205 protein-coding genes, 2 tRNA genes, 5 pseudogenes and 1 riboswitch (1 of these 213 running past the window's edge) are annotated in these 226,749 nt (G+C 72.2%); of the genes and pseudogenes, 121 read left to right on the top strand and 91 right to left on the bottom strand.

All coding sequences use genetic code 11. The annotated features are described in order from the left end of the window. The 3 genes in view from OG494_RS08940 to OG494_RS08950 are tightly spaced (at most 15 nt apart) and all read right to left on the bottom strand, a layout consistent with a single transcriptional unit that may run on beyond the window. Nucleotides 1-103, bottom strand: partial view of an HpcH/HpaI aldolase family protein gene (locus OG494_RS08940; RefSeq protein WP_328453794.1) — the start only. The gene continues 668 nt to the left of window position 1, outside the view; the window shows 103 of its 771 coding nt (coding positions 1-103); it begins with the start codon at nt 101-103; its stop codon lies off the left edge, out of view. Next, nucleotides 100-972, bottom strand: coding sequence for a hypothetical protein (locus tag OG494_RS08945; RefSeq protein ID WP_328453796.1), 873 nt, complete (start codon nt 970-972; stop codon nt 100-102). Before OG494_RS08945 ends, OG494_RS08940 begins: the two co-directional genes overlap by 4 nt. Before the next feature lie 15 nt (nt 973-987). Next, nucleotides 988-1,878 carry a DUF6282 family protein gene (locus tag OG494_RS08950; protein ID WP_328453798.1) on the bottom strand — a complete coding sequence of 297 codons (891 nt, stop codon included), beginning with the start codon at nt 1,876-1,878 and terminating at the stop codon, nt 988-990. A 193-nt stretch (nt 1,879-2,071) separates the two neighbouring features. Here OG494_RS08950 and OG494_RS08955 point away from each other — a divergent pair, with 193 nt between their 5' ends. Beyond that, nucleotides 2,072-3,451, top strand: a complete 1,380-nt coding sequence (locus tag OG494_RS08955; protein WP_328453799.1) for an MFS transporter — start codon at nt 2,072-2,074, stop codon at nt 3,449-3,451. A gap of 62 nt (nt 3,452-3,513) precedes the next feature. Beyond that, nucleotides 3,514-4,473, top strand: coding sequence for a hypothetical protein (locus tag OG494_RS08960; RefSeq protein WP_328453801.1), 960 nt, complete (start codon nt 3,514-3,516; stop codon nt 4,471-4,473). Nucleotides 4,474-4,587: 114 nt separating this feature from the next. Here OG494_RS08960 and OG494_RS08965 read toward each other — a convergent pair whose 3' ends face one another. Beyond that, nucleotides 4,588-5,385, bottom strand: coding sequence for an IclR family transcriptional regulator (locus OG494_RS08965; RefSeq protein ID WP_328453802.1), 798 nt, complete (start codon nt 5,383-5,385; stop codon nt 4,588-4,590). Nucleotides 5,386-5,628: 243 nt separating this feature from the next. Here OG494_RS08965 and OG494_RS08970 point away from each other — a divergent pair, with 243 nt between their 5' ends. Both OG494_RS08970 and OG494_RS08975 read left to right on the top strand, forming a co-directional pair. Further along, the gene (locus tag OG494_RS08970) at nt 5,629-6,180 is read left to right on the top strand and encodes a hemerythrin domain-containing protein (RefSeq protein ID WP_328453804.1); all 552 of its coding nucleotides are present in this window, start codon (nt 5,629-5,631) and stop codon (nt 6,178-6,180) included. A 2-nt stretch (nt 6,181-6,182) separates the two neighbouring features. Then, complete coding sequence (locus OG494_RS08975; RefSeq protein WP_328453806.1) at nt 6,183-7,001, top strand: family 1 encapsulin nanocompartment shell protein; 819 nt, start codon at nt 6,183-6,185, stop codon at nt 6,999-7,001. On the opposite strand, the gene OG494_RS08980 is transcribed toward OG494_RS08975, so the two are convergent. Further along, complete coding sequence (locus tag OG494_RS08980) at nt 6,991-7,905, bottom strand: RNA polymerase sigma-70 factor (protein ID WP_328453808.1); 915 nt, start codon at nt 7,903-7,905, stop codon at nt 6,991-6,993. The genes OG494_RS08975 and OG494_RS08980 overlap by 11 nt on opposite strands. Before the next feature lie 131 nt (nt 7,906-8,036). Here OG494_RS08980 and OG494_RS08985 point away from each other — a divergent pair, with 131 nt between their 5' ends. Both OG494_RS08985 and OG494_RS08990 read left to right on the top strand, forming a co-directional pair. Beyond that, a complete protein-coding gene (locus tag OG494_RS08985; RefSeq protein WP_328453810.1) occupies nt 8,037-9,350 on the top strand; it encodes an NAD(P)/FAD-dependent oxidoreductase in 1,314 nt (437 codons plus the stop codon). A gap of 112 nt (nt 9,351-9,462) precedes the next feature. Beyond that, the gene (locus tag OG494_RS08990) at nt 9,463-10,203 is read left to right on the top strand and encodes an SDR family oxidoreductase (RefSeq protein ID WP_328453812.1); all 741 of its coding nucleotides are present in this window, start codon (nt 9,463-9,465) and stop codon (nt 10,201-10,203) included. Nucleotides 10,204-10,663: 460 nt separating this feature from the next. Here the strand turns inward: OG494_RS08990 and OG494_RS08995 are convergent, their stop codons facing one another. Beyond that, the gene (locus tag OG494_RS08995; RefSeq protein WP_328453814.1) at nt 10,664-10,954 is read right to left on the bottom strand and encodes a DUF1540 domain-containing protein; all 291 of its coding nucleotides are present in this window, start codon (nt 10,952-10,954) and stop codon (nt 10,664-10,666) included. Nucleotides 10,955-11,135: 181 nt separating this feature from the next. On the opposite strand from OG494_RS08995, the gene OG494_RS09000 reads away from it, so the two are divergent. Together OG494_RS09000 and OG494_RS09005 are read left to right on the top strand one after the other, a co-directional pair. Then, a complete protein-coding gene (locus OG494_RS09000) occupies nt 11,136-11,531 on the top strand; it encodes a hypothetical protein (RefSeq protein WP_328453816.1) in 396 nt (131 codons plus the stop codon). Between the two features lie 2 nt (nt 11,532-11,533). Next, a complete protein-coding gene (locus OG494_RS09005) occupies nt 11,534-12,427 on the top strand; it encodes a hypothetical protein (RefSeq protein WP_328453817.1) in 894 nt (297 codons plus the stop codon). Between the two features lie 17 nt (nt 12,428-12,444). Here the strand turns inward: OG494_RS09005 and OG494_RS09010 are convergent, their stop codons facing one another. Together OG494_RS09010 and OG494_RS09015 are read right to left on the bottom strand one after the other, a co-directional pair. Beyond that, nucleotides 12,445-13,035 carry a dihydrofolate reductase family protein gene (locus tag OG494_RS09010; protein ID WP_328453819.1) on the bottom strand — a complete coding sequence of 197 codons (591 nt, stop codon included), beginning with the start codon at nt 13,033-13,035 and terminating at the stop codon, nt 12,445-12,447. Beyond that, on the bottom strand, nt 13,032-13,826 hold the full coding sequence (locus OG494_RS09015) for a metalloregulator ArsR/SmtB family transcription factor (RefSeq protein ID WP_328453821.1): 795 nt from the start codon (nt 13,824-13,826) through the stop codon (nt 13,032-13,034). Before OG494_RS09015 ends, OG494_RS09010 begins: the two co-directional genes overlap by 4 nt. Nucleotides 13,827-13,892: 66 nt before the next feature. Here OG494_RS09015 and OG494_RS09020 point away from each other — a divergent pair, with 66 nt between their 5' ends. Continuing rightward, nucleotides 13,893-15,050 (top strand): epoxide hydrolase family protein, encoded by a 1,158-nt coding sequence (locus OG494_RS09020; protein ID WP_328453824.1) that lies wholly within the window; start codon nt 13,893-13,895, stop codon nt 15,048-15,050. A 41-nt stretch (nt 15,051-15,091) separates the two neighbouring features. Here the strand turns inward: OG494_RS09020 and OG494_RS09025 are convergent, their stop codons facing one another. After that, entirely contained in the window at nt 15,092-15,697 is a 606-nt protein-coding gene (locus tag OG494_RS09025) for a VOC family protein (RefSeq protein ID WP_328453826.1), read from the bottom strand. 132 nt (nt 15,698-15,829) lie between these two features. On the opposite strand from OG494_RS09025, the gene OG494_RS09030 reads away from it, so the two are divergent. Together OG494_RS09030 and OG494_RS09035 are read left to right on the top strand one after the other, a co-directional pair. Beyond that, nucleotides 15,830-16,333, top strand: coding sequence for a winged helix-turn-helix transcriptional regulator (locus OG494_RS09030; protein WP_328453828.1), 504 nt, complete (start codon nt 15,830-15,832; stop codon nt 16,331-16,333). Between the two features lie 13 nt (nt 16,334-16,346). Beyond that, nucleotides 16,347-16,895: a pyridoxamine 5'-phosphate oxidase family protein gene (locus OG494_RS09035; protein WP_328453830.1), complete on the top strand. Its 549-nt coding sequence runs from the start codon at nt 16,347-16,349 to the stop codon at nt 16,893-16,895. Here the strand turns inward: OG494_RS09035 and OG494_RS09040 are convergent, their stop codons facing one another. Then, on the bottom strand, nt 16,896-17,072 hold the full coding sequence (locus tag OG494_RS09040) for a hypothetical protein (protein WP_328453832.1): 177 nt from the start codon (nt 17,070-17,072) through the stop codon (nt 16,896-16,898). After that, on the bottom strand, nt 17,069-18,511 hold the full coding sequence (locus tag OG494_RS09045; RefSeq protein ID WP_328453834.1) for an aldehyde dehydrogenase: 1,443 nt from the start codon (nt 18,509-18,511) through the stop codon (nt 17,069-17,071). Before OG494_RS09045 ends, OG494_RS09040 begins: the two co-directional genes overlap by 4 nt. 107 nt (nt 18,512-18,618) lie before the next feature. On the opposite strand from OG494_RS09045, the gene OG494_RS09050 reads away from it, so the two are divergent. The 12 genes from OG494_RS09050 (at nt 18,619) to OG494_RS09105 (ending at nt 30,679) form a co-directional block, all read left to right on the top strand. Then, complete coding sequence (locus OG494_RS09050) at nt 18,619-19,155, top strand: TetR/AcrR family transcriptional regulator (RefSeq protein WP_328453836.1); 537 nt, start codon at nt 18,619-18,621, stop codon at nt 19,153-19,155. Between the two features lie 199 nt (nt 19,156-19,354). Next, a complete protein-coding gene (locus OG494_RS09055) occupies nt 19,355-20,179 on the top strand; it encodes an endo alpha-1,4 polygalactosaminidase (protein ID WP_328453838.1) in 825 nt (274 codons plus the stop codon). Then, nucleotides 20,179-21,447 carry an ABC transporter substrate-binding protein gene (locus OG494_RS09060; RefSeq protein WP_328453840.1) on the top strand — a complete coding sequence of 423 codons (1,269 nt, stop codon included), beginning with the start codon at nt 20,179-20,181 and terminating at the stop codon, nt 21,445-21,447. The genes OG494_RS09055 and OG494_RS09060 overlap by 1 nt, the downstream gene beginning before the upstream one ends. A gap of 9 nt (nt 21,448-21,456) precedes the next feature. Continuing rightward, nucleotides 21,457-22,395 (top strand): carbohydrate ABC transporter permease, encoded by a 939-nt coding sequence (locus OG494_RS09065; RefSeq protein WP_328453842.1) that lies wholly within the window; start codon nt 21,457-21,459, stop codon nt 22,393-22,395. Next, on the top strand, nt 22,392-23,264 hold the full coding sequence (locus tag OG494_RS09070) for a carbohydrate ABC transporter permease (RefSeq protein ID WP_328453844.1): 873 nt from the start codon (nt 22,392-22,394) through the stop codon (nt 23,262-23,264). The genes OG494_RS09065 and OG494_RS09070 overlap by 4 nt, the downstream gene beginning before the upstream one ends. A gap of 7 nt (nt 23,265-23,271) precedes the next feature. After that, nucleotides 23,272-24,210: a carbohydrate kinase family protein gene (locus tag OG494_RS09075; RefSeq protein WP_328453846.1), complete on the top strand. Its 939-nt coding sequence runs from the start codon at nt 23,272-23,274 to the stop codon at nt 24,208-24,210. Further along, the gene (locus OG494_RS09080) at nt 24,207-25,520 is read left to right on the top strand and encodes an alpha-glucosidase/alpha-galactosidase (RefSeq protein ID WP_328453847.1); all 1,314 of its coding nucleotides are present in this window, start codon (nt 24,207-24,209) and stop codon (nt 25,518-25,520) included. Before OG494_RS09075 ends, OG494_RS09080 begins: the two co-directional genes overlap by 4 nt. A 12-nt stretch (nt 25,521-25,532) precedes the next feature. Continuing rightward, a complete protein-coding gene (locus OG494_RS09085; RefSeq protein ID WP_328453849.1) occupies nt 25,533-26,414 on the top strand; it encodes an SIS domain-containing protein in 882 nt (293 codons plus the stop codon). A 106-nt stretch (nt 26,415-26,520) separates the two neighbouring features. Beyond that, the gene (locus tag OG494_RS09090) at nt 26,521-26,688 is read left to right on the top strand and encodes a ribbon-helix-helix domain-containing protein (protein WP_328453851.1); all 168 of its coding nucleotides are present in this window, start codon (nt 26,521-26,523) and stop codon (nt 26,686-26,688) included. Beyond that, nucleotides 26,685-27,029 (top strand): VOC family protein, encoded by a 345-nt coding sequence (locus tag OG494_RS09095; protein ID WP_328453853.1) that lies wholly within the window; start codon nt 26,685-26,687, stop codon nt 27,027-27,029. The genes OG494_RS09090 and OG494_RS09095 overlap by 4 nt, the downstream gene beginning before the upstream one ends. A gap of 411 nt (nt 27,030-27,440) precedes the next feature. Further along, nucleotides 27,441-29,204 (top strand): acyclic terpene utilization AtuA family protein, encoded by a 1,764-nt coding sequence (locus OG494_RS09100; protein ID WP_328453855.1) that lies wholly within the window; start codon nt 27,441-27,443, stop codon nt 29,202-29,204. Continuing rightward, nucleotides 29,201-30,679 carry a CoA transferase gene (locus OG494_RS09105; RefSeq protein WP_328453857.1) on the top strand — a complete coding sequence of 493 codons (1,479 nt, stop codon included), beginning with the start codon at nt 29,201-29,203 and terminating at the stop codon, nt 30,677-30,679. The genes OG494_RS09100 and OG494_RS09105 overlap by 4 nt, the downstream gene beginning before the upstream one ends. A gap of 46 nt (nt 30,680-30,725) precedes the next feature. Here the strand turns inward: OG494_RS09105 and OG494_RS09110 are convergent, their stop codons facing one another. From OG494_RS09110 to OG494_RS09120, 3 genes are all read right to left on the bottom strand, one after another. Beyond that, nucleotides 30,726-31,298, bottom strand: coding sequence for a class F sortase (locus OG494_RS09110; protein WP_328453859.1), 573 nt, complete (start codon nt 31,296-31,298; stop codon nt 30,726-30,728). 4 nt (nt 31,299-31,302) lie between these two features. Beyond that, nucleotides 31,303-32,094: a choice-of-anchor P family protein gene (locus tag OG494_RS09115; protein WP_328453861.1), complete on the bottom strand. Its 792-nt coding sequence runs from the start codon at nt 32,092-32,094 to the stop codon at nt 31,303-31,305. Between the two features lie 393 nt (nt 32,095-32,487). Continuing rightward, nucleotides 32,488-33,420, bottom strand: coding sequence for a carbon-nitrogen hydrolase family protein (locus OG494_RS09120; RefSeq protein ID WP_328453863.1), 933 nt, complete (start codon nt 33,418-33,420; stop codon nt 32,488-32,490). 24 nt (nt 33,421-33,444) lie between these two features. Here OG494_RS09120 and OG494_RS09125 point away from each other — a divergent pair, with 24 nt between their 5' ends. The 5 genes from OG494_RS09125 to OG494_RS09145 are packed head-to-tail and all read left to right on the top strand — an operon-like array spanning nt 33,445 to nt 39,335. Continuing rightward, complete coding sequence (locus tag OG494_RS09125) at nt 33,445-35,094, top strand: fatty acyl-AMP ligase (RefSeq protein WP_328453865.1); 1,650 nt, start codon at nt 33,445-33,447, stop codon at nt 35,092-35,094. Next, complete coding sequence (locus tag OG494_RS09130; RefSeq protein WP_328453867.1) at nt 35,087-35,350, top strand: acyl carrier protein; 264 nt, start codon at nt 35,087-35,089, stop codon at nt 35,348-35,350. Before OG494_RS09125 ends, OG494_RS09130 begins: the two co-directional genes overlap by 8 nt. Next, complete coding sequence (locus tag OG494_RS09135) at nt 35,351-35,665, top strand: hypothetical protein (RefSeq protein ID WP_328453869.1); 315 nt, start codon at nt 35,351-35,353, stop codon at nt 35,663-35,665. Continuing rightward, nucleotides 35,665-38,925: a WXG100 family type VII secretion target gene (locus OG494_RS09140; protein ID WP_328453871.1), complete on the top strand. Its 3,261-nt coding sequence runs from the start codon at nt 35,665-35,667 to the stop codon at nt 38,923-38,925. Before OG494_RS09135 ends, OG494_RS09140 begins: the two co-directional genes overlap by 1 nt. Before the next feature lie 20 nt (nt 38,926-38,945). After that, entirely contained in the window at nt 38,946-39,335 is a 390-nt protein-coding gene (locus tag OG494_RS09145; RefSeq protein ID WP_328453873.1) for a hypothetical protein, read from the top strand. 40 nt (nt 39,336-39,375) lie between these two features. Here the strand turns inward: OG494_RS09145 and OG494_RS09150 are convergent, their stop codons facing one another. The 3 genes from OG494_RS09150 to OG494_RS09160 all read right to left on the bottom strand — a co-directional run bounded on the left by OG494_RS09150 (nt 39,376) and on the right by OG494_RS09160 (nt 43,283). Further along, a complete protein-coding gene (locus OG494_RS09150) occupies nt 39,376-41,202 on the bottom strand; it encodes a glycoside hydrolase family 15 protein (RefSeq protein WP_328453875.1) in 1,827 nt (608 codons plus the stop codon). Beyond that, a complete protein-coding gene (zwf, locus tag OG494_RS09155) occupies nt 41,199-42,626 on the bottom strand; it encodes a glucose-6-phosphate dehydrogenase (RefSeq protein WP_328453877.1) in 1,428 nt (475 codons plus the stop codon). The genes OG494_RS09150 and zwf overlap by 4 nt, the downstream gene beginning before the upstream one ends. An 81-nt stretch (nt 42,627-42,707) precedes the next feature. Beyond that, nucleotides 42,708-43,283 (bottom strand): snapalysin family zinc-dependent metalloprotease, encoded by a 576-nt coding sequence (locus OG494_RS09160; protein ID WP_328453879.1) that lies wholly within the window; start codon nt 43,281-43,283, stop codon nt 42,708-42,710. A gap of 248 nt (nt 43,284-43,531) precedes the next feature. On the opposite strand from OG494_RS09160, the gene OG494_RS09165 reads away from it, so the two are divergent. The 6 genes from OG494_RS09165 (at nt 43,532) to OG494_RS09190 (ending at nt 48,103) form a co-directional block, all read left to right on the top strand. Further along, on the top strand, nt 43,532-43,780 hold the full coding sequence (locus OG494_RS09165) for a PLD nuclease N-terminal domain-containing protein (protein WP_328453881.1): 249 nt from the start codon (nt 43,532-43,534) through the stop codon (nt 43,778-43,780). Continuing rightward, nucleotides 43,777-44,682: an ATP-binding cassette domain-containing protein gene (locus tag OG494_RS09170; protein WP_328453883.1), complete on the top strand. Its 906-nt coding sequence runs from the start codon at nt 43,777-43,779 to the stop codon at nt 44,680-44,682. Before OG494_RS09165 ends, OG494_RS09170 begins: the two co-directional genes overlap by 4 nt. Nucleotides 44,683-44,743: 61 nt before the next feature. After that, nucleotides 44,744-45,427 carry a hypothetical protein gene (locus tag OG494_RS09175; RefSeq protein WP_328453885.1) on the top strand — a complete coding sequence of 228 codons (684 nt, stop codon included), beginning with the start codon at nt 44,744-44,746 and terminating at the stop codon, nt 45,425-45,427. 25 nt (nt 45,428-45,452) lie between these two features. After that, complete coding sequence (locus tag OG494_RS09180; protein ID WP_328453887.1) at nt 45,453-46,583, top strand: sensor histidine kinase; 1,131 nt, start codon at nt 45,453-45,455, stop codon at nt 46,581-46,583. Beyond that, nucleotides 46,580-47,224 carry a response regulator transcription factor gene (locus tag OG494_RS09185; RefSeq protein WP_328453889.1) on the top strand — a complete coding sequence of 215 codons (645 nt, stop codon included), beginning with the start codon at nt 46,580-46,582 and terminating at the stop codon, nt 47,222-47,224. The genes OG494_RS09180 and OG494_RS09185 overlap by 4 nt, the downstream gene beginning before the upstream one ends. 39 nt (nt 47,225-47,263) lie before the next feature. Further along, the gene (locus OG494_RS09190) at nt 47,264-48,103 is read left to right on the top strand and encodes an alpha/beta hydrolase (protein WP_328453890.1); all 840 of its coding nucleotides are present in this window, start codon (nt 47,264-47,266) and stop codon (nt 48,101-48,103) included. 81 nt (nt 48,104-48,184) lie between these two features. On the opposite strand, the gene OG494_RS09195 is transcribed toward OG494_RS09190, so the two are convergent. The 8 genes from OG494_RS09195 to OG494_RS09230 all read right to left on the bottom strand — a co-directional run bounded on the left by OG494_RS09195 (nt 48,185) and on the right by OG494_RS09230 (nt 55,475). Then, a complete protein-coding gene (locus OG494_RS09195; protein ID WP_328453892.1) occupies nt 48,185-48,865 on the bottom strand; it encodes an SGNH/GDSL hydrolase family protein in 681 nt (226 codons plus the stop codon). Nucleotides 48,866-48,959: 94 nt separating this feature from the next. Further along, a complete protein-coding gene (locus tag OG494_RS09200) occupies nt 48,960-49,985 on the bottom strand; it encodes a ketoacyl-ACP synthase III family protein (protein WP_328453894.1) in 1,026 nt (341 codons plus the stop codon). Continuing rightward, entirely contained in the window at nt 49,972-50,274 is a 303-nt protein-coding gene (locus tag OG494_RS09205; protein ID WP_328453896.1) for a hypothetical protein, read from the bottom strand. The genes OG494_RS09200 and OG494_RS09205 overlap by 14 nt, the downstream gene beginning before the upstream one ends. Before the next feature lie 266 nt (nt 50,275-50,540). Further along, complete coding sequence (locus OG494_RS09210; RefSeq protein ID WP_328453898.1) at nt 50,541-51,167, bottom strand: hypothetical protein; 627 nt, start codon at nt 51,165-51,167, stop codon at nt 50,541-50,543. A 190-nt stretch (nt 51,168-51,357) separates the two neighbouring features. After that, a complete protein-coding gene (locus OG494_RS09215; protein ID WP_328453900.1) occupies nt 51,358-52,008 on the bottom strand; it encodes a response regulator transcription factor in 651 nt (216 codons plus the stop codon). After that, nucleotides 51,993-53,702: a hypothetical protein gene (locus OG494_RS09220; RefSeq protein WP_328453902.1), complete on the bottom strand. Its 1,710-nt coding sequence runs from the start codon at nt 53,700-53,702 to the stop codon at nt 51,993-51,995. The genes OG494_RS09215 and OG494_RS09220 overlap by 16 nt, the downstream gene beginning before the upstream one ends. After that, the gene (locus tag OG494_RS09225) at nt 53,695-54,744 is read right to left on the bottom strand and encodes a sensor histidine kinase (protein ID WP_328453904.1); all 1,050 of its coding nucleotides are present in this window, start codon (nt 54,742-54,744) and stop codon (nt 53,695-53,697) included. Before OG494_RS09225 ends, OG494_RS09220 begins: the two co-directional genes overlap by 8 nt. Next, nucleotides 54,741-55,475 (bottom strand): SDR family NAD(P)-dependent oxidoreductase, encoded by a 735-nt coding sequence (locus OG494_RS09230; RefSeq protein ID WP_328458906.1) that lies wholly within the window; start codon nt 55,473-55,475, stop codon nt 54,741-54,743. The genes OG494_RS09225 and OG494_RS09230 overlap by 4 nt, the downstream gene beginning before the upstream one ends. Nucleotides 55,476-55,633: 158 nt before the next feature. On the opposite strand from OG494_RS09230, the gene OG494_RS09235 reads away from it, so the two are divergent. Further along, on the top strand, nt 55,634-57,733 hold the full coding sequence (locus tag OG494_RS09235) for an RICIN domain-containing protein (protein ID WP_328458907.1): 2,100 nt from the start codon (nt 55,634-55,636) through the stop codon (nt 57,731-57,733). Between the two features lie 65 nt (nt 57,734-57,798). On the opposite strand, the gene OG494_RS09240 is transcribed toward OG494_RS09235, so the two are convergent. Next, nucleotides 57,799-59,451 (bottom strand): AMP-binding protein, encoded by a 1,653-nt coding sequence (locus OG494_RS09240; RefSeq protein ID WP_328453906.1) that lies wholly within the window; start codon nt 59,449-59,451, stop codon nt 57,799-57,801. 67 nt (nt 59,452-59,518) lie between these two features. Then, nucleotides 59,519-60,157, bottom strand: coding sequence for a TetR/AcrR family transcriptional regulator (locus OG494_RS09245; RefSeq protein ID WP_328453908.1), 639 nt, complete (start codon nt 60,155-60,157; stop codon nt 59,519-59,521). A gap of 69 nt (nt 60,158-60,226) precedes the next feature. On the opposite strand from OG494_RS09245, the gene OG494_RS09250 reads away from it, so the two are divergent. Genes OG494_RS09250 through OG494_RS09280 form a run of 7 tightly spaced genes read left to right on the top strand, consistent with a single transcriptional unit; the run spans nt 60,227 to nt 69,748 of the window. Continuing rightward, on the top strand, nt 60,227-61,378 hold the full coding sequence (locus OG494_RS09250) for an acyl-CoA dehydrogenase family protein (protein ID WP_328453910.1): 1,152 nt from the start codon (nt 60,227-60,229) through the stop codon (nt 61,376-61,378). 8 nt (nt 61,379-61,386) lie between these two features. After that, nucleotides 61,387-62,952 (top strand): AMP-binding protein, encoded by a 1,566-nt coding sequence (locus OG494_RS09255; RefSeq protein WP_328453912.1) that lies wholly within the window; start codon nt 61,387-61,389, stop codon nt 62,950-62,952. Beyond that, nucleotides 62,949-64,547 (top strand): acyl-CoA carboxylase subunit beta, encoded by a 1,599-nt coding sequence (locus tag OG494_RS09260; protein ID WP_328453914.1) that lies wholly within the window; start codon nt 62,949-62,951, stop codon nt 64,545-64,547. Before OG494_RS09255 ends, OG494_RS09260 begins: the two co-directional genes overlap by 4 nt. 4 nt (nt 64,548-64,551) lie before the next feature. Continuing rightward, nucleotides 64,552-66,504, top strand: coding sequence for an ATP-binding protein (locus tag OG494_RS09265; protein ID WP_328453916.1), 1,953 nt, complete (start codon nt 64,552-64,554; stop codon nt 66,502-66,504). Further along, complete coding sequence (locus OG494_RS09270; protein ID WP_328453919.1) at nt 66,501-67,247, top strand: enoyl-CoA hydratase/isomerase family protein; 747 nt, start codon at nt 66,501-66,503, stop codon at nt 67,245-67,247. Before OG494_RS09265 ends, OG494_RS09270 begins: the two co-directional genes overlap by 4 nt. Nucleotides 67,248-67,250: 3 nt before the next feature. Beyond that, complete coding sequence (locus tag OG494_RS09275; protein WP_328453921.1) at nt 67,251-68,030, top strand: TIGR03084 family metal-binding protein; 780 nt, start codon at nt 67,251-67,253, stop codon at nt 68,028-68,030. Continuing rightward, the gene (locus OG494_RS09280) at nt 68,027-69,748 is read left to right on the top strand and encodes an acyclic terpene utilization AtuA family protein (RefSeq protein WP_328453923.1); all 1,722 of its coding nucleotides are present in this window, start codon (nt 68,027-68,029) and stop codon (nt 69,746-69,748) included. Before OG494_RS09275 ends, OG494_RS09280 begins: the two co-directional genes overlap by 4 nt. A gap of 142 nt (nt 69,749-69,890) precedes the next feature. On the opposite strand, the gene OG494_RS09285 is transcribed toward OG494_RS09280, so the two are convergent. Then, nucleotides 69,891-70,931, bottom strand: coding sequence for a helix-turn-helix domain-containing protein (locus OG494_RS09285; protein ID WP_328453924.1), 1,041 nt, complete (start codon nt 70,929-70,931; stop codon nt 69,891-69,893). A gap of 103 nt (nt 70,932-71,034) precedes the next feature. Here OG494_RS09285 and OG494_RS09290 point away from each other — a divergent pair, with 103 nt between their 5' ends. Continuing rightward, on the top strand, nt 71,035-71,997 hold the full coding sequence (locus OG494_RS09290) for an alpha/beta hydrolase (RefSeq protein WP_328453926.1): 963 nt from the start codon (nt 71,035-71,037) through the stop codon (nt 71,995-71,997). Between the two features lie 155 nt (nt 71,998-72,152). On the opposite strand, the gene OG494_RS09295 is transcribed toward OG494_RS09290, so the two are convergent. After that, nucleotides 72,153-72,998 (bottom strand): alpha/beta hydrolase, encoded by an 846-nt coding sequence (locus OG494_RS09295; protein WP_328453928.1) that lies wholly within the window; start codon nt 72,996-72,998, stop codon nt 72,153-72,155. A gap of 779 nt (nt 72,999-73,777) precedes the next feature. Here OG494_RS09295 and OG494_RS09300 point away from each other — a divergent pair. From OG494_RS09300 to OG494_RS09355, 12 genes are all read left to right on the top strand, one after another. Further along, a complete protein-coding gene (locus OG494_RS09300) occupies nt 73,778-74,785 on the top strand; it encodes a LacI family DNA-binding transcriptional regulator (protein WP_328453930.1) in 1,008 nt (335 codons plus the stop codon). After that, on the top strand, nt 74,785-75,726 hold the full coding sequence (locus OG494_RS09305; RefSeq protein ID WP_328453932.1) for a carbohydrate ABC transporter permease: 942 nt from the start codon (nt 74,785-74,787) through the stop codon (nt 75,724-75,726). The genes OG494_RS09300 and OG494_RS09305 overlap by 1 nt, the downstream gene beginning before the upstream one ends. 3 nt (nt 75,727-75,729) lie before the next feature. Continuing rightward, on the top strand, nt 75,730-76,557 hold the full coding sequence (locus OG494_RS09310) for a carbohydrate ABC transporter permease (protein WP_326949150.1): 828 nt from the start codon (nt 75,730-75,732) through the stop codon (nt 76,555-76,557). 35 nt (nt 76,558-76,592) lie between these two features. Continuing rightward, the gene (locus tag OG494_RS09315) at nt 76,593-77,870 is read left to right on the top strand and encodes an ABC transporter substrate-binding protein (protein WP_328453941.1); all 1,278 of its coding nucleotides are present in this window, start codon (nt 76,593-76,595) and stop codon (nt 77,868-77,870) included. A gap of 13 nt (nt 77,871-77,883) precedes the next feature. After that, nucleotides 77,884-79,047 (top strand): ADP-ribosylglycohydrolase family protein, encoded by a 1,164-nt coding sequence (locus tag OG494_RS09320; RefSeq protein WP_328453942.1) that lies wholly within the window; start codon nt 77,884-77,886, stop codon nt 79,045-79,047. Continuing rightward, nucleotides 79,044-80,348, top strand: a complete 1,305-nt coding sequence (locus tag OG494_RS09325) for an ADP-ribosylglycohydrolase family protein (protein ID WP_328453944.1) — start codon at nt 79,044-79,046, stop codon at nt 80,346-80,348. The genes OG494_RS09320 and OG494_RS09325 overlap by 4 nt, the downstream gene beginning before the upstream one ends. A gap of 46 nt (nt 80,349-80,394) precedes the next feature. Beyond that, complete coding sequence (locus tag OG494_RS09330) at nt 80,395-81,282, top strand: ribokinase (RefSeq protein ID WP_328453947.1); 888 nt, start codon at nt 80,395-80,397, stop codon at nt 81,280-81,282. After that, on the top strand, nt 81,279-83,162 hold the full coding sequence (locus OG494_RS09335; protein ID WP_328453949.1) for an SUMF1/EgtB/PvdO family nonheme iron enzyme: 1,884 nt from the start codon (nt 81,279-81,281) through the stop codon (nt 83,160-83,162). The genes OG494_RS09330 and OG494_RS09335 overlap by 4 nt, the downstream gene beginning before the upstream one ends. Further along, nucleotides 83,159-84,367 carry a CaiB/BaiF CoA transferase family protein gene (locus OG494_RS09340; RefSeq protein ID WP_328453951.1) on the top strand — a complete coding sequence of 403 codons (1,209 nt, stop codon included), beginning with the start codon at nt 83,159-83,161 and terminating at the stop codon, nt 84,365-84,367. Before OG494_RS09335 ends, OG494_RS09340 begins: the two co-directional genes overlap by 4 nt. Then, the gene (locus OG494_RS09345) at nt 84,364-85,179 is read left to right on the top strand and encodes an HpcH/HpaI aldolase/citrate lyase family protein (RefSeq protein WP_328453953.1); all 816 of its coding nucleotides are present in this window, start codon (nt 84,364-84,366) and stop codon (nt 85,177-85,179) included. Before OG494_RS09340 ends, OG494_RS09345 begins: the two co-directional genes overlap by 4 nt. Nucleotides 85,180-85,275: 96 nt before the next feature. Then, on the top strand, nt 85,276-85,992 hold the full coding sequence (locus tag OG494_RS09350) for a phosphatase PAP2 family protein (protein ID WP_328453954.1): 717 nt from the start codon (nt 85,276-85,278) through the stop codon (nt 85,990-85,992). Nucleotides 85,993-86,015: 23 nt separating this feature from the next. Continuing rightward, the gene (locus tag OG494_RS09355; RefSeq protein ID WP_328453956.1) at nt 86,016-87,251 is read left to right on the top strand and encodes a hypothetical protein; all 1,236 of its coding nucleotides are present in this window, start codon (nt 86,016-86,018) and stop codon (nt 87,249-87,251) included. A 1-nt stretch (nt 87,252) separates the two neighbouring features. On the opposite strand, the gene wsfD is transcribed toward OG494_RS09355, so the two are convergent. From wsfD to OG494_RS09375, 4 genes are all read right to left on the bottom strand, one after another. After that, the gene (wsfD, locus tag OG494_RS09360; RefSeq protein ID WP_328453958.1) at nt 87,253-88,755 is read right to left on the bottom strand and encodes a glycan biosynthesis hexose transferase WsfD; all 1,503 of its coding nucleotides are present in this window, start codon (nt 88,753-88,755) and stop codon (nt 87,253-87,255) included. A gap of 66 nt (nt 88,756-88,821) precedes the next feature. Next, complete coding sequence (locus OG494_RS09365) at nt 88,822-89,034, bottom strand: hypothetical protein (protein WP_328453960.1); 213 nt, start codon at nt 89,032-89,034, stop codon at nt 88,822-88,824. 77 nt (nt 89,035-89,111) lie between these two features. Then, complete coding sequence (locus OG494_RS09370) at nt 89,112-89,540, bottom strand: DUF6010 family protein (protein WP_328453962.1); 429 nt, start codon at nt 89,538-89,540, stop codon at nt 89,112-89,114. A gap of 86 nt (nt 89,541-89,626) precedes the next feature. Further along, entirely contained in the window at nt 89,627-91,417 is a 1,791-nt protein-coding gene (locus OG494_RS09375; RefSeq protein ID WP_328453964.1) for a flavin-containing monooxygenase, read from the bottom strand. 98 nt (nt 91,418-91,515) lie between these two features. On the opposite strand from OG494_RS09375, the gene OG494_RS09380 reads away from it, so the two are divergent. From OG494_RS09380 to OG494_RS09445, 14 genes and pseudogenes are all read left to right on the top strand, one after another. Further along, a complete protein-coding gene (locus tag OG494_RS09380; RefSeq protein WP_328453966.1) occupies nt 91,516-92,499 on the top strand; it encodes an SDR family NAD(P)-dependent oxidoreductase in 984 nt (327 codons plus the stop codon). 86 nt (nt 92,500-92,585) lie between these two features. Continuing rightward, a pseudogene (locus OG494_RS09385) lies at nt 92,586-93,391 on the top strand (alpha/beta hydrolase). Between the two features lie 67 nt (nt 93,392-93,458). Further along, nucleotides 93,459-94,133: a TetR/AcrR family transcriptional regulator gene (locus OG494_RS09390; protein WP_328453968.1), complete on the top strand. Its 675-nt coding sequence runs from the start codon at nt 93,459-93,461 to the stop codon at nt 94,131-94,133. 168 nt (nt 94,134-94,301) lie between these two features. After that, nucleotides 94,302-95,777 (top strand): amidohydrolase family protein, encoded by a 1,476-nt coding sequence (locus OG494_RS09395; RefSeq protein ID WP_328453970.1) that lies wholly within the window; start codon nt 94,302-94,304, stop codon nt 95,775-95,777. Continuing rightward, complete coding sequence (locus tag OG494_RS09400; RefSeq protein ID WP_328453971.1) at nt 95,774-96,904, top strand: M20 family metallopeptidase; 1,131 nt, start codon at nt 95,774-95,776, stop codon at nt 96,902-96,904. The genes OG494_RS09395 and OG494_RS09400 overlap by 4 nt, the downstream gene beginning before the upstream one ends. Before the next feature lie 31 nt (nt 96,905-96,935). Then, complete coding sequence (locus OG494_RS09405) at nt 96,936-97,817, top strand: GNAT family N-acetyltransferase (RefSeq protein WP_328453973.1); 882 nt, start codon at nt 96,936-96,938, stop codon at nt 97,815-97,817. Next, a complete protein-coding gene (gene menC / locus OG494_RS09410; protein WP_328453975.1) occupies nt 97,814-98,917 on the top strand; it encodes an o-succinylbenzoate synthase in 1,104 nt (367 codons plus the stop codon). Before OG494_RS09405 ends, menC begins: the two co-directional genes overlap by 4 nt. Nucleotides 98,918-99,038: 121 nt before the next feature. Beyond that, nucleotides 99,039-100,424 carry a serine hydrolase domain-containing protein gene (locus OG494_RS09415; protein ID WP_328453977.1) on the top strand — a complete coding sequence of 462 codons (1,386 nt, stop codon included), beginning with the start codon at nt 99,039-99,041 and terminating at the stop codon, nt 100,422-100,424. Continuing rightward, a complete protein-coding gene (locus tag OG494_RS09420; RefSeq protein ID WP_328453979.1) occupies nt 100,421-101,308 on the top strand; it encodes a serine hydrolase in 888 nt (295 codons plus the stop codon). Before OG494_RS09415 ends, OG494_RS09420 begins: the two co-directional genes overlap by 4 nt. Further along, the gene (locus OG494_RS09425; protein WP_328453981.1) at nt 101,305-102,894 is read left to right on the top strand and encodes an ABC transporter substrate-binding protein; all 1,590 of its coding nucleotides are present in this window, start codon (nt 101,305-101,307) and stop codon (nt 102,892-102,894) included. The genes OG494_RS09420 and OG494_RS09425 overlap by 4 nt, the downstream gene beginning before the upstream one ends. Continuing rightward, a complete protein-coding gene (locus OG494_RS09430) occupies nt 102,891-103,871 on the top strand; it encodes an ABC transporter permease (RefSeq protein WP_328453983.1) in 981 nt (326 codons plus the stop codon). Before OG494_RS09425 ends, OG494_RS09430 begins: the two co-directional genes overlap by 4 nt. Before the next feature lie 10 nt (nt 103,872-103,881). Then, nucleotides 103,882-105,813, top strand: a complete 1,932-nt coding sequence (locus OG494_RS09435) for a dipeptide/oligopeptide/nickel ABC transporter permease/ATP-binding protein (protein ID WP_328453985.1) — start codon at nt 103,882-103,884, stop codon at nt 105,811-105,813. Next, nucleotides 105,810-106,787, top strand: a complete 978-nt coding sequence (locus tag OG494_RS09440; RefSeq protein WP_328453987.1) for an ABC transporter ATP-binding protein — start codon at nt 105,810-105,812, stop codon at nt 106,785-106,787. The genes OG494_RS09435 and OG494_RS09440 overlap by 4 nt, the downstream gene beginning before the upstream one ends. Continuing rightward, on the top strand, nt 106,784-110,122 hold the full coding sequence (locus OG494_RS09445) for a serine hydrolase (protein ID WP_328453989.1): 3,339 nt from the start codon (nt 106,784-106,786) through the stop codon (nt 110,120-110,122). The genes OG494_RS09440 and OG494_RS09445 overlap by 4 nt, the downstream gene beginning before the upstream one ends. A 93-nt stretch (nt 110,123-110,215) precedes the next feature. Here OG494_RS09445 and OG494_RS09450 read toward each other — a convergent pair whose 3' ends face one another. Beyond that, nucleotides 110,216-111,148, bottom strand: coding sequence for a zinc-binding alcohol dehydrogenase family protein (locus OG494_RS09450; RefSeq protein WP_328453991.1), 933 nt, complete (start codon nt 111,146-111,148; stop codon nt 110,216-110,218). Between the two features lie 77 nt (nt 111,149-111,225). Here OG494_RS09450 and OG494_RS09455 point away from each other — a divergent pair, with 77 nt between their 5' ends. Beyond that, nucleotides 111,226-111,639 carry a MarR family winged helix-turn-helix transcriptional regulator gene (locus OG494_RS09455; RefSeq protein ID WP_328453993.1) on the top strand — a complete coding sequence of 138 codons (414 nt, stop codon included), beginning with the start codon at nt 111,226-111,228 and terminating at the stop codon, nt 111,637-111,639. A 370-nt stretch (nt 111,640-112,009) separates the two neighbouring features. On the opposite strand, the gene OG494_RS09460 is transcribed toward OG494_RS09455, so the two are convergent. After that, nucleotides 112,010-113,455, bottom strand: a complete 1,446-nt coding sequence (locus tag OG494_RS09460; protein ID WP_328453995.1) for a DHA2 family efflux MFS transporter permease subunit — start codon at nt 113,453-113,455, stop codon at nt 112,010-112,012. A gap of 224 nt (nt 113,456-113,679) precedes the next feature. On the opposite strand from OG494_RS09460, the gene OG494_RS09465 reads away from it, so the two are divergent. The 3 genes from OG494_RS09465 to OG494_RS09475 all read left to right on the top strand — a co-directional run bounded on the left by OG494_RS09465 (nt 113,680) and on the right by OG494_RS09475 (nt 114,414). After that, a tRNA-Val gene (locus tag OG494_RS09465) sits at nt 113,680-113,754 on the top strand. Nucleotides 113,755-113,789: 35 nt separating this feature from the next. Beyond that, nucleotides 113,790-113,861: transfer RNA gene (locus OG494_RS09470), tRNA-Val, on the top strand. 307 nt (nt 113,862-114,168) lie between these two features. Further along, complete coding sequence (locus OG494_RS09475) at nt 114,169-114,414, top strand: DUF4287 domain-containing protein (protein WP_328453997.1); 246 nt, start codon at nt 114,169-114,171, stop codon at nt 114,412-114,414. A gap of 164 nt (nt 114,415-114,578) precedes the next feature. Here OG494_RS09475 and OG494_RS09480 read toward each other — a convergent pair whose 3' ends face one another. Further along, nucleotides 114,579-115,352 carry an NAD(P)-dependent oxidoreductase gene (locus OG494_RS09480; RefSeq protein WP_328453999.1) on the bottom strand — a complete coding sequence of 258 codons (774 nt, stop codon included), beginning with the start codon at nt 115,350-115,352 and terminating at the stop codon, nt 114,579-114,581. Nucleotides 115,353-115,429: 77 nt separating this feature from the next. Between OG494_RS09480 and OG494_RS09485 the strand changes: the two genes are divergently transcribed. From OG494_RS09485 to OG494_RS09495, 3 genes are all read left to right on the top strand, one after another. Then, nucleotides 115,430-116,104, top strand: coding sequence for a GntR family transcriptional regulator (locus OG494_RS09485; protein WP_328454000.1), 675 nt, complete (start codon nt 115,430-115,432; stop codon nt 116,102-116,104). 208 nt (nt 116,105-116,312) lie between these two features. After that, complete coding sequence (locus OG494_RS09490) at nt 116,313-117,017, top strand: 4-carboxy-4-hydroxy-2-oxoadipate aldolase/oxaloacetate decarboxylase (protein WP_328454002.1); 705 nt, start codon at nt 116,313-116,315, stop codon at nt 117,015-117,017. After that, nucleotides 117,014-118,069, top strand: coding sequence for a 4-oxalomesaconate tautomerase (locus tag OG494_RS09495; protein WP_328454004.1), 1,056 nt, complete (start codon nt 117,014-117,016; stop codon nt 118,067-118,069). Before OG494_RS09490 ends, OG494_RS09495 begins: the two co-directional genes overlap by 4 nt. Nucleotides 118,070-118,330: 261 nt before the next feature. Here the strand turns inward: OG494_RS09495 and OG494_RS09500 are convergent, their stop codons facing one another. Further along, a complete protein-coding gene (locus OG494_RS09500; protein WP_328454006.1) occupies nt 118,331-118,903 on the bottom strand; it encodes a hypothetical protein in 573 nt (190 codons plus the stop codon). Between the two features lie 51 nt (nt 118,904-118,954). Between OG494_RS09500 and OG494_RS09505 the strand changes: the two genes are divergently transcribed. Together OG494_RS09505 and OG494_RS09510 are read left to right on the top strand one after the other, a co-directional pair. Further along, on the top strand, nt 118,955-120,004 hold the full coding sequence (locus tag OG494_RS09505) for a zinc-binding dehydrogenase (RefSeq protein ID WP_328454008.1): 1,050 nt from the start codon (nt 118,955-118,957) through the stop codon (nt 120,002-120,004). 162 nt (nt 120,005-120,166) lie between these two features. Then, nucleotides 120,167-120,373 carry a response regulator transcription factor gene (locus tag OG494_RS09510; RefSeq protein WP_442874398.1) on the top strand — a complete coding sequence of 69 codons (207 nt, stop codon included), beginning with the start codon at nt 120,167-120,169 and terminating at the stop codon, nt 120,371-120,373. Nucleotides 120,374-120,425: 52 nt separating this feature from the next. On the opposite strand, the gene OG494_RS09515 is transcribed toward OG494_RS09510, so the two are convergent. Beyond that, nucleotides 120,426-121,880, bottom strand: coding sequence for an MFS transporter (locus OG494_RS09515; RefSeq protein WP_328454010.1), 1,455 nt, complete (start codon nt 121,878-121,880; stop codon nt 120,426-120,428). A 163-nt stretch (nt 121,881-122,043) separates the two neighbouring features. On the opposite strand from OG494_RS09515, the gene OG494_RS09520 reads away from it, so the two are divergent. The 5 genes and pseudogenes from OG494_RS09520 to OG494_RS09540 all read left to right on the top strand — a co-directional run bounded on the left by OG494_RS09520 (nt 122,044) and on the right by OG494_RS09540 (nt 126,493). Continuing rightward, nucleotides 122,044-123,216 (top strand): cytochrome P450, encoded by a 1,173-nt coding sequence (locus tag OG494_RS09520; protein ID WP_328458908.1) that lies wholly within the window; start codon nt 122,044-122,046, stop codon nt 123,214-123,216. Then, nucleotides 123,210-123,925: pseudogene (locus tag OG494_RS09525) on the top strand (TetR/AcrR family transcriptional regulator). Before OG494_RS09520 ends, OG494_RS09525 begins: the two are co-directional and overlap by 7 nt. Beyond that, nucleotides 123,922-124,113: a ferredoxin gene (locus OG494_RS09530; protein WP_328454012.1), complete on the top strand. Its 192-nt coding sequence runs from the start codon at nt 123,922-123,924 to the stop codon at nt 124,111-124,113. The pseudogene OG494_RS09525 and the gene OG494_RS09530 overlap by 4 nt, the downstream one beginning before the upstream one ends. Further along, nucleotides 124,110-125,291 carry an NAD(P)/FAD-dependent oxidoreductase gene (locus tag OG494_RS09535; protein ID WP_328454014.1) on the top strand — a complete coding sequence of 394 codons (1,182 nt, stop codon included), beginning with the start codon at nt 124,110-124,112 and terminating at the stop codon, nt 125,289-125,291. Before OG494_RS09530 ends, OG494_RS09535 begins: the two co-directional genes overlap by 4 nt. Then, complete coding sequence (locus tag OG494_RS09540) at nt 125,288-126,493, top strand: cytochrome P450 (RefSeq protein ID WP_328454016.1); 1,206 nt, start codon at nt 125,288-125,290, stop codon at nt 126,491-126,493. The genes OG494_RS09535 and OG494_RS09540 overlap by 4 nt, the downstream gene beginning before the upstream one ends. On the opposite strand, the gene OG494_RS09545 is transcribed toward OG494_RS09540, so the two are convergent. After that, a complete protein-coding gene (locus tag OG494_RS09545; protein ID WP_328454017.1) occupies nt 126,483-127,085 on the bottom strand; it encodes a GNAT family N-acetyltransferase in 603 nt (200 codons plus the stop codon). The genes OG494_RS09540 and OG494_RS09545 overlap by 11 nt on opposite strands. A 21-nt stretch (nt 127,086-127,106) precedes the next feature. Further along, complete coding sequence (gene lexA / locus OG494_RS09550; RefSeq protein ID WP_328454019.1) at nt 127,107-127,763, bottom strand: transcriptional repressor LexA; 657 nt, start codon at nt 127,761-127,763, stop codon at nt 127,107-127,109. 286 nt (nt 127,764-128,049) lie between these two features. Here lexA and OG494_RS09555 point away from each other — a divergent pair, with 286 nt between their 5' ends. Further along, nucleotides 128,050-128,568: a lytic polysaccharide monooxygenase auxiliary activity family 9 protein gene (locus OG494_RS09555; protein ID WP_328454021.1), complete on the top strand. Its 519-nt coding sequence runs from the start codon at nt 128,050-128,052 to the stop codon at nt 128,566-128,568. Nucleotides 128,569-128,748: 180 nt separating this feature from the next. Here OG494_RS09555 and OG494_RS09560 read toward each other — a convergent pair whose 3' ends face one another. Then, nucleotides 128,749-130,185: a flavin monoamine oxidase family protein gene (locus tag OG494_RS09560; protein WP_328454022.1), complete on the bottom strand. Its 1,437-nt coding sequence runs from the start codon at nt 130,183-130,185 to the stop codon at nt 128,749-128,751. Between the two features lie 151 nt (nt 130,186-130,336). Continuing rightward, entirely contained in the window at nt 130,337-131,761 is a 1,425-nt protein-coding gene (locus OG494_RS09565) for a DHA2 family efflux MFS transporter permease subunit (protein WP_328454024.1), read from the bottom strand. A 52-nt stretch (nt 131,762-131,813) separates the two neighbouring features. On the opposite strand from OG494_RS09565, the gene OG494_RS09570 reads away from it, so the two are divergent. After that, nucleotides 131,814-132,566, top strand: coding sequence for a TetR/AcrR family transcriptional regulator (locus OG494_RS09570; protein ID WP_328454026.1), 753 nt, complete (start codon nt 131,814-131,816; stop codon nt 132,564-132,566). Between the two features lie 34 nt (nt 132,567-132,600). After that, complete coding sequence (locus tag OG494_RS09575; protein WP_328454028.1) at nt 132,601-133,149, top strand: cysteine hydrolase family protein; 549 nt, start codon at nt 132,601-132,603, stop codon at nt 133,147-133,149. 112 nt (nt 133,150-133,261) lie between these two features. On the opposite strand, the gene OG494_RS09580 is transcribed toward OG494_RS09575, so the two are convergent. The 3 genes from OG494_RS09580 to OG494_RS09590 form a co-directional block, all read right to left on the bottom strand. Beyond that, on the bottom strand, nt 133,262-133,621 hold the full coding sequence (locus OG494_RS09580) for a hypothetical protein (protein WP_328454030.1): 360 nt from the start codon (nt 133,619-133,621) through the stop codon (nt 133,262-133,264). 102 nt (nt 133,622-133,723) lie between these two features. Next, a complete protein-coding gene (locus OG494_RS09585) occupies nt 133,724-134,110 on the bottom strand; it encodes a DUF4383 domain-containing protein (RefSeq protein WP_328454032.1) in 387 nt (128 codons plus the stop codon). Further along, nucleotides 134,107-134,508: a hypothetical protein gene (locus tag OG494_RS09590; RefSeq protein WP_328454034.1), complete on the bottom strand. Its 402-nt coding sequence runs from the start codon at nt 134,506-134,508 to the stop codon at nt 134,107-134,109. The genes OG494_RS09585 and OG494_RS09590 overlap by 4 nt, the downstream gene beginning before the upstream one ends. A 460-nt stretch (nt 134,509-134,968) precedes the next feature. On the opposite strand from OG494_RS09590, the gene OG494_RS09595 reads away from it, so the two are divergent. After that, nucleotides 134,969-135,913, top strand: coding sequence for an EamA family transporter (locus tag OG494_RS09595; protein WP_328454036.1), 945 nt, complete (start codon nt 134,969-134,971; stop codon nt 135,911-135,913). Nucleotides 135,914-135,925: 12 nt separating this feature from the next. On the opposite strand, the gene OG494_RS09600 is transcribed toward OG494_RS09595, so the two are convergent. The 5 genes from OG494_RS09600 to OG494_RS09620 form a co-directional block, all read right to left on the bottom strand. Further along, nucleotides 135,926-136,921 carry an RNA polymerase subunit sigma-70 gene (locus tag OG494_RS09600; protein WP_328454038.1) on the bottom strand — a complete coding sequence of 332 codons (996 nt, stop codon included), beginning with the start codon at nt 136,919-136,921 and terminating at the stop codon, nt 135,926-135,928. A gap of 88 nt (nt 136,922-137,009) precedes the next feature. Beyond that, complete coding sequence (locus OG494_RS09605; protein WP_328454040.1) at nt 137,010-138,008, bottom strand: zinc-binding dehydrogenase; 999 nt, start codon at nt 138,006-138,008, stop codon at nt 137,010-137,012. Between the two features lie 134 nt (nt 138,009-138,142). Then, a complete protein-coding gene (locus OG494_RS09610) occupies nt 138,143-143,452 on the bottom strand; it encodes an RHS repeat-associated core domain-containing protein (RefSeq protein WP_328454042.1) in 5,310 nt (1,769 codons plus the stop codon). A 133-nt stretch (nt 143,453-143,585) separates the two neighbouring features. After that, on the bottom strand, nt 143,586-144,002 hold the full coding sequence (locus OG494_RS09615) for a roadblock/LC7 domain-containing protein (protein WP_328454044.1): 417 nt from the start codon (nt 144,000-144,002) through the stop codon (nt 143,586-143,588). An 89-nt stretch (nt 144,003-144,091) separates the two neighbouring features. Further along, nucleotides 144,092-144,460 carry a hypothetical protein gene (locus OG494_RS09620; RefSeq protein WP_328454046.1) on the bottom strand — a complete coding sequence of 123 codons (369 nt, stop codon included), beginning with the start codon at nt 144,458-144,460 and terminating at the stop codon, nt 144,092-144,094. 498 nt (nt 144,461-144,958) lie between these two features. Between OG494_RS09620 and OG494_RS09625 the strand changes: the two genes are divergently transcribed. Next, on the top strand, nt 144,959-145,639 hold the full coding sequence (locus OG494_RS09625; protein ID WP_328454048.1) for a DUF4232 domain-containing protein: 681 nt from the start codon (nt 144,959-144,961) through the stop codon (nt 145,637-145,639). Nucleotides 145,640-145,652: 13 nt separating this feature from the next. On the opposite strand, the gene OG494_RS09630 is transcribed toward OG494_RS09625, so the two are convergent. Beyond that, complete coding sequence (locus OG494_RS09630) at nt 145,653-146,381, bottom strand: S1 family peptidase (RefSeq protein WP_328454050.1); 729 nt, start codon at nt 146,379-146,381, stop codon at nt 145,653-145,655. Between the two features lie 650 nt (nt 146,382-147,031). Here OG494_RS09630 and OG494_RS09635 point away from each other — a divergent pair. Next, nucleotides 147,032-147,820, top strand: coding sequence for a hypothetical protein (locus OG494_RS09635; protein WP_328454052.1), 789 nt, complete (start codon nt 147,032-147,034; stop codon nt 147,818-147,820). Between the two features lie 143 nt (nt 147,821-147,963). Further along, complete coding sequence (locus OG494_RS09640; protein WP_328454054.1) at nt 147,964-148,152, top strand: hypothetical protein; 189 nt, start codon at nt 147,964-147,966, stop codon at nt 148,150-148,152. A 159-nt stretch (nt 148,153-148,311) separates the two neighbouring features. Here the strand turns inward: OG494_RS09640 and OG494_RS09645 are convergent, their stop codons facing one another. The 4 genes from OG494_RS09645 to OG494_RS09660 form a co-directional block, all read right to left on the bottom strand. Next, on the bottom strand, nt 148,312-149,706 hold the full coding sequence (locus tag OG494_RS09645; RefSeq protein WP_328454056.1) for a hypothetical protein: 1,395 nt from the start codon (nt 149,704-149,706) through the stop codon (nt 148,312-148,314). Then, nucleotides 149,703-150,038 carry a hypothetical protein gene (locus tag OG494_RS09650; RefSeq protein WP_328454058.1) on the bottom strand — a complete coding sequence of 112 codons (336 nt, stop codon included), beginning with the start codon at nt 150,036-150,038 and terminating at the stop codon, nt 149,703-149,705. The genes OG494_RS09645 and OG494_RS09650 overlap by 4 nt, the downstream gene beginning before the upstream one ends. 15 nt (nt 150,039-150,053) lie before the next feature. Continuing rightward, the gene (locus OG494_RS09655) at nt 150,054-150,629 is read right to left on the bottom strand and encodes a YbaB/EbfC family nucleoid-associated protein (RefSeq protein WP_328454060.1); all 576 of its coding nucleotides are present in this window, start codon (nt 150,627-150,629) and stop codon (nt 150,054-150,056) included. 178 nt (nt 150,630-150,807) lie between these two features. After that, nucleotides 150,808-151,560 (bottom strand): IclR family transcriptional regulator, encoded by a 753-nt coding sequence (locus OG494_RS09660; protein WP_328454062.1) that lies wholly within the window; start codon nt 151,558-151,560, stop codon nt 150,808-150,810. A 78-nt stretch (nt 151,561-151,638) separates the two neighbouring features. Between OG494_RS09660 and asnB the strand changes: the two genes are divergently transcribed. Beyond that, on the top strand, nt 151,639-153,162 hold the full coding sequence (gene asnB, locus OG494_RS09665) for an asparagine synthase (glutamine-hydrolyzing) (protein ID WP_328454064.1): 1,524 nt from the start codon (nt 151,639-151,641) through the stop codon (nt 153,160-153,162). A 123-nt stretch (nt 153,163-153,285) separates the two neighbouring features. On the opposite strand, the gene OG494_RS09670 is transcribed toward asnB, so the two are convergent. Further along, on the bottom strand, nt 153,286-154,776 hold the full coding sequence (locus OG494_RS09670) for a right-handed parallel beta-helix repeat-containing protein (protein WP_328454066.1): 1,491 nt from the start codon (nt 154,774-154,776) through the stop codon (nt 153,286-153,288). Nucleotides 154,777-155,671: 895 nt separating this feature from the next. Continuing rightward, nucleotides 155,672-155,908, top strand: a riboswitch (cobalamin riboswitch). A 116-nt stretch (nt 155,909-156,024) separates the two neighbouring features. Here OG494_RS09670 and metE point away from each other — a divergent pair. The 6 genes from metE (at nt 156,025) to OG494_RS09700 (ending at nt 165,322) form a co-directional block, all read left to right on the top strand. After that, nucleotides 156,025-158,364: a 5-methyltetrahydropteroyltriglutamate--homocysteine S-methyltransferase gene (gene metE, locus OG494_RS09675; protein WP_328454068.1), complete on the top strand. Its 2,340-nt coding sequence runs from the start codon at nt 156,025-156,027 to the stop codon at nt 158,362-158,364. 71 nt (nt 158,365-158,435) lie between these two features. After that, on the top strand, nt 158,436-159,311 hold the full coding sequence (gene metF, locus OG494_RS09680; protein ID WP_328458909.1) for a methylenetetrahydrofolate reductase [NAD(P)H]: 876 nt from the start codon (nt 158,436-158,438) through the stop codon (nt 159,309-159,311). Nucleotides 159,312-159,589: 278 nt separating this feature from the next. After that, entirely contained in the window at nt 159,590-160,384 is a 795-nt protein-coding gene (locus OG494_RS09685; protein ID WP_328454070.1) for a maleylpyruvate isomerase family mycothiol-dependent enzyme, read from the top strand. A 399-nt stretch (nt 160,385-160,783) separates the two neighbouring features. After that, on the top strand, nt 160,784-161,239 hold the full coding sequence (locus OG494_RS09690; RefSeq protein ID WP_328454072.1) for a peptidase inhibitor family I36 protein: 456 nt from the start codon (nt 160,784-160,786) through the stop codon (nt 161,237-161,239). Nucleotides 161,240-161,580: 341 nt separating this feature from the next. Next, nucleotides 161,581-164,598: a DEAD/DEAH box helicase gene (locus tag OG494_RS09695; RefSeq protein WP_328454074.1), complete on the top strand. Its 3,018-nt coding sequence runs from the start codon at nt 161,581-161,583 to the stop codon at nt 164,596-164,598. Further along, entirely contained in the window at nt 164,591-165,322 is a 732-nt protein-coding gene (locus OG494_RS09700; protein WP_328454076.1) for an SWIM zinc finger family protein, read from the top strand. The genes OG494_RS09695 and OG494_RS09700 overlap by 8 nt, the downstream gene beginning before the upstream one ends. A 47-nt stretch (nt 165,323-165,369) precedes the next feature. Here the strand turns inward: OG494_RS09700 and ligD are convergent, their stop codons facing one another. Next, entirely contained in the window at nt 165,370-167,385 is a 2,016-nt protein-coding gene (gene ligD, locus OG494_RS09705; RefSeq protein ID WP_328454078.1) for a DNA ligase D, read from the bottom strand. Between the two features lie 231 nt (nt 167,386-167,616). Between ligD and OG494_RS09710 the strand changes: the two genes are divergently transcribed. Continuing rightward, nucleotides 167,617-169,164, top strand: a complete 1,548-nt coding sequence (locus tag OG494_RS09710) for an alkaline phosphatase D family protein (protein WP_328454080.1) — start codon at nt 167,617-167,619, stop codon at nt 169,162-169,164. A gap of 76 nt (nt 169,165-169,240) precedes the next feature. Here the strand turns inward: OG494_RS09710 and OG494_RS09715 are convergent, their stop codons facing one another. Then, nucleotides 169,241-170,689, bottom strand: coding sequence for an amino acid adenylation domain-containing protein (locus OG494_RS09715; protein WP_328454082.1), 1,449 nt, complete (start codon nt 170,687-170,689; stop codon nt 169,241-169,243). 317 nt (nt 170,690-171,006) lie between these two features. Here OG494_RS09715 and OG494_RS09720 point away from each other — a divergent pair, with 317 nt between their 5' ends. After that, nucleotides 171,007-171,756, top strand: a complete 750-nt coding sequence (locus tag OG494_RS09720) for an SDR family oxidoreductase (protein WP_328454084.1) — start codon at nt 171,007-171,009, stop codon at nt 171,754-171,756. 95 nt (nt 171,757-171,851) lie between these two features. On the opposite strand, the gene OG494_RS09725 is transcribed toward OG494_RS09720, so the two are convergent. Both OG494_RS09725 and OG494_RS09730 read right to left on the bottom strand, forming a co-directional pair. Beyond that, nucleotides 171,852-172,460: a class I SAM-dependent DNA methyltransferase gene (locus OG494_RS09725; protein WP_328454086.1), complete on the bottom strand. Its 609-nt coding sequence runs from the start codon at nt 172,458-172,460 to the stop codon at nt 171,852-171,854. Nucleotides 172,461-172,703: 243 nt separating this feature from the next. Further along, nucleotides 172,704-173,690, bottom strand: a complete 987-nt coding sequence (locus OG494_RS09730; RefSeq protein ID WP_328454088.1) for a TolB family protein — start codon at nt 173,688-173,690, stop codon at nt 172,704-172,706. Nucleotides 173,691-174,189: 499 nt separating this feature from the next. On the opposite strand from OG494_RS09730, the gene OG494_RS09735 reads away from it, so the two are divergent. Then, entirely contained in the window at nt 174,190-175,158 is a 969-nt protein-coding gene (locus OG494_RS09735) for a S1 family peptidase (RefSeq protein WP_328454090.1), read from the top strand. 27 nt (nt 175,159-175,185) lie between these two features. Here OG494_RS09735 and OG494_RS09740 read toward each other — a convergent pair whose 3' ends face one another. Continuing rightward, nucleotides 175,186-175,779, bottom strand: coding sequence for a hypothetical protein (locus OG494_RS09740; protein WP_328454091.1), 594 nt, complete (start codon nt 175,777-175,779; stop codon nt 175,186-175,188). Nucleotides 175,780-175,857: 78 nt separating this feature from the next. Next, nucleotides 175,858-176,085, bottom strand: a complete 228-nt coding sequence (locus OG494_RS09745; protein ID WP_328454093.1) for a hypothetical protein — start codon at nt 176,083-176,085, stop codon at nt 175,858-175,860. Between the two features lie 375 nt (nt 176,086-176,460). Here OG494_RS09745 and OG494_RS09750 point away from each other — a divergent pair. Next, nucleotides 176,461-176,664: pseudogene (locus OG494_RS09750) on the top strand (DNA-binding response regulator); the annotation flags it as partial. Nucleotides 176,665-176,702: 38 nt separating this feature from the next. Further along, nucleotides 176,703-177,824: an epoxide hydrolase family protein gene (locus OG494_RS09755; protein WP_328454095.1), complete on the top strand. Its 1,122-nt coding sequence runs from the start codon at nt 176,703-176,705 to the stop codon at nt 177,822-177,824. Nucleotides 177,825-178,089: 265 nt separating this feature from the next. Here the strand turns inward: OG494_RS09755 and OG494_RS09760 are convergent, their stop codons facing one another. Further along, entirely contained in the window at nt 178,090-179,001 is a 912-nt protein-coding gene (locus tag OG494_RS09760; protein ID WP_328454096.1) for a LysR family transcriptional regulator, read from the bottom strand. A gap of 188 nt (nt 179,002-179,189) precedes the next feature. Here OG494_RS09760 and OG494_RS09765 point away from each other — a divergent pair, with 188 nt between their 5' ends. The 3 genes from OG494_RS09765 to OG494_RS09775 are packed head-to-tail and all read left to right on the top strand — an operon-like array spanning nt 179,190 to nt 181,482. Further along, nucleotides 179,190-179,813 (top strand): NADPH-dependent F420 reductase, encoded by a 624-nt coding sequence (locus OG494_RS09765; RefSeq protein ID WP_328454097.1) that lies wholly within the window; start codon nt 179,190-179,192, stop codon nt 179,811-179,813. Between the two features lie 43 nt (nt 179,814-179,856). Then, nucleotides 179,857-180,798, top strand: coding sequence for an SDR family oxidoreductase (locus OG494_RS09770; protein WP_328454099.1), 942 nt, complete (start codon nt 179,857-179,859; stop codon nt 180,796-180,798). A gap of 15 nt (nt 180,799-180,813) precedes the next feature. Then, nucleotides 180,814-181,482, top strand: a complete 669-nt coding sequence (locus OG494_RS09775; protein ID WP_328454101.1) for an NADPH-dependent F420 reductase — start codon at nt 180,814-180,816, stop codon at nt 181,480-181,482. Between the two features lie 309 nt (nt 181,483-181,791). Here OG494_RS09775 and OG494_RS09780 read toward each other — a convergent pair whose 3' ends face one another. Genes OG494_RS09780 through OG494_RS09825 form a run of 10 tightly spaced genes read right to left on the bottom strand, consistent with a single transcriptional unit; the run spans nt 181,792 to nt 192,397 of the window. Further along, nucleotides 181,792-183,288, bottom strand: coding sequence for a cryptochrome/photolyase family protein (locus OG494_RS09780; RefSeq protein ID WP_328454103.1), 1,497 nt, complete (start codon nt 183,286-183,288; stop codon nt 181,792-181,794). A 9-nt stretch (nt 183,289-183,297) separates the two neighbouring features. Beyond that, nucleotides 183,298-184,551: an NAD(P)/FAD-dependent oxidoreductase gene (locus OG494_RS09785; protein WP_328454105.1), complete on the bottom strand. Its 1,254-nt coding sequence runs from the start codon at nt 184,549-184,551 to the stop codon at nt 183,298-183,300. A 2-nt stretch (nt 184,552-184,553) separates the two neighbouring features. Next, nucleotides 184,554-185,933, bottom strand: coding sequence for a cryptochrome/photolyase family protein (locus tag OG494_RS09790; protein WP_328454107.1), 1,380 nt, complete (start codon nt 185,931-185,933; stop codon nt 184,554-184,556). Further along, entirely contained in the window at nt 185,930-187,474 is a 1,545-nt protein-coding gene (locus OG494_RS09795) for an FAD-dependent oxidoreductase (RefSeq protein ID WP_328454109.1), read from the bottom strand. The genes OG494_RS09790 and OG494_RS09795 overlap by 4 nt, the downstream gene beginning before the upstream one ends. After that, nucleotides 187,471-188,208: a class I SAM-dependent DNA methyltransferase gene (locus tag OG494_RS09800; RefSeq protein ID WP_328454111.1), complete on the bottom strand. Its 738-nt coding sequence runs from the start codon at nt 188,206-188,208 to the stop codon at nt 187,471-187,473. Before OG494_RS09800 ends, OG494_RS09795 begins: the two co-directional genes overlap by 4 nt. Then, nucleotides 188,205-188,525: a lycopene cyclase domain-containing protein gene (locus OG494_RS09805; RefSeq protein WP_328454113.1), complete on the bottom strand. Its 321-nt coding sequence runs from the start codon at nt 188,523-188,525 to the stop codon at nt 188,205-188,207. Before OG494_RS09805 ends, OG494_RS09800 begins: the two co-directional genes overlap by 4 nt. Continuing rightward, complete coding sequence (locus OG494_RS09810) at nt 188,522-188,863, bottom strand: lycopene cyclase domain-containing protein (RefSeq protein WP_328454115.1); 342 nt, start codon at nt 188,861-188,863, stop codon at nt 188,522-188,524. The genes OG494_RS09805 and OG494_RS09810 overlap by 4 nt, the downstream gene beginning before the upstream one ends. A gap of 2 nt (nt 188,864-188,865) precedes the next feature. Continuing rightward, entirely contained in the window at nt 188,866-189,825 is a 960-nt protein-coding gene (locus OG494_RS09815) for a phytoene/squalene synthase family protein (protein WP_328454117.1), read from the bottom strand. Further along, on the bottom strand, nt 189,822-191,303 hold the full coding sequence (gene crtI, locus OG494_RS09820) for a phytoene desaturase family protein (RefSeq protein WP_328454119.1): 1,482 nt from the start codon (nt 191,301-191,303) through the stop codon (nt 189,822-189,824). The genes OG494_RS09815 and crtI overlap by 4 nt, the downstream gene beginning before the upstream one ends. Further along, entirely contained in the window at nt 191,300-192,397 is a 1,098-nt protein-coding gene (locus tag OG494_RS09825) for a polyprenyl synthetase family protein (protein WP_328454121.1), read from the bottom strand. The genes crtI and OG494_RS09825 overlap by 4 nt, the downstream gene beginning before the upstream one ends. Before the next feature lie 117 nt (nt 192,398-192,514). On the opposite strand from OG494_RS09825, the gene OG494_RS09830 reads away from it, so the two are divergent. Both OG494_RS09830 and OG494_RS09835 read left to right on the top strand, forming a co-directional pair. Further along, complete coding sequence (locus OG494_RS09830; RefSeq protein ID WP_328454122.1) at nt 192,515-193,411, top strand: MerR family transcriptional regulator; 897 nt, start codon at nt 192,515-192,517, stop codon at nt 193,409-193,411. A gap of 102 nt (nt 193,412-193,513) precedes the next feature. After that, a complete protein-coding gene (locus tag OG494_RS09835) occupies nt 193,514-194,530 on the top strand; it encodes a DUF5914 domain-containing protein (protein ID WP_328454123.1) in 1,017 nt (338 codons plus the stop codon). 103 nt (nt 194,531-194,633) lie between these two features. Here OG494_RS09835 and OG494_RS09840 read toward each other — a convergent pair whose 3' ends face one another. Continuing rightward, on the bottom strand, nt 194,634-195,482 hold the full coding sequence (locus tag OG494_RS09840; RefSeq protein WP_328454125.1) for a helix-turn-helix transcriptional regulator: 849 nt from the start codon (nt 195,480-195,482) through the stop codon (nt 194,634-194,636). Nucleotides 195,483-195,612: 130 nt separating this feature from the next. On the opposite strand from OG494_RS09840, the gene OG494_RS09845 reads away from it, so the two are divergent. After that, the gene (locus OG494_RS09845; RefSeq protein ID WP_328454127.1) at nt 195,613-196,563 is read left to right on the top strand and encodes an NAD(P)-dependent alcohol dehydrogenase; all 951 of its coding nucleotides are present in this window, start codon (nt 195,613-195,615) and stop codon (nt 196,561-196,563) included. Nucleotides 196,564-196,574: 11 nt separating this feature from the next. Here OG494_RS09845 and OG494_RS09850 read toward each other — a convergent pair whose 3' ends face one another. The 3 genes and pseudogenes from OG494_RS09850 to OG494_RS48350 form a co-directional block, all read right to left on the bottom strand. Next, nucleotides 196,575-196,706: a hypothetical protein gene (locus tag OG494_RS09850; protein ID WP_328454129.1), complete on the bottom strand. Its 132-nt coding sequence runs from the start codon at nt 196,704-196,706 to the stop codon at nt 196,575-196,577. Next, complete coding sequence (locus OG494_RS09855; RefSeq protein WP_328454131.1) at nt 196,703-197,695, bottom strand: zinc-binding metallopeptidase family protein; 993 nt, start codon at nt 197,693-197,695, stop codon at nt 196,703-196,705. The genes OG494_RS09850 and OG494_RS09855 overlap by 4 nt, the downstream gene beginning before the upstream one ends. A 166-nt stretch (nt 197,696-197,861) precedes the next feature. Beyond that, a pseudogene (locus OG494_RS48350) lies at nt 197,862-199,003 on the bottom strand (carboxylate-amine ligase). 21 nt (nt 199,004-199,024) lie between these two features. Between OG494_RS48350 and OG494_RS09870 the strand changes: the two are divergent. Continuing rightward, nucleotides 199,025-199,180: pseudogene (locus OG494_RS09870) on the top strand (hypothetical protein); the annotation flags it as partial. Here OG494_RS09870 and OG494_RS09875 read toward each other — a convergent pair. Continuing rightward, the gene (locus OG494_RS09875) at nt 199,142-200,269 is read right to left on the bottom strand and encodes an iron-containing redox enzyme family protein (RefSeq protein WP_328454134.1); all 1,128 of its coding nucleotides are present in this window, start codon (nt 200,267-200,269) and stop codon (nt 199,142-199,144) included. The pseudogene OG494_RS09870 and the gene OG494_RS09875 overlap by 39 nt on opposite strands. A gap of 324 nt (nt 200,270-200,593) precedes the next feature. On the opposite strand from OG494_RS09875, the gene OG494_RS09880 reads away from it, so the two are divergent. From OG494_RS09880 to OG494_RS09895, 4 genes are all read left to right on the top strand, one after another. Next, complete coding sequence (locus tag OG494_RS09880; RefSeq protein ID WP_328454136.1) at nt 200,594-202,090, top strand: FAD-dependent oxidoreductase; 1,497 nt, start codon at nt 200,594-200,596, stop codon at nt 202,088-202,090. A 140-nt stretch (nt 202,091-202,230) separates the two neighbouring features. Further along, nucleotides 202,231-204,495, top strand: a complete 2,265-nt coding sequence (locus tag OG494_RS09885) for a catalase (RefSeq protein WP_328454138.1) — start codon at nt 202,231-202,233, stop codon at nt 204,493-204,495. A gap of 12 nt (nt 204,496-204,507) precedes the next feature. Further along, on the top strand, nt 204,508-204,906 hold the full coding sequence (locus OG494_RS09890) for an ankyrin repeat domain-containing protein (RefSeq protein WP_328454140.1): 399 nt from the start codon (nt 204,508-204,510) through the stop codon (nt 204,904-204,906). A gap of 222 nt (nt 204,907-205,128) precedes the next feature. Further along, on the top strand, nt 205,129-206,793 hold the full coding sequence (locus tag OG494_RS09895; RefSeq protein ID WP_328454142.1) for a long-chain fatty acid--CoA ligase: 1,665 nt from the start codon (nt 205,129-205,131) through the stop codon (nt 206,791-206,793). Nucleotides 206,794-206,799: 6 nt separating this feature from the next. Here OG494_RS09895 and OG494_RS09900 read toward each other — a convergent pair whose 3' ends face one another. Next, nucleotides 206,800-208,515: a helix-turn-helix domain-containing protein gene (locus OG494_RS09900; protein WP_328454144.1), complete on the bottom strand. Its 1,716-nt coding sequence runs from the start codon at nt 208,513-208,515 to the stop codon at nt 206,800-206,802. 142 nt (nt 208,516-208,657) lie between these two features. On the opposite strand from OG494_RS09900, the gene OG494_RS09905 reads away from it, so the two are divergent. Together OG494_RS09905 and OG494_RS09910 are read left to right on the top strand one after the other, a co-directional pair. Beyond that, a complete protein-coding gene (locus OG494_RS09905) occupies nt 208,658-210,046 on the top strand; it encodes an MFS transporter (RefSeq protein WP_328454146.1) in 1,389 nt (462 codons plus the stop codon). A gap of 54 nt (nt 210,047-210,100) precedes the next feature. Then, a complete protein-coding gene (locus OG494_RS09910; RefSeq protein ID WP_442874473.1) occupies nt 210,101-211,696 on the top strand; it encodes a tannase/feruloyl esterase family alpha/beta hydrolase in 1,596 nt (531 codons plus the stop codon). A 51-nt stretch (nt 211,697-211,747) separates the two neighbouring features. Here OG494_RS09910 and OG494_RS09915 read toward each other — a convergent pair whose 3' ends face one another. Together OG494_RS09915 and OG494_RS09920 are read right to left on the bottom strand one after the other, a co-directional pair. Next, a complete protein-coding gene (locus tag OG494_RS09915; protein ID WP_328454150.1) occupies nt 211,748-211,939 on the bottom strand; it encodes a hypothetical protein in 192 nt (63 codons plus the stop codon). Nucleotides 211,940-212,097: 158 nt separating this feature from the next. Then, a complete protein-coding gene (locus OG494_RS09920; RefSeq protein ID WP_328454152.1) occupies nt 212,098-213,051 on the bottom strand; it encodes an SDR family NAD(P)-dependent oxidoreductase in 954 nt (317 codons plus the stop codon). Between the two features lie 62 nt (nt 213,052-213,113). Between OG494_RS09920 and OG494_RS09925 the strand changes: the two genes are divergently transcribed. Further along, nucleotides 213,114-213,674: a TetR/AcrR family transcriptional regulator gene (locus tag OG494_RS09925; protein WP_328454153.1), complete on the top strand. Its 561-nt coding sequence runs from the start codon at nt 213,114-213,116 to the stop codon at nt 213,672-213,674. Between the two features lie 52 nt (nt 213,675-213,726). On the opposite strand, the gene OG494_RS09930 is transcribed toward OG494_RS09925, so the two are convergent. Continuing rightward, nucleotides 213,727-214,275 (bottom strand): TetR/AcrR family transcriptional regulator, encoded by a 549-nt coding sequence (locus OG494_RS09930; RefSeq protein WP_328454155.1) that lies wholly within the window; start codon nt 214,273-214,275, stop codon nt 213,727-213,729. A 68-nt stretch (nt 214,276-214,343) separates the two neighbouring features. On the opposite strand from OG494_RS09930, the gene OG494_RS09935 reads away from it, so the two are divergent. Both OG494_RS09935 and OG494_RS09940 read left to right on the top strand, forming a co-directional pair. Next, nucleotides 214,344-215,042 carry an alpha/beta fold hydrolase gene (locus tag OG494_RS09935; RefSeq protein WP_328454157.1) on the top strand — a complete coding sequence of 233 codons (699 nt, stop codon included), beginning with the start codon at nt 214,344-214,346 and terminating at the stop codon, nt 215,040-215,042. Beyond that, nucleotides 215,039-215,488 (top strand): nuclear transport factor 2 family protein, encoded by a 450-nt coding sequence (locus OG494_RS09940; RefSeq protein WP_328454159.1) that lies wholly within the window; start codon nt 215,039-215,041, stop codon nt 215,486-215,488. Before OG494_RS09935 ends, OG494_RS09940 begins: the two co-directional genes overlap by 4 nt. Here the strand turns inward: OG494_RS09940 and OG494_RS09945 are convergent. Further along, nucleotides 215,415-215,801 carry a DUF5684 domain-containing protein gene (locus OG494_RS09945; protein ID WP_328454161.1) on the bottom strand — a complete coding sequence of 129 codons (387 nt, stop codon included), beginning with the start codon at nt 215,799-215,801 and terminating at the stop codon, nt 215,415-215,417. The genes OG494_RS09940 and OG494_RS09945 overlap by 74 nt on opposite strands. Nucleotides 215,802-216,112: 311 nt before the next feature. Here OG494_RS09945 and OG494_RS09950 point away from each other — a divergent pair, with 311 nt between their 5' ends. Together OG494_RS09950 and OG494_RS09955 are read left to right on the top strand one after the other, a co-directional pair. Beyond that, nucleotides 216,113-216,361, top strand: coding sequence for a hypothetical protein (locus OG494_RS09950; RefSeq protein WP_328454163.1), 249 nt, complete (start codon nt 216,113-216,115; stop codon nt 216,359-216,361). Between the two features lie 23 nt (nt 216,362-216,384). After that, nucleotides 216,385-217,029 (top strand): hypothetical protein, encoded by a 645-nt coding sequence (locus OG494_RS09955; RefSeq protein ID WP_328454165.1) that lies wholly within the window; start codon nt 216,385-216,387, stop codon nt 217,027-217,029. Nucleotides 217,030-217,039: 10 nt separating this feature from the next. On the opposite strand, the gene OG494_RS09960 is transcribed toward OG494_RS09955, so the two are convergent. The 8 genes from OG494_RS09960 to OG494_RS09995 all read right to left on the bottom strand — a co-directional run bounded on the left by OG494_RS09960 (nt 217,040) and on the right by OG494_RS09995 (nt 223,428). Continuing rightward, the gene (locus OG494_RS09960) at nt 217,040-217,945 is read right to left on the bottom strand and encodes an endo-beta-N-acetylglucosaminidase H (protein ID WP_328454167.1); all 906 of its coding nucleotides are present in this window, start codon (nt 217,943-217,945) and stop codon (nt 217,040-217,042) included. Between the two features lie 177 nt (nt 217,946-218,122). Beyond that, on the bottom strand, nt 218,123-219,004 hold the full coding sequence (locus tag OG494_RS09965) for an oxidoreductase (RefSeq protein ID WP_328454169.1): 882 nt from the start codon (nt 219,002-219,004) through the stop codon (nt 218,123-218,125). 31 nt (nt 219,005-219,035) lie between these two features. Continuing rightward, complete coding sequence (locus OG494_RS09970; RefSeq protein WP_328454171.1) at nt 219,036-219,878, bottom strand: helix-turn-helix transcriptional regulator; 843 nt, start codon at nt 219,876-219,878, stop codon at nt 219,036-219,038. A 185-nt stretch (nt 219,879-220,063) separates the two neighbouring features. Beyond that, on the bottom strand, nt 220,064-220,516 hold the full coding sequence (locus tag OG494_RS09975) for a VOC family protein (RefSeq protein WP_328454173.1): 453 nt from the start codon (nt 220,514-220,516) through the stop codon (nt 220,064-220,066). Then, complete coding sequence (locus tag OG494_RS09980) at nt 220,509-221,000, bottom strand: SRPBCC family protein (RefSeq protein WP_328454175.1); 492 nt, start codon at nt 220,998-221,000, stop codon at nt 220,509-220,511. Before OG494_RS09980 ends, OG494_RS09975 begins: the two co-directional genes overlap by 8 nt. Then, nucleotides 220,997-221,323, bottom strand: coding sequence for an ArsR/SmtB family transcription factor (locus tag OG494_RS09985; protein ID WP_328454177.1), 327 nt, complete (start codon nt 221,321-221,323; stop codon nt 220,997-220,999). Before OG494_RS09985 ends, OG494_RS09980 begins: the two co-directional genes overlap by 4 nt. Before the next feature lie 167 nt (nt 221,324-221,490). Further along, nucleotides 221,491-222,513, bottom strand: coding sequence for a S1 family peptidase (locus OG494_RS09990; protein WP_328454179.1), 1,023 nt, complete (start codon nt 222,511-222,513; stop codon nt 221,491-221,493). A gap of 309 nt (nt 222,514-222,822) precedes the next feature. After that, nucleotides 222,823-223,428 (bottom strand): hypothetical protein, encoded by a 606-nt coding sequence (locus OG494_RS09995; protein WP_328454181.1) that lies wholly within the window; start codon nt 223,426-223,428, stop codon nt 222,823-222,825. A 354-nt stretch (nt 223,429-223,782) separates the two neighbouring features. On the opposite strand from OG494_RS09995, the gene OG494_RS10000 reads away from it, so the two are divergent. Then, nucleotides 223,783-226,503 (top strand): glycosyl hydrolase family 65 protein, encoded by a 2,721-nt coding sequence (locus tag OG494_RS10000; protein WP_328454183.1) that lies wholly within the window; start codon nt 223,783-223,785, stop codon nt 226,501-226,503. Nucleotides 226,504-226,749: the final 246 nt, after the last annotated feature.

The following is a 226,749-nucleotide window of genomic DNA, read 5'->3' on the forward strand; positions in this document are numbered from 1 at the left end:
CGTACGCCATGATCTCGACCGGCTCGCCCGAGGCGATCTTCAGCCAGGTACCCACGGGAGTGGCCGGGCGGTCGAGCAGCCCGGCTCCGGTGCGCGCGGTCACGGCATCGGGTAGTCGTCGGCGTTCAGGACCCAGCCCGGTTTCTCCGAGAAGTCCACCCGCGGCGGGCTGAAGATGTCGATCAGCTGGTTGACACCCGGGTCGCTCGCCTCGGAGGTGTGCACGGTGGGCGGCGGGATGATCGTGACGGACGGGCTGCCGATCCGCACGTGCTCGTCGTCGTGCCACGTGGTGCGGTCGTTGAGCCAGGGTGTGCGGATGTGGTGCACGTACTCGCCTTGCACCGCAAGGGAAAGCTGCTCGAAGTCGTCGTGGTGGTGCGGCGAGAGCCTGCGCGGGTCGCGCGGGCCGTCCTGCTCGGGCAGGAAGTTCACCATGAACGCCCGGGTGCGGAAGATGCGCCCGAACCGCTTCGGGTCCTGGGGCACTTCGGCGAGCGGGTAGAACCGGACGCGGTTCCCGCCGGCGGGTTCCGGCCAGCGCTCGAGCAGTGTGACGCGCGGGTGGTTTTCGGCGTACGCGCCGGCGTTGGCGGGCCGGTCGCGCCAGTCGCGTTCGATCGCCTCGACCAGGCGGACGAGCGGGCCGTCGCCTTCGACGCTGATCCGGGACGCGCCGGGCGGCGCGACGACGAGCCCGGGTTCGGCGATCCGGGTGGCGCCGTCGTCGGTGAACAGGGTGAACGCGGGGGAGGCGCCGGTCACGATGATCGCGAGCTCGCCGGCGAGGTACCCGTTGTCGAGGTCGTCACCGGAGTGCGCCTCGGTGTGGATCAGGATGACGTTCTGCGCGCGCACGACCTCGTTGTCGTGCAGGTCGAGGTACTGCGCGGCGGCGATCGCGGCGCCGCTGTCCGGCCCCGGCGCGGTGGCCGTCGCGAGCGCGGATCGGGGATCGTCCTTTTCGTACACGGGGAGTCCTTTCGCTCAGGCGTCGAGGTCGAGCAGGAACGCCGGGTTGTCGCGGACCATGCGCCGCAGGTCCTTCTCCGGCAGGCCGAGGTCGAGCAGCGCCTCGCCGACGCGCATCCAGGCGTCGACCGGCTTGGGGTTGGCCTTCTGGCCGAAGTCCGAGGCCAGCACGATGTGCTCGGGGCCGAGCGCCTCGACCCAGGTCAGCAGCTGCTTCGGGTCCCACTTCTGGGTGCCTTCGGGGTCGTACATGCCGACCTCGTGCTCGACGAACGCGCCGAGCTCGATCAGCTCGCGGCACAGCTCCGGCTCGGCGCCGATCACGAAGTCGGGGTGGCTGACGACCATCCGCTTCATGCCGCGTTCCTTCGCCGCCGTGAACAGCGTCTTGATGTACTCGGGGTACATGTGCCCGCCGTTGAGGACGGCTTGCTGGTCCTTGATCTCGTCGAGGATCTCGATCGCCGCGGGCTTCAGCTCGCCGCTCTCGTCGACGATGTCGATGCGCTCCAGCGTCAGCGGCACGGTGGTGGTCGGGAACGCGCCGTCCTCGGGGTGGCAGTCGATGTGGCGGCCCGAGGAGATGGTCGGGAACCAGACGACCTTGCCGCCCATCCGCAGGCACATGCGCACGGCGTGCACGTTGAGCCCGCCGACGGTGCTGTTCAGGGCGATGCCGCCGTAGACGTCCGCCGCGACGCCTTCGAGGCGCCCCTTCATCGCGAGGACGTCCATCTGGGTGTTGTGGTGGTGGGACTTCGCGACCATCGCGCGCATCCCGATCCGGGCGCCGTCCTGCGCGGCCTCGACGTGGTCGAAGCGGCGGGGGAACGGGCTGGGCCCGGAGTGGACGTGCATGTCGACCAGGCCGTCCAGGACGGAGGTGATGGCGGGACGCTGGCTCATGAGGCCGCCCTTCGTTCGCATTGTGAATTCGACGTTCACTATAAGACCGTCTGTCAACCCTGTGGACCCTCTTGTGCGGCGAGGATCTCGTGTTTACGGTATCTGTTGTTCACTTCGTGAACTCGCAGTTCGGATTGCACCCGGTGTGGTCACCTACGCGCTGCGAGTAGCCAGAGCCCCTCGGAGGACGACGATGTCCCTACCGCCCCCCGCCGCAGAGCCGCGATCGACGGCTGTGGACGACGTCGGCCCCCGCGTCCCGCACGGCCCGGACAGCGCCAAGGTGCGCGCCGCCGTCCGCGGCGGGACCCTCGCCTACTTCGTCGACCAGTTCGACATCTACCTGCCGATCGTGGTGCTCGCGCCGGCGACGGCGTACTTCCAGGCGGCCAACCTCAGCGCGAGCACGACGGCGCTGCTGGCGTCGCTCGTGTTCGCGTCCACGCTCATCGGCCGCCCGCTCGGCGCGATCATCTTCGGGCACTTCGCCGACACCGTCGGGCGCAAGCGCACGACCCTGGTCGCGGTCGGCGGCTTCGGCGTCATCACGCTGCTGACCGCGTGCCTGCCCGGCCACGAGACGATCGGGGTGTGGTCGGTCGGCCTGCTCATCGGCCTGCGGTTCGTCGACGGGATCTTCCTCGGCGGCGAGTACACGACCGCGGTGCCGCTCGCGATGGAGTGGAGCCCGAAGCACAAGCGCGGCCTCTACGCCTCGATCATCACGTCGACCTCGCCCGCCGCGTACGCCGTGATCGCCGCGATCACGCTCCTGATGCTGCAGCTGCTGCCGTCCGTCGGCCTGCACAGCGCCTACGTGCAGTGGGGCTGGCGGATCCCGTTCTTCGTCGGCGCGGCGCTGGCGGCCGTGCTGTTCCGCTACTACCTCAAGAACGTGCACGAGACGCCGGTCGAGCTGACCGGCGAGAAGCACAAGATGCCGTTCGTCCGGCTGCTGGTGAAGTACCCGCGGGCGCTGGCGCAGGTGTTCGTGCTGATGACCGGCACGTGGCTGGCGACCAACATGGAAGCCGCCGTCACGCCGGCGCAACTGAAGTCGCACCTCCTGCTCTCCAGCAAGGAGGTCACGATGACGATGCTCGTCATCAACGCCGCCGCCGCGCTGTCCTACCCGTTCTTCGGGCTGCTGTCCCAGCGCATCGGGCGAAGGCGGTTCTACATCGGGTACGGCCTGGCGGTGCTGGTGATCGGCGCCGGGTCCTACACGCTGCTGATGGCGTCGAACGGCGGGTTCGGCGCGGCGCTCGGCTGGGGTGTGCTGATCGGGATCTTCACCGTCGGCACGTTCGGCCCGATCGCGGCGTACCTGACCGAGCGGTTCCCGGCGAGCATCCGCTCCACCGGCTACGGCGTCGGCTACAGCCTCGCGCTCATCGCCCCGGCGTTCTACCAGTTCTACCTGCAGCGGTTCGACGGCGTCATGCCCGCGCACCTGGCCCCGGCGGTGCTCATCGCCCTCGCCGGGGTGCTGATCAGCCTGGGCGGGTTTCTCGGCCCGGAGACCAAGGACGTCGACATGGGCGACGACAGCACGATCCCGGCACTGTCCTGAACGGACAGCTGGGTGGCCTCGCCACCGCCAACCCGGTCTGGGTCGGCTCGTCCGAACTGACCATGACCCGCGAAGGGCTGTTCGCCTGCGTCGACGCGGGGGCCGGGGCGGTGGTGGCGAAGTCGGTCAACGAGAGCGCCGCCGCCCGGCGGCAGCTGGACATCGCGGACTACGCGTTCGTTTCGCCCGGCGGCACGGTGCGACCGCCGGGCGAAGCGCGGCTCGGTGACGGTCTGCTGAACCGCTCCGGCCTGGCCCAGGTGGACCTGGACAGCTGGCTTTCGGTCCTTTCCGACGGTGTGGCCCACGGCGCCCCGCGGGGTTGCCCGGTCCTCGGCAGCATCACCCTCGGGGATCCGTCGGCGGCCGCGCGGATCGGCCACGCGATGGCGTCGGTAGTGCCCGCGGTGGAGCTGAACATCGGCGCCCCGCACGGCCGCGAGGCGTCCGCGGTGCGTCAGCTGACCGAAGCGGACGCGGTGGGCGAAGCGGTGCGCGTGGTGCGGGACGCCGTCGAAGTCCCGCTGTTCGTCAAGCTGCACGGCCAGGCGTCCGACGTCGTCGCGCTCGCCCGCGCGGCCCGCTCGGCGGGCGCGGACGCGATCGGGCTGGTCGGCCGCTACCCGGGCTTCCTGCCCGACCTGGACGGCGGCGCGGTCCTCGGCTCCTGGGGCGCGTGGAGTTCACCGGGCTGCCTGCCGATGAGCCTGTACTGGGTCGGCAAGACGCGCCTGGCCCTGGGCCCGGAGGTGCCCTTGATCGGCACCAACGGCGCCCGCACGGCGGCCGACGTCCGGCGGTTCCTCGCCTCGGGCGCGTCGGCCGTCGAGGTCGTCACGGCGTTGTGGGTCGAGGGTCCCGGGGTGATCGCGGAGCTGGTCGCCGGGCTCGAGGGCCTGGACCTGGCGGAGTTCGTGGGCAGCGCGCTGGCCGGGGCGCGGGAGTACGCCGAGATCCCGCCGGTGTCGCCGCCCGCCTGGCTGCCCTACACCGCGCGCTGGCCGAGGCCGTCGGCCCGGTAGTCCCGCTGCTCGTGTTGGCCGTTGCGGGCGGGTTCGCGCGTTCGCGAATGGCCGACTCGTCGACCGGAGTGGCCACCACGGTGACGGGAGTGGCCGACACGGCGTTGCCGGGCCCTACACCGCGCGGGCGCCGAGGTCGTCCGGGCGGTAGTGGCCGCCCAGTTCGTGGGTCAGCTCGCGGGCCGTGTCGGCGACGACCCGCAGCTCGGGGGCGTCGTCGGACATCGAGAGCGTGTTGTCCGGGCCGACGATGGCGATGGTGGCGCAGATGCCGTACTCGTCGAACACCGGCGCGGCCACGGCGACGACGCCCGGTGTGCTCATCGCGGAACAGTGACCCACTTCGCGAACACGCTCGACGTCGTCGCGCAGCTCCTCGCGCGCCGAGCCGGACAGGTTCGCCATCAGGCGTTCCATCGACAGCTGGTCGGCGTGGTAGGCGAGGAAGACCTTGCTCTGCGCCGTGTCCAGCGGCAGGTGGCTGCCGACGCGCACCGACACGACGACGATCGTCGAGACGTTCTCCTCGACCCGCGAGACCACCGGCCCGGTGAGGCCCCACAGGCTGAGCACCACGCTGGTCTGCGTGGCGCGCGAGAGCGCCTGCATGTGCCGCGGGGCGAGGTTGACGACCCGGCGGTGACCGATCGCGAAGGCGCCCAGCTGCAGCAGCAGGCCACCGGGCACGTACCCGCCTTCGGCGCTGCGTTCGAGCAGGCCGGCCGCGACCAGGGACGTGCAGTACCGGTATGCGGTGGTGCGGTTGAGGCCGAGCCGTTCGGCGATCTCGCCGGCCGTCACCTCGGGCGTCGCCGGGTCGAACAGCGCCAGGATCTGGCTGACGCGGCTCACCGCCTGGATGTCCGCCTGATCGGCGCGGCTGGCCTCCGGCGACCGGGTCGGTTTGGTCACGGGGAGCCTCCGGCGGACGGTGATCGAGGGTCTGAATAGCGTGTTCACTTCGTGAACGCGTCCGTAGGCTACCCGACCCGGACCCCGGGCACCGGCACCCTCGTAAGGGTGAAAACCCCGCGTCCGGCCGGGCGGGCCACCCGGGCGCACCGGAGACTGGCGGTCCGGTGTTTTCCGAGGCCGGGGACGGGGTAGAGACGGGCATGGCTACTTCCACCACACCGCGGGTCAGGGGCTGACCGCATGGCCGACATCACCAGCCTCATCCTCGACGACCACGACTGGTTCCGGCGGCAGTTCGCGCGCATGGACGACATCTCCGACGCCGGCGAGCTGGCGAAGGTCTGGCAGCCGCTGGCCGACCTCCTCGACGTGCACGCGCGGGCGGAGGAGGAGATCTTCTACCCGCACCTGCTCCGCCGCGGCGAAGACGCGAAAGAGGAGACCCTCGACGCGATCGGCGACCACAACGACATCCGCGACGGCGTCCACGAGGCCGCGTTGCACCCCGTCGGCAGCACCGCTTGGCTCGACGCCGTCCGGAAGGCCAGGATGGCGAACAGTGAGCACATGGCCGAGGAGGAGGACGAGGGCTTGGCCGACTTCCGCCGGCACGCCGACCCCGGCCTGCGCGAAGAGCTCGGCCGCAAGTTCGTCGAGTTCAAGCGGCGGCACGAGGGTGCGCGCGACCTGGACGTCAGCGACATCGACCCGGAAGGGTACGTCGAAGCGGAACTCGGTACCGGCCCCGGCGACGGCTCACTCGGTATCGGCAGCCTCAAGGAACGGGATTGAACATGAACCACCTGATGCGCGGTCTGGCCCCGATCTCGGACGCGGGGTGGAAGGAGGTCGACGCCGAGGCGCGCGAACGGCTGCACACGCACCTCGCCGCCCGCCGCCTGGTCGACGTCGCCGGCCCGCACGGCTGGCAGTACTCCGCCACCGACCTGGGCCGGACGACCTCGCTCAAGGAGTCGTCCCTGCCCGACGGCGAGGAGGGTGTCGTCGTGCGGCAGCGCCGGGTCCTGCCGCTGGCCGAGGTCCGCGTCCCGTTCACGGTGTCCCGCGCGGAACTCGACGACGCCGAGCGCGGCGCCGACGACCTCGAGTTCGACGACCTCGACCGCGCCGCGAAGCAGATCGCGATGATCGAGAACCGCGCGGTGTTCCACGGCTGGGCGTCGGCGGGGATGACCGGCATCGCCGACACGTGCCCCTACGACAAGCCCGTGCTGGGGGAGAACGCCGAGGCGTACCCCGGCGTGATCGCCCGGGCGGTGGACACGCTGCGCCGCGCGGGCATCGACGGCCCGTACGGCCTCGCGATCGGCCCGTCGGGCTACACCCGGATCGTGGAGAGCACCGAGCACGGCGGCCAGCTGGTCTTCGACCACGTCCGCCGCGTCCTCGGCGGCGGCAAGATCGTCCGCGCCCCCGGCCTGGACGGCGCGATGGTCCTGAGCCTCGCGGGCGGCGACTTCTTCCTGGAGCTGGGGCAGGACCTGGCGGTCGGCTACAGCCACCACGACGCCGAGAACGTGACGCTGTACCTGGAGGAGAGCTTCAGCTTCCGTGTCTCGGAACCGGACGCCGCGATCACCCTCACGGCCTGACCGGGAGCCGGTCCGTCCTCTGTGGACGGACCGGCTGCACCGCCGCCAGCTTGGCGGGGTTCATCATCCAGAAGACCTGGTCGATGCCCTCGGCCGACGCCGCGACAGCCAGCACCGCGAACGCAACCCCGTCGCGCCGCAGGACCACCGCGTCCAGGCCGTTGACCGTCACCGGCGCCACCGCCACGCCCACCCAGAACCGGTCGGCGAACGCGCGGACGTACTTCGCCACCGTGGTCGCGCCGCGGACCGGGATGCGCGAGGCGCGGGCCACGCCGCCGCCGTCGGAGTAGCTCACCACGTCCGCCGCGAACAGGTCCTCCAACGCCGCCAGGTCGCCCGCCTGGGCCGCGGCGACGAACGCCGTCAGCAGGCGCCGCTGCTCCGGTGCGCTCGCCGGGGCGCGTCGGCCGGCCGCGAGGTGCTTGCGGGCGCGGCTGACCAGCTGGCGGGCCGCCGGCTCCGTCGTCCGGACGATCTCGGCGATCTGCCGGTAGGGGTAGTCGAACGCCTCGCGCAGCACGTACGCCGCACGCTCGGTCGGCGTCAGGCTTTCCAGCAGCACCAGGACCGCGAGCTCCAGCGCCGCGGCGCGTTCGGCGCCCAGCTGCGGGTCGGCCGAGGTGTCCACCGGCTCCGGCAACCACGGCCCGACGTAGGTCTCGTGCCGCGCGCGGGCGGTCTTGCCCGCGTTGATGGCCAGCCGCGTGGTCGCCGTGGCGAGGTAGGCGGCCGGGTGGTCGACGGCCGAGCGGTCGCAGGTCTGCCACCGCAGCCACACCTCCTGCAGCAGGTCTTCGGCGTCGGCCACGCTGCCCAGCATCCGGTAGGCGATGCCGAACAGCCGCGGCCGGACCTCGGCGAAGACGGCGGCCGCGTCGTCCAGGTCGGCGGTCACGTCCATGAATCCCCTTCGCCACACCGTTTCGGGCCTGGCGCCGAGCCTAGCGGTGGCCACAGTGTGAGGCAGGTCGCTGTCACGTTCCGGCGGGCTGCCTTGTCCTCATGGTGAACCGGGAAGAAACGGGGTGCGACGTGGAACGGATTCTGATCGTCGGCGGCGGGTACGCGGGCTTCTACACCGCCTGGGGGCTGGAGAAACGCCTGCGCCGGGGCGAGGCCGAGCTGACCGTGGTCGATCCGCGCCCCTACATGACCTACCAGCCGTTCCTGCCCGAGGTGCTGGCCGGCTCGATCGAGGCGCGGCACGCCGCCGTCTCGCTGCGCCGGCACCTGCGCCGGACGCGGGTCGTCGCCGGCTGGGTGACGTCCGTCGACCACGCGCACCACAGCGTCACCGTGCGGCCCGCGGACGGCCCGGAGTTCGCGCTCGGTTATGACACGATCGTGGTCACGGCCGGCGCGGTGACCCGCAAGTTCCCGGTGCCGGGCATCGCCGACGAGGCCATCGGGATGAAGCACGTCGAAGAGGCGGTGGCGATCCGCGACCGGCTGCTGACGGCGTTCGACCGCGCCGCGGTCCTGCCGGTGGGGCCGCAACGCCGGAAGCTGCTCACGGTCACGTTCGTGGGCGGTGGTTTCTCCGGCGTCGAAGGGTTCGGCGAACTGCTGTCGCTGGCGCACTCGCTGCTGCGCGTGTACCCGCAGCTGTCCCCGGACGACGTCCGGTTCCACCTGGTCGAGGCGACGGGCCGGATCCTGCCCGAGGTCACGGCCGAACCGGGAAAGTGGGTGGTGCGCTCGCTGGAGCGCCGGGGCGCGCACGTCCACCTGGACACCGTCGTGACGTCGGCCGTCGACGGGCACGTGGTGCTGTCGAACGGCGAGGAGTTCGACTCGGGCCTGATCGTCTGGACGGCGGGCAACGCGGCCAACCCCGTGGTGGACCACCACACCGACCTGCCCGACGACGAGCGCGGCCTGGTCGTGGTGCGGGCCGACCTGCGGGTCGGCACCGACGCCGAGCCCGTGCCCGGCGCCTGGGCCGCCGGGGACGACGCGGCCGTGCCGGACCTCGTCGCCGGAGCGGGCGCGTACACCGTGCCGAACGCGCAGCACGCCGTCCGGCAGGGCAAACTCCTGGCCCGCAACATCGCGGCGTCCTTGCACGGCGGGGCCGTCGAGCCGTACCGGCACCACAGCCTTGGCTCGGTCGCCACGCTGGGCCTTGGCCGCGGCGTCTTCCAGTACCGCCGGCTCACGATCAAGGGCCTGCCCGCGTGGCTGATGCACCGCGGGTACCACGTGCTCGCCGTGCCGAGCTGGGAACGCAAGATCCGCGTCCTGGCCCTCTGGCTGACGGCCGCGGTCTTCGGCCGCGACATCGTCTCGCTCGCCGCGGTCGAGCACCCCCGCGACGCGTTCGTCTCGGGGGGCGACCCGAAGTGACCACGCGCGTCCGTGACCGACGCCACCCCGGTGGCTGTCACAGACTTCGCCGCCGTCTTGTCCTAGCTGACGAGAGCGGCCCCGGCCGGGGCGCGAACCGGAAGGAACGACCATGAAGATCGTCGTCATCGGCGGCACCGGACTCATCGGCTCGACCGTCGTGGCGCGGCTGGGGGTGCACGGCCACCAGGCGGTGCCCGCCGCGCCCAGCACCGGCGTCGACACGATCACCGGCGAAGGGCTGAAAGAAGTCTTGCAGGGCGCGGATGTCCTGGTGGATGTCTCGAACTCGCCGTCGTTCGCGGACGACGACGTGCTGCGGTTCTTCCGCACCGCGACCGGAAACCTCGTCGAAGCCGCCGGGGAAGCCGGCGTCGGCCACTACGTCGCGCTCTCCGTGGTCGGTTCGGAGCGGCTCCCGGAGTCCGGCTACCTGCGGGCGAAAGTGGCGCAGGAAGCGCTGATCGAGGACGCAGGTATGCCTTACACGATCGTGCGCGCCACCCAGTTCTTCGAGTTCGCCGGCGGCATCGCGGACACCTCGACGGTGGACGGCGTGGTCCGGCTGCCGGGCGGCGGGGTCCAGCCGATCGCGGCCGCCGAAGTGGCCGCGGCGGTCGGCCGGACCGCGGCCGGCCGACCTGTCGGCGGCACGATCGAGATCGGCGGCCCGGAGGTGTTCGGCCTCGACGAGTGGGTCCGCACGGTGCTGGCCGCGCGGTCCGACACCCGCGAGGTCGTCTCCGACCCGCAGGCGCGCTACTTCGGGACGCTGCTGGAGAAGGACAGCCTGCTGCCGGGGCCGGGCGCGCAGGTCGCGCAGACACGGCTGGCGGAGTGGCTGGCCCGATGACCCGCCCGGACAGCGGCGGCTCGCGACGGCGGTGCTGGTGATCGCTCCGGCGGCGCGGGCCCGCGCGCGGCGATCGAGCGCGGCGTCGACGTGCTCGTGACCGGCAAGCGCGCCAAGGCCGCCGCACTGTCCACTATGGATGCCGAGGACTCGTGGCAGCACGCGGCCGACACCCGGGCCGACGGCCGGATCTCGCTGCGGTTCTTCGGCGCGCACACCGCGTCACGCCGGAGGCCGCGCTCGAACGCCGCGAGACACACGGCTGCCACAACCGCGCCGACGTCCCGGAGCTCGACCCGGCCTGCGCGTGAACCCGGGCCCGGCCGGTTCGAGGGTGAGGAGATCCCGCCGGTGCCGGACGACCTCGCGCCGCTCGTGCGCGAGGTCTCCACGGCCGGGAAGCCCGGTCGGGTGACGGAGTCCGGGGTGGCCGCCCGCGCGGCCACCCCGGGCGGCCGTCCTACTTCTCGTAGGTCAGGCAGTTCGCCGAGCCGCCGCCGGCACCGATCCGGACGCTCGACGCGGTGCACTCCAGCGCCTTGTTGTGCCGGCAGTCCGCGCGCGAGCAGGCGCCGACCTGCGCGGTGACCCGGTCGAGGCCGCCCTTGGTGTTCAGCGGCACGAAGGTGCCGCAGTCGGCGGAGCCGTTGTCGCCGCCCACGGTGATCGCGAAGGCGTGGCAGCCGTCGTGGTTGTAGGAACAGCCACTGACCGTGCACTCGTGGACGGCAGGCATTTCGGTCGTCGTCATACCGGGCTCCCGGGGGTTCGTGGTGGTGGTGTGAGTTCGGGCTCGTCCGACGCTGCCACCGGGTCCGGACCCCGGCAATCCGGCCGGTGATCTTTCACCCGGCTTCCCGCCCCGGTCGGGTGATCCCGCCGCGCCGCCCCGGGTCGACTGACCACCCGGTGCTCGAGGGCGGTGATCGGTGATGACCTGGAAGTACCGTGTGGTGGCCGTGGTCGCTCCGGGGCGGCGGGACCCACTGCGGCGTCTTCGGCGTCTTCGGTGGAGACCTTCCGACGACGGCGGCGCGCCCGGCGTCCCGGGCAGCCCGATCGACTACGACAGCACCCTCGCCCTGGCGTCCCCGGCCGCCGCCAAGGAGTCGATCCTCGACGAGGTGGGACGGCTGTGCGACGGCGGCTGCGGGATCGAGGTCGTCATCCGGGGCAGCGGCGAGTGCTCGCCGGAGATCGGGCCGGACCCGGTGGCGCGCGGCGGGACGATCACGATCGTCGCCGGCCCGTGTCCCGGCCCGCCGACCGAACCGTCCACTTCGGACGAACCGTCGGCGGCCGGGACGAGCACCACCACGACGGGCTGAGGATGGCGGGCCGCCGCACGACGCGCCTGCGCCCGCCGGTTCCCCGCGCCGAGCCGGCGGAGTCCGGCCGGTCGAAGGCGGTCCGGGTGGTCACCGCCGTCGCCGCGAACGTCACGCTGTTCACGGCGCTGCTGTACTACTTCGGATTCCTTTACACGCAAGTGTTCTTCGAGTACTTCCGGCTGCACTACACGGTGCTCGGGCAGACCGCCGACGAGATCCTCGCCCGGGGCGTGGACGGGCTGCTGCTGCCGGTCGCCGGGACGGCCGGTGCCGGGCTCGTCGTGCTCGGCGCCGTCCGGTACCTCCGCCACCGGCTGACCGACGCGGCGTGGGCGGCGCTGCTGCGGGGCTGCGCCCCGGTCGCGGCGGCGGGCGGGCTCGCGCTGGTCGGCGTCACCGTGTCGATCGCCCTGGACCCCAGGCCCTACCGGGCGTACGCGGGGCTGCCGGGGCTCGGGTTCGCCGCCGGTGTCGTCCTGCTGGTGTTCGCCTGGCACCGCTGGAGCCCGGGGTTCGCGGTCGCGGAGTGGGTCGTGACGTACCTGCTCGTGACGTTCGGGCTGTTCTGGTCGGTCGGCGACTACTCGGGCGCGGTCGGCACGCGGCGCGCGTTCGAGACGGCCGCGGGAATCCCGGCCCGGCCGGCGGTGACGCTCTACAGCGCCGAGAGCCTGAACCTCGGCATCGCGGCCGAGACCCGGTGCGCCGCGCCCGAGGCCGCGTACAAGTACCGCTACACCGGCCTGAAGCTGCTGCTGCAGTCCGGCGGCCAGTACGTGTTCGTCCCGGCGGACTGGCGGCCGGCCACCGGTGTCACGGCCGTGCTCCCGCGGACGGACAAGCTGCGCCTGGAGTTCGGCCCGCCGACCGGAAGGGCCGTCGAACCCTGCTGACCCAACGGGCTAACGGGCTAACGGGCCCGGTCGTAGACCATCGCCATCTCGCCGAGCTTGCCCGGGTCCAGGTGGGTGAGCGTCCACGACGTCGCCGGCAGGCCGTCTTCGAACAACCGCTCGCCGCCGCCGACGATCTCCGGGAAGATCATCAGGTACAGCCGGTCGATCAGGTCCGCCTCGAGCAGCGGCTTGATGACGCTCGGGCTGCTGTTGACCAGGATCTCGCCTTCGCCGGACGCCTTCAGCTCCCGGATGACGTCCGCGGCCGGCGCGTTCACGACGCGGGCGCGCTCCCACGGCGCCTCGGTCAACGTCGTCGACAGCACCACCTTTTCCACACCCACCAGCCACTTCGCGTAACCGCGGTCGCGCGGGTCGGCGTTCTCGTCGTCGGCGACCGGCGGCCAGAACCCCAGGAACCCTTCGGCGTTGCCGCGGCCGAGCACGGCGGTCGTCGCGGTCTCCCAGATGCGGTTCATCTGGTCGCGCGCGACGTCGCTGGTCACGTACGGGATGAACGTGCCGAAGTCGGCCGGCCCGCCGGGGCCGTGGTAGCGCCCGTCGAGGGAGAGGCTGAGGTTCGCGGTCACCTTGCGGTCGGTCATGGCGTTCGGTCCTTTTCGTGGGAGTGGACGGCGTTCGCGAGCTGGTCGAGCACCCGGCTCCAGCCGGGTTCGATGCCGGCGACGGCGAGGGCGGCGCCGGCGGTGGTGTCGGTGACGCGCAGCCCGAGCCGCAGGCGGGTGCCGTCCGGGGCCGGGGTGAGCGCCAGGTCGTAGTGTCCACGGAACGCGACCGCACCCGTGGCCGTCAGCACCGAAAGGGTGAACGCGAGGTGCGCGGGTTCCGTCGCGCGGTGGACCTGTCCCTCGGCGCGGTACCGCCCTTCGGCGTCGCGGTACTCGACGGCGGCGCGGCCACCGGTCCGCGGTTCGAGCCGGCTTTCGACGACGGTCATCGGCGGCGGCGCCCACCAGGACGCCAGCAGGTCCGGGTCGGCCCAGTGCCGCCAGACGACGTCCGGGGGCGCGGCGAGGACGCGTTCGAAGGAAAAGACACGGCCGTCCGCAGCCGCGGACTCCCCTTGGACGGCGGCCTGGTAGCGCGTGAGGACGTCCCGCTCGGCTTCGTTCGCCGCGGCCGTCTCGAGCAGCGTCTCCACGCCGCGCGCGAGAGCCCCCAGCGGGGCGGTCTCGACCGCGTAGACCCGGCGCTGTCCGAGCGGGTGGACGGTGACAAGACCGGCGCGCGCGAGTGTCTGCAGGTGCTTGGTGGTCTGCGGCTGGCGGGCGCCGGTCAGCTCGGCCAGCTCGCCGACGGACCGGGGACGCACGGCGAGCAGCTCCAGGAGCCGCCACCGCGCGGCGTCCCCGAGCGCTGAGGCGATCCGGTCCATGCACCGGAGTATTCTCCACGGCGAATATTCGTGTCAAAGAATACCGGGTGGCCGTAAGGTTCGGGCATGCCGGAGAGCACGCCTGAGCCGTTCGCCCCGAAGACCGAGCCCGCGGTGCTCGAAGACCTGCGCGCACGGCTGCGTGCGACACGCTGGCCGGATTCGCCGGAGGACGCCGGCTGGTCGCTCGGGACCGACGTCGACTACCTGCGTGAACTCGTCGCCTACTGGGCGGACGGGTTCGACTGGCCGGCGCGCGAAGCCGAACTGCGCGCCCTGCCCCGCTTCCGCGTCCCGGTCGGCGGCCTCGGGATCCACTTCGTCCACGCGAAGGCGGCCGCGCCGGCGTTGCCGCTGGTGCTCAGCCACGGCTGGCCGGACTCGTTCTGGCGCTACAGCAAGGTCATCCCGCTCCTGACCGACCCGGGCGCGCACGGCGCCGACCCCGTCGACGCGTTCGACGTCGTCGTCCCGGACATGCCGGGCTACGGCTACTCGGACCGGCCGGCCGGTCCGCCGCTGAACTCCGTCGCCGTCGCCGGGCTGTGGGCCGAGCTGATGGCCGGCCTGGGTTACGCGCGGTTCGGCGCGGCGGGCGGCGACATCGGCAGCCACGTGAGCCGCTACCTCGCGCTCGATCACCCGGATCGCGTGGTGGCGGTCCACCGCACCGACGCGGGGATCCCGGTCTTCCCGGGCGACCGGGCGGAACTGGCGCCGGAGGAACGCGCGTGGTTCGACTCCGCCGCTGCCTGGGGCGCGGCGGAAGGCGCCTACGCCGCGATGCACCGCACCAAGCCGCAGACGGCGGCGTTCGGCCTGACCGACTCCCCGGCCGGGCTGGCGGCGTGGATCGTCGAGAAGCTGCGGTCGTGGAGTGACTGCGACGGCGACATCGAGCGGTCGTACACCAAGGACGAGATCCTCACGAACGTGATGCTGTACTGGCTGACCGGGACGATCGGGTCGTCGATGCGGATGTACCACGCGAACTCCGCGATCCCGGTGGAGCAGCTCCGGCGCCGGGTCGAGGTGCCGTCGGGCTTTTCCCTGTTCCCGGGCGACATCCTCCGGCCGCCTCGGGCCTGGATGGACCGCACGGCGAACGTGGCCCGGGTGACCGAGCACGCCCGCGGCGGGCACTTCGCGGCCTTCGAAGAGCCGGAGGACTACGCCCGGGAGCTGCGCGAGTTCTTCCGCCCCTTCCGGGAGCCGATCGGCTGAGCGCGCGGCCGGCCGGCGCCGGAACCCGGTGGGAACGTCTTTCAGCCGGCCGAAGGACCGTGCTGCACCATGTACTCGGCGTACCACGACGGCCAGTCCGTGTCCTCGTGGCCGAGTTCCTTCTCGTGCTCGCCGTGCGCCCTCGCGGCGCGGCGCAGGGCGTCCGCCAGTTCGGCCGCGGACGAGTACCGCACGTCGGTGACCCGGCCGGGCAGTCGCGTGGTGATCTCCTGCAGCACCCAGCCGTTGCCGTCCGGGTCGCTGAACGAGGCGAACGACGCGTAGCTGTGGCGGTCGGGGTCCGGGCCGTCGACCCGGGCGCCGGTGCCGGCGTGGTGGAACACGCCGCCCGCGTCGTGGAAGACCTCGCTGATCCCGACGCCCCGCGCGGCGATCTCGGCCCTGGTCGTCTCGATGTCGGTGACGACGAGGTGCAGGCCCTGGGCGGAACCCGGTGCGGCGTCGGTGACCCCGCTGCCGAAGATCACCGACGCGGGCGAACCCGGCGGCGTCAGCTGGATCACGCGGAATCCCCCGTCGCCCGCGAAGTCGGCGTCTTCCCGCCAGCCGAGCGCGAGGTAGAACCGCTTGGCCCGGTCGACGTCGGAGACGGGGAGAACGGCGATCTCGAGCTTCATGTCCGTCATCGGAACCCCTTCGGCTCTCGCGGCCCGTTCGGCGCCGCTCACCCCAACTTGGCCTCATCACCGCCGATTTACCACCGCTTGTGCGGTGCGCCATACTGGTGCGGTAATGCAACCAGTCCCGAGGTGAGAGCAGTGCGCAAGGACACGAGGTCGGGCTGTCCGATCAACCTGTCGCTGGAGATCTTCGGCGACCGCTGGACCCTGCTCGTCCTGCGTGACGTCGTGTTCGCCGGCGCGCGGCACTTTCGCGAGCTGCTCGGCGGCCCCGAGCGGATCTCGTCGAACGTCCTCGCCGACCGGCTCGCCGTGCTCGTCGAGCACGGGATGCTCACCAGGGCCGGCGATCCCACGCACAAGCAGAAGGTCAACTACAGCCTCACCGAGCAGGCCATCGAGCTGGTGCCCGTGCTGGTCCAGCTCAGCACGTGGGGTGCGCGGCACCTCCCGGTGGGCGACGCCTACGCCGCGCGCGCCGCGGTGCTGACGGCCGGGGGCCCGCCGCTGTGGGAGGCCTTCATGGACGAACTGCGGGAAACCCACCTCGGACCGGGTGCCCGGCGCGAACCGGCGCCGGACGGTCCCTGTGTCGCGGCCCAGCTGGAGGCCGCTTACCGCGCGTCCGTCGACCGACGATGATCGGAGTTCACCGATGAACGACCCGACGATCCACCTCGACGACCGGTTCAGCGATCCCGGCACCCGGCCCACCGACTGGGCCACGACCCGGGAAGTGCTCGAAACCGCGCAGATCAGCTGGCTCACGACCGTGCGCGCGGACGGCCGCCCGCACGTCACGCCGCTGGTCGCGGTGTGGCTGGACGGCACGCTCTGCTTCGGGACCGGTGCCACGGAACAGAAGTACCTCAACCTCACCGCCAACCCGCACGTCGTGCTGACGACCGGCCGCGCCACCTGGGACGACGGCCTCGACGTCATGGTCGAGGGGGAGGCGCGCCGCGTCACGGACCGGCCGACGCTCGAACGCCTCGCCGCCGCGTACCTGGAGAAGTGGGACGGCAGCTGGAAGTACGAGGTGGGCGACGAGGGTCTGCGCCAGGGCGGCAACGACGCCGTGATCTTCGCGGTGGAGCCCGCCAAGGTGCTCACCTTCGGCCGGCGGCGCACTCCCGCTTCCGGCAGCTCGATGCTCTCGACCGTCGAGTTCACCCACACCGGCGCCGTGCCCGCGCGCGGCTGATCACCACGGCAGCGGCCCGTCCTCGGCGAAGAACCCGCTCGCCGGGTCGTCGTCTCCGATCGTGGCCCGGCGGACGGAAACCCGCGCGCCCTCGTCGGTGGCTTCGCGAAGATCGCGGTTGTACCGGCCGTAGCGCCGACCGACGCCGCCCGTGCCCAGGGTGATCGGCGGGGTCAAACCGTGACCGTCTGGTACTCGATGTACTGCGTGAGCCCGACCGCGCCGTACTCGCGGCCGACGCCGCTGGCCTTGAAACCGCCGAAGGGGCCGTCGAAATCGATCGGCGCGCCGTTGATCGTGACGGTCCCGGTCCGCAACCGGCGGGCGACGGCCAGCGCGTGGTCCTCGTCCGCGGACCAGACCCCGCCGGAGAGCCCGTATTCGGATTCGTTGGCGATGCGCACGGCGTCGTCTTCGTCGTCGTAGGCGATCACCACCAGCACCGGCCCGAAGATCTCCTCCTGGGCGATGCGCATCGTGTTCGAGACGTCGGCGAACAGCGTCGGCGTGACGTAGTTGCCGGGTTCCAGCCCGGCCGGGACCTGCGCGCCGCCGGTGACGAGCCGGGCGCCTTCCTCGACGCCGAGCGAGATGTAGTCGCGGACGCGCTGCTGCTGGTCGGGCCGGACCATCGGGCCGATGAACGTCTTCTCGTCGGCGGGGTCGCCGACCTGCAGCGACTCGACCATCTCCTTGAGCCCGGCGACGACCTCGTCGTACCGGCTGCGCGGCGCGAGGATGCGCGTCTGGGCGATGCAGGCTTCGCCGTTGTTGAGCAGGGACCCGAACTTCAGGCCCTGGATCGCCGCGCCGAGGTCGGCGTCGGGCAGGATGACGGCCGCGGACTTGCCGCCGAGTTCGAGGCTGACGCGCTTGAGTTGCTCGCCGGCCAGCGACGCGATCCGGCGGCCCGCCCGCGTCGACCCGGTGAACGCGACCTTGTCGACGTCCGGGTGCTTCACCAGGTGCTCGCTGGTTTCGCGGTCCGCCGGCAGCACGCTGACGACGCCCCGCGGCAGCCCGGCCTCGGCCAGCAGCCCGGCGAGCAGGTTCATGCTGAGCGAGTTCTCCGGGGAAACCTTGAGCACCACGGTGTTCCCGGCCAGCAGGGCCGGGATGAGCTTGGCCAGCGCGGCCGAGAACGGCGAGTTCCACGGGATGATCGCGGCGACCACGCCGATCGCCTCGCGGCGCACGACCGAGCGGAACGGCGCGCCCGGGTCGGAGGGCGCCAAGGTCTCCTCCCAGCCGAACTCCCCGGCCGCCTTCAGATAGGCGTCGGCCTGCCGGGTCAGCCCGGCCTGGCCGGCGCGGGTGAACCAGAGCGCCGAGCCGTTCTCGGCGGAGATGATCGCGGCGACGTCGTCCGCGCGCTCCTCGCGCAGGGTGTTGAGCCGGCGGAGCACGGCGATCCGGTCGGCGGGCGGGGTGCGTGGCCAGGTGCCTTCGTCGAAGGCGGCCCGGGCCGCGGCGACGGCGCGGTCGACGTCGGCCGGGAGGGCCTGCGCGGCGCGGCCGAGCAGCGAATGGTCGTGCGGGGACACGAGGTCCAGCAGGTCCGGGCCGCTCGGCTCGGTCCACTCGCCGCCGATGAAGAGCTGGTCGTAAGTGATCACGGGATGCCTCCTATTTGTCACATCACTGTAGCGCTTAGCGTGCTTAAGGCATTCCAGGAGTGACAGTAAGCTGCGTTACAGTCACAAAGACGTGCTAACTTGACGTCATGAGAGCCGACGCGGTCCGCAACCTCGAGACCGTCCTGACGACGGGCGCGCGCATGCTCGCCGCGGACCCGGCGGCCAGCGTCGCCGCGATCGCGGCCGAAGCCGGCGTCGACCGCCGCACGGTCTACCGCCACTTCGCGTCCCGGGACGAGCTGCTGGCCGCGGTCTACGACGCCCGGCTGGCGGCGATCGAGGAGGCCGTCGAGCACGCGCGGCTGCGCGAGGCGCCCGTGCCGGTGGCCCTGCACCGGTACGCCGAAAGCGTCATCGAGGTCAACCGCAAGTGGCCGGTCGAGCTGACCCGGATGCGCGCCGAACCGTCCATTCAGGACCGTCGTGGCCGGGTGATCGCCGAGGTGGAAGCCTTTCTGGCGCGGGCCACCGCCGAGGGCTTCTTCCGGGCGGACGTCCCGGCCGGCTGGGTCTACCAGCTCCTGGTCCAGCTGCTGCACCTCGCGTCGCGGCAACCGTCGGGCGCTCCGGAGGCGGCGGACCTGCTGGTCGGCACGTTGCTGCGCGGAGTCGGCGCGAACTGACCCGCGAGTGCTCGAAACTGTCCATTAACGACGGAGAAACCCCAGTATCGAGCACTTGACATGCCCGGTCCTGCTCGCTTTACTTCTGGGCACGTCGGAACGGACGCCCGACGTCAGAGGTACGCCCAGCCGGTATGTCGGCCTCCGCCGCGAGCCCGGACTGAGTCGCCAGGACGCGCTCGTGGTCCGAGGCGGGGTCGTGCCCACCATCATCCGGAGTTCGATGATGCCCTTCTCCCGCGTTCAGTTCCTCGCCGGCGCCGCGCTCGCGGCCGCCGTCCTCGGCGGTACCGCGTGCACGGCCTCGGCCGCTCCGGCCGCAGTCACCCCGCCACCGGTCAAGGCGGGCTTCGACTACCAGATCGGCGGCGCCTACACCCCGCCCAGCGGCGTCAAGGTCGTCAGCCGCGACCACACGGCCGCGCCGGCCGCCGGGCTCTACAACATCTGCTACGTCAACGCTTTCCAGTCCCAGCCCGGCGCCGAGGGGGAGTGGGGCGACCTGCTGCTGCGCGACGCGAACGGCAACGTCGTCATAGACGAGGACTGGGACGAGGCGCTGCTCGACCTGCGCACCGCGGACAAGCGCACGCGCGTCGCGGCGAAGGTGAACGCCTGGGTCGACGACTGCGCCGCGCGGGGCTACCAGGCGATCGAGCCGGACAACTACGACAGCTTCACACGCTCCCGGGGGCTCCTGTCCGACAGCGACGCCCAGGCCTACATCCGCCTGCTTTCCGCCCACGCCCACGCGAAGGGCCTTGCCATCGGGCAGAAGAACACCAGCGAGCTGGCCGGGCAGCGCCAGGCCAACGGGCTCGACTTCGCCATCGCCGAAGAGTGCGGGCAGCAGAAGAACTGCGGCGAGTTCACCCCCGCGTTCGGCGACCACGTGATCGTCATCGAGTACACCGACAGCGGTCTCAAGACCGCCTGCAGCCGGTGGAGCTCGCTCAGCATCGTCCGCCGGGACCTCGACGTCGTCCCCAAGGGCGAGTCCGGCTACGTCCGCAAGACCTGCTGATGGACCGGCGGGGTTTCCTGCGCGGGGTCGGCGGTCTCACCCTCGGCACCGCGCTGGCCGGCTGCGGCACGGCCGGCGGGAGCGGCGGTGGCCCGGTGACGGTCGAGGTCTGGCACGGCCAGACCGACACCGGCAAGAAAGTCCTCGACGAGCTCGTCGCGGACTTCCACCGGACCCACCCGGGGATCCGGATCGACCTCGGCGGCGGCGTCCTCGCCGATGCGATGCTGCAGAAGATCACCGCGGCGCTCGCGTCGGGGTCCTTCCCGGACATCGCCTACGTCTTCGGCTCGGACCTCGCCAGCGTCGCGCGCAGCCCGAGCGTCGTCGACGTCACCGACCTCGTCGACGCGGGTCCCGGTTTCTGGACCCCGGCGCGGGACGCGGTCACGGTGAACGGCCGGGTGCGCGCCGTCCCGGCGCTGCTCGACTCGCTGGCCGTGGTGTGCAACAAGACGCTGTTCGACGCGGCCGGGATCCCGCTGCCCGCCGCGGGCTGGACGTGGGCCGAATTCGTCGAGACGGCGAAGAAGCTCACCGACGCGGGCAGCGGCACCTTCGGCACCGCCTGGCCCGCCACCGGCGACGAGGACACCGTGTGGCGGCTGTGGCCGATGGTGTGGGACCTCGGCGGTGAGGTGATCGGGGCCGGCGGACGCGGCATCGGATTCGCCGACCAAGGGGTGCGCGCCCTCGAAGTCGTCCGCGACCTCGCCGCCGCGAAGGCCGTGTACCTGGACCCGAAAACCGGCAGTGAGCAGATGTACCAGGCGTTCGAATCCGGGCACATCGGCATGGTCCCCACGGGGCCGTGGCAGCTGCCCGACATCGCCGACGCCGGGGTCGACTACGCGGTCGTGCCGTTGCCCAGCTTCAGCGGCCGTCCCGGCACCATTTCGGGGCCGGACACCTGGACGCTCTTCGACAACGGCGAGGAGCGCGTCGCGGCGGCGCGCACGTTCCTCTCGTGGCTGGCCGAGCCGGCCCAGGACGTCCGCTGGGACGACGGTGCCGGCAGCCTGCCGCTGAGCCGCCGGACGCAGGAACTGCCCGCGTGGCAGGAGAAAACGGCCGAGACGCCGGGGCTGCCGGTCTTCGTCGACGCTCTCGATCACGCACGGGTCCGGCCCGTGCACCCGGCCTACCCGCAGATCTCGGCGGCCGTGGGCACCGCGATCGTCGCCGTGCTGCTCGGCCGGGCCACCCCGGCCGACGCGCTGCGGGACTGCGCCGCGGCCGCGAACGCCGCCCTGATCATCCCCCGCTAGGGAGCCGCCATGCCCGGACTGCCGAAGGCCATCACCGTCACGCCCGCTCAGAATCACATCAAGAGCCGCCGGCGCCGCGAGACCGCGGCCGCGTGGGCCTACGTCTCACCCGCCGTGCTCATCATCCTCGGCCTCGGCGTGCTGCCCGTGGCCTGGTCGCTGCTCCTGTCGTTCCAGGTCGACGACCTCGTGACGCCCAGCCGGTGGGTCGGCTGGGACAACTACGCGGCGCTCGCCCAGGACCCGAACTTCGCCCAGGCCGTCGGGAACACCCTGCTGTACACGGTGCTCTACGTCCCGCTGAGCATCCTGTTCGGTTTCCTCCTGGCGCAGGCGCTGAACCGGCGCATCCGGCTGATCGGCGTCTACCGGACGCTGGTCTTCGTGCCGTTCGTGCTCTCGGCGACCGCGCAGGGTGTGCTCTTCTCGTTCATCCTCGACCCGCAGTTCGGCGCGGCCAACTCGCTGCTGCACCACCTCGGCGTGTCCCCGCAGGGCTTCCTGACCGATCCGGGGCAGGCGCTGCTGGTGCTCGTGGCCATCACGTTGTGGAGCGGCACCGGCTTCTGCGTCATCGTGTACCTGGCCGCGCTGCAGGACGTCCCGCCGTCGCTGGTCGAAGCCGCGCGGCTGGACGGCGCGGGCACCTGGCGGGTGCTGCGGCACGTCACGCTGCCGGCGATCATGCCGGTGACGGCGTTCCTGGTGGTGTGGCAGCTGATCACGTCGCTGCAGGTGTTCGACCTGGTGTACGTGACGACCAAGGGCGGCCCGCTCGGCTCCACCACGGTGATCGTCTACTTCGTCTGGGAGCAGGCGTTCAAGAACTTCACCGCCGGCTACGGCGCGGCGTCGGCCTACGTGCTCGCGCTCGCCCTGCTCGTCGTCGTGGTCGCCGTCCGCCTGCTCCGCCGCCCCCGGAAGACGGTTCGGAAGGTGCTCCGATGACCGCCCGGCTCGACGGCGTGCCCGCGCCGCGCGTCCTGCCCGTGCTGCGCCGCCCCCGGCTGCCGTTCAGCCCGTGGCACCTGCTGCTCGTGCCGCTGGCGCTCGTGTTCGCCGCGCCGCTGGTGTGGCTGCTGCTCAGCTCGGTGATGAGCAACGCCGAGATCAACCGGTTCCCGCCCGCGCTGTGGCCGTCCCACGTGGACTTCTCGGGCTACCGCTACGTCCTGGACAACGCGCTGTTCGTGCGCTGGTTCACGAACTCGCTGATCGTGTCGGCGGTGACCGTGGTGTCGAACCTGCTGTTCGGCGCGCTCGGCGGGTACGCGTTCGCGCGGATGCGGTTCACCGGGTCGCGGGCGCTGCTCGCGGTGATGATCGCGACGATGGCGATCCCGTTCCAGCTGACCATGATCCCGACGTTCCTGGTGATGAAGAAGCTCGGCCTGATCGACAGCCTGGGCGCGCTCATCGTGCCGTCGCTGGTGACGCCGTTCGCGGTGTTCCTGCTGCGCCAGTTCTTCCTGTCGCTGCCCCGGGAGCTCGAAGAAGCGGCGTGGATCGACGGCTGCTCACGGCTGCGCGTGCTGTTCACGATCGTGCTGCCGTTGTCGCGGCCCGCGTTGAGCACGGTGGCGGTGCTGACGTTCCTGAGCACGTGGAACGACCTGACCTGGCCGCTGATCGCGGTCAACCACGACACCGTCTACACGCTGCAGCTGGGCCTGACGACGTTCCAGGGCCAGCACCACACCAACTGGGCCGCCGTCATGGCGGGCAACGTGATCACCGTGCTGCCGGTGCTGCTCGCCTTCCTCGGCGCGCAGAAGACGTTCATCCAGTCCATCACCTCCAGCGGCCTCAAGGGCTAGGGCCGCCATGCACCGTTTCGACCTGCTCGTGGTCGGCGACGCCAACCCCGACGTCATCATCGGTCCACTTCGGACAGACCTCGTGTTCGGCCAGCGGGAACAGCTCGCCGGCTCGGGCGTGCTCACCCTCGGTGGCTCCGGCGCCATCACCGCCGCCGGCGCCGCCCGGCTGGGGCTGAAGGTCGCCTTCGCCGGGCGCGTCGGCGACGACGCCGGCGGCCGGTTCGTCCGCGACGCCCTCGACGAACGCGGCGTCGACACCAGCGCGTTGCGGATCGACCCGTCGTTGCCGACGCCGTTGACCACCGTCCTGACCCGCGACGGCGACCGCGCGATCGTCACCGCGCCGGGGACCCTGGCCGCGACCAGCGCCGACGACGTCCCGCCGGAGCTGCTCGCGGCGAGCCGGCACGTCCACTCGTCGTCGTACTTCCTGCTCCCGAAGCTCGCGCCCGCCTTGCCGGGTCTGCTGCGCAGCGCTCGCGGGCACGGCGCGACGACGTCCGTCGACACCAACGACGACCCGGCCGGGACCTGGGACGTCGGGGAGCTGCTGCGGGAGACGGACTTCCTGCTGCCCAACGCGGCGGAGGCGGTCCGGCTGACCGGCGCGGCCGGCGCGCGGGAAGCCGCCGCGCTGCTGGCCGCGCGGGGCCCGGCCGTCGTCGTCAAGGACGGCGCGGAAGGCGCTTTCGCCTGCCGCGACGGCGAATTCACCTCCGCGCCGGGGATTCCGGCGACCGCCGTCGACACCGTCGGCGCCGGGGACAGCTTCAACGCCGGGTTCCTCACCGGCGTCCTGGCCGGGCTGCCGCTCGGGACGGCGCTGCGCTGCGGCGTCGTCTGCGGCGGCTTCTCGGTCCGCGCCCGCGGCGGCACCGCCGGCCAGGCCACGTGGGACGACGTCCTCGTCCACCTCGAACGCACCGAATCGGATCACTCATGACCACCCCTCCCAAGATCACCTTCGTCGGCGCCGGAAGCGTCGTGTTCACCCAGGGCCTGCTCGCCGACCTGTTCGCCTACTCCGAGCTGGACGGCGTGCACGTCGCCCTGCACGACATCGACCCGGAACGGCTGGCGACGGCCCTGGCCGCGGCCCGGCAGATCGCCGCCGCCCGCGGCGTCAAACCGGTGCTCACCGCGCACCTTGACCGCCGGGAAGCCCTGGCCGGCTCGGACTTCGTCGTGAACATGGTCCAGATCGGGATGGGGGAGTCGACGCGCACCGACTTCGCCGTCCCCGAGCGGTTCGGCTTGCACCAGACCATCGGCGACACCCTCGGCATCGGCGGGATCTTCCGCGCGCTGCGGACGTTCCCGTTCCTGAAGGGACTCGGCGCGGACATCGCCGACGTCTGCCCGGATGCCTGGCTGCTCAACTACACGAACCCGATGGCGATGAACGTCCAGTACCTGAGCGAGGCCACCGGGCTGACGCGCGTCGTCGGGCTGTGCCACTCGGTGTACTGGACGGTGCACGGGCTCGCCGAGCTGGTCGGCGTGCCGTTCGACGAGGTCACCTACGTCGCGGCCGGCGTCAACCACCAGGCCTGGGTGCTGCGGTTCGAGCACGGTGGCGCCGACCTGTACCCGCGGCTGGCGGCGCTGGCCGAGGGCGACGAGCAGCTGCGGCGGCGCGTCCGGTTCGACATGTTCCGCCGCCTCGGCTACTACCCGACCGAGACCAGTGAGCACTCCGCCGAGTACGTGCCCTGGTACCTGCACCACGACAGCGAGATCGAGCGGCTGCGGCTGCCAGTCGGCGCGTACCTGGAGATCGTCGCGGAGAACGAGGCCGAGTACGAGCGGACGCGCCACGCGGTCGCCACCGGTGAGCCGCTGCCCGTCGAAGGCACGAACGAGTACGCGCCGCAGATCATCCACAGCATCGTCACCGGCACCCCGCGCACCGTCTACGGCAACGTCGTCAACCGCGGCCTGATCGAGAACCTGCCGGCCGGGGGTGTGGTCGAGGTGCCGTGCCTGGTCGACGGCACCGGCGTCCGGCCGACCCGGATCGGCGCGCTGCCGCCGCAGCTGGCCGCGCTCAACCGGACGTACCTGAGCATGAACGACCTCGTGGTGCGCGCGGCGATCGAGGACGACCCGCGCCACATCCGCCACGCCGCGATGACCGACCCCGCCACCGCGGCGACGCTGCCGGTCGAGCGGATCTGGGAGCTGTGCGACGACCTGGTCCGCGCGCACGGCGACCGCCTCCAGCCCGCACTGCGCACCCTTCTCGGCCACTGATTCGGGAGAACGATGTCCTACACCCTCGACGAGATCACCAGCCAGCCGGAGTGCTGGGCGCGCGTGGTCCGAGAACTGCCGCTGCACGCGCCGTCGCTGCCCGCCGCGGGCGAGCGCGTCGCCGTCATCGGCTGCGGTACTTCGTGGTTCATGGCGCAGAGTTACGCGCAGCTGCGCGAGGACGCCGGCCACGGCTTGACCGACGTCTTCGCGGCGTCGGAGGCGAAGCTCGACCGGCCCTACGACCGCGTGGTGGCGATGACCCGCTCCGGCACGACGACGGAGATCCTGACCGCGCTGGAGCGGATCCGCCCGGGCACCCGCGTCACGACGATCACCGCGGTGGGCGGCTCTCCGGCGGCGGGGCTGGCGGACGACGTCGTCTGCTTGCCGTACGCCGACGAGCGCTCGGTGGTCCAGACCCGGTTCCCGACGACGCAGCTGCTGCTCCTGCGCGCGCACCTGGGCCTGCCGACGGACCGCGCGCTGGCCGACGTCTCTTCGGCGTTGACCACGCCGCTCGCCCCGGAGCTGCTCGCGGCGTCGCAGATCTCGTTCCTGGGTGCGGACTGGCACGTGGGGGTGGCGAACGAGGCGGCGCTGAAGGTCCGCGAAGCGGCGGCTTGGTGGACGGAGTCGTATTCGGCGATGGAGTACCGCCACGGCCCGATCGCGGTGGCCGCCCCGGGCCGCGCCGTCTGGAGCCTGGCGCCGCCGGACCCCGGCCTGGTCGCCCAGATCGAGGCGACCGGTGCGTACCTGCGCCAGGGCGAACTGGACCCGCTGGCCGAGCTGGTGCTGGTCCAGCGGCTGGCGGTGGCCCTCGCCGAGGCGGCGGGCCGCGACCCGGACCGTCCGGCCCACCTGACCCGCTCGGTCGTCCTGGCGAGCTGACCCCGACCTGGCCTGCCGTGAAGGGCACCTTCAGGGACTCAGAGTCCCTGAAGGTGCCCTTCACGGCTTTTCAACGGCTAGATGGCTAGCGTGCTAGCATCCTGTCATGAGCGACAAGGACGTCAAGCAGTTCAACGTGTACCTGCCGACGGACTTGATCCGTGAGGTCAAGCACCACGCCGTGGACACCGAGCAGTCGCTGTCGGCCCTCGTCACCGAGGCGCTGCGCCGGTACCTCGCCACCACGGCCGACTCCGAAGGAGAACAGCGATGAAGAGTGACCGCGTCGAAGCCCTGTACCTGGAGACGCACAACTGGGGGAAGTCGGCCAAGTTCTTCCAGTCACTCGGGTTCGAGATCGACTTCGCGACCGACCATAACTCGGGGCTGCTGCGCAACGGCGACGGCGCCTACCTGTTCGTCGCCGAGGTGCCGGAAGACCGGCCGACCGGGATGCAGGTCGTCATCAAGGTCCCCGCCGAGGACACCTTCGAAGCCGGCGCGCCGGTCGAGGTCGTCAGCCCGTTCGAGGACACGCATTTCGGGACGCGCGAGATGAGCGTCCGGGATCCCGACGGGCGCACGTGGATCCTCCAGGCACCGTCCGGGAAGTGACCGACCGGCGCGCTGCCCGCGACGGGGCCGGCCTGGTCGTCACCGCGCAGGCCACGCAGCCGGACCGGCGCCGCCCCCTCGACGGCCCGGTCCGGCGTACCCCACAAGGATGCCCGGTTCGCCGTGGCGAAACCTTGCAAGGACCTTGAATCCGCAGGTCAGCGGCGGACACGGGATGATCCCCGAACGAGTGAATCGATCTCCGTGCCCGCATGCGCCGCACCTCGCAGCCAGGGGCGTGAGTCGGCGGGATGCGGGTCGGCCGGCGCGCCGGACCGGGCGTGGGCGCCGATGCTGCCGGCGCGTGGGCCGCACCTCGTCGCCGAGGTGCGGCCCGGCGCAAGCCGGGGATGCCGCGCTCCCGCCGGGCGGCTAGCGTCGGAAGCCCAGCCGTCGGCGGAAGGAGCGGGGATGCGGGACCGGGCGATCCGGATCGGCACCTTCTCCGGCTACCTCGGCGACCGCTTCACCGCGCTCGCCGAGGCCCTCGAAGGCGACCCCGTCGACGTCCTCGCCGGCGACTACCTCGCCGAGATCACCCTGGCCATGCTCGCCGAGCGGCATCGGCGGGATCCTTCGCGCGGGTACGTCGAATACTTCCTCGACCAGCTGCGGCCCCACCTCGCGACGCTCGCCGAACGCGGCGTCAAGGTCGTCACCAACGCCGGTGGTTTCCACCCCGCCGGGCTGGCCGGCGCCGTCCGCGCGGCCGCCGCCGAAGCCGGCGTGACCCTCTCCGTCGCGCACGTCGAAGGCGACAACCTCCTCGCGGACCTCGACGAGCTGGCCGCCACGCACCCGCTGACCCACCTCGACACCGGGCGTCCGCTCTCGACTTGGGACACGACGCCGATCGCGGCCAACGCCTACCTCGGCGGCCACGGCATCGCCGCCGCGCTGGCCGGCGGTGCCGACGTCGTCGTGTGCGGGCGGGTCACCGACGCGTCGCTGGCCGCCGGGCCGGCCGCGTGGTGGCACGGCTGGGACGCTGGCGACTGGGACCGGCTCGCCGGCGCCGTCGTCGCCGGGCACGTCATCGAGTGCGGGCCGCAGGCCGTCGGCGGCAACTTCTCCGGCTTCACCGGCGTCCCGGGCATGGCGAAACCCGGCTTCCCGATCGCCGAGATCGCCGCGGACGGCGGCAGCGTGATCACCAAGCACACCCGCGACGGCGGCACGGTCACCGTCGACACCGTCACGGCCCAGCTCGTCTACGAGATCCAGGGCCCGCGCTACCTCAACCCCGACGTCACCGCGCACCTCGACGACGTCCGCCTCACCCCGGCCGGCCCCGACCGGGTGGCGATCACCGGCGTCACCGGCTCGCCGCCGCCCCCGACGACCAAGGTCGCCGTGTTCGGGCAGATCGGGTTCAGCGTCGTCAACACCGTCTACGTCACCGGCCTCGACATCGACGCGAAGATCGCCCTGCTGCGCGAGCAACTCGGCCGCGCGGACGGCGTCGAGCTCGACGTCACGCGGATCGGCGTCCCGGCCGAGGACCCCGGCAGCCAGTGGGACGCGACGGCCGCGGTCCGGATCATGGCGACGTCCCGCGACCGGGAACCCCTGGAACGCTTCGGGCTCGCGCGCCGGATCGGCAGCCTCTACCTCCAGAGCATTCCCGGGTTCTTCCACGACGGCGGCGGTGAACTCGCCGTCCGGCCGCGGCCCCGGATCGACTACTGGCCCGCTGTGCTGGACGCCGGCGTCGTGCCGCACCGCGTGGTTTTCGCCGACGGGCCGACCCGGGACGTCGCGCCAGCACCCCAGACGTCCATTGTGGACCAACCGGCGCACCCGGAACCCGCCGAGGAGCCGGCGGGAACGCGGCTCGTGCCGCTGGGCACCGTCGCGCACGCCCGCAGCGGCGACAAGGGCGGCAACTGCAACCTCGGCGTCTGGACCGCCGATCCGGACGCCTGGCCGTGGCTGCGGCGGACACTGAGCACGGCGAGACTCCGCGAACTGCTGCCGGAGACCGCCGATCTCGACATCGTCCGGCACGAGTTCCCGCACCTGCGGGCCGTGCACTTCGTCCTGCGCGGGCTGCTCGGCACCGGCGGCTCGGCGAACCTGCGCGTCGACCAGGTCGGCAAGGCGGTCGGGGAGTACCTGCGCGCCCGGCTCGTGCCCGTACCCGAAGAACTCCTGAAGGGGGAGGACCACCGATGACGCTCACCGAACGGGTCGAGCACGCGATCGCCCACCCGGCGGCCGACGACGCCTTCGACCCGCACGCCGAGCTCGCCGACCTCCTGTCCGGCATCGGGATGAGCCCCGCCGACACCGGCGGCACGATCACCTTCGACGGCGCCGACCCGGTCGTCCCGAGCACCCTGCGCCTCGGCGGCGCGTCGGCCGTCGCGCTGGCCGCGAAGTCGGCGGCGATCGCGAAGCTCTGGCGGCTGCGCGGCGGTGACGGCCAGGACATCGGCGTCGACCTGCGGGTCGCGCCGCACCGGCTGTGCCCGTTCTACGACCGGAAGTGGGAGCTGGTCAACGGCTTCCCGCAGAACGCCGCGGCCAACCCGAGCCAAGCACTGGGGTTCCGGTTCTACCGCACCGCCGACGACCGCTGGGTGATGCCGCTCAACCCGTACCCGAAGATCAAGATCGCCGCGCAACGCCTGCTCGACGTCCCGGACGACCCGGACCGGGTGGCCGCCGCCGTCGCGGGCTGGAAGGGCATCGAGCTGGAAGAGGCCGCGGTGGCGGCCGGGACCGTGCTGCCGATGCTGCGCACCACCACCGAACTGCTCGCCGAGCCGCACTACCGGGAAACCCTGGCCGGGCTGCCGCTGATCGAGATCACCAAGATCGCCGACAGCGACCCGGTGCCGTTGCCCGCCGGCGCCGCCGATCCGCTGTCCGGCGTCCGCGCGCTGGGCATGGGCCACGTGATCGCGGGCGCGGGCGTCGGCCGCGCCCTCGCCCTGCACGGCGCCGACGTCCTCAACCTGTGGCGCCCCGGCGAACTCGAGCACGACGTCACCTACGTGACGGCGAACGTCGGGACCCGATCGGCCATCGTGAACCCGTACAAAGAGGAAGGTGCCCAGAAGATCCGGGAGCTGCTCGGCACGGCGGACGTCTTCTACGCCAACCGCAGGCCCGGCTACCTCGCGCGCATCGGGCTGACCGCGGAGCAGGCGGCGGAAACCCGGCCGGGAATCGTGTACGCGACCGCGTCGCTCAACGGCGAACACGGGCCGTGGGCCGGCCGGATCGGGTTCGACCAGACCGCCGGCAGCCTCACCGGGATGATGCACCTGGAAGGGGACGGGCAAACCCCGGCGCTGCCGCCGATCCTCGTCGTCAACGACTACATCGTCTCGTGGCTGATGGCCGCGGGGATCGTCGAAGCGCTGACGCGGCGGGCGACCGACGGCGGCAGCTACCGCGTGCACGTCTCGCTCACCCGCGCCGCGCTGTGGATCCTGAGCATGGGCGTGTTCGACAAGGCCTACGCGCTCGACACCGCCGGCCGCGGCGAGGCGCACGCCTACCTCGACCCGGAGACCTTCACCGCCGACACCCCGCTCGGGCACTACCAGGGCGTCACCGACCAGGTCCGGATGTCCGCGACGCCGGGCCACTACCGCACGGTCCTGGTGCCGCGCGGCTCGTCCCGTCCCGAGTGGTCGTGAGTGTTTAGGGCGGTTCTAACCGCCCTGAACACTCACGACCGGTGGGCTACTTCAGCAGTTTCGCGTAGACGATCACGTTGTCGAGGTAGTTGCGGCTCGCCGCGTCGTACTTGCCACCACAGGTGATCAGCCGCAGTTCCGGCTCGTTCGTGTTCCCGTACACGGCTTCCGTCGGGAACTCCTTCTTCGCGATCTGGTCGACCTTCGCCACGGTGAACGTGAGCTTGCCGCCGTCCGCGCGGTCGACGTGCACCTGGTCGCCGACCTTCATCTCGTGCAGCCGCCAGAAGATGCCCTTCCGGTGGTCGCCGTCGATGTGGCCCAGGATGACCGCCGGGCCGACCTCGCCGGGCGTCGGCCCGTACTCGTACCAGCCGGCCTGCAGGGGCTGGTCGACCGGCGGGACCTCGACGGTCTTGTCGGCGTTGAGCCCGAGCGACACCAGCGACGACTGCGCGTCGATGGCGGGGACGTCGATCGCGGTGGGCAGGGACCGCGTCAGCCCGGCGGGGGCGGCCGCGGCGGGCGCGGGCGCCGGGTTCCCGGCCGCGGTCGGCGTCGTGGCGCCGCACCCGGCGAGCAGCAGCGCGGTGAGGACGAAGAGAAGTGCGCGGCGCATCGGCTCAGCCCTCGGTCGCGAGGCTGCCGTCGCCAGTCTGCGGGGCACCGGCGGGCACGACGGTGACCTGGCCCGGGTTCTGCTCCCGCGGCGGGGCCTGCGGCGCGAGTTCCTTCGCCGGGCCGCAGGACACGGACGCGAGCTTGACGTCCCCGCTGCCGAGCGCGCCGGTGACGTCGCCGCCGAGGAGCTTGACGTGCAGCGCGGTGACGTCGAGGCCGCCGTCGTAGCGCTGGTTCTGCTCGTTGACGATCACCTCGACCACGCCGGGGATGCCGAGGCGGGTGTTGGGCGCGGCCTCCGCGGGGATCGTGCCGAGCCGGCCGAGGTTGACCCCGGCCAGATCGCTGCTGCCGACGACCTTGCCGTCGGCCGACGCGCAGCGGGCGCTGATCACCCGCGCCGACGGCACCCGGCCGGCGACCGCGGCCAGCACGGGCAGCGTCGCCTCGACGATGCTCGCCTTGCTCGCGACCGAAGTGGTGTCGGAGACGACGGAGCTGGAGATCGCCTTCGCGGTGACGAGCCCCTTCAGCGGGGCGTCGGCCACGTTCGCCGAGGTCGGTCCGGTGCTGCTCGACGGCGCCAGCTTGCCGGTCTCGACGGTGATCCCCTTGCCACCGGCCAGATCCTTCAGCACGCCGGGGAGCAAGGAGACCGCGGCGGACGCGCCGAACGCGGAGCCGGTCACCCCCGCGTCCTCGGCCGGCGCACCGGTGGCGCCGGTGGCTCCGGTCGCCAGGACGACGGCGGTCAGGCCGGCCAGGCTCCCGGCTCGGAGCATGGTTGTGCGCATGTACGAGGTCCTTTCAAAAAAATGGGCCGCGAAAACGTGCGGCGACGGCGGGCCGAGCGTGACTCGGTCCGCGGAGGAAAGCTCGGCCACGCTATCAAAATCGCGCTTGCTGCCAAGGGGCTCGAGTTCCGCGGTGGTTACCCGCGTTCGCAAAACGTGATCTTCCGGAAAACAAACAACTCGAAGTGGCCACTTCGGCGCAGGGTATTTTGCCGATGATCGACACCGAGTAGCGTCCATTGCGGCATTCGAGGGGGTTCACCGGCCTTTGTGACACGTCCGAGTGATTACTCGGCCGGGGCGCGGCGAACACGGGGAGTGATGTGACCGCCACGGCATTCGACGCGTTCGATTCCGTCGTCCTGCGGGACGGCTAGAGCTGTGTGTGGCCGGTCAAAAGGTGCCGCGGTCGTCACTTCGCGGGTCGCCGTGGACGACGTGGTCGTCGTACAGCCCGGCTCGCGCGGTGCGAAGCCAAGGTCGCGCCAGCTGGACCGCCGTGGCGACATCAGGATCCGACAGCTCGAGGTCCGCGATAGCCGGCGCGGGTTCCGCGCGCGAAGGTGCCCGCGCGATCCACCGGCCGCCCGGCGCGACGACACCGGCGGGCACGGTGGCCGCGAACTGCGCGGGCACCGAGTAGCCGAGCCAGTAGCTGTACAGCGTCCCGTACGCCTGGGCGACCGTCGCCCGGGCCGCGTCGTCCACCATCACCGACACCAGGACGCAGTCGACGTCGAGGCGCTCGTACTCGGCGAACAGCTCGGGGAAGTTGACCTCGATGCACAGGGCGCACCCGAACCGGAAGCCGTCGATCTCGAAGACCAGCGGCTCGGTGCCCGGCGAGTACAGGTACCGCACCTCGGTGTTCGACAGGAACCTCTTGTCGTACCTGCCGACCGGGTTTCCGGTGTCCGATACGACGTAAAGGCTGTTGTGCGGGCGGTTGCCGTCGCTCAGCGGGTGGATCGAACCGAACGCGACCCAGATTCCGAGGCACCCGGCCGGCTCGGCGATCGCCTCGGCCTCCGCGCGCAGCACCGGCCACGCCGCGCGCGTCCAGTCGGCCGGGCCGACGCGGTCCGGGCCGTGCACCGGCATCACCCGCTTGTGCGGGTAGGTGATGGCCCCTTCGGGGAACTGCACCAGCCGGGCGCCCGCGTCCCGGGCCTCGGCCATCAGCCTGCGCAGCCGGGCACCCGACGCGCGGAGAGCGGCCACGTCGGAAGGATCTTCGACTATTTCGCTCTGGGCCACCGCCAAGCGGAACGTCCGCGCCACCACCCGAGCCTGGAGCGCGGGCGGCGCGCGGTAAGTTGCCCCCATGCGTCCCGTCCGCCCGAGCCGCCGGTGAACGTGCCCGAAGAGGTGCTGCGCACCTCGATCGTCGAGTGCCTCTTCGCGCGTGCGGCCGACGAGCGTCCGCTGTTCACGCACCAGGACCACGGCGCCGGCGCCGAGCACACGCTGACGTGGGCCGAGTTCACCGCGCGGGTGCGCGTGGTCGCGGGGGAGCTGGGCCGGGTCGCCGAGCCGGGGGAGCGCGTCGCGATCCTCGCCGGGCAGGACCTGAACTACCCGCTCGCGTTCTTCGCCGCGCTCGCCGCCGGCCTGGTCGCGGTGCCGCTGATGGCGCCGTCGAGCCGCGGCCAGCGCGACCGGCTCACCGGCGTGCTGGCCGACTGCGGCGCGCGCGTCTGGCTGACGTCCTCGGCCGCGGCGGCCCGGGTGCGCGAAGCCGGCGATTTCGACCACCTCGTCGTGGTCGACGAAGTCTCCGGCCCGGGCGTCGATCCGGTGCCGGTGACGGCGGAAACCCCGGCGTACCTCCAATACACCTCGGGCTCGACGCGGGAACCGGCCGGCGCCGTGATCCCGCACCGCGCGATCGTCGCGGCCTGCTGGCAGGGCAGCCGCGCCTACGCCGTCGACGAGGGCACGACCTGCGCCGGCTGGATCCCGTTCTTCCACGACATGGGCCTGATCCAGCTGCTGTGCCTGCCCGTCTTCGCCGGCGGGCGCTCGGTGTTCATGGCCCCGGCCGAGTTCGTGCACCGGCCGCAGCGGTGGCTGCGGCAGCTGCACGACTACCCGGCGGTGTTCACCGCCGCCCCGAACTTCGCCTTCGACCTCGCGGCCGACGCGGCGGCCGAGGCCGGCGACGACCTCGACCTCTCCGGCGTGCGGGTCGCCCTCAACGGCAGCGAACCCGTCCGGCCGCGCACCGTCGAGCGGTTCCGGGAAGTGTTCGGGCCGCGCGGGTTCCGCCCCGGCGCCCACTGCCCGTCCTACGGTCTGGCCGAGGCCACCGTGTACGTCACGAGCGCGGGCCCCGAAGGCCCGCGCGGCGCGGTGTTCGACCGGGACGCCCTCGCGCAGGGCAAGGCCGTCGAAGTGGTCGGCGGCCAGGAACTCGTGTCGGTCGGCCGTCCGGTCGGGCAGCGCGTGCGGGTCGTCCGGGACGGCCGCGAGCAGCCCGGCGGCGAGGTCGGCGAGATCTGGATCCACGGCTCGAACGTGGCGACCGGCTACTGGGGCCGCGGGGACGCCGGCGCGTTCGGCGCCACCCTCGACGGCCTGCGCGGCTGGCTGCGCACCGGCGACCTCGGGGTCGTGCACCGCGGCGACCTCTACGTCACCGGCCGGATCAAGGACCTCATCGTCATCGACGGCCGCAACTTCCACCCGCAGGACATCGAGGCCGCCGCGGGAGAAGCACACCCGGCCGTCCGCCGGGACCGCGTCGCCGCGTTCGGCGTGGCCGACGCAGACGGCGAGGGCGCGGTGGTGGTGGCCGAGTGGGCGCGTGACACCGATGGCGCAGATGTCCAAGCGGATGTCCGGGAAGTGACCAGGGCGGTGCTGCGCGCGGTGTCGCGCGAACACGACCTCACGCTGCGTTCGGTACGTCTGGTCCCTTCCGGCGGACTTCCGCGCACTTCCAGTGGCAAGGTCGCCCGGTCGGCCGCCAAGGCGCGTTATGGTGACTTCCGTGGGTGATCACCGCGCCGAGGTCACGAAGGTCGTCAGCGAGACCTTCATGCTGGACCCGGCCGGCGTCGAGCCCGACGCTCCTCTCGAGGAGCTGGGCATCGACTCCAAAGGCCGGATCAAGCTGCTGGCTGCGCTGGAGGTCTACTTCCGGGTGACGATCGACCTGGACCAGCTCGACCGGTTCACCGACGTGGGTTCGGTGGCCGAAGTGCTCACGGAAGCGCTCGCGGGCGTGACCGGCGGATCTGACGAGAGGCTCTGAATGAGCGGGGGGTACACCGCGACGACCGATGCGTTGTCGTCGGCGTCGAAGAACATCGGCCAGCTGTCGGAACAGCTGCTGGACGACAACCCGGACCTGTCGAGCACGCCGGTCGACGCGGCCGGCTTCGGCCAGGCCCACGGCGAGCACGCCGCGAAGTACACCGCCGGGGTGACGGCGCTGTGGGCCGCGGTCAGCGGGTACAGCAGCACGCTGGGCTCGTTCGGCACGAACCTCGGCACCGCCGGCAGCAGCTACGGCGCGAACGAGGAAAACCAGTCGGGCGCGATCAACACCGCGGGGGCTGACCTGTAATGGCCAAGACCTGGACCGAGGTCAAGGCGGTGCTCGACGACCCGAGCGTGCCCGCCCAGACGAAGACCGTGCTGATCAGCAGCTGGATGCGGGAGAACCCGCCGCCCCCGCCGTTCCTGGCCGATCAGGAACCGGACGACATCAAGGCGAAGCGGCAGGAAGCCGAGAAGCTCGCCACCGCCTACAACGCGAACCCGCTCTTCTCCGGCGTCCCGCTCGACGAGGCCTACGACACGGCGAAGAAGGCCGGCGACCAGGCGAGCTACAACGAGGACCAGGAGAAGAAGGCCGTCGACGACGGCAAGAAGAAGCTCGACGACACCAAGCCCCCGGCCGCGGACGAGTCCGGTGGCGGGGCCGGCACCGGCACGAAGACGTCCGACGAGATCTTCGACGCCGCCGCGCCCGCGCTCAAGCTGTTCGAGACGTTCGGGTCGCTGCTGGCGAAGGTCCCGGACGACTGCCGTGGCAACACCCGCGCGCTCGACCTGGACAAGGACATCCGGAAGCCGTTCGACGAGCAGCGCGGCATCAGCTTCCAGAACTTCGTCGAGGACGCCGCCCACTTCAAGACCGGCTCGACCACGGTGGACAAGACGGTGGAGAACACCGGCACCGAGCTGTCCAGCCTGTACCAGAGCTGGACCGGCGCCGGTGCCGACGCGTCGTCGGACACCTACAACGACAAGATCCTGCCCAAGGCGAACAAGCTGTCCCAGACCCTCGGCAACGCGGGCGAGGCGACGCTCAGCACCGCGACCACGGTCTTCCAGCTGTGCAAGGGCAAGGCCGACGCGGTCATCGGGATGTACACCGACGTGGTCGGCAAGGCCGACTACACGATGGCGCAGAAGGTCATCGCGGTCGCCAGCGGCGAGCACGGCAACGAGAAGGACCTGGCCCAGATCGCGGGCTGGATGGACGCCAACTTCGGCACCAACCTGGTCAAGACGCTCAACGACCAGGGCTGCTGCGACGGCGACGAGATCAAGAAGCACGGCCAGGACCTGGCCAAGCAGTGGATCCAGAACCAGTTCAACCCCGACATGTGGGACCGGCTCTACCAGGGCTTCGCCAAGACCTGCAAGGACACGAAGGACCTCGTCGACCAGGCCTACGACGCGCTCGACAAGGTCATGGGCAAGGTCAAGAACGAGTTCGAGGGCGTGAGCATGCCCGGCGGCTCGGGCTCCGGCTCGGGTTCCGGCGCCGGCGGGTCCGGTGGCGGCTCGGGTTCCGGTGGCTCGGGTTCGGGCAACGGGGGCTACGGCGGTGGTTCCGGCAGCGGCTCGGGTTCGGGCAGCGGCGGCTACGGCGGCGGTTCGGGCGGCGGTGCCGGTTCGGGCGCCGGCGGCTCGGGGTCCGGCGGCTCCGGCTCGGGTTCCGGTGGGTCCGGTTCGGGCAGCGGCTCGGGTTCCGGCGGGTCCGGCTCGGGCAGCGGTTCGGGTTCCGGCGGCTCGGGTTCGGGTGGCGGCGGAAACGTGCCGCCGATCCCGGACTTCGACACACCGTCCGGGGCTTCCGGCAGTGGCTCCGGCTCCGGCGGTTCGGGCTCCGGCTCCGGCGGCGGCGGTTCGGTGCCGCCGATCCCGGACATCTCCGGTGGGTCCGGCTCCGGTTCGGGTGGCGGTTCGGGTTCGGGTGCCGGTGGTGGCGGCCCGGTGCCGTCCATCCCCGACATGTCCGGTGGCGGGGGCTCGGGCGGTGGCGACGACACGTCGCCGTCCTCGACGCCGCCTCCGTCTTCTTCGGACGGTCAAGCCGCCGCGGCCGCGGCGGCGGAAGCCGCCAAGAAGAAGGCCGCCGACGCGCTGAGCCAGTTCAGTGGTGAGGGCATCAAGACCGATTCCGGTGACGGTGCGGGTGGCCTCGGCGGCTCGGGCAGTGGCGGTGGTAGCGGCAGTGGCAGTGGGCTCGGTGGGGACGACACCTCGCCGTCGGGGACCGGCTCCGGCTCGGGCGCCGGCGGCGGTCAGGACGCGGCCGCCGCGGCGGCGGAAGCGGCTAAGAAGAAGGCCGCCGACGCGTTGAGCCAGTTCAGCGGTGAGGGCATCAAGACCGATTCCGGTGACGGTGCGGGCGGCCTCGGCGGCTCGGGCAGCGGCAGTGACTCGGGATCGGGCTCCGGCTCGGATTCCGGGTCCGGCTCGGACCCCGCGGCGGACGGCAAGGCGGCCGCCGAGAAGGCCGCGGAGGACGCCAAGAAGCAGGCGTCCGACGCGCTGGACAAGCTCGGCGGCGACGGCATCAAGACCGACCAGGACGGCGACGGCCTGCTCGACGACGGCAAGTCCGACACCGGCAAGGACGGCAAGGCCGACCTGGACGGCGACGGCAAGCCCGACGGCGACGAGAATCTCGACCACCTCAAGGTCAAGCAGGGTGACAAGACCTTCGAGATGACCGAGCCGGACTCCGACGGCAAGATGGACATCAAGGTCGGCGAAGGCGACGGCCCGGCGAAGGACTTCAAGCTCGACTGGCCCGACGGCGACGCCGCCAAGACCGACCTCGGCGTCGCCGGCTCGGACGACCCGGGGAAGCCGGACGCCGACGGCGTCTACCACCCGGGCGCGGACGGCAAGATCCACATCCAGGACGGCGACCTCAAGATCACCGCCGAGCGGCCCGACGGCGCGGACGGCCCGACGGTCGTGACCGTCGACGACGGCACCGGCAAGCCGACTACCTACACCCTGGGCGAGGACGACACGTCGCCCGGCGGCCTGGACGACGACACCAAAAAGCACCTCGACGACGCGCTCAGGGGCGAGACCAAGGGCGACACGGCCTCGCACGCCCTCGGCGACACCCCCGACGCGAAACCCGGCGACCTGCCGAAGCACAGCGGCACCCTCGACGGGATCGGCGCGTCCGGCGGCGGCGGGGGTGGCGCGCACGCGCTGTCCGCGGCCGGCCTCGACACGGGCGGCGCCGGCGCGGTGACGGGCTCGCTCGGCGAGTCGCCGTCGCTGTCCGAGGGGGTCCACAGCGGGGTGGGGGCCGGCCAGCAGCAGACGGCGGCGCCCGCGTTCGCCTCGGCGGCCGCGGTCGGCGCGAACGGCCAGGCCGGCCAGTCGATGGGCGGCGGCATGCCGATGGGCGGCATGGGCGGCGGTGGCCAAGGCGGCGGCGACCAGGAGCGCTCGAACCGGGCGTACCGGATCGAGGGCGCCGTCTTCGAGCCGATGGCCGAACCCACCGGCCGGATCGTCGGATCCCTGGACGACGAGGAGCCGCCGGCCCCCCGCCGGTGGTGAGCGCGGGCTGAGGAGGACGCATGAGCGACGACATGGCGGGCATGAAGGCCGGCTTGGACGGCCTCGTCCGCGAACAGGCCGAGCGCCGCTCCCTGCGCGAGCAGCAGGGCGAGGAGATCAAGGCCAAGTCCCAGGAGTACATGACCAAGCAGGTGCAGGCGGCCGAGAGGTACGTCCAGCACGTGCGGGAGATGGCCAACCGCAAGACGAAGTCCGGCTGGGGCGTCCGCGACGCCGGTGCCCCGCAGAGCTTCGAGCCGGAGGGGTTCGCGGGGGAGCCGGGCGCGGGCGCGGCGTCGCCGTTCGCGCCCACCCCGGCGCCACCGTCGGCCCCGGCGGAGCCACGCCGCGGCCGTCGTCACCGAGCCGACATCGACGACGACGACGGTTTCTCCAACAACCCCTGGTGACCCCGGCCCCGCCGGCGGCCGGCGCGGCTGACGCGGCCGGCTAGGTGTCGAGGGCGCGGTCCAGGTTCAGGGCCGCGCTGATCAGGGACAGGTGGGTGAACGCCTGCGGGAAGTTGCCCAGCTGTTCCCCGGTCAGGCCGATCTGCTCGGCGTAGAGCCCGACGTGGTTGGCGTAGGTGAACATCTTCTCCAGCGCCAGCCGCGCGTCGTCGGTGCGGCCGGCGCGGGTGAGGGCCTCCACCCACCAGAACGAGCACAGCGAGAACGTGCCCTCCGAGCCGTCGAGGCCGTCGGGCGCTTCCTCCGGGTTGTACCGGAACACCAGGCTGTCCAGCACCAGTTCGTCCCCGATGCGTTCCACAGTGGACAGGAACCGCGGGTCGGTGGGGGAGCAGAACTTCACCATCGGCATCAGCAGCAGCGACGCGTCGAGCGCGGTGCCGGGCTCGCCCCCGGGCTCACAGTGCTGGACGAACGCGCCGATCTCCTCGTTCCAGCCGTGCTCCTGGATCTGCCCGTAGATCTCGTCGCGGACCGACGTCCAGCGCGTGAGGTCGGCGGGCAGGCCGCGGCGGCGCGCCACCCGGACCATCCGCTCCACCGCGACCCAGCTCATCAGCCGGGAGAACGTGTGGTTCCGTTGCCCCGAGCGGGTTTCCCAGATGCCGTGGTCGGGCTGGTCCCAGTGGTCGAGCAGCCAGCCGAGCATCGTGCACAGGCTCGCCCAGCTGGCGTGCGAGATGCCCTTGCCGTACTTGTCGAACAGGTAGATCGAGTCGATGACCTCGCCGTAGACGTCCAGCTGCAGCTGCTCGGCCGCGCCGTTGCCGAGCCGGACCGGGCGGGAGCCGCGATAGCCCTCGAGGTGGTCCAGCTCGTGTTCGGTGAGGTCGGCGTCGCCGTCGATGGAGTACATCACGCGCAGCGGGCCGAGGTCGCCGTCGCGGTCGTCGGAGACGCGGTCGGTCAGCCAGCCGACGAACGCCTCGGCCTCGTCGGTGAAACCCAGGCGCAGCAACGCGTACAGCGAGAACCCGGCGTCGCGCAGCCAGACGTGCCGGTAGTCCCAGTTGCGTTCCCCGCCGATCCGCTCCGGCAGGCCGAGGGTGGGCGCGGCGACGATCGCGCCGCTCGGCTCGTGGGTGAGCAGCTTCAGCGTCAACGCCGAGCGGTGCACCATCTCGCGCCACCGGCCGGTGTAGGACGAGCGGGACAGCCAGTCGCGCCAGAACCCGACGGTCGCGTCGAACAGGTCCTGGGCCTCGGCCGCGTCGGCGGCGGGGTGGTCGACGGCGCCGTTCACGTCGTCGAGCACCTCCAGCACGAACAGTTCGGTGTCGCCGGCGGTGACGTCGAACGCGGCCGTGGCCGCGCCGTCGCCGGTGTCCAGGGTGACCGACGAGTCGAGGCAGACGCGCATCTCCTTGCCCTGGAAGGAGATGCGTCCGTCCTTCTCGGACACTTCCGGGACGTCGCGGCCGTAGTCGAAGCACGGCCGCACCCGGGTGCGCATCCGGACCTCGCCGCGGATGTTCACCACGCGCCGCACCAGCCGCTGCCGGTGCCCGTCGTCGTGCGGGCGCAGGATCGGCATGAAGTCCTGCAGCTCGACGATGCCGTCCTCGGTGAGGAACCGGGTGATGAGGATGTTCGTGTCCGGGAAGTAGAACTGGTGGCGCGCGGTGACTTCGCACACCGGCGCCAGCTCCCAGTCGCCGCCGCGCTCGGCGTCCACCAGCGCCCCGAACACGCTCGGCGAATCGAACCGCGGCGCGCAGAACCAGCTCACCCGGCCGTCGGTGCCGACGAGGGCGGCCGTGCGCAGGTCGCCGACCAGGCCGTGCTCGGCGATCGGGAGGTAGGTCACTCGGGTACCCGCCAGCCGCGTTCGCCGGGCAGGCGCAGTGCCGCTTCGGGACCCCACGACCCCTTCGCGTAAGGCCGGGTCTTCGGCGGCGCCTGCAGGACGGGTTCGCAGACCTGCCAGAGCCGTTCGATCTCCCCGGCGCTGCTGAACAGCGTGTGGTCGCCGCGCATGACGTCGAGCAGCAGCTTCTGGTAGGCCTCCAGCGGCTCGACGCCGTCGAAGATGCCGGCGACGTCGAGGGTCAGCGCGGCCTTGCCGACCTCCAGGTCCGCACCGGGCCGCTTCGCGCGCAGCTCCAGCGTCAGCTGCGGCTGCTCGGTGAGCTCGAAGACGAGCTCGTTGCCGCCGCCGAGGTCGTCTTCGCCGGTGAACATCGCCAGCGGCGGCTCCTGCAGCCCGATGGTCACGGTGCGCCGGGTCTGGGCCAGGGCCTTGCCGGTCCGCAGGTAGAACGGCACGCCCTGCCAGCGCCAGTTGTCGATCCGGGCCTCCAGCGCGACGAACGTCTCGACGTCCGAGCCGTCGTCGACGCCTTCTTCGTCGCGGTAACCCTCGTACTGGCCGAACACGACGTTCCCCGGGTCCAGCGGCCGGAGGCTGCGGTAGAGCTTGTGCTTCTCGGCGCGCAGCCACTCGGCGCTGATCTCCGGCGGCGGTTCCATCGCGAGGAAGCCGAGCACCTGCAGCAGGTGCGTGGAGACCATGTCGCGGAAGGTCCCGGTCGACTCCATGAAGGCGGCGCGGCCTTCGATGCCGATCTCCTCGGGGATGTCGATCTGGACGTAGGCGATGTGGTCGTGGTTCCAGAGCGACTCGACCAGGCCGTTGGCGAAGCGGAACACGAGGATGTTCTGCACCGCCTCCTTGCCGAGGAAGTGGTCGATCCGGAAGATCTGCTCCTCGGCGAACACCTCGTGCAGGGCGGCGTTGAGCTCGCGCGACGACGCCAGGTCGCTGCCGAATGGCTTCTCGAGCACCAGGCGGGCGCCGTCGGCCAGGCCGGTCTCGCCGAGCATGCCGGCCATCCCGGTCATCGCGCCGGGCGGGACCGAGAGGTAGAGCAGGGTCCGGGCCTCGTCGCCGAGGCTTTCACGCTGGTCACGGACGTGCTGGGCGAGCTCGGCGCCGTCGTCGGCGGAAGAGACGCGGAAGGACAGGCGCCGGGCGAACTCGCGCCAGGCGGCGTCGTCGAAGTCGTCCCCGAGGGTGTCGCGCAGGGCGTCGCCGATGCGGTCGCGGAACTCGTCGTCGGTGCCCGGCGAGTGCCGCCCGGACCCGACGATCGCGAACCCGTCGGGCAGCATCTTCGCGGTGTAGAGGCGGAACAGCCCGGGGAACAGCTTCCGGCGCGCCAGGTCACCGGTGGCGCCGAACAGGACGAGCACGTGGGGCGGCGGGGTCTTCACGTCTCGATCGTTGATCATGCGCGCCGGTCCCGCACGCCGAACGCGCCGAGCGGCCCCCGGGAAGGTGTCCCCGGGGGCCGTCCGTGGTGCCGGGGCCGGTCAGAAGGTCAGGACCGTGCCGTCCTCGTAGATCCGCTGCTCGGGCGCGTTGCTCTGCGCGCCGAAGCCGTTGGCCCACAGGGAGTTGACCCGGGAGCGTTCGGTCGAGTTCGGGACCGCGACCCGGCACGACGTGCCGGGACCGCCACCGGACATCAGCTCGGAGCACGGGCCCGAGTAGTGGTCCGGCAGGCCGAGGGCGTGGCCGGTCTCGTGCGCGGTGATCCGGACCGGGTAGTACTGCTGGGCCTGGGCGTAGTCGATGAAGATGGTGCCGCTGCCGTGACCGTTGGTCTGGGCGTACGAGCCACGGGGGTCGTTGCCCTCGACGTAGCGCAGGCTCGCGCCGGACGACCGCTCGACCAGCCGGACGTTGGTGACGCTGTTGTTCCAGTTCGCGGCACCCTGGTTGATCTGCGAGCGGAACGACGGGGCGCCCGACGTGCTGTAGTACACCGTGGTGACGGCGGCTTCCTGCTGGGTGGAGGCCGGTGCGGCGGTCGCGGTGCCCGCGGCGAGCGGGGTGAGGGCGATCGCGAGCGCGACAGCGCCGGTCAGGGCGAACTTCCTGGACATCGGAAGACTCCTCGTGGGGGACGGGGATTTGCCGGATTTGCGCGCGCTTGGGGAATTTACCGCGCTGACACACGCCGCCGGAGCCGACTTCCGTAGGGCCTCGCGATTGGTGAATTCCCAACACTATCTGCGGGTTGACACGGGCTAGTACTTTCCGCTTATCCCGGCCGAGCCGAAGATCCGATGTGCCGGGACGCTCGCGCGGCGATCGTGGAGTCCTCAGCCGAGATCCCGTGAGGAGAACCCCGATGAGCCCGCTCGCCGCCGCCGGAGATCACGCGACGACGTGGTCGTGGCTCGCGCTCGGCTTGGCCGGCGCGGCCGTCCTGGCCTTCGTCGTGCTGTTCGTGTCCGCGCTCTTCAGCGTCCTCGGCTCCCGCCTGGGCGGGGGCATGAAGCTGGTGTGGGTCGTCTTCGCGTTCTGCGCGCCGTTCCTGGGCAGCCTGTTGTGGTTCGCCTTCGGCCGCCGCGACGCGGGTGAGCCGGTGCGGCGATGATCGTCGCGGAGGGGTTGACGCGGCGCTACCGCGGCGGGGCCGGCGTCGAGGACCTGTCGTTCACCGTGCGCCCGGGCGTCGTCACCGGGTTCCTGGGCCCGAACGGTGCCGGCAAGTCGACGACGATCCGGCTCATGCTCGGCCTGGAGCGCGGCGCGGGCCGCACGACGTTCGGCGGCCGCACGTACGCGCGGGTCCCGGACCCGCTGCGGACGGTCGGCGTGCTCACCGACGCGGGTGCGATCCACCCGGCCCGCACGGCCGCCGCGCACCTGCGGATGGTCGCCGTGGGCGGCGGTCTCCCCGCTCGCCGGGTCCGCGAGGTGCTGGCCACGGCCGGGCTGGAGTCCGTCGCGAGCCGGCCCGCCGGGCGCTTCAGCCTCGGCATGAAACAGCGGCTGGGCCTGGCGACGGCGTTGCTCGGCGACCCCGGGTACCTGATCCTCGACGAGCCGGCCGACGGCCTCGATCCCGAGGGTGTGCGCTGGATCCGCGACCTGCTGCGCCGCCTGGCGGGGGAGGGACGCACGGTGCTGGCCTCCTCGCACCTGCTGGCGGAGATGTCCCTGCTGGCGGAGGACTTGATCGTGATCGGTGCCGGCCGGCTGGTCTCGGCCGGGCCGTTGCCGGAGTTCGTGGCACGGCACGCCCACGCCGACGTCGTGGTGCGCACTGGTGGCGCGCCGGCCTTGATGGTCGCCCTGACCCGCGACGGGTTGCGGGTGCGGCAGGAGGCCGAGGGCGAGCTGGCGGTCGACACCGCCGACACCGAGCGGGTGGCCGCGGTGGCCGCGCGGGCGGGGATCGGCGTGCGGGAGTTGTTCGTCCGCCGGAGTGGTTTGGAGGACGCCTTCCTCGCCGCGACGGCCGCCGCGGTGCGGCACCGGGGGGAGCCGTCGTGAGACGCGGCGAAGCGGCACTTTCACGTGAAAGTGCCGCCGAGCCACATCGGAGGGAGTCGTCGTGAAGAACGCCTTGGCCTACGAATGGATCCGGGCCCGTTCGCTGCGGTCGACCTGGCTGCTCCTGCTCGCCGCCGGGGTGCTGCAGTTCGCGTCCGGGCTGTACTGGGGCCTCAAGCGCGACCTCGGTGACCTCGACGCCTTCACCTCGTCGTTCGGCCTGGTCGCGCGGCTCGGCGCGCTGCTCGTCGCGGCCGTCGGCGTCGCCGCGTTCGGGCTCGACCACCAGCACGGAACCCTCGCCACCACCCGGCTCGTGCTGCGCTCGCCCGCCCGGATCGTCGCCGCCCGGGCGGTGGTCACCGGCGGGCTCGGGCTGCTCGGCGGGGTGCTGATGGTGGTGCTTGCCGCGGCCGGGGTGCTGGCCGGCGGCGGGGCCCTGCCCGCCGACGCGGGGGCGGCGGGCCGGGCCATCGCGGCGGTCCTGCTGCTGACCGTCCTTTCCGGACTCGCCGGCGTCGCGCTCGGCGGGCTGCTCCGGCACACCGCGGCCGCCATCGGCGTGTTCGCCGTCTGGACGCTGGTCGCGGAGACCGCGCTGGGCGCGCTCGTCAAGGTGCCGGTGACGGCGCTGCCGTTCAGCGGCACCGCCCTGCTGCGCATGCCCGGGCCGGCCGTGTTCGCCGCGCTGACCGCCCTCGCCCTGGTCACGACGGGGTTCACCCTGGCACGCCGTGCCGGGTGAGCGGGCGCGCCCTAACCTGGTCCCGATGCGATGGCTCACGTGGTGGGACGGCCGGGTCGCGCTGCTCGCCCTCGACGTCGCGGTGGCGGCGGCCGTGATCGTCGTCAGCCTGGCCGGCGGCGACCCGCGGGACCCGCACCCGGCGCTCTACGTGCCGGCGGTGCTCGTCTCCGCGCTGGTGCTGCTCGCCCGGCGCCGGTGGCCGTTCCCGGTGCTGCTCGTGGCGGTGGGCTGCCTCTTCGCCGGGGTGACGCTGCTGCCGCTGACCATCGCCTTGTACTCGGTCGCGGCCCGGCACGGCGTCAGCGTCCTGACCGGCGTCGCGATGGTCGTCACCGTGCTCGGCGGGCGCGTCCTGCGGGTCGTGTCGGAGCCGGCGGACCTGCTGACCGTCGTGGTCGTGCTGGGCGTGTTCTCCGTCGGCCCGGTGCTCGCCGGCCTGTGGATGCACCAGCGCGCCAGGCTGCTGGCCGTGCTGCGGGAACGCGCCGACGAGGCCGAGCGCACCCGCACCCTGCTCGCCGACCAGGCCGTGTTCGCCGAGCGGCGGCGGATCGCGCGCGAGATGCACGACGTCGTCGCCCACCGCGTGACGGCCGTCGCGCTGCAGGCGGGCGCGCTGTCCCTGCGCGCCCCGGACGAAGCCACCGAGCGGACCGCCGAGACGATCCGCGCCGTCAGCGCCACCGCGCTGGAAGAGCTGCGGGGCATCCTGCAAGTGCTGCGCGACGACGTCCCGGCGGCCGCGAGCCCGGGTGCCGGGTTGCTCGCGTCGCTGGAGGACCTGGTCGAGGAGGTCGCCGCGACCGGCGCCCGGGTGGAGCTGGAGCTGCCGGATCCGCTGCCCGCGGTGCCGGACCCGCTCGGCCGCGCCGTCTACCGCGTCGTGCAGGAATCCCTGACCAACGCCGGGAAACACGCCCCGCACGCCGCCGTCGACGTCCGGCTCGCCACCGAGGGCGGCCGGCTCGCGGTCGAGGTGACCAACCGGCTCACCCCGCACCACACCGGCGTCCCGGGGGCGGGCTACGGCCTGGTCGGCATGCGCGAACGCGTCGAACTGGCCGGTGGCGAGCTGCGGACCGGGCCGACCGGCGACGGCCGGTTCCGCGTGCTGGCCGAATTTCCCGTGTTTCCGGTCGAGGAGGCGAAGTGACGGTCAAGGTCGTGCTGCTGGAGGACGAAGAGCTGGTCCGCAGCGGCATCCGGATGATCCTCGAGTCGGCGGGGGACGTCGAGGTCGTCGCGGAGGACACCAACGGCGCGCGGGCGGTCGAGCTGACCGACCGGTACCGCCCCGACGTCGTGCTCACCGACGTCCAGATGCCGAAGGTCGACGGCATCGAGGTGGTCCGCCGGCTGGCCGGGCACCCGGCGGCGCCCGCGGTGGTCGTGCTGACGACGTTCGACGTCGACGAGTACGTCTACGCGGCGCTGCGCCACGGCGCGGCCGGGTTCCTGCTCAAGGACACCCCGCCCCGGGAGCTGGTCACGGCGGTGCGGGTGGCCGCCCGCGGCGAGGCGATGCTGTCACCGAAGATCACGAAGCGCCTGCTGGCCGACTTCGCGACCGGCGGCGCGGGGGAGCAGGCCCGCGACAGGCTGGCGGCGCTGACCCCGCGCGAGCACGACGTCGCGGTCCAGATCGGCCGTGGCCTGAGCAACGGCGAGATCGCGAAGGTCCTGGTGGTCAGCGAGTCCACCGTGAAAGTCCACATCGGACACATCATGGCGAAGCTCGAGGCGGCGAACCGGACCCAGGTGGCGATCCTCGTCCACGACGCCGGCCTCGGCTGAGCCACCCATCGCCGGGCGGGCCGGTTCCGAACACCCGGTATGAGGCTCCGGGACCGGCTCGCGGCGATGGTCATGCACGCCACCGCGCGGTGGACCGTGCGCTACGGCGACAACCTGCGCTTCGCCGGGACGGACCTCCCGCCACCCGGCGTCGTGCGCGTGCCGACCCGGCACGGCCCGGTGAGGGTGCACGTCTACCGCCCCGCTGCCGGATCCGACGGCGCGTATGTCCACTTCCACGGCGGGGCCTGGCTGATGCGGTACCCGGAGATGGACGACTGGTGGTGCCGCTACGTCGCCGCCACGGCCGGCGTCACGGTGTATAACGTCGATTACCGGTGCGGTCCGTACGTCGCGTTCCCGGTGGCGCAGCACCAGTGTTTCGACGTCGCGTCCTGGATCGCCTCGGACCGGGTCGCCGTCGGCGGATTCTCCTCCGGTGGCGGTCTCGCGGCGGCCGTCTGCCTGCAGGCGCGCGACGCCGGCGGGTGGCGGCCGCGCCTGCAGGTGCTGGGTGTGCCCGCGCTGGACCTCGCCACCGACCCGGACCCGGCGGCGGGCGGGATGATCTCGCCCGGGCTGCGCGACCTCGTCCGCCGGGTCTACTTCCCGGATCCCGCGGGCAGGCGGCATCCGTACGCGTCCCCGCTGCTGGCCGACGACCTCGCCGGGCTGCCGCAGGCGGTGGTGCTGACCGCCGAACGGGACGCCCTGCGCGCCGACGGCGAGAACTACGTCTCCCGGCTTCGCGCGGCGGGCGTCGAGGTGCTGCACGACCGGACGCCGGGGGTGGACCACTACTTCCTGACCGAGGACCCGGAGCGCGCCCGCACCACGATGGCCCTGGTGGCCGCGGAAATCACCCGCGCGGTCGCATAACGCGCGCCGACTGCGGCAGGGCTTCCGGGTCTGCCGCGGCTTGTCGTGAGTGGTTAGGGCGGTTCTAACCGCCCTAACCACTCACGACCGGGAGCCGGGGTAGCGGGCCAGGCAGGCGCGGACCGGGCCTTCGAAGAGCCCCGCCATCCGCTCGTAGCCGACGTCGTTCGGGTGGAACCAGTCGTCGGCCAGGCTGCCGCGCAGCGGGCCCAGCGCCGGGCCGCGCAGGTCGGCGACGTCGATCCGGCCGGCCGTGCCCGCGGCGTCGAGCAACGCGTTGACCGCGAGGGCCTGGGTGTTGCCCTGCGGCAGCGTGGCGACGACCGAGCGGCCCGGCGGGAGCCGGTCCAGCAGGGCCTCGAACCGGGCCGGGACGTCGCGGCGGCGGCCCCGGGTGAGCATGTCGTTCGCGCCCACCAGCACGGTGACCAGGGCCGGGGTGGCCGGGAGGCGCGGGAGCTGGTCGTCGAGCACGTCCTGGATCCGCGCTCCGGACGCCGACAGGTTGACGACCGCGAACGGCCGGCCGAGCCGGGCGTTCAGGCGCGGGACCCAGCCGCCGTCGACGTCGCGGGCGCCGATGCCCTGGGTCATCGAGTCGCCCAGCGCCACCCACAGCGGCAGGCCGGATTCGAGCGCCACGCGGTTGCCCGAGGCCCACGCTCGGGCGAACGGTTCCTTCTGGGCGCGGACCCGGCCGATGCCGGGCACCACCTTGGCCGAGACGTCGAGCAGGCGGCTCGACCACGTCCGACGCGGCACGGGCACGTCCCTTCGGAGAGCGGTTTCCCGGGATTCGGTGCCGGTCCCGCCCCGGATGGGGTGGCCGGGGCCACCCCATCCGGTCCAGCGGGGTTCAGCAGAGTTCCAGGACCACCGCGGTCCACGTCATGCCCACGCCGATGCCCAGCAGCAGCACCGTGTCGCCCGGGCCGACCTCGCCGCTCGCCAGCAGCCGGTCGAACGCGACGATCTGGTCGCTCGCGCCCAGGTGGCCCACCCGCAGCCCGAACTCCGTCATCGTGCGGTCCTCGGTGATGCCGAGCGGACGCAGGACCTGCGTCTCCACCAGCCGCCTGCCGTAGTGCGGCGCGCAGATCTTCGCGACGTCCGGCAGGTCGATCCCGGCGTCGGAAAGCGCTGTCTTGACGACCGTGGTGACGGCGTCGCCGTTGCGCGTCGCGACGTGCGCCGGGCCGCCCTGCCGGCTGAGCCACTGGCGTTTGCGGCGGCGGATGTCGATGCCGCGGTGGGCCGCGACGCTCGCCGGGCGGAACGGCTCGTCCCCGCGCTGCAGGCCTTCCAGCGACGGGTCGGTGTACGACGCGATCGCCCGGATCCGGGCGAGGCCCGGCCGCCGGGTCAGCACCACGGCGCTGCCCGCGTCGCCGTACACGATCCCGATGTCCGTGCTCCAGTGCGGGAACCCGGGCGCGCCGAACCGGTCGCCCGCGGTGATGAGCGCGGCTTCGTGGTCCGGGCGGCCGCGCAGCACGCTGGCCGCGACGTCGATCCCGGCGACCAGGCTGTTGCTCATCGCGCCGAGCTCCAGCGTCAGGCCCGGCCCGGCGCCGACCCCCAGCTGGTCGCGCACGTACGACGCGGCGTGCCAGAAGTCGATGCCGGAGTGGTAGATCCCGGCGTGCAGGCACAGGCTCGGCCAGATCGGCTCGCCGGTCGTGGCGCGCGCCTGTGCCAGCGCCTGGCGCCCGGCCCGGACGGCCAGTTCGGGGCCGGGGCGTTCGGCGACCGCGGTGGACAGCTGCCCGGTGCGGGCGGCGTCGTCGGGGGTGAACTCGCCGGCCGCGAGCGGCGCCGAGACCGGGATCAACGCGCCGACGTCACAGCCGATTCCGTTGAGGTACAAGTCATCGAGCAGCATCCGGGGACACCTCCCGGTGGCTCAGCACGGCTTCGATCTCGGACAGGGTGTCGTCGAGGTGGAGCGGGGGAGCGGAGACGCATCCGGCGGCCGCCAGCTCGGCGGCGACGGCGTCGGCGGTACCGCGGGTGAACCGGTGGAACCCGGCGAAGCGGGCCTGCTCGGTGCCCGGAACGGCGATGGCCAGGTGCGCCCAGCCCGTTTCGCGGTCCCAGCGCACGATCAGCCGGGTGGTCCCGGTGGTCGGGCGGGTGTCACGAAGCACCTGCGTCAACGTCGTGGCGGTCAAGGAACTTCCTTTCGGCACGGCGAAGCTGCGCGCGCCCTGAGACGCGTGCCGCTTGAAGAGTGGCGCGGGCCGCGTCGTCGGGGCCCGCAAGGAACGCCGCGAAACGTACCGCGATGATCAAGGCCGTCCGAGCACCCCCGGATACAGACAGTGATCAGCGCGGCTGATAAGGAAGATCAACCATGCGTTTTTTCGAATATAGCTCGGTTTCCCACTCAGTGGATCATGAGGTTCTTTCGCGTGGTTGTCACCGAGTGTGATCGGTGTCAGTTTTTCCAGACGATCGGCGACTTGTCGTAGCCGTCGCCCTTGTCGAACGTCGCAGCGGTGACTTCGGAGCCTTCGCGGGCACCCTGAAGCGTGCAGGTTTCGAACTTCGCGCCCGGCGCGTCGAACTCTTTGGGGGCCGTGCCCGACTTGCACTGATCCGTGCTGCCCGTGATGATCACGCCTGTGGACCGTCCATCGGCGCCGAGGGCGCGCAGGCTCACCGACGCGTAGGAAAGGTCGGCGCCGTCGACGTTCTCGACCGACGCGCGCAGGTAGTACGGCGTGATGCCCTTCGCTTTGTCGCCGTACTTGGCCAGATCGGCGTTCGCGCCCTTGTCGATGGCCGTCACGGTGATCGCGATCGTGCCGGACTTGGTCGTGCCGTACTTGAACGGGACGACGGCGCGGTCGCCGACCTTCAGCTCGGTGCCCGGCTTCGTGGCGTCACCCGCGGGCGAAGCGGCCGACGAGTCCGCCGCGCTCGGCTCGGCCGGCTCGGCCGAGGACGGTGCGGCCGACGGCACGGCCGGCGCGGCCTGGCCGGATTCCCCGCCACAGGCGGAAAGCAGGAGAGCGGCGGCACTGCCGGCGGCGGCGAGCAGGGTGGTGCGGACGTGCTTCATGGATCTCCTCGTGCTGCCCGCCGGACGGGTTCCGGCGGGGCGAGGAGCCGGGCGGGACGCCGCGAGCGCGCCCCCAGGGCGTTCGCGGCGGCCCGTACGGGGCACCCGCGCGGCTCCGTCGCGGGGACCGTAGCCGCATTCGGCGGCGTCCGGTGTGGGCCGTTCGCACCACACCCGCTCATGACCCGGGTCACAGGTCGTCGACGCCGATCAGGCCGTCCTGGATGGCGCGCGCGACGAGCGCGGCCTTCGTCGGTGCTTCGCGGCCGATGCGCGCGTACTTGACGCGGATGCGCTCGAGGTGGGAGTTCACCGTGCTCGCCGAGATCCCTAGCCGGTGCGCGACGAACTCCTTCGACTCCGACTGGAACCACTCGACGAGCACCTCGGCCTCCCGGGCCGAGAGCGCGGGCCGCGCCTCCGAGCGGTCCCCGGCGAGCGCGCCGGCCAGCGACGGCGGGGTGTAGGGCCGGTCCAGCGCGGCGGCCCGCGTCGCCTCCACGAGGTGCCCGGCGCCCTCGGCCTTCGTCAGGTAGCAGAGCGCGCCCAGTTCGAGGCACTGCAGCGCGACGTCGTCGTCGGCGCGCATCGAGTAGACGACCACGCGGCGCCCGGCCTCGGCGAGCCGCCGCAGGTCGCCGAACGCGGGCGCCGGGCCGCCGAGGTGCAGGTCGAGGATCACGACGTCGGCCGCGGCGCCTTCGCCGAGCCACGCCACCTTGACGTCCTCGCCGTCGGCCACGACGTCGATCGGCGGGTCGCCGCCCGCCAGCCAGTACGCCACCCCGGCGCGCACCGCCGGGTGATCGTCGACGACGACCGCCGTCACGCGGGTAACCATCGCGCCTCCATCCAGGTCTGCCCGTCCTGGGTGTGGGACGTGACGACGACGTCGGCGGCTCCCGGGAATCCGGGGGTGTCGCCGGTGGTGTCCGCCACCACGGCGACCCGCACCAGATCCGGCGTCCGCAACACGCTCACCCGGGCGCGCGTGCGGGCGGTGGTCAGCGCGGCGAGGACCGGGCCGGTCAGGTCGCGGCGCAGCGCGGGCGGGACGTCGACGGGATCACCGCTCACCGCGAGGGTCACGGCGACGCCGCGCCGCTCGGTGACGTCGAGGCAGGCGGTGACCTCGTGGACGAGCGGATCGGGCACGTCGTCGTTCTCCGCGAACAGCCGCCGCAGCTGCGCGGCGGCGAGCGCGCACCGCGTGCGGGCGGCGTCGCCGCGCGGGTCGAGGGTGCCGTCGGCGAGCCCGGCCAGCAGCGGCAGGGTGGCGCCGAGCTGTTCGGCGAACCCGGCCCGCAGGTCCCGCCCGGCCTGCCCGGCGAGCGCGGCGCGCGTTTCCAGACGCTCCCGTTCGGCGGCGGCGAGGGCGGCTTCGCCGGTGCGCTGGTCGAGCAGCCGGATCAGCCCGCCGATGGCGAGCTGGAAGGCGGTGACGGCGAACAGCACGATCGCCGCCTCGCCGAGTTCGGTGCGCGCGGGGGTCCCGGCGAGCAGGAACTGGCCGACGCTGACGGCGGCGTGCACCCCGAGCGCCGCGACGAGCAGGGGCGGCCGATCGGACAGCAGGAGCAGGAGAAGCCATCCGACGAGCCCGAACGACCAGTGCGGCTCCCGGAAGAAGGCGTCGGCGGGCACGGCGGCGGTGGCCGCGGAGGAGGCGGCGAGCACGACGACGGTCCCGGCCGCGGCGAGAGTCCGCGGGAGCGGTCGCCGTCGCAGCAACCAGAAGGCGGCGGTCGCGGTGACGGCGGCGAAGGCGCCGAAGGCGAGATCGGCGGCGAAGGCGGGGTGGTAGGCGGCGTGGTGGCGGAGCAGCGGAGCGAGGCAAAGTCCGATTTGGACGATGGCGGCCACGCCGAGCACGGCGATCCGCACGGCCGCCGCAAGCCGGCTCACCGGATCGGCGAAGGGCGGCGACGCGGAGTCGGCTGAGCGCTTCGCTGTGGCTGTGTCGGCGGGGGTGGGTGGTTCGGTCTCGGCCGCAGAGGTGCTGGTGGGTTCGGTGGCGGCGGTCCTGGTCTTGGTGGTGGAGCTGCTGGTGGGGGTGGGTTCGGTGGTAGCGGCTTCGGTCTTGGTGGTGGAGGTGCTGGCGGGCGCTGGTTCGGCGGTGGCGGTCTTGGTTTTGGTGATGGTGGCGGCTTCGGTCTCGACCGCAGAGGTGTCGGTGGGCGTGGGTCCGGCGGTGGCTTCGGTCTTGGTGCTGGAGCTGCTGGTGGGCGCTGGTTCGGCGGTGGCGGTCTTGGTTTTGGTGGCGGCTTCGGTCTCGACCGCAGAGGTCTCGGTGGGCGTGGGTCCGGCGGTGGCTTCGGTCTTGGTGCTGGCGGGCGCTGGTTCGGCGAAGGCGGCTTCAGCCTCGGCGGAGGTGCTGGCGGCCGTGGGTTCGGCGAAGGCGGCTTCAGCCTCGGCGGAGGTGCCGACGGGCGTGGGTTCGGCGGCTGGATCGGCGGCGTTCACTGCCGACTCGGCGGGATCCGGGCTCGGCTGCGCCTGCCGGCCGCGCGGGATCGCCGTCTCGTGGTCAGGCATCGGGCCACCGCAACGTCACCGTCGTGCCCGCGCCGGGGCTCGAGCGGATCTCCGCCGTACCTCCGGCGTCGCGCATCCGCTCGACCAGCGAGACCCGCACTCCTCGCCGGGACGCCGGAATCCGCGTCGGGTCGAAGCCCGCTCCGGTGTCGGAGATCGTCACCACGACTCCCGCCCGGGCCGGGGCCAGGTGCAGCGCCACGCGGGCCGCGCCCGAGTGGCGTTCGGCGTTGCGCACCGCCTCGTCCGCCGCGCGCACCAGGGCCAGTGCCGCCGCGGCCGGGATCAGCGGGACCTGCTCCCAGTGTGCGTCCACAGTGGATCGACGATCCGCGACGACCGCCCGCAAGCCCGCTTCGAGTTCGGCCGGGGCGTCCTCCTGGCCGGTGAGGATCGCCAGGTCCCGCGCCGCGTAGCCCGCCACCGCCGCCGGGTCGGCGGTGGCTCCGGCCGCTACCGTCAGGAACGTCGCCGACGCCGTGTCGTGCAGCAGGGCCAGGTATTCGCGCTCGCGGCGGCGGCGGTCGCGGGCCAGGGTCTCGGCCCGTTCGAGCGCGGCCCGTTCGGCGCGCAGCGTGTCGGTGCGGGCCGTCGATCGCACCAGCAGCACGAACGCCAGCCGCGCCAGCACGCTCTCCACGGCCACCCGCAGCGCCACCAGGAACCACTCGTCCAGGCCGGCGAGCGCCAGCAGCCCCGCCAGCACCGGCACCGTCAGCCGCGGCGGGTACTCCCACTGCCACGTGATCGCCGTGATCGTCAGGACGTTGATCGCCCACAGGTTCGCCGTCCACGGCTGGCACGCGCACACCGCTCCCGCGCGCAGTGCCGAAAGGACGAACGCCGTCCCGCGCCCGGCGAAGACGTCCGCCGCGCCCGCGACCAGGGTCAGGGCCAGCAAGCCGAAGGCCAGCGGGAGCGCGCCGGTCGGGGTGGCGACGACGCCGAATGTGCCGACGAGCCCGGTCGCCACCGCTCGCGCGGGCCCGGCGAACCGCGTGACCGCGGCCCGGAACTGGGCCTCGACGGGGCCGGCCGTCACCAGGTGGGCCGGGCCGAGACGCCGCCGTCGACGACGAGGTCATGGCCGGTGATCCAGGAGGCCAGCGGCGAAGCCAGGAAAACGCACGCGTTCGCGACGTCCTCCGGCGTGCCCAGCCGTCCCAGGGGAGCGGCGCGCTGCCAGCGCTCGACGCCCTCGGGCCAGTCCATCCCCGGCCGGTCGATCAGCCCCGGCGACACCGTGTTGACGCGGATCCCGCGCGGCCCGTACTCCAGCGCGGCGCCCCGCGCGTGCATCACCAGCGCCGCCTTCGCCGCGCTGTAGTGGACGTGCCCGGGCGCGGGCTGCCGGGCTTCGATCGACGCGATGTGCGTGACGCTCCCGCCGTCGCCCATCCGCCGGACCGCCGCCTGGGTGCAGGAGAACGCGCTGGTGAGGTTGGCGTCCAGCATCGCCCGCCACGGCTCGACCGGAAGCCCGTCGAGGTCCTCCACGGGCTGCACCCCGGCGTTGTTCACGAGCGCGTCGAGCCGTCCTCCCCAGTCCGCGACGGCCTCGAGCATGGTGTGGCAGGCGTCGTCGTCGGTCAGGTCGGCGGCGAACGCGCGCGCCCGGTCGCCGATCGCGGCCACGACGTCGTCGGCCGCGCCGGGACGCCGGTGGTGCACGGCCACGGCGCTGCCCGCCGCGGCGAACCGGAGCGCGATCCCGCGGCCGATCGTGCCGGACGCACCGGTGACGCAGGTGACCGTGCCGGACAGGTCGGGCAGGCCGCGAGCCGCGTCGTCGTTCGTCACGCACCGATCGTAGATCACGGTCGAATGAGCGAACATGCTCATAACGGCTCTTGACAGATCAGAAAACGACACAGAAGCTGTTCGATATTGTTCGATCGCTCGCTCAGGTCCCCGAGGAGACGGCCGTGGTCATGTCATCGCTCAGCGCTTCGCTCGCCGCCGCGGCTCTTGTCGCGGGCCTCGCCGCCGCCCCGCCGGCCGGCGCCTACACCGTCACCGTCGGGTCCACCGGCACGTACGCGTACCCGACCGACACCCCGGCCGGCGCGTTCCTCGACAAGGACGGGACGTTCTACTTCCAGCAGTCGGCCGCCCTCTACGGCGCGGACGGCCCGCGCGAGTGGGAGTTCTACACCGGCGCCGACTTCGACTCGGCGACCAAGTCGAGCGCGCTCAGCAACGCCGTGAACCCGGCCGAGCCCCGCGACAAGAACAACGACACCACCTGGCGCTGCAACACCAGCCCGACCGGGAAGGAAGCGACCGATCCGCCGGCCGGGTCGAGCTACGTGGAGAAGAACTTCTGCGACCTGGTCGGCACCTGGGTCGACCCGGACACCGGCGCTTGGTACGGCCTGGTGCACAACGAGTTCACGCCCGAGCCGTTCGGCGCGTACTCGTTCTCGCACTACGACGCGATCGACTGGGCCGTCTCCACCGACCAGGGTCACACCTGGAGCATCAAGGGCCACGCCATCACCTCGCCGTACAGCACGAAGCGCGGTGACACGGCGGCGTTCCCGAACCAGACCTTCGACTACGGCGACGGCGACCCGCGCCTGTTCGCCGACCCGGTGTCGGGCTACTTCTACGTCTACTACGGCTCGCGGATCGTCCCGAAGGCCGGCGCGGGCGGCGGCATGGTCGGGCTCGCGCACGTCGCCCGCTCGCCGATGTCGGCCAAGATGGCGACCGGCTCGTGGCAGAAGTGGTACGACGGCAAGTGGACGCAGCCGGGTGTCGGCGGCAAGGAGAGCAACATGGTGCCCACCGGCACCACCGCCACCGGCTACACGCCGCCCGCCGACGACTACGACCCCGCGAACACCGGCAACGTCGACCAGCAGGTCGCGGCCGGGCAGCTGCCGCCGAAGTCCGACCTGTTCGTCATGAACATCGCCTACGACGCACACCTCGGCCTCTACATCGGCGAGCCCGAGGTGGTCACCGGCACCGCGCCGCAGAAGTTCTACGTCACCGACGACCTGGCCACCCAGAAGTGGCGGCTGATCGGCGACTCCGGCGCGTACAAGTCGGGCTCCTGGTACCGCTGGTTCGCCGACGACGCGAACAAGACGAGCGCCACGATCGTCGGCAAGACGTTCCGGTCGTACTGCTCGATCGCCTGCGCGTCCTCCGACGGCGAGTACGCGAACATCACGGTCACCGGCACGCCCGCCGCGTCCCCGGTCGACCCGGCGAAGACCTACCGCATCGGCAGCGGCGCGGGCCGCGTCCTGGCCCAGGTCTCCGGCAGCTCCGCGACGACGTCGACCACCGGTACCCCGGACCTGGCCGCCTGGACGTTCACCGCGACCGGGGACGGCGCCTATCGGATCACCAACGCGGCCACTGGCCAGGCGCTCGGCGTGCCGACGTCGCCCGCGAACCGCGCCTGGGGCACCAAACCGGTCGTGACGGCGGGATCGTCGGTCGGGCAGCAGTGGTTCGCCGTCCCGGCCCAGGGGGGCGGGTTCCGGCTGGTCAACCGCTACAGCGGACTGTCGCTCAGCCTCTCCGCAGCGGCGGACACGACGCCGTTCCGCGCCTGGACCGGCGGCAACCGGACCGCGGCCGAGCAGACGCTGACGTTCACGGCGACCGGCGCGTCCACTGTGGACGGGACGCACACGCTGACCGCGTCCGGCAAGGCCCTCGACGTCCCGGCGCACTCGACGACGGCGGGCACGGCGCTGGTGACGTGGACGCCGAACGGCGGCGCCAACCAGAAGTGGGTCTTCACCCACCAGGCCGACGGCAGTTACCGCATCGTGAACGCCGAATCCGGGCTGTGCCTGGACGTCGCCGACGGCTCTTCGTCGGCGGGCGCGAAGGTGATCCAGTGGACGTGCACGGGCGGCGCCAACCAGCGCTGGCTGGTGGGGCCGGGCTACACGCTCAAGGCGCAGCACAGCGGCCTGGTGCTGACCACGGCGTCCACAGTGGACGGCGCGGCGGTCACGCAGCAGGCCGACACGGGAACGGCGTTGCAGCGTTGGGCGCTCGGCTGACGCTCGGTGCAAGTCGTCGTGAGTGTTCAGGGCGGTTCTAACCGCCCTGAACACTCACGACCACCCTAGCCGTACAGAGTCGCGTGCTCTGCGCGGAGCTTGTACTTGAGGATCTTGCCGCCCACGGTCTCCGGCAGGGTCTCGGCGAACACGATGCGCTTCGGGCTTTCGTAGCCGGCCAGGCGTTCGCGGCAGAACGCGATCAGGTCGGCTTCGGAAGCGGAACCGCGGGGGACGACCACCGCCGTCACCGCTTCACCCCAGTGCTCGTGCGGCAGCCCGACAACGGCGGCGCGCAGGACCGCCGGGTGCTGGTGGAGCACCGCCTCGACGCGCATGCTCGAGACGTTCTCGCCGCCCGTCTTCACGATGTCCTTGTACCTGTCCACCATCACGCGCAAGCCGTCTTCGTCGACGACCGCCGAGTCGCCGGAGTGGAACCAGCCGCCGCGGAACGCCTCGCGGGTCGCCTCCGCGTCGCGGTAGTAGCCCGCCGTCATCACCGGGGACCGGTAGACGGCCTCGCCCGGGACGCCGCGCACGGGCTCGCCCAGCTCGTCGACGACGTCGGAGGCGAGCAGCCCGCTCGGCACGCCGACGTAGTTCATCGCGGGCGCCGTGCGCGCGTGCACCTCCGGCCACGCCGACGGCCAGAACCGGTGGCAGGCGATGGCTTCGGTCTGCCCGAAGATCCCGACCGTGACGAATCCAGGCGCGGCCCGGGCTTCCAGCCGCCGCAGCACCTCGGGGGTGAGGGCACCCCAGCCGTAGACGAGCGTCGTCAGGGAAGTCAGGTCGAGGTCGCCACGAGCGTCGATCTCGTCGGTCAGCGCGGTGACGAACTGGGGTGACCCCGCCCAGATCGCGGTGGCTCGTGACCGCGCCAGGGACACCGCGACCGGGCCGGGGACCGGACGGCGGCCGAGGACGAGCGTGCCGCCGGCGAGGAACGTCGAGTACGTGAACAGCGCGTCACCGACGTGGTAGATCATCGGCAGGAACGTGCAGACGCGCAGATCCGTCTCGTGCCGCAGGCCGCGCGTGAGCGACAGCGCGAAGTTCAGCCCGGCCAGGTGCGCGTAGCTGTGCGAGAGCATCACGCCCTTCGGCATCGCGGTGGTGCCGGAGGTGAACAGCAGCTGGAAGATGTCGTCGCCGTGGATCTCGACGTCCGGCTCGGTGTCCGGCTGCCCGGCGAGGAACGCGCCGAACGACGGGGTGCCCGCGACCGGGCCGCCGCCGACGGTGATGGTGGCCCCGACGCGCACGCCCGCGACGCCTTCGAGCCGCGGCCAGAGTTCGGCGTCGACGATCGCGAGGCGTGGTCCGGTCTGCCGCACGAGGTGCTCGAGGACGTCCGGGGCGAGGCCGGGGTTCAGCGGGACGGCGACCATGCCCGCCTTCGCGATCCCGATCTTGGCGAGGAACGCCTCGACGGTGTTCTCGCAGAACAGCAGCACCCGGTCGCCGGGCACGAGCCCGGCCGTGGTCAGGGCGTGCGCCAGCCGGTTGGCGGCCCGGTCGGCTTCCCGGTAGGTCACGGCCGCGAACTGCTCTTCGCCGCACGCGCCCTCGGCCGCGGAGATCGCGACCTGGTCCGGCCGGCTCCAGGTGAGCCGCTCGAAGACGTCGCCGACCGACGTCCGTTCCCAGCGGTGCACCGCGCGGCGGCCGCGCAGCGTCTCGACGTCGATGGCGCTCTCACCGGGTGTGGTCATGCCGGGCTCCTTCGCCGTCGCCGACGCGATCAGCATGCGTGAGCCAGGTCGCCAAATCAAGAGAAAGTTATTCGCCATTCACTGACGCGGGTGGTGCCTGTGGCGTTGACGGGACGCCGAGGCAGGCGTGGGCCATTTCGTCGAGCAGGGCCGCGAGCCGCTCCGGGGCGAGGCCGCTGCGGAAGAACAGCGTGGACTGCACCGCGCCGATCGCCGCGTGCACGGCCAGGCGCAGCTCGCCGTCGGCGAGGTCGGGTCGCAACGGCGCGAGCACGTGGACCCAGTCCTCGAGGTAGTGCCGCTGCGCCCGGCGCAGCCGCCGCCGGTCGTCCTCGGGCAGGTTGTGGACTTCGCGGTGGTAGACCGCCAGCACGGTGCGGTCCTCGATGGCGACCCGGATGTGATCCCTGATCAGGCCGGAAAGCACGGCGTGGTCGGCGGGCGCGCCGGCGTGGATGGCCGCGGCGCCGTCCTGCAGCCGGGCCATCACGCGGTCGAGCAGCGCGACCAGGATCGCGTCCTTGTTCTCGAAGTGCCGGTAGACGCCGGACCCGACGATGCCCGCCTCCGCGCCGATGTCGGCCATGCCGATCGCGTGGAACCCGCGCCGCGCGGTGAGCTCGGCCGCGGCGGTCAGGATCCGCTCGCGCCGCTCGGGGTCGCGCCGTCTTCGGGTGGCCGGGGAAGCCGAGGGGACTGCCGTCATCTTGTCATCCTCGCAGACGGGCGCTACGGTGCGCTATAAGTGAATGAAGAATCACTAAGGAGCGTCGGCGTGGACGTGTTCGAAAGCGACGAGGCTCGTGACCTGCGGGCCGCGGTCGGCGCCATCGCGGCTCCGTTCGGGGGCCGGTACTACGTCGACCACGCGCGTGCAGGCCGTGAGTGCACCGAGCTGTGGCACGCGCTCGGCGACGCCGGCTTCATCGGCGTCAACATCCCCGAGGAGTACGGCGGGGGCGGCCGCGGCCTGGCCGAGCTGACCATCGTGATCGAGGAAAGCGCGGCCAAGGGAGCGCCGATCCTGCTGCTGCTCGTCACCGAAGCCATCTCCGCCGAGGTGATCACCGAGTTCGGCACGCCGGAGCAGCGCAAGGAGTGGCTGCCCGGCATCGCGAGCGGCCGGACGAAGGTCGTCTTCGCCATCACCGAGCCCGACGCCGGCTCCAACACCCACAAGCTGGCCACCACCGCCCGCCGCGACGGCGACGAGTGGGTGGTCGACGGCGAGAAGTACTACATCTCCGGCGTCGACACCGCCGACGCGCTGCTGCTCGTCGCCCGCACCGGCCGCGACCCCGGCGGGACCGCGCAGCTCTCGCTGTTCCTGGTCCCGGTGGACGCGCCCGGCCTCACGGTGACGCCGCTGCCGGTGGACGTCATGCTCCCGGAGAAGCAGTTCACGCTGCACTTCGACGGCGTCCGGCTGCCCGCCACGGCGCTCGTCGGCGAGGAGGGCGCGGGCTTCCGGCAGGTCTTCCACGGCCTCAACCCCGAACGCATCACCGGCGCCGCGCTGTGCGTCGGCATCGCGCGTTACGCCCTCGACGTCGCCGCCCGCTACGCCCGGGAGCGGACAGTGTGGGACCAGCCGATCGGCGTCCACCAGGGCGTCTCGCATCCGCTGGCCAAGGCCAAGATCGAAACCGAGCTGGCCGCCCTGATGACGCACCGGGCGGCCGCGCTGCACGACGCCGGTCAGCCGGCGGGCGAGGCGTCGAACATGGCCAAGTACGCCGCGGCGGAGGCCGCGCTGGCCGCCGTCGACGCCGCGATCCAGACCCACGGCGGCAACGGCGTCTCGGCGGACTTCGGGCTGCTGCCGTACTGGGGGCTGGCCCGGTTGCTGCGGATCGCCCCGGTGAACCGCGAAATGATCCTCAACTTCGTCGCGCAGCACAGCCTCGGGCTGCCCCGGTCCTACTAGGAGGACTGATGACGGACCACAACCTCGTCCACCGGGTCAACGTCGGTGACGCGCTGACCCGCGTCGCGTTCGGCCGCCCGGACGCCCTCGCCGTCGTCGACGGCGACCGCCGCTGGACCTACGGCGAGTTCGACACCTGGGTCAACCGGCTCGCGCACGGCCTCACCGGCCGCGGTTACACGACCGGCGACGTCCTCGCGCTGGCGTCGGCCAACAGCGCCGAGTTCCTCGCCGTCTACTACGCCTGCGCGAAGCTCGGGCTCGTCTGCGTGCCGATCAACCTCGGCTGGCGAAGTGACGAAGTCGCTTACGTGCTCGGGCATTCGCGAGCCCGCGGCATCGTCGTCGAGCGTCAGCTCGCCGACGTCATCGCGCCCGCCGTGGCGCAGACCCCAGGCGTCGCCGACGTGATCCTCGCGCCCGGCACCGGCGGCGAAGCCACCGGCCTGGACTTCGGCGACGTCCTCTCCGACGACACGACCTCACCCGAGGTCGTCGTCGAGGACCGCGCCCCACTGTCCTATCTGTACACCTCCGGGACCACGGCCTCCCCGAAGGGCGTGGTCGGGACGCACCTGGCCATCCACCTGGAGTCGATGTCGGCCGCGCTGGACTCCGGCTGGCGGGCCGACGACCGGTTCGTCGCGATGATGCCGATGTTCCACACCGCGCAGCTCAACGCCTTCTGCACCCCCGCGATCGTCGTCGGCGCCACGATCTTCGTACACCGCGGCTTCGACCCCGAGCGGTTCCTCGACACGATCGAACGCGAGAAGATCACCCAGGTCTTCGGCCTGCCGATGATGTACCGCGCGGCGCTGGAGCACCCGTCGTTCGGCGGGCGCGACCTGTCGTCGCTGCGCCGTGCGGTCTACGCGATGGCGCCGATGCCGGAGGCGCAGATCAAGGCGTGCCTCGACGGCTTCCGCTGCGACTTCGCGCTGCTGTTCGGGCAGACCGAGATGAGCCCGATCACGACGTTGTTCCGGCCCGAGCACCAGCTCTCGCACGTCGGGGCGGTCGGCACGCCGCTCACCGGTGTCCAGGTCGGGATCATGGACTCCGGCGGGAACCTGCTGCCGCGCGGCGAGCAGGGCGAGATCGTCTACCGGGCGCCGTCGGCCATGCAGGAGTACCTGCACAACCCGGAGGCGACCGAGGAGGCGTTCCGGTACGGCTGGTTCCACTCCGGCGACGTCGGCCGGTTCGGGCCGGACGGCGTGCTGTGGTTCGCCGACCGCTCCAAGGACGTCATCAAGACCGGCGGTGAGAACGTCGCGTCCATCGAGGTCGAGCGGGCCGTCTACGACACCGAGCCGAACGTCGCCGAGGTCGTGGTCGTCGGGCTGCCGCACGAGCGGTGGACCGAGGCCATCACGGCGGTGGTCGTGCCGAAACCGGGGGAGTCGATCGACGCCGAAGGCCTGCGGCTGCGGCTCAAGGACCGCCTGGATGGTTACAAGGTCCCGAAGGCCGTGATCGTCACCGACGCACTGCCACGCACGTCCACCGGGAAGATCCAGAAGAACGTGGTCCGGGACCAGCACTCCGGGCACTACGGGGGAGCGGAATGACCGTCCTCAAGACGCTGCTCGACGTCTCCGCGGAGAGCTACGCGGCCAACCGGAAGGCCCAGCTCGAAGCCCTGGCGCGGCTCGAGGAGCAGCTGGAACTGGCCATCGCCGGTGGTGGCGAGCGGTACGTCCAGCGCCACCGAGACCGCGGCAAGCTCCCGGTCCGCGAACGCCTCGAGCTGCTGCTCGACCCGGACAGCCCGTTCCTGGAGCTGTCCGCGCTCGCCGCGTGGGGCACCGACTTCACCGTCGGCGCGTCGGTGCTCACCGGTATCGGCGTGGTGTCCGATGTGGAGTGTGTGGTCATCGGGCACGACCCGACCGTCCGCGGCGGGGCGATGAACCCGTACTCGCTGCGGAAGACGTTGCGGGCCTTGGAGATCGCCCGCGTCAACCGACTTCCGGTGGTCAACCTCGTCGAGTCCGGCGGCGCCGACCTGCCGACCCAGGCCGACCTGTTCGTGCCGGCCGGGCGGATCTTCCACGAGCTGACCGAACTGTCGTCGCTGGGCATCCCGACACTCGCCATCGTGTTCGGCAACTCGACCGCCGGTGGCGCGTACGTGCCCGGCATGTGCGACTACGCCGTGCTCGTCGACCGTCAGGCCAAGGTGTTCCTCGGCGGGCCGCCACTGGTCAAGATGGCCACCGGCGAGGAGGCCGACGACGAGTCCCTCGGCGGCGCCGACATGCACTCCCGCGTCTCGGGCCTGTCCGACTACTTCGCGGTCGACGAGCGCGACGCGATCCGCCTCGGCCGGCGCGTGCTGTCCCGGATCAACTGGCGCAAGCTCGGCCCGGCGCCCAGCCGGACGCCGGAGCCGCCGAAGTACGACCCGGAAGAGATCCTGGGGATCGTCCCGCCGGACCCGAAGGTGCCGTTCGACCCGCGCGAGATCCTCGCCCGCACGGTCGACGGCTCCGACTTCGACGAGTACAAACCGCTCTACGGCACCTCACTGGTCACGGGCTGGGCGAGCATCCACGGGTATCCCGTCGGCGTGCTCGCCAACCACCGCGGTGTGCTGTTCAGCGAGGAGGCCAAGAAGGCCAGCGAGTTCATCCTGCTCGCCAACCAGACCGACGTCCCGCTGGTGTTCCTGCAGAACACGACCGGCTACATGGTCGGCACCCGCTACGAGCAGGGCGGGATCATCAAGGACGGCGCCAAGATGATCAACGCCGTCACCAACAGCACGGTGCCGCACCTGACGGTCAACATGGCGTCCTCGTTCGGTGCCGGCAACTACGGCATGTCCGGCCGTGCCTACGACCCGCGGCTGATGTTCGCCTGGCCCGGCGCGAAGCTCGCGGTGATGGGCGCCGCCCAGCTCGCCGGCGTGATGTCGATCGTCGGCCGCAACTCCGCCGCGTCGCAGGGAAAGCCGTTCGACGACGACGCCGACCGCGCGCGGACCGCCGCGATCGAGGCACAGATCGAGACCGAGTCGCACGCTTTCGCCGTCACCGCGCGGTTGTACGACGACGGCATCGTCGACCCGCGCGACACCCGGAACGTGCTCGGGATGTCGCTGTCCGCCGTCCACTCCAACCGCGTCGAGGGCCGTCGCGGCTTCGGCGTCTTCCGGATGTGAGCCGATGATCGCGAAACTGCTCGTCGCCAACCGCGGGGAGATCGCCGCCCGGGTCATGCGCACCGCGCACGAGCTCGGCATCTCCACCGTCGCGGTCTACTCCGACCCGGACGCGGGCGCGCCCTTCGTCCGGCTCGCCGACGAGGCCGTCCGGCTGCCCGGTTCGGCGCCCAGTGACACCTACCTGCGTGCTGACCTGGTGATCGCCGCTGCTCAGGCGACCGGGGCGGACGCGGTGCACCCGGGGTACGGGTTCCTGTCGGAGAACGCCGCTTTTGCCCGCGCCTGCGGTGAAGCCGGGCTGACGTTCGTCGGGCCGTCACCCGAGGCGATCGCGTCGATGGGCTCGAAGATCGAGGCCAAGGCCCTGATGGACGCGGCCGGGGTGCCGGTGCTGCCGGGGGCGACCGTCACGGACGAGACCGACCTGGCCGCGGTGGCCGCGTCGATCGGGTTTCCGGTGCTGGTCAAGGCCGCCCTCGGCGGCGGTGGTCGGGGCATGCGCGTGGTGCACGACGCCGCCGGGTTGGCCGACGCGGTGGAGGGTGCCCGGCGGGAAGCCGCGTCGGCGTTCGGCGACGGCTCGGTGTTCCTGGAACGGTTCGTTGTGGACCCGCGGCACGTCGAGGTCCAGATCCTCGGCGACAGCCACGGCGAGGTGGTGCACCTGTTCGAGCGGGAGTGCTCGATCCAGCGGCGGTACCAGAAGATCGTCGAGGAGTGCCCGTCGCCGGCGGTCGACGACGCTCTGCGCGCCGAGCTGGGCGCCGCGGCCGTCGCCGCCGGGAAGGCCATCGGCTACACCGGCGCGGGCACGGTCGAGTTCGTGCTGGACCAAGACGGCAGGTTCTTCTTCCTGGAGGTCAACACCCGGCTGCAGGTCGAGCACCCGGTCACCGAGCTGGTGACCGGCCTGGACCTGGTGGAACTGCAGCTGCGGGTGGCCGAGGGCGAGCCGCTGCCGCCTTCGGTGACGGGCGCCCGGATCGACGGGCACGCCATCGAGGTCCGCCTCTACGCCGAGGACGTCCCGGCCGGGTTCCTGCCCGCCACCGGCACGCTGCACCGCTTCCGCGTCCCGCCGCTGCGCGGGGTGCGCGTCGACTCCGGCGTCGAGGACGGGTCAGTGGTGGGCCCGCACTACGACCCGATGCTGGCCAAGGTGATCGCCCACGGCCGGACCCGCCGCGAAGCCGCGCGGACTCTCGCGCGGGCGTTGCGGCAGGCGGAGCTGCACGGCGTCACGACCAACCGGAACCTCCTGGCCGGCATCCTGGCCGAGCCGGAGTTCCTGGCCGGGCACACCGACACCGGGTACCTGACCCGGCACGATCCGGCCACGCTCGGCGCGTCCGGCGGCGGCGCCCGGCACGCGGCGGCCGCCGCGTTGGCGACCCAGGCGCGCAACCGGCGTGACGCGCGGGTGGTGCCCGAGATGCCGTCGGGGTGGCGCAACGTCGGCGGGGCACCGCAACGAGTCGCCTACACAGCCGGTTCGGAAACGCTGGAGGTCGCGTACTCACTGCGCCGGTCCGGCCTGCGCGTCACGGTGAACGGCGAGCCGCTCGGCCGCTCGGTCCGGCTGCTGTCCGCGTCACCGTCACTGGTGGAGCTGGAGATCGACGGCGTCCACCGCGCCTACGCCGTGCGGACGTGGGCCGGGGTGTCCTATGTGGACGGAACGGATGGGTCGGCCGCGCTGGCCGAGGTGCCGCGGTTCGCCGACCCGGACGCCGCCACCGCCGCGGGGTCGTTGCTCGCGGTGATGCCTGGCGCGGTGGTGCGCGTCCTGGCGGGTGAGGGCGACGCGGTGACCGCGGGGCAGCCCTTGGTCGTGCTGGAGGCGATGAAGATGGAGCACACGGTCGCCGCGCCGGCCGACGGTGTCCTGTCCGACCTGCGGGTGCGTCAAGGCGACCAGGTCGACACCGGCCAGGTGCTGGCGGTCGTGTCGTGAGCGTCTCCTACGAAGTGCGGAACGGCGTCGCCTGGCTGACGATCGACCGGCCCGAAGCGCGCAACGCCTTGTCGAAGGAGGTCCGCGACGGGCTCTGGGAAGGCACCCGGCGGTTCGTCGCCGACGACTCCGCGGCGGTGCTCGTCCTGACCGGCGCGGGGGACAAGGCGTTCTGCGCGGGTGGTGACCTCAAGGAGATGGCCGAGACGGCCCTGGAGGTCCCGCCGCCGGACTTCCTGCCGCAGTTCGGCCGGAACATCGACGTCCCGAAACCGACGATCGCGGCCGTCAACGGCGTCGCCTACGCGGGTGGGTTCCTGCTGGCGCAGCAGTGTGACCTGGTCGTCGCGGCTTCCCACGCGCGCTTCGCGGTGACCGAGGTGAAGGTGGGCCGCGGGTCGCCGTGGGCCGCGCCGCTGTCGTGGCTCGTGCCGCCGCGGATCGCCATGGAGATCCTGCTGACCGGCGACCCCTTCGACGCGGAGCGGGCCCGGGAGGTCGGGCTGGTGAACGATGTCGTACCCCTGGACGAGCTGCGGTCCCGGACGCAGGCGCTGGCCGAGCGGATCGCCGCCAACGCGCCGCTGTCCGTGCGGGCGGCGAAGCAGACGGCGTACCTGCAACGCCGGGACGTCTACGACCGCGCCGAGGAGATCTGGGCGCCCGTCTACCGCTCGCGCGACGCGCAGGAAGGTCCCGCGGCGTTCCGCGAGAAACGCAAGCCGGTCTGGGAAGGACGCTGACACATGCCCGTCTCGCTTGACGCCCTGCTCGACGACCTGGTCGCCGAGACCGCCGACGTCGAGGCCATGCTCGCCCCGCTCGACGACGACGGCATCGCCCGGCCGACCCCCGCGGCGGGCTGGGACATCCGCGACCAGGTCACGCACCTGGCCTTCTTCGACCAAACCGCGACGCAGGCGGCCGTCGACCCCGACGGTTTCCGTCTCGCGGCCGCTGCCCTCATGGCCGACGGCATGGACTTCCCCGACCGCGTCGCCGCGCGGCACAAGGACCTGGGCGCCGACGAGATCCGGGTGTGGTTCCGGCGCGCGCGGACGGTGTTCGTCACGGCGTTCCGCGGCCGCGACCCCCGGGCGCGGCTGCCGTGGTTCGGGCCGGACATGAGCGTCGCGTCGTCGGTGACCGCGCGGATCATGGAGACCTGGGCGCACGGGCAGGACATCGCCGACACCCTCGGGGTGACACGCGTGCCGACCGACCGGCTCCGGCACATCGCCCACCTCGGCGTCTCGACGACGGCGTTCAGCTTCGGGCTGCACGATCGCCCGGCGCCGGTCGTCCCGATCCGGGTCGTCCTGCACGCGCCCTCGGGCGACCGGTGGACGTGGGGTGACGGCGCCGCCGCCGACCGTGTCGAAGGCACCGCGCTGGACTTCTGCCTCGCGGTCACCCAGCGCCGGCTCGCCTCGGACACCGGCTTGGTGGTGCGCGGACCGGTGGCCGAGGAGTGGATCGGCATCGCCCAGGCGTTCGCCGGCGCGCCCGGGCGGGGACGCGCGTGAAGCGCCCGGTCCGGATCGCGAACTGTTCCGGGTTCTACGGCGACCGCCTCGAAGCGGCGCGGGAGATGGTCGAAGGCGGCCCGATCGACGTCCTCACCGGCGACTACCTCGCCGAGCTGACCATGCTGATCCTCTGGAAGGCGCGCCGCAAGGACCCCTCGGCCGGGTACGCGAAGACGTTTCTCACCCAGCTCGAACACGTCCTCGGCACCTGCCTGGACCGCGGCATCCGGATCGTCTCGAACGCCGGGGGCCTGAACCCGGCCGGGCTGGCCGCGCAGATCTCCTCGTTGGGATTGCACCCGAAGATCGCGTACGTGGATGGTGACGACCTCGTCGACCGCCTGCCCGATCTGGCGCACCTCGACACCGGCGGCAAACTCTCCGAGGCCGGGGTGAAACCGTTGACCGCCAACGCTTATCTCGGCGGCTGGGGCATCGCCGCGGCCCTGGAGGCCGGCGCGGACGTCGTCGTGACCGGGCGGGTCACCGACGCGTCGCTGGTCGCCGGCCCGGCCGCGTGGTGGCACGGCTGGGCGCCGGAGGACGTCGACGCGATCGCCGGGGCCATGGCCGCCGGGCACGTGATCGAGTGCGGCCCGCAGGCGACCGGCGGCAACTACGCGTTCTTCGAGGAGGTCACCGACCGGCGGTACCCGGGCTTCCCGATCGCCGAGGTCGCGGCCGACGGCTCGAGCGTCATCACCAAGCACGACGGCACCGGGGGACTGGTCTCGGCCGGGACGGTCACCGCGCAGCTGCTGTACGAGATCGCCGAACCCGCCTACGCCGGACCGGACGCCGTCGCCCACTTCGACAGCCTGCGGCTTGTCGAGGAGGCGCCGGACCGGGTCCGGATCAGCGGCACTCGCGGCAGCCCGCCGGGCGAGCAGCTCAAGGTCGCGCTGAACTACGACGGCGGCTACCGGAACACGATGACCCTGGTGCTGACCGGGGACCGCATCGAGGAGAAGGCCGAGTGGGCCGAGCAGCAGCTGTTCGAGCTGCTGGGCGGCCGGGAGCAGTTCGCCGAGGTCGACGTCACGCTGCTGCGGTTCGACCACCCCGGTTCGCCGGTCAACGCCGAAGCGACCGCGCACCTGCGGATCACGGTGAAGGACCCGGACGCCCGCAAGGTCGGCCGCCGCTTCGCCACCACGACGATGCAACTCGCCCTCGGTGGTTACCCGGGCTTCCACACGACAACGCCGCCGTCGTCGGAGAGCGCTTTCGGCGTCTACCGGCCGGCTTTGGTGCCCGCGTCCTCGGTGGAGCACCGCGTCACCCTGCCGGATGGTGCCCGGCTCGTGATCCCGCATCCACCGACCGGCGCTTCGGTACCGTCGCCGGCTGTTTCCTTCGAGCCGCGGGAGTTCGGGCCGACACGACGGGTGTCACTCGGCACGATCGCGGGCGCGCGCTCGGGCGACAAGGGTGGCAACGCTAACGTCGGCTTCTGGACGCGTACTGACGACGAGTACGCGTGGTTGCGCGGATACCTCGACGTTTCGCGCTTCCGCGAGTTGCTGCCGGAGGCTCGTGAGCTGGAGATCCGCCGGTTCGAGCTGCCGAACCTGCGCGCGCTGAACTTCGTGGTGGTGGGCCTGCTCGGTGACGGCGTGGCGTCGGCGACGCGGCCGGACCCGCAGGCCAAGGGGCTCGGCGAGTACCTGCGAAGCCGGCCGGCCGACGTTCCGGTGGTGTTGCTGGAGCCGTGACTCGGGTTGCGGGAGTGGTGCTCGCCGGTCCGGTGGTGTGCCTCGCGGTGGATGGCGCACCGGCTACCGCCGAGGGCAGCCCGGGCGCTTGCCGGAGCACCGGCGGGCGACCCCGAACCGGTCGTCCGACTGTCGGACGACCTCACCCGTTCGGCACGGTGTCCACTTCGGACGGTCCGGTGTCGCGCAGCCGGCGCAGCATCAGGGCCAGGTGCAGCCGGAAGCGGCCGTCGGGGGAGTCGACGTCGAAGCCGAGCACGGCGCCGGCGCGCGCGAGCCGGGTGGGCATCGTGCTGTGGTGGCGGTGCAGGACGGCCGCCGCCTTGCGGGCCGAGCCCGTCGCGCACAGGGCGGTGAGCGCCGCGAGGAGGTCGTCGCCGTGGGGGTCGGCGGCCAGGCGGTCGAGGGCCTGCACGTCCGGGAGACCGGCGAGGTCCGCCGGGCCGAGCGCCCCGGCCAGCGCGGTGAGGCTGCCCAGCCGGTCCCACCACACCACCGGCTCGGCGGCGGCCGTGAACCGGAGTGCCGTGCGCGCGGCCTGCCACGAGCGGGCCAGGTCCAGGGCGGGCACGGTGGGGCCGACGCCGATCCGGGCCGCCTGCGGGGCGGACTCGGGTCCGTCCACGGTGAGCACGGCCCGGACCTCGCCGAACGTGGCGGTGCGGCCGGCGAAGTCGGCGCCGGTGGCCGCCAGCACACGCAGGTGGGCCGTCGTGTCCAGGCCGAGCAGGTGCAGCGCCCGCGACCGCTCGGCCGTGCCGATCCCCTCGGACAGCACCAGTTCGACCAGCGCGGGGTCACCGAGCGCGGGCAGCGGCACGCTGGTGTGCTCCAGCAGGATGGCGGTGGCGATCGCGAAGCGCTCCAGCAGGATGTCGTCGAGCGGGGTGGGCGCGCCCGCGCGGCAGACCCAGACCACCACGCCGCCCTCGAGCCGGCGCACGGCGGCCCCGGCCGGTACCCGGCCCGAAGCGGCGACCTCGGCGTCCGGCTCCGCCCGCAGGGACAGGCCCTGCGCGGGCGCGTGCACCCCGACCGGGCAGTCGGCCAAGCGGGCCGTGCTCCGCACGAGGACGTCGAGACTCGCCCGGTCGGTGATCAGGCGGTCGAAGAACCCGATCACCCGCACCGCGTTCTCGGCATCGGCGTCGAGTCCGGACAGCCTCAGCAGCAGGCCCTTCATGAGGCCACGATAGGCGCGTCCGCCGCCGGATGGCGAGGCCCGGGCCGCCAACGCCCGCCGCGTGGCGGTGGCGACGGCCGCGGCGCGAGCCGAAGATCGGAGCATGACCTACGCGATCGATCCCGAGCTGCTGCCCTGGCTGGACATGCTGCCCGCGGTGACCCTGCCCGACTACGACGCCCTCCTGGCCGCGCGCGCTTCGATGACGCAGCTGCAGGAGGTCATGCCGTCCTACGACCCGGTGCACCCGGTCGACGTGCGGGACACGACCGTGCCCGGGCCGTCCGGCGCCCCCGACGTCCCGGTCCGCGTGTACGGCCCGGCGGACCGCGAAGGCACCGTGCCCGGGCTGGTCTACATCCACGGCGGCGGGTTCATCCTCGGCGACCTGGACATGTTCCACGCCTCGCTGCTGCACCTGGTCGACGAGCTGGGCATCGTGATCGTGTCGGTCGACTACCGGCTCGCGCCCGAGCACCCGTTCCCCGCGCCGGTCGAGGACTGCTACGCGGCGCTGACCTGGACCGCGGCGAACGCGGCCGAGCTCGGCATCGACCCGGAACGGCTCGGCGTCGGCGGCGAGAGCGCGGGCGGCGGGCTCGCGGCCGCCGTCGCGCTGCTGGCCCGCGACCGCGGCGGCCCCGCGCTGCGCTTCCAGTACCTCGGCATCCCGGAGCTGGACGACCGCCTCGAGACGCCGTCGATGACCGCGTACGTCGACACTCCGATGTGGAACCGCCCGAACGCCGTCTACAGCTGGACGAGCTACCTGGGCACCGAACCGGGCGGCGCCGACGTCTCGCCGTACGCCGCGCCCGCCCGCGCCACGGACCTGGCCGGGCTGCCGCCGGCGTTCGTGACGACCTGCCAGTTCGACCCGCTGCGCGACGAGGGAATCCAGTACGCGCAACGCCTTCTGCAGGCCGGGGTGACCACGGAGCTGCACCACTACCCGGGCACGTTCCACGGCTCGTCGATCATCCAGGACGCCGCGATCTCACGCCGGATGCTCGTGGACGAGGTGGCCGCGCTGCGCCGCGGGCTCGGGGTGACGTCGAAGGACTGACGCGCCTGGCTGTGTGTCGGCACCGCCCGGCCACCCTGCGACCCGTCCGCCCGGAGTGGCCAACACGTCCGCTCGTCCGGTGTGTTGGCCATTCCGTGCGTTGAATTGGCTGTTCCGGGTGGTGTGCTGGCCGTGGCGAGGCGGGCGCGGAGCGCTCAGCCGAGGCGCTCGCGCAGGAAGGCGAGGCCGGATTCGGTGGCCTGCTGCAGTTTCTGCCGGCTGTAGAAGTGGCCGGCGCCGTCCAGCCGGATGAGGTCGGCGTCGGCCCCCGCGCGCCAGTACGCCGCGACGAGCGCTTCGCTGTGCGCGATCGGGATGCCGGTGTCGTCGGTGCCGTGCACCAGATGCAGCGGGGCGGCGGTGGCCGAGACGTGCAGCAGCGGGCTCGCCGTCGCGTCCGGCAGCCAATCGTGCGGGTCGTGGCCGGTGCGGTGCAACGAAGTTCCTTCCGGCGGGGGCGGGATGCGCGTGAAGTCCGTCGGCGGGCTCCAGGCGACCGCCGCGGCGAGCCCGCTCGACTCGCCGGTGACGCCGAGATCGCCTTCCAGCGCCGGCTGGTCCGCTGTCACCGCGAGCATCGCGGCGAGGTACCCGCCGGCCGAGTGCCCCCACGCCGCGACGCGGCCGACGTCCACGCCGAGTTCGTCGCCGTGCCGGCGGAGCCAGCGGACGGCGGCCTTGACGTCGTGCAGCTGGGCGGGGAAGGCCGCCTCCCGGCCCAGCCGGTACTGCGCCCGCGCGACCGCGAAACCGTTGTCCACCAAGGTTTCCGTGACGTGATCGCCGATCCGCCCGTGCTTGTGCGACCCGGCCGCGAGCGCCCCGCCGTCCAGGAACACCACCACCGCGGGCGGCGCGCCGGCCGGGACGACGAGGTCCAGCAGCAGCGGCCGGTAGCCGGGCAGCGGGGCGACGAGCGCGTCGCGGTAGACCACCCGGGTCCCGGCGCGCTCGGCTCGGGGAAGGGCGAACGCGGCCAGGGGAGCACGGGGGGTGCGCACAGGACCACTATCGGGACCCGGCCGGGCGCGCGGCCAGCAGTACCACGATGCGAGAGGAATGCCGCGTTTCGCCGGACCCGTCCCCGGCGCCCGGCAACGCCGGCCGGTTTTCGGGCGGCGCAAGGCTACGTTCGGCCGGCCCGGACCGGCCAACACGCTGCCCGGACCAGCCAACACGCCGTCCTGAGCGGCCAACACACTGCCCGGACCGGCCAACACACTGCCTGGAGCGGCCAACACGGCGCCAGGGCCGACCAATACGCCGCCCGGAGTGGCGAGGGCGCTGCCCGGACCGCCCAGCACACCGCCCGGACCGGGGGCGGCAGTTCCCGGTGCTATCCGGACCGGCCAACACGCGTCCCTGAGCGGCCAACACGCCGCCGGAGTGGCAAAGGCGCTGCCCGGACCGAGGACGGCAGTTCCCGGTGCTATCCGGTCCACCAACACGCCGCCTGAGCAGCCAACACACTGCCCTGAGCGGGCAACACACTGCCTGGAGTGGCCAACACGGCGCCCGGAGTGGCCAACACGGCCGCGAAAACTCGGTCGCGGGCGTGTGGCCGTTGCCGCTCGCGTGTTGGCCGTTCGGGTCGGTTTGTCGGCCACTCCAGGGCGACAGCCCGGCCCGGCCGCGAGGACTTCGCACCGCGTGTTCCGGTGGTTGACACAACCGCCGATCGAGTGTCAGGATCCATTCCAATCCAGTTGGAAACGTTTCCATCCTCGGCTTCCACAGGCTGGAAACGTTTCCAGAGTCTCGATCCGAGGTAACAACGACGATGACGTCAACACGCGCCACGCTCATCCAGGTGGCCGAGCGCGCGGGGGTCTCCCTGGCCTCCACCTCCCGTGCCCTGCACGGGAGCGGGGCGAGCCCGGCGATGGTCGAGCGCGTCCGGACCGCGGCCGCCGAGCTCGGGTACAGCGCCGACGCCATCGGGCGCTCGCTGCGGATGAAGAAGACCTTCCAGGTCGCCTTCGCGGTCGCGGACATCGGCAACCCCGTCTACGTCGAGATGATGCGGGCCATCCACGCGGTCCTCGAACCGCACGGCTACCGCGTCGTCGTGATGAGCACCGGCGACACCGCGACGTCGACCACCGAGCTGGTCCGCAGCCTGAACAGCGGCTTCGTCGACGGCATGATCGTCAGCCCGCTGCGCACCGACGACCGGCTGATCGCCGAGATCCAGCAGGCGCCGGTGCCGGTCGTGGTGATCGGCCGGGCCCTCGACGACCGCGGCATCAGCTCGGTCTCCACGGACTCCGCGGGCGGGATCGGCGCGGCCGTCCGGCACCTGCACACCATCGGCCGCCGTCGCCTCGGCTTCCTCAACGGCCCGCTCGACACCACCCCCGGCGCCGCGCGCCAGCGGGGGTTCGACGCCGCCACCCGGGAGATCACCTTCGACCGGGCGGATCAGGAGATCGCCGCCGACTTCACCGTCACCGCCGGGCTCGACGCGGCCCGCCGGCTGCTCGCCCGCGGCCGGGTCGACGCGCTCGTGGCGGCCAACGACCTGCTCGCCATCGGCGCCATCCGGGCCGTGCGCGAACTCGGGCTGTCCGTCCCCGAGGACGTCGCGGTGACCGGGATGGACGACACCGAGATCGGGCGGGTCTTCCAGCCGAGCCTGACCAGCGTCTCCCTCGGCTCGACCGAACGCGGCCGCGCGGCCGCCGAGATCATGCTCCAGCTCGCCGACGACCCGGACCGCGCGGTGCAGCAGATCGCCGTCGGCCCCGAACTCGTGGTGCGCGAGTCCTCGAACCCGGGAGGTGCGTGATGACGGCCCCGGCCCTGAAAGAGCGTCCGGTGCGGACCAAGGCGAAGCCGACGCGGCAGCGCACCCGGCGCCGCGAGGCGATCGGGCTCGTGCTGCCGTCGCTGATCCCGATCCTGGTGCTGAGCGTCGCGCCGATCGTCGTCGGGATCTTCCTGGCGTTCACCGACGCGCGCCTGGTGCGCCACCCGGACTACGCCTTCGCCGGCATCGACAACTTCACGAAGCTCGTCGACAACGACCTGTTCTGGGACTCGCTGCGCATCGGCATGATCTGGACCGTCGGCGTCACCGTGCTCCAGCTCGCCGCCGCGATGGGCCTGGCGCTGCTGCTCGACTCCGGCCTGCGGCTGCAGGGCCTGACTCGGGTGCTCGCGCTCGTGCCGTGGGCGATGCCGCCGGTCGTCGTGGCGATCATGTGGCAGATGATCTACTCGGCCAACGGCGGCCCGCTCAACGCCGTCCTGGGCAGCGTCGGCCTGCCCGACGACATCAACTGGCTCGGCGACTTCTCGTTCGCCCTGCCCGCCGTGATCGTCGTCGGTGTCTGGGTCGGCATGCCGCAGACGACCGTGACGCTCCTGGCCGGACTGCAGCAGATCCCGGCCGAGCTGCACGAAGCCGCGTCGATGGACGGCGCCGGCGCCTGGCGCCGGTTCACCGCGGTGACGTGGCCGAGCCTGCGCCCGATCGTCACGTCGATCACCTCGCTCAACTTCATCTGGAACTTCAACTCGTTCTCGCTGGTCTACGTCCTCACCGCGGGCGGCCCGGGCGGCAAGACCATGGTCCCGGTGCTGTTCGTCTACCTGGAGGCCTTCAAGAACCGCGAGATCGGTTACGCCGCCGCGATGGGCCTCGTGCTCGTCCTCGTGGTCGTGCTGATCCTCGCCGTCTACCTGCGGTCGCAGTTCCGCGACGACCGTGCCGGAAAGGGGCGCTGAGCCATGCGCGGACTCGTGCGCCCGGCCCAGTACGCGGCCCTCGCGCTGTACATCCTGTTCCTCGGGTTCCCGTTGCTGTGGCTGATGTCCGCGTCGGTGAAGTCGTCCGGCGAGCTGAACTCGCTGACGGTGAGCCTGCTGCCGAGCGAGTGGCACTGGGAGAACTACACCGAGGCCCTCGACAAGCAGGGCCTGATCCGCTCGGCGGGCAACAGCCTGGTCGTCGCGCTCGCGTCGACCGCGCTGGCCGTGCTCATCGCCGTGCCCGCGGCCTACGTGCTGGCCCGGCTGCGGGGCAAGCTGCGGGTCGCCGGCGTCGGCTGGATCCTGGTCAGCCAGGTGTTCCCGGTCGTGCTGATCATCCTGCCGCTGTTCCTGATCCTGCGGACGCTCGGGCTGGCCGACAACCTCGCCGGCCTGACGCTGGTGCACACGACGTACATGTTGCCGTTCGCGCTGTGGATGCTGCAGGGGTACGTCGCCGCGATCCCGGTGGAGCTCGAGGAAGCCGGGGCGATGGACGGCGCGAGCCGGCTGACCGTGCTGCGCACCATCGTGTTCCCGCTGCTGGCCCCCGGCGTCGTCGCGACCGCGATGTTCAGCTTCGTCTCGTCGTGGAACGAGTTCTTCTTCGCCCTGGTTCTCCTGCAGTCGCCGGAGAACTACACCCTGCCCATCACGCTCAACATGTTCGTCGGCGGCGAGGGCAAGGTCGCCCTCGGCCCGCTCGCGGCGGGCGCCGTGCTCGCCGCCATCCCCAGCATCGTCTTCTTCAGCATCCTGCGCCGGAAGCTCACCAGCGGCTTGATGGCCGGGGCGGTGAAGGGATGACCCACCCCTCAACGAAATCCTCGAAAGGTCGGTCGATGAAGACACGACGCGCGGTGGTCGCCGCCTGCCTGATGGTCACCAGCCTGCTGCTCGCCGCGTGCGGCAGCGGCAGCGGGGACAGCGGCGACGGGCCGGTCACCCTCACCTTCCAGTCCCTTTCGGACCAGCCGGCCGCGATCGCCCAGACGCAGAAGATCGTCGGCGACTGGAACAAGGCGCACCCGGACGTCCAGGTCAAGATCGTCCAGGCGGGCTGGGACGGCGTCTACGACAAGCTGATCACCCAGTTCAACGCGGGCACCGCGCCGGACATCGTGCACTACGAGGCCGCGAGCATCGCGCCCTTCGCCACCGACGGGTATCTCGCGGACCTGACCCAGTACCTGCCGGCGGAGAAGAAGGCGGACATCCCCAAGGGTGTCCTCGACTCGGTGACGGTCGACGGCAAGGTCGTCGCCTTCCCGACCGAGCTGCAGTCCTATGTGGTCTTCGCGAACAAGACCCAGCTGCAGCAGGCCGGCGTCACGATCCCGACCGGCGCCACGATGAGCTGGGACCAGCTGCGGGAGATCGCGAAGGCGACGACCAAGGACGGCAAGTTCGGCCTCGGCTGGGGCCTGTCCAGCCCGACGGCGGCGTTCGTCGCGCTCGCGCCGGGCTTCGGCGGGAAGTACTTCGAGGGCGCCGGCAACGACGCGAAGCTGGCCGTCGGCCCGGGGGAGCAGGCGCTGCCGCAGCTCGTCGACGTGATGGCGCACCAGGACCACTCGATCATGCCGGTCACGCTGACGCAGTCCGGGACGAAGGCCCTCGCGCCGTTCTACGCCGGCCAGATCGCCATGACCGTGCAGGGTTCCTACCAGGCGGCCAACATCGCGAAGGACGCGCCGAAGGGCTTCGACTGGGTCGTGCTGCCGCCGCTGGCCGGGTCGGCCGGCCCCGCGCAGGCCGCCAACCCGCAGACGCTGTCGGTGAACAAGGACTCGGGCCACGTCAAGGAGGCCGCGGAGTTCGTCGACTTCTTCACCAGCACGGACAACCTCGCCGCGATGAACGAGGCCGACGCGCTGATCCCGCCGACGACGTCCGCGCGGCAGGCGCTGACCACGAAGCTCGGCACGAAGAACGGCTGGGGCCCGATCCTCGCGTCCGGCCAGTACCTGACCTCGGCGCCTTATCTGTTCGCCGGCAAGTACGCGCAGTGGAAGGACACCGTCGCGACCCCGGCGTACCAGCAGTTCCTCGGGCAGAAGATCGACGCGGCCGGCTTGGCCAAGCAGCTGGAAGACGGCTGGAAGAGCGTCAGCAAGTGACAGGAGCGGATTCTTGACCTGGCTTGAAGACCGGGCCGTCGCGGTGATCACCGGCGCGGCCGTCGGGGACGCGCTCGGCGGCGCCACCGAAGGGTGGACCCCCGAGCAGATCGAAGAGCGGCACGGCGGTCGGGTGACCGGCGTCGTCGGGCCGTGGTACCCGGACTGGCGGGCCGCCCGCCCGATCGCGCCGTACCACAAGGGTGACGGGCACATTACCGACGACACCCTCATGACGCGGGCGCTCGTCGAGGTGTACGCGAAGCGCCGCGAGCACCTCGACGCGTACGCGATGGCCGAGGACCTGGTGCCGCTGATGATCGGCGAGCCGCGCTGGGTGCCGGAGCTGGAGTCGACGGCGCTGCTGCTGCAGCGGGTGTTCCTCGCGGAGAAGTGGATCGTCGCGAGACTCCACTATGGACACGTCGACCCGCGCGAAGCCGGTGTGGGCAACGTCGTCAACTGCGGGGCGGCGATGTACGTCGCGCCGGTCGGCGTCGTCAACGCGGGTGACCCGCGGGCCGCGTACGCCGAGGCGATCGACCTGACGGCCGCGCACCAGTCGAGTTACGGCCGGGAGGCGGCGGGCGTGCTGGCCGCGATGGTCGCCGCCGCGGTCGCGCCGGGTGCGTCGCTCGACGACGTCGTCGCGGCCGGGTTGGATGTCGCCCACGACGGGACCGCGGCGGCGCTGCGGGCCGTCGTCGACGAGTTCGGTGGCCGGACCGTGGCCCCGGCCACCGACGACGAAGAACGCGCGCTCGCCGCGCTCGTGCGGGAGACGGTGGCGCCGTTCGATTCGGTGGGGCCGCACTACCGGCAGATGTCGATGGACGCGCGCCGCCCGTCGCGGACCAAGGCGATCGAGGAGCTGCCGGCCGCGCTGGCGTTCGTCCTCGCGCACCGCGGCGACTTCCGCGGCGCGGTGCTCGCCTCGGTGAACTACGGCCGCGACGCCGACTCGATCGCCGTGATGGCGGCGGCGCTCTGCGCGGGCCTCGGCGGCACGGCCGTCGTGCCGAAGGAGTGGGTGGACACGGTCGGCGACGCCAGCCGGATGGACCTGCGCGAGACCGGGCACCTGCTGGCCTCGGCGGCCGCGGACATCCTGGCCGCCGACCGGGAACGCGCTCTCGCCCGTGTGGCGTCCCTCGACGTCCTCGGGGGCGCCGCGTGAGGCTGACCTGGGCACAGCCGGAGGACCTCCTGGCGCACGAGCTGGTGCAGTCGGCCGCGGAGGGCAAGGACGTCTCGGCGGTCCGGGACCGCTGGGTCGCGGCGGGCGGTGATCCCGTGCCCGTCGTGAGCGGCGCGGGTCCCGGGGCCGCCGAGCTGCGGGCCCTGGCGCGGGAGCTGCTGGACGAGCTGGACGCGCTCCCGGGTGTTCCGGAGCCGTCGTGGGATGCGCTCAGCTTGTCGGCGCCGGCCTTGCCGCGCGGCGGGACGGACCGGCTGCTCGGCGCGTGGACCGGCCGGGCCGCCGGGTGCCTGCTGGGCAAGCCGGTGGAGAAGATCCCCCGCGCGGGCATCGAGGAGATCCTCCGCGCGACCGGCCGCTGGCCACTGTCGGGCTGGTTCACCGCGGTGGGCCTGCCGGCCGAGGTGGCCGCGCGGTGGCCGTGGAACCGGCGCTCGGCCCCGACGTCGCTCGAGGAGAACATCGACGGGATGCCCGAGGACGACGACCTCAACTACCCGATCCTCGCGCTCACCCTGCTGGAGACGCACGGGCGCGGCTTCGGCACGGACGACGTCGCCCAGCTGTGGCTGGACAACCTGCCCGCGGGCCGGGTGTTCACGGCCGAGCGGGCGGCGTACCGCAACATCCTCGACGCGCGTCCTTCGCCGGCCACGTACCGGAACCCGTTCCGCGAGTGGATCGGCGCGCTGATCCGCGCGGACGTCTTCGGCTGGGTCTGCCCGGGCGACGTCGTTTCCGCCGCGCGGCTGGCGTGGACCGACGCGCGGTTGAGCCACACGCGCAACGGCGTGTACGGCGCGATGTGGGCGGCGGCTTTGGCGTCGGCGGCGATGGTGTGCGCGACGCCGGACGAGGTGCTCGACGCGGCTGAAGCCGTGATCCCGGCGGGGAGTGCGCTGGCGTCCGCGGTCGCGCTGGGCCGTTCGGCGGCGTTGTCGGGCGATGTCCGCGCGGGCCTCGACCAGCTGCACGCCGCGTACGGCGACCTGCACTGGGTGCACGTGCTCAACAACGCGGCGGTGATCGCGTACGCGCTGGCCAAGGGCGGGGGAGAGTTCGGCCCGAGTGTCTCGATCGCGGTGACGGCCGGCTGGGACACCGACTCGGCCGCGGCGACGGTCGGGGGAGTGGTCGGCGCGTTGCGCGGGGTCGAGGGCATCGGCGAGTACTGGACAAAGCCCCTGGACGGCCGCATCGCGACGTCGCTGCCCGGCGGGGAGCGGCAGATCGCGGACCTGGCGGCCCGCACGGCGGCGCTGGTGGAGGTGCCGTCATGACCGGGTGGGTGGCGCAGATCGGCACGGCGTTCACGGACGGCGTGTCGTGACCGGCCGGGTGGTCGTCGTCGGCTCGGCGAACGTGGACCTCGTCGTCGACGTGCCCCGGCATCCGCACGGCGGCGAGACCGTCCTCGGCGACCGGCTCCGCCGCAGTCCGGGTGGCAAGGGTGCGAACCAAGCCGTCGCCGCCGCGTGGGCCGGGAGTGCCGACACCAGCTTCGTCGGCGCCCTCGGCGAGGACGAGGCCGCGGACCTGATCCTCGTCTCGCTCGGCGGGGCCGGGGTCGGCACCGACCTCGTCGCGCGGGTGGACGCGCCCACCGGGACCGCGTTCGTAACCGTCGATCCGGAGGGCGAGAACGCCATCGTCGTCGCTCCCGGGGCCAACCACCTCCTGCGCCTCGGGGCGCGGCAGGCCGAGCGGATCGCCGAGGCCGACGTCGTGCTGGCCCAGCTGGAGATCCCCCTCGACGTCGTGACCGCGGCCGCCGGACTCCGCAAGCCGGGCGCGCTCTTCGTCCTCAACGCGGCGCCGTCGCGCGACCTGCCCGCCGAGCTGCGGGCCGCGATCGACCTCCTGGTCGTGAACGAGCACGAGGCCGCCGACCTCGCCGGCACGCCCGAGGCCCTGCTGGACCACGTGCCCGCGGCCGTGGTCACCCTCGGCGGCGACGGCTGCCTCGTCCTCCAGCGTGCTCGGGAACCGGTGCGCATCAAGGGAATCCGGGTGGACGTCGTCGACACGACCGGCGCCGGCGACACCTTCTGCGGCGTCCTCGCGGCCGGGCTCGCCCGCGGTCTCGACGTCGCAGAAGCCGCGCGGCTCGCGACCGCGGCCGGTGCTCTGGCCGTCACCCTTCCCGGCGCGCAGACCGCCGTCCCGTCCGCCGAAGAGGTCGCGGTGCTCGCGGCCGGAGGAACAGTGTCATGACCGTCCCGTTCGACCCGCTCGTCCCGCGGCCCATCGACCGGCCGACGCCGGTGCGCGGCCCGCTGTCCGAAATGGACGAGGCCAAGATCTTCGCCGCGCCCGACGACCCGGCGGACGTCCCCGCGTGGCGCGAAAAGCTCCACGCGTGGCGCGAAGACGCGCGAGCCCGCCACGGCTACACCGGCGAGGCCTACGCGCGTCCCGGCGCGACCTGGGCGGCGACCTGCTACAGCGTCGCCCAGGTGTGGCTGTGGGACGAGCTCCTGTACTCGTTCGACGACCACCGGTTCACCCCGCAGCGGTTCCTCGACGACGCCCGCGAGCGCTTCGGCGGCCTCGACGCCGTCGTCCTCTGGCACGCCTACCCGGTGATCGGCCTCGACGACCGCAACCAGTGGGACTTCTACCGCGACGTCCCGGGGCTGCAGACCCTCATCGAGCACCTGCACGACGCCGGGCTTCGCGTCTTCGTCGACTACAACCCCTGGGACGTCGGCACCCGCCGTGGCGCCGACGACCTCACCGAACTGGCCGCGCTCGTCGCCGACCTCGACGCCGACGGCGTCTTCCTCGACACCCTGAAGAAGGCCGAGCCCGAGTTCGTCGAACGGCTCGAAGCCGCCAAACCGGGGCTCGTCCTGGAGGGCGAGTCGAAGCTCGCGGTCGAGCGGATCGAGGACCACGCCGCGTCGTGGGCCCAGTTCTTCGCCGACTCGCCCGTGCCCGGCGTCCTGCGCGCCCACTGGTACGAGCGCCGCCACATGCAGCACCACGTCCGCCGCTGGCACCGCGACCATACCGAAGAACTGCAGTCCGCGTGGCTCAACGGCGTCGGCGTGATGGTCTGGGAGGTCGTCTTCGGCGTGTGGGTCGGCTGGTCCCGCCGGGACGCCGCGACCGTGCGGCGGATGGTGACCGTCCAGCGCGCCGCGAGCGACCTGCTGCTCGACGGCGACTGGACGCCGCTGGCCGACCTGGCACCCGGGCTGCACGCGTCGAGCTGGGAGCTGGACGGCGTGACACTGTGGACGATCGTCAACCGCGGCGACACCGACTACGAGGGTGCGCTGCCGGGCCTCGACCTCCTGGGTGGGGTGCCGGCCCGGGGGATCGGCGCGGCCCTGGAGATCGCCGAGGGCGCCACCGAGCCCGCGTGGCTGCACGACCTGGAGACCACCCCGCACGACTCCGACGCCCGCTTCCCGCACCGGCTCGCGACGCGCGTCAGTCCACAAAGGACCATCGGCGAACCCGAGCCGGACGCCGTCGTCGTCCCGGCCGGACCGTACGTGCTGACCGTCCGCTACCGCGCCCGCGAAACCGGCATGTACCAGGGCGCGCCCTACGTGGACGAATGGAAGCCGCTCCCGCCGCGGCTGCACGACGCCCGGACGCTGCAGCGCGAGGGCGAGCTGGTCACCCCGGTCGCCGTCGCGGTCACCGAAGTGACGAACGCCCAGTTCGCCGAGTTCGTCGAGACCACCGGCTACCAGCCGACACAGCCCCACCGATTCCTGGCGCACAGTGGCGATAAGGACGAACCGGTGACCTACGTCGACCTCGACGACGCCCGCGCGTACTGCGCCTGGCGCGGCGGCCGGCTGCCCACCGAGGACGAATGGCAGCTCGCGGGGGAGACCGGACGCCTCGGGCGCGGCACCCCCGCCGTGTGGAACTGGACCGAAAGCGAACACTCGGACGGACGGACGCGCTTCGTGATGCTCAAGGGCGGCAGCGACTACCGGGCCGAAGGCTCCGAATGGTACGTCGAGGGCGGCCGCCGCGAACCGGCCTACAGCGTCAAACTCCTGCTGCCCGGACTCGGCCTCGCCCGCGCGGCGACGGTCGGCTTCCGGTGCGCCTGGGACGTGACCGCATGAGCGTCACCCGCGATCCCGCCGGCGGCGCGCTCGCCGGGCTGCGCGTCGTCGACGCGTCCACGCTGTTCGCCGGCCCGATGGCCGCGATGCACCTGGGCGACATGGGCGCCGAGGTGATCAAGGTCGAGCACCCGCGCAAACCCGACCCGTCGCGCAGCCACGGCGCCGCGAAAGACGGCGTCAACCTGTGGTGGAAGACCCTGGGGCGCAACAAGCGCACCATCACCGCCGACCTCGGCAGCGAAGGCGGCCGGGAGGTGTTCCTCGCGCTCGTCACCAGCGCGGACGTCGTCATCGAGAACTTCCGTCCCGGCACCCTCGAGCGCTGGGGTCTCGGCTACGACGTGCTGGCCGGCCGGAACCCGCGGCTCGTGCTCGCCCGCGTCACCGGTTTCGGTCAGCTGGGTCCGTACCGCTCGCGGCCGGGCTTCGGCACGCTCGCCGAGGCGATGAGCGGGTTCGCGGCGACGACCGGGGAACCGGACGGCCCGCCGACGCTCCCGCCGTTCGGGCTCGCCGACGGCGTCGCGTCGCTGGCCACGGCGTACGCGATCATGGTCGCGCTCGCGTCGCGCGGGCAGAGCGGGCGCGGACAAGTCGTCGACACCGCCATCATCGAGCCGATGCTGGCCATGCTGGGGCCGCAGATCACGCGCTGGGACCAGTTGGGGACCGTCCAGCCGCGCACCGGGAACCGGTCCACGAACAACGCGCCGCGCAACACCTACCGCACCGCCGACGGCCAGTGGGTCGCGGTGTCGACGTCGGCGCAGTCGATCGCGGAGCGCGTCGTCCGGCTCGTCGGGCGGCCCGACCTGGCCGACGAGCCGTGGTTCGCGACCGGCGCCGAACGGGCGCGGCACGCCGACGAACTCGACGAAGCCGTCGGCAAGTGGATCGGGCAGCGCTCGCGTGATGACGTCGTCGCGGCGTTCGAACAGGCGCAGGCCGCGGTGGCGCCCATCTACGACGCCGCGGACATCGTCGAAGACTCGCAGTTCCGGGCCCTCGGCACGATCCACGAGATCGAGGACCCCGATCTCGGGCCGATGCTCATGCAGGGCCCGCTGTTCCGGCTTTCGGGCCACGACGGCGTCATCGGCTTCACCGGACGGCCGCACGGCGCCGACACCGACGCGGTGCTCGGCGAGCTGGGGTTCTCCCCGGAGCGCGTCGCGGAACTGCGCGAGCGGGGTGCGGTGTGAGCCCGCCGCTGACGTTCCTCTACGCCCCCGCCGACCGGCCGGACCGGGTGCGCAAGGCCCTGGACTCCGCGGCCGACGTCGTGCTCGTCGACCTGGAGGACGCCGTCGCGCCCGCGCGCAAGGACGAGGCGCGGGAGAACGTCCTGCGGCTGCCGGCTTCCCCGGGGCGTCCGGTGCAGGTGCGCGTCAACCACCCGAGCACGCCGTGGCACGCCGCCGACCTCGCGGCGGTCGCGGCGTTGCCGCTGGAAGTTGGGGTGCGGCTGCCGAAAGTCGAGTCACCCGAAGAGATCCTGGCCGTCGCGGCCGCGCTGCCGGACCGTGCGCTGCACCCGCTCATCGAGTCGGCGCTGGGCGTGGAACGGGCCCTCGACATCGCGACGGCGTCCCCGCGGATCGCGTCGATCGGCCTCGGGGAAGCCGACCTGCGCTCGGATCTCGGCGTCGCCGACGACGCCGGCCTGACGTGGGCCCGCAGCCGCGTGATCGTCGCGGCGCGGGCGGCCCGGCTGGCGCCGCCCGCGATGTCGGCCTACGTCAACGTCCGGGACCTCGACGGCCTGGCCGAATCCTGCCGGGCGGGCCGGGCGCTCGGCTTCCGCGGCCGGACGGCGATCCACCCGGTCCAGCTGGAGACGATCCGGGCCGCGTTCCTGCCGACACCGCAGGAGGTCACGCGGGCGCGGGAGGTCATCGAGCGGGTCACCGGCGCGACAGCGGCCGGGGTCGGGGCGATCGCCCTCGCCGACGGCACCTTCCTCGACGTCGCGATGGTCGAACAGGCGCGAACGGTGCTCTCGCTGGCCGATTGACCGGTAGTGCGCCCCAAGGCCGCCTCGGGGCGCGATTCCGGACCGCTGGCAGCCGAACCTCAGGCGCACGAACACCAGCCGGTAGGGTCGCGCCGCATGTCCCAGGAACGGGTCCGGCGCGGCGGGCTCGCGTGGTACCTCGAAGCGCCGCTGCTCGTCATCGGCTACGTCGCCTTCGGCTTCGCCCGGGCCGCGGTCTACCGGGGTGACGGGCCGGCGACGAGCGTCGCGGTGTTCGTCCAGCGCCTGGAACAGACCCTGCGGATCGCCGTCGAGTACCCGCTCAACCACGCGATGCTCGGGCACCCGGTCGTGATCCACGTCGTCGGTTACTTCTACCGGATCTGCGTGGTCGCCGTGCCGGTGGTGCTGATCTGGCTCTACGTCACCCGCTCCGCGCGCTACCGCCGGCTGCTGCTCGTCCTCGTCGTGACGATGCTCCTGGACGTCGTGCTCGTGTGGCTCTTCCCGGAGTCGCCGCCGCGGATGGCCCAGAGCGGCATCGTCGACCACATGGCGACCTACGACATCCTCGGCGGCGCCGCGTCCCGCACCCCGAACCGGGCGGTGAACCCCCTGGCGGCGATGCCGAGCATGCACATCGCCTGGACGACCTGGTGCGCGTACGCCGTGTCGTCGTCGGTTCGCTCGCGCCGGGGGTGGCTCGCGTGGTTGTTCCCCCTGCTGACGGCGGTGGTGGTCCTCGTGACCGGGCACCACTACGTCCTGGACATCGTGGCCGGCGTCGCCCTCGTCGCGCTCTCGATCGGGCTGGTACAAGTGGCGTACAAGCGCCGATGTACGGAATTTTGACCGGTGGGTGCGGCAATGGCGCCATGCGAATTCCCCGAGTGCTCCTTCTCGTGCTGGCCGTGGTGGCCGGCGCGCTGGCGATACCCGGCACGGCGAGTGCCGCCTACAGCGACCCGCTGACCACCACGGCCAAGCAGAACCTGGTCTGGCACGCGACGCCGGCCGCCGCGTTGACGGCGTTGGACAGCGCGCTGCCGAACGTCAGCCTCAACACCGTCGTCCACGACCCGAGCTACACGATGACCGGCTGCACCGGCGCGGAGAAGGCCGCGCTGCCCAAGGCGCCGGCCGCCACGAAGTCGCTGTGCTGGGACGCCGAACGCGCGGGCAGCACGACCTGGGTGCCGCAGGGCATCACGACGTCCGGCGACGCCGACGACGACGGCCTGTGGGGCGCGGACAAGATCATCCTGTCCGGCTGGCACAGCACCGACGCGCTCGGCCGTTACGACGACGCGCGGATCCAGGCGGTCGACTACGACACCCCCGCTGCCGCCGCCCACCGGATGATGTACCTGGCCGTGCCGAACAGCACCGGCAGCACCTTCTCGGCGGCGAAGGCGCACATGGGCGGAATGGCCTGGTACGGCGACAAGATCTACGTCACCGCCGTCGGGAACACCTCGACCGCGATCCGGGTGTTCAGCACCAAGCACATCCTGCAGCTGACCGACACGACGTCGAACGCCATAGGCAAGACGCCGGGCGGATATGCGGCGTACACGTACAAGTACGCGATGATGCAGGTCGGCTACTACAGCTACGCGGGCGGCACCTGCAGCATGGCCTCCGACACCGGAGTGCCGTGCTTCTCGTCGATTTCCCTGGACCGCAGTACTTCGCCGGCGACGGTGGTGACGACGGAGTACTTCTCCGACCAGAGCCTGCACGGCCGGCTCTACCGCTTCCCGATGGGGACGGACTACCTGCTGACGGGGACCGCGACGGAGGCGTTCCGCAGTTCGGTGGGCAACATGCAGGGCGTCCTCTCCCACGGCGGCAAGTGGTACGTCGCCCACAGTTCGGCGACGATCAACGGGCAGCTCTGGACCCAGACGACAACGCAGAGCACGTCGGCCACCTGCGGCTCGACGTCGACGACGGCTTGCTGGGCGGTGCACCCGGAGGCGCTGACGTACGACTGGTCGACGGGCCTGGTCTGGTCCCAGTCCGAGTGGTCGACGGCGGACTGCACCGCGCAGGGGCAGACGTGCGGCCGGTCAGTGTTCGCGGTGCCGCTGTCCTCCCTGGCGAGCTGATTCAGCCGGCTTGAGGCGTCGGCTCGCTCTGCGGCTCCGGTTCGGCCACCGGGGCCGCGTGGCGACGGCGTCGCCTCAGCTGCTCGCGGACGAACCGGTACACCACCGGGGCCGCCATGACGCACAGCGACAGTGCCGCCGCGTCCAGCAGGTACGCCGCCAGCCAGACGTGCTTCGCGATCTCGAAATACCCGTCACCCACCACCGCCATCACCGCGATGCCCAGGGCCGCCGTCACCGACACGCCCGCCAGCAGGCCCGCGCGGTTCGTCCACGCCCGGCGGCGGACCAGGGCCACCACCGCCGCGGCCAGGCCCAGCAGGACCAGCAGGGACGGCCACCACGGGAGGCTCATGTCGTCGAGCCACTCGCGGAACGTCGCCGGGTTGCCGCCCATGTCGCCGCTGACCGGGGCCGAGTTGTCCGGGGCCTTGGTCGCCGCGCCCCAGGGGTGGTTCGGCAGGTACGGCAGGTCGCGGCCGTGCGTGGCCTGCAGGCCGATGCCGATCGCGCGGGCCAGGGCCGCCGGGTGGGACAGCAGCAGGCTCCAGACCTTGCCCTTGACGACGCTGGGCTCCTCCAGCAGCACGTCGGCGCCGGCCAGCTGCTCCGGCCCGTCGGGGTAGTACGCCTTGCCCGCGCTCTGGTTCGCGGACTCGGGCAGGCCCAGCCCGGCCGCCGAGCCCGGCAGCTCGACCAGGCCGAGGGTGTAGACGACGTTCACCGCGTTGACGTCGGCGTAGTTGCGCTCCTGCCAGGCGAGGTTCGCCCGGATCGGCGCGATGATCTCCAGCACCAGCAGGACGGCGAGCAGCGGCCCGACGAGCCGCCCGGACCACCACCGCCCGGCGCCCGCCCGGGCGCCGGTCACCGCGCAGACGAGCACGGCCAGCACGAACAGGGGCAGGAACCCGATCTTCGCCAGCCCCGCGACGACGCCGCCGGCCGCGACCAGCAGCAGTGCGGACAGCCGCTCGAAGCCGTCCTCGACCTTGGTGCCGGCGATCACCGCGAGCCCGCAGAGCAGCGTGTACGCGCCGAACAGGCCGGCGGGTTCGCCGAACGTCGAGAGGAACAGCCGCGCGAAGTCGGGGTTGAGCAGGGGAAGCACGGGCGGGATCAGCAGTGCGAGCCGGCGCCACCCGCGCCCGAGCAGCGCCCAGGCCGCGAGCCCCGTCACCAGGAAGACCAGCAGCGTGTACAGCCAGCCGAGCGAGGTGAGGCTGAACGCCCCGTCGCCGTCCGCGACCGCCTTGAACAGGACCGCGGCGCTCGAGGGCTGCGGGTCGGGGCACGGCGTGCCCCGGCCGAAGTCCAGGACGACGCCGCCGAGCCAGCTCGCTTTGTGGTCGGGGGTGGCCGGGCTGAGCCCGGCGGTGCAGAACAGCCGGTAGCCGTCACCGTTGTCGCCGGCGCCGTTCGGGGTGCCGAGAAGACCGAGACTGATGATCAGTCCCAGCGCAGCGACGAACCCGGCCGCGACGGCCATCCCCACCCTCTTCACACCGGTCAGCCTAGGTGGTGGGTTCGCCGGGCGGTTCCGGAACACCCGATTCCGGTGGTCCGGATCTCAGCCGGAGTGGCCGCACTGCAGGACGGGTGCGCCGGCCAGCGCCTCGCAGGCCGGGCACCTGGTCATCGGGCGCTCGCGCCGTCCCCAGTACGGGTGGGTCGCCCCGCACAGCGCCGTGACGCGGTCGCCGGGGCCGGGGTCCGGGTTGCAGCGGGGGCAGTAGGCGTGCGCCGCGCGTTCGACGGCGGTGCTGTCTTGGCTGGCGCTCATGCGGTCGGGATACCCGGCCGGGCGGGGCCGCAACCGCGCCGGGCCATGGTCAGCTCGCGGTCTGCCTGCGAGCAGGTCTACGGCGAGCTCGGCGAGACGTCGGCGGCCGGGCGGCCGGGGCGTGAGCGCAGGGACGTCCACACGGACCGGCCGCCGGTGAAGCACCAGATCGCGATCACCGGGTCGCAGAACGCGCAGCCGAACGACGAGTCGTGGGCGAACGGGAGGATCGGCTGGCCCTTGAGGTGGTGGACGACGTCCCAGCCGGTGTGCAGGAGCCAGCCGATCCCGATGAACGTCCACGAACCGAGCCCGCGGAACGCGACGTAGGTCATGACCGCGCAGAACACCAGCTCCCACGGCCCGAGCGCGCCGCCCGACAGGTAGGCCGCGCCGGCGCCGGCGATCATCACCGCGTTGACGCGCTGCCGGTGCGGCTCGCGGATCAGCGAGTTGAGCAGGACGTAGAGGACGCCGATCAGGATCGGCGCGAGTACCGCGATCATGCTGGATCACGCTAGGAACCGGCGGGCGCGCCGGCCAGTGGCTGTTCTGCCATCCTCCGCCGGATTCTCGCCAGGCGGGCGGCGCCTCACATGACCTCGTCCATCCCGCCGTTCTCCCGCCACGCGGCGAGGAGCGCGTGGAAGGCGACCGGCCCGTCGCCGAACGACTGGCCGCGTTCCCGGGGCCTGCCCTCGTTGTTGTAGTAGCCCGGGGTGCAGTCGAGCTGGAACTTGTACCGGTCGGGCGCCTTCCGGCGGATCGTCTCGACCCACGCCTCCTCGGCCGCCGCGGTGGGCTCCACAACGGACGCTCCGCGCTCGCGGGCTTCGGCGACGACCGCCCCGATGTGGCTCGCCTGCTCGTCCAGGACGTGGACGAAGTTCACCGAGCTCGCGTTCTGCAGGGGTCCGAGGTGGAACAGGTTCGGGAACCCGTGGCTCGCGAAACCGTGCAGTGTCCGAGGCCCGCCGCGCCAGTGCTGCAGCAGCGAGACGCCGTCGCGCCCGACGATCGGCAGGCGCCCGGCCAGGACGTCCGAGACGCCGACGGCGAACCCGGTCGCGAAGATGATGCAGTCGACCTCGTACTCCCGGCCGCCGGCGACGACGGCCCGTTCGGTGACGGCTTCCACACCGCCGCTGTCGGCCGTGTCCACCAGGGTGACGTTCGGCCGGTTGAACGTCTGGAGGTAGTGGTCGCTGAACGTCGGGCGCTTGCACATGTAGCGGTACCAGGGCTTGAGCGCCTCGGCCGTGGCCGGGTCGGTGACGAGCTCGTCGACCCGGTCGCGCAGCTCGTTCATCTTCCGGAAGTCGGCGATCTCGTCGGCCTGCTCGCGGGCGTCGGGGGCGAGGTCCGCGTACGCGTCGGTCGCGATCAGCTGCTGCAGCAGGCGGGCGCTGCCGGTCCAGCCGTCGCCGACCAGGTCCTCCTCGGCCCGGCCGCCGGTGACGACGGTGAGGAAGTTGTCCCGGCGCCGCCGCTGCCAGCCGGGGGTGAGCGACGACGCCCACGCCGGATCGGTGGGCCCGTTCCCGCGGACGTCCACGGTCGACGGCGTCCGCTGGAAGACGACCAGTTCGCGGGCGTCGCGCCCGAGGTGGGGGACGACCTGGACGGCGGTCGCGCCGGTGCCGATGAGCGCGACGCGCTTGTCGGCCAGCCCGGTCAGGCCGCCGTCGGCGGTGCCGCCGGTGTAGCCGTAATCCCACCGGCTGGTGTGGAAGGTGTGCCCGGCGAACGTCTCGATGCCGGGGATGCCGGGCAGTTTCGGGTGGTCGAGCGTCCCGCTGGAGACGACGACGTAGCGTGCGCGGATCTCGTCGTCGCGGTCGGTGCGGACGAGCCACTCGCCGTCGTCCCAGTGCAGCTCCCGGACCGCGGTGCGGAAGCACGCGTCGTCGTACAGGCCGAACGTCCGGCCGATCGCGCGGGCGTGCTCCAGGATCTCCGCGCCGGGCGCGTACTTCCAGCCGGGGACGTGGCCGACCTCCTCCAGCAGCGGGAGGTACACGTAGGACTCGATGTCGCAGTGGATGCCGGGGTAGCGGTTCCAGTACCACGTGCCGCCGAAGTCGCTGCCCTTTTCGATCACGCGGATGGTCCCGACGCCGGCCTGGCGCAACCGCGCGGCGGCGAGCAGGCCGCCGAACCCGCCGCCGACCACCACGGCCTCGACGCGATCGCGCAGCGGCTCGCGGACGAGCTCGCCCTCGACGTACGGGTCTTCGGCGTAGTACCCGAACCGGCCGGTGGGGCGCTGGTACTGCGCGCTGCCCTCCGGCCGCAGGCGCCGGTCGCGCTCGGCGCGGTACTTCGCGCGCAGGGCGTCCGGGTCGAAGCCCAGGTCGGCGGGCAGGGGCGAGGTGGGGGACATGGGTGGCCTTCCGGGTTCGGTGATCGGCTCACCTCCAGCAAACCCAGTCCGGGAACTGTGGTCAAGCAAGTGATTTAAAACTGGGGTAGGCTGTCGCCATGATCACCGCGGACACGCCGATCGGCGAGTGGGTGGCCCACCCCGAAGGCGGCCCGCTCATCCGGGCCCTGCTCGCCGGCGCGGGCTTCGACGAGAGCGTGCTCGCGCCGATCCGGCAGGTTCCGCTGGGCCGGCTCGTCGCGCTCAGCCAGGGAAAACTCGGCCAGGACGTCGTCGACGACCTGGTCGCGCGCGTCAACGACGGGGTCGTCCCCGCGGCCACCGGCGCCCGGGAGCGGACCGTCCCCGGCCGGTTCGAGGGCCGGACGGTCGTGGTGACCGGCGCGGCTTCCGGCATCGGCCGCGCCACGGCGTCGCGCATCACCCGCGAAGGCGGCCGGGTCGTCGCGGTCGACGTCTCGGCGGGCCGGCTCGACGAGTTCGCCGCGCGGTCGCCCGGACTCGTCCCGGTCGCCGCGGACATCACCGACGCCGCCGGGATCGAGCGGATCCTGGCCGCCGCCGGGACGCGGATCGACGGGCTGGCCAACGTCGCCGGGATCGCCGACGACTTCTCACCGGCCCACGAGGTCAGCGACGAGCTGTGGCGGCGCGTCTTCGCGGTCAACGTCGACGGCACGTTCCGGCTCATCCGCGCGGTCGTCCCGGCGATGCTCGAAGCGGGATCCGGGTCGATCGTGAACATCGCCTCCGAGGCCGCGTTGCGTGGCTCGGCCGCCGGGGTCGCTTACACCGCTTCGAAACACGCGGTCGTCGGGATCACCCGGAACTGCGCGGTGATGTACGGGCCGCACGGCATCCGCGTCAACGCCGTCGCGCCGGGCGGGGTGGCGACCGGCATCGGGCAGAGCGGCACGCCGTCGGCGTTCGGACAGGATCGGCTCGGCGCGTTCTTCGGGCTGATGCCGCCGATCGCCACGGCGGAGCAGCTCGCCGCGTCGATCACGTTCCTGCTGAGCGACGACGGCGCGAACGTCAACGGCGTCGTGCTGCCCTCGGACGGCGGGTGGTCGGCCCAGTGAAGCTCTCCGAGATCGCGCCCGAGCTGCGCGGCAAGGCGCGGTGGCTGCCGCGCCTGCCGCTGGAACGCGCCTGGGGGCTGCGCCTGGTGCGGTGGGGGACCACCCGGGCGCGGCCGGCGGCCGCGCCGGACGTCGACGTCGAGGTCACGCCGGGGTGGCGGGTCTACCGGCCGCGCGAGCCGCGGTCCGACCTGACGCTCCTGTGGATCCACGGCGGCGGCCTGGTCATCGGCGCCGCGGTCCAGGACGACCGGTTCTGCGCGGACACCGCCCGCGAGCTGGGCATCACCGTGGTGTCGGCCGAGTACCGGCTCGCCCCGGAGGCCCGGTACCCGGCGGCGCTCGACGACTGCCACGCCGCCTGGACGTGGACGCGTGAGCACGCCGCCGACCCGGCCCGGGTGATCGTCGGCGGGCAGAGCGCCGGCGGCGGGCTCGCGGCCGCGCTGGTCCAGCGCCTGCGTGACGCGGGGGAGCGGCCGCCGGCCCAGTGGCTGTTCTGCCCGATGCTCGACGACCGCACGACCGCACGGCCGCCCGCCGCGACCTCGACGCCCGGCGGCACCGGGGCTGGGACAACCGCCTCAACCGCTTCGGCTGGCGCGCCTACCTCGGCGTCGAACCCGGGGCGGAGGTCGTCCCGCACTACGCGGTCCCCGCCCGCCGCGAGAACCTGAGCGGCCTCCCGCCGGCCTGGATCGGCGTCGGCGACATCGACCTGTTCCACGACGAAGACGCCGAGTACGCCCGCCGGCTGCGCGCGGCGGGCGTCGACACGACCGTCCACGTGGCACCGGGCGCGCCGCACGGGTTCGAGGCCTGGGCCCCGGACACCGGCTTCGCCCGCGACTACCTCGCCACCGCGCGGGGGTGGTTGGGCCGGTTCGCCTGATGCGGGGACCGGACGGTGACTCCGTAAGGTGAAGGCAGCCGAGCACGGGGGAGACGAGGTGGCAGGGATGAACGTGAAGGCCGTCCGGGCGGAGCGCGCGAGCGCCACGCGGGAGAGCATCCTCGCCACGGCGGAGCGGCTGTTCGCCGAGCACGGGGTGCAGGTGGTGTCCAACCGGCACATCAGCGAGGCCGCGGGCCAGGGCAACAACGCCGCGGTCAACTACCACTTCGGCACCAAGACCGACCTGGTCCGCGCGATCGCCCGCAAGCACTCGGAGCGCGTGGAGCGGCTGCGCGCCGAGCTCGTCGAGGCCGTCGAGGCCGTCGAAGCCACCGACGGCCCGGGCGAGCTGCGCGACTGGGTGGCCTGCCTGATCCGCCCGACGACGACGTACCTGCGGGAGCTCGGCTCCCCGACGTGGTTCGCCCGGTTCACCGCCCAGGTGCTCACCGACCCGGCCCTGCGCGCGATCATCGCCGAGGAGTCGATGGCCTCCCCGGCGCTCGCGAAGGTGGTGGCGGGGCTGAACCGGACCCTCTCGGTCCTCCCACCGGACGTCCGCGCCGAGCGCGGCGACATGGCGCGCCAGCTGATGATCCACATGACCGCGGAGCGCGAGCGGGCCCTGGCCGAGGCCACCGCGACCCCGCGCGCGACCTGGGACGACGCGGGCACCGGGCTGATCGACGCGATCACCGGCCTGCTCCTGGCCCCGGTGACCCCGCCCGCACGGTCGTGAGTGGTTAGGGCGGTTCTAACCGCCCTGAACACTCACGACCGGGAGCCGCGGGTTCGTCCGCGCGGATGGACCGGACCCCCGCGGTTCGTCGTCGCGGACCAACGGCTCCGCCGGAATCCCTCCTATCGTCGCCACGACCCGAGTACGTGACGACGAGGAGGCGCAGCGGTGCGGACACTCTTGCGGGGCGGGCGGGTGGTCGACCCCGGGACCGGGTTCGACGGCGTCGCCGACGTGCTCCTGGACGGCGGCAAGGTCACCGCCGTCGGCGCCGGCCTCGAAGCGCCGGCCGGGACGACGGTCGTGGACGTCACCGGGCTCGTCGTCGGGCCCGGCTTCGTCGACCTGCACAGCCACGTCCACTCGATCGCCGGGCAACGGCTGCAGGCGCTGGACGGCGTGACCACCACCCTCGACCTCGAAGCCGGGCTGATGCCCCTCGACCGGGCCTACGCCGAGGCCGCCGCGGCCGGGCGGCCGCTGAACTACGGCTTCTCCGCCTGCTGGGCCGCCGCCCGGGCGCAGGTGCTCGCCGGGATCGAGCCGGACGCGCAGATCGAGAGCGGTCTCGCTGTGCTGGGCAACCCCGCGTGGCAACGGTCGTCGTCGCCGGAGGAGCTGGCCGCCTGGCTGTCCCTTGTGGAGGGTGAGCTGGCCGCCGGCGCGCTCGGTATCGGCGTCCTGATGGGGTACGCGCCCGCGACCGAGCCCGGTGAGTTCCTCGCCGTCGCCCACCTCGCCGCGAAGGCCGGTGTGCCCACCAACACGCACGTCCGCGAACTGGTCGAGGTCGACCCGGCGATCCCGGTCGACGGCTCCGAGGAGATCGTCATCGCCGCGGCCGAAACCGGTGCCGCGATGCACCACTGCCACGTCAACAGTACCTCCGGCCACCACCTCGACCGCGTCCTGGCCACCCTGGAGAAGTCCCGCGGCGCCGGTTCGCGCGTCACCGTCGAGGCCTACCCGTACGGTGCCGGCAGCACCGCCGTCGGAGCCGCGTTCATCGACCCGGACCGCTTGCGGCTCAAGGGACTTTCGCCGTCGAGCGTGGTGCTCCTCGAGACCGGCGAGCGCGTCGCGGACGAAGCCCGCCTGCGTCAGCTCCGCGCCGCCGACCCCGGCGCGCCGTGCCTGCTGGAGTTCCTCGACGAGGACAACCCCCGCGACCAGGCGACGCTGCGTCAGGCGCTCGCCTTCCCCGACTCGATCGTCGCCAGCGACGCGATGCCGGTGTACTGGACCGACGGCCGCACCGAGAGCACCGAGTGGCCGCTCCCGCCGGGCGGCACGACGCACCCGCGGACCGCGGGCACCTTCGCGAAGACCTTGCGCCTGATGGTGCGGGAGACCGGGGCCTGGACCTGGCTCGAAGCGTTCCGCCGGTGCTCCCACCTGCCGTCGCGGCTGCTCGACGACGTCGCCCCGGCGGCTCGCGGCAAGGGCCACCTCGGCGTCGGCGCGGACGCCGACCTGGTCGTCCTCGACCCGGCGACGATCACCGACACCGCCACCTACGCCGACTCGACCCGGCCGTCCCAGGGTGTCCGGCACCTGTACGTCGGCGGGGTTCCCGTGGTCGGCGACGGCGAACTGCGCACGGACGCGTTCCCCGGCAAGCCGGTGCGGGGTGAGCCGCGGTGAACGACCTCCTCGCCGACATCGAAACCCTCGTCCGGTGCGAGTCGCCGTCCGAAGATCACGACGCCGTCGCGCGCAGCGCCGAAGCCGTCGCGACGATCGGGCGCCGGCTGCTGGGCGCCGAGCCGGAGCGGATCGTCACCGACGGCTGCACGCACCTGCGCTGGCGCTTCGGCGACGGCCCGCCGCGGGTCCTGCTGCTCGGTCACCACGACACCGTGTGGCCCTTGGGTTCCCTGCGGACACACCCCTTTGCGATCGAGGACGGCGTGCTGCGGGGCCCCGGCTGCTTCGACATGAAGGCCGGCGTGGTGATGGCCCTGCACGCCGCCGCGGCGCTGGCCGATCGCACCGGCCTGGCGATCCTGATCACCGGCGACGAGGAGATCGGCTCACCGTCGTCCCGCGCGCTGATCGAAGAGGAAGCCCGTAGCTGTGACGCGGTGTTCGTCCTCGAAGCCTCGGCCGACGGCGGCGCGCTGAAGACCCGCCGCAAAGGGGTCTCCCGGTACTGGATCGAGGTCGAGGGCCGTGCCGCGCACGCCGGGCTCGAACCGGAGAAGGGCGTCAACGCCGGGATCGAGATCGCCCACCAGATCCTCGCGGTGGCCGCGCTCGCCGACGCCGATCGGGGCACCACCGTCGTCCCGACCGCGCTCTCGGCCGGGACGACGACCAACACCGTGCCCGCCGCCGCGAGTGTCGCGGTCGACGCGCGGGTGTGGGACGCGGCCGAGCAGGACCGCGTCGACCGAGCCGTCCGGAGCCTGCGGCCGGTGCTGCCCGGCTCCCGGATCCGGATCGCCGGCGGCATCAACCGCGCGCCACTGGACGCCGTCGCGTCCGCGGACCTGTTCGACCTGGCCAATTCCCTCTCGGGCGGCACGCTCACGGCCGCGTCGGTCGGCGGCGCGTCGGACGGCAACTTCACGGCGGGGCTGGGGATTCCCACTCTCGACGGCCTCGGCGCGGTGGGCGGGGGCGCCCACGCGGATGACGAACACGTCGTCGTCGCCCAGCTGCTCCCGCGCACCGCGCTGCTCGTCTCGCTGACCAAAACGGTGCTGGCCCAAGGGACTTCGTCCGCCACGACCAACACCGGGGGCGAATCCGGTGCGGGACAACGGTGACGCGCCGGCCCGATCCGGAAAGGATGGTCCCGTGACTGACGTTGTGACGAACACGGTCCCGTCCCTGCGGGACGAGGCGGCCGCCGCGGCCGCCACCGCCGCCGCGGCTTCGGGGGCCGAGGTCCGTGAGCTCGCCGAGGTCCCCGACCTGACGGCGGTGGCGCTGCTCTTCGAGTCGATCTGGCAACCGGAACCGGGCAGCCAGCCGGTGAACGCCGAGCTGCTCAAGGCGATGGTCGCGGCGGGCAACTACGTCGCCGGCGCCTTCGACGGGCCCCGGCTGCTCGGTGCCTGCTTCGGGTTCTTCGGCCGGCCCGCGAAGGGGGGCCTGCACAGCCACATCGCCGGGGTCCTGCCGGCCGGGCTCGGCCGCGGCCTCGGCTTCGCGCTCAAGCTGCACCAGCGTGCGTGGGCGCTGCACCAGGACGTCCCGGTGATCTCCTGGACGTTCGACCCGCTCGTGCGGCGCAACGCCCACTTCAACGTGACCAAGCTCGGCGCCCGCCCGGCGCAGTACCTGCCCGACTTCTACGGCCCGATGCACGACAGCATCAACGGGTCGGGCGACACCGACCGGATCATGGTCGCCTGGGAGCTCGCGAGCCAGCCGGTGCGAGCCGCCGCGCTCGGCGAGCCGGCGAGGTTCGACGCGGTGGCGCTGCGAGCGCGGGGCGCGTCGACGGCGCTGGAGGTGGGCCCGGACGGCGGACCCGTGACCGGGAGCGCCGACGGGCCGCTGGTGCTCGTCGCCGTGCCGCCGGACATCGAAGCGCTCCGCCGGGTCGACCCCGGCCGGGGGCGGTCGTGGCGGGTCGCGCTGCGGGAGGTGCTGGGCGGCCTGATGGCCGGCGGCGCCGAGGTCGTCGGGTTCGATCGTGCCGGTTTTTACGTGGTCGTCAGGGAGAAGCCGTGAAACTCAGTGGTGTGGAACTCCTGCGGGTGCGGATGCCGCTGGTGGCGCCGTTCCGGACGTCGTTCGGCACGCAGGCCGAGCGTGAACTGCTGCTCCTGCGCGCCGTCACCTCCGACGGCGAGGGCTGGGGCGAGTGCGGCGCGATGATCGACCCGCTGTACTCCTCGGAGTACGTCGACGGCGTCGAGCACGTGCTGCGGACCTTCCTCGTCCCGGCGCTGATCGCGGCCGGCGACCTGACGGCGAACAAGGTCGCGCCGCTGCTGGCGAAGTTCAAGGGCCACCGGATGGCCAAGGCGGCACTGGAGATGGCCGTGCTCGACGCCGAGCTGCGGGCGCACGGCGTGTCGTTCGCGTCGGCGCTCGGGTCCACAAAGGACTCTGTCCCGTGTGGAGTTTCCGTCGGCATCATGGAGACCGTCCCGCACCTGCTCGACGTCGTCGGCGGCTACCTCGACGACGGGTACGTCCGGATCAAGCTCAAGATCGAACCCGGCTGGGACGTCGAACCGGTGCGCGCGGTCCGGGAACGTTTCGGCGACGACATCCTGCTCCAGGTCGACGCGAACACCGCGTACACCCTGTCGGACATCCCGCAGCTCGCCCGGCTCGACCCGTTCGAGCTGCTGCTGATCGAGCAGCCCCTGGAAGAGGAGGACGTGCTCGGCCACGCCGAACTGGCCAAGCACATCCGGACGCCGATCTGCCTGGACGAGTCCATCGTCTCGGCCCGCTCGGCCGCCGACGCGATCACGCTCGGCGCGTGCCGGATCGTCAACATCAAGCCCAGCCGGGTCGGCGGCTACCTGGAGGCGCGGCGGGTGCACGACGTCTGCGCCGCGCACGGGATCCCGGTCTGGTGCGGCGGGATGATCGAGACCGGCCTGGGGCGGGCGGCGAACGTCGCGCTCGCGTCGCTGCCGGGCTTCACGCTGCCGGGCGACACCTCGGCGTCGGACCGGTTCTACACCGAGGACATCACCGAGCCGTTCGTGCTGGCGGACGGGCACCTGCCGGTGCCGTCGGGCCCCGGCCTCGGCGTGACGCCGATCGCGGGCCGGCTCGCCGAAGTGACGACCGCGAAGAGCTGGCTGGCCTGACCGGTTCGTCCGCCGCGATGAAAGATTCCCCCGGTCTCGTCGGATTCGACGAACCGGCGGGGTAAGCGCAGGTCATAGCATCGCCGGCAACGCCGGTTCACCCATCGGACGAGAGGCAACCATGTCGAAACTCACCGAGCTCGGGACCTGGCTCGAAAGCCGGCTTCCCGCACTGCTGGCCGAAAACCACGTGCCAGCCGCGTCGGTCGCCGTGTACGCCGACGGCGAGGTGCTCGACCGCGCGGCCGGCGTGCTCAACAAGGGGACCGGCGTCGAGGCGGACGCCGACTCGGTGTTCCAGATCGGCTCGGTCACCAAGGTCTGGACGGTGACGCTGGCCATGCAGCTCGTCGACGAGGGCAGGCTGGAGCTCGACGAGCCCGTCCGCCGGTACCTGCCCGAGTTCGTGCTCGCCGACGACGAGGCCGCCGCACGGATCACCGTCCGGCAGCTGATGTGCCACACCTCCGGCTTCGAAGGCGACATCTTCACCGACACCGGCCGCGGCGCCGACTGCGTCGAGAAGTACGTCGCCACGCTGCACGACGTGCCCCAGCTCTTCCCGCCCGGCGAGATGTTCTCCTACAACAACGCCGCGCTCTGCGTGCTCGGCCGGGTCGTGGAAGTGCTGCGGGACAAGGACTACAACCAGTGCCTGGCGGATCACCTGTTCGTCCCCTTGGGACTGACGCACGCGGCGCAGAGCCCGTACGAGGCGATCCGGTTCCGCGCCGCGCTGGGCCACCTGACGCCGGAGCCGGGCGCCGAGCCGGAGCCCGCGGGGATCTGGGCGCTGGCGCCGTCGAACGCGCCGGCCGGCTCGATGCTCGCGATGCGGGCGCGGGACCTCGCCACGTTCGCCGGCATGCACCTACGTGACGGCGAAGGCCCGGACGGCACCCGCGTGCTCAGCGGCGAGAGCGCCCGCGCGATGCGGGAACGCCTGGTGGAGCTGCCCGACCTCGGCCTGATGGGGGACGCCTGGGGCCTCGGCTGGTCGCTGTTCGACTCACCCGGCGGCGCCCTGGTCGGCCACGACGGCAACACGATCGGCCAGGCGTCGTTCCTGCGGGTCGCCCCGGAGCACGGCGTCGCCGTGGCGCTGCTGACCAACGGCGGCGACCCGATTCCCCTGTACACCGAGATCCTCGGCCACGTCCTGCGCGAGCTGACCGGCATCGAGCTGGCGCCGCCGCCGGTGCCCGACCCGGCCGCGCCGCGCGTCGACGCCTCCCGGTACGTCGGCGAGTACTCCTCGACGGTCGCGGACATCGTGGTCAGTCAGGACGACAGCGGGCGCGTCTGGGTGGAGCGCGTCCCGAAGGGGATCTTCGCCGAACTGAGTGGCCCGGTGAAGAGCGAGCTGGTCGCGATGAGCGGCGACACGCTGATCCTCGCCGAGCCGATGCAGGGCATGTACATCCCGCACGCCTTCGTCGGCGACGACGGCACCGGGCACGCGCTGTACCTGCACACCGGCCGCGCCGACCGGCGGGTGCGCGCATGACCGGTGTCGAAGACGAGATCGCCGCGGTCTTCACCGCCGCGGGCGCGCGCGGCTTCGTCCACGCGCGGGAGATCGGCGGCGGGCCGGCCGAGGTGGCGCTCGGCGCGGACGAGCCGGTGGTGCTGGCGTCGGTGTTCAAGATCCCGGTCGCCGTCGCCTACGCCCGGGAGGTCGTGGCGGGCCGCCTCGAAGAGACCGGACGCACCGGCGTCGGGAAGCGCTACCGCATCGGCGGGATCGGCACCGCCGGCTGCGAAGACGACGTCGAGATGAGCTGGCGCGACCTGGCGCTGTTCATGCTGACCATGAGCGACAACGCCGCCACCGACGTGCTCTACCACCGCGTCGGCCAGGCCGCCGTCGACCGCGTGCTCGACGACCTGGACCTGAAGCGGACACGGCTGATCGGATGCTGTGAGGACCTCTTCGCCTCGGTCATGGCCGACCTGGGTGCCGACGGCGACCTCGACGCCGCGTTCGCCGGGGCCACCCCGGAGCAGACGTGGAAGCTCTCGGTGCTCGACCCGGACCGCACGACGTCGTCGACGCCCCGGGAGGTCACCACCCTGCTCGACGCCGTCTGGACCGACCGCGCCGCGGAACCCGCGGCCTGCGAGAAGGTCCGCTCGATGATGGCCCGCCAGATCTGGCCGCACCGGATCTCGTCCGGCTTCGGTTCGGACGTCACCATCGCGGCCAAGACCGGCACCCTGCCGGCCGTCCGCAACGAAGCCGGCGTCGTGTCCTACCCGGGCGGACGCCGGTTCGCCGTCGCGGTCTTCACCCGCGCGGACTCGCTCGACGAACGGCAGCCCGCTGTGGACGCCGCGATCGGCGCGGCCGCCCGCCTCGCCGTGGACCACCTGCGGAAGGAAACCCCATGACCCCCACACGGACCGCGGTGGTCCTGCTCGGCGGGCTCGCCCTCGTGGCGACCGCCTGCGCGGGACCGGGAGACACCGGCTCGAGCCAGACCCCCGTCGACGGCGGGACGTTCACCTTCGCCATCGGCTCCGACCCGGGCAACCTCGACCCGCACATGTCGGTGCTGTCGGTGACCGGCCAGGTCGACAAGTTCCTCTACGACTCGCTGCTCGAGCTCAGCGCGGACGGCAAGCCCCTGCCGGAGCTGGCCGAGAAGTGGACGGCCACGTCGACCACCGCCGCCACCTTCACCCTGCGCCCGGGCCTCACCTGCGCCGACGGCGCCCCGCTGACCGCCGCCGACGTCGCGGCCAACATCGTGTTCGTCGGCGACCCGGTGAACAAGTCGCCCTACGCCGGCCTGACGATCGCGCCCGGCACGAAGGCCACCGCCGACGAGGCCACCCGCACGATCACGGTCACCAGCGGCGCGCCGGACGCGTTCCTCCTCCGCAACGTCGGCGCGCTGCCGATCGTCTGCGGCAAGGGCCTGGCCGACCGAAAGCTGCTGGCGAAGGGCGAGAGCGGCACCGGCCTGTTCGCCGTCTCCGAAACCGTGCCGAACGACCACTACACGCTCACCCGCCGCAAGGACTACACCTGGGGCCCCGGCGACTGGAAGGCCGAGCCGGGCCTGCCCGACAAGGTCGTCCTGCGGGTCATCTCCAACACCTCGACCGCGGCGAACCTGCTGCTCTCGGGCGAGCTCAACGCGGGGGTGATCATCGGCCCGGACCGCCAGCGCCTCGACGCGCGCAAGCTGTTCCACGGGGACTACAACGCGCCGCTGGGCGAGATCTTCTACAACCAGGCCGCGGGCCGTCCCGGCGAGGACGAAGCCGTGCGGCGCGCCCTGACGCAGTCGCTCGACCTCGCCCAGCTGGGCAAGGTGCTGACCAGCGGCACGGGCAAACCGTCGCAGGGCCTGGTCACCGCCGACCCCAAGGCGTGCTCGGGCGACACCGTCACCGGCAACCTGCCGGCCCACGACCCGGCCGCGGCCGCGGCCGCGCTGGACGCCGCGGGGTGGAAGTCCGGCGGGGACGGCGTCCGGGTGAAGAACGGCAAGCGCCTGACGCTGAACGTCATCTACGGCACCCAGCTCGGCCCGACGATGGCACCGACGGCGGAGCTGTTCCAGCAGACCTGGAAGGCGCTCGGCGCCGAGGTCACACTCAAGGGCGTCGACAGCCCGGGGCTGTCCCAGGTGCTGTTCGGCACCGGTGAGTGGGAGGTCTCCCTCGGCCCGCTCGGGCTCACGCTGCCCAGCCAGCTGGTGCCGTTCGTGTCCGGCCCGGCCGCGCCGGACGGGACGAACTTCGGCCACATCGCCAACCCCGCCTACGACCAGGCCGTGAAGCAGGCCGCCGCGATGAGCGGCGAAGCCAGCTGCCCGACCTGGAACGCCGCGGAGACGGCGCTGATCAAGCAGGTGGACGTGGTGCCCTACATCGACTCCGTCACCGCGGTCTACGGCAGCGGCACGAAGTTCACGATCAACCAGGGCGCCGTCCTGCCGTCCTCGATCCGGATGTTCGCGAAATGACCACGGCGACGGCGCCCGCCGGCCTGCGGGGCAGCCCGTGGCCGGCGTTCGCCGGGCGCCGGCTGGCCCGGTTCGCCGTGTCCCTGTGGGTGCTGATCACGGCGGCGTTCCTGATGATCCACCTGGTCCCCGGCGACCCGGTGCGGGCCGCGCTCGGCATGACCGCGCCCGCCGAGCTGGTGCGGGCGCGGCGCGCCGAGCTCGGCCTCGACGATCCACTGTGGACGCAGTACGGGCACTACCTGCACGGGCTCGTCACCGGGAACTTCGGCACGTCGATGGCGAGCGGGCAGCCGGTGACCCAGGTGATCGGCGACCGGCTGCCGGCGACGCTGCAGCTGGCCGCGCTGGCGTTCGTGGTGGTCATCCTCGTCGCCGTCCCGGTCGGGGTGTGCTTCGCGGTGCTGACCCGGGGCGGCCGCCGCCGCGGCACCGAGCTGGGATTCACGTCGGGGAGCGTGCTGCTCGCCGCCATCCCGGACTTCCTGCTGGCGGTCGGGCTGGTGGCGGTGCTCGCCGTCGGCCTCGGCTGGTTCCCGGTCGCGGGCGGCGACGGCCCGGGCGCGTACGTGCTGCCCGTGGCGGCCCTCACGATCGGGCCGGCCGCGGTGCTCGCCCGGATCGTCCGGGTGGAGCTGCTGTCCGTGCTGGGCGCCGACTTCGTCCGCACCGCGCGGGCGAAACGGCTGCCGGCGCGGCTGGTGTACGTCCGGCACGCGCTGCCGAACGCGCTGACCGCGACGCTGACCCTGGGCGGGCTGATGCTGACCGGCCTGGTGGCGGGCACGGTGCTGGTGGAGAACGTGTTCGCCTGGCCGGGCCTCGGCTCGACGATCGTGCAGTCGATCCTGCAGAAGGACTACCCGCTGGTGCAGGGGATCGTGCTCGTCTACGGCGTCGGCGTGCTGCTGGTGAACCTGCTGGTCGACGTCGTGCTCGGGCTGCTCGACCCGCGTTCGACGATCCGGGAGAGCTGAGGTGACGGCGATGCGCGCACGACGTTCGGTGTGGAAAGGCGGTTCGGTGTGGACGACGGCCGTGCGCACGCCGGTGGGCGCGTGCTCGGCGGTGCTGCTGGTGCTGGTGATCGCGCTGTCGGTGCTCGCGCCGCTGTTCTGGGGCGATGGCGCCGCGGTGGTCGACACCGACGCGATCGGCCAGGGCGCGTCCGCGGCGCACCCGTTCGGCACGGACGCCCTCGGCCGCGACATCTTCCTGCGCACGCTCGTCGCGACCCGGCTCTCGGTCGGTCTCGCGGTGCTCGCGACCGTGATCGGCGTCGGCGCCGGAGTCGTCCTCGGAGCGCTGCCGGCGGTGCTGCCGCGGTGGGCGGGCCGGCTGCTCACGTCGGTGATCGACATCGCCGTCGCGTTCCCCGGGCTGCTGCTGGCCCTGTTCTTCGCGGTGATCTTCGGCGTGGGCACGAACGGCGCGGTGCTGGCGATCGCGTTCGCGATGGCGCCGGCGTTCGCCCGGCTCGTCCAGACGCTCTCGGCGTCGGTCGCCGGGCGCGACTTCATCGCCGCGGCCCGGGTGTCCGGCGTCGGCCGGATCCGGCTGCTGGCCCGGCACGTGCTGCCGAACATCGGCGAGCCGCTGGTGGTGAACGCGACCATCGGCGCCGGGTCGGCGTTGCTCGCCTTCGCCGGGCTCTCGTTCCTCGGCATCGGCGTGCAGGCCCCGGACTACGACTGGGGCCGGCTGCTGCGCGAAGGCCTGGACGGGATCTACGTGACGCCGGTGGCCGCGCTCGCGCCCGCCGTCGCCGTGGTGCTCGCCGGGCTGGCGTTCAACCTGGTCGGGGAGACCGTGGCCGCCGTGGTCGGCGTCCGCTCCCGCGCCGCCCGGCGCGCGTCCGGTCCGCTGCCCGCGCCGCGCCCCGCCGTCGTCGAGGCACCTGCGGACGACGCCGTGCTCGTCGTCGAGAACCTGCAGGTGGCGTTCCCGCGCGCGGGTGGGTGGACGGTCCCGGTGCGCGGCGTGAGTTTCACCGTGCGCGCCGGCGAGGCGATCGGTGTCGTCGGCGAGTCCGGCTCCGGCAAGAGCCTGACGGCCCTGGCCGTCTCGCGGCTGATCGAGCTGCCCGGAGTGGTGACGGCGGACCGGCTGGAGTTCGCCGGGACGTCGCTGCTCACCGCGTCCGACCGCGAGCTGCGCGGCCTGCTCGGGACGTCCCTCGCGATGGTGTTCCAGGATCCGATGACGTCGTTCAACCCGGCGCGCCGCGTCGGTGGGCAGCTGGCCGAGGTGTCCGAGCAGCACCACGGCCTGTCGCGGCGTGAGGCGTTCGACCGTGCGGTGGACCGGCTGGCCGCCGTACGCGTCCCGGCCGCCCGGCGACGCGCCCGGCAGTACCCGCACGAGTTCTCCGGCGGCATGCGCCAGCGGGCGATGATCGGGATGGGCCTGATGGGCTCGCCGAAGCTGATCGTCGCGGACGAGCCGACCACGGCCCTCGACGTCACGGTCCAGCGCCAGGTGCTGCGGCTGCTGGCCCGCACGCGCGACGCCGAGGGCGCGGCGATCCTGCTGATCAGCCACGACATCGCGGTGGTTTCCCAGACGTGCGAACGGATGCTGGTGATGTACGCCGGTCGCGTCGTGGAGGACCTGCCGACGGCGGACCTCCCGGGCGCGGCCCGCCACCCGTACACCCGCGCGCTGCTGGCCACCACGGTCGACCTCGGCACGGACCGCGACGAGCCCCTCGCCGTGATCCCGGGCCGGCCGCCGGAGCCGGACCAGGTCCCGGTGGGCTGCGCGTTCGCCGCGCGGTGTCCCTTGGCGACCGAGCGCTGTCTCACCGAGGATCCGGTGCTGGAACGGTCCGGCGACGGCCACCGGGTGGCCTGCTGGCACCCGCACGAAACCGCCGTGAGTGTCCTTTCCGGACAGTCGCGAAAGGATGGTGCCGCGTGAGCGAGCTCCGGTTCGACACGGTGAGCGTCCGCTACGGCCGGCTGACGGCCGTCGACGGCGTCAGCCTGACCGTCCCGTCCGGCCAGGTCGTCGGCCTGGTCGGCGAGTCCGGCTCCGGCAAGTCGACGCTGGCCCGGGCCGCGGTCGGGTTGTCCCCGGTCAGCGGCGGCCGGGTACTGCTCGACGGCGTCGACGTCCGGCGGCTGCCCCGGCGCAAGCCGCTGCAGATGGTGTTCCAGGACCCGTATTCCTCGTTGGACCCGCGGATGGCCGTCGGCGAGTCCATCACCGAGGCGATGCCGCGCGGCGCGCACCGCGGCGCCGCCGCCCGGCGGGCCGAGGTGGCGCGCCTGCTCGAACTGGTGAACCTGGACCCGGAACGCGCCACGACGCTGCCCGGTCAGCTGTCCGGTGGGCAACGCCAGCGCGTCGCGCTCGCCCGGGCGCTGGCCGGGCAGCCGAAGGTGCTGATCGCCGACGAGATCACCTCCGCCCTGGACGTCTCGGTGCAGGGCGCCGTGCTCAACCTGGTCCGCGACGTCCAGCGGCGGCTCTCCCTGTCGATGCTGTTCATCTCCCACAACCTCGCCGTGGTGCGGTACGTCAGCGACTTCGTCGCGGTGCTCTACCTCGGCCGGATCGTCGAGGCCGGCCCGGCCCAGCAGGTGCTCACCGATCCGCAGCACCCCTACACGCGGGAGCTGCTGGCCGCCGCGCCGTCCGCGCACCACGGCCTGCTCGACGACCCGGGTGTCGACGCGCTCGCCGACACCGAACCCGCCGACCCGCACCACCCGCCTCCCGGCTGCCACTACCACCCGCGGTGCCCGATCGGCCCGCTCGTGCACCCCGACCGCACCGTCTGCCTCAGCGCCGACCCGGCGACCGAGGCCGCCGGACGGCCCCACTCCGCGGCCTGTCACTTCGCCGCGGCCCTTCCCACTGCGCCGAATCCCACGAGGAGATCCGCATGACCCGACGCCTGAGCGCCGACGACCTGTACGCCCTGGAGTTCCCGGAGCAGCCCGCGCTTTCGCCGGACGGCAAGCGGATCGTGTACGTCGTGCGCACCGCCGACCGCGACGCGGACCGCGACACCCGCTCGCTCTGGCAGGTCGCCACGAGCGGCGGCCCGGCGCGCCGGCTGACCCGCGGGACCGCCGACCTCGTCCCGGTGTGGTCGCCCGACGGCACGCGGATCGCGTTCCTGCGCGCCGCGGACGGCCCGGCGCAGCTGTGGCTGCTGCCCGCCGACGGCGGCGAACCGGAGCAGGTCACCACGCTCCCGCTCGGCGCGGGCAGCCCGGTCTGGCGGCCGGACGGCGCCGAGATCGCCTTCTCGGCCCCGGTCGACCTGGCCGCGGACGAGGGAGACGACGACGCGGCCCGCGGCCGCCGCGCCGGCGCCCCGGTGGTCGCCGACCGGCTCGACTTCAAGGCCGACGGCGCCGGTCTGCTGCGCACTCTGCGCAAGCACGTCCACGTGCTCGACGTCGCCTCCGGCGAGGTCCGGCAGGTGACGGCGGGGGACTGGCACGCGGGCGATCCCGCGTGGTCGCCGGACGGTGCGCTGCTGGCGTTCCCGGCCGGCCCGGAGGCCGACGCCGACCTGACGTTCCGCTCGGGCGCCTACACGATCGAAGCCGGCAACCGCCTCGCCGAGCCGCGCCCGGTCGGCTCCGGTGACGGCATGTGTGGCACGGTCACCTGGACCGCCGACGGTACCGCGCTGCTCGTCGTCGGCCGCCGCGACACCGCGCCCGGCCACCTCGGTCTGCTGCGGATTCCCGTGGACGGCGGGGAAACCGTCGACCTGGCCGCGCCGCTGGACCGGAACGTGATGCCGGGCGGGCCGGGGTATCCCGGCGCGGTCCCGGTGCTGAGCGGCGACGGCGCGACCGTGCTCTTCTGCGTCCGCGACCGCGGCTACACGCACCTCTACGCGGTCGGCGTCGACGGCGGCGAACCGCGGCTCGTCGCCGGTGGCGCGGGGAACACCCTGTCGAACCTGAGCGTCGCCGGGGAGACCGCGGCGGTCGTGTTCACCACCCCGGCGTCGTACGGCGAGATCGCGACGGTCGCCGTCGCCGGGGGAGAACCCGACGTGCTCACCACGCACGGCAGCGGGGTCGGGGCCGAGCTGTTCACCCACGAGGAGCGCGAGTTCACCGTCTCCGACGGCACGGTCGTGCACGGCTGGCTGCTGCGCGACCCCGGCCGCACCGGCCCTCTGCCGCTGCTGCTCGACATCCACGGCGGCCCGCACAACGCGTGGAGCGGCACCGCCGACGCCGTCCACACCTACCACCAGGAGCTCGCCGCGCGCGGCTGGGCGGTGCTGCTGCTCAACCCGCGTGGCAGCGACGGTTACGGCGAAGCGTTCTACACCGCGGCCGTCGGCGCCTGGGGTGTCGCCGACGCCAAGGACTTCCTCGAGCCGCTGGACGCGCTCGTCGCCGAAGGGATCGCGGACGCACAGCGGCTCGCCGTCGCCGGCTACAGCTACGGCGGCTTCATGACGTGCTACCTGACCAGCCACGACGACCGGTTCGCCGCGGCCGTCGCGGGCGGGGTCGTCAGCGACGCGGTCAGCATGGCCGGCACCTCCGACAGCGGGCACTACCTCGGCGTCGCCGAGCTGGGCGGAGCGTCCTCTGTGGACCAAGCGCACTTCGGCGAGTCGTCGCCGCTGGCCCGGGTCGGGCAGGTCCGCACGCCGACGCTCGTGGTGCACGGCGCCGACGACGACCGCTGCCCGGTCGGGCAGGCCGAGCAGTGGTTCACGGCGTTGCGCGAACAGGGCGTGCCGACCCGGCTGGTGCTCTACCCCGGCGCGTCGCACCTGTTCATCCTGGAGGGGAAGCCCTCGCACCGCACGGACTTCAACCGCCGCGTCGTCGACTGGGTCGAGCAGCACGCGGGCTCGCCGGGGCGCGTCCCGCTCGACGGCGCGCACTGGCAGCGGCGGCTGACCGCGCTCGCGCGCAAGTACCGCGTGCCCGGCGCGGCCCTGGGCATCCTGCGTCTCGACGGCGACGAGCAGGTCTTCGCGCACACCGGCGTGCTCAACAAGGCGACCGGCGTCGCCGTCACGGACGAGTCGGTGTTCCAGATCGGCTCGATCACCAAGGTGTGGACGGCGACCGTCGCCATGCAGCTGGTCGACGAAGGCCTGCTCGACCTGGACGCGCCGATCGCCGACGTGCTGCCGGAGCTGCGGCTGGCCGACCCCGACGTCACCAAGCAGGTGACGCTGCGGCACCTGCTGACCCACACCAGCGGCATCGACGGCGACGTCTTCACCGACACCGGCCGCGGCGACGACTGCGTGGAGAAGTACGTCGCCGTGCTGGACCAGGCCGCGCAGACCCACCCGCTCGGCGCGACCCTGTCCTACTGCAACTCGGGCTTCATCCTGGCCGGCCGGGTCATCGAAAAGCTGACCGGCAAGACCTGGGACGCGGCCCTGCGGGAGCGGCTGTTCACCCCGCTCGGCCTGACGCACACGGGCACGCTGCCCGAGGAGGCGCTGCTGTTCGGCGCGGCGATGGGCCACGTCGCGGCGGGCGACGACGAGCCGCAGCCGGCGCCGGTCTGGGGCCTGCCGCGCTCGGCGGGCCCGGCCGGCCTGATCACGGCGACCCCGGCGGACGTCCTGGCCTTCGCCCGCCTGCACCTGCGGGGCGGCCTCGGCCCGGACGGCGCGCGCGTCCTCTCGGAGTCGGCCGCGACGGCGATGACGCAGTGGCAGGCGGACATGCCGGACAAGCACACCCTCGGCGATTCGTGGGGCCTCGGCTGGATCCGCTTCGACTGGGACGGCCACCGCGTCTACGGCCACGACGGCAACACGATCGGGCAGTCGGCGTTCCTCCGCATCCTGCCGGACCAGGGCCTCGCGGTCACGCTGCTCGCCAACGGCGGCGGCACCCACGACCTGTACGAGGAGCTGTACCGCGAGATCTTCGCGGAACTGGCGGGCGTCGCGATGCCGCAACCGCTCTCGCCCGCTGCTACACCGCCAGAGGTGGACGTCTCGGAGTTCCTCGGGACATACGAGCGGGAGTCGGTGCGGACGGAGATCCTCAGCGGAGACTCGGGCCTGCGCATCCGCCAGACGGTCACCGGCCCGCTCGCCGAGCTGGTCCCAGAGCCGACGACCGAGGACGACCTGATCCCGATCAGCGCGACCCAGTTCGCGTTGCGCCCGAAGGGGACGAGGTCCTGGCAGTCGGTGACGTTCTACCAGCTCCCGACGGGGGAGCGGTACCTGCACAGCGGAGTCCGAGCGACCCCGAAGGTGAGCTGATCGGCTTGGTCTCGCGGGCCTGAAGTCCGTGAATGGCACATCGAGGGACTCAGAGTCCCTCGATGTGCCATTCACGGCTTACGCCCACCGCGGTCAGGGGACGATGACCACCCGCCGGTCGTCGCCGTCGTCTTTCCATGCCGCTTCGACGTCCTCCAGGGGGACGGTGCGGGTGTCGATCCGGAAGGTGCCCCGGCCGACTTCCGCGGCGAGGGCGGGCAACTCCGCGACGATGTCCCGGGTGGGCACCGAACCCTGGCCACTGCCTACGAGCTGCAGCCGTGCGGCCCGCAACGCGGCCGAGGGCAGCGACGCCGTCCGGCCCGCCACCGAGCCGATCTCGATCCACGTCAGGGGCTTGGCCCGGTCCGCGCGGTGCGTGACGATCCCGCCCATCGTCTCGGCGGTCGGTTCACCCCAGACGTAGTCCAGGACCACGTCGACGTCCGCGGCCGCGGTGGCGACGTCGGCGAGCGGGACCGCGACGTCGGCGCCCAGGCCCGGCAGCGTCGCGAGGCGGCCGGGATCCCGGCCCGCGGCGACGACCCGCCCGGCGCCGAGGTGCCGGGCCACCTGGACGGCCAGCCGGCCCGCGTTGCCGGTCGCGCCCAGGACGAGGACGTCCTGCCCGGCCGCGAACTCGATCCGCCGCCGCAGCGCGATCCACGCCGACATCGCCGGGTTCATGCCCGCGGCCACGAGCGCCGGGTCGACGTCCGCGGGCAGCACGACACTGCGCCGCAGGTCCACCACCGTCCGCTCGGCGAGCGCGCCCATCGCCGTGTCCGGCAGGACGAAGTAGCGCAGGCTGCCGTCGGGCGCGCGGCCCACGCCGTCGATGCCGGGCACGAACGGCAGCTCGGCGGACTCGGTGTAGTGCGAACCGTCGGCCTGCGACCGCACCCGCGGGTGCAGGCCGACGGCGACGACGTCGACGAGCACCTCGTCCGGAGTGCTCGGTTCGGGCTCGGGAAAGTCCTGGCAGGAGGGCGGTGTGCCGAACGACGTGACGACTGCTGCGCGCATGAGGACCTCTCGAAGATGATTGGTAGTGCCAACTAGATTAGCTGGCACTACCAACTAATTCAAGGTAGTCTCGGCGCATGACCGAACCCGGGCCCGACGAGGTGCTGGACAACCTGGTCCAGGTTTCCTTCACGGTGATGGCGCTGCTCAGCCGCGCGGCGGCGGCGCACGACCTGTCGCTGACGCAGCTGCGCGCGCTGGCGATCCTGCGCGACCGCACGCCCAAGATGGCCGAGCTGGCGGAACACCTCGGGCTGGACCGCTCGTCGGTGACCGGCCTGATCGACCGGGCCGTCAAGCGGGGCCTGGTCCGGCGGGAGGCCAGCGCCGACGACGGGCGCTCGGTGCGTGTCGGCCTGACCGAAGAAGCGCACCGCCTCGCCCGGAAACTGGAGGTGGAGATCGCCGGGCTGCTGGGGCCGCTGACCCGCGACCTCACCCCGGCCGAGCGGAACCGCCTGGGCGCGCTCCTCGGCCGGATGCTCCCATGAGCCGCGTCACGCGCGGGAACACCGCGGATCCCCAGGCGTTGTAACGGGTGTCGGTACGGCGGGGTCCCCGGGCCTCACCTTCAGCCGGCGCGGAGAGACACCGCGCCGCGCCACCCGCCGAGAGGCGACCCCCGTACCGGCCCCGGACTCCCGTTTCCGCTCGCAGGTCTCCCCCCAGCCTTCGCTGAGCGGGAGCGGGACTCACTTGTCCGAAGTGGACACCGGCGGCTCGGTGAACGTCGCGCTCGAGCGGCGGATCAGCGCGAACGCCTCGTCCGTGCCGCTCGCCGCCGCGAACTTCGCAAGTCGCTCGGCGCCGGTCGAGCGTCATCGGCGGCCTCCCGCGTGGGGAACCGTCCGCCCGCGGGAGTCAGCTGTCCGAGGCGGCCGTATCGCTCGAGCGGCGGATCAGCCAGCTGAGCGCGAAGGCCACCAGCCCGATGCACCCGGCCACGACGAACGCCATCCGCAGTCCCGAGGCGTCCGGGCTGCCCGCCGTCGCGTCCGCGGTGCCGAGCGTCGCCACGCTGACGAACAGAGCCGTCCCCATCGCGCCCGCCACCTGCTGCAACGTCGACAGGATCGCGCTGCCGTGCGAATACAGGTGCTCGGGCAGCACGCCGAGCGACTCGGTCATCAGCGGCGTCATCATCAGGCCCAGCCCGGCCATCAGCAGCACGTGGATCCCGATCACCGCGATCAGCGCCGAGTCCGGCCCCAGCAGCGTGAACAGCCACAGCGACAGCGCCATGGCCGCCGCGCCGGGAATCACGAGCGGGCGCGCGCCCACGCGGTCGAACAACGCGCCCACCGGACGGCCCAGCAGCCCCAGCACGAGCCCGCCCGGCAGCACCGCCAGCCCGCTGACGAACGTGCTCGTCTTCAGCACCGTCTGCAGGTAGAGCGGCAGCAGGATCGCGGCCGCGCCGATCAGGCAGACGAACAGCAGCGCCGTCAGCACCAGCGCCACGACGAACGGCCGGTGGGTGAACGGCCGCAGGTCCAGCAGCGCGCGGTCACGGCGTTGCAGGCGCACCTGGCGCCACGTGAACACCACGAGCGCGACCAGCCCCACGACGATCGGCAGCCACGCCGGCACCGGCGGCTCTGCCCCGCCCGCTTCGCCGGTCGACGACAGCCCGTACAGCAGCCCGCCGAAGCCGATCGCGGACAGCAGCACCGACGGGACGTCCAGCGGCACCCGGCGGTTCTCGCTGTAGAGCCGCAGCCGCAGCAGGCCGATCACCAGCGCGGCGAGCGACAGCGGCAGCACGATCCAGAACATCCACCGCCAGCCCAGCCCCGACAGCACCGCACCGCCGATCGTCGGCCCGATGGCCGGCGCCACGGCGATGACGATCGTGATCGTGCCCATCGTCGCGCCCCGCCGCTTCGGCGGCACCAGCCGCATCACGGTCGTCATCAGCAGCGGCAGCATCACGGCCGTGCCGCACGCCTGCACGACGCGCCCGACCATCAGCACCCCGAACCCGGGCGCGAGGGCGCTGATCAGCGTGCCGAGGCTGAAGGCCGTCAGCGAAACGAGGAACACCTGCCGCGGCGTGAACCGCTCCAGCAGGAACCCGGTCGTCGGGATCACCACGGCCATCGTCAGCAGGAACCCGCTGGTCAGCCACTGCACGGTGGTCGTCGGCACGTGCAGGTCGACGGTCAGGTCCCGCAACGCGACGCTCAGAATGGTCTCGTTGAGGATCATCACGAACGCCGACAGCACGAGAACGCCGATGAGGAGCCCCGAGCCCGCCGGGGCGTCCGTCCGGTCGTCGGTGGGTGCGGTGTGCACGGTGTCGGTCATCGGGGTGGGAGCTCCTGGTCGCCGCGCCGGCGGAGTGGGCCACCTTCGACGCCGGCGACGATCGGGGAAGGCGTGCGCTGGTTCTCCCTTGCAGTCTGCCTGGGCGGCGGCCCCGGTGTCACGGCGGTTTCGGCAGTGGAGCCGGTCACACCCGAGGAAAGGGAACCCCCTGCGACACCCGCGACACGGTCCGATATGCTTCTGCGAGTACGGACTTCCGGAGCGCGCGATTAGCTCAGCGGGAGAGCGCTTCCCTGACACGGAAGAGGTCACTGGTTCAATCCCAGTATCGCGCACCAGGGTTCCCCAACCCTTACAGCGGAGTTCGTACCGCGGGCGATTAGCTCAGGGGGAGAGCGCTTCGTTCACACCGAAGAGGTCACTGGTTCGATCCCAGTATCGCCCACCCGAGATTCGCGGAAGAGCCCTGTTTGCGGAATGCGCAAACAGGGCTCTTCTCGTCTGTGTCCTGTGGGGCCGAGCCCCCATACCCCCGCCTGGGGCGCGCCCCCGGACCCCGCGTGTGGTTCCTTTGGTCTGGCGGCTCGCCTTTCGTTGTTCCCCCTTTCGGGTAATCGTCGCACGTTCCCGGTGATGTCCACTGTGGATCTTGGTGGCTGGCGTCACCGCGGTTTGTGCTGGTCGGGCCTTGACAAGAAAAGTTGTCGGTGGGAATGTGGTGGGTGACGGGACCTCGACTTCTGGGAGCGGACATGTCTTTTCAGGCCTACCTCGACAATGCCGAGAAGCAGACTGGCATCACCCCTCGGGGCTTTCTGGAGCTGGTTGGTGGTCAGGGGCTGACCAAACAGGGGGAGATCGTCGCCTGGCTCAAGGCTGAGCACGGGCTGGGGCACGGGCACGCCACCGCCGTGGCACGACTTGTCGTCAAGGGGCCGGAGTTCGTCGCGGAGCACCATGGTGCTGTTCACCTCGACGGGCTTGCCGCCCGAGGCTGATCCTCGAGCGGCGTTTTGTTCACGCCGCCTGACTCGCTGCCCGGAGCGGCCAACATGGCGGCCGGAGTGGCCAACACGCCCAGGTTGGCGGCCTGTTGGCCACTCCGGCCGGTGAGTTGGTCACTCCGGTACGCGGCAGGGGCCGATTTCGCTGGCTCCGGTTCTCACTCCGGCGCCTTCGCCAACTGCGCCAGCTGATCGCGCGCCGCACTCGCGACGTCGGACGGCACTCCCAGCTCGCCGAGCATCTCCGCGGCGGCCGCCATCTCGGCCGTGCGGCGGACGGCGTGGGTGTGGGAGCCCGTGACCAGTCGCTCCACAGTGGACTCGTCCGCGGCCGTCAGCTCGTCGGTGATCAGCTTCCACAGCCAGTCCTCGCACCCCGCGGCCCGCGCGGCGTGCAGCGCCTCGACCACGGCCGCCGACATGCCCTTGAAGAACACGCTCCGCAGCAGTTTCCGCTCCGCCGCCAGGCCGGCCTCGCCCGGCATGACCTCGACGGCCGCGCCGAGGCCGTTGAGAATCCCGGCCACCGAACCGGCCGCCGTGCCGGTCGCGAGCATCGGCACCCGCAGCCCGCGGCCCGGCACCGGCGCCATGATCGCGACGTCCGCAAAGCCCGCGCCGCGCGAAGCCGCCGTCGAAGCCAGCCGGCGCTTCGCCCCGGGGGACGCCGTGTTCAGATCGGCCCAGAGCGCGTCCGGCGCCAGGCCGGCGAGCCCCGCGGACAGCGCGTCGTGGGCGGCCGACGCGCTGTTCACGCTCAGCACGACGTCCGCGCCCGTCGCGGCTTCGGCCTCGGAGCCGGTGGCGACGATCCCTTCCGGCGCCGGCACGGCCGGGTCATAGCCGCGGACCACGGCGCCGGCCGCCGCCAGGTCGCGGGCGAGCGCGCCGCCGGCTTCGCCGAGCCCCAATACCGCGATGGTTCCGCGCATAGCACAATCCTCTCCAGGCACCTACGATCAAGTGAACGATCTGTTCGACAAAATTGTCAACAAACAGGGGTGGGAGTATGACGGAGACTGCCGCGGACCAGCGGCCGGGGGAACGATCCGTGGTGGCCGCCGTCCGCGACGCCATCGTCCGCGGCGAGTTCGTCCCCAACCAGCGGCTGGTCGAGGCGGATCTGTCCGCCCAGTTCGCGGCCAGCCGCGCCAGCGTGCGGTCCGCGCTCATCGAGCTCACCAACGAAGGTCTGGTCGAGCGGGTGCAGAACCGCGGCGCGCGGGTGCGCGCGGTCTCGCTGGAGGAGGCCGTCGAGATCTCCGAGGTGCGGATGATGCTCGAGTCCCTGTGCGCGGCGAAGGCCGCCGAGCGGATCACCGACGCCGAGATCGCCGAGCTGCGCGAGCTGGGGGAGGCGATGCGCGCCGCGGTGTCGGGCGGTGACGTCGTCGGGTACTCCGGGCTCAACCAGCGGCTGCACCGCCGGGTCCGCGAGATCGGCGGCCAGCGCACGGCCGAGCAGGTGCTCGAACGGCTGCGCGGGCAGAGCGTCCGCCACCAGTTCCGGCTGGCCATGCGCCCCGGCCGGCCGCAGGTCTCGCTGCCCGAGCACCTGGCGATCATCGACGCGGTCTGCGCGCATCACCCGGTCGAGGCCGCCGAAGCCGCGCGGGTCCACCTGCAGAGCGTCATCGAAGCGCTGCGCGAGGCGGACGCCGCCGAGGTCTCCCACCTCCGCTGACCCGTGTCGTCCGTCTGCGTACGCGTGTCGTCCATCCAGGTCCGGGTGGGTATCCGCGGCCGCGGTCGTGCCGGTACCGGAATGGCGAACACACGTACCCCGGCGGACGACACGCGTACTCAGGCGGACGACACGGCGTCGGGGGAGTCTGACTGAGTCGTCGCCAAGATTGTTGACAATATCGTCGACTCTATCTAGCGTCGACGGCATGGAACCGGTCATCGTCACGAACCCACCCCGCGCCGACGCCGGGCAGGTGACCAAGCTGGCGGAGTACGGCGTGGCCACGGTCCACGAGGCGCTCGGCCGCAGTGGGCTGCTCGGCCCGGACCTGAGGCCGATCCAGGACGGCGCGCGGATCGGCGGCACCGCCGTCACGGCGTTGTGCTGGCCGGGGGACAACCTGATGATCCACGCGGCCGTCGAGCAGTGCCAGGAGGGTGACGTCCTGGTCGTCACCACGACTTCGCCGTCGCGCGACGGCCTCTTCGGCGAGCTCTTCGCCACCGCGCTGCGCCACCGCGGGGTGCGCGGGCTGGTCATCAACGCCGGCGTCCGCGACGTCGCCGAGCTGCGCGAACTGGGCTTCCCGGTGTGGTCGGCCGCGGTCAGCGCCCAGGGCACGGTCAAGGCGACGGCCGGCGCGGTCAACGTCCCGGTCGTGCTCGGCGGCCAGGTCGTCCACCCGGGCGACGCGATCCTGGCCGACGACGACGGCGTGCTGCGCGTGCGGCGCCAGGACGTCGAAGAGGGCTTGAAGGCGTCCCAGGCCCGGCTGGAGAAGGAAGCCGCCGCGCGTGAGGCGTTCGCCGCCGGACAGCTCGGCCTCGACCGCTACGGCCTGCGCGAAAAGCTCGAGGCCCTGGGCGTCCGCTACCTCACCGCCGAGGAGTACGAGAAGGAGCAGGGATGACCGGCGTGCGCTGCATGCTCATGCGCGGGGGCACCTCGAAGGGCGCCTACTTCCTCGCCGAGGACCTGCCCGCCGACCCGGCCGAACGCGACGACCTGCTGCTGCGGATCATGGGCAGCCCCGACCCGCGCCAGATCGACGGCCTCGGCGGCGCGCAGCTCGTCACCAGCAAGGTCGCGATCGTCTCGCCACCCGGTGGCCCCGATCGCGACGTCGACTACCTGTTCCTGCAGCTCGGCGTCGACGAGGCCACCGTCTCCGACCGCCAGACCTGCGGCAACCTGCTCGCCGGGGTCGGCCAGTTCGCCGTCGAGCGCGGCCTGGTCCCGGCCGGCGGCGAACGCACCACCGTGCGGGTCCTGCTGGTCAACACCGGCGCCATCGCGGTCTCGACGTTCGCCACCCCCGGCGGCGAGGTCGACTACGCCGGTTCGCTCGCGATCTCCGGCGTGCCCGGCACGGCCGCGCCGGTGGAACTGGACTTCGCCGAGACCGAAGGCTCGGTCTGCGGCAGCCTGTTGCCCACCGGCAACGTCCGCGACGACGTCGGCGGCCTCGAAGTGTCCTGTGTGGACAATGGGATGCCGGTCGTGGTGGCCCGCGCCACCGACTTCGGCATCACCGGCTACGAACCGGTCGAAGAGCTGACCGGGCTCGCCGGCCGCATCGACGCCCTGCGCCTCGAAGCGGGCAAGCTGATGGGTCTCGGCGACGTCAGCGGCAGTTCCGTCCCGAAGACGACGCTCGTCGCGGCCCCGCGTGACGGCGGAGCGATCGCCACCCGGACGTTCATCCCGGTGAAACCGCACCCGGCGATCGGTGTGCTGGGCGGCGTCAGCGTGGTGACGGCACTGCTGCTCGACGGCGCCGTCGGCCACGAACTCCTGGTCCGCCCGCCCGCCGGTGAACCGATCGAAATCGAGCACGCGAGTGGCACGCTCGGCGTCGGCATCGAGTTCGACACCACGGTCACGCCGCCGCGGGTGGCCCGCTCGACGGTGTTCCGCACGGCCCGGAAGTTGTTCGACGGCACCGTTTTCCCCCGTTCCTGAGGAGCCGGCCATGCCCGGCCCCTCGCCCCGCCACGGCGACACCGGCATCGGGCCGACCTACCTGTGCCGCGACCGGACGGCCACGAGCTGGAGCTCTACTGGAAACCGAGCGTCGGGCGCCTTGACCACGTGAACCACCTCGCGCAGAAGTCCTACGACCACGGACTGGACACGCTCGACCGGGCGCCCGCACCACATCGCGTTCGCCACCGGCACCCGCGAGGACGTCCTGCGCGCGGCCGACATCGCGCTCGACAACGCTCAGCTCCTGCGGGGCTCTTCCGGGGCGTCGGCTTCGTCCCCGTGGGCCAGGGTGCGCAGGGACGAGAACATGCTGACCCGGCGCATGTCCATCAGCTGCCAGCCGCGGGCGATGCCGAAGGCGAGGTCGCCGATCAGCACGTAGTACAGGGTGCGCAGCGGTTCCCAGTTGCCCGGTTCGGTGAGGAGCTCGACGCCGGCGTAGATCTCGAAGCCCGCGATCACCAGCAGCGCCGACGCCATGCGCAGCGAGCTCCAGTGTCCCCGCCGGTGCCGCACCGCCGTGACGATCGAGCGGGTCGCGGCCGCGTCGAACACCAGGATGCCCACCCCGGACGCGACCGCCCAGCCGCCCGGGGTGCTCCCGGGCACGAGGATCATCAGCGACAGCACCAGCGCGTTGGTGAACAGCAGCATCGCCGCCGACGCGCGGGTGTGGTACTCGGCGTGCGTCGTCGTCCGGCGGACACGCTCGGGCGACACCGAGACGGCCACGAACAGCAAGCCGATCAACGCCCCGCTCGCCCCGGCGACGGCGACGGCGAATTCGTGGTACTCGTCGGGGATGCCCATCGGCGCAACGTACTTCACCGGTCCGGTCCGCGCGCGAAGGAGCTTTGTGGTGTGATCGACGGCATGGGCGACACGATGCTGGCGGGCCGGCTCGATCTGGACAAACGGGAGTTCGGCGTCGAGGAGGTGCCGATTCCGGAGCCGGGACCGGGACAGGTGCGGATCGCGGTCGCCGCGGCCGGCGTCTGCCTGTCCGACCTGCACCTCATCGACGGCACCCTGCCCGGCACCGGCCGGGTCACCCTCGGCCACGAGGTCTCGGGCACCGTCGACGCGCTCGGCCCGGACGTCCCGGAGCACCTCACCGCCGGCCTGCGCGTCACGCTCCAGGCGGGCCAGTCGTGCGACGTCTGCGACCGCTGCCTGCGCCGGCAGCCGTGCCTGCGTCCGCGGGTGCGGGGCGTGCACTACGACGGCGGCTGGGCGGAGTACGCGCTCGCCCGGGCCGACACGGTCGTCCCGATCCCCGACGACCTGCCGTTCGACCAGGCGGCGATCATCCCGGACGCGGTGTCGACGCCGTACGCGGCGGTGGTCGCGACCGCCCAGGTCCGCCCGGCGCGCTCGGCGGGGGTGTGGGGCGCGGGCGGCCTCGGCGTCCACGGCCTGCAGGTGCTGCGTCTCGCGGGCGCGGCGCCGATCGTCGCGATCGACCCGATGCCCGCCGCCCGGGAACGAGCGCTGTCGTTCGGCGCGGACGTCGCGCTGGACCCCGCCGCGGCGGACTTCGCCGAGCGGATCGGCGCGCTGACCGGTGGGCGCGGGCTGGACTACGCGTTCGACTTCGCCGGGTACGCGGCGGTGCGCGAGCAGGCGGCCGCGGTGCTGGGCGCGCAGGGCGCGATGGTGCTCGCCGGCCTCACGAACGCCCCGCTGCACCTGCCGGACAGCACCGGGCTGAGCGTGCGGGGCCAGCGGATCCTCGGGCACTTCGGTTCGTCGGGCGAGCACGTGCTCGAACTCGTCGCGCTGGCGCGCCACGGCCGGCTCGACCTGTCCCGGTCGATCAGCGCGCACATCCCGCTGGCGGAGGCGGATCGGGCCGTGAAGCAGCTGGCGGACAAGACGGGCAACCCGATCCGGCTGATCCTCGTCCCGTGATCTCGTGTCCCATGTGGACGGTGTTCGACAGATTCGACGGTGCGGTCACGGTGCTCCGGGAGCCGGTGTAACGACTGGCCTTCCCGCGCCGATGACGCCCCTGTGAGTCTGAAGGAAGCCCCGGTCATCAGCAACGGCTGGCGTGTCACGGCAAAGTTCACGATGACCGGTCGCGAGACCGAGATCCTCGATCTCATCGGCGAAGGCCTGCGCAACCATGAGATCGCCCGGCGGTTGGTGATGAGCGAAGCGACGGTGAAAACGCACATCAACAACCTCTTCGCCAAGGCGGGCTTCCACTCGCGGGAAGACGCGGTCCTGTACGCGATCGGCACCGCCGAGCCGGGCCGCTACCACCGAGTGGACTGACGCCGGTGACACCGGACCGCCGCGACGGCCGAGCCGTCGCGGCGGCCTCCGGTCAGTTTGCCGCCACCGCCGCGGGTTCCGGCGGCACGGGCGTCGAAGCCACCGGCGTGTGCCGGGGCAGGAACGCCGCGATGCCCAGCGCGATGAGCGCCGCGCCCGACCCCATCGCCAGCACCACGCGGAATCCGCTCGCCGCGGGCAACGTCGCCGGTCCGAACTGGACAGTCAGCTGCGCGAGCACCAAACCGGCCGTCGCGCTCGAGATGGACGTGCCGATCGAGCGCATCAGGGTGTTCAAACTGTTCGCCGCGGCCGTTTCCGACACCGGGACCGCCGCCATCACCAGGCCCGGCATCGCGCCGTAGGCGAGGCCGATGCCACCGCCGATGACGCACGAGATCAGCACCAGGTGCCAGACCTGGCTCATCAGCACGATGCCGATCGCGTAGCCGATCGCGACGACCACCGCGCCGAGCATCAGCGTCGTCTTCGGGCCGCGGGTGCGTGAGATCCGCGCGGACACCGGCGCGAGCGCCATCATGACCAGACCCGACGGCGCCATCACGAGGCCCACCACCAGCATCGACCGGCCGAGGCCGTACCCGGTGGCCGCCGGCAGCTGCAGCAGCTGGGGCAGGACCAGCGACATCGCGAACATCGCGAAGCCGAACACCGCGGACGCGAGGTTGGTCAGCAGCACCTGGCGCCGCGCGGTGGTGCGCAGGTCGACCAGCGGCTGCCGGGTCCGCAGCTCCCAGCGGCCCCACAACAGCAAGACGACGACAGCGGCGGCGAACAGGCCGAGCGTCGGCGCGCTGCCCCAGCCCCAGTCGGCGCCCTTGGAAATGGCCAGCAGCAGGCACACCAGGGCGATCGACAGCCCGGCCGCGCCCGGCACGTCGAACCGGCCGCCGGTGCGCACCGGCGACTCGGGCACCAGCGCGACCACGAGCCCGGTGACGACCAGGCCGAGCCCGGCCGACGTCCAGAACAGCACGTGCCAGTCGGCGTGCTCGGCCAGCAGCGCGGCCGCGGGCAGCCCCAGGGCGCCGCCGACACCGAGTGACGCGCTCATCAGCGCCGTCGCGGACCCGAGCCGTTCGGCGGGCAGCTCGTCGCGCATGATGCTGATCCCGAGCGGGATGACACCCGCCGCGAGGCCCTGCAGCGCCCGCCCGGCGACCATCGGCAGCAGGGTGTCGGACAGCGCGCCGATCGCCGAGCCGACGACCAGGGCGCCGAGGCTGATCAGCAGCATCCGCCGCTTGCCGTACATGTCGCCGAGCCGCCCGACCGTCGGCGTCGCGACCGCGCCGGCGAGCAGGGTGGCCGTGATGGCCCAGGTCGCGTCGGAGGCGGACGCGTGCAGCAGGCCGGGCAGGGCCGGGATCAGCGGGATCACCAGCGTCTGCATCAGCGAGACGACGATGCCGGCGAACGCGAGGACGGCGACGACGAGGCTCGCTCTCGGCGCGGTTTCCCCGGCGGGGGCGGAAGGTCTGGACACGGGCGGGTCCTCCAACGGGGACACAACGGGGGACGGATCGGGCGTTCGGGTCGAATTAAATCAATCGCTTGACTTAGCTTAGCAGCCTTCGGTTGACTGCTGACGAACTGACGGCCCACCACGAGGAGGATGCACGGTGACCGACGAGGTCCTCAGCTATCCGATGCCGGCGCCCGCGGCGCTCGAACCGCCCGCCGACTGGGCGCGCCTGCGGCAGCGGTGCCCGGTCGCCGCCGTCCGGCTGCCCAGCGGCGACCAGGCGTCGCTGCTGACCCGCTACGACGACGTCAAGCAGGTACTGTCCGACCCGCGCTTCACCCGCGTGCTCAACGCTTCCGACGCCGCGCGCCTCACCGACTCCGAGTCCGGCGGGGTGTTCAACAGCGAGATGGCGAACACGCTGCCGCAGGAGGGCGAGGGCCACCAGCGCTGGCGCCGGATGATCAGCAAGTGGTTCACGGCCAAGCGGATGGCGGCGCTGCGCCCGGGCATCGCCGCGATGGCCGGCCGGCTCGTGGACGAGATGGTCGCGTCGGGTGCTCCGGCCGACCTCAAGGCGAGCGTCGGGTTCCCGCTGCCCGTCTGGGTGATCTGCGACCTGCTCGGCGTCCCGGACGCCGACCGCGAGAAGTTCGCGCACTGGTCGGACAACCTGCTCAACCTCACGCGCTACACCCAGGCCGAGACCGACGCCGCCCAGGCCGAGTTCGGCGCCTACATGCTCGCGCACGTCACGGCCAAGCGGGCCGAGCCGGGCGACGACCTGCTCAGCGACCTGATCACCGGCGCCGCCGAGCCGCTCCCGGACACGATCCTGGTGGCCACCGGCCAGGGGCTGCTCGTCGCCGGGCACGAGACGACGGCCAACATGATCGGCAAGATGCTCGGCCTGCTGCTGTCGGAGCGGGCGCGCTGGGAGCAGCTGCTGGCCGACCCGTCGCTGGTGCGCACCGCGGTGGAGGAAGCGCTGCGGTTCGACGCCAACCCCGGCATCGGCATGCCGCGCTACCTCGGCGAAGAGGTCCAGCTGGGCGGCGAGGTGCTGCCGCGCGGCACCACCGTCCTGTGCAGCATGGCGGCCGCCAACCGCGACGAAGGCGCGTTCGACGCCGCCGGCGAGATGGACCTGACCCGCAGCCCCAACCCGCACCTCGCCTTCGGTGCGGGCTCGCACTCCTGCCTGGGCCAGGCCCTCGCGCGGACCGAGCTGCAGGTCGTCCTGGAAGTGCTGCTGCGCAAGGTGCCGTCGCTGGCGCTCGCCGTCGAACCGGGGGAGCTGCGCCGCGTCGAAGGCCTCGCCGTCGGCGGCCTGCGCGAGCTGCCGGTGCGCTGGTGAAGACCGCCCGCGCGGACACCACCCGCGGGCTGATCCTGACGACGGCGGAGCGGCTGTTCGCCGAGCACGGCGTCTACGCGGTGTCGAACCGGCAGATCAGCGAGGCCGCCGGGCAGGGCAACAACACCGCGGTCGGCTACCACTTCGGCACCAAGGCCGACCTGGTCCGCGCGATCGCCCGGCGGCACACCGAGGGGATCGAGGTGACCCGGACCCGGATGGTCGGCGCCGTGCCCGCCGGCGCGGACGTGCGGACCTGGGTCGCGTGCCTGGTCCGCCCGGCGACTGACCACCTCGGCGCACTGTCCGGCCCGACCTGGTTCGCCCGGTTCGGCGCGCAGGTCATGACGGACCCGGCGCTGCGCGGGATCATGGTCGAAGAGGCGCTGGCCGTCCCGTTGCTGCACCGGACCCTGCTCGGCCTGCACGGCTGCCTGCCCGCCCTGCCCGCCGACGTGCGGGCCGAGCGTGCCGACATGGCGCGTCAGCTCATGGTCCACACCGTGTCATCCAGGGCTTCGCCCTGAGCCGGGGGCTCCGCCACCCGGACCCCCGAACGACCGGGTGTGCCGAACGCGAACGCGCGCTCGCCTTCGGTACTCCGACCCCGCGCGCCGGCTGGCACGCCGCCGGGACGGGCCTGATCGACGCGCTCGTCGGCCTCTGGCTCGGCCCGGTCACCACCACGAATGAAGGAGAGTTCCGATGAAGGTAGCCGTCGACACCGAAAAGTGCTGCGGCGCGGGAACCTGCGTGATGCTCGCCCCGGACGTTTTCGACCAGGGCGAGGACGACGGCATCGTCATCCTCCTCGACGAGCACCCCGCCGAGGAGCTGCACGCCACGGTCCGGGAAGCCGCGAACGTCTGCCCGGCCACGGCGATCACGCTCTCGTGAAGGTCGTTGTCGCCGGGGCGTCCGCCGCGGGCTTGGCGACCGTGGAGGCCCTGCGCCGCAAGGGGTTCGATGGCGAGCTGACGCTGCTCGGCGCGGACGCGCGGCTGCCGTACGACCGGCCCCCGCTGTCCAAGCAGGTCCTGTCCGGCGCCTGGGCACCGGAGCGCGCCCAGCTGCGGACGGCCGCCGTCCTGTCCTCTTTGGACGTCCACTTGCTCCTGGACGACCCGGCCGCGGGCCTGCACGCCGGCACGCGGACGGTGCGCACCGCCTCGGGCCGGGAGCTGGCCGCGGACGCCGTGGTCGTCGCCACCGGCGTCCGGCCCCGGCGCTTCCCCGGGCAGGACGGCCTCGCCGGCGTCCACGTCCTGCGGACCCTCGAAGACGCGCTCGCCCTGCGAGCCGGGCTCCGGGCCGCCGAACGGCTGGTGGTCGTCGGCGACGGCGTGCTCGGCGCGGAGATCGCCGCGACCGCCCGGAGCCTCGGCGTCGACGTCACCCTGGCCGGACCGCAAAAGTTTCCGCTGGAGAGCCAGTTCGGCCCGTTCGTCGGCGGCCTGCTCACCGCCCTGCACACCGCGCACGGCGTCCGGCTGCGGCTCGGCACGGCCGTCACCGGTCTGGACGCCCGCCACGGACGCGTCACCGGCGTCCGGCTCGACGGCGGCGAGGTACTGCCCGCCGACGTCGTGGTGGTCGCCATCGGCTCCGACCCGGTCACCGGCTGGCTCGACGGCAGCGGCCTGACCTGCGAGAACGGTGTTGTCTGCGACTCACGCTGCCGCGCCGCGCCCGGGGTGTACGCCGCCGGCGACGTCGCGCGGTGGCACCACGAAGGCCTCGATGCGTTGCTGCGGCTGGAAAACCGCACCAACGCGACCGAGCAGGCGATGGCCGTCGCCGGGTCGATCCTCGGCGAGGACCGGCCCTACGTCCCGGTGCCGTACTTCTGGACCGACCAGTACGACGTCAAGATCCAGGTCCACGGCGTGCTCCACCCGGCCGCCGAAGTGTCCGTCGTGGACGGTGACCCGGCGGCCGGCCGGTTCGTCGCCCGGTACCGCCGCGACGGAGCGACCGTCGGGGTCCTCGGCTGGAACATGCCCAAGCAGACCCGGTTGCGGCGGCCCGAAGTCGCCGAGACCCTCACTCGCGTCCACTGTGGAGGAACCGTATGACCAGCACGCCCGGGATCCCGGACTTCCCGATGACCCGCGCCGCGGGCTGCCCGTTCGACCCGCCGCCCGCCGCCCGCGCGTTGCAGGAGGAGGCCCCGCTCAAGCGGGTGAAGCTCTGGGACGGCTCCACGCCGTGGCTGGTGACCCGCTACGCCGAGCAGCGCACCCTGCTGGCCGACCCGCGGGTCAGCGCCGACATCTCCCGCCCTGGCTACCCGAGCCCCGCGCCGCTGCCGAAGGGCGGCAGCGGCATCAGCTTCATCCTGATGGACAACCCCGAGCACGCCCGGCTGCGGCGGATGGTCACGGCGCCGTTCACCATCCGGCGCACCGAGAAGATGCGCCCGGCCGTGCAGAAGATCGTCGACGACCAGCTCGACGCCATGCTGGCCGGCCCCAACCCGGTCGATCTCGTCGAGGCGTTCGCGCTGCCGGTGCCGTCGCTGGTGATCTGCGAGCTGCTCGGCGTGCCCTACACCGACCACGACTTCTTCCAGGAGAACAGCAAGGTCATCATCCGGCGCGACGCGAAGCCCGAAGAGCGGGCGGCCGGGCACCAGGCCCTCGTCGGCTACCTCGACGAGCTGATGGGCAAGAAGCTGGCCGAGCCGTCCGACGACCTGCTGTCGGGACTCGCCACCCGCGTCAACGCGGGGGAGCTGACCCGGGTCGAGGCGGCGCAGATGGGCGTCCTGCTGCTCATCGCCGGCCACGAGACCACGGCGAACATGATCGCGCTCGGCACCCTGGCCCTGCTGGAGCACCCGGACCAGCTGAAGCTGCTGCGGGAGGGCGACGACCCGAAGCTGGTCGCGTCGGCCGTCGAGGAACTGTTGCGCTACCTGAACATCACGCACAACGGCCGGCGCCGGCTTGCGTTGGAGGACATCGAGATCGCCGGCGAGACCGTGCGCGCGGGTGAGGGCATGATCATGGCGAACGACATCGCCAACCGCGACCCGGACGTCTTCCCCGACGGCGACCGCCTCGACCTGAGCCGCGACGCGCACCGCCACATCGCGTTCGGCTTCGGCGTCCACCAGTGCCTCGGCCAGCCGCTGGCCCGGCTGGAGCTGCAGGTCGTCTACAGCACGCTGTACCGCCGGATCCCGTCGCTCGCGCTGGCCACTGAGGTCGGCCAGGTCCCGTTCAAGCACGACGGGTCGGTCTACGGGGTCTACGAGCTGCCCGTCACCTGGTGAACTCGACCCGCATGACGAACCGCCGCGGGCTGGGGTGGGTGACCTCGGTGAACCCGGCGTCCTCGAAGACCTGCCGGGCGCCGACGTGCAGCTCGCCCCAGGTGACGGTCTTCCCGGGCCGGGTGACCATCGGGTAGGCCTCGAGCGCGCGGGCGCCGTGTCCGCGGGCGAACGGGACGGTGGCGCGGGCCAGGGGATAGGTGAGGCCGCGGCCGCGGAAGCCCTTGCGCACGACGAGGCAGGTGACGGCCCAGACGCCCGGGTCGTCCTTGTCCTCGGCGCGGCCCTTCCACGGGATCCGGGAGGTCCGCAGCTTCGGGAAGGCGCGCCGCGGCTCGACGGCGACCCAGCCCGCGGGCTCGCCGGCCACATAGGCCACGAGCCCGCTGGTGGGGCCCGGGGTGCCGCAGCCGGTCTGGGCCTCCTGGGCCTCGAGGCGTTCGTCGAGGGTGGAGTCCCGCCAGATCCACTCGGTGACCTTGAACCGCTGGCACCGGCACCGCTGGGCGTCACCGCTGCCGAAGATCAGTTCCAGGTCGGGCCAGGACGCCTCGTTGGCGGGCACGATCCGGACGTCGTCGAACGGCTCCATGCCCGCCATCATGGCGGGCGGTCAGAAGCTGCGCAGCACCGAGACGACCGTGCCGAGGATGACCGCGCGGTCGCCGTCGATGACCTCGTAGGCCGGGTTGCGGGGCTCGAGGTAGACGTGGCCGTCGCGGCGGCGGTAGACCTTGACCGTGGCCTCCTCGTCGATCATCGCCGCGACGATCTGGCCCGAGTGGGCTTCGCTCTGCTGCTTGACCACGACGATGTCGCCGTCGCAGATGGCGGCGTCGATCATCGAGTCGCCGCGGACGCGCAGCCCGAAGACGGTGCCGCGGCCGGTGAGGTCGCGGGGGAGGTTCAGGACGTCGTCGACGTGCTCCTGGGCCGCGATCGGCGTGCCGGCCGCGATGTCGCCGACCACCGGCACGGCGACCGAGTCGGCGCTTTCGCGGGGCCCGCTGTCCCGCAGGAACGCGCGCACGTCGAGCTGGCGCGCGACCGAGCCGCCGCGGCTCAGGAAGCCCTTGTCCTCCAGCGCCGCCAGGTGCTTCGACACCGACGACGAGGACCGCAGCCCGACGATCTCCGCGATCTCGCGGCTGCTCGGCGAATACCCGTGGTGCACCACGCAGTCCCGGATCGCCACCAGGATCCGTTGCTGCCGCTCCGGCAGGGCGGTGGTGTCCAGGTGCTCGAACGGATCGACGTCGTAGGTGGTCACGGGCGGAATCCTAGTGGTAGGCGCTCCGCGCGCCGCCGCCCGGTCCGGCCCGCCACGATCGAGTGAATCCCGCTCAGCGGAACAGCGGCGAATGGTTGGCGACTGACCAACATGTCTTGAGGATTGCCACCTGTTGACCTATGTCCGATTTCATCGTATGGTCTAGACCACAATTTTCCTTCGCTCGAACACCTTCCCGGCGCGGCGGGCCTCCTCGTGAGGTCCGGACCGCGGCTCCGCCGTGCCCGGCGGCGGGAAGGCGAGCCCGTCCCCGAAGGAGCTGGGTATGAAAGCCAACCGGAAACTGGTCGCGGCCGCCGCGGGTGTGCTGCTGGCGCCGGTGCTGGTGCTGGTCAACCCCGCCGGCATCGCGAGCGCGCACGGCTACGTCAACTCGCCGGCCAGCCGGCAGGCGCAGTGCGCCCAGGGCACCGTGTCCTGCGGGGAGATCAAGTACGAACCGCAAAGCGTCGAAGGCCCGAAGGGGCTGACCTCCTGCAACGGCGGGAACGCGCAGTTCGCCGAGCTGAACGACGACAACAAGGGCTGGAACGCGGCGCCGGTCGGCAGCACGGTGACGTTCACCTGGACCTTCACGGCCCGCCACAGCACCGCCGGCTATGACTACTACATCGGTGGCGAGAAGGTCGCCGGCATCCCCGGCAACAACCAGCAGCCGCCGGAAACCGTTTCGCACCAGGTGGATCTGAGTGGCCACACCGGCCGCCAGACGGTCCTCGCGGTGTGGAACATCGCCGATACGGCGAACGCGTTCTACTCCTGCATCGACCTGCAGGTGGGCTGAGCCCCGGGCCGCCCGGGAGCGCGCGGCTCCCGGGCGGCCCGGTCACCGCCATCGCCCAGCCGGGCCCGGCCACCATGCCGCCCGGAGCGGCCGACTCGCCGACAACGGGTTTCCGCAGTCGGCGCCGCTCGGCGTGTTGGCCACTCCGGTCGCCGTGTCGGCCGTTCGGGGAAGGGCGAATCAGGCCGCCGCAAGTTCCACAAAGGCCCGTACGCCGGATTCCAGCGCGTAGCTCATCGAACCGCCGTTGGGCTCGTAACTCGTGTGCTCGCCGGCGAAGTGGATCCGGCCCTCGGGGGCGCGGATCGCGGGCATCAGCTTGCCGTGGCCGCGTTCGGGCAGCACGTACGAACCCTCGATCCACGGCTGGTGGTCCCACGCCACCGACAGTCCCAGCTCGTAGTGCTCGCGGGCACCGGGGAACATCGTCTCGACGTGCTCCAGCACGAAGTTCAGCCGCTCCTCTTCCGTCATCGCCGCGACCGCCTTCGACCGCCAGCCGGTCATCAGCACCTCCAGGATGCGGCGCGGGCCGGGCTGGCTCGCCGAGGCGTCGCGGACCCAGCGCACCGGGAGATCGGTCGACACGCTCACGTTGTGCCCTTCCCAGAACTGCGACCGCATCTGCAGGTAGACGCGCACGATCGACGCGTACCGCAGCCGGCGCATCACGTCGATCTTCGCTTCGGACAGCCCGGCGTGGCTGACGTCGACGTGGCGCATCGCGCTGAACGGCACCGTGACGACGACCCGGTCGGCGGTCACCGTGGCGAGCCGGCCGTGGTCGAGGTAGGTGACCGTGACGGCGTCGTCGTCCTGGGCGAGGCGGACGACCGGGCTGCGGTACCGGATCCGCTCGCGCAGTCCGTCCGCAAAGGACTGTGGCAGCACGTCGGTGCCGCCGGCGATCTTGCCCCAGCCGTCCACTTCGCCCAGCAGCGAACGATGTCCGCTCTCGTGCCGCAGCCACGACAACGCCGACGCCGAGCGGAGATCGCCGCCGCGCATCTCCAGGAACAGCGGTTCCATCAGGTCGATCGCGGCCTGCGACGCGCCCCGGCCGCGCAGCACCTCCTGCACCGACGCGCGGTCGAGGTGCTCCATCTCCGCCGCCGGCGCCCAGTCCGGCGCCGCCAGGTCGGGGCCGAGCTCCTCGGCCGCCGCGGTGACGTACCGCTCGATCATGTCCGTGACGCTCATCCCGCGTTCGTGCTCGGCGAGCGGCAGACCGGCCGCGGCGAGCGAAGCCGGGTCGGCGCGCACGAACCGGCCGTTGACGAAGTAGGAGAAGTCCTGGTCCAGCAAGTCGGACCGGTCCAGTTCGACGCCGAGGAGTTTCCGGTAGTGCGTCACGTAGTCGCAGTGCGGCGTCACGGTCATCGCGCCCGCTTCGACGCGCAGGCCGTCGGCGAACGGGCTCCGCAGCGTGAACGCGCGGCCGCCGGGGCGTTCGGACGCCTCCAGGACCGTGACGTCGCACCCGGCGCGGTGCAGTTCGTGCGCGGCCGCCAGTCCGGCGAGCCCGGCTCCGACGACGACCGCCGACCGCGGTGGCCGCAGCCGCGGAAACCCCTCGTCGAGCTGTCGCCGCACCTCGGAACGCGTGATTTCTCGCATCTGTACCAGCCCCAAACGATTGCCCCCGAGAAACCATAGTAAGCAGCCGTCGGGGGCGACTGTCAACGTCGGGCGCGGAAAACCTTAGCTCGTAAGCATTCTTCGGCAGCCGTCGAAATGGTCTGGTTTGGAAACGACGGTCATCGGGAAATCATCGGACGTGCTTCGGGAGGAGCCAGACCAGCCCGAAGGTGACCACGTACAGCACGACGGCCAGGCCGATCACGAGTTCGCCCGCGCCGAGGAACGTGGTGCGGCCCGCCTGCGCGAAGAACACCGTGCCGAGCGCGGCGACGCCGATGGCGCCGGAGAACTGCTGGACGGCGTTGAGCATGCCCGCGCCGGTGCCGACCTCTTCGGTGGTGGCGTTGCCGAGGATGAAGTCGAAGATCGGGACGAACACGAGGCCGGAGCCGAACCCGATCAGCAGCAGGGACGGCGCCAGGGTCACGGACGTGAGGCCGCCGCCCCGGTGCGCGATGGTCCACCACAGGGCGAGCAGGCCGGCGACGGCGATACCCAGGCCCAGGTGCAGGGTGGTGCGGCCGAGCCGCTGCGTGAGCACGGCGCCGGCGAGCCCGACGGCGACGGCGCTGCCGAGCGCCCACGGGATCAGGGTGAGGCTGGTGTGCAGGGGAGTCCAGTGCAGACCGAGCTGCAGCAGCAGGTTGAACGCCAGCTGGAAACCGGTCAGTGACGCGAAGAACGCGCCCACGATGGCCAGGCCCGCGACAAAACTGCGGCTGCGGAACAGCGACGGCGTGATCACCGGGTGCGCGCTGCGCCGTTCCGAGACGACGAACAGCCCCAGGGTGACGATCGCCGCGGCGAGTGACAGGTAGGTCCACCACGGCCAGCCGAGCTCGCGGCCCTGGACCAGCGGGATGATCAACAGCGCCGAAGCCAGGGTGAGCAGGGTGACGCCGCCGACGTCGAGCCGGGCGTTCGTGTCCTCGCCGGTCCGGTGCGGCAGGAACCGCCGGCCCAGTGCCCAGGCGAAGACGCCGACCGGCACGTTGATCAGGAAGATCGAGCGCCACTGGCTGCCGAAGAGGTCGACGTGCAGCAGCCAGCCGGCGAGGATCGGCCCGGCCACGGTCGCGAGGCCCATCACCGGGCCGAACGGGATGAGCGCCTTGCGCAGCAGGTGTGGCGGGAAGACGACCTTCACCATCGCGAACCCCTGCGGGATCATCACCGACCCGAACAGGCCCTGCAGCACGCGGGCGGTGATCAGGAAACCGACGCCGGGGGCGAGCCCGCAGGCGAGCGAGGCGAGCGTGAACCCGGCCATGCCCAGCAGGAACAGCCGGCGCCGGCCGAGCAGGTCGCCCAGCCGGCCCGAGGTGATCAGGCCGATGGCGAAGGCCGCCGTGTAGGCGGTGAGCACCCACTGCAGGGTCGTCTCGCTGCCGCCGAGGTCGGCGCGGATGGCCGGGCCGGCGAGGGTGGCGATCGTCGAGTCGATCACGTCCATCACGTCGGCGATGAAGACGACCGCGAGGACGAGCCAGGCCTTCCGGAGGGGGAGCGGAGCGGTGCTCGACGCTCTTAACGAACTTTGTTCGACTGTCACGAACTAAGTTCTACGACTGGAACATAGTTCGTGTCAAGGTAGGCTCGGCCACATGCCAGTGGATCCCGAACGACGCCGCGCGGCCCGGCACGCCCAGCCGGCCGTCTCCCCGGAGCGGCAGCCGCGCCGGAAACCGCCGATCACGGTCGCCCGGATCACCGACGCGGCGCTGGAGGTCGTCGCCACCCAGGGCTACGACGCCTTGACGATGCGCAGCGTCGCCGCCGTGCTCGACACGGGACCCGCCTCCCTGTACGCGCACGTCGTCAACAAGGCCGACATCGACGAGCTGATCATCGGCCGGCTCTGCAGCCAGCTGGTGCTGCCCGAACCCGACCCGGCGACCTGGCGCGCGCAGATCCTCGACGTCTGCGCCCAGATCCGCGACCAGTACCTGCGCTACCCCGGCGTCTCCCGCGCCGCGCTGGCCATGGTCGCCACCAACCTCGACGTGCTGCGCGTCAACGAGGGAATGCTGGCCGTCCTGCTCGCCGGCGGCATCGAGCCGCAGACCGCGGCCTGGGCGATCGACGCCCTCGCGCTCTACGTCAGCGCGTACGCCCTGGAGAGTTCCCTGGTCGCGCAGCGGCAGAGTCATCAGGGCGACGAATGGGTGGTCGGGCGCGACGAGCTGGTGAGCCGGTTCGCCGCGCTGCCCGCCGACCGGTTCCCGCAGATCCGGCGCTACGCCGCCGAGCTGACCTCCGGCACCGGGCACGAGCGGTTCGACTTCACCCTCGGCACGATCGTCGACAACCTCACCCGGCGACGCCCCGCTGCCGAGGCCGCAGTAGGTTCTAAGTAATCAGTTGAAGACTTAACCTGCGAAGGGGCCGACGGTGGCCAAACACGCTCTCCTCGTCATGGACGTCCAGCCGGTGGTCGTGGACCGGTACCCCGATCCCGCCTACCTGCCCCGCCTGCGCGAGGCGATCGAGGCCGCCCGGGCGAGCGGCACGCCCGTGATCTACGTCGTCGTCGGGTTCCGCCCCGGTTTTCCGGAAATCAGCTCCCGCAACAAGATGTTCGGCGCGCTCGCCGGCTCCGCGGCGCCGATGGACGAAAAGCTCACCCGGGTCCACCCGGACGTCGCCCCCGGACCCGGCGACCTCGTCGTCACCAAGCGCCGCGTCAGCGCGTTCGCCGGCAGCGACCTGGACGTCGTGCTGCGGGCGGGCGGCGTCGACCACCTGGTGCTCACCGGCATCGCCACCAGCGGCGTCGTGCTCTCCACCCTGCGCCAAGCCGCGGACCTCGACTTCGGCCTCACCGTCCTGGCCGACGGCTGCCTCGACGCCGACCCCGAGGTGCACCGGGTGCTGACCGAAAAGGTGTTCCCGCACCAGGCCGAGGTCACGACCGTGGCGGAGTGGGTCGCCGCCCGCTAGCTGTGATGTCCGGACAGCTCCACTTCACATCCGGTGGCCTTCACCTGTCTGCACGACAGGCCGTCACCCCTCACCTCAGCCCGGGACAACGTCCCTGGCCATCACAGTTAGCTCAGCGCGGCGGGTACGGCGGCGCCGGCGGGGCCGGCGGGTAGGGCGGGTAGGGCGGAACCGGCGCGGTGGGCCGGGAAGAGCGCTGGCTGCCGATCAGGACGAAGATCGCCCCGCAGATCGCGATCCCGGCGCCGGCGACGGTCAGCGTCAGGTCGCCCGTGATCTCGGCCTGCGTCTCCGGCAGTGAGCCGACGGTGTAGTCGCACCGCTGCACGCTGTTCTGCGCCGAGCAGGTCCAGTCCGACGAACTCGAGGTGGGGTTGCCGGCCAGGGTCAGCGCGGTGACCGCACCGGCCACCAGCAACACCATCCCGGCCACGAACAACAGCGCCCCGAACACCGCCGAGAGGATCCGCACGAGTCCCGCACCTTCCGTTCCCTGATCGATCGCGGCGATCGTAAGCACCTACGCGCGGGCGCGGAGGCGACTTCGGGGAATCGGCCCGGATCGTGATCGGGGCTACGCGGTCCTGCGGCTGCGCGTGACGATCCCCGCGGCGAGGACGACCGTGCCGAGGACGACGTGGAACAGGTGGTCGCCCGTCATCAGGTGCAGCGGCCCGACGTGCCACCCGCGGTCGGCCGCGGGGTCGCCGAGCGCGAGACCGAGCGCGCCGAACGTCAGGTAGCCGGCCCCGAAGACGAGGCAGAACAGCTTGGCCCCGCCGCGGAATCCGGCGTAGAGCGCGACCAGTCCGGTGACGAAGTGCAGGAGCGTGTGCCAGCGGCTCGCCGTATCCCCCGAAAAGACCGCGATCGGGCTGGTCGCGACAAAAAGGACACCGAGGATCCGGCACGCCCACCGGGCCACGTTCGCGGTGCGGTGGGTCGCGGGCCGGACGGTCACGACACGACCGGCGGGACGGAACCGGGCTCCCGGCGCCGGAACCCCTGTACGGCGGCGATGATCCCGGCGATCGCGGCGCCCCACAGGCCCACGGCCATGACCGCGGTGCCGGCCGCGAGGCCGGGATTGCCCTCGCCGAAGTTGCGTAGCACCAGGGCGAATCCCACCCCGCCGATCCACAGCGAGATGAGCGTGGCCAGCAACGGGCTCCACCACCACTTCGCGGTCAGCACGACCAGGGCGCCGAAGGCCGCGATGATGACGATCCCGGGCGGGAACGCCGGGAACTTCCCCGGATCGGCGATCCACTGGATCACCAGGCCGGCGACGCCGGCCCCGAGTCCCGCCAAGGCGATCCGGGCGGCGGTGGTGCGGCCGAGTACGTCGAGTCCAGTCATGGGGACAACTGTGTCGGCGGGCGGCGGTCCTGCCATCCGCACCGGCGCGTAACCGTGCCGTACGTTGACCGACGTAGGCCCGGTGGCTCGACGACGATGCCGTGCCGGACACCCTCGCCCGGGCGAGCGGGTACGCCGCTCCGCTCGCCCGCCGCGAGACGCTGCCGGAGACGTCAGTGCGCGAGTGGCTCACCGCCGGCTGCCACAGCTACGTCGACTTCGCGCCGGCCGCCCCGGCGATGTTCCGCCGCAATCTGATCTACGCGACCGACCCCGGCACTCTCGGCCGCGTCGCCGTTCCGGGCGGTTCAAGGCAAACGCGGCGTTCGACGTCCCGCTCGTCTCGGCGCGGTCGCGGAACCTGTTGCGTGGCAGTACTTCGCAAAGCGGCCGTGCGCCGGACACCGCCGTCCCGGAAAACCGCTGTTCCGGTCCGGGGAGTCGGAGGCACACTGCGAAGGTGGCCACAGTGGACAAGAGCGCGCCGAGCCGGGCGCGGGCGACCGGGCTGAGCCTGACCTCGTGGGTGCTGTTCGCGAGTTCCGGCCCGGTGGCCAAGGCCGTGCTGGCCACCGGGTGGTCGCCGGGCGCGGTGACGGCGGTGCGGATCGGGCTGGCCGCCGTCCTGCTCCTGCCCGCGGTCGGGGTGCTGCGGCCGCGGGCGCTGCGGTTCCGCCGCGGCGACCTCGGGCTGCTGCTCGGGTACGGCCTGCTCGGCGTCGCCGGGGTGCAGCTGTTCTTCTTCGTGGCCGTGGCGCGGGTTCCGGTCGGGGTGGCGATGGTGCTGGTGAACCTGGCGCCGGCGCTGGTCGCGCTGTGGGTGCGGGTGGTGCGGCGCACCCGGCTGCCCGGGCCGGTGTGGCTGGGCATCGCGCTGGCCGTGGCCGGGCTGGCGCTGGTCGCGCAGATCTGGCAGGGCGCCCGGCTCGACCTGCTTGGCGTCGCGGCCGGGCTGGGCGCGGCGATCTGCTCGGCCGGCTACTTCCTGCTGGGCGAGCACGGCGCGAGCAGGCACGACCCGTTCGGCCTGACGGCGGCCGGGCTGGCGATCGGCGCGGTCGTGGTGCTCGCGGTCAGCCCGCCGTGGGCGCAGCCGCCGGGGTCGTTCTCCACCCCGGTGGTCCTGGGCGATCTCCGGGTCCCGGTGTGGGTCGCGCTGGTGGCGCTGGCCGTGGCCGGCACCGTGCTGCCCTACCTGGCCGGGCTGGAGTCCCTGCGCGTGCTGCCCCCGGCCGCGGCCAGTGTGCTGGCCCTGGTGGAACCCCTGGTCGCCGCGGCGCTGGCGTGGCTGCTGCTGGGCGAGGCCCTCGGCCCGGCCCAGCTGGCCGGGGCGGTCCTCCTGCTCGCCGGCGCGATACTGGTCCAGCTGGCCGGGCCGAAGCCGCGGCGGCCGGCCTGGCCCTGACGCCGTCCCCGATCAGTCGTCGAGCACGTCCGGAAAGCCGAACAGGGCGGGCAAGGCCGGATCGTGGAACTCGACCACCCGGACGATCCCGGTGGACGTCGGGGTCAGCACCACGACGCCGTGTGCGTGGAGCGAGCCGCCCTCGTCGCGGTGGTACACGGCGGCCGCGGGCTGGCCGTTGGCCGCGGTGGGGAGCAGCCGCCAGTCGCCCGGCGCCCCCAGCACGTGGGTCCCGAGCAGGTGAAGGCACTTCACCCGGCCCGCGTACCACTCGCGGAACGGCGTCGCCTCCAGCGTGGCGTCCGTGCGCAGCACCTGCTCCAGCAGCGCGGGGTCGGCGCGCTCGAACGCCGTGATGTAACCGTCGAGCAGCGCCCGCGCTCGCCGGTCGGCCGGTTCGAGCAGCTTCTCGCGCTCGGGTTCCCGTTCGTCCAGCCGGGCCCGGGCGCGTTGCAGGCCGCTCTTCACCGCGGCCGCGGTGGTGCCGAGGATCTGCGCGGTTTCGGCCGCGGAGAACGCCAGCACCTCCCGCAGGATGATGATCGCGCGCTGGCGGGCGGGGAGGTGCTGGAGGCTCGCGACGAGCGCCAGCCGCAGCGACTCGCGCGCGACCGCCGTCGCGGCCGGATCGTCGGCGGCCGCGGCGATCCACCGGTCCGGCACCGGTTCCAGCCACGCGACCTCACCCGGCGCGACGGGACCCGGCGGACGGTCGGGTCCGTCGTAGGCACCGGTCAGGCCCGAGGGGAGGACCCGGATCCGGCGGGGCGCCACCGCGCTCAGGCAGACGTTGGTGGCGATCTTGTAGAGCCAGGACCGGATCGACGCACGGCCCTCGAAGCCGGCGTAGGACCGCCACGCCCGGAGGTACGTTTCCTGCACCAGGTCTTCGGCGTCCTGCGCGGAGCCGGCCATGCGGTAGCAGTGCGCCAGCAGTTCCGGGCGGAACCGCGCGGTCTCGGCGGCGAACCGGTCCTGGTCCGCCGCCGCGGGTTCCCTGCCTGCCATGTGCGTCTCCTCCTGCGGGGTGGTCCCGCCGGCCGGGACCTGCACCCTGTACGACCGGGACGCCGGGGCAAAGGAATCGAAGCCCAGGTCAGGGCCGTAGGGCCAGTTTGCCCACGGTCGCCCGGGCTTCCAGTTCCGCGAGGGCCTTCGGGCCGTCCGCCAAGTCGTAGCAGGTGGGGTTCGCGGGGGCGAGGACGCCGGCGCCGACGAGGGCGGACAGCTCGCCCATGACCTCGCCGAAGAGCCGCGGCGCGGCCTGGATCAGCGCGCCGAGGTTGAACCCGATGAGGTGGATCCGGTGCCGGTACACCAGGTCCTGGTTGGTGATCGCGGCTTCTCCGCCGGCCACCCCGTAGACGACGACCCGGCCGGTGACCGGCTTGGCCGCGGCCAACCCGGGGGTGAAGGCGGCACCACCCGCCGGCTGCAGCACCAGATCGGCCCCCGCGCCGCCGGTCAGCCGCAGCACCTCGGTGGTGAGGTCGCCGTCGACGGAGTCCAGCACGTGGTCGGCGCCCAGGGCCAGCACCGTCTCGTGCTTGCCCGGCGACGCGGTGGCGATGACCGTCGCGCCGTAGTGCTTGGCCAGGGTCACCGCGGCCTGGCCGGTCGCGCCCGCGGCCGCCTGGACGAGCACGGTCTCCCCGGCGGCCAGCCGGCCCAGGGGCCGGAGCGTGGCGAGCGCGGTGGGCCAGTTGACGACCAGGCCGAGCGCCTGCTCGGCGCTCCAGCAGGCCGGCACCGGCGTCGCCGCGGCCGCGGGCAGCACCAGGTACTCGGCGAAAGCCCCGTCGCCGACGCCGACGACCCGGCTGCCGAGCGGCGGGCCGGTCACCGGCTCGCCCGCCGCCACGACGTCACCGGCGGCTTCGAAGCCCGCCAGGTACGGCGGTGTCGGGCCGCCCGGGAACGTGCCGTACGCCTTCGAGATGTCGGCGAAGTTGACGCCGGCGGCGGCGACCCGGATCAGGACTTCACCCGGGCCGGGACGCGGTACCGGCGCGCCGGTGATCAGGCGCATGTCCCGCGGCCCGGCCGGCGAGGTCTGCTGCAGGGCACGCATGGTGGCGGGAACGCTCACGGTCATCGGGTCTCCTCCGGCTCGCCCGGCCCGTCCGGCGGGCCGCGTCGGCGAAGAGGTAGACCGTGCTCACCGTGGAAAGGAATCGCCCGCCGGCGGTCCGGTCCGGGCCACCGCGGCCCGGACCGGACCGTCGGAGATCAGGGGCCGACGTCCATCGCGTCGGGGTCGTTCTTCCTCGTCCAGTAGTCGGCGATGTCCTGGTCGGTGATGTTCTTGAGCTGCGGCGGGTCGAGGTCGCCGCGGTCGAGGGCCGCCCAGTCGTCGGCCGTCGGGTTCTTGTAGAAGCCGCCGTAGCCCGGCCACTCGCCCGTCCGCGCCGCGTCGCGGGCGCCGTGCATCTCGGCCGCGTCCCACTTGTCGATCGGCTTGGTGGTCACGTGGTCGGTGCCGGGCACCGAGTGGCCGCCGGCGGGCACGGCCTGGCCGGCCTGCGGGTTGTACCGCATGCCTTCGCCGCTGGAGTGCATGTCGTCGATCATCTTGTGGTACGAGTCGTCGGCGATGGCCATCCGCTTCTGCTCGGCGTCGTAGGCCGCCCGGTCCGGGTGGTTCGGGTCGGCCTTGACGGCGTCCCGGCGGTCCTGCTCGGCCTTCGCCGCGTCCGCGGTGTCCTTGTCGTACAACGGGTGGTCTTCGTTGTGGACGTGGTTCTTGTCGTTCCCGTGGTAGACCTGATCGGAGAAGCTGTGCGGGTTGTCGTAACCCGCCTTGACGGTCTGGGAGTTCTGGAACCCCTGCTGGTGCCCGTAACCGAGCTGGTTGAGCTGGACCGCGCTGCTCGGGTCGTTGGCCTCGAGGGCGTTGCGCTGCGCGTTCCGGTACGAACCGAGGCGGTCGTCGTAACCGAGCTTGTCGTCCTTCGTCGTGTTGGGCGAGTCCCGGACGTCGCCCTTGGTGAACCCGGACTCGTGGTTGTCGCCACCCTTGCCCGTGCCCGGGTGGTACCGGTGGTTGGCGTAGTCCTCGTAGTAAGCGTTGGCGTTGTTCTCCAACGGTTTGCTGCCCTTGTCCGCCCGCGAGCCCTTCGCCGCGCCGTTGTCGGTCAGGATGTCGTAACCGGCGGCGTGCTCGGACTGGTGCGTCTTGTCCCCGTCGATCTTGAAGTCGTACTTGTCGTCGAGGCGCTTGCGCTCGGCGCCCCGGTCGCCGTAGGTGCTTTCCGGGTACTTGCGCTTGCTCGTCGACGGCCCGGAGTTCCCCCGGGCGTAGGGGTGGGCCTGGGCCTTGGCGGCCGCGGCCGCGCAGGGCGTGGTCCGGGTCGGGGCCAGGCCGAGCGGGTCGATCATCGCGGTCGGGTTGCCGACGTAGGCCAGGGAGTCCGGTGCCGGGGTCAGGCCCAGCGGGTCGTGGGACAGGTAGCGGCCGGTCTCGGGATCGTAGTAGCGGTAACGGTTGTAGTGCAGCCCCGTCTCCGGGTCGTGGTACTGGCCCGGGAACCGCAGCGGCGTGCTCGCCGTTCCGCCGGCCGAGACGGCCGGGCCCCACAACGCGGTGTGCAGGTGCCCGGCCAGCGCGCCGGTGTCGTCGACCAGTTCCGCGGGCGCGCCGACCAGGTCGGAGACGATCGCGTGGAACCGGTCCGCGGTGCCCGGGCCGAGCACGCGTTCGGTCTGGGTGAGCGGGACCCGCACGCCGGGCGCGTACTCCCACACCGTGGCGACCGGCGGCTGGCCCGGTCCACTGTGGACCTGTTCGGCGGGAAGCTGCCCGTCCCAGGCGAATTCGACCTGTTCGGCGACACCGCCGGTGGCGTCGAGACGCTGCTTGGCGATCCGGCGGCCGAACGGGTCGTAGCGGTAGCGCCACACCGTGCCGTCCGGCGTGCGCACGCCGAGCAGCCGGTTCTCCGCGCTCCACTCGTAGGTCCAGCGCTGCCCGCCGCGTTCGCGGGCGACGACGCGCCCTTCCCCGTCGTGGCGGTAGCGGGTGGCGCCGGCGGAGGTGAGCAGGGTGCCGGCGTAGGCGCGGGGACCGGCGGCTTCCGGCGCGCCGGACCAGGCGGCCCCGGTGAGGGCCCCGGTCGCGTCGTAGTCGTAGTTCTCCTGCCAGCGCGGGCCGCGCACCGCGCGGACCCGGCCGGTGGCGTCGACGTCGAGGGTGCGCGGCCCGGAGAGCAGGTCGGTGACGCCGGCGAGGTAACCGTCGGGCAGGTAGCCGTATTCGCGCCGCTGCAGGGTGTCCGCCCCGCGGAGCACCGTCTGCGCCGACAGCTGCCCGGTGGGCGTCCAGTCCTGGCGCAGCTCCGCCACCGGTCCGGCGCCGTTCTGCAGGCTGCGCACCGTCTCGCGGCCCGCGGCGTCGTAGCCGAAGCGCAGGGTGCGCCCGGCGGTGACCAGCGTCCTCGGGCGGTCGGCGGGGTCGTAGCCGACCACCGACTCCGCACCCGAGGGCGTCCGGCGGCTCACCCGGCGCCCGAGCGGGTCGTAGCGGGAGTACACGACCCGGCCGTTGATCGACTCGGACAGCACACGGCCGAGCGCGTCGTAGGTGAACCGGACCTCGCTGTGCCCGTTGGCCGCCGACAGCATCCGGTCGGCTCCGTCGTAGGTGAACACGGCGACCTCGTCGGCGCTGCTGCGCCGCACGACCCGGCCGAGGCTGTCGCGCTCGAGGGTGATGGTCTGCCCGGCGCCGTTGGTGCGGTGCGCGAGCCGGCCCGCGGCGTCGTAGCCGTAGCGCAGGACACGCCCGTTGTAGTCGGTCTCGCCCACCTTGCGGCCCGCGGCGTCGTACTCGTAGCGCCACACCAGGCCGCGTTCGTTGGTGACCGAGGTGAGCCGCAGCTCGGTGTCGTAGCCGTACTTCAGCAGGCCGCCGTCGGGGCCCCGCTCGCTGACCGGCAGGTCGAAGTGGGCGTACTCGATGCGGGTGACGCCACCGCGCGGATCCGTCCGCTCCTCGAAGCTGCCGCGCGCCGTCGAAGCCAGCTGCTCGATCGCGCCGTCGGCGTCGCGCGTCTGCACGAGGTGGCCGGCGGCGTCGCTGACCATGGTGGTGGTGTTGCCCAGCGGGTCGGTCCGGCTCGTGGTGTTGCCGAGCGCGTCGTAGCCGTAGCGCCACACGGCGCCGTCCGGTTCGGTGACGAGCACGGGGAGCCCGGCGGCGTTGGCCTGGATCCGGGTGACCCCGCCGAGGGCGTCGGTCACCGAGTCCACGGTGCCGGTGAAGGGGTCGTAGGTGTAGGAGGTCGCGGCGCCGCCCGGGTCGACCGTGCGGGCGAGACTGCCGCGCCGGTCGTATTCGTAGCGCCACACGGCGCCGTCCGGGCCGGTCACCGCGGCGGGCCGGTGCCGCTCGTCGTACTCGACGACCATGCGGCTGCCGTCGGGACGCGTGACCGCGGCGAGGTTGCCGATCTCGTCGTAGTCCCAGCGCGTGACGTTGCCGAGCTCGTCGGTCTCGGCGAGCACCCGCCCGAACCGGTCCCGCTCGGCGCTGGTGCTGTGGCCCAGCGGGCCGGTCTGCCCGATCACCCGCAGCCGCTCGTCGAGCCGGTAGCGGGTGACGGCGCCGAGCGAGTCGGTGACGGTCGTGACGCCGGGCTCGTAGGCCAGCGTCGTGTCCAGGTAGCCGCCGGCGCCCTGGGCGCGCACGCAGCGGCCCTGGCCGTCGTAGCCGTAGCCGTACCAGCGGCCGTTGACGTCGTCCCAGCGCACCAGCCGGCCGTCGGCGTCGTAGGTGAACTTCTGCGGCGTGCCGACCGCGTCGGCGACCTCGACCAGCCGGCGCGCGGCGTCGTAGCGGTACTCCGCCACCGGGACGGGGGAGCCCGCGGTGCGCAACGCCGTGACGAGACCGTCGGCGCTGTCGATCTCGACGCGGTAGCCGCCGGAGTGCTCGATCGCCACCGGCACACCGTCGCGGTAACGCAGCACGATCCGGTTGCCCGCGCCGTCCACGACCGCGCGCAGCGGCAGCGTGGTGTCGCCGCGACGGGCCGCGAAGTAGCGCATCCGGTCGGACTGCGGGTCGCCGACGATGTAGCCGTGCCGGACCCGGCGCAGCGCCAGGTACGGGCCGCTCTCGGGGACCACGGCCTCGACCCCGCGCGGGACCGGGTAGCGCAGCAGCGTGCCGTCGGACAGGGCCAGGTGCAGCCCGTCGGCCTCCACTTCGAGCCGCTCGTCCAGTGTCGAGGCCCACGTCGGGCCGAACAGCCGGCCCGCCCGGTAGGTCGACAGGTGCGTGCGCTCGACCACGAGCGGCAGCGCGCCGGGCAGCGAGATGTCCTCCTGGACCACCATCACCGCGCCGGTCGCGACGTCGATCGGGTCACCGCAGTCGGTTTTGTCCTTCGTCTGCGTGGTGTGTTCGTCCGGCTTGGGGTTGTTGTCCGTGATCCGCGACCCGTCGCCCTTGGGGTCGCCCTTCGGCGTGCTCGACGGTGTGGTGTCCGCGTCCGGGCCCTTCGACGCCGGCGGCGGCGTCGGGTCCGGGCTCTTCGGGGTGTCGTCGGGGCCCTTCGACGCGGGCGGCGGGTCGGTCTTGGGCGGCGGCGCGTCCGCACCCGAGGAGTGGGTGCCGTCGCCGTCACCCTTGGCGCCGGACGGTGTGGTGGAGTCCCCGCCCTTCGGCGTCGGCGGCGGGTCGGTCTTGGGCGGCAGCGCGTCCGGCCCGCCTTTGCCCTTCGGGCCGTCCAGACCCTTCGGGTTGCCCTTGATGTCGATGCTCTTCGGCGGCGGAGCGGCCTTACCCGGCTTGATGTTCCGCAACGCCTTCGCCGCATCCGAGAACAGGTCACCCGCGCGCTTGAGCAACGGAACCAGCGCCTTCAACGCCGTGACCAGCCGCTTGACCAGGTCGGCGATCTTCGACGCCGTTTTCGCCACGGCGCCGATCACCTGCGGCACCACCCACGTCAGGCCGATGCCGAGGGTGAACACGACCTGCAACGCCCAGCTGATCAGGTGCCCGATCAGCTCCGCGATGATGTCCCGCACCAACGCGCGCACCGCGGCGACGACTTCACCGGCGGTCTTCACACCGCTGGAAGCGCCTTCACAGCCCTTCTGCGCGGTGTTCAGCAACGTGACGGTGTCGTCGGCGCGCTGGCGGTAGCTGTCCCCGGCCGGGCCGGTCCAGGACACGGTGTCGGCCTTGACCATCCCGGTCAGGTCCTCGCCGATGCTGCCCAGCTCGGTCGCGATGTTCTTCCAGGTCTCCGACTGCGCGGCGATTTCGTCGGCGTTGCCCGTGAGCCCGTTGAGGGCTTCCTTGAGCGGACCGACGTGCTCCATCAACCAGCCGACCCCGGCCGCGAGGACCGCGCCGAACGGGTCCATCGCCATCGACAACGCGTCCAGCGCGGTGCCCACCGCGCCCATCGCGACCGAAGCCCAGTCACCCGACTCGATCGCGGACTTCAGATCGGCCGCCGACTCCAGCAGCGACACCCCCGAGTACGCCTTCGTCGAGTCTTTGGTCTCCGCGACCAGCGGGTTGCTCACGTACGGCCCTTCTCTCCACCAGTCGACCTACGACAAGTGAAGTTAACAAGAAGGACCGGCGGGAACTACGTGAACCCCGGGGAATGCCTCTTCGACCAGCCGATCGTGCCCCCCGCACGAGCGAAGCCGGGACCTACTCCGGCGCGGGCCGGGTGGGCCGTGAACCCCCTGGTGCCAGGGGGGTGTGCCGCAGCAGCGTCAGCGCCTGCTTGGCGGCCAGGGTGAACAGCCCCATGGTGATGTCCGGCTGGCCGAACACGACGAGCAGGAGCGACGATTCGACGGGGAAGACGCAGACGTAGCCGGAGCTGCCCTCGAACATCGCGGAGCGGGATTCGCCGATCCTGGCCTGCGCGGTGAACTGCGCGGCGAGCCCGATGGCCGCCGCCGACATGGCGGCGACGCTGTCGGCTTCGATGGCGTCGGTGTCGTTGGCCAGGACCAGGCCGTCGTGGGTGGCCACGAGCAGCCCCACGACCTGGTCGACCTGGTTCCGGATCGCGCGGAGGACCTCGAGCGTCTGGGCCGAGTCGGGGGGCGGGCTCGTCACCGCAGGCTCCGGCGGTGAGCTGGTGTTCGCGGACGGTTTGCGGATCGGCAGCGGTGCACTGAAGTGCTGGCTGTGCGTGTCGGTACCTCTCATACGGACAGGCTGGTCTCGATGCGCTTGAGGCTGTGCCGGGCGAGCGCGAGGTTCGCGCGTTCGCGATCCAGCACGAGGTAGAGGAACAGGGTGGAGTTGCCGCGGGCCGACAGCGGCCGGATCACGTGGTACTGGCGGTGCAGGGTGATGAGGATGTCCTCGATGGCGTCGTCGAGCCCGAGGGACGACATCACGCGCAGCTTCGCCCGGACGACTTCGGTGTTGCCGGCCGCCGCGACGTCCAGGTCGAGCCAGTCGCCACCGCCCGCCGACCCGAGCGACATCCCGCTGTCGTAGTCGACGAGGGTCGCGCCGACGGCGCCGGGAATGCTCATCGCTTCTTTCAACGCCAGGTCGATCGTCATGAAAAGGGGTTCTCCTGTCGGACGTTCCGGTCGAGTTCGGCAATCGACGAGCCTGGGCGCGAGAGTTCAGGGGTCGCGTATCGGCAGTTGGTTGCGTAGGCACGTGACGTTATGTGTCCGCGGAAGTTCTGAGTACGACCGTTCGGAGCAATTTGCCGGCATCGTTTCGATTATTTCCGGCGAACTCGCGGCGCGTAGCGGGCTGTGAAGGCGTGGTCACTCCGGCCGCTGGAACCGTCCATAGTCCCTGGTAGTGCCGAGTACGCCACGGTTTTCGCGACTCGTCCGCGTGCCCGGCCGCCCGGACCGGCAGGCATTTTCCGGCCCGGGATAACGAACGTCCGCGGTGACGCTGGACTGCAAGTTGCATTCGGCAAATGGCATTCGGGAAGGTTCATGCGTTATGACAAGCTTCACAGCGGCAGAACGACGGGTGTGACCCACGCATCCACCGGTTGTTGCCGAGGGAGGCCCGGCAGCACGGGGAAGGGAACAGCAGTGGGGAACGCAGCGAACGCCCGCGTCGCGCGGGTGGCCGTGCTCGTGGGCGCGGTCCTGGTGACGGTCACCGCGTGCAACCGTGAAGACACGAAGGCGGCGAACGCGGCGCCGTCGACCAACGCCGTGGTGACCGGGGTGGCGTCGACCGCGACGAGTGCGCCGCCGCCGCTGACGTCGGCGCCGGTGCCCAAGCCCACCGCGGCGCCGGGGAGCACCACCTCGAACCCCGGTCAGCTGTTGCGGTGCACGGCGGGTGAGCTCGCCGTCAAGCTGGGCACGCCGGCGCAGGTCGAGCAGGGCCAGCTCGACGTGCCGCTGGTGTTCACCAACACCGGCACCCGGCCGTGCAAGCTCTACGGCGTCCCGGGCGTCGACCTGCGCGGCCCGGCAGACCCGAACGGCCCGGTGTACTCCCTGCCCCGCGTCGACGACGGCGACAAGGACGTCACGGCGGCGCCGGGCGAGTCCGCGAACGCGCACCTGATCGTCCTGACCCACACCGATGGTTCGGTGGGCAGCAACGGCTCCGGCGAGTGGGTGCCCACGCAGCTGGTCACGACGCCGCCGGGGCAGACGATCCCGCTGACCCTGACCTGGCCCGCGGGGGTTTCGGTCCTCCGGCAGGACAGCGCCACCCACCCGGGTTCCTCGGTGCACGGCTTGACCGTCCACGCCTGACCCGCCGGGCGCCTCAGCCGCCGACGATCCGCCGGATCCAGGCCGCCTGCCCGAAAACGTCGCCCGCGCCCGCGATGGTGGCGCGGTCGGAGGTGTCGAAGACGCCGACGAGGGTGTCGGCCGTGGACCCGGTGCCCATGACGGGGCCGCCGGAGTCGCCACCCGCGGGGATGCCGGTGACGCCGGTGGTGCAGAAGTCGCTCCCGCCCGGGACGGCGAAACCCGCGCAACGCCGGTCCCGGGTGGGCAGGACCCGCAGGTCCGACTGCTTCAGCACGTCCGACTGGCAGGCGTTCTCGTCGCCCTGGCAGGTGGCGCCCCAGCCGTACTGCCGCACGATCCGGCCGGGGCGCACCGGGCCCGAGCCGGGCAGCTTCGCCGGCGTGACGTCCATCGGCGGCACCTTGATCAGCATCATGTCGGCGTCCGCGCTGCCCTGCCTGCTGCCGGGCACCGGGTGGACCGGGGTGCCGCGCCGCTGGTCCAGGCGGCCCACCCGGAACTCGATCCGCGCGTCGGCGATCGCCTCGGCCTGTTCGAAGAAGCAGTGCGACGCGCTGATGACCCAATCGCGGCTGATCGCGGTCCCGGTGCACTCACCCCGGCCGTCGACGAGCATCCGCACCGCCCACGGGGCGTGGGTGCTGACGGAGCCCCCGATCACCGCGGACGCGCCGGGAGCCGCCACGATCGTGGCCGGCACGACCAGCGCCAGCAGGACGGCAACGCGGGGCAACCTCATGCGGGAACCTTCCGTTCTCGCCTCGGACCTGGTGCCGGGGCACGGTTCCAGGACTACCGCACGGCGACCGTGATCACCGAGGGGACAACGCTACGGTGTGAACGAGCTTCACGCCGCCGTGGCAACCGCAACCCGGAAGACCGGTGGAAATCACGCCGCCGCGGTTGGGGTGCGGCCGGATCGCTCCCGGCGAGCCGGCCTGCCGGTTTCGTGTCCGAATTGCAAACTTTGCTTTTCCCGTCAAATTTTCGATCATCCCCGTAGGTGCTGGCGAGTCCCCTTGCGGGCCATCGGGATGGTGACGGTCCGGGTGGGGACCACGTCCGCAGCCGATTCGTCCGCAGACTGTCCACAGTGGCCGGTGCGGGGCGGGATCTCGGGATCCACCCCGAGGTCGTCAAGCTGGTGGCCGCGGGGGTGCTCACCGATAGCCGAGTTGATCTCCGGTTGCCGTCATCGGTCGGCGTAGTGTTCTGTTACAGAATGAATCCATTGCCGCACCGCAATCACTGGATCGAGTGATTTCGCAGCGTCGCCGGTCGTTCGCGGACAGTTCACCCGTACCGTTGACAAATACGTTCGCCCGTCCGGTTGAAAGATCATGGACGGGTTTGATCCGGGCTCCACCAACCGAGGCGGCGAGCTGCGGAATGGAAGCGGACAGTCCGCTCGAGTGGGACCTGTCCGAGCTGCAAGGGGCGACGATCGTCCAGTTGTCGGGCGTTCTGGACGTCCGCACGTACGGGGTGCTGCGGGACGTGCTGCTCAAGTGCGCGGCCGACCAGCCCCGCGCGGTGATCGTCGACCTCGATGCGCTCGAGATCACCCAGGACCATCTGACCAGTGTGTTCGTCGCGGTGTGGCTGCGCGTCTCGCAGTGGTCGACGGTGGCGGTGGTCGTGGTGCCCGGGCCGGCGCACGAAGCCCTGTCGCGCCACGGGCCGATGCGGCGCTTCATCAGGGTCCAGCCGTCCGTGCTCGCCGCCCTGGACACCTTGGGGGACCCGCCGCCGCGCCACCGGACCGAGCTCTGGCTGCCGTCGTCCTCTCTCAGCGTGCCCGCGGTGACCCCGTTCGTCGCCGACATCTGCCACAACTGGGGCATCGGCGAGCTGACGGCGCCGGCCACCACGGTGGCCGGCGAGCTGGTGGCGAACGCCGCCGAGCACGCACGTTCGCCGGCGCGCCTGCGGCTGGAGCTGCGCCTGGGCAGGCTCACGGTGGCCGTTTCCGACGACGACGCGCGACGGGTGCCGCTTCCGCCGGTCGGACGGAAGGAACCGGCGCCGCGCAGCGGGCTTCCGCTGGTCACGCACCTCGCGCACGCCGCGGGCTGGTCGCCGAAGCAGTCCGGCGGCAAGGTCGTCTGGGCCGTACTCCGGCCGCCGCGCGCGCGACCCGCGGGGAACGACGCCGACAGCTCTCCCGAGCCGAATTGAGGAACTCCGTCCCGGCAAGCGCCGCCATTCGGTCCGCGAAGTCGCTTTCGCTGTAACGCCAAGGGCCTTCGGGACTCCGCGCTGTCGCGGGGTGACGACGCCATCGGGCGTGAAGGGAATGTGCGCGGACGCAGATCTCCGAGGTGCTGGCCGACGACCGGATCGTCGTCGCAGGGGTGCTCGACTTCTGGATCAAGGTCGCCGGTGAGGTGCTCGACCCCGAGCCCCGGAGGCAGCTCAAGTACACCGATCGCGACTACGTGATCCGCGAGACCGGGTCCATGGCCGACGGCCTGCGCTCCTCGTCGTCGAACAAGGACTCAGCACGCTGAGCGGTCTGCCGCGGCTGGTCGTGAGTGGTTAGGGCGGTTCTAACCGCCCTAACCACTCACGACCGCTTGCGGCGCGGGCCAGGTCACGGTGATCGTGGCGAGCGGCTGGGCCGTCCGCGTCGAGGCACCTGACGCTCAAGGACTGATCGTGGCGCGGTGCTACTGCGGCTGCTGTTCTTTCTTGTCTTCCTCGGCCCAGGCGGCCTCCGCCTGCATCTGGATGTCGGTGAGGCCGCGGTCGACCTGCACGATGTCCTTGCCCGCCCACCCCACGAAATTCTTCGAGCTCTTGGCGTCCGAGAGCGCTTTCAGCATCGGGTAGTAGTCCGGGGCCTTCTTCTTCAGCCAGTCGTCGACGAACTTCATCTTGCTGTAGCTGTCCCCGAACTTGGTCTTCAGCCAGTCCTCGTGCTTCTTGATCGTCGAGATGTCCTGATCGCTCAGCTTCGACTTCGGCGACGGCGGCTTGGGCGCGGGCGGCGGGTCCGCGGGCTTCGGCAGCGGGCGCGAGAAGTTCGGCGTGGTGCCGTCGCCCGGGGGCCGCGTGGTGGGTGTGGCGCCGCCTCCGGGCGGGCCGTCGTGCGTGACCGCGGTGCCCGGGGGCGGCAGCGGCCGCGAGAAGTTGGGGGTCGTGCCGTCACCCGGGGGCCGGGTGCTGGGTGTGGCGCCACCCGGCACGGGCGGGCCGTCGTGGGTGACCGCCGTGCCCGGCGGTTTCGGCAGGGGCCGGGAGAAGTTCGGGACGCCGCCGCCGGTGGGCGGCAGGTTGCTCAGCTCGTGGCCCGCGTTCGAGGCGCCCGCCTTCGGCTTGACCAGCTTCGAGAGCTGGGTGAGCCGGGCCAGCGTGCGCCCGGCGTAGGCGACGACCTTGGCGAGCTTGGCCATCATCGCGGCCACCTGCACCGAGACCGTGGCGACGCACTTGGTCACCCCGACGGCGATCGACGCCCCGAAGGTGGGGATGGCGAGCGCGAGCGCGATCAGCATCGTGGAGATGATGTCGCCGAGGATCGTCGTGATGATGTCGCGCAGCAACGAGCGGACGGCGCCGATCAGGGCCCCGGTGGTCTCGACCATGTAGCCGGCGACGTCGGACGCCTTGGCGTTCGCGTCGATCCAGCCCTTCCGCTCGTTGATCGACTTCAGGAAGCTGTCGTAGCCCTTGCCCTCCCACTGCGTGATCGTCGCCTTGAGCGTGTCGTCGAGCGAGGTACCGGTGTTGCGCAGCGACTCGCCGATCTTGTGCAGCTCGTTGGCGATCTTCGTGACCTCCGCGGGGTTGCCCGCGACCTGGTCCAGTGGCCACTTCAGGAACGAGACGTGCTCGATCAGCCAGCCCAGGCCCGCCGCGATCAGCTTCGCCAGCGGGTCCATGACGAACGCGACCGTGTCGAGCGCGGCGCTGATGACGTTGATGCCCAGCTCGACGCTGACCGCCGCGAGGTCGCCGCCGTGCTCGGTCTGGACCTTGCCGATCGAGTCGCCCACCTGCTTCCAGCTGTCGAAGACACCGGCGCCGGTCGTGGAGTTCGACGCGGTGATGGGAACGGTCACTTGCCCAGCTCCGTTTCGAAGGTGCTCAAACCCTGCGCCGTGTTCGCGTCGTGGGTCGAGTACACGTCGGCGGCCTTCTTCACGTCGTCGGCGGACTTGGCGATGTCCCCGACGAGCTTGGTGATCTCGCCGGTGATCACCCCCATCGTGATCCGTGAGGGCACGGCCAGCACCTGCGCGAGCAGGACGCCGAACGCGGCGTTGTCGAACCCGTTGGCGGCCTGCATCCGGTTCGCGGCGTCCTGCACCGCGGGCTGGGTGGTGCCCGACAGGAACTGGCTGAACTTCTGCAGCTCGGCCGGGTCGACCGAGAAACCTGCTCCGGAAACCACTGGATCTCCTCCGTACTACCAGGGGTTGCTCTCGCCGTCGTCCTCGTCCGGCGCGGGCCGGGGACGACGGCGTGGCTGACCGTGCTGCTGTTGCTGGGGGTTCGGCGGCGGCGACGGGGGCGGTGGGCCCGGCGGCCGCTGGCGCGGCGGGGGCGGCGGGGATGGGGGCCGGTCGTCGGCCTCCGGCATGAACTTGGCGCCGCCCGGAGGCGTCCCCTCGGCCGGTTCGGGTTCCGGCAGGAACTCCGTCAGCAGTTCACGGGCGGCCGAGTTCTCGCCGACCATGCCGCTGAACGCGTCCGCGACCTCGGCCGAGACCTTCTGCTGGGCGCGGCCGATCAGCTGCATCACCAGGCTGGACAGGGCTTGCGGGGGACGCTCGTACGCGCGGGGGCCGAACCGGAGCTCCTGCAGGACGCCGCTCGGGCCGACGGTCACCGAGACCGCCCCGTCCGGTGCCTGCACGGTGGCGACGGCGGCCCGGAGCCGTTCCTGGGCCGCCGCGGCCTTGGCCTGGAGTTCCTCGAGCTCGCCGCTGAAGTCGGCCAGCGGATCGCCGGCGCCGCCGCCGGGGGGCACGGACTGTGTCAATTTGTCCTCGTCGCGAGAAAGGTGGTGAGCCAGTGAAGTCAATCAGTGGTGTTTTAACTTCAGATGACACGGACAGAGCGGCCAGCTGAACGTGAAGCGGCTCTGTGCGTCGGGCTCGCCGAGGAGATCGGTCGAACGTCCACCGCCGTCCGGCTGGGACGCGGTCGCGCGGGACGGCTCAGTTCCGGGCGCCGGCCGAGAGGTCCGCGGCCGTGGCGGTCACCGCCTGCACGATCCGCTCCAGCCCGTCCGGCGTCAGCCGGAAGCTGGGCACCGACACGTTCACCGCCGCCAGCGGGGTACCGCGGAAGTCGAGCACGGGGGCCGCGACCGCGGTGAGGCCGATCTCGTGCTCCTCCGCCGCGACGACGTGGCCCGCCGCGCGTTCCTGGCGCAGCCGCCTGAGGACGGCGGCGACCGTCCGCGGGGCGCGGCGGGTGCCGGGCAGCGGGCCCGGCCGGGTCGTCAGCAAGGTGGTGATCTCGGCGTCGGCCAGCCCGAACAGCAGGGCCCGCCCGCTGGACGTGCAGTTCAGCGGGGTGCCCCGGCCGATCCACTCGCGGGCCTGGACACTGCGCCCGGCCTGCTCGCTCAGCACGGTCAGGGCGGCGTCCCCCTCCCGGACGGTCAGGTACGCCGCCTCGCCCAGCTCGTGGACCAGTGCGCGCAACGCCCGGGGCGCGTCCTGGCGGAGCCGGTCGTCGCCGGCCGCGCCGGCCAGGGCGTAGAGCTGCCAGCCGAGGCGGTACTCCAGCGACTTCGGGTCCCGCTCGACGAAACCCTCCTGGAGCAGCACCTTCAGCGTCCGCGAGATCTGGGTCTTCTCGGCGTCCAGGGCTTCGGCGACCGCTTGGACCCCCAACGGGCCGGATCCGAGCGCCCGCACCACATCGAGGGCCCGGTGCACGCTGGTCAGACTGTCGTTCGCCATCGGCAAAGTGTCTGGCCGCCGTGCGCGGAGCGCAACTGCGGTTGTCCTGGACGCACGGGCCGACCTAGCGTCGGGGTCATGTGCGGAATAGTCGCGTGCTACACCCCGTCCCCGGAGGCGATCACCTCCGACGTCGTGGCCACCGGCCGGACCATGCTCGCCCGGCTGGCCCACCGCGGTCCCGACGACACCGGACAGGCCCGGGTCGGCGAGCGCGCCTGGCTCGGGCACAACCGGTTGTCGATCGTCGGTCCCGCCAACGGACGGCAGCCGCTCGGCGAACCCGGGCCGTGGTCGCTGGTCTGCAACGGGGAGATCTACAACGACGCCGACCTGCGGGAAAGCCTGCCCGGCCACCACTTCACGACGGCGTCGGACAGCGAGTCGGCGCTCGCGTTGCTGACCGCCGGGGGACCGCGGGCCCTCGACCGGCTGGACGGGATGTGGGCGCTGTGCGCGGCGACCCCGGACGGGCGGTTCGTCGCGGCCCGCGACCGCCTCGGCATCAAGCCCCTCTACTGGGCGCGGGCCGACGGCCGGTACTACTTCGCGTCCGAGATGCGCGCTTTCCCGGTCACCGTCCAGCACGCGGTGGAGATGTTCCCGCCCGGCTGCTGGTGGACGCCGGAAGACGGCCTGGTCCGGTTCGCGACGGCCGTCACCTTCGCCCCGGTCCAGGACGGCGTCACCGCGGCGGAACTGGAGAACCGGACGCGCGCCGTGCTCGTCGACTCGGTCCGCCGGCACCTGATGGCGGACGTCGAGGTCGGCGTTTTCCTTTCCGGCGGGCTGGATTCCAGCATCGTCGCCGCGGTTGCCGCGGCCGAGTACGCCCGCGAAGGCCGGCGGCTGAAGACGTTCGCCGTCGGGGTCGACGGGTCCGCCGACCTGCTCGCGGCCCGTGAGGTGGCGGAGTTCCTCGGTACGGAGCACCGGGAAACGGTCTTCGACGCGGCGCAGGCCGTGGCCGCGCTCGACGACGTCGTCGCTTCCGTCGAGTCGTTCGACGCCGGCCTGATCCGCAGCGCGGTGCCGAACTGGTTCCTCGCCGAGCTGGCTTCACACCACGTCAAGGCGGTGCTGACCGGCGAAGGCGCGGACGAACTCTTCGCCGGTTACAGCTATTACCACGAGGAGCACCACGACCCGGCGGCGCTGCGCCGCGAGCTGCGGCGCACCATCGAGCAGCTGCACGGCCTCAACCTCCAGCGCTGCGACCGCGTCACGATGGCGCACGGGCTCGAGGCCCGCGTGCCCTTCCTGGACTCCCGGGTGGTCGCTCACGCGATGTCCCTGCCGGACGCGGTGAAGTCCCTCGAAGCGGACGGCCTCGAGAAGGGCCACCTGCGCCGCGCGTTCACCGGCCGGCTCCCCGAGCGGCTGCTGTGGCGGCCGAAGCTGGAGTTCGGCACCGGCAGCGGCGCCGCGGACCTGCTGACCCCGTACTGGAACCGGCACATCGGCGACGCCGAACTGGCCGAACGGCGCGACCCGGCCACGGCGTTGCGGTCCAAAGAGGAACTCGCCTACTACCGCGCGTTCCGCCGGGCCCTGCCGGAAGTCCGGCCGGCCGCGGTGCTGACGCGCTTCGCCGTCGCCTGAGCCGGGAGCGCCGGACGCCGCCACCGCCCGGCTAAGCGTTCCTCGCCCGCGGGACCGCGTGACGGCGGTCGGCGCGGGCCGGCACCGGGAAGACCCGCTTCCCAGTGCCGGTTCACCACCGGGTCAGCAGGGCCCGGCGACGCCGTCGAAGGAGGCGCAGTCGTCCTGGTCCCAGGGCGTCGACTGCCACTGTTGCGCGGTGAGCGTGCGCGAGGTGTCGCCGGCGACGAAGGTCCACGGGCCGTAGTAGGCGTTGCTGAACCAGTAGTTGCCCTGGTCGTGCGTGATCGCGTCCTGCACCACGGTGCCGTGGTAGGGCGACCAGTCCGGGTAGGTGCCGTAGTTGGCCAGCAACGCCATCCGGCCGCACAAGCCGCTGGTGCAGCCGATGTGGGCGGGGTCGAACCGGAACGTGTTGTCGTGCACCTCGACGAACTGCGTCTTCCACCGGCAGTCGTCGTAGAGCGGCCGGGTGGCGATCGCGGGGGCCGAGCACGACGTCCGGTCGGCGACCAGCTTGGTGCAGGTGTTGCTGGAGGTGTTGGCGGGGCTGTTGCAGAACCGGTCGGAGTTCTCCCACGCGGTGATGCCGGACCAGTTGTCCTCGAACGTGTTGTCGTAGATGTCGATCAGGTGGGTCCGGGCCGGCACCCGCCGGTCGCCGCCCGATTCCGACAGGTACACGCTGGCGACGGGGAAGTTGTCGCCGCGATCGGCCTTGCGCTTGCCGGAAACGAGGGCGTTGCGCCGCAGGGTGTTGTCGCGGAAGACGAGGTTGTAGCTGATCTCGTAGAACAGGCCCTCGGCCTCGTTGCCTTCGATCAGGTTGCGTTCGATGAGGAAGTCGTTGTTGTTGGTGTCGGCCCACAAACCGGCGCCGTGGTTGTCGTGGACCCAGTTCCCGCGGATGTCGGCCCGGTTGACCGCCCAGAACTTGATCCCGCCGCTGCACCCGCAGCCGGGTACGCGGGTTTCCCAGTCGTCGGTGTTGTTCCCGGCGATTTCGTTGCTTTCGACCACCAGCCCGGTGATCGTGTTGTCCGACCGGTAGGCGTTCATGCCGTACTGCCCGTTGTTCCGCAGGCAGCTGTGCCGCACCACCTGCCGGGCGCCGGCCATCAGCCCGGCGCCGGCGTTGTTCTGCACCGTGCTGTTCTCGATGGTCCAGTGTTCCCCGGAATCGTGGTTGACGACGCCCTGGTCCTGCGGCGGGACGAAGTTCTGCACGGTCAGGCCGCGGATGACGACGTCCTTGGCCTGCTGGGTGAACGCCGCCAGGTTGATCCGCTGCCCGTCGAGCACCGCGCCGGGGGCGCCGAGGTACACGTCCCCGTCTTTCGGGATGACCTGGCCGAACGGATCGGAGGCGAGCGTGTGCGTGCCCGGCGCGAGCCAGAAGGTCGTACCGGGCGGCGAATCCTGCGTCTTGTGGTACAGATCCGCGGTCACCGCCGGATCGATCACGACCGCGCCGGGTGGCGCGGTCGTGTTGGCGACCGGCTGGTGGTCGCACACCGGCCCCGGCGTGGGCAGCTTCGCGGCGGTGGCGGCGACGGGGGGAATCACCAGGACGGCCAGAACGGCGGCGGCGAAAACGGAAACGATGCGCGACATGCGGACGAACCTACGGAGTACGGCCCGAAATAAGCATAGACCACCCGTGTTGACTTCGCCTCTTTCGAGTGTACGAAGTGGTGGAATTCGCCGTGATCAACTAACGTCGATTCAGGCAAGGCGCAGATAAAATGCGGTGGAAATCGGCATGAACCGCCCTTGGCGGGTGTTGTCCGGCCTTCCGTGTGGGGAAAAATGCGGTGGCGGAATGGGTTGAGTGCGGAAATAAAACGTGCCCGGGCGGGAAATGGGTCGAGGCAAGCGCGCCGCCGCCGCAGACCGGGCCCTTGTGACCGGGTGCGGCTCGGTGGATCGGGTGGCAGCCGCGGCCCTCCGTGGCCGATCCGCTCTCGGCCGGTGGTTCGGCGGGCAGCGCGAGGTGCCTCTGTGGGGCGGATCACCGAAACGGATCTTGCGGCCCCCGGCGACGTCCTCGCTCCCGACCATGCTTCTCGGCATGGCCACCGGCCGCGCCGGGCAGGTCGTCGGCCCGCACTTCTCTCGGCGATCCGCATGGTCGGGTCCGGGTTCGCGTCGGACGCCGACGCCTGGCTGAAGAAAGCGCTTACCGGCGGTGCACGATCGTGGGCTTCGGCCACCACGTGCACAAGAAGGAGACTCCCGCGTCTCGACGACGCGTCTGGTCGTGCAGGAAGCCGCCGGACCGCGCGACGGCCACGAACTGCTGGACTGTACGAATCTCTCGTGCGTGTCATGTACGCGGGGAAGGGCCGGCACCCGTTTCACGCCGATCTTCGTGGCCGCGCCGATCACCGGCCGGACCGCCCACATCATGGAACAGCTCGCGGGCGCCAGCCTGAACCGCCCGTGGAGCACCTGCCGCGGCGCACGGTCGCCGGACGGAAGAATCGAGGAAAACCCGAGCGCGACGCGCTACAGTGGCGACGCAGCTGGTTCGGGATCCGCGCGCACGATCGCGGTGACCGAGGCAAGAGGGAACCCGGTGCGAATCCGGGACTGCCCCGCAGCGGTGAGTGGGAACGAACGCCGTCAGTCCCTCGAGCAGCAAGCGAGGACAAGCACTGAGCCACCCGGCTTGGGAAGCGACGGTCAGTAGGAAAGAGCCGGACCGCCCACGAGTCCGAAGACCTGCCCGCTGCGCACCCCACGACCGTGGGGTGCTGGCCGCGACCTCGTGGGTGGGTCATCGCCGAGTCCCGACCGGACGCCGGTCGCGGCTTGTCGTGCGCTCCCGCAGGTCCACGTGGACTCGCGAAGGAGAGCCCCGTGACACCCCCGACGACACCCCAGACACCCCAGACACCCCCGGCCAGCCGCGCCACCGTGTACGGCTACCCGCGCCAAGGTGCCGGCCGGCAGCTGAAGAAGGCCGTCGAGTCGTACTGGAAGGGCCGCGTCGACGCCGACGCGCTGCTGGGCACGGCCCGTGACCTGCGGCTGCAGAACCTGGCCGAACTGCGCGGCGCCGGGATCGACGAGATCCCGGGCAACCACTTCTCGTTCTACGACCACGTCCTGGACACCTCGGTCCTGCTCGGCGCCGTCCCGCAGCGCCACGTCGCCGCGGTCCCGGACGCCACGACGCCGGCCGGTGAGCTGGACCGCTACTTCGCGATGGCCCGCGGCACCGCGGACGCGCCGCCGCTGGAGATGACGAAGTGGTTCGACACGAACTACCACTACCTGGTGCCCGAGCTGGGGCCGGACACCACGTTCACGCTGAACGCGGCCAAGCCTCTCGCCGAGTTCGCCGAGGCGCTGGAGCAGGGTGTGACGACCCGGCCGGTGCTCGTCGGCCCGGTCACCTTCCTGCTGCTGGCCAAGGACCCGACCGCCACCGACGGGTTCCGGCCGCTCGACCTGCTCGACCGGATCGTCCCGCTCTACGCCGACCTGCTGCGGCAGCTGCACGAAGCCGGCGCCGAATGGGTCCAGCTCGACGAGCCCGCGCTCGTCACCGACCAGCCGGCGGACGTGCTGGCCGAGGTCGCCGGCACCTACGCCACCCTGGCCGCCGCGACCGCGCGGCCGAAGATCCTGGTCGCGTCCTACTTCGACCGGCTCGGGGACGCGCTGCCGGTGCTGGCCGCCGCCCCGGTCGAGGGCCTGGCGCTGGACTTCACCGGGTCCGCCGCGGCCAACCTCGACGCGCTCGCCGCGGTCGGCGGCATCCGCGACAAGCGGCTGGTCGCCGGGGTGGTCAACGGGCGCAACATCTGGGCCGCGGACCTGACCAAGGCGCTGTCCACCCTGGGCACGCTGCTCGGCCTGGCCGGTTCGGTCGACGTCGCCGCGTCCTGCTCGCTGCTGCACGTGCCGCTGGACGTCACCCTCGAAACCGACCTGGACCCCGAGATCGGCGGGTGGCTGTCGTTCGCGCGGCAGAAGCTCGACGAGATCGTCACGCTGCGCCGCGGCCTGACCGAAGACCGGTCCGTGATCGGCGACGTCCTGCGGGCCAACGCCGGCCGCCTGGCCTCCCGGGCGGCGTCGCCGATCGTGCGGGTGCCCGCCGTCCGGGACCGCGTCGCCGCGGTCACCGACGCCGATCTGCACCGCGTCAACCCCTACGGCAAGCGCCGCCTGGCCCAGGAGGAGCGCCTCCGGCTGCCGGAACTCCCGACCACCACGATCGGCTCGTTCCCGCAGACCACGGAGCTGCGCAAGGCCCGCGCGGCGCTGCGGTCGGGCAACCTCGAGCAGGACGCCTACCGCGAGGCGATGCGCGCCGAGGTCCGCGCGGTCATCACCGAGCAGGAGCGGCTCGGCCTGGACGTGCTGGTGCACGGCGAGCCCGAGCGCAACGACATGGTCCAGTACTTCGGCGAGCAGCTCACCGGGTTCCTGGCCACCCAGCAGGGCTGGGTCCAGTCCTACGGCACCCGCTACGTCCGGCCGCCGCTGATCGTCGGTGACGTGGCCCGGCCCGAGCCGATGACCGTCGAGTGGGCCACCTACGCCCAGAGCCTGACCGAACGGCCGGTCAAGGGCATGCTGACCGGCCCGGTCACCATGCTCGCCTGGTCGTTCGTCCGCGACGACCAGCCCGAAGGCGACACCGCCCGCCAGGTCGCGCTCGCCCTGCGCGACGAAGTCGCCGACCTGGAGAACGCGGGCATCGCGGTCATCCAGGTCGACGAGCCGGCCCTGCGCGAAACCCTGCCGCTGCGCACCGCCGACCGCGCCGCGTACCTGGAGTGGGCCGTCGACTCGTTCCGCCTGGCGACCGCGGGCGTGCGGGACGACACCCAGATCCACACGCACATGTGTTACGCCGAGTTCGGCGACGTCCTGCAGGCCATCGTCGACATGGACGCCGACGTGATCAGCCTGGAGGCGGCCCGCTCGAACATGGCCATCGTCGCCGATCTCGCCCGTGCGGGTTATCCGAACGAGGCCGGCCCCGGCGTCTGGGACATCCACTCGCCGCGGGTGCCGTCGGTCGAGGAGATCGCCGGGCACCTGCGCACCGCCGTCGCGGCGTTCCCGGCCGACCGGCTGTGGGTCAACCCCGACTGCGGTCTCAAGACCCGCGGTTACGCCGAGGTGCGGGCGACCCTGGCGAACCTGGTGGAGGCCACCGGGCAGCTGAGGACGCGCCCGTGACGAGCGGGCAGCTTTCCCCGCGGCGGGCGGTCACCCCGCCCGCCGCGGTTCCCGCGCAGCGATCCGCGCGGCTGCGCACGGTCCGCGATCGCCTGGCCGCCGGCACGCCGGTGCTCTCGCTGGAGTTCATGCCGCCCCGCGAGACCGACAACGCGGAGCGGATCTGGCAGAACGTCCGCAAACTCGAGTCCTTGCACCCGGGCTTTGTGTCGGTCACCTACGGAGCCGGTGGGTCCACCCGGGACAACACCGTCGCGGTGGCCGCGCGGATCGCCCGCGAGACCACGATGCTGCCGGTGGTCCACCTCACCGCGGTCGACCATTCGGTCCGGCAGCTGCGCTCGTTCGTCGGGGCGCTGGCCGACGCCGGGGTCGTGAACGTCCTGGCGTTGCGGGGAGATCCGCCCGGCGACGTCACGGGGGAGTGGGTCCGTCACCCGGAGGGCCTCGACTACGCGAGCGAACTCGTGACGCTGCTGCGTGAGCACGGCGACTTCTGCGTGGGCGTGGCCGCGTTCCCGCACGGGCACCCGCGGTCGGCGAGTGCGGCGGAGGACACGCGGCAGTTCGTGGCGAAGTGCCGGGCGGGCGCGGATTACGCCATCACCCAGATGTTCTTCGACGCCGACGACTACCTGAGGCTGCGGGACCGCGTCGCCGCGGCCGGCTGCGACACGCCGATCATCCCCGCGCTGATGCCGGTCACCACGATGAAGACCATCGCCCGCTCGGAACAGCTGTCCGGCGCGCCGTTCCCGGCGCACCTGGCCGAGCGGTTCGGCGCCCTCGCCGACGATCCGGCGGCGGTCCGGGCGCTCGGCATCGAACAGGCGATCCTGCTCGCGCGGCGGCTGCTCGCCGAAGGCGTCCCCGGCCTGCACTTCATCACGTTCAACTTCGCCAAGGCCACCACGGAAGTCGTCGCCGAGCTCCCGTTTCCCGCGTAACGCCCCGACGCCGCGCCGGATCCGGGTCGACGACGAGCCGGCGCGAGCCGCAGCCATGCCGGAGGCCTCCGGCGGACGGGACCACGACCGCCGGGGGCGACCGCCGGACCGCGACCGGAAAGCCGCGGTGATCGCGGCCCCGGCCGGGCCCGGCCGGAAAGATCGAAATCGTGCGGAGGGGGTTGTCGATCCCGGCTATCGTCGTTCGACGCGTAGCCGAGGGTGCCCGCGGAGGCCGGACGCCCAGTGACCGTTTCACCGACACCGGGGACACTCCCATGACCGAGCTGAACGCGGACACCACCCGGCGCGCGATCGTCGACCACACCCGGCGGCTGGCGGAATCGGCCGCCGCGGCCGGACCGGACGCCGCCGTGCCGACCGCGCCGAAGTGGACCGTCGCGGACCTGGTCGCGCACGTGGGCCAGACCCAGCACTGGGTCGCGGAGATCATCGAACGGCGCATCACCGACCCCACCCAGCTGCCCACGGAGATGGCCGTGCTGCCCGCCGATCCCCGCGAGTGGCCGGCGTGGCTGGCGGAGTCCGGGCAGCGGGTCGCGAGCGCGTGCTCCGACGAAGCGCTGGAGGCGCCGGTGTTCAACGCCGCGGGGGACGGGCGGTCCGGGGGGCGGTTCTGGATGTCCAGCATGCTGAACGAGGCGGTCGTCCACGGCTTCGACGCGGCCGGCGCGGCGAACCGGCCGGCCGAGGTCGAAGCCGACGTCGCCGCCGCGCTCATCGGCAACCTCTTCGCGATGCTCACCTCGCCCACGTGGGAGATGCAGCGGCCCGAGTCCGCGCACGCCATCCGGGGCACCGGCCAGACCCTGCAGTGGCGGGCCACCGACACCGCGGACGGCTGGTTCGTCGAACGGCGGCCGGACGGGGCGACGTGGGAGGCCGGAATCCGGCAGGCCGATGTGACGGTGTCCGGCCCGGCCCGGTCGCTGCTGCAGGTCCTGACCCGCCGGCTCCCGCTCGCCGACCGCGAAACCGCCGGCATCAGCGTCGACGGCGACACCGAGCTTGCCCAGCACTGGCTCGACAACACCGCGCACGCCAGCGACTGACCCCCGGACAGCTCGGATCGACGGGACGTGGGGTCGCCGTCGGCGGTTCGCGGGCTGGTCGAGGCTCGACGAGCCGGCCCACGGCCTCCACGACCGTGGCCCGTCTGGCGGCGTGCTCCCGCGGGCGGACGCCGAGTCCACGCTCGGTCGAGCGCGCGATCAACGGCGTCGAGCTGCCCGGCTACGCGGGGGTGCCGGACTCCGGTGCCTCGGCCGGCCCGCCGACCACCTCGTCGGCCAGGCCGTAGGTCACGCCGGTGCGCGAATAGCCCTGGGCCCGGGGCGCAGAATTGGCGGGCATCATCGCCGGATCGATGCCCTACGCCGATCAGGTGATCATCTTACCGGCCCTAAACCGCGAATGGCTGCCGGGTGTGTGCGAGGGGAAAGGCGCCGACGATGGCGCTGTCGATTCTGGAGGAAACCTTGGGACCGGTCGGAAAGCGTCTTGCCCAGGCACTGCTGGCCGTGGGGGGAGGCATTGCGCTGCTGGCCACGGTCGCACCCGCGGCCAATGCGGCGACGGCCCGCAACGGCGTGTGCGAGGCAGGCGAATTCTGCCTTTACTACGGCTACGGCTTCAGCGGATCAGTGTCGGACTTCAGCGGACGGGTACCGAACTACGGCAGCACGCAGCCGGGTTGTTACGAATTCAAAGGGCCTGGTGAAGGCAAAGGGCAGTGCGTGAAGAACAACGCCAGGTCGGCGAAGAACAAAACCAGCATCTGGGTGGTGAAGGTCTACTTCAACAGCAACTACGGGGGCCGCAACTTCACCTTCAACCCCGGTGGTGAGGGAGATCTGGGCTCGCTCGCCCGCGAGAATGCCTCGCACGATTACGAGCTTGTCAGCTGAGCGGAGATTCCGATCCGGTCGACCGAGCGGACCGGGTGACCGCGTTCTGCCGAAGCGGCGCGTAGGCGACCTGGCGCTCGGGTGATACCGGTCAGGGGCGGGCGGTGCCGAGATCACGAGGAACCGGCCTCCGCCCGCCTCGACGCCGACGGGTGGCCAGCAGGTTTGCCGGGCCGGGGTGAAATGGATCCGGTCCGGCTCGGCCGATCTGACCGCCGACGTCGGCGGACTCGCTCCGACGGTGTCCCGCAGCTGCCTGCTGCCCACGCTGGCGGCGGCCTCCACGGCCGCCGTGCGACGATCTGCGGGGAACCCCGGACCGGACGAAGGAGCCCCCGACCTTGCCCCTGGTGCACGCGCTGTGGTCTCCGGGACGGGGTCTGCTGCTCTGGGCGGAGCACGACCGGGGCCGGGCCGGCACCTCGAGCCGTTCGGTGCGGATCGCGTTGCCGCATCCGTTCGCGGTCTCCAGCGCGCAGCTGACCGCTCTGCATCCCGGCAAGCCCACCTCGGCGACGCTGCTGCTGCCGTCGCGGGCGAATCGGCCGCTGGCCTCCTCCGAGACGGCGGCCGGCGGTAGGCGGAGTGTGCTGTCGTTGCGGCCCTGGTCGGTGCCGGCGTTGATCGTGGACGCCACGGAGCTGGACGACCTCGACGACTCGGCCTCGTACGGCTCTTCGGTCACCTACCTGCGGGCGGTGGCCCGCCTGGCCGCGGACCTGGTGCGGCGTGGGCGGGTGCTGCCGACGCTGGTCCGCCAGGGCGACGCGGCGGAGGCCCGGTGGCGGCCGGTGCTCCAAGGCGTGGATTTTGTCGCGTTCGACGCGCTGGTCGCGGCCATGCCGCCGGTCGGGCGGGCCGAGCAGGTCGCGCCGCTCACCGGGGGCTCGCCGCGCGCGCTCGTCACCGATGCCCTCCACACCCTGATCGACGCGGTGGTCCGGGACCGGCTGGCGCGGGCGGAACCGCCGGTCGACCTGCGCGGGGGACGGGGTGCGGCCGGGGTGTGGCTGGCCGCTTTGCAGGGCGGCGCTCCCCGCGTCGAGCTGCCGCTGGGTGAGCTCGGTGTCCTGGCCGACGCCGTCGCGAAGTGGGACGAGGTCGCCGACACCGACGTCGTCGACGGCCGGGCGTGTTTCCGGCTGGCCGAGGTCGGCACCCTGCGTCAGCCGGACGCGGACGATCCCGACGACCAGACCGGTGACAGCACGAAGTGGCAGCTGCAGTTCCTCCTGCGGGCGACGGCCGATCCGAGCTTGCTGCTCTCGGCGGAGCAGATCTGGTCGGGCGAGGCGCACGGGCTGGTCCGGGACCCGAAGGGGTTGTTCGTCGCCGAACTGGGCCGGGCGGCGCTGGTGGAGCCGGTGCTGGCGCCGGCATTGCGCCGGACCCGGCCGGCCGAGCACGACCTGACCGTCGAGGAAGCCGAACAGTTCCTCACCTCGGGCGCGACCCGGCTGATCGAGGCCGGGTTCGAAGTGCAGCTCCCGGCCACCTGGGACGGCCGGCGCCGGGTCGGGCTCCGGCTCTCCGTCCGCAGCACGCCGTCGGAGCAGGTCGTCGCCCGCAGCCGGGTGGGCCGCGACGAGCTGGCCTCGTTCCGCTGGTCGATCGCGGTGGGCGACGACGAAATCGGCCAGGAAACGCTGGCGAAGCTCGTCGCGGCGAAGACCCCGCTGGTGCGGCTGCGGGGCCGGTGGATCAGCGTCGACGCCGACCGGCTCCGCGCCGGGCTCGAGTTCCTGCGCCGCGACCCGCACCGGCACGCCGAGCCCCCCACCGCGGCCGAGTTGCTGGAGCTCGTCCACCTCACACGGGAGGCGCCGCTCCCGGTCACCGGCGTCAGCGCCGACGGCTGGGTCGGCGACGTCCTGGCCGGGCGGGTCCACCAGGAGTTGCGGCCGGTCGAGCTGCCGCCGTCGTTCCGGGCCACGCTGCGCCCCTACCAGCAGCGGGGTGTCGCCTGGCTGGCCTTCATGGCGGGGCTGGGGCTCGGTGCGTGCCTGGCCGACGACATGGGCCTCGGCAAGACCGTCCAGACGCTGGCGCTCGAGGCGATCGAGCGGGCCGCCGGCGATCGCCGGCCGACGTTGGTGCTGTGCCCGATGTCGCTGGTCGGCATGTGGCAGCGGGAGGCGGCGAACTTCGCCCCGGACCTGCGTGTCCACGCCCACCACGGCAGCGCCCGCGCGCACGGGGACGCGCTCGCCGAGCGGGTCGCCGCGGCCGACCTCGTCGTCACGACCTACGCCACCGCCGCCCGCGACGCCGGCGAACTCGAGACCTTCGCCTGGCGGCGCCTGGTCCTCGACGAAGCGCACGCCATCAAGAACGCCGACACGGCGACGGCCAAGGCGGTGCGGCGATTCCCGGCCGGGCACCGGCTCGCGCTGACCGGCACCCCGGTGGAAAACCGGCTGGCGGACCTGTGGTCGGTGCTGGACCTGCTCAACCCCGGGCTGCTCGGCAGCAGGTTCGAGTTCCGCCAGCGGTTCGCGGCCCCGATCGAGCGCAGCGGCGACACCGCCACGGCCGCCGCGCTGCGCCGGCTCACGCAGCCGTACCTGCTGCGCCGGGTGAAGACGGACCCCGCGATCGTCCCCGAGCTCCCGGAAAAGATCGAAATCCGGCAGGAATACCGGCTCACCCGCGAACAGGGCACGCTCTACAGCGCGATCGTCGACGAGATGATGAAGAAGATCGAGAACAGCCAGGGCATCAAGCGCCGCGGCAACATCCTCGCCGCGATCACGAAGCTCAAGCAGGTCTGCAACCACCCCGCGCACCTGCTGCACGACGGCTCCCCGATGGGGCAGCGCTCCGGCAAGGTCAGCCGACTCGAAGAGGTCCTGGCGGAAATCCTGGCGTCGGGCGACCGGGTGCTGTGCTTCACGCAGTACACCGAATTCGGCCACATGCTGGTGCTCCACCTGGCGGAGCGGCTCGGCGCCGAAGTCGCGTTTTTGCACGGTGGTCTGGCCAAAGGGGCGCGAGACGCGATCGTGGAACGCTTCCAGGCCGGCGACGGGCCGCGGATTCTCCTGCTCTCGCTCAAAGCGGGCGGTTCCGGGCTCACGCTGACCGCCGCCAGCCAGGTCCTGCACCTGGACCGCTGGTGGAACCCGGCCGTGGAGAACCAGGCCACCGACCGGGCGTTCCGGATCGGGCAGGGACGCACCGTCCAGGTCCGCAAGTTCGTCTGCCCGGGCACCATCGAGGACCGCATCGACACCCTGATCACCAGGAAACGCGCGCTCGCCGGCATGGTCGTCGGCGAGGGCGAGAGCCGGTTCACCGAACTGTCCACTGACGCGCTGCGCGGCGTGCTCACCCTGGGGGAGGACGCGATCGATGACTGAACCGCTCCCGTGGTGGCCGACCCGGTTCATCCGGGCGCTGAGCGCGATCGGCGTCCTCCTGCCCGCGAAGGGCCAGGGGCGCGTCGTGTCCTTGGAGGTCGGCGCCGGGCGCGTCGACGCCGAAGTGCAGGACAGCCGCCTTTACCGGGTGCGGATCGGGCTGACGGCGTTCGGGAAAGCGGACTGGGCGGCGATCACCCACGCGCTCGCCGCGCAAGCGTCGGCCACTGTCCAGTTGCTCAGCGGTGAACTGCCCCGGGACGTCGAACAGATCTTCAAGGCCGTCCGGCTGCCGTTGTTCCCGTCGTCGGCGCGGGAGGTGTCACTGGACTGCACCTGCCCGGACGTCGCAGTGCCGTGCGGTCACCTGAACGCCGTGTTCGCCGCGCTCGTGGCGCGGGTCGGCGACGATCCGTTCACCGTCCTCGCATTGCGCGGCCGGAACCGCGAAGCGCTGCTGGAGGAGCTGAAGAACCGGCTCATCGCCGCCGAACCGCTCGATCCCGACGACAGGTCCCCGGCCCTTACCGAAGTCGTGGACACCTTCTTCGACTGCGGTCCGGCCCCGGGCCTGGGCGGCGCGGCGCCGTTGCGCGGACCGCGAACGCCGTTCGACGCGCTCCTGGACCAGGCCCCGCCTTTCACGATCACGGTCGGCGGCGAAGACGTCGCCGAGCTGCTGCGGCCGGTGTACCGGGCGCTCGCCGGAGAGCACGGCCCTTAGCTCCTCGCTGCGCCGGTCTCCGCGGGTCGCGAGCAGTGGCGAGGCCGTTACAGCTGGTGAGGGATGGGTGTTCGGGTGTCGAGGAGGGCAGCGAGCAGGTCGCCGTGGGTTTCGACGCGGTCGAGGACGTCGTCGGCGGTGAAGGTCAGGTGGCTGACGTGCCGGCAGGCGCGGACCTCGTCCCAGGTGACCGGCGTGGAGACGGTGGGGTGGTCCCGGCCGCGCAGGGAATAGGGCGCGACGGTGGTCTTGGCGGGATTGTTCTGGCTCCAGTCGATGAACACGCGGCCGGCGCGCTGGGCCTTGGCCATGACCGCCGTGACGGACTCCGGCGTCGCCCGTGCGAGGTGCTGGGCGAGGCGTTTGGCGTAGCCCGAAGGGGCGGCGGGGTCGTCGGTGCGGATGCCGCAGTAGAGCTGCATGCCTTTGGCGCCGGAGGTTTTCGCGAACGGTGTGAGCCCGTCGTCGAGCAGGAGGTCGTGGAGCCGTTCGGCGACCCGGCAGCAGTCGACGATGGAGGTGCCGGGGCCGGGGTCGAGATCGAACACCAGCCGGTCCGGCGGACGGCGGGTCGCGCCGGGCCCGACAGTCCACTGTGGAACGTGCAGCTCGAGTGCGGCCAGGTTCGCCGCCCACACCAGCGCGGCCAATTCCTCGAGCAGCGCGTAGTCGATCGTGCCTTCGCCGCGTCCGGACCGGGAACCGGTGCTCGGCAACGTCGCGGTCGGCAGCCACGCCGGGGCGCCCTTGGGGGCGTTCTTCTCGAAGAACTGCTGCCCGCCCACGCCGTCGGGGAACCGGATGAACGTCACCGGCCGCCCGGCGAGGTGGGGCAGCAGCACCGGAGCGACGCGGGAGTAGTAGTTGATGACTTCACCCTTGGTGAAGCCGTCCGGGAACAACGGTTTGTCCAGATTGGACAACGTGAGCCGGCGTTTTCCGGCCTGCACGGTGATCTTCGGCCCGAGCGCCACCGGCGGCGCGGGTTCCGGCTTCGGTGACGGTGGGCGCGGTGCCGTCGGCGTCGCGGTCGTGGCGGGGGTGGATCGCGGCGCCACGACGTCGTCGGGTTTCTTGTCGGCCCGCAGGCCCCGCCAGGCGGTGTGGCGGACGCGCCCGGCGCGGGTGAACTGCCGGTAGACGATCTCACCGACGAGGTGCGGCTCGACCCAGCGGGCCCGGACGGTGTCCTCGCGCGGCGGCGTCGTGGCGAAGGGGTGGGTGCGGCGTTCGAGGGGCTGCAGCAGGGTGACGAGGTCGGCGCGGGCGGCCTGGGAGAAGCCGGTGCCGACGTCGCCGATGTAGACGAGGTCGCCGGTTCCGGGGTCGTGGGCGCCGAGCAGGAGGCCGCCGAGGGTGCCGGTGAAGCTGCGCTGGCCGGGGCGCCAGCCGCAGACGATGACCTCCTGGGTCTGGATGAACGGGTGCTTGAGCCAGGAGTCGGGCCGGTGGCCGGGTTGGTAGGCCGAGCTGCGGAGCTTCGCGACGACGCCTTCGTAGCCGGCGTCGGCGGCGTGGGTGAGGAAGTGGGCGGGGGAGCGGTGGTCGGCGTCGAGTTCGGCGAAGGTGACCGCGCGCACGACGGAGACCTTGTAGGGGTCGGGCATCGGCAGGCCGGTCAGCAGGCGGCGGCGCTCGTCGTAGGGCTCGGCGAGCAGGCTGCGCGCACCCAGCTGCAGGAGGTCGAAGGCGAGGAACCGGACGGGGAGGTCGTCGAAGGGTTCGTCGCGGCGCAGGGAGCCCTGGTGCTTGACGTAGCGGCCGCGGCGTTCCTGCATGAGCTCGAAGTCGATCCGGCCGTCTTCGTTGTAGACGACGATCTCGCCGTCGAGCAGGGCGGCCTGGCCGTCGAGGTCGAGGACGCCGGTGACGTCGCGGAACTCGGCGGTGAAGTCGATGTTGTTGCGGCTGGTGAGCACGGTGGTGCCGTCGGGGGCGATGCGCAGGGCGGCGCGGTAGCCGTCGAGCTTGTACTCGTAGGCCCATTCGGGGCCGCTGCGCAGGCGCCCGCCGTCGGCTTTGGCCAGCATCGGCTCGACCCACGCCGGGACGCGAGACACCATGCCGACCTCCGATCGCCGTACCGTGCTCCGACGGTAACCCGTTCGGCCTAGGTTCGCCGGGTTTGCGCAGGTCAAAGCCCCCGACGGGGGACGGTGGTCCCGTCCCGCGCACGGCGCACCTGCCGAAGGTCTGATCCGGACCTTCCGGCGGCGCGCGGGCATGGGGAAACCAGGGGACGTCGTTCATCCGCGCGCAATCAGGCGTTGGCCGCGGCGGGATAGAAACCGCGCATGACCGAACCGACCCACCACTCCCGCCGCTCGTTGCTCAAGGCCGGTCTCACCGGCGCCGCCGCCACACTCGTGCTGCCGTCGACGGCCTTCGCCGCGACACCGCTGGTGCGGGGCGACCGGCCGGTGCTCACCCACGGCGTCCAGTCCGGCGACGTCACGCCCGGCTCGGCGATCGTCTGGTCGCGCGCCGACCGGCCGTCGCGGCTGGTCGTCGAGATCGCGCGCGACCCCTCCTTCCGGCACGCCCGCCGGCTGCCGGGACCGCTCGCCGGGCCCGCCACCGGCGGGACCGGGCAGGTCCGCGTCGCCGGCCTCGCGCCCGGCACCGAGTACCACTACCGCGTCACGGCGGAGTCCCTGGACGGGCGCACCACGAGCGAGCCGCTGACCGGCCGGTTCGCCACCGCGCCGGTGGGCCGCCGCGACACCCGGATCCTGTGGTCGGGCGACGTCGTCGGCCAGAACTGGGGGATCAACCCGGACCTCGGCGGCATGACGATCTTCTCCGCGATGGCCGCGCGCCGCCCGGACGTGTTCCTGCACAGCGGCGACACGGTGTACTCCGACGGCCCGCTGACGGAGACGGTCGCGCTGCCCGGCGGCCGGACGTGGCGCAACGTCGTCACGGCGGAGAAGTCCAAGGTCGCCGAGACCCTGGCGGAGTTCCGCGGCCAGCACGCCTACAACCGGCTCGACGAGAACTTCAAACGGTTCGTCTCCCAGGTGCCCGCCTACGTCCAGTGGGACGACCACGAGGTCTTGAACAACTGGTACCCGGGCAAGATCCTCGACAACCCGGCCTACACCGAGAAGCGCGTCGACGTGCTCGCGCCGCGGGCGTACCAGGCTTTCCACGAGTGGCACCCGATCGACTCGCGCCAGGCCGTCGACGGGCGTGTCCACCGCAGTTTCCGCTACGGCTCGCGTGCCGAGATCTTCGTGCTGGACATGCGGACCTACCGCAACGCGAACACCGCGGACCAGACGAAGCCGGGCTACATCCTCGGTGAGCGGCAGGCCCGCTGGCTGGCCGACGCGCTCGGCCGCAGCACGGCGACGTGGAAGATCGTCCAGGCGGACATGCCGCTGGGCCTGGTCGTCCCGGACGGCACCGCGATCGAGGCGGTGGCGAACAACCTGCCGGGCGCGCCGGGCGGCCGCGAGACGGAGCTGGCGTGGGTGCTGCGGGAGATCCAGCGCCGCAAGGTCCGCAACGTGGTGTGGCTGACGGCGGACGTCCACTACACGGCGGCGCACCACTATTCGCCGGACCGCGCGGCGTTCCAGGACTTCGACCCGTTCTGGGAGTTCGTGTCCGGTCCGCTGAACGCGGGCGCGTTCGGCCCGAACACGCTGGACCCGACGTTCGGCCCGGAGGCGGTGTTCGTCCACGCCCCACCGGTCGCGAACACGGCCCCGATCGACGGTTTCCAGCACTTCGGCGAGCTGAACATCAACGGCGGCAGCGGCGACCTGACGGTGGACCTGCGTGACGCCACGGGGGCGTCGCTGTGGTCGAAGAAGCTGCACCCACAGGGCCGCTGAGCCCGTTCCGGCTACGCGGTCGTGGTCAGGGACACCGCCGCGGGCGTGGCGTCCCTGGTCGGGCCGGGCGACGACGTCACCCGTCGGGCGCGGGCAGCTCGCGGCGGTTCAGTTTTCCGTTGGGGAGCAGCGGCATCCGGTCGAGGACGAGCACCCGGTGCGGGATCATGTGCGCGGGCAGCCGCCCGGCCAGCGCGGACCGCAGGTGCCCGGCGTCGGCGGGGCCCACGACGTAGCCGATCACCCGCCCGTCGCGCAGCGCGGCGGCGGCGCGGACGACCTCCGGCTCCCGAAGCAGCGCGTCCTCGATCGCGCCCAGCTCCACCCGCAGGCCCCGCTGCTCGATCTGGTCGGTGCTGCGGCCGAGGTAGTCGTGGTTGCCGTCGGCGCGGGTCCGCACGACGTCGCCGGTGCGGTACATCCGCGCGCCCGCGACGAACGGGTCGGCGACGAACAGCGACGCCGTCAACGCGGGGCGGTCGCGGTACCCGCGGGCCACGCCCGCGCCGCCGATGTAGAGCTCGCCGATCCCGCCCGGCCCGACCGGCCGGAGCCGCTCGTCGAGAACGTAGGCGTGGACGCGGGGGATCGGCGTGCCGAGCGGCACGATCGCGGTGTCCCCGAGCACGTCGACGTCCGGGCACAGCAGGAGGGAGTCCACAGTGGTCTCGGTGAGGCCGTAGGCGTTGAGCACCACCGATTCCGGGTGCAGCCGCCCGGCGAGCTCGCGGAAGTCGGCCGCGGGCCACCCCTCCGAGCCGACCGACATCAGCCGCATGACGGGCAGCTCGCCCGCGCGGCCGAGGGCCTTCGCCTGGGCGGGGACCAGTTCGGTCGCGTCGCCGCCGTGGCGGCGGATTTCGGCGAGCAGCTCGGCCGGATTCGCCACCGCCTCGCGGGTCGCGATGATCATCGTCCCGCCCGCGAACACCGAGCGCAGCAGGTCGGCGAAGAAGAGATCGACGCCGATCCCGATGACGGACACGAAGGTCAGCGGCTCTTCGCGCAGCCGGAACAGCTCGTCCCACGCCGCGAAGACGTGCGCGAGGTGGCGGTGCTCGACGCCCACCGGCTTGGGCTTGCCCGACGAGCCCGAGGTGTACATGACGTAGGCGAGGTTCTCGGGCCGGAGCTCGACGTCCGGGGCGTGGTCGGGCTGTCCGGCCACGGCGTCGCCCAGCGGTACGTCGCCGGTGACCTCCGCGGTGTTGGTGAGCACGAGCGAGACACCCGCGTCCGCGCCCATCCAGGCCACGAGGTCGGACGGGTACACCGGATCGAGCGGCAGGCAGGCCGCACCGGACTTGAGGACGCCGAGCGCGCCGACCGCCATCTCGAACCCGCGGTCCATCCGCAGCCCCACCAGGTCCTCGGCCCGCAGGCCCCGCCCGGCGACGTACTGGGCGACCCGGTTCGACTCGCGGTCGAGCTGTGTGAAGGACATCCGCTCGCCCGCGTAGACGAGAGCGGTGGCGTCGGGGGTCTCGGCGACCCTCGCCGCGAAGAGATCGAGCAGGCTTTCCACGAGTCCCCTCCCCAGACGGTCCTGCTCTCATCGTGCGGGACCGGCCGCCCCCTCGCAGCGTGGCGGACGGGCGGCGAGCCGTGGTTGCGCCGTTCGGCGCCTCTGTCTAACGTCGGTCGGGCAAGCCTTGGACCATGCTCTTCGCGCCGAAGCCACCTCGGCGGCGTCGGTCGCGAAGCCCACGGCCCCCGGCTCACAGGACAGACCCCGGCGTCGAGCACACGTTCACCGCCCGTGCGGCGCCTGCGGCCCTTCGCCGGCCGAGGCCGCGCACTCCGCGCGGCGGGGACAGCGTGCGGCGGGGGCAGGGGGAGAGTGTGCGCATCGCCGTGGCCGGAGCGGACGAGCTGGTCGGCCCGCACGTCGTCGAGGCGGCTCGCGGGCGTGGCCACGCGGTGGTGGCGCTGGCCGGCGTCGACCTCCTGGACGGAGCCGGGTCGAGCGCCGCTCTGGAAGGCGTCGACGCCGTGATCGACGTCAGCAACTCCACGTCGCTGGACGAAGAGCCGGCCACGAGGTTCTTCACCACGGCCGCGGCCACCCTGCAGCGCGTCGGCGCCGAGCGGGAGGTGCAGCACATCGTGACCCTGTCGGTCGTGGGGATCGACGACACCGGTTTCGGCTATTTCCGCGCGAAGGCGGAGCACGAGCGCGCGGCGGGTTCGGGGCCGGTCCCGGCCACGATCGTGCGTGCGACCCATTTCCACGAGTTCCCCGGGCAGCTCGTGGGCCGGACCCGCGACGGCGACCACGCCACGGTGTTCGACCTGCGCGTGCAGACCGTGGCCGCGACGGCGGTGGCCGCGGCGCTCGTCGAGGTCGCCGAGCGTCCCGCGCAGGGCCGCACACCCGACATCGCCGGCCCCGAACCGGCCGAGGTGTTCGACCTCGCCCGTGCCTTCGTCGACCACTTCGACCTGCGGCTGGAACTGCGGACCGACGAGCACACGGTGGCCGGCATCGCCGAGGACGGCCTCCTGCCCCGGGCGGGCGCGACCATCCTCGGGCCGAGCTACGCCGAGTGGCTCCACAGTCCCGAGGCCGCCGCGCTGGTCACCGACGGCTGACCCGTCCGCCGGACCGTCCGGACGTTCATCGGACAACGCGTGCGGCTCCCCGCGATCGAGACCGCGCCGCCGAGCGGATCGCGGAGACGCCGAGGTCAGGACCTGCGGCGTGCGAACAGAACGGCTCCCGGCTTCTCGTCCGGGTGCAGCAGCAACTGGGCCTCGATCTCGAATCCGGCTTCGCGCAGCCAAGTTGCCACCTGCTCCGGCTGCCGGCGGTGGTCGTTCTTCGACGGGGACTCGTCGCCGACGTGGAATCCCAGTTGCAGCGGTCCGCCCGGCTGCAGCGCCCGGTGGAAGTGCGCGAACACGGCCGGTACCTCGTCGTCGGGAATGTGGATCAGCGACCACCAGGCGAGCAGGCCGGTCACGGAGGCGGCGGGGAGGCTCAGGTCCGTCATCGAGCCCACCTCGAACCGCAGGCCGGGGTGGTCGCGCCGGGCCACTTCGATCATCCCGGGGGAGAGGTCGATGCCGAACGCCTCGACCCCGAGTTCGTTCAGGTGGGCGGTGACGTAGCCGGGTCCGCAGCCGACGTCCGCCACCGGACCGCCGCCGGCGGCCCGCACGTTGTCGGCGAACAACGCGAGAGCCGCTCGCAAGTACGGCTGCCTGACCAAAAGGTCGCGCACTTGGTCGGCGTAGCCGACCGCGATGGTGTCGTACGAGGTTCGAATGTCGGCCTGCCAGTCGTCCGCGCTCATCACCGCACCGTAGTCCAGGATCCCGGTCCCGTGGGGTGCCGGCGGCGGGCCGACGTCCGGCAACGGCTGAGGGACCGGCTCACTGTCCCAACGATCTGCACGCGCCGCCGACCGGCCCCGGCGACCGCGCGACACTTCCGTCGCGCGGGGCCGAGGTCGGCCGGGCCGGACCACCCGAGGTACGGCGACGCGTGGCGGGTCACCGTCCCGGAACCCTCTTCGAGAAACGGGAGCGGAAACCGCTTACTTCTCCCTCAGCAGGTAGACGTTGCCGTTGCCGTCCGCGTCACTGTTGAAGATCAGGTCCGTATCGTTGATGAAGGCGCCGTGCGGGTGCACCGATTCCTCCTTGGACGAGCTCCGGTGCTTGAACATCTTCACGGTGTCGACCTTGGTGGTGCCCGGCTTGATGTAATAGTAGAAGATGTACGGCGTGTCTTCGCCGCCGTCTCCTTCGATGATCGTCTGGGACGGGTTCATGGCGAAGTGGTTGCTGTATTCCTGGGTGTCGTAACTGAGGAACCGCTCTTTGCGGATGTTGTAGGTCACCACCTGCTCCGGCGTGTCACCCTGCTTCCGCTGCGCGAAAGCGGCGTCCCGGCCGGTGGCCTCCCAGAACGGGTGCACGCCATGATCTTCCGGACCGGTCAGGAGTGTCTTCTTCTTCGTCCCGATGTCGACGAGCCCGATCTCGTTCTTGTCGAGCACGTGGTAGAGGAGGGTGTCCCCGTACACCGGGTTGATCAGCACGTGGTCGACCCTCCCGTCGATCTTCTTGACCGTGTCGAGTGCCCCCGTTTTGACGTCGACGGTGACGATCGAGGACCGGTCTTCGTGCTCGTCGTACAGGGACGACGCGATCGTCTTCCCGTCCGACGTCAGGGCGACCACTCCCTTGACGTCGTAGTTGTCCGACACGGTGCGGATCTTCTTCTCCCGGTACGGCGCGCGCAGGCTGACGCTGGTGAACGTCCGGTCCTCGACGAAGAACGCCTCCTCGGTCGCGGGTGAGACGTTGGCGTGGTCGCCGTCGATGTGATCGGAATCCGTCAGCTGCACGAACTTGCCGTTGTCGAGCGACATGAGGTACAGGTTCTTGTGTCCGTCATCCCGGTCCGACATGAACATGACGGAGTCGAGCGACGGAACATAAGGATTCACATCGAGGTACATCTTGTTGTCGAGCGATTTCGACGTGGTGAGCTGAACCACCTCGTAATCGCTGTCCATGGCCGGGAGTTTCTTCCACTCCGCCTCGTACCGCGTGCCCTTTCCGGCATCAAGCGCGGATTCGGCTCCGAGGGCGACGCAAGGAAATCCGACCATGCTCACCGAAACGAGAAGTGCCAAAGGTGTTTTCACGTGAATGAACCCTCCTGGGTCGGGTGCGAGAGGCGCACCGTTATCGACTATAGAAATCGATGTCCTGCTTCACAATGGATCACACCTCATCCTTTCGGGGGTAGCGGGGGATGCCCGTCGCGGCCGGCGTCATGCCTGGTGAGTAACACTCTTTCGTGGCGGCGACGGCGCTCGAATGGCCGCTGTGGACGGTGGGTGCGCGGGCGTAGCGTCGTGGGTCGTTCGTCCACGCCTTCGGGGAGGTATGTTCGTGCGCCCGTCCATTTTTCGTGCTTTGACGCCGTCCGTCGTGATGTCCGTCGTTTTCGCTGTGTGCGCTGTGCCGGCCGCCGTGGCCTCGGCGCTTGATCGCGACTCCGATGTCGCTTTGCTTGCCGCGGCGCAGGATTCGCTGTCGACGACGCTGGGGTCCGCGTTCGGCGGTGCCTGGCTGGACTCCGCCACCGGCGCGCTCGTGGTCGGCGTGACCGATCCCGCGCGCGCGTCAGCGGTCCGCGCCGCCGGGGCGACACCACGGATCGTGCGGCACAGCATGGCGGAACTGACGGCGGCACAGTCCGCGTTGGACAGCTACCGCGGGCAGGTCCCGCCGTCGGTGTCCTCGTGGTACGTGGACGTCAGGCGCAACACGGTGGCGGTCGATGTGGTGCGAGGCGACCTCGAAGGGATGAGCTGGGCACGTCGGCTCGCCCTGGCCGAGGCGCGTGCCGTCGGCGAGCCGGTGCGTCCGACGTGGAACATCGCGGGCGGGCAGTGGATCGTCATCGGCCACAACACGTGCTCGGTCGGGTTCAACGCCCACCGGGGCGGGCAGCGGTACGTGATCACCGCCGGGCACTGCACGAAGGGCGGCCGCAACAACGTCATGGGGACCGGCGGAGTCCTGGGACTGGTGACGGCCACGTCCTTTCCGGGCAGTGACTACGGTCTGGTCTGGGTGGATCAGGTTCTCGCCGAGTCGTCGCCGCGGATCACCCGCCACAGCGGAAGTGACGTGTTCGTCGCGGGAACGACCGCCGTGCCGGTCGGTGGCCGGATCTGCCGCTCCGGTCAGACGTCCGGCTGGCACTGCGGAGAAGTCACCGAGCTGAACGTGACCGACCGCTACGACGGTGGGAAGAACACGGTCTACGGCTTGACCCGCACCACGGCCTGCGCCGAGTCCGGGGATTCCGGTGGCGCGGTCGTCTCCGACCCGCGCGGCTCCAGGTACGTCCAGGCGCAGGGGGTCCTTTCCGGTGCCGCTCTCGAATGCGGTGATCCTGCGGCGTTCTCGGACTTCCAGCCGATCAAGCCCGTGCTGTCCCGGCAACATCTGTCCCTGTACGAGGATTAGCCGTGATACCCGGCGGCGGCCCGCGTTTCAGGCCCGGCAGAAGTTGTCGTGCGCCGCGCGCAGGCGCAGGGCCCCGGGCATCGGGGTGGCCGGATCGCGGAGGTTCTGGAGCAGCAGCACGTTCGCCGGGCCGTGGCCGATGATCCGCATCCGCGGTTCCACGGGGAAAGCCAGTATGCGCACGGCCGGATGTCGGCCGCGTACGGGCCGTACATCGGGTAGCGGACCCGGTCGACCGCGACGTTGCGCTGGTAGGTCCCCGCCGTTTCCCGGCCACCGTGAATCGCCGCAGACCACGGCGAGGTAGCTCGCCGCGAAATTGTCGGAGTCCACGCCGGAGCCGGCAGCCGGGGACTCCGGCTCGTTCACGTCGAGTCTGTGCCACAGCTTCGCGAGGGCGGGCAGGGCAGCGTCCGAGCGGAGGAGGGCCGCGGTGATCGTGCGGAACGTCGTGCCGTCGTAGCCCTGCGCCGGCGCCCGGTCCAGGCGTTCGGCCAGTTCGAAGTACGATCCGGTCGCTGCGCGCCGGGTACACCGCGCCGAGGTAGGTTCCGTAGGAGTCGGGGCCCGGATCCGGTCCATGTCGCGCGCGGTGTTCGCGGTGGTGACGAACGGCAGCACCGCGGCGGTCTCCGACGCAGTGCACTGCCGGGCGACGGTCTTCGCGGGCTCGGCCGCCTTCGTCACGTCCGCCGGGCCCTACGGGAAGGGCGGATTCACGCTCGCCAGCCGCGAAAGCGCGACACCGATCTTCCGCCCGTCCGGGTGACGGTAGTCCAGCGGCACTTCCAGGGTCGCGCAGCTCAGCCCGGGTTCGGCGACGTCGGCCGGGCACGGCCCCCACGCCGGCGGCGGCCGGTCCGTCGCGGCGGCCGCGGACACCCCCGACACGACCGCGGCCGCGACGAGCGCCGCCGGCAGGATCATGGCTTCACCGCATCACCGTCCGGCCGCGACGACCTGTGCCCTCTGTCATGGAGCGGCTCGCGCCCCTGGTGCTTAGGGTGAGCTGGTGAGCGAGCGTGATCCCGGCCGGTTCTCCGTCCGGCAGTGGCCGGACTGGCGCTTCTGGGAGGACCGGCGGCGCCGGGTGGCGCCCGTCGTCGTGAACGGCCTCGCGTTGCTGGTGCCGATCCCGCGGGTCACCCTGATCGCCCGTGAGGGGGACGGCGGGGCACGGACCGTGCTCGCGCTCGCCGCCATCGGCGTGCACAGCGCCGGTTACGCGTTCGCGCTGCTGTGTCGTGCGGGAATCGGTCACCAACGTGCTCCGGCACTCCGACGCGGGACAGTGCCGGGTCCGCGTCGGCCCGGCCTGGGGGCGCGGCCGGGTTCGTGGTCAAGGACTCGCGGCCCGAGCAGCTGCTCAACGCGATCCGCCGGGTCCACGCGGGACTGCGGTTCATCGACCCGGCCCTGGCGGCCGAGTCCGTCGCCACCGGCAAGACCGAAGCCCGCACCCGTGCCGAAGCCGCCCGTCTCGCCGAAGGCGACGGATGGCTCTGAGCCCGTGCCGTCAGAACATCCAGGAAAGGAGCCCGGCGATGGCCGCCGAACCGTTCGAGGTCAGGGTCACCGAAGCCGAGATCGCGGATCTGCGTGAGCGGTTGCGGCGGACGCGGTGGCCCGAGCCCGAGCCGGTGGACGACTGGTCGCAGGGGTTGCCGCTGGCCTACGCGCAGGAGCTGTGCCGCAGCTGGGCCGAGGACTACGACTTCGGGTTCGCCGAGCGGGTCAACGTCTTCCCGCAGTACCGCGACACGATCGACGGTCTGGGTATCCACTTCCTGCACGTGCGCTCGCCGGAGCCGGACGCGTTCCCGCTGGTGGTGACGCACGGGTGGCCGGGTTCGGTGCTGGAGTTCCTGGACGTCCTCGGTCCGCTGACCGATCCGCGCGCGCACGGCGGGGATCCGGCGGACGCGTTCCACGTGGTCGCGCCGTCGTTGCCCGGGTACGGCTGGAGCGACAAGCCCTCGACGACGGGGTGGGGCGTCGAGCGCATCGCGCGTGCCTGGGACACGGTGATGGTTTCGCTGGGTTACGAGCGGTACGGCGCGCAGGGCGGTGACTGGGGTTCGGCGGTGTCCGGCGCGCTGGGTGAGGTGGCGCCCGAGCGGGTCGCGGCCGTGCACCTGAACATGGGGTCCGTGGCGCTGGGCACGTTCGACGACCCGACGCCCGCGGAGCGGGCGAACTTCGAGGCGGCGAAGGAGTTCCAGCGTACCGGCCGGGGGTATTCGGGGCAGCAGGCGAGCAGGCCGCAGACGCTCGGCTACGGCCTGACCGACTCCCCGGCGGGGCAGGCCGCCTGGATCGCCGAGAAGTTCCAGGCGTGGACGGACAACGACGGCCGCGCCGAGGACGCGGTGTCGCGGCAGAAGATCCTCGACGAGATCTCGGTCTACTGGTTCACCGCGTCGGCCACGTCGTCGGCGCGGCTGTACTGGGAGAGTTTCGCCAGGTTCCGGGACAAGGTCACCGCGCCGTCCGGGCTGTCGATCTACCCGCGAGACCTGACCCGTCCGTCGCGGCGGGAGGCGGAGCTGCGGTTCACCGATCTGCGGTGGTTCGAGGAACTGCCGCGAGGGGGTCACTTCGCGGCGCTGGAGCAGCCGGAGTCGCTGGTCGAGCAGGTGCGCGGGTTCTTCCGCCTCTTCCGCTGAGCGTTCTCCCCGTGCCCCGGAAAGCCAGGGCACGGACGATGGTCGGCCGGATACCGGGGGATTGCTCAAGCGGCAGTGGAAACGTCGGAGGATTGCGGCGGTGTGGGAAGGGGCGGGTGCGGCATGCCGTTGAGCAGTCCCGTCCTACCCGCGGCTCGGTGCCGGAGCGGGCGGCAGCTCTGCTCGCGCCGGTCTGCTCGAACCCGGCTCTGAGCCAGTCGTCGAGCGGGCTGTGCCGCGCGTCCTCTGTGGTCCGACGATCTGCTCAACCGTGTTTTGCGGCGGTCTCGCCGCCACGCTGCCACATTTCGTAGTTCCCGCATTCCGCCGTGATCTCGGCCGCTTCCTGAGCGGCGGTGAAGAAGTCGTCGACCACCGGGGAGGTGCGCGATGCCGCCACCGCGAGACATACCTGTTCGGGCGCCAGGTCCGGGATGGGCACGTAGCTGATGTCCGGGTGGGAGTAGAACACGGTCGCCGAACGGGCCAGGAACGAGATGCCCCGGCCGGCCGCGACGTGCTCCAGCGTTTCGTCCACCCCGCGCACCACGTAGCCGGCGTTGGGATGGGGGCGCCGGGTGGGCTGCGTGCTGGCGTCGGCGTGCCAGATCAGCGGCTCGCCGGCCAGATCGGCTTCGGTGACTTCCTCCTTGCCGGCCAACCGGTGGCCCGCGGGCAGTACCGCTACCCGGGGTTCGGTGTAGAGCGGGGCGACGCGCAAGCCGGCTTCGTCGATGGGCAGTCGCACGTAGCCGACGTCGATGCGGCCGTCGAGCAGCATCGGGGCCTGGTCGTCGCTCTCGATCCGTTGCACGTCAACGGGAACGTCCGGGTGTCGGGCGGCGAACAGCTTCACGGCCGGGGCGGTCGCCACCCCTGCCCGGAAGCCGACCATCAGCCGCCGGCTGCCCCGTGCGGCCACGCTCACCCGGTGGCGGGCCGCGTGCGCGGACGCGAGCAGCGGGCCGGCGTCGGCCAGCAGCTGCCTGCCGGCGTCGGTCAGCGTGACGCCGTGGCTGTCCCGCGTCAGCAGCGCGGCGCCGAGGTCCTTTTCCAGCGCGCGGATCTGCCGGCTGAGCACCGGCTGGGCGATGTGCAGCTCCTCGGCGGCGCGGCCGAAGTGCAGCTTCCCGGCGACGGCGACGAAGTAGCGCACCTTGCGCAGGTCCAGATCCATGGAGCCTCCCGGTCCGGCGATGCTTCCAGGGTATCGCAGCAGCTGAAAGAGGTCTTGGACGCGCGCTCGGGCCGCTGGCAGCCTCGGGAACAGGACGCCGCCCAGGCACGTCATCCGGGCGGTGTCGACGACTCGACGTGGACGACGACGGGCAGCGTGTCCCGTCCGGCTCCGGAAAGCAGCACATCATGAGCAGCGTCAGCATCATCGGCCTGGGAAGCATGGCCCGCGCCATCGGCGCCCGCGCGGTCGAGGGCGGCCACACCGTCGAGGTCATCGGCCGTGACGCGGTCAAGGCCGAGGAGGTGGCCGCGGCACTCGGTGGCGGTGCCACGGCCGGGACGTTCGGCACCACCCCGGCCGGTGACCTCGTCATCCTCGCCGTGCCGCACGCCGGCGGCGTGCCGGTGGTCACCCAGTACGGGGACGCGCTGGCCGGCAAGGTCGTCATCGACATCTCCAACACGTTCGCCGGCCCCGACGACACCGCGCTGGTCACCCCGGAGGGCAGTTCCGGCGCGCAGGAGATCGCCAAGGCCGCCCCGGCGAGCGCGCACGTGGTCAAGGCGTTCAACACCGTCTTCGGTCACGTCCTGGCCCGGGGCGGCCCGCTGGACGTGGTCTTCGCCGGCGACGACGCGGGGGCCAAGGCGAGGGTGTCGGCGTTCATCGAGAGCCTCGGGCTGCGCCCGCTGGACGCGGGTGGCCTGGAGATGGCGCACTGGCTGGAGGGTGCCGGCCTGTTGCTGATGGGCCTGGCCCGCAGCGGCGCGGGGTTCGACGTCGCGCTGGGCGTCACCATCTTCGAATAACCGCGGCACAACCACTCACATCCCGTTGAGGAGCAGGAGAACCATGCGTGTTTTTGTGACGGGCGGGACCGGCCACGCCGGCTCGCACCTCGTCCCGGAGCTCATCACCGCCGGGCACGAGGTCACCGGCCTGGCCCGGTCGGACGCCGCCGCGGCGGCGTTGTCCGCACTCGGTGCGAAGGTGCGTCGCGGCAGCCTCGAGGATCTCGATGGGCTCAAGGAAGCGGCTGCCGAATCCGACGGCGTGATCCACGTCGCGCACCGGCAGGACCTGCTTCCCTCCGGCGGGATGGACGCGGTGGCCGCCGCGGAACTCCCGATCGTGCTCGCGTACGGCGAAGCACTCGCGGGAACCGGGAAACCCTTGGTCGCGGCCGGGAGCATCGGTTCGCCCGGGAACGGCAGGACCCTGGACCGGCCGGCCACCGAGGAGGACCCGGCCCTGCCGGTCCGCGATGAGCACAAGGGCACCCTGCGGGCTCGTAACGTCGTGGAAGCCGCCGTGGCGGGCCTCGCCGAGCGGGGAGTGCGGTCGTCGGTCGTGCGGCTTCCCACCATCATGCACAGCACGACCGATGCGGGCTTCCTCACCACGCTGATCGCCGTCGCGAAGGAAAAGGGCATCGCCGGCTACCCCGGAGACGGCGCGAACCGGTGGAACGCGGTCCACGTCCGCGATGCCGCCTCCCTGTTCCGCCTGGCGCTGGAGAAGGGCCCGGCCGGCCGGTACTGGCACGCGGTCGAGGACGAGGGCATCCCGTTCCGCGATATCGCGGAGGCCATCGGCAGCCGCCTGGGCCTGCCCGCCGTGAGCATTCCGCTGGACGAGCTGATGCTGCCGGGATACTTCGGGTTCCTCGCGGCGGTGGTCGCGCTGGACTTTCCGGTGTCCAGCCGCAGCACCCGCCGGACGCTCGGCTGGGAGCCCGTCCGGCCCGGCCTGCTCGCCGATCTGGACAACGGCCATTACTTCCCCGCAGGCTGACGGAAGGTGTCGGACATGACGACGGTGGGATTCATCGGAAGTGGCAACATCGGCCGTGCCGTCGCGCGTCTCGCGGTCGAGGCCGGTCATCACGTCGTGCTCAGCAACTCACGCGGTCCCGAGACGCTCGCGGACGCCGTCGCGGAACTGGGGCCGCGCGCGGCCGCGGCGACGAGCGGGGAGGCCGCCGCGGCCGGCGACATCGTCGTGGTCACGGTGCCGGTCGAGGCCTTCCCCGACTTGCCCGCCCCGCCCCTGGCCGGGAAGACGGTCATCGACACGTGCAACTACGGCCCCGAGCGTGACGGGCACATCCCCGAGCTCGACAGCGGATCGCTCACCTCGAGTGAGCTGCTCCAGCGCTACATCCCGGACGCCGTGCTCGTGAAGGCGTTCAACAACATCTTCCACGAACACCTGCTGGCACTCGCCCGCCCGGTGGGAGCGGCCGACCGCTCGTACCTGCCGATCGCCGGGGACTCCGCGCCGGCGAAAGCGGAGGTGACCGAATTCCTCGCAGCCATCGGGTACGGCGTGGTGGACACCGGGACGCTGGCCGACAGCTGGCGGCAGGCGACGGGCACTCCGGTGTGGGGAACCCCGTACGGGCCGTTCTCGGACGAGAACGGCCGGCCGGCCGGCGAGAACGCCATCCGCGCGGCACTGGCCACCGCGAGGCGCTGACCCGGCCATCCCCGCGCGTTCGACGACCGCGGTCAGGCGCGCGGATCGCGTACGGGCCGTGCTCAGCTGAGGAGTGGTCACCTCAGTCCTTCGGAACGTGCTCCCCGGGACCGGTGCGGTGCCGGGCCGCGAGCCGGGTCCGCGTGCGGAGGCCCAGCCGAGGTGCTGCGGGAATCCGTCCTGATCCCCGGCGACGCCCCCGTTCCGGCCTGACGGTCGCCGCCGTCCTGCTGCAAGGAGATCGGATCACGGCGCGAACGTCCGACCTGGTCCGGATCGCGGGCGCCACAGCATCCAATGTGGGCCGGCTCAGAAGTGGTCGCGGTCCGCTTCCCGGGCGACGACCTCGTCGAGGTCGGCCAGCCGGCGCAAGCCGTTCAGCGGCTGCCGCATCCGGTGGTTTCCGCGCAGCCGCTCGGCGTTGCGGTCGAGGAACGCCCAATAGCCCGCGGTGAAGGGGCACGCGCGCGGCCCCGTCCGCTGCTTGGGGTCGTAGACGCAGCCGCCGCAGTGGTCGCTCATCCGGTGGATGTACGCGCCGCCGGCGGCGTACGGCTTGGTCCCGACGATGCCGCCGTCGGCGTACTGGCTCATGCCGATCACGTTGGCGGGCATCACCCACGGGAAGCCGTCGACGAACGCCGTGGCGAACCAGGCGGTCAGCTCGGCCGGGTCGTACCCGCGCTGCAGCGCGTGGTTCCCGAGCACCATCAGCCGTTCGATGTGGTGGGCGTAGCCGCGGTCGCGGACGCCGGCCAGCGCGGTCCGCAGGCAGGCCGCCTCGACGGCGTCCGCGTCCAGCTCGAGCCACCACGCCGGCAGCTTCCGCCGCGCCTGCAACGCGTTGCGGCGCAGGTAATCCGGGCCCAGGTGCCAGTACAGGTGCCACACCCACTCGCGCCAGCCGAGCACCTGCCGCACGAAGCCTTCCACGCCTTCGAGCGGCGCCGTCCCGTCGCGCCACCGCGCTTCGGCCTGGCGCACGACGTCCAGCGGGTCGAGGATCCCGAGGTTGAGCGGGACCGACAACAGGGCGTGCGCCATCGCCCAGTCGTGGGTCAGCATCGCGTCCTGGTGCGGGCCGAACGCGGCCAGGCGGTGGTCGAGGAACCGGCGGAGCGCGCGCTGCGCCTCGTCGTGCCCGACCGCGAACCGGCGCGGGCCGTCGACGCCGACGGGGTGGATCGTCCCCGTACGCTCGGCGCGGTCCAGTTCGGCGCGGACCCGCTCGTCGATCGCGTTTTCCCGGGGCTGCCAGGGCGCGGGGACGTCGAGGCGGGTGGTCTTCGGCGGCGGCTCCCGGTTGTCGCGGTCGTAGTTCCAGTGGCCGCCCGCGGGCGAGCCGTCCGGTTCCAGGAGCACCTCGAACCGGCGGCGCTGGTCGCGGTAGAAGTCCTCCATGACGAACCGCGTCCGCCCGGACGCCCACTCCGCGAAGTCGTCTTTGGACCGGACGAACCCCGGTGTGGGCAGGATGGCCTCGACGGCACCTTCGTCGCGCAGCCGGCGGACGAGCGCGTCCGCGGCGTGGGAGTTCGGCTCGTGCACCACCACCGGCCGCCCGAAGCGGCGCAGCCCGGTGCGGTAGTCCGGGGCGTCGAGCAGGGTGACGCGGTCGCCGAGGTCCTCGGCCAGCCGGTACAGGGCGGCCTGGACCAGGTGCAGCTTCTGCCGGTGGAACGGTTTCGCGGCGAACGCGGTGGCCGACCGGATCAGCAGCACCTCCCGGCCGTGGTGCTCCGGCGTGCTGTGGAAGTGGGGCCCGAGCTGGTCGGCGAACAGCCACAGGGCCGCCTGTCCTCGCATGCGGCGGACCTAACGCGCCCCGGCCGGCCGCGAAGCCTCGGCCAAGCCGGCCGAAACGGCGCGAGCGGTGCGGCCGCCGGAAGCGAGCGCTCCCTGCAGCGAGCTGGTGTCCCGGTGGTCTCCGCAGACGTAGATGCCGTCACCCAGCCCGACCGTGCGGCGGATTTCGTGCGGTGGGCGCATCACGGGCAGGCCGTGGGCGATCTCGTAGCGGCGGAGCACCGGCCAGCGGCTCGCGTCCGTGCGGTACAGCCGGCTGAGAGCGGCTCGCACTTCGGTGTCCGGCAGCGAGCTGAGCGCCGACGCGCTGACGAGGACCCGGCCCGCCGGGGCGTAGGTCGGGCACACCTCGGTGAGCACCGCCGTGTTCACGACCGGCCCGCCGCGGGCGTCGACCACGATGACCGGCTCCGGCAGCGGCGTCTCCGGTGGGGTGAAGTACCACGTCGTGACCCCGTTCCAGGCCGGCTCCGGGATCCCGTCGAGCAGGCGGGAGGCGGTGCTGCCGTCGGTCGCCACGACCACCGCCCGCGCCCGCCACGTGTCGCCGCCCGCCGTCCGGACGAGTCCCGGCCGGACCTGGTCGACCGGCGTGCCCGTCCGGACGAAACCGGACGGCAGCCGCCGGGCGAGCTGACGCGGCAGCTCGCCCATCCCCAGCGCGGGCAGCGACGGCGCGGAACGCAGGAAGCTGCGCCACACGAGCTGGAAGAAGCGGCCGGACGTCGCCAGCTCCGCCTCGAGGAACACCCCGGACAGGAACGGGCGGAAAACGGTGTCCAGCGCGCGTTCCGACACGCCCGCCAGCCGCAGTTCTTCAGCGGTGGAGCGGTCTTCGCCGTGGACGATCGCGCGCGCCGGACCGGCGGCGACGCGGGCGGAAAACGCGGCCAGGGCGGCCAGGTCCTTCACCGAGAGGTAGCGGCGCGCGGCGACGTCCCGAATCGCCTTGGGCGCGTCGAGGGGGTGGCCGAGCAGCGACAGGCGATCGTCGTCGGCGACCCGGACCGCGCGCCAGAACCGCCCGAGCCGCAGCGCGTCGACGTCCACGAGCCGCCGGATGGCCGGATAGGCCGGGTTGAGGATCTGGAAGCCCCGGTCGAGGCGGAAGCCGTCGACGACGTCGGTGCGCACCCGCCCGCCGACGTCGTCGGAGGCTTCGAGCACGGTGCACGGAACCCCCGCCCGGTGCAGGTGCAGTGCGGCGGCCAGGCCGGCGAGGCCGGCGCCGACGATCACCACGCCGGTGTCGTGAGTGGCCATCGTCAAGCTCCTTCTCGGTTGTTCGCGCGGGCGTTCTTGAACCGCTCCGCGGCGTCGCGCAGATCGACCAGCGGCCGCGGGTACCCGGTCTCCGCGAGTTCGGCGGCGCTCAGCTTCCAGGGTTCGTGGACCGCGGGCCCGGGGATGTCGCGCAGTTCGGGGACGTACCGGCGCACGTAGTCGCCGGACGGGTCGTAACGATGGGCCTGCAGCACCGGGTTGAGGACGCGGTTCGGCCGGCTGTCGGTCCCGGTGCCGGCCACCCACTGCCAGTTCAGCTGGTTGTTGGCCACGTCGCAGTCCACCAGCAGTTCGGTGAAGTGCCGCGCGCCCAGACGCCAGTCCAGGTAGAGGGTCTTGGTCAGGAAGCTGCCGACGATGAGACGCGCCCGGTTGTGCAGCCAGCCTTCCCGGGCGAGCTGGCGCATCCCGGCGTCCACGATCGGGTAGCCGGTCCGGCCCGAACACCACGCTTCGAATTCCCGGCCCGGCCGGCGCCACCGGTCCGCGCGGGGGCGGTAGTCCTCCGTGGCGCACTCGGGCCGGGCCGCGAGCACCTGGTGGTGGAAGTCGCGCCAGGCCAGCTGCCGGGTGAACGCCCGGGCGCCCGCGGATCCGGTCCCGGCGCGGTGCAGCAGCTCGGTGACCGACACCGTGCCGAAGTGCAGGTGCGGTGATAGCCGTGAGGTCCCTTCGCCGGCCATGTCGTCGTGGAGCGCCTCGTAGTCGTCGATCGCCTCGGCCACCCAGCGCGCCATCAGCTCACGCCCGGCCACCTCGCCACCCCGGGCGAGGTCGGGCGAGCGGTCCCCGGCGCGGATCCGGTCCGGCGTCGGCAGGGCCGCGGAACGGAGGCGGGGCACGGTGAGCCGCCCCGGCGGCCGCAGGACACCCCGCTTCGGCGCACCCGACCACTTGCGGAAGTACGGCGTGAACACCGCGAAGTGGTCGTTGCCGCCGGACGGCGTCACCGAACGCGGCGCGACCGCGGTGATGGACGCCTCGTGGACGTGCAACGCGACGCCTTCGCGCCCGAGAGCCTCGCGAAGGGCGTCTTCGCGTCGGTGTGCGAAGCCGCTGACGTCGGCCGCGACGTGGACTTCGCCGACCGCGTGGTCGCGGACCAGTCGGAGCACCTCCTCGACCACCGCGCCCCGGCGCAGGACGAGGTGGCCGCCGAGGCCGCGGAGCCCGGCGTCGAGGTCCTTCAGGCTGTCGGCCAGGAAGGCCGCCCGGTTGGGGCGGTTGAACGGGCGGGTCGTGATCGCGTCGTCGAGCACGAACAGCGGGATGCACCGGCCCGCCGCGGCGGCGGCGTGCAGGACGGGGTTGTCGTGCACCCGCAGGTCCCGGGTGAACAGGGCGATCGAGGCGCTCGTCATCGGGTGTCCTTCGTCCGGGCGGCGAGGCGGTTGAGCAGGCCGAGGCGGCCCCGGTTGGGCACCGAACGGAGGGGGTGGCCCGCGACGCCCCAGCCGGTCAGCAGCCGGTTCGCGGCGGTCCAGCCGGTGGTCGCCGCGCGTTCCATCAGCGCGACCGGCAGGTCGACGCGGACGCCGTCGCCGGCGAGCACCAGGCCCGGGGTCGTGGTGGTCACCGTCGGCCGGCTGGCGAAGGAGCCCACGCCGAACAGCGGGCAGTCTTCCCGCCACACCGTGATGTCGTCGATCGTGCGGGCCGCCGCGGTTTCCGGGTAGATCTCGTGCAGGCGTTCGTCCAGCTGCTTCGCCAGACTGTCCACATCGGACGTCGTGGCGGCGTAGGCGTGCAGCTCGACCACGGAGCCGCCCGTGTCCCGCGCCCAGCGGCGGGCTTCGCCCTCGAACCGGTCGAGGACGCTGATGTTGTCCAGCGGGACCAGGCTGCCGGTACCGAGGAAAGCCGGCCGCTCCGGCCTCAGCGGCCGGTCGAGCCACAACCGGCGGACGAGGAACCCCGGTGCCGGCCGGAGCCCGGCGATCGAGGAGCGCCACGCCGGAGTGCCGAGCGCGGGCGAGGCGTCGACGATCGCCTGGAGGCCGCGCAGGTCGCACGCCAGCACGACCGCGTCGAACTCCTCCGCCGGCCCCCGCGCGGTGGTAACCCGGAACACGCCACCGCGCCGGTCGATCGTTTCGACGGCGCTGCCGGTGCGGATGTCCGTGCGCCGCTCGGCCAGGTAGTCCGCCAACGGCGACCAGAGGGCCTGGGGGAAGGGCTCGGTCGGCACGTCGAAGACCAGGCCCTCGCTCGAGCCGAGGAAGTAGATGTGGAACATCGCGGCGAGTTCCGCGGCCGACAGGTCGCGGGGATCGGCGAAGAAACTCCGGGAGAAGACCTCGAACGCCAGGTGCTTCGCCGCGGCCGGGAACTTCAGCCGGTCGAGGAAGGCGGCGGCGTCGAGGTGGTCGAGGTGGTCGTAGACCCCGGGGACGTCGACGGTGGCCAGGGGGAGCGCGGCACGCGGGTCGAGCGCCAGCAGGTCGCGGGGCCGGAAAGTGGGGCTGCGCCAGGCGAACGCGAGCGCGTTCAGCGGCGGCGTCCGCGGCAGCCCGGCGAAGGTGTCGGTGCGGCCGTGGGCGTCGAGCAGAGGGTAGTCCTCGAGCGGTGCGAGCCGGTCCAGCCGGGGGTCGGTGCGCCGCAGCAGCGCGCGCAGGTTGTAGTACTGCCGGAAGAACGCGTGGAAGCCCCGGCTCATGGTGACGCCGGTACCGTCGGCCAGCCGGGCGGGCCAGCCACCGACCCGGCCGCCGAGATACGGTTCCCGTTCGTGGATCGTCACCTCGGCCCCGCGTTCGGCGAGGCCGGTCGCCGCGGTCAGCCCGGCGATGCCCCCGCCGATGACGGCCACCTTCGGCCGCCGGTCCAGCCGGTCGGCCGACGGCAGCCCGGCCGGCGCGGGGTGGTGGGCGATCCGGCGATCGCGCCCGAGAGGCGCGCTCACACGGCTGCCCGGGCTTTGCGGCCGAGAAACGTGTGCACGATCCCGTGCTGCCAGCCGGACATCGTCGCCGAGCGCACGTCGGTGAATCCCGCGGCGCCGAGACGGTCGCGCAGCGCGCCGACGCCGTCGAAGCCGAGCACGCTGCGCCGCAGGTGCCGGTAGAGCGTCGCGTCGCCGGTGGTGAACCGGCCCAGCGGGATGATGATCGTGGCGCACACGACGTTCCAGACGAGCCTGGCCCGCGCCGAGTCGGCGACCGAGTACTCGTGCAGGGCGATCGGAGCGCCGGGGCCGAGCAGCGCGCCGAGACCGCGCAGCCGGGCGTCCGGATCGGCGAGGTTGCGCACCAGGTAGGCCGCGAGGATCGCGTCGAACGGGCCGGTGATCCCCGAGTCGCCCAGGTCCTCGACCGTGGTGTGCACGAACTCGACCGGTTTCGGCCAGCGCTTGCGCCGGGCTTGCGCGAGCATCTCCGCCGAGGCGTCGAAGGCGGTGACGTCGGCGGCCGGGTAGACGTCGAGCAGGGCCGCGGTCGACGCGCCGGTGCCACAGCCCGCGTCGAGGATGCGCAACCCGGCGCCGGCACCGGGCAGGCCGAGCCGCCGGGCCGACCACCGGAGGTGCTTGTGGTAACCGGGGTTGGCGCCGACCAGGCGGTCGTAGGACGCCGCTTCGGTGTCGAAGGCCGCCGGGACCTGGGCGCGGGGCAGGCCGTCTTCCGACAGGGAGCTCATCGGGTGTCCTCCTTCCGTGCCGCGCGCTCCCACAGCAGCAGGACCGCGGTCACCAGGGCGAAGCCGAACAGGAAGTCCTCGACCGGGATGTCCCAGGGGAAGCGGAGCCCGGTGATGTGCCGGGGGTCGTACCGCACGATGGCGTGGGACAGCTTGGTCAGCCAGCCGTCCACCGGGATCTGGAAGCCGGTCACGATGACGACGGCCGCCCAGTAGGCGGGTTTGCGGAACAGCCCGGTCCGCAGGACGCGGAGTTCGAGGGCGACGACCGCGACCACGGCGACCACGGCGGGCACCGTGTAGCCCCACGGGATCACCGCCGCACCCGCCTCGAGGCGAGGCGCCGCACCACCGGCACGATCAGGCCGACCGTTTCGTAGGTGAGGATCCCGCAGATCGGGATGACCACGAAGAAGAGCACCTCTTCGAGCGGGATGCCGAACGGGGCCATGATCCCGGTGAGGCTCTCGGGCGCGTAGTCCCAGACCCCGCGGGCGATGGCGATCGCGTCCCACACCAGGAAGACCAGCGCCACGGGCAGGATCGCGCGCACGAGCCGGCCCGGCCGCCGGTACACCCGGGCGCCCGCCAGCTCGAGCGGCAACGTGACCAGGACGCACCCGCCGAGGACGGCGAGGTATTCCAGCTTGCCCATGGTCACGACACCGCCACGGGAGCCGGCGCGGGGTTGCGCAGCTGCAGCCACTGGGCCCGGGTGAGCGCGCCGGCGGCGATCGCCATCCGGCGTGAGCGCGGCACGGCCGCCCGGCCGGCGAAGACGTTGTGCCCGGCGCGCTCGATGCGGTCGAGGATCTCCGAGTACAGCCGGAACGCCGTGGCCACACAGGCGCGCGACACCGGGTGCAGCATGGCGATCCCGGGCCGGGCCTGGTCGTAGACCGTTCTGGTGGTGGCGATCTGGGCGGCGAGAGCGTCCCGTACCCGCTGGTCGGCCCGGCCGTGTTCGGCGCACCAGGCCAGCCGGTCGCGGTCCACCCCGAACTCCGCCAGCTCGTCGGCCGGGAGGTAGACCCGGTCACGGGCGAGGTCTTCGGCCACGTCGCGCAGGAAGTTGGTCAGCTGGAACGCTTTTCCCAGTGCCGCCGCGTGGGGTGCGGCCTCGTCCCGGCCGGTGACGGTGCCGAGCACCGGCAGTACCTGCAGGCCGATGACCTCCGCCGAGCCGTGCACGTAGTCGTCGAGCGCGGCACGCTGCGGGTAGTCGGTCACGGTCAGATCCATCCGCATCGACCGGAAGAACGAGCGGAAGTGCGCCCGCGCGATGCCGTAGCGCGCGCAGGTGTCGATGACGGCCGCGAGCAGCGGGTCGTCGCTGTGGCCGGCGCCGAACGCCGCGAAGAACCGCTTCTCGACGGCCTTGAGCTCGGCCGCGATCGTGGCGGGTGTCGATCCCGGGGCCGGTTCGTCGACGATGTCGTCCAGCCACCGGGCGAAACCGTAGAGGGCGTGGACGGCCGGGCGCTGGGGCGGGGACAGCAGCCTCGTGGCGAGGAAGTAGGTCCGGCCGTGGCGCGCGTTCAGCTCCCGGCACCGCTGGTAAGCCGAGCGCAGGACCGGCTCGTGGATGCCCGCGGCGTCCAGTTCCCTGCGGGTCATCGCGCACCCTCCGGCCCGGTGACGCGGTCTGCGGCCAGCCGCCCGGACAGCAGGACGGTCGGGACGCCGACGCCGGGAACCGTGCCGCCGCCGGCGAGCACGACGTTCTCCACACCCCGCGGCAGGTTCCGCGGCCGGAACGGTCCGGTTTGGACGAACGAGTGCGCGTAGCTGAACGGGGTGCCGGCGACCATGCCGCGCGCGGCCCAGTCCGCGGGGCTGATCACGTGGGACATCTCCACCTCCAGACCGGGCAGCAGGCGTTTGCGGGCTACGTCGAGCACCGCCGCCGCATAGGGTTCGGCTTCGCGGGCCCAGTCGATCGGGGCGCGCTGGAGGTTCGGCGTCGGCGCGAGGATCGAGAACAGGTGCCGCTTCGCCGGCGCCAAGCCCGGATCGCTGACGGTGGGCCGGGTGATCAGCAGCGAGGGGTCGCTCATCAGCCGTCCTTCGGTGATCAGCTCGCGGAACGTCGAGGCCCACCGGTCGCCGAAGGAGATGCTGTGGTGCCCGACGTCGGGCCAGTCCCCGGCGGCGCCCACGTGCACGACCAGCGCCGACGGCGCGGGGGAGAGGGCGAGGGGGCGGCGCGGGGTCCGGCCCAGCAGCCGGTAGCTCTCCGGCAGCTCCGCGGTGAGGACGACGGCGTCGCAGGCGATCCGGTCTCCGGTGGTGGTCAGCACCGCGGTCACCCGGTCGCCGCGGCGTTCCAGCGCAGCGGCCCCGTCGTCGTAGCGGAACCGCACACCGGCGGCTTCGGCCGCCGCGGCCAGCGCGCGAGGCAGTGCGGCGATGCCGCCTTCGGGGAAGAACACACCGCCCACGGTGTCCATGTAGGAGATCACGGCGTACAGCGCCAAGGCCCGCATCGGCGACTCACCCGCGTAGAGCGCCTGGAAGGTGAAGACCCGGCGCAGCCGCTCGTCGCCGAGGAACGACGAGATCCTCGGCTCGAGACGGCGGAACCCGCCGAGGGCGGCCAGCCGGGCGAGATCGCGGGAAACGAGGCCCAGCGGCGAGTCGATGTTCGAGGCGACGAACCGGTCGAACTCGGCCGTGTAGAGCCGGGTCAGCCATCGGCGCAACCTGAGGTAGCCGGCGGCCTCGGCCGGGCCGGCGAACGCGCGGACCGCATCGGCCATCGCCTCGGCGTCCGAATGCACCGCCAGCCGGCTGCCGTCGGCGAAGGACGCCGTGTAGGCCGGATCCAGCCGCCGCAACGGCAGGTATCCGGCCATGTCGGCGCCGACCGCGGCGAAGGTGTCGCGCACGATGCCGGGCATGGTCAGCACGGTCGGCCCGGTGTCGAGCGAGTAGCCGTCCAGTTCGACCCGGCCGGCCCGGCCGCCGGGCCCCGATCCTCGCTCGAGGACGGTGACCCGCCGGCCGCGCCCGGCGAGGTGCAGCGCCGCCGCCAGCCCCGAAAGGCCGGCGCCGACCACGACGATGTCGGTCGTCCGCCCGGGAACCGTCTTCACCGGACCCGGTCCGTGCAGCGGGCCGCGAGCACGGCGAGGGTTTCGCGCATCCGGGAGGGGATCGCGGCGTCGTCGAGCGCGTCCAGCGCCTTGCGCACCCGCCGGTCGATCAGCTTCTCGAGCTGATCCGGTGCGCCGGTCGCCGCGATGGTGCCCCGCAAGCCGGTGATGGCGTCGTCGTCGAGGAACTCTTCGTCCAGCAGGAGTTGCAGCTCCCGCCGCTGAGGGCCCTCGGCCATCGCGACCGCGAGCACGACGACGCTCGAGGCCTTGCGGTCCCGAAGGTCCTGGCTGACCGGCTTGCCGGTGAGGTCCGGGTCGCCGAAGACCCCGAGCAGGTCGTCGCGGAACTGGAAGGCTTCACCGACCAGGCCGCCGTACTCGCCGAGGGCCCGCAGCACAGGGGCGTCCGCGCCGGCGAGCGCGGCGCCGAACTCCAGCGGTCGCCGGACGGTGTAGTTGCCGGACTTGCGGCGGATCACGTCCAGCACCGCGTCCCAGCTGGGCAGGCTCCGCGCGTCGTTCACGAGGTCGGCGAGCTGACCGGCGGCCAGCTCGGAGCGCATCGCGTCGTAGTGCGGCCAACCCCGGGCCAAGGCCGGCTCCGGCACGCCGCTTTCGCGCAACATCTGCTCGGACCAGACGAGGAAGAGATCGCCGGACAGGACCGCGGCCGATTCGCCGAACCGCGTCGCCGAGCCATTCCAGCCCTGGTCGCGGTGCCAGCGGGCGAATTGTGTGTGCAGGGCGGGCCGGCCACGGCGCAGCGCCGAGCGGTCCATGACGTCGTCCTGGGCCAGCGCGAAGCAGTGCAGCAGTTCCAGGCTGGTGGCCGCGCGCAGCGCCGCTTCGTCCTCGGGCCGGGCGCAGCACCACCCGGCGTAGGCGAACAGCGGCCTCAAGAACTTTCCCTCGCGGACGAACTCGGGCAAGGCCTCGATCGCGAGCGTTCCCTCGCCCCGCCCCAGGAACTGTTCGTCGCACCGCTCGGCCACGAAGCCGCTCGCGTGCTCGAGACAGGCGTCGCTCACCGACGTCAGCCAGCCGCCGGGTCCCGTGCTCGCCGGGACGACGCCTTCCGTCGTCGCCGCCATGCACGCTCCTCTCTCGGCCGGGCGTATCGATGCGCAACCGTTGCACATGCGCTGTGACTTGTCCACACGAGATCCGACCCGGCGGAAAACGCGACGTGGTGTGGGATCGTGAACCCGATGAACGTCGACGCGACCACGACCACGGGGCCGGCCACCAGGGCGACCTGGACCCCGGGGAAGGTCGCTGAGCTCCTGGGCGTCTCGCCGGTCACTCTCCGCAGCTGGAATGCGCGCTACGGGATCGGCCCGGCGGCCCGCGAAGACGGCGGGCACCGGCGCTACTCGGACCTCGACGTCCGCAGGCTCCAGCACATGCAGCGGCTCATCGAGCGGGGGATGGGGGCCCGGGAAGCCGCGGCGACGGCGTTCCCCGTTCCCGCGGACGCACCCGCGCCGGTGCCGGTGCCGGTGCCGCAGCGCGTGCGCGAGCTCGGCGACGCGGCCGAGGAACTGCGGTTCACCTCGATCGCGGCGATCGTCGACACCACCCTGACGGCGCTCGGTGCCGCCGCCACGTGGACCGAAGTGGTCGCGCCCGTGCTGCGGAACCTGGGCGGCCGGTGGCTGCGCGGCGAACCCTGCTTCGAATCGGAATGGGCGCTGAGCCAGGAGGTTTCGGGCGCGTTGCTGCGGTTCACCGCGGGCCGCGAGCCGATGGTGCCCGGCACCACCGGCCGGCCGGTGGTGCTGGCCTGTTGTCCCGGCGAACGGCACTCCCTGCCGGTGGAGTTCTTGCGGGCGGCGCTGCTGGAAGCGGGCGTGCCGGTGGTCTACCTCGGGCAGATGGTGCCCGCCGAAACCACGCTCGGCGTGATCTCGAAACTCGAAGCCGCCACCGCCCTGCTCTGGTCGATCTCCCCGAGCACCGCCGACGAGCCGCTGGCCCGGCGGCTCCAGCGGCGCAGCGTCGCGGTGTGCGCGGCCGGGCCCGGCTGGCAACGGCACGTCGTCCAGGGGCTGCCCTGGGTCGGCGACATGACCGCGGCGCTCGAGTTCCTCACCGGCCACCCCTGAGCTCGAACCTCGGCGCGCAAGCGTTGCACGATCGATGCGGATGTTCGACGATGATCCCGTCAGGTGCGGACGGCCGAAGTGCGGCGAGCAGGAGCGTGGTTCATGACGGTGCGGCGGCAGCTCGATCGTCGGTGGCCGCGAAACTGGCCGATCCAGCCGTTCGGGGAGCCGAGCTGGGCCAAGCAGGAACCGACCTACCGCGACTGCAGCCCGGCCGTGATCGAAGCCGCGGTCAAACGCGCCGAGGCGCGCCCGTCCGGCAATTGGTACGTCCTCGCCGCGAGCCGCGAAGTGCGTGACGACCGCCCCTTCGGCCGCCGCATCGGGGGCCGGGAGCTGGTCGCGTGGCGTACCCGGGCCGGCGAACTCAGGGTGGGCCCGGGTGCGTGTCCGCACCTGGGGGCGCCGCTGGCGGAAGCCCGGCTCGACTGCGACCAGCTGGTCTGCCGCTGGCACGGCCTGCGGATCGGGGGTGAGCGGCAGGCGGGCTGGTCGCCGGTCCCGTCGTTCGACGACGGCGTGCTGGTCTGGGCGAGGCTCGATCGGCTCGGCGGGGAACCGGCGACCGAGCGGCCGGTGGTGCCGGTCCGGCCGCGCCCGGAAGACGGGGTGGACGCGGTCGCGACGGTCATCGGCGTGTGCGAGCCGGCCGACGTCGTCGCCAACCGCCTCGACCCGTGGCACGGAGCGTGGTTCCACCCGTACTCCTTCGCCCGGCTGAAGGTGCTCGACGCGCCGGTGGGCATCGACGTCGCGGACGCCGACGACCGGTTCCTGGTCGAGGTGACCTTCCGGCTGGCGGGCCGGTGGGGAGTGCCGGTGGTGGCCGAGTTCGTGTGCCCGGAACCGCGGACGGTCGTGATGCGCATCGTCGAAGGCGAAGGGACGGGCAGCGTGGTCGAAACCCACGCCACGCCGCTCGGGACCGGGGTGGACGGCCGCCCGCGCACCGCCGTCATCGAGGCGGTCGTCGCGGCGTCCGACCGCCCGGGGTTCGACGTCGCCCGCAAGGCCGCCGGGGTCTTGCGCCCCCTGATGCGCCGTACCGCCGCCCGGCTCTGGCGGGACGACCTCGCCTACGCCGAGCGCCGGTATTCACTGCGCGCCGAGGCACGGTGACGAGCATCGCCGGCCGCTCCCGCTGCTCGCGGACGGCCCCGCGCACCGGCGGTCCGGAGGGGACAGCCGGGGCGGAACGGGCGTGCGCGGCGAGGTCGGGCGATCAGGCTCCGGCGGCCGCGAGCAGGTTCGCGAGCAGCTGGAGCCGCTCTTCGTCCGCGCTGCCTTCCGCGGCGGTGAAGGCCATGAGCAACGGCCCGGGTGAGCCCGGGATCGGGTAGGCGTCCCAGTCCAGGTTCAGCTCCCCGACCATCGGGTGCTCGACGCGCATCTGCCCGCGGGTCGTCTCCAGGACGTCGTGTCGTGCCCAGAGGGCCGCGAACTCGTCGCTCGAAACCGCGAGTTCGCCGACCAGCTCCACCGCGCGCGGGTGGCCCGGTTCGGCGGCGACCTGCGCCCGCAGCATCCCGGTCAGCTCGGCGACGGTCGCCGCCCGCTCCGGGCACACCCGGCCGGCGTCGGGGTGCAGCAGCAGGGCCAGCAGGTTCCGCTCGCCCTGGGGCAGCCGGGTGAACTCGCCCAGCACCGCGCCGCCCAGCGGGCTCCAGGCCAGGACGTCGAGGAACCGGCCGACGACCAGCGCCGGTGTCGGCATCGTGCGCAGCAGCCGCAGGGTGGTGGGCGGTACCTCCTCCGGCTCGTAGCGCCGCGGGGGCCGTGCGGGTGTGCGCGCGGCGGCGGCGAGGCTGTGCAGGTGCCGGGTCTCTTCGGCGGAGAAGCCCAGGGCGCGGGCCAGGGCGTCGAGGACCTGGTCGGAGGGCCGGACGTCGCGGCCCTGTTCCATCCGCTGGTAGTAGTCCGTGCTCACCCCGGCCAGCAGGGCCAGTTCTTCGCGCCGCAGCCCGGCGACGCGCCGCCTCGGACCGGGTTCCAGGCCGACCTCCTGCGGTGTGATCCGGGTCCGGCGGGTGCGCAGGAACTCGGCGAGTTCGCGTCGGGGGTCGTCGGTCATGACCACAGCCTAAGCGGGCCCGTCCGGTCGAAGGTGGGTCCGGCGGACCCAGGACAAGGCGAACGACCGTGCCGCCGCGCGGGGGCCCCAGGATCGGTCTCACCACACCGGATCGCGAAAGGAACCCACCATGAAGGCCGTTCAGATCACCGGCTTCGGCACCCCCGACGTCCTGCTCGTCTCCGACGTCGAGCGCCCCGCGCCCGGCCCCGGCGACGTCCTCGTCTCGGTCGAGGCCGCCAGCGTGAACGGGCACGACACCCTGGTCCGGGCCGGCGGGCTGCGCATCGTGTCGGGCCGGAAGTTCCCGATCGGACTCGGGCTGGACTTCGCCGGGGTCGTCGCCGCGATCGGGTCCGACGTCCGCGGGCGCCGGGTCGGCGAGCGGGTCTGGGGGACGGTGCACCCCCGGGAGAAGCACGCCGTCGCGGGCGTCGCCGAGTACGTCGTCGTCCCCGCCGGCCGGGTCAGCGCCGCGCCCGCCGGCGTCTCGTCCGCCGAGGCCGCGTCACTGGTGGTCGCCGGGGCCACCGCGCTGATCGGGCTGCGGGACGTCGTCCGCCTCGCCGCCGGTGAACGGGTCCTTGTGCGAGGGGCCGCCGGAGGTGTGGGCACCGCCGCCGTGCAGCTGGCCCACGCACTCGGCGGCCACGTCACCGCGCTGGCCCGCGACCGCCACGCCGCCGCTTTGCGGGACCTGGGCGCCGACGAGGTCTTCGACTACGGGACCACCACGTCGGACCGGATCGGGCCGTTCGACGTCATCTTCGACACCGTGGGCTCGGAGCTCACCTGCTACCGGAGCCGGCTGACCCGCTCCGGCCGGATGGTCACCATCGGCCTGTCGGGTCCCGCCTTCGCCGCGATCGCCGCGTCGAGCGTGCACGGCTCCCGCCGCATCCGCGCGTTCAGCGCCAATCCCGACGAGGCCGTGCTGCGAGATCTGGCCGGCTACGTCGCTTCCGGCGCGCTGCGCCCGGTCGTCGACAGCGTCCACCCGCTGGCGGACATCGCGTCGGCGCACCGGGCTTTCGAACGCGGCGGCACCCTCGGCAAGCACGTGATCGCGGTCGCCGGCTGAACCGTCGTCGCTCAGCGCCGGTTCGCCCGCTGCAGGACGACCGGCAGTTCCCCTTCCTCCTGGAAGGTGCCGGCCAGCCGGTCCAGTGCTGTGGTGACGTCGTCCACTCGCCGTGCGGCGTCCCGCTCGTCAAGCAGGTTCACGTCCGGTTCGCGGCCACGATCGCGCCGACGAACCGTAGCTTCGCCTGCACCGCCGGCGAGAGTGTGAACGGGTAGAGGTCGTCCTTGCCCATGCTGCGGTTGAGCTGGTTGAGGGCGCGCGACAGCGGGATCCAGGTCGCGATCAGTTCGTCGACGTCGTCGGTCCGGTCCTCGGGGACGGCGTCGACCCGGCTGCCGGGGTGGGGCGCGATCGGCGTGCCGGCGACGAGGACGCCGAGCGCCGCGGCGGTCTGCACGGTGTCGCGGATGTGCAGGAGGTGGGCGAAGGTCTCGGCCCAGTCCTCCCACGGGTGGGCGGCCGCGTAGTGGCTGACGTGGCTCTCCGCCCAGCCGGTGCCGGTGTCGCTCCCGTAGTGCTTCTCCAGGGCCTGCTGGTAGTCGGCCCGCTCGTCGCCGAACAGGGCCCGGAACGCGGCGGGCGCGTCGGCGACGAGCAGATCCCAGTACCAGTGGCCGATCTCGTGCCGGAAGTGACCGAGCAGGGTGCGGTACGGCTCGTCCAGCCGCGCGCGCAGGCCTTCGCGGAACCCGTCGTCGCCTTCGGCGAGGTCGATGGTGATCACGCCGCCGGCGTGCCCGGTGGTCACCGGCCGGCCGGCGCTGGAGAGCAGGTCGAACGCCAAGCCGTGCCGGGGATCGGCGCTTCGCGGTGTCACGGGCAGGCCGAGGTCGTCGAGCTGGTACACCAGCCGCCGTTTGGCGGCTTCGGCGGCGCGGAAGGCTTCGAGTGCGTCGACGTCTTCGTCGGCGGGGCGGGTCCGGGTCAGCTCGCAGCAGCCGCACAGGGGGTCGCCCGCGGCGAGCCAGTTGCAGCCGGCGAGTTCGGCGTTGGCGCAGCGATCGCGTCCGGTCGTCCGGAGCATCGACGCGGTCGCGCGGTCGTAGCCGACGTCGGTGCCGCACACCACGCAGGCCGAGTTCTCGAAGAACAGCAGGTTCGCGCAGTGCGGGCAGGTGAACGTACGCACGCAGGAGGTCCTTCCGGTCAGGTGCGGTCGAGCCGCGGGTGGAGGACTTCCCGGACGAGGAGCGGGGGCGCGGCCGCGACCGGGATCGCGACGAGCAGTCCACCACCGAGGATAACGGCGGCGGCCGGCGAGCACCTCGTTGAGCACCGGCCCGGCTCCGGCCGGCTCACCGCATCTCCGCCCGGCAACGCGGATCGGTCGCACCCACGACCTGGGACGGCGCCGGGAGCAGCCTGGCGGCCTCGTCCACGACCGCGGCGGCGCCGTGCCGGTCCGCGATCCGGGTTTGGCGTTCGGCCCCGGTTTCCCCGGTGCGGCCGTGCCGGAGCAGGGTGTCCACGATCCTGTCGTCGCCCGTCTCGGCGAGAGCCGGGCGTACGTGGCGGACGAGGTCCTCCAGCAGCGTCACGGCCGGGACCCGGCGGCCGGTCAGCGGGTCGATGCCCGGGCCGTGGATCCCGTAGCGGGCGGCGCTCCACAGCGCCGCCGCGGCGAACTGGCCGTCGGCCTCGGGGGCCTCCCGGCCGCGGTCGAGGTCGGTCAGTGCCGTGTGGACCAGCGCGCGGGTGAGCGCGACCTGCAGCAACGCTTCGTCGACGGTGGGGGCGACGTCGGCGATCCGGACTTCGACGGTCGGGTACACCGGCGACGGCCGGGCCGCCCAGAACGTCATCCGCTCGTCGACCAGCACTCCGGCGTCCACCAGCCGGTCCAGGCAACGCTCGTAGGCGGCGAGGCTGCCGAAGCGGGGTGGGATGCCACCGCCGGGCAGCGGGCCTGCTGGATCACGCGCCAGCTCTGGTAGCCGGTGGGCCGGCCGTGGTGGACAGCCGAATTCCCGGACAGCGCGAGCAGCGTCGGCAACCGCGGCCGCAGGTGGTCCACCACGGCGACGGCGAGCGCCCGGTCCGGCACGCCGACGTGGACGTGACAGCCGCACGTCTCGTAGTCGGCGAGCACACCGCGGAAGGTCTCGCCGATCGCCCGGTAGCGCGGTCCGTCGGTCAGCCGCGGCGTCTCTCCGCGTAGCGGCGGCGTTCCGGCCGGCACGATCAGGGCTCCCTCGGCTCGTGCCGCGCCGGCCAGCGCCGTCCGCTGAGCGGTCAGCGCCCCGGCGACGTCACGCAGGTCGGTGAGCACCCCGGTCGTCGCCTCGACCTGCGACTGGTACAGCTCGGGTTCGTGGCCACCGTCGACGGGGACCGCGACGCGGCCGAGGATCGGCGCCGCCCGCGGTACCGGGCGGCGTGTGCCGGCGTCGACGACGAGGAACTCCTCCTCGACGCCCACGGTCGGGCCGGCCGTCACCGCCGGGTCCGTCCCGCCGGCATGAACGCGGTGAGGCGGGGGTACTCGCGGTTCGTGGACGACAACGCCGGTACCCCTGTGACCATCACCCCGTACGAAGACGGGCCGCTGCTGGTGCGCGGCGAGTTCGAGATCCGCTCAGCGGACGGCGAGGTCATCGATCCCGGCCGGAACGTCGTGGCGTTGTGCCGGTGCGGGCTTTCCGCGCTGAAGCCGTTCTGTGACGGTACCCACAAGGTCCGCGGTTTCCGGGCCTCCGGCGACGATCGCCGCTGACCGCGGTTGCGGACGCAGGGACGGCCGGTCTTCTTCCCAGCAGGCCAGCAGAGTCCGGCCGAATTCGGCTTCCACCGCCAGCCCGCACGCCGCGCCGAAGAGGACATCGCCTGCGGCGGCCGGGTTTTCCCGGGCGAAGGAGCCGCACAGGTCGTGTGCGGCGATCTGTTCGTGGACCGCGTCGGCCTCGATGTGCTCGTCGTAGAACCGGGTCGCGGTCGTGTCGCCGCCGAGACGGCGTAGCCCGTTGCCGTAGCGGCGGTTGGGCAGTGACGACGTCATCTCGAACGCCGCCAGGTGTCCGAGGGTGGCGCCGAGCCAGCGGCGGTGGAAGCCGAACAGGGACATCAGGTTGCTCACGGCGAGGGTCACGGCGGGGACGTGGTCGATGTACGCGCCGTAGCTGTCGTCCAGGCCGAGGGCCCGCATCGTGGCGCGGAAGAGTTCGGAGTGCATCCGTTCGAGGCGGCCCTGGCCGTATTCGTCGGTCTGGATTTCGATCAGGGCGGCTTTGGCGGCGCCGGAGAGCCGTGGGATGGCCCAGCTGTGGGGGTCGGCTTCCTTGAGGTGGTACACCGACCGGTGGGTGACGAATTCGCGGAACTGCGTGTCGGACGCGCGACGTTGCAGGAATTTCGCCAGGGGCGGTCCTTCGTCGGCGCGCACCAGGTCGGCCAGGGCCTGCGGCACGGTTTCGGGTGCCACGGTGGTGGGTGTGACGAGTTCGTGGAGGCCTTTCACCCAATGGTGTTCCAGTTGCCGGCGTAGCCCGGTGACGAATGGTGTGTGCTCCCAGGCGGTGTCGGCGTCGTCGAAGCCGCGGTAGCTCAGTTCGTAGCAGATCCACAGGGTCAGCTGGAGGTCGTCGTCGTGGAGGACCGGGAGGCGGGTGTCGGCCGCGACCGGGTCGGCGGGCACGTCGTCGGGCTCACGGCGGAGCCGGGTGACGGCCGCGGAGCTCAGCGGCCCACGGGGGCGGGGCAGGTACATGGAACCCTCCTGGATCACGGAAAGCTCCGGGTACCCAGCCGAACCGGCTTCACTCCACAGTCGACGCTGGATCGGTGACAGGTCACGGGAGCGGCCACCCCTTCGTGGTACACGAAAGTGCGCCGGCTGGGCGTCGTTTCAACCGCGTGAGGGCGGGTAGCCCCGCAACGTCCCCAGCCGGACCCGAGACCACGAGGAGAGGACCTGTCCGATGAGCAGCGTGGAGGTCGGCGGTCCCGCTCATCTTGTCCGCCGCGCAGCGTCGAGCGCGCTCTGATTCGTGAAGGGCTCGGCCATGAACACACCACTCCACTCCGGCCTCCGATGACCACGACCACCGCCGAACAGTCGCTGTGGCTCCACTCGGCGTCCGCCGCGGTCGACTACCCGACGTCGTCCGGTCGGCACCAGGCCGCGGTCGCCGTGATCGGCGGCGGTGTCGCCGGTCTCACGACCGCGCTGCTGCTCGCGCGCCGCGGCGTCGACGTCATCGTCCTGGAGGCCGGCCGCGTGGGCGGGGGAGTGAGCGGCAACAACACCGCGAAGGTCACCGCGCTGCAGTCCACGATGTACTCCACCCTCGAGCGGGAACACCGTGCCGAAACCGCGGCCGGTTACGCCGCGGCCGCCACCGCCGGCGTCGAACTGGTGGGTTCCCTTGCCGACGGGATCGACTGCGACCTGCAGCGCGCGCCGGCCGCGACGTTCGCCTACACCGCCGACGAACACGACATCGTCCGCGCCGAAGCCGACGCCGCCGAGCGCGCCGGTCTCCCCGTGGAGTGGACGGCGCAGCCGGACCTCCCGTTCCCGACGTTCGGCGCGGTCCGCCTGGCCGGGCAGATCGTGCTGCACCCGGTCAAATACGTCCGCGGCCTGGCGGCGGCGGTCGTCGCCGCGGGCGGACGTGTCTTCGAGCACAGCCGGGTCCACGACGTGTCCGTCGCCGCCCCGTACCAGGTCCACACGGACGGCGGGACCGTCACCGCCGAGCAGGTGGTGGTGGCCACCCACTACCCGATCCTGGACCGCGGACTGTTCTTCGCGCGTCTCGACGCGCAGCGGTCCTACTGCGTCGCCGCCCGGCTCTCCTCCGGGACGCCGCCGGAGGATCTGGCGATCAGCGTCGGCAGCCCGTCGTGGTCGATCAGCCGTTCCGGTGAACACCTGATCATCGGCGGGCAGAGCCACCCCGCCGGGGAACGCGGCGTCGACTTCGACCGCTACACCGCGCTGGCGGACTTCGCCCGCCGTCACTTCGACGTCGGCGACATCACCCACCGCTGGTCCGCCCAGGACCCCGTGGCCTACGACAAGCTCCCGATGGTCGGCTCGTACCTGCCCGGCGTCTCGAACCTGTGGGTGGCGACCGGATTCGCGAAGTGGGGCCTGGCCATGGGCACGGTGGCCGCGGAGATCCTCGCCGACCGCGTCATCGGTGCGGGCAACCCGCATGCGGACCTGTTCTCCCCGCACCGGGTGAGCCTGGCGAGCGCGCCGACGTTGCTGCAGCAGAACGCCAAAGTCGCGAAAGATCTCATCGGCGATCGCCTGGTCCCGGCCGAGGCGGCCGACACCGACGACATCCCGGTCGACACCGCGAAGGTCCTGCCCGACGGGCTCGGCAAGAAGGGCGTCTTCCGCGACCGGACGGGCGGCGTCCACGCGGTGTCGCTGCGCTGCACGCACCTGGGCTGCCTGCTGAGGTTCAACGGCGCCGAACGCAGCTGGGACTGCTCGTGCCACGGCTCCCGGTTCGACGTCGACGGTGCGGTCCTGGAAGGTCCCGCCACCCGGCCGCTTCCCCGGCGGGAACCCTGACGGCGGCGGCCTCGTCCGGGCACCGCGTCGCTCCTGCCGCGCCTGCCGAGCGGTCGCTCGGCGCTTGATCGAGTCGTCACCGGGTATCCAGCGGATCCGCGGGTACCCGGTTCCCAGCGTTGCACCACGAGGAGGACACAGTGGCCGGCAAGACCCCCCGCAAGCTCGTCAAGGCCGCACTCGAGAAAGCCGTCGAGAAGGTCACCGAGCTGACGAACCCCCCGATCCCCGGATCACCCGGTAGTGAACCGCCGTCGCTCGGAGAACCGATCGACCCCCGCGAGCCGCTGCCGCCCAAACCGGACCAGGACGCGCCGGAGACCGTGACCCCCACCGGCGCGCCGACCGGCGCCCCGAAAACGTCGATGGGGCAGCAGGGCGAGTACCTCACCACGACGGCCGGCGCCCGGCTCTCCGACACCGACCACTCCCTGAAAGCGGGGGAGCGCGGCCCGACGCTGCTGCAGGATCACCACCTGCGCGAGAAGGTCATGCACTTCGACCACGAGCGCATCCCGGAGCGGGTCGTGCACGCGCGCGGCTACGGCGCGCACGGGGTGTTCGTCGGCTACGGCACGGCCTCGGACGTCTGCCAGGCCGGTTTCCTGGGCAACGGCGTCGAGACGCCGGTGTTCGTGCGGTTCTCCACCGTCGTCGGGTCGCGCGGGTCGGCCGACGCCGTGCGCGACACCCGTGGGTTCGCGACGAAGTTCTACACCCAGGAAGGCAACTTCGACCTGGTGGGCAACAACATCCCGGTCTTCTTCATCCAGGACGGGATCAAGTTCCCCGACATCATCCACGCGGCCAAACCGCACCCGGACCGGGAGATCCCGCAGGCGCAGAGCGCGCACGACTCGTTCTGGGACTTCGTCTCGACCCACACCGAGGCCACCCACCACGTGCTGTGGCAGATGTCCGACCGCGCGATCCCCCGGTCCTACCGGACGATGGAGGGCTTCGGGGTCCACACCTTCCGGCTCGTCAACGCCGACGGGGAGTCCGCGCTCGCGAAGTTCCACTGGAAGCCGAAGCTGGGCGTGCACTCCCTGGTCTGGGAGGAGGCGCAGCTGCTCAACGGCGTCGACCCGGACTTCCACCGCCGCGACCTCGCCGACGCCATCGAGTCCGGCGCGTTCCCGCAGTGGGAGCTCGGGGTGCAGATCTTCCCGGACACACCGAGGCAGACGTTCGAGGGCATCGACCTGCTGGACCCGACGAAGCTGGTGCCGGAAGAGCTCGCGCCGGTGCAGCCGATCGGGATGCTGACGCTCAACCGCAACACGACGAACTACTTCGCCGAGACCGAGCAGGCCGCGTTCCACGTCGGGAACCTGGTGCCCGGCATCGACGTCACCGACGACCCGCTGCTGCACGCGCGGCTGTTCTCCTACCTGGACACGCAGTTGACGAGGCTGGCGGGGCCGAACTTCAACCAGATCCCCGTCAACCGCCCGCACGTGCCGGTCAACGACATGACGCGCGACGGTTTCCACCAGCAGGCGATCCACGGCGGCGTCGCCCCGTACAAGCCGAATTCCCTCGACGGCGGTAACCCGTTCGAGGCCGGCGTCGAGGCCAAGCCGTTCGTCGAGGTCGCTCAGCCGCTGCCGAAGGCCTCGAAGGTCCGGCAGTCACCGGTGTCGTTCGCCGACCACTACACGCAGGCGAGGCTGTTCTGGCTGAGCCTCACGCCGATCGAGAAGCAGCACGTCGTGCTGGCGTTCACCTTCGAACTCGGCAAGTGCTACGAGCAGGCGATCAAGGAACGCGAACTGCTCGTACTGGCCAATGTGGACCGCGAGCTGTGCCAGGAGGTGGCGCTGGGTCTCGGTCTTCCCGCCCCGGCCGGTCCCGGCCGCCAGAAGAAGGTCACGCCGAGCCCCGCGCTGTCCCAGCTCGGCGGCACGTGGCCGACCGACGGGCGCATCATCGGGATCGTGGTCGACCCCGCCGACCCCGCCGAACTCGACGGGGTGCGCACGGTCCGCGAGACCATCCTGGCCGCGGGCATGGTGCCGCTGCTGATCGCGCCGACCGGCGGGCCGCTCGACGCCGACAGCGGGCTCGTCGCCCAGCGCACCCTCCTCACCGCTCGCTCGGTCGAATTCGACGCCCTGCTCCTCGCCGGCGGCCCGCCGCCGGGTGCGGACGTGCTGTCCGCCGAGGGACCCGAGGCCGGCGCCGCTGTCGATCCGCGCGTGGTCCTGATGGTCCAGGAGTGCTTCCGGCACGCGAAGGCGATCGGCGCGTGGGGGACCGGGCGAGCCGCGCTCGAGGCCGCCGGGTGCGCCACCGGGCCGGGGATCGTCATCGACGACGATCCGGCGGCGGTGCTCGCGAAAACGACGAAACTGCTCGCTGCTCACCGCGTGTGGGAGCGATTCCCCGCGTCGATCTCCTGAGAAAGGCCGGTCGTGACCGAAGCGCTCACCGATGACGACCTCGATTACCTCCGCTCGCTGTTCGACCTCGCCCGCACCGGCGACACCGAGCGGCTGGCGGAGGCGATCGACGCCGGAATACCGGTGAACCTCACCAACGAGGCCGGCGACTCCCTGCTGATGCTCGCCGCGTACCACGACCACCCGGACACGGTACGGGCGCTGCTCGACGCGGGTGCCGACACGGCGCGGGTCGACGACCGGGGCCAGACCGCGCTCGGAGCGGCCGTGTTCCGCCGCTCCGAGCGCGGCGTCACCCTCTTGCTGGCCGCGGGCGCCGACCCCGCCCTCGGCCTGCGGTCCGCGCTCGACATCGCCCGCTTCTTCGACCTGCCGGAGATGCTCACCTTGCTGGTTCGGCGCCGCGGATAGCCGCGAGCCGGTGGACGGCCAGGACCTGTGTCGTCCGCGTACACGAGGACGTCGTGCATCCGGGCGACGGTCTCGCGTGGCAGGACCGTCGCCGGCCCGCGTCCCGGGGCCGAACCGGGCCGGCCGCGTGCTCGAGGTGTGAGGATCCGCTGCCGGAGGGCGGGAACGAGTGGAAGGTTCGCACCTCTGTCCGGCCTGGAACCGCGCCTAGGGTGCCTGGACATGCCTCCCGAAAAAGCCCAGGACCGGCCGGTGCCGAAGGCAGCAGACGCCATGGACGGGCTGATGCAGCCGAGGCCGCTCACCATCGCGCACATCCTGGAGCGCGTCGAGCGGCTCTTTGCGCACAAGAGCGTCGTCACGGCCGGTGCCGAGCGGTTGACGTACGCCGAGGTGGCCGGTCATACCCGGCGTCTCGCCACGGTGCTGGACGCCCTCGGCGTCCCGGTCGGCGCACGGGTCGGCACGTTCGCGAGCAACACGCGCCGCCACCTCGAGGTCTACCTCGGGGTGCCGGCCACGAAGCGGGTGCTGCACTCGATCAACATCCGGTTGCCTGCGGAGCACCTCGAGTACATCGTCGAGCACGCCGAGGACGACGTGGTGTTCGTCGATCGCGGGCTGCTCCCGCGGATCTGGCCGATCGCCGGCCGGCTTCCGCTGGTGCGCTACTGGGTGGTGCTGCCCGACGGCAGCGACGCCGAGATCCCGGCGGACTCCCGCATCCTGGACTACGACGAGCTGATCTCCGCGGCCGATCCGTTCGCGGGCTCCTTCGAAGACACGTTCGTGCTCGCGGACGAAAACCTGGCTTCCGGGTTGTGCTACACCTCCGGGACGACCGGCCCGCCGAAGGGCGTGCTCTACAGCCACCGCTCGACGGTCCTGCACTGCCTGGGGACGCTCGCGGCCGGCCTGATCGGGCTCTGTGAAAGCGACGTCGTGCTGCCGATCGTGCCGATGTTCCACGCCAACGCCTGGGGGCTTCCCTACGGCGCGATTATGGCGGGCGCCTCGTTGGTCCTGCCCGGCGCGTCCGCGGACCCGGTTCACCTGCTGACGCTGATGGAGGCCGAGCGGGTGACGGTCGCCGGTGCTGTGCCGACGGTCTGGACGAGCCTGGTTCCCGGGTTGCGGGCTCACGACCTGAGCGCCACGCGATTCCTGCTCGGCGGCGGCTCCGCCGTTCCCCCGGCACTGTCCGAGCGCTACCGCGCCGCGATCGGCGTACCCATCACCCATTCCTGGGGGATGACCGAGGTCAGTCCCGTCGGGGTCATCGGCGGCACCCGCACGCAGCACCGGGACGCCGACGCGGATGAGCAGGTGGCCGTGCGAGCCGCCCAGGGCCAGCCACTGCCGCTGGTGAACGTGCGGATCGCCGATGTCGAGACCGGCCGGGAGCTGCCGCGCGACGGCGTCGCGGTCGGCGAGCTGCAGGTGGCGGGCCCGTGGGTGGCCGGCGGCTACTACCGGGTGGACGCCGCGGGCAGCTTCACCGGGGACGGCTGGCTGCGCACCGGTGATCTGGCCACCATCGACGCCGACGGTTACCTACGGCTCGTGGACCGGGTGAAGGACCTGATCAAGTCCGGCGGCGAGTGGATCTCCTCGGTCGAGCTCGAGGCCGCCCTCGCCTCCCACCCCGACGTCGTCGAGGTCGCCGTGATCGCCCGTCCGGACCCGCGGTGGATGGAGCGGCCCGTCGCCTACGTCGTCCTGCGCGACGGCAGTGCCGCCACCGCCGACGAGCTCTTGTCGCACATCACGCCGATGGTCGCCAAGTGGTGGCTACCCGACGAATTCTTCTTCATGGTCTCCCTGCCCAAAACCGGAACCGGCAAGCTCTCGAAAGTCGCCTTGCGGGACGCGGCGCGGATCACCTGAGGTGCCTCACGACGGCGCGTTCGTGCTCGCCCGGAGCTGGTGCAGGCGGAGTCCGAGCTGCAGTTCGAGGTTGTTCTGGTGGCGCCAGCCGGTGCCCAGAACGGTGCCGGCGCGGTCGAGCCGCTTGAGCAGGGTGTTGACGTGCACGTGCAACGCCCGGGCGGTCGCCGCGACGTTGGTGTGGTGGAGGTAGTACGCGCCGAGAGTGTCGACGAGATCGCTGCCGCGCCGCCGGTCGTACTCGACGAGCGGCCCGATGACGTCGGTGAGGAACCGGTCGAGTTCGCCGGTCCGTTCGGGGTCGAAGAGCAGGGCGTACAAGGCGTAGCGACGTGTGGTGGCGCCCAGGTCGGTATGACCGATCGCGCGCATCACGGCACCACAGCGGCTGGCCACGGAGAAAGCACGTGACCAGTCTTGGCCGACCGCGCGTTCTCCGACGACGGTGACCGGGCCGCCCAGGGTGCGCCGCAGTCCATTGTGGACCGACTCGGCGGTCTGCTCGTCATCGTGGCCGCCGGGCAGGATCATCGTGGCCTGTCCCAGGTGTTCGCCGGCCAAGCCGCCGTGGTCCCGGGCGATGTGGTGCAGGTGCCGCGAAAGATCGGTGGACGACAGCGTGGGGGAGTCCACCACGAGGACCAGGTCCAGGCGGTCGACGTCGATGTCGCGGGCGCGGGTGCGGGCACGCTGGGCTGTGCCGATCCCGGGGCCGCCGACCATGAGCTCGGTCAGGAGCTCGCCGCTCAGCCGCTCACCGGCCTCCGCGACCGCCCGCTCCTTGAGGATGAGCAACCCGAGGATGTGGGTGGCGCGCTCGAGGGTGCGCAAGTCCATCGCGTCCGGCAAGTCGTTTCCGTCGGCGGCTTTCCGGCTCCACACCAGGGCGCCCAGGTAACTGTCACCCGCCTGTATCGCGGCCACGCTCCGGGTGGTTCCGCCGGCGCCGGCCGAGACCGTGCAGCGGCCCGAGCGCCGGGCCTCCGCGACGGCTTCGGCCAAGGCATTCTCGCCCGTCCGGTCGAGGAGTGTGACGCTGCCGCCCAGCTGGGCGGCGAGCAGCCGTGCGACGTCATCAGGCGTTCCGCCGCCCAGCACCACGCCGGTCAGAGCCTCGTGGATCGCCTGCGCCCGCTCGGTTTTCCGGTAGGCGACCTGCAGCTCCTGCAGTGCGGTGCGGCTCGCCTCGTAGAGACGGGCGTTGTCGAGGGCGACCGCGGCGTGATCGGCGAACGCGTTCAGCAGCGCGATCTCGTCGGCCTGGAAGGAGCGCTCGGAACGGTCCGCGGCGAACAGGGCGCCCACCGCTTCCCCCCGGATGACCAGCGGCACACCGAGGAGCGCGACGAGCTCCTCGGTGACGACCAGCCGGTCGAAGTTCGGATCGTGCTCGATCAGCGTCGAGGCGGCGTAGTTGCGTACCCAGTGCGGGCTGCGGGAGACCAGAACCCTGCCACCGAGCCCCACGTTCACCGGGATGCCCGCGGCGAGGAAGGACGGGGAGACCGTGCCCTCCGACGCCCGGGCCGACAGCCTGCCGTCCGGTCCGACCAGCGAGAGATAGGTGAAGTCCGTGCCGATCAGCTCGTGGGCGTGGTGGACGATCGACTGCAGGACCTGATCGAGTTCACCCAGCGCCGTGAGCGACTTGACGGTGGCGTACAACGACGCCAGCTCGCGCTGGCGGCGCACGAGCGAGCGCGCGTCCGCTTCGCTGACCACAGTGTCATCCCCTCGACGTCCGGTGGGCGGAAGGTCCACCAACTCGATGACAGGAGTGGATGGTCCACACCTCAACGGCAGCGTAATGGCGTCTTAACATGACCGCCATCACTTGCCGGCGCTACCGACGAAGGCGGCATTCATGGCAGCCCCGCTCACCCAGCCCGAAGGGCAGGCCGGCCACGTCGACGCCGGCCTGTCCACCACCCGTCGCCGTGCCTTTCGCAAGCTGCTGGCCGCGGGGCTCGTCGGAAGCTCGATCGAGTGGTACGACTTCTTCCTCTACGGCACCGCGGCCGCCCTGGTGTTCCCCAAGGTGTTCTTCCCGCACTCGTCCGCGCTGACCGGGACCCTGCTCGCCTTCAGCACGTTCTGGGCGGGTTTTGTCGCGCGCCCGATCGGCGGCGTGCTCGCCGGGCACCTCGGCGACAAGCACGGGCGCAAACCGGTCGTCGTCGGCTGCCTGGCGATCATGGGGGCCGCGACCTTCCTGATCGGCTGCCTGCCCACCGCGGCCTCCGTCGGTGCGCTGGCCCCGACCCTCCTGGTCGTACTGCGGTTCATCCAGGGCCTCGCGACCGGCGGCCAGTGGGGCGGCATCGTGCTCCTGCTCACCGAGTCCGCCGGCCCCAAGCGGCGCGGATTCGCCGGAACCTTCGGGCAGACCAGCGTTCCCGTCGCCGTGATCCTCTCGAACCTGATCTTCGTGGCGGCCAGCGGCCTGATGCCGGACGCCGCCTTCCTCAGCTGGGGCTGGCGCATTCCCTTCCTGCTCAGCGTCGTGATGTTTTCGGTGGTCCTCTACATCCAGGCCAAGGTGGAGGACACCCCCGAGTTCCGTGAGCTGCAACGGGAGGTGGGGAAGCCCGACGTCGCAGTGGTCCGGGCGCCCCTGGCCCAGGTCCTGCGCAGCAAGTGGGGCACCATCCTGCTCGGCTGCGGGCTGCTGTCCGCCACCAACAGCCTGTTCTACGTCAGCATTTCCGGCCTGCTGAGCTACGGCACCGGGACGCTCGGGCTCAAGCGCAACGGCCTACTCGCGGTCGTGCTCCTCGCGTCCGTGGCGATGCTCGTGATCATCCCGTGGTCCGGGCACCTCTCGGACCGGATCGGCCGCCGGCCGCTGATCCTGATCGGCGGCCTGGGTGTCGCCGCCTGGGGCTTCCCGTACTTCGGGCTCGTCGGCACCGCGTCCCTGCCGCTGATCTTCGTCGCGGTGACGGTGGGTTTCGTGTTCCAGTGCCTCACCTACGGCCCGGTCGCGAGCTTCCTCGGCGAGCTCTTCGCCCCCGGCGTCCGCTACTCGGGCGCGTCGCTGGCCTATCAGCTGTCCGCGATCATCGTCAGTGGCGGCACGCCGTTCCTCATGACCGCGCTCATCGCGAAAACCGGGAGCACCGTCGCGGTCGCCGGCTACATCACGCTGATGGGGCTGATCACCTTCGCCAGCGCGTGGTTCCTGCCGGAGACGAACACCGCCGAGGTCCGCGCCGATCCGCACGCCGTCCCGGGCACGCACCTCTACCGCTGAGACGAGGCCGAAGTGACTCGAACATCGAGAATCCGCCGGATCGCCGTGCCGGCGATGCTGGTCCTGGTAGCGGCCGTCACGGCCGGGCCCGCCGCCGCGACGGCGTCGGTGCCGGTGTGTGCCGGGCTGGCCCAGCTGAAGATCCCGGCGTCGGTGATGAGCCTGCCGACCACCGGCGGCCGCGTCACGGCGGCGGCGATCACGACGAGCGTGGTCAGTGGCAAGACGATCCGGTACTGCCAGGTCGACGCCGACCTCTATCCCGTCGACCCGGCCGCGCCCGCCATCAAGATGCGCGTCGACCTGCCCGAGGGCTGGAACCGCAAGGCCCTGATGTTCGGTGGCGGCGGTTTCAACGGCACGATTCCCGACCCGGCCTCGAACGTGCCGTTCGGCCCCACCGACCAGCCGGTGCCCCTGGCCCGCGGGTACGCGACGTTCGCGAGCGACTCCGGCCACCAGCAGAACCCGGCGTCCCCGCCGTCGCTGGACGGCTCGTTCGGGGTGAACGACGAGGCGTTGAAGAACTTCGCCGCCGGTGACGCGCTCAAGAAGACGCGCGACGCGAGCCTGTTCGTCATCCGGCGCGCCTACTCGGCGACGCCCGCCGAGATCTTCTTCGCCGGAGGTTCGACGGGCGGCCGCGAAGCGCTCAACGTCGCCCAGCGGTGGCCGGCGGCGTTCGACGGCGTGATCTCCGCCTTCCCGGCCTGGAACAACCTCGCCGAGATCCTGGATCTGGGTTACCTGGCCCAGGTGCTGTCGCGCCCGGGCGCTTTCCTCGGCGTCGACAAGCAGGGACTCCTCCACACCAGCGTCATCAACGCCTGTGACGGTTCGGACGGCGTCAGGGACGGGGTCGTCTCGAACCCGGCCGGCTGTCACTTCGATCCGCGCGCGCTACGCTGTCCCGGGGGTGTGGATGCCGGTCCGGCGTGCCTGTCGGATCCCCAGATCGGTGCGGTGCAAGCGATGTCTTCGCCGTTCCGGTGGCCCTACCGGATCGCCAGCGGCGAAACCGGCTATCCGGGCTTCCCGTTCCTCGCGGGGGCGGACATGCGGACGCCGTTCCTCGGGTTCGGGACGACCGCGCCCGCCAACCCGATGCCCGTGACGAGCGGGTACGGCCTGCAGTACTGGGACCAGTGGGTCAAGTACTTCCTGACCCGCGATCCCGGCCAGAACCCGCTCGACGTGGATCCCCGGCACCCGGGGAAGTGGCTCGCCCGGATCAGCGCCCTGTCCACCGTCGAGGATCGCAACAACGCCGACCTCGGCCCGTTCGCCCGCGCCGGCGGCAAGCTGATCCTGGTGCACGGCGCCGCGGACGAGCTGGTCTCCCCGTACTCGACGAGCGACTACTACCAGCGGGTGCGCGGTCGCCTGGGTCCCCGGGCAACGGAAGCCTTCATGCGGTACTACGTCGTGCCCGGGGCGAACCACGCCAACTTCGGTACCCCGGCGTTCGCTGCCGGGTGGGACTCGCTCTCGGCACTCGAGCGCTGGGTCGAAGGGGGACGTCCGCCGACGAGCCCGGTCGTGGCCGATGTGAACCACGGTCGTACCCGTCCGCTCTGCGAATACCCGTCTTGGCCCCGGTATCGAGCCGGTGATCCCGACAAGGCCGCAAGCTTCGTCTGCGTCCGCTGACGCCGGGATCGCGGTCGCCGGGCCCGGCTCGCTCGGCTTACGCGCTCGTCTTCAGTTGCGGGTTCCGTTCAAGCTGCTCGCGACCAGCGACGCGCACCGACCCAGGGAGATGTGGCGCTCGCGCGCCATCTCGAACAACGTGGCACGAGCCCGGCGGGGGTGGACACCTTGTCCGACCAGAACGGTCAGTGCCCGGTCGATGTCCCCGACGCGGACGGCGATCTTCTTGCGGACCTGCACCATGACTCCCCGAAAAGGCAACAGCGAACACGAACACCTGCTGTTACCCGGCCGGGTCGGTCCTAAACCTGCCGGGGCCCGGCTGCTGCACCATCGCACCGTCCCGTCCGGACGTGCTCCGCTGGTGTCTGATGTGGATGGACCGGGAGCTGCTCGATCGATCAACGGGTCAGGTCCGTGGAGACCGCCCAGAGACGCTCAGCGGCGGCGGGGTCGAGGGCCCACTCCTTGACGCCGTGCGGGTGGTCGGCGAGGGCGGCGTCGTCGGGCACGGTGTACGCCTCCTGGGCGTCGTCGAGGTAGTGCCCGCCCGTGCGGGCGAACTGCGGCGCGACCGCGGCGACGACGGTGGTCGCGGCGCCCTGCCCGATCGTCTTGTAGGCGAAGACGCCGGCGGCTTCGGCCGCGGCGAGGGATTCCTTCTGCGCCGGGGTGAAGTGCCGCTGCAGCCCGGTCGCGATCCCGCCGGGGTTCACGGCGTTCGCGAAGATCCCGTCGGTGGCCCAGCGGCGGGTCGCTTCGACGGCGAACAGCGAGTTCGCGGTCTTCGACCGGGCGTATGCGAGCTGCGGGTCGTAGGCCCGGCGCGTGAAGTGCAGGTCGTCGAAATCGACGCCCGAGCGCATGTGCGCGGTCGAGCTGACCGAGACGATGCGTGCTTCGCCGCGGTCCGCGGCCCCGCGGGCGAGCGCGTCGTGCAGGCCGGTGGCCAGCGCGAAGTGGCCGAGGTGGTTGGTCGCGAACTGCAGCTCCCACCCCTCCGGTGTCCGCTCCAGGCCTCCGGTGACGACGCCGGCGTTGGCGACGAGCAGGTGCAACGGGCCGTCCCAGCCGCCGGCGAACCGCCGGACCGCTGCCTGATCGGCGAGATCGAGCGCGGAGACGCGTGTCGTACCGGTGATGGCGTCGGCGACGGCTCGACCGGCGACCGTGTTCCGGACGGCGAGGGTCACCTCGGCGCCGGCGGCCGCGAGCGCGCGGGCCGTCTCGACGCCGATTCCCGAGGACGCCCCGGTCACGATCGCGCGGACCCCGGCGAGGTCGACGCCTTCGAGCACTTCGTCCGCGGTGCTGGAGGCGGCGAAGGGGGTGGTGATGAGTTCACGTGTGGTCACGCCGCCACTTTACGCACTAGACGATTCTTGTATAGTACGTTCACGAGCCGTAGGATCGACGCATGGTCGCCCCCGAGACGTCGAACGTCGGCACCGCCGAGCGTCGAGACGCGGTGCTCGAATCGGCGCTGCTCACCTTCGCCCGCCACGGCTACCGCAAGACCTCCATGGAGGAGCTGGCACGCACGGCCCGGATCTCCCGGCCGGGCCTGTACTTCTTGTTCGAGTCGAAGGAAACGCTGTTCCGGGCGGCCGTCACCCGGGCACTCGAACAAGACCTCGGCGCGGCCGAGGCACTCCTCGCCGCCACGGACCGGCCCCTGCGCGAGCGCCTGGCCGGCGCGTTCGACCGCTGGGCCGGCCGTTACGTCGGACCGTGGGGCCGGGACGTCACGAGCGTCATCGAGCAGAACCCGGATCTGCTCGGCGAGATCGTCGAGACCGCCCCGGCCCGCTTCGCGGAACTCGTCACCGACGCGATCGCCGGGACGTCGGGGCGGGCGTCCGCGATCCCGGTCGCGCACACGCTGATCAGCGTGTCGATCGGGCTGAAACACCAGGTCGAGACGCGGGAGGCGTACCTCGAACGCCTCACCGCCGCGGTCGCCCTTCTCGTGGAGTGACGCCCGGGGAGCACACCGTCGACGGCCGGCCGGCCGACGTTGCTCGCGAGCGTCAGTCGTGCTCGAGCGTGCCGAGGAAGTGGGCGAACGCGGCATCGGCGCGTTCGCGGTCCGCGGTCGCGTCGAGATCCATGAGAAGACCGCGGATGACGGCGAGCACCAGGGTGGCCAGTTCCGGCCGCCCGATGCCGCGCAGGCCTTCTTCCAGCGGCCCGAGCCAGTCCGTCGTCGCCGCCCGGCGGAAGCCCGGCCGGTGCCGCTGCACCGCGCCGTCCCGCCACAGCCCGAACATCCGCAGGTAAGGCCGGCCCTCGGGGCCGGTCATGAAGGCCCAGGCCTCCGCGAGCGTGTCGGTGTAGGGCCGGTCAGGACGCACGCGCAGCAGGTCGCCGAACGTGGCGAGCTGGCGTTGCCGCGCACGCTCGAGGACGGCGTTCAGCAAGGCGTCCCGGGTGCCGAAATGGTAGATCAGCATGCGAGCCGACGTGCCGGTGGCACGGACCAGCGGGTCGAGCCGGTCGGGCAGGCCGTGGTCGAGCGCGTGGTCGGTGCACGCGTCGAGCAGTCGCTGCTTGATCTCGGGCTCCGGTCGTCTTCCCACGCGGCTACTTTTTCACGTAATAGCCGGTACGTCTAACGTCGGTGGTTCGCGGCGACGTGGAGGTAGTGATGAGGGTTGTGTTCGTGCACGGGGCGTGCGTTCGGGACGGATCGTGGTGGTGGCACCGCATGACCGGGCTCCTGGGGGAGCGGGGCGTGCCGAGCGTGACCCCGGGGCTGCCGAGTTGCGGGGAGACCGGCGTGCCCGGCGGTCATGGCGGTCCGGGGTTGGCCGAGGACGTCGTCGCGGTGCGCCAGGTGCTGCGCGACAGCGACGAACCGACCGTGGTCGTCGCCCACAGCTACGGCGGGATCGTGACGGCGGAGGCGGCCGCGGGCGTGCCTTCGGTGCGCCACCTGCTGCTGATCTCCAGCTACCTGCCCGAGCCCGGGCAGAGCCTCTCGGACTTCGGCGACGGCGCCCCCGCACCGTTCCTCGACGTCGACCCCGGCGCAGGCACGTTCGGGGTGCGCCCCGAACTGCTGGTGCCCACGTTCCTGCAGGACTGCGACGCCGACGTCCGGGCCGAAGCGGTGGACCACCTCACCCGGCAGAGCGTTCAGGTCACCGGCCGACCGGTCGGGGCGGCCGCCTGGCGAGACGTGCCGACGACGTATCTCGTGTGCGCCCAGGACGCGGGCACGCCGGCCCGGCTGCAACGTGAATTCGCCCGCAAAGCCGGCCGCGTCGTCGAACTCGACGCGGGTCATCACCCGTTCCTGTCCCAGCCCGCCGCGGTCGGCGACCTGCTGCTGAGCCTGCCGTGAGCGGAGCGGAGGACCTGCTGCTCAAGGCGTACGCGGCGTACAACAGGCAAGACGCCGACGGCCTGCTCGAGCTCGTGAGCGACGACGTCGACTGGCCGGACGGCGCGAACAGGTTGCACGGCAAGGCCGAGCTCAAGGCGTACTGGCTGGACCAGTGGACGCGCACGCGCACACACGACCAGCCGCTGGCGTTCACGGCCATGCCGGACGGCCGGGTCGCCGTCCGGATCGGCCAGGTCGTCCGGTCGCTCGACGGCCGCGTGCTCTCCCGGGGATCGTTCGGTCACGTCCACGACATCGTGGACTCCCGGATCGCCCGGTTGGACATCGAGAAGGGCGAGGTGAGGGGCGCTGTCCGCGCGGCGTCTTCCGTCAGCGCGCGCCGGCGGCGGCGGGAGGACCGCTGTACCGCGCCCCGCCGAAGGCGAGGATCAGGTAACCGATGATGGAGAACAGGAACAGGCCGAAGAACCCGAAGACCCCGCTCTTGCCGAACGCCTTCGCGACGTCGATCGAGACGATGATCGCGACGATGATGTTGACCAGCGGGATCAGCAGCAGGAGCAGCCACCACCCGGAGCGACCGGCGATCTTCAGCAGGATGTAGGCGTTGTAAATCGGGATGATCGCCGCCCAGCCGGGCCTTCCGGCCTTGGTGAACACCTTCCACAGCGCGATGATCGTGAGCACGGCGAAGATCAGGCCGGAACCGAACCCGAGGCCGAGGCCGAAGACGGACGTCGAATTTTGGTCGTTCATGGAGCGGGAGTGTCCTTTCGGGACCGGCGGTCGTGAGAGGTGACCTTAGCGCCGGCCGACCTGGCTCGCCGCAGGTGGTCGTGGACCTGAATCCGAGCGGCCGGCAGCCACGCCCCCGCACATCACCTTCACCGGCTGCGCCCGCGCGGCGCTCTACCGGTCCGTGTCCGGCCGCGGGCATCGGAGGTCCGGGACCCCGGCGATCGGACGGACCTCGATCGTGCCGTCGGCGGCACTCCACGGAAAGTGCAGGACCGGCTGTAACCCGAAGGCGGCGGCGAGCGACTCAGCTCCTGAGCGAGGAGCTGCCCATGCCACAGCGTGAAATCGTCGTCACACCGAGCCGGTTCGGGTGGCTGCTGCTCGCCCTCGTCTTCGCCGGTACGGCCGTCGTGCAGATCTACCTGTTCTTCTCGACCGCGGCCAGCTGGCCGGCCTGGGCGGCGATGGTCCTGGGGGCGCTGGCCCTGAGCTGCTTCGCGAACTCGGGAGCCCGGGAGGAGCATGTCGGCTCTCGCCCCGATATCAAGAACGTGAAGAGCGGGGAGTCCGCTGGATGAGGGGTTGGTCCGACCCGTCGGCCTTGGGCCTGTTCGTGATCGCGGTCGCGCTGCTTCTCGCCGCCGGCACCAGCGGCGCCCTCAGGCTTCCTCCGCTCAACATGCACGGCCCGCTGACGCGATCCGGGATCAAGGTCACTGCCGCGCTCGGCGTCCTGTGCCTGGTCGTGTCCGCAGGTGTCGCCCTGGCGGGAGCGGGTGACTCGGCACCGCAGCCGACCGCTGCACCTTCGTCGCCCACGACGTCCGGTCGGGCGCCCGCGACTCCGACCGGGGGTTCGCCGCCCTCCACGGGAAATACCGGCTCACCGCCATCTTCCGAGCTCAAGAAGCTGGCCGCGGATCGGGTCGGCCTGGGGACGTCGGACGGGTTCGACTTCGACACGGGCGCGAAGGCCTTTGCGGCCGAAGGCGCTGACATCATCGTCGACAACGCAAGCATATCGCCGCTTTTCGATACGGCGATCGCCCTTTCGGATCGAACGGACACTCAGCCTGAAGGATGTCCTGCGGAGTCGCACATCAGTCGAGTGTCCCGTGGCGGCACGTCTTCCGGGGTGGCGGTCTGTGTATCGACGACCGGCGGGAACCTCGCTGTGTTCCGACTTCTCGGCACCGGCTCGTCAGGTGACGTCGTGGTGGACTACGTCCTGTGGGGCTCGCGGTGACGGATAAGCATCAATTGTTCGTGTAGACGGCGTCCTTGCCGTACAACGGCTTCGTGAAACTGGAGATGTACGTGTGCGCATCGGCGGCGCCGAGGTCGTAGGTCAGGAAAACGCCGTAGCCTTCGCTCACGGTTCGCTGGGCGAGACTGGCGGCGGTGCTGGTGGACGTCGCCGCGATCTGCACCGCCGCGGGGGAGAGCCCGGATTTGGGGAGGGCGATGTTCGGTACGCCCCAGGTGCCGTAGTAGGGGTTCCAGGCGTAGTTGAACTTCGACGAGATGTCGACCCCGCCGTAGGACAACCGCGACGCCGACGGGCCGATGTTGTACAGCGAGATCAGCTTGGTGGGCATCGCCGCGCGCAAGGCCGAGACGAGGTGGACGAAGGAGCTGGCGTTGGGCTGGCCCGTGCCGTTGTTGCCGTACTCGGTGTACTCGTCGTCGAAGTCGATGCCGTCGAGCCCGTACTTGGTCACGGCGTCGGACAGCTGCTTGGCGAAGGCCGCGGCCGCCTGCTGGGACGGGAAGTTCGCGAACCCGGCACCCTGGTGGTTGCCCAGGATCGACAGCATCACCTTGATGCCCTTGGCCTGCAGCGGGCGGACCTGGGTGCTCACGTTGTCGAGCACGTTCTGCACGTTGGGGTTGAAGTACAGGTACGCCGACTTCGTCGTGGTGTTGTAGTTGATGTTGGCGGCGAAGATGACGCCGATGTCGAACACGTTGCCGCCGCCCTGGGCCAGCGCGTACTTGCCCACGTTCAGCATGCTGTTGTTGTTCACCTCGACGTAGGCCACGCTGATCGGCCCGGTCTTACGCGGCGCGGCGGCCGTACTCGCCGCACTCGTGCCCGTCATCATGCCCGCCACGAGGGCGGCGCCTGCCAGCAACGCGGTGATCCGACCAAGTTTGCCCACGGTAGCTCAACTCCTGCCGAGTGGTTTGAACCATTGTCCATGTAGGTGCTTTTCCGGCCGGTTGTCAAGAGTGGTGATCGGGTAACGGGCGAGGTACCTCGATCGGCCTACGCGGTTCGTCGGGAACTCGCTGTCCCGGCGGGGGAAGCGCCGACGGTGCGGCGCTTCCCGCCTCCGTCAGCGCGACCGGCGGCCGATCCGGGGCTGGTGCACGGGGTCCGCAAGAGCTTCGGCGGCGTAGTCGGTGGAGGTGGCCAGTGCGCGCCACTGGCCGAGTTCGCCGGCGACGGTGGCCAGCTTGTCTTCCACGAGCCGGACGCAGTCGCTGCCCAGCTGCAGCCGCAGTGGTGGTTCCGGGGCCGTGACCAGGTGGCGGATGGCGGCGACCGCGCGGGCCGGGTCGCCGGGCTGGTGACCGCCGTTCGCCTCGATCGCGGACAGCACGGCGCCGACGCTGCCGGCGTAAGCGGGACTGGCGACCGCGACCCGGCGGCGGCTGGCCGGGGCGAGGAAGTCCGTGCGGAACGAGCCCGGTTCGACCACGGTGACGTGGATCCCGAGCGGTCCGACCTCCGCGTGCAGCGCCTCGCTGAGACCTTCGACGGCGAACTTGGACGCGCTGTAGAGCCCGCGACCCGCGCCGGAGGCGAACCCCGCGCTGGAGCTGATGTTCACGACGTGGCCCGCGCCCTGGGCCCGCAACACCGGCAGCGCGGCGCGGGTGACGTTGAGCAGGCCGAAGACGTTGGTGTCGAAGAGCGCGCGCACGTCGGCGTCCGGCACCTCCTCGACAGCTCCGAAGAGCCCGTAGCCGGCGTTGTTGACGAGCACGTCGATGCGGCCGAACCGCTCGACGGCCGCGGCGACAGCGGCTTCGGCCTGGGCCGGCTCGGTGACATCGAGCCGGACATCGAGCCGGACGTCCAGCCGCGACCCGGCCGGGTCACTCGGGCGAGGGTTCCGCGCGGCCGCGACGACCTGGTCGCCCGCGGCAAGGGCGGCGTCGGTGAGCGCCCGGCCGAAGCCGCGGGACGCGCCGGTGATGAACCAGACAGACATGGTTGCTCCGTGATCGTGCGACGGCGGGCCGTTACCGGCCGGACGGGTCGTCCGCGAGGGAGAGGGCGTAGCCGGCCAGCAGGGTGAGGGCATGGTCGGCCGGGCTGCCCGGCTCGGCGTGGTAGACGACGAGGTGCTGTCCCGGCGCGCTGGTGACGGCCAGGTTTTCGAACCGCAGGGTCAGGTCTCCGGCGAGTTCGTGGTGGAAGTGCTTGACCGTCGCGGTCTTGGCCCGGACCTCGTGCTTGCCCCACAGGCGGGCGAAATCGGGGCTGCCGACCGACAGGGTGCCCACCAGCGCGGCGAGGCGGGCGTCGTCGGGGTCCGGGTTGGCCGCGCGGAGGGCGGCGACGCAGCCTTCGGCGATCGTCGCCCAGTCGCGGTAGAAGACGCGCGCGCCGGGCTCGAGGAAGATCCCGCGCAGCAGGTTCCGCTCGCCGCGCAGCCAGGAGAACAGGGCTTCGCCGAGCGGGTTGACGGCCAGGAGGTCGAAGTACCTGCCGTAGACCAGGGCCGGGGTGTGCGGCCAGGCGTCCAGCAGGGTCACGAGTCCCGGGGCCGCGTGTTCGGGCCGGGCTTTGCGCGGCTCCGCCGGGGCGGCGAGGCCGCGGAGGTAGGCGGCGGCCTCGTCGTCCAGCAGCAGGGCATCGGCGAGAGCGGTCACCACCTGCGGCGACGGGTGGGTGTCGCGGCCCTGTTCCAGCCGGGTGTAGTAGTCCGTGCTGACCCCGGCGAGCAGGGCGACCTCTTCCCGGCGCAGCCCGGGTGTGCGCCGGTCGCCGTCCGGGATGCCGTGCCGGTCGGGCCGGGTCAGGGCGCGCCGGGCCCGGAGGAACTCGCCCAGCCGGGGTGCCGCGTGCTTCTGCCGCGTCACGGTCGCCACCTCCTGTCCGCCGTGGATCTTCGACCCCGTCGACGCTAGCCGCGGATCGCCGGAGCCGGGTAGCTCTGCCGGGTCCCCCCGACGTCACACCGGACGTGACCGTCGAACCGGTGCGGGTGTTCGCCACGGCCAGGGTTTTGAGGCCGGCTCGGTCGACGCTCGCCCGGTGGCCGCGGTCAGCGCCAGGGCATGTGCTGGAGGCACCAGGTGTTGCCGTCCGGGTCGGCGAAGTAGGCGTAGAACACGCCGCCCATGTCCTCGACGGCGCCGACTTCGACACCACGCTCGACGAGCTGGGCGCGCGCCTGCTCGATGTCGGCGACCACCAGGTGCAGCCCGCGCACCGTGCCCGGCGGCATGGTGAGGGCGGGCACGCCCTCGGTGAGGGAGATCGAGCAGGCCGAGCCGGGCGGGGTGAGCTGGACGATGCGTACGCCGTCCATCGGGCGGACGTCCACGTCGAGGGCGAAGCCGAGGGCGTCCCGGTAGAAGCCGATGGCGCGATCGACGTCCGTGACCGGCACGGGGACGAGTTCGAGCAGGTACGCGCCGGGGAGCACGGGCGGATTGCCGGGGTCGGCGGCGATCGCGGCAGGATCGGCGGGGATCTCGGTGACGGGGTCAGTCATGAGTGTCTCGTTTCTCGTGGTCCAGCAGGGAAGCGAGGCGGTCGTACGCCTCGCCGGCACCGCGCCGCATCGGGCTGCGCACGACCTGGTCGCGGATTTCCGGTGACGGGTACTGCGCGGTGACGGTCATGGTGGTGTGGCCGCCGGTCTCGGTCAGGACGGTCGTGACCAGCGCGGCGCCTTCGGGCCAGCCGCGGTGGATCTCGGTCTGCACGAGACGCACGGGTGGCTCGATTTCGCGGAACACGCCGTACATCTCCATTTCCGCGCCGCCGGGGCCGTGGGAGACGAACCGCCAGGCGCCCCCGGGCCGCAGGTCGACGTCGCAGCCGGTCAGGTGCCAGCCGTGGGCGCCGTGCCAGCGGCGTAGCAGCTCGGGCCGGGTGAGGGCGGCGTAGACGAGCTCGGCGGGAGCGGCGAACGCCCGGGTGAGCACGAGCCCGGTGGTGCCCGCCTCGGTGACCTGAAGGCCCGGGAGCGTCATGGCTGCAGGTCTTTCAACAGGTCGTCGAGTTGCCGGTAGCTGGCTTCCCAGTAGTCGCGGTACCCGGCCAGCCACGCTGTGGCCGCCTTGAGCGGTTCGGCCACCAGGTGGCACGGCCGCCGCTGGGCGTCCCGGCCGCGGCGCACCAGCCCGGCCCGCTCGAGCACCCGGAGGTGTTTCGACACGGCGGGCTGGCTCATCGCGAACGGGACGGCGAGCTCGGTGACGGTGGCGTCGCCGGTCGCGAGCCGGGCGAGGATGGCCCGCCGGGTGGGGTCCGCGAGTGCCGCGAACGTCGCGTCCAGGGTGCTGCTCGTGCCCATATATAACCTTTCGGTTCTGTAACCGTCTGGTTTATATAGGCAGTTCAGGGCCGTGTCAAGGTGCGGGCGCCCCAGGGCAAGGCTGGGTCGGTCACCGCGATGCCGGTCCTCGACGTGCTCGCGGCGCCGCCTCCCGGAGGAGACGGCGCCGCGATCAGGCTCGTAGGTCAGGCCAGGGTGAGGCCGTAGGACGAAAGCTCACGGGTCAGCGGGTAGAAGTAGCTGACGGTCGTGTTCCCGCCGGACAGGGTGCCGAGGCCCTTGGAACCGTCGTAGGCCGGGCCGCCGGAGTCACCGTGGTCGGTGTGGGCGGTCGTGCCGAACTCGTGGTTGAGCACGCCGACGTCGAAGTTGACCGACTGGTCGACCGAGGTCACCTGGCCGGTGCCGCCGCCGGTGGTCGAGCCCTGCTTGGAGATGCGCTCGCCGACCTGCGGCGCGGCCGCGCTGGTGATGGCCTGGCCGGTGTTGATGCGGCCGGGGCCGGAGCCGTTGGGGCGGGTCAGCAGACCGGAGTCCGCGCCGGGGCAGTCGCTGCGGACCACCCGTGCGCCGCTGACGTCGCCGCCGGACCAGGTGCCGCCGAGGTTGGTGCAGTGCCCGGCGGTGAGCAGGTACGGGGTGCTGCCGCTCTTGACGTTGAACCCGAGCGAGCAGCGGGCGCTGCTGTTCTGGATGGCGTCCCCGTCGGCGATGTACAGCTCGAGCTTGCCGGTCTTGTACTCGACGCGGGCGCTGTCGCCGTACTGCTTGGCGGCGGTGGCGACCTTGTCCGCGGTCGCCTTGGTGGCGGCCGAGAAGATGGTCACGACGACCTGGTTGGTGGAAGTGTCGATGCCCCAAGAGGTTTGCGGGACGTCGCGGACGTTGTCGAGCGCGTTCTTGACGCCGGTCAGCGCGGTGAAGCTGTGCGTGACCTTCTTGGCCGTGAGGCCGGCCGCTTCGACTTTCTGCGCGCCGGCGTCGTCGAGGACGTTGACGATCGCCTTGCCGTTGTCGAGGTAGTAACCGCCCGACGCGGCACCGAGGGCGCCCGTCACCTGGTCGGCCTGGGTCATGGCGTTGCTCTGCGCGAGGGTGAACGCGGCTTCGGCCGAAAGGGGCGCGGCGTGGGCCGCTGGGACGCAGAGCGCGCAGGCCAGGGCGGCTGAGGCGAATGCGGTGAAGCCGGCGAGTTTCCGGGACGTCATCAAAATCCTCCGGGTCGTCTTTGGGGGGAAGACTGGCGTGAGGGGTGCTTGCCACGGTGGAACACTGCGTGACGATCCCGCTTCCGCGGGTGACGCACCACCGACGAAGGTTTGTTTTCAACTGAATACCTACTTGGAAAACGGACAAAGAAGATATTCGTGAAGTAAATCCCTCACGATGGGTGTCCCGCGCTCAGTTTCGCCGTGCGTGTCCCGGCTCTGGGTTCTGATCTGCCGGCAGCGCACCGGTCCCCGCATGAGAGCGACAGCGACTTTTCCTGCCTGCCAAGGCCGTCCGGCCGGCCGGACTCAGATTTTCAGGTCGAAGTTCGTGACGTACCAGGCTTCCTCGAGTTTCCGCAGGCTGAAGGTGATGTTCGTCTGGCCCGGTTGCACGCCGCTGGAGTGGGACAGGACGATGTCGTCGAGGGTCTTCCCGTCGACCGATATCTGGTCGGCGGCGATCTTCGCCGAGCCGCCCGTGGCAGCCGGGCCCGCGACCTCGACCTTGGGCGGGTTCGCCGCGTTGTCCGGGGTGAAGGCGGTGCGCAGTCCGTCGAGCACCTTGTGCACCGACTTCATTGTTTCGTCTTGGCCGGCGCACGTTTTGGGGGAGAAGACCTTCGGCGGGGTCTGTTCGGCATCGGCCATGACGGAGCACGCCTGTGCGAAATTGCCGGAGACGACCGCGCCGATCCACTGAGCCAGCGCCTGTTCCGCAGTCGGCGCGCCGGACGTCGCATCCGCGGCGGCTGCGTTCGCGCTGCTGACCGATGCGGAAGTGGTGGTCGTGGGAATGGGCTGCGGCCGACCGGCATTCGACGATTTCGCGGCGCAGGACACGGTCAGAGCGGCAGCCATTACTGTGACAGCAATCGCCTGTATAGTCACATTTCTGGGGGTTTTCGTCACCATGCCGGAGATCATGCTGAGGATCCGGGACAATGTCCACACCGGTCGGCAACGCCGGTGGTTCTTCGCCGGTGGGGGCGGTCGAGTAGCGGGCGGGACACCGAGGGGATTCCCCTTCAGCTGACCCTGACGACGTACCTGCCCCGGCTGCGCCCGTGCGCCGCGCTCGCCGCGATGTAGTCCGGCGACCGCGGCCGAAGCCGAGGTCGGCGGCTCGCGTCAAGGCCGTGACCTCGGCAGCCGATCATCAGGTCCGGCGTCTTTACCAACCACGACCCGGCGTATATGTTCTGGCCCGCAACATATTGCGCACCGGCTGGGCCGTCGCGCACCCGGTCCCGAGGAGGTGCCGTTTCGATGAAGAAACGCGGCGTGTTCACGAGCAGGGCCGGCCTCGGCGCGGCGGTCGGGTGCCTCCTCCTGGCCGCGACGGCGGTGCCGGCCACCGCCGCACCCGCGCCGGCCGGTGGTGACGGCTGGGTGCTGAGCACGACCGACACGTCGAAGAACTACTCCCCGACGTTCGTCGGCAACGGCTACCTCGGCGCGCGTGTGCCCGCGGCGGGCCACGGGTACAGCAGCAAACCCATCGTCACCCAGTCCCAGCTCGCCGGTTTCTACGGCGCTCCCTCGGCCGGGCAAGAGGAACGCGCCGGGCTGCCGACCTGGACCACGCTCGGGTTCGGCCGCGGCAGCGACGTTTACGGGCTCGGCCCGTGGTCCTGCGGGTTCGGGCAGCTGTGCCCGGCCGCGTACGGGAAGGTCTCCGGAGGCGCGTTCGTCGAGACCTCCCACCCCGGCTCCGTCGCCGGCGCCTACCTGGCCGGGCTGAACACCGACGACACCCCGACGGTCGGCGGCACCGGCCTCATCCCGATCCGGGACGCGCCGGCCGGCCCGGCGACGCTGGCCGTGCGGTACGGCAACGGCAGCGGCAGCCCGCAGACCGTCCACATCGGCGTGAACGGCGCACTGCGGCAGCTGTCCGTACCCAGCCTGGCGAGCTGGGACGACTGGGCGGTGGTGACCGTCCCGGTGACCCTGAACGCGGGTGCGAACACGCTCGAAGTCACCGTCGCCGCTGGAGACACGGCGCGGGTGAACGTCGACTACCTCGCGCTCTACCCGGACGGCACGCCGCCGCCGACGCAGATCGCCCCCGCGACGGTCGGCACCACCACGCACTACCGGCAGGCGATCGACCTGCGCACCGGGGTGCTGACCACGTCGTTCGACTGGACCTCGCCCGCGGGCGACACGACCAGCTTCGACTACGAGGTCAACGCCAACCGCGCGGAGGGGCACCTCGGCACCGTGAGCGTGCGGGCCGTCCCGCACTGGAGCGGAACGGCCACCGCTGTCGACGAGTTCGACGGCCGGGGCCTGGACCACGCCTCGACGACGGACCCGCGGGTGGACGGCAGGACCGCGACGCTGTCGCAGACCGTCGTGAGCGATGGGAACCTGGTCACCGCCGGGCTGAGTTCCGTGCTGCGCGTCGACGAGAAGACGGTGCCCACCAAGGCGATCACCGACGGCGGCGCCGGCCAGCGCGCGGACTTCGCGGTCCGCGCCGGAGTACCGGTGCGGATCACCAAGTACGTGGGCGTGGCCTCCAGTGTGGACACCGACCGGCCGCTCGCCACCGCGACCCCGGGCCAGGCCGCCGCGAAGACCGCGGCCCGCGCCGCCGGAGACGGCTACGGTCGCGCACTGGCACGCAACAGCGAAGCCTGGTCGCGGCTGTGGCGGTCGAGCATCTCGATCCCCGGTGACCCCACCATGACCGCGCAGGTCCACGCGTCGATGTTCTACCTGCTCGCGAGCGTGCGCGCCGGGGTCGTCTGGAGCGCCAGCCCGGGCGGGTTGTCCTCGGACGGCTACAGCGGTCACGTGTTCTGGGACATGGAAACGTGGATGTACCCGGCCCTGCTCGCCCAGTACCCCGACATCGCCGCCGACGCGAACACCTACCGGCAGCAACGTCTGCCGGCGGCCCGGGCCGCCGCCGCGGCACTGTCCACTCCGGACCACCCGATCAAGGGTGCGAAGTTCCCGTGGCAGAGCGCGCTGACCGGCAAGGAGACGACCCCGGACTGGTCACCGGACGGCAAGCAGGAAATCCACATCGACTCCGACATCGCCTTGGCGCAGTGGCAGTACTACCAAGCGACCGGCGACCGGACGTGGCTGCGGGACAAGGCGTGGCCGGTGCTGCAGGGCATCGCCGACTACTGGGCCACGCGCGCCGTGCCCGGTCCGGCCGGCGGGTATGTCATCAACGACGTCAAGGGCGCGGACGAGTACCACGACAACGTCGACAACAGCGCCAGCACGAACGCCGGCGCGCAGGCCTCCCTGCGCATCGCGACCCGTGCCGCGGGCCTGCTCGGCCGCCCCGCCGATCCGGCCTGGGGCAAGGTCGCCGACGGCCTGAAGGTCCCGGTGGACACCGCGGCGAACATCCATCCGGAGTTCGACGGGTACGCCGGGCAGACCGTCAAGCAGGCCGACGTCACGCTGCTGCAGTACCCGTGGGCTGTGCCGATGTCGCCCGGCCTCGCCCAGAACGACCTGGACTACTACAAGGCGCGCACGGACCCGGACGGCCCGTCCATGACGGACGCGATCGCCACCATCGCCGGCGCCGCGCTCGGGTCGCCCGGCTGCCAGGTCTACACCTCGCTGCGCGACAGCGCGGACCCGTACCTGGCCGCCCCGTTCGACCAGTGGTACGAGACCCGCACCGGCGGGGCGTTCGACTTCACCACCGGCCAGGGCGGTTACCTGCAGGAGTTCCTCTACGGGTTCACCGGGCTGCGCTGGGGAACCGACGCGGTCACCGTCGATCCGTTCCTGCCGCCGCAGCTGCCGGGGGTGGACATCACCGGGGTCAAGTGGCACGGGCGCACGTTCGATCTGTCGGTCGGGCCGGGGACCACAACACTGACCCTGCGCTCCGGCCCGCCGCTCCCGGTCCGCGTGGGCGGTGCCGGCGTGCGCCAGGTCCGGCCCGGCACGGCCCTGCAGGTGCCCACCCGGCACCCGGCGGGCAACACGGCGGACTGCGGCTCCTGACGAACCGCCCTCGGCCGGGTCCTCTCCGGAGCTCGGTCGGGGGCGGGTGACCGTCGCCGTTCACTTGATCCGAATCCGTTGCGAAATTGCCGGAGAATCCGCTCGCGAGGAGAGCGGATACAAAATCGTCGTGCGGCGGGAAAATCAGCGTGTGGGACGTGTTCGTGGCGGGTGGACCGCGCACAGCGCCGACGCCGGGAATGATCGATTCGGCTGCCCGGGCCGGCTGTGGCGCCGCCGGACAGC

It is taken from the genome of Amycolatopsis sp. NBC_00438, assembly GCF_036026695.1.
GTDB lineage: Bacteria > Actinomycetota > Actinomycetes > Mycobacteriales > Pseudonocardiaceae > Amycolatopsis.

Coding starts and splice junctions, on each gene's coding strand:
- OG494_RS09760 (WP_328454096.1), bottom strand. CDS start 179,001: ATGGATCTGGACCTGCGCAAGGTGCGCTACTTCGTCGCCGTCGCCGGG.
- OG494_RS08995 (WP_328453814.1), bottom strand. CDS start 10,954: ATGACGACGACCGAAATGCCTGCCGTCCACGAGTGCACGGTCAGTGGC.
- OG494_RS09780 (WP_328454103.1), bottom strand. CDS start 183,288: ATGCGAGGACAGGCGGCCCTGTGGCTGTTCGCCGACCAGCTCGGGCCC.
- OG494_RS09170 (WP_328453883.1), top strand. CDS start 43,777: ATGATCGTCGCGGAGGGGTTGACGCGGCGCTACCGCGGCGGGGCCGGC.
- OG494_RS09075 (WP_328453846.1), top strand. CDS start 23,272: ATGCACCGTTTCGACCTGCTCGTGGTCGGCGACGCCAACCCCGACGTC.
- OG494_RS09265 (WP_328453916.1), top strand. CDS start 64,552: ATGATCGCGAAACTGCTCGTCGCCAACCGCGGGGAGATCGCCGCCCGG.
- OG494_RS09015 (WP_328453821.1), bottom strand. CDS start 13,826: ATGGACCGGATCGCCTCAGCGCTCGGGGACGCCGCGCGGTGGCGGCTC.
- OG494_RS09510 (WP_442874398.1), top strand. CDS start 120,167: ATGACCGGTCGCGAGACCGAGATCCTCGATCTCATCGGCGAAGGCCTG.
- OG494_RS09335 (WP_328453949.1), top strand. CDS start 81,279: ATGACCGTCCCGTTCGACCCGCTCGTCCCGCGGCCCATCGACCGGCCG.
- OG494_RS08955 (WP_328453799.1), top strand. CDS start 2,072: ATGTCCCTACCGCCCCCCGCCGCAGAGCCGCGATCGACGGCTGTGGAC.
- OG494_RS09945 (WP_328454161.1), bottom strand. CDS start 215,801: ATGAACGACCAAAATTCGACGTCCGTCTTCGGCCTCGGCCTCGGGTTC.
- OG494_RS09020 (WP_328453824.1), top strand. CDS start 13,893: ATGCCGGAGAGCACGCCTGAGCCGTTCGCCCCGAAGACCGAGCCCGCG.
- OG494_RS09240 (WP_328453906.1), bottom strand. CDS start 59,451: ATGACCACACCCGGTGAGAGCGCCATCGACGTCGAGACGCTGCGCGGC.
- OG494_RS09135 (WP_328453869.1), top strand. CDS start 35,351: ATGAGCGGGGGGTACACCGCGACGACCGATGCGTTGTCGTCGGCGTCG.
- OG494_RS09875 (WP_328454134.1), bottom strand. CDS start 200,269: ATGTACCTGCCCCGCCCCCGTGGGCCGCTGAGCTCCGCGGCCGTCACC.
- OG494_RS09560 (WP_328454022.1), bottom strand. CDS start 130,185: ATGCGAGAAATCACGCGTTCCGAGGTGCGGCGACAGCTCGACGAGGGG.
- OG494_RS09310 (WP_326949150.1), top strand. CDS start 75,730: ATGCGCGGACTCGTGCGCCCGGCCCAGTACGCGGCCCTCGCGCTGTAC.
- OG494_RS09080 (WP_328453847.1), top strand. CDS start 24,207: ATGACCACCCCTCCCAAGATCACCTTCGTCGGCGCCGGAAGCGTCGTG.
- OG494_RS09530 (WP_328454012.1), top strand. CDS start 123,922: ATGAAGGTAGCCGTCGACACCGAAAAGTGCTGCGGCGCGGGAACCTGC.
- OG494_RS09025 (WP_328453826.1), bottom strand. CDS start 15,697: ATGACGGACATGAAGCTCGAGATCGCCGTTCTCCCCGTCTCCGACGTC.
- OG494_RS09660 (WP_328454062.1), bottom strand. CDS start 151,560: ATGGCGAACGACAGTCTGACCAGCGTGCACCGGGCCCTCGATGTGGTG.
- OG494_RS09220 (WP_328453902.1), bottom strand. CDS start 53,702: ATGCCTGACCACGAGACGGCGATCCCGCGCGGCCGGCAGGCGCAGCCG.
- OG494_RS09210 (WP_328453898.1), bottom strand. CDS start 51,167: ATGAAGCACGTCCGCACCACCCTGCTCGCCGCCGCCGGCAGTGCCGCC.
- OG494_RS09165 (WP_328453881.1), top strand. CDS start 43,532: ATGAGCCCGCTCGCCGCCGCCGGAGATCACGCGACGACGTGGTCGTGG.
- OG494_RS09985 (WP_328454177.1), bottom strand. CDS start 221,323: ATGGGCACGAGCAGCACCCTGGACGCGACGTTCGCGGCACTCGCGGAC.
- OG494_RS09775 (WP_328454101.1), top strand. CDS start 180,814: ATGACGACGGTGGGATTCATCGGAAGTGGCAACATCGGCCGTGCCGTC.
- OG494_RS09590 (WP_328454034.1), bottom strand. CDS start 134,508: ATGACTGGACTCGACGTACTCGGCCGCACCACCGCCGCCCGGATCGCC.
- OG494_RS09570 (WP_328454026.1), top strand. CDS start 131,814: ATGCCAGTGGATCCCGAACGACGCCGCGCGGCCCGGCACGCCCAGCCG.
- OG494_RS09770 (WP_328454099.1), top strand. CDS start 179,857: ATGCGTGTTTTTGTGACGGGCGGGACCGGCCACGCCGGCTCGCACCTC.
- OG494_RS09255 (WP_328453912.1), top strand. CDS start 61,387: ATGACGGACCACAACCTCGTCCACCGGGTCAACGTCGGTGACGCGCTG.
- OG494_RS09005 (WP_328453817.1), top strand. CDS start 11,534: ATGGCGGGCCGCCGCACGACGCGCCTGCGCCCGCCGGTTCCCCGCGCC.
- OG494_RS09765 (WP_328454097.1), top strand. CDS start 179,190: ATGAGCAGCGTCAGCATCATCGGCCTGGGAAGCATGGCCCGCGCCATC.
- OG494_RS08990 (WP_328453812.1), top strand. CDS start 9,463: ATGAAGATCGTCGTCATCGGCGGCACCGGACTCATCGGCTCGACCGTC.
- OG494_RS09290 (WP_328453926.1), top strand. CDS start 71,035: ATGACCTACGCGATCGATCCCGAGCTGCTGCCCTGGCTGGACATGCTG.
- OG494_RS09785 (WP_328454105.1), bottom strand. CDS start 184,551: ATGGCCACTCACGACACCGGCGTGGTGATCGTCGGCGCCGGCCTCGCC.
- OG494_RS09095 (WP_328453853.1), top strand. CDS start 26,685: ATGAAGAGTGACCGCGTCGAAGCCCTGTACCTGGAGACGCACAACTGG.
- OG494_RS09315 (WP_328453941.1), top strand. CDS start 76,593: ATGAAGACACGACGCGCGGTGGTCGCCGCCTGCCTGATGGTCACCAGC.
- OG494_RS09965 (WP_328454169.1), bottom strand. CDS start 219,004: ATGTCTGTCTGGTTCATCACCGGCGCGTCCCGCGGCTTCGGCCGGGCG.
- OG494_RS09460 (WP_328453995.1), bottom strand. CDS start 113,455: ATGACCGACACCGTGCACACCGCACCCACCGACGACCGGACGGACGCC.
- OG494_RS09520 (WP_328458908.1), top strand. CDS start 122,044: ATGCCGGCGCCCGCGGCGCTCGAACCGCCCGCCGACTGGGCGCGCCTG.
- OG494_RS09190 (WP_328453890.1), top strand. CDS start 47,264: ATGAGGCTCCGGGACCGGCTCGCGGCGATGGTCATGCACGCCACCGCG.
- OG494_RS09370 (WP_328453962.1), bottom strand. CDS start 89,540: ATGATCGCGGTACTCGCGCCGATCCTGATCGGCGTCCTCTACGTCCTG.
- OG494_RS09840 (WP_328454125.1), bottom strand. CDS start 195,482: ATGACCGACGACCCCCGACGCGAACTCGCCGAGTTCCTGCGCACCCGC.
- OG494_RS09950 (WP_328454163.1), top strand. CDS start 216,113: ATGCCACAGCGTGAAATCGTCGTCACACCGAGCCGGTTCGGGTGGCTG.
- asnB (WP_328454064.1), top strand. CDS start 151,639: ATGTGCGGAATAGTCGCGTGCTACACCCCGTCCCCGGAGGCGATCACC.
- OG494_RS09160 (WP_328453879.1), bottom strand. CDS start 43,283: ATGTCCAGGAAGTTCGCCCTGACCGGCGCTGTCGCGCTCGCGATCGCC.
- OG494_RS09365 (WP_328453960.1), bottom strand. CDS start 89,034: ATGAGCGCCAGCCAAGACAGCACCGCCGTCGAACGCGCGGCGCACGCC.
- OG494_RS09235 (WP_328458907.1), top strand. CDS start 55,634: ATGTCATCGCTCAGCGCTTCGCTCGCCGCCGCGGCTCTTGTCGCGGGC.
- OG494_RS09065 (WP_328453842.1), top strand. CDS start 21,457: ATGCCCGGACTGCCGAAGGCCATCACCGTCACGCCCGCTCAGAATCAC.
- OG494_RS09480 (WP_328453999.1), bottom strand. CDS start 115,352: ATGCGCGGAACCATCGCGGTATTGGGGCTCGGCGAAGCCGGCGGCGCG.
- OG494_RS09180 (WP_328453887.1), top strand. CDS start 45,453: ATGCGATGGCTCACGTGGTGGGACGGCCGGGTCGCGCTGCTCGCCCTC.
- OG494_RS09490 (WP_328454002.1), top strand. CDS start 116,313: ATGGAACCGGTCATCGTCACGAACCCACCCCGCGCCGACGCCGGGCAG.
- OG494_RS09485 (WP_328454000.1), top strand. CDS start 115,430: ATGACGGAGACTGCCGCGGACCAGCGGCCGGGGGAACGATCCGTGGTG.
- OG494_RS08970 (WP_328453804.1), top strand. CDS start 5,629: ATGGCCGACATCACCAGCCTCATCCTCGACGACCACGACTGGTTCCGG.
- OG494_RS09815 (WP_328454117.1), bottom strand. CDS start 189,825: ATGACCCGCAGGGAACTGGACGCCGCGGGCATCCACGAGCCGGTCCTG.
- OG494_RS09245 (WP_328453908.1), bottom strand. CDS start 60,157: ATGACGGCAGTCCCCTCGGCTTCCCCGGCCACCCGAAGACGGCGCGAC.
- OG494_RS09830 (WP_328454122.1), top strand. CDS start 192,515: ATGAACGTCGACGCGACCACGACCACGGGGCCGGCCACCAGGGCGACC.
- OG494_RS09140 (WP_328453871.1), top strand. CDS start 35,665: ATGGCCAAGACCTGGACCGAGGTCAAGGCGGTGCTCGACGACCCGAGC.
- OG494_RS09375 (WP_328453964.1), bottom strand. CDS start 91,417: ATGTCCCCCACCTCGCCCCTGCCCGCCGACCTGGGCTTCGACCCGGAC.
- OG494_RS09275 (WP_328453921.1), top strand. CDS start 67,251: ATGCCCGTCTCGCTTGACGCCCTGCTCGACGACCTGGTCGCCGAGACC.
- OG494_RS09810 (WP_328454115.1), bottom strand. CDS start 188,863: ATGGGCAAGCTGGAATACCTCGCCGTCCTCGGCGGGTGCGTCCTGGTC.
- OG494_RS09910 (WP_442874473.1), top strand. CDS start 210,101: ATGCTGGTCCTGGTAGCGGCCGTCACGGCCGGGCCCGCCGCCGCGACG.
- OG494_RS09415 (WP_328453977.1), top strand. CDS start 99,039: ATGTCGAAACTCACCGAGCTCGGGACCTGGCTCGAAAGCCGGCTTCCC.
- OG494_RS09120 (WP_328453863.1), bottom strand. CDS start 33,420: ATGGGGGCAACTTACCGCGCGCCGCCCGCGCTCCAGGCTCGGGTGGTG.
- OG494_RS09600 (WP_328454038.1), bottom strand. CDS start 136,921: ATGGCAGGCAGGGAACCCGCGGCGGCGGACCAGGACCGGTTCGCCGCC.
- OG494_RS09915 (WP_328454150.1), bottom strand. CDS start 211,939: ATGGTGCAGGTCCGCAAGAAGATCGCCGTCCGCGTCGGGGACATCGAC.
- OG494_RS09390 (WP_328453968.1), top strand. CDS start 93,459: ATGAACGTGAAGGCCGTCCGGGCGGAGCGCGCGAGCGCCACGCGGGAG.
- OG494_RS09435 (WP_328453985.1), top strand. CDS start 103,882: ATGCGCGCACGACGTTCGGTGTGGAAAGGCGGTTCGGTGTGGACGACG.
- OG494_RS09260 (WP_328453914.1), top strand. CDS start 62,949: ATGACCGTCCTCAAGACGCTGCTCGACGTCTCCGCGGAGAGCTACGCG.
- OG494_RS09555 (WP_328454021.1), top strand. CDS start 128,050: ATGAAAGCCAACCGGAAACTGGTCGCGGCCGCCGCGGGTGTGCTGCTG.
- OG494_RS09605 (WP_328454040.1), bottom strand. CDS start 138,008: ATGACCGTGAGCGTTCCCGCCACCATGCGTGCCCTGCAGCAGACCTCG.
- OG494_RS09100 (WP_328453855.1), top strand. CDS start 27,441: ATGCGGGACCGGGCGATCCGGATCGGCACCTTCTCCGGCTACCTCGGC.
- OG494_RS09035 (WP_328453830.1), top strand. CDS start 16,347: ATGAACGACCCGACGATCCACCTCGACGACCGGTTCAGCGATCCCGGC.
- OG494_RS09060 (WP_328453840.1), top strand. CDS start 20,179: ATGGACCGGCGGGGTTTCCTGCGCGGGGTCGGCGGTCTCACCCTCGGC.
- OG494_RS09085 (WP_328453849.1), top strand. CDS start 25,533: ATGTCCTACACCCTCGACGAGATCACCAGCCAGCCGGAGTGCTGGGCG.
- OG494_RS10000 (WP_328454183.1), top strand. CDS start 223,783: ATGAAGAAACGCGGCGTGTTCACGAGCAGGGCCGGCCTCGGCGCGGCG.
- OG494_RS08960 (WP_328453801.1), top strand. CDS start 3,514: ATGACCCGCGAAGGGCTGTTCGCCTGCGTCGACGCGGGGGCCGGGGCG.
- OG494_RS09635 (WP_328454052.1), top strand. CDS start 147,032: ATGGAAGCGGACAGTCCGCTCGAGTGGGACCTGTCCGAGCTGCAAGGG.
- OG494_RS09380 (WP_328453966.1), top strand. CDS start 91,516: ATGATCACCGCGGACACGCCGATCGGCGAGTGGGTGGCCCACCCCGAA.
- OG494_RS09845 (WP_328454127.1), top strand. CDS start 195,613: ATGAAGGCCGTTCAGATCACCGGCTTCGGCACCCCCGACGTCCTGCTC.
- OG494_RS09825 (WP_328454121.1), bottom strand. CDS start 192,397: ATGGCGGCGACGACGGAAGGCGTCGTCCCGGCGAGCACGGGACCCGGC.
- OG494_RS09935 (WP_328454157.1), top strand. CDS start 214,344: ATGAGGGTTGTGTTCGTGCACGGGGCGTGCGTTCGGGACGGATCGTGG.
- OG494_RS09430 (WP_328453983.1), top strand. CDS start 102,891: ATGACCACGGCGACGGCGCCCGCCGGCCTGCGGGGCAGCCCGTGGCCG.
- ligD (WP_328454078.1), bottom strand. CDS start 167,385: ATGGTGTCTCGCGTCCCGGCGTGGGTCGAGCCGATGCTGGCCAAAGCC.
- OG494_RS09685 (WP_328454070.1), top strand. CDS start 159,590: ATGACCGAGCTGAACGCGGACACCACCCGGCGCGCGATCGTCGACCAC.
- OG494_RS09145 (WP_328453873.1), top strand. CDS start 38,946: ATGAGCGACGACATGGCGGGCATGAAGGCCGGCTTGGACGGCCTCGTC.
- OG494_RS09445 (WP_328453989.1), top strand. CDS start 106,784: ATGACCCGACGCCTGAGCGCCGACGACCTGTACGCCCTGGAGTTCCCG.
- OG494_RS09800 (WP_328454111.1), bottom strand. CDS start 188,208: ATGAGCTCCCTGTCGGAAGACGGCCTGCCCCGCGCCCAGGTCCCGGCG.
- OG494_RS09110 (WP_328453859.1), bottom strand. CDS start 31,298: ATGCGCCGCGCACTTCTCTTCGTCCTCACCGCGCTGCTGCTCGCCGGG.
- OG494_RS09730 (WP_328454088.1), bottom strand. CDS start 173,690: ATGGACAGCGATTACGAGGTGGTTCAGCTCACCACGTCGAAATCGCTC.
- OG494_RS09755 (WP_328454095.1), top strand. CDS start 176,703: ATGGCCGCCGAACCGTTCGAGGTCAGGGTCACCGAAGCCGAGATCGCG.
- OG494_RS09010 (WP_328453819.1), bottom strand. CDS start 13,035: ATGACCGACCGCAAGGTGACCGCGAACCTCAGCCTCTCCCTCGACGGG.
- OG494_RS09725 (WP_328454086.1), bottom strand. CDS start 172,460: ATGAGCGCGGACGACTGGCAGGCCGACATTCGAACCTCGTACGACACC.
- OG494_RS08950 (WP_328453798.1), bottom strand. CDS start 1,878: ATGAGCCAGCGTCCCGCCATCACCTCCGTCCTGGACGGCCTGGTCGAC.
- OG494_RS08975 (WP_328453806.1), top strand. CDS start 6,183: ATGAACCACCTGATGCGCGGTCTGGCCCCGATCTCGGACGCGGGGTGG.
- OG494_RS09355 (WP_328453956.1), top strand. CDS start 86,016: ATGCGAATTCCCCGAGTGCTCCTTCTCGTGCTGGCCGTGGTGGCCGGC.
- OG494_RS09070 (WP_328453844.1), top strand. CDS start 22,392: ATGACCGCCCGGCTCGACGGCGTGCCCGCGCCGCGCGTCCTGCCCGTG.
- OG494_RS09745 (WP_328454093.1), bottom strand. CDS start 176,085: ATGATCCTGCCGGCGGCGCTCGTCGCGGCCGCGGTCGTGTCGGGGGTG.
- OG494_RS09350 (WP_328453954.1), top strand. CDS start 85,276: ATGTCCCAGGAACGGGTCCGGCGCGGCGGGCTCGCGTGGTACCTCGAA.
- OG494_RS09105 (WP_328453857.1), top strand. CDS start 29,201: ATGACGCTCACCGAACGGGTCGAGCACGCGATCGCCCACCCGGCGGCC.
- OG494_RS09925 (WP_328454153.1), top strand. CDS start 213,114: ATGGTCGCCCCCGAGACGTCGAACGTCGGCACCGCCGAGCGTCGAGAC.
- OG494_RS09475 (WP_328453997.1), top strand. CDS start 114,169: ATGTCTTTTCAGGCCTACCTCGACAATGCCGAGAAGCAGACTGGCATC.
- OG494_RS09630 (WP_328454050.1), bottom strand. CDS start 146,381: ATGAGGTTGCCCCGCGTTGCCGTCCTGCTGGCGCTGGTCGTGCCGGCC.
- OG494_RS09905 (WP_328454146.1), top strand. CDS start 208,658: ATGGCAGCCCCGCTCACCCAGCCCGAAGGGCAGGCCGGCCACGTCGAC.
- OG494_RS09835 (WP_328454123.1), top strand. CDS start 193,514: ATGACGGTGCGGCGGCAGCTCGATCGTCGGTGGCCGCGAAACTGGCCG.
- OG494_RS09540 (WP_328454016.1), top strand. CDS start 125,288: ATGACCAGCACGCCCGGGATCCCGGACTTCCCGATGACCCGCGCCGCG.
- OG494_RS09050 (WP_328453836.1), top strand. CDS start 18,619: ATGAGAGCCGACGCGGTCCGCAACCTCGAGACCGTCCTGACGACGGGC.
- OG494_RS09545 (WP_328454017.1), bottom strand. CDS start 127,085: ATGGAGCCGTTCGACGACGTCCGGATCGTGCCCGCCAACGAGGCGTCC.
- OG494_RS09980 (WP_328454175.1), bottom strand. CDS start 221,000: ATGACGCTCCCGGGCCTTCAGGTCACCGAGGCGGGCACCACCGGGCTC.
- zwf (WP_328453877.1), bottom strand. CDS start 42,626: ATGATCAACGATCGAGACGTGAAGACCCCGCCGCCCCACGTGCTCGTC.
- OG494_RS09450 (WP_328453991.1), bottom strand. CDS start 111,148: ATGCGCGCAGCAGTCGTCACGTCGTTCGGCACACCGCCCTCCTGCCAG.
- OG494_RS08980 (WP_328453808.1), bottom strand. CDS start 7,905: ATGGACGTGACCGCCGACCTGGACGACGCGGCCGCCGTCTTCGCCGAG.
- OG494_RS09455 (WP_328453993.1), top strand. CDS start 111,226: ATGACCGAACCCGGGCCCGACGAGGTGCTGGACAACCTGGTCCAGGTT.
- OG494_RS09305 (WP_328453932.1), top strand. CDS start 74,785: ATGACGGCCCCGGCCCTGAAAGAGCGTCCGGTGCGGACCAAGGCGAAG.
- OG494_RS09690 (WP_328454072.1), top strand. CDS start 160,784: ATGGCGCTGTCGATTCTGGAGGAAACCTTGGGACCGGTCGGAAAGCGT.
- OG494_RS09895 (WP_328454142.1), top strand. CDS start 205,129: ATGCCTCCCGAAAAAGCCCAGGACCGGCCGGTGCCGAAGGCAGCAGAC.
- OG494_RS09340 (WP_328453951.1), top strand. CDS start 83,159: ATGAGCGTCACCCGCGATCCCGCCGGCGGCGCGCTCGCCGGGCTGCGC.
- OG494_RS09880 (WP_328454136.1), top strand. CDS start 200,594: ATGACCACGACCACCGCCGAACAGTCGCTGTGGCTCCACTCGGCGTCC.
- OG494_RS09790 (WP_328454107.1), bottom strand. CDS start 185,933: ATGACGAGCGCCTCGATCGCCCTGTTCACCCGGGACCTGCGGGTGCAC.
- OG494_RS09300 (WP_328453930.1), top strand. CDS start 73,778: ATGACGTCAACACGCGCCACGCTCATCCAGGTGGCCGAGCGCGCGGGG.
- OG494_RS09200 (WP_328453894.1), bottom strand. CDS start 49,985: ATGCTGCTCGATGACTTGTACCTCAACGGAATCGGCTGTGACGTCGGC.
- OG494_RS09975 (WP_328454173.1), bottom strand. CDS start 220,516: ATGACTGACCCCGTCACCGAGATCCCCGCCGATCCTGCCGCGATCGCC.
- OG494_RS09425 (WP_328453981.1), top strand. CDS start 101,305: ATGACCCCCACACGGACCGCGGTGGTCCTGCTCGGCGGGCTCGCCCTC.
- OG494_RS09215 (WP_328453900.1), bottom strand. CDS start 52,008: ATGGTTACCCGCGTGACGGCGGTCGTCGTCGACGATCACCCGGCGGTG.
- OG494_RS09710 (WP_328454080.1), top strand. CDS start 167,617: ATGACCGAACCGACCCACCACTCCCGCCGCTCGTTGCTCAAGGCCGGT.
- OG494_RS09090 (WP_328453851.1), top strand. CDS start 26,521: ATGAGCGACAAGGACGTCAAGCAGTTCAACGTGTACCTGCCGACGGAC.
- OG494_RS09000 (WP_328453816.1), top strand. CDS start 11,136: ATGACCTGGAAGTACCGTGTGGTGGCCGTGGTCGCTCCGGGGCGGCGG.
- OG494_RS09995 (WP_328454181.1), bottom strand. CDS start 223,428: ATGGTGACGAAAACCCCCAGAAATGTGACTATACAGGCGATTGCTGTC.
- OG494_RS09285 (WP_328453924.1), bottom strand. CDS start 70,931: ATGAAGGGCCTGCTGCTGAGGCTGTCCGGACTCGACGCCGATGCCGAG.
- OG494_RS09495 (WP_328454004.1), top strand. CDS start 117,014: ATGACCGGCGTGCGCTGCATGCTCATGCGCGGGGGCACCTCGAAGGGC.
- OG494_RS09420 (WP_328453979.1), top strand. CDS start 100,421: ATGACCGGTGTCGAAGACGAGATCGCCGCGGTCTTCACCGCCGCGGGC.
- OG494_RS09670 (WP_328454066.1), bottom strand. CDS start 154,776: ATGTCGCGCATCGTTTCCGTTTTCGCCGCCGCCGTTCTGGCCGTCCTG.
- OG494_RS09990 (WP_328454179.1), bottom strand. CDS start 222,513: ATGACGTCCCGGAAACTCGCCGGCTTCACCGCATTCGCCTCAGCCGCC.
- OG494_RS09500 (WP_328454006.1), bottom strand. CDS start 118,903: ATGGGCATCCCCGACGAGTACCACGAATTCGCCGTCGCCGTCGCCGGG.
- OG494_RS09115 (WP_328453861.1), bottom strand. CDS start 32,094: ATGCGCACAACCATGCTCCGAGCCGGGAGCCTGGCCGGCCTGACCGCC.
- OG494_RS09700 (WP_328454076.1), top strand. CDS start 164,591: ATGACTGAACCGCTCCCGTGGTGGCCGACCCGGTTCATCCGGGCGCTG.
- OG494_RS09620 (WP_328454046.1), bottom strand. CDS start 144,460: ATGACGATCGACCTGGCGTTGAAAGAAGCGATGAGCATTCCCGGCGCC.